General features: G+C 73.7%; 140 protein-coding genes, 1 tRNA gene and 4 pseudogenes. 97 read left to right on the forward strand and 48 right to left on the reverse strand.

What is annotated here, in order from left to right:
• A pseudogene (locus tag G446_RS21470) lies at positions 1–254 on the reverse strand (hypothetical protein); the annotation flags it as partial.
• A gap of 273 nt (positions 255–527) precedes the next feature.
• Between G446_RS21470 and folP the strand changes: the two are divergent.
• The 8 genes from folP to panD all read left to right on the forward strand — a co-directional run bounded on the left by folP (position 528) and on the right by panD (position 9,190).
• A complete protein-coding gene (gene folP, locus G446_RS0100795; RefSeq protein ID WP_026408687.1) occupies positions 528–1,406 on the forward strand; it encodes a dihydropteroate synthase in 879 nt (292 codons plus the stop codon).
• Positions 1,403–3,550 (forward strand): 2-amino-4-hydroxy-6-hydroxymethyldihydropteridine diphosphokinase, encoded by a 2,148-nt coding sequence (gene folK, locus G446_RS21255; protein ID WP_084778791.1) that lies wholly within the window; start codon positions 1,403–1,405, stop codon positions 3,548–3,550. Before folP ends, folK begins: the two co-directional genes overlap by 4 nt.
• Positions 3,550–4,047 (forward strand): DUF3180 family protein, encoded by a 498-nt coding sequence (locus G446_RS0100805; RefSeq protein ID WP_026408688.1) that lies wholly within the window; start codon positions 3,550–3,552, stop codon positions 4,045–4,047. Before folK ends, G446_RS0100805 begins: the two co-directional genes overlap by 1 nt.
• A gap of 64 nt (positions 4,048–4,111) precedes the next feature.
• A complete protein-coding gene (locus G446_RS0100810; protein WP_026408689.1) occupies positions 4,112–4,675 on the forward strand; it encodes a PH domain-containing protein in 564 nt (187 codons plus the stop codon).
• The gene (locus tag G446_RS21260) at positions 4,672–6,429 is read left to right on the forward strand and encodes a PH domain-containing protein (RefSeq protein WP_026408690.1); all 1,758 of its coding nucleotides are present in this window, start codon (positions 4,672–4,674) and stop codon (positions 6,427–6,429) included. The genes G446_RS0100810 and G446_RS21260 overlap by 4 nt, the downstream gene beginning before the upstream one ends.
• A gap of 111 nt (positions 6,430–6,540) precedes the next feature.
• On the forward strand, positions 6,541–7,578 hold the full coding sequence (locus G446_RS15145) for a Rossmann-like and DUF2520 domain-containing protein (RefSeq protein WP_084778792.1): 1,038 nt from the start codon (positions 6,541–6,543) through the stop codon (positions 7,576–7,578).
• Entirely contained in the window at positions 7,575–8,576 is a 1,002-nt protein-coding gene (gene panC / locus G446_RS0100825) for a pantoate--beta-alanine ligase (protein WP_026408691.1), read from the forward strand. Before G446_RS15145 ends, panC begins: the two co-directional genes overlap by 4 nt.
• 158 nt (positions 8,577–8,734) lie before the next feature.
• Positions 8,735–9,190: an aspartate 1-decarboxylase gene (gene panD / locus G446_RS0100830; RefSeq protein ID WP_026408692.1), complete on the forward strand. Its 456-nt coding sequence runs from the start codon at positions 8,735–8,737 to the stop codon at positions 9,188–9,190.
• Positions 9,191–9,461: 271 nt separating this feature from the next.
• Here panD and G446_RS20750 read toward each other — a convergent pair whose 3' ends face one another.
• Complete coding sequence (locus G446_RS20750; RefSeq protein WP_245574524.1) at positions 9,462–10,388, reverse strand: putative endonuclease domain-containing protein; 927 nt, start codon at positions 10,386–10,388, stop codon at positions 9,462–9,464.
• A 194-nt stretch (positions 10,389–10,582) separates the two neighbouring features.
• Between G446_RS20750 and G446_RS0100840 the strand changes: the two genes are divergently transcribed.
• The 3 genes from G446_RS0100840 (at position 10,583) to G446_RS0100850 (ending at position 13,638) form a co-directional block, all read left to right on the forward strand.
• The gene (locus G446_RS0100840; RefSeq protein ID WP_026408694.1) at positions 10,583–12,361 is read left to right on the forward strand and encodes a lysine--tRNA ligase; all 1,779 of its coding nucleotides are present in this window, start codon (positions 10,583–10,585) and stop codon (positions 12,359–12,361) included.
• A 225-nt stretch (positions 12,362–12,586) separates the two neighbouring features.
• On the forward strand, positions 12,587–12,943 hold the full coding sequence (locus G446_RS15155) for a cupin domain-containing protein (RefSeq protein ID WP_051285522.1): 357 nt from the start codon (positions 12,587–12,589) through the stop codon (positions 12,941–12,943).
• 140 nt (positions 12,944–13,083) lie between these two features.
• Positions 13,084–13,638 (forward strand): DUF8462 domain-containing protein, encoded by a 555-nt coding sequence (locus tag G446_RS0100850; protein WP_026408695.1) that lies wholly within the window; start codon positions 13,084–13,086, stop codon positions 13,636–13,638.
• 54 nt (positions 13,639–13,692) lie between these two features.
• Here G446_RS0100850 and G446_RS20755 read toward each other — a convergent pair.
• The 14 genes and pseudogenes from G446_RS20755 to G446_RS0100915 all read right to left on the reverse strand — a co-directional run.
• A pseudogene (locus tag G446_RS20755) lies at positions 13,693–13,824 on the reverse strand (DivIVA domain-containing protein); the annotation flags it as partial.
• Between the two features lie 57 nt (positions 13,825–13,881).
• Positions 13,882–14,319, reverse strand: a pseudogene (locus G446_RS20760) (hypothetical protein); the annotation flags it as partial.
• Positions 14,320–14,582: 263 nt separating this feature from the next.
• Positions 14,583–16,796 (reverse strand): FtsX-like permease family protein, encoded by a 2,214-nt coding sequence (locus G446_RS0100860; RefSeq protein WP_026408696.1) that lies wholly within the window; start codon positions 16,794–16,796, stop codon positions 14,583–14,585.
• Positions 16,793–17,569 (reverse strand): ABC transporter ATP-binding protein, encoded by a 777-nt coding sequence (locus G446_RS15165; RefSeq protein ID WP_051285524.1) that lies wholly within the window; start codon positions 17,567–17,569, stop codon positions 16,793–16,795. Before G446_RS15165 ends, G446_RS0100860 begins: the two co-directional genes overlap by 4 nt.
• Complete coding sequence (locus G446_RS0100870) at positions 17,566–18,090, reverse strand: PadR family transcriptional regulator (protein WP_026408697.1); 525 nt, start codon at positions 18,088–18,090, stop codon at positions 17,566–17,568. Before G446_RS0100870 ends, G446_RS15165 begins: the two co-directional genes overlap by 4 nt.
• Before the next feature lie 270 nt (positions 18,091–18,360).
• Positions 18,361–19,023, reverse strand: a complete 663-nt coding sequence (locus tag G446_RS0100875) for an ATP-binding protein (RefSeq protein WP_026408698.1) — start codon at positions 19,021–19,023, stop codon at positions 18,361–18,363.
• A gap of 99 nt (positions 19,024–19,122) precedes the next feature.
• Complete coding sequence (locus tag G446_RS0100880; protein WP_026408699.1) at positions 19,123–20,571, reverse strand: mannitol dehydrogenase family protein; 1,449 nt, start codon at positions 20,569–20,571, stop codon at positions 19,123–19,125.
• A gap of 71 nt (positions 20,572–20,642) precedes the next feature.
• Positions 20,643–21,959 carry an RbtT/DalT/CsbX family MFS transporter gene (locus G446_RS15170; protein ID WP_084778819.1) on the reverse strand — a complete coding sequence of 439 codons (1,317 nt, stop codon included), beginning with the start codon at positions 21,957–21,959 and terminating at the stop codon, positions 20,643–20,645.
• A gap of 229 nt (positions 21,960–22,188) precedes the next feature.
• Positions 22,189–22,980 carry a DeoR/GlpR family DNA-binding transcription regulator gene (locus tag G446_RS0100890; protein ID WP_026408700.1) on the reverse strand — a complete coding sequence of 264 codons (792 nt, stop codon included), beginning with the start codon at positions 22,978–22,980 and terminating at the stop codon, positions 22,189–22,191.
• Between the two features lie 69 nt (positions 22,981–23,049).
• On the reverse strand, positions 23,050–23,703 hold the full coding sequence (locus tag G446_RS0100895; protein WP_026408701.1) for a LutC/YkgG family protein: 654 nt from the start codon (positions 23,701–23,703) through the stop codon (positions 23,050–23,052).
• Positions 23,703–25,277, reverse strand: coding sequence for a LutB/LldF family L-lactate oxidation iron-sulfur protein (locus G446_RS15175; protein ID WP_034468609.1), 1,575 nt, complete (start codon positions 25,275–25,277; stop codon positions 23,703–23,705). Before G446_RS15175 ends, G446_RS0100895 begins: the two co-directional genes overlap by 1 nt.
• Entirely contained in the window at positions 25,277–26,077 is an 801-nt protein-coding gene (locus G446_RS0100905; RefSeq protein WP_026408702.1) for a (Fe-S)-binding protein, read from the reverse strand. The genes G446_RS15175 and G446_RS0100905 overlap by 1 nt, the downstream gene beginning before the upstream one ends.
• A gap of 197 nt (positions 26,078–26,274) precedes the next feature.
• The gene (locus tag G446_RS0100910; protein WP_026408703.1) at positions 26,275–27,981 is read right to left on the reverse strand and encodes an L-lactate permease; all 1,707 of its coding nucleotides are present in this window, start codon (positions 27,979–27,981) and stop codon (positions 26,275–26,277) included.
• A gap of 131 nt (positions 27,982–28,112) precedes the next feature.
• Complete coding sequence (locus G446_RS0100915; protein ID WP_026408704.1) at positions 28,113–28,703, reverse strand: hypothetical protein; 591 nt, start codon at positions 28,701–28,703, stop codon at positions 28,113–28,115.
• A 77-nt stretch (positions 28,704–28,780) separates the two neighbouring features.
• Between G446_RS0100915 and G446_RS0100920 the strand changes: the two genes are divergently transcribed.
• From G446_RS0100920 to G446_RS0100930, 3 genes are all read left to right on the forward strand, one after another.
• On the forward strand, positions 28,781–29,503 hold the full coding sequence (locus tag G446_RS0100920; protein ID WP_026408705.1) for an FHA domain-containing protein: 723 nt from the start codon (positions 28,781–28,783) through the stop codon (positions 29,501–29,503).
• A 62-nt stretch (positions 29,504–29,565) separates the two neighbouring features.
• Positions 29,566–31,692, forward strand: coding sequence for an FHA domain-containing protein (locus tag G446_RS18525; RefSeq protein ID WP_156916461.1), 2,127 nt, complete (start codon positions 29,566–29,568; stop codon positions 31,690–31,692).
• Positions 31,689–33,131 carry a serine/threonine-protein kinase gene (locus tag G446_RS0100930; protein WP_026408707.1) on the forward strand — a complete coding sequence of 481 codons (1,443 nt, stop codon included), beginning with the start codon at positions 31,689–31,691 and terminating at the stop codon, positions 33,129–33,131. Before G446_RS18525 ends, G446_RS0100930 begins: the two co-directional genes overlap by 4 nt.
• A 1,147-nt stretch (positions 33,132–34,278) precedes the next feature.
• Here G446_RS0100930 and G446_RS21265 read toward each other — a convergent pair.
• The 7 genes from G446_RS21265 to G446_RS0100965 form a co-directional block, all read right to left on the reverse strand.
• The gene (locus G446_RS21265) at positions 34,279–35,850 is read right to left on the reverse strand and encodes an RDD family protein (protein ID WP_026408708.1); all 1,572 of its coding nucleotides are present in this window, start codon (positions 35,848–35,850) and stop codon (positions 34,279–34,281) included.
• Positions 35,847–38,159, reverse strand: coding sequence for a transglutaminase-like domain-containing protein (locus tag G446_RS15185; protein ID WP_051285525.1), 2,313 nt, complete (start codon positions 38,157–38,159; stop codon positions 35,847–35,849). The genes G446_RS21265 and G446_RS15185 overlap by 4 nt, the downstream gene beginning before the upstream one ends.
• Positions 38,156–39,505, reverse strand: coding sequence for a DUF58 domain-containing protein (locus G446_RS21270; protein WP_084778797.1), 1,350 nt, complete (start codon positions 39,503–39,505; stop codon positions 38,156–38,158). Before G446_RS21270 ends, G446_RS15185 begins: the two co-directional genes overlap by 4 nt.
• A complete protein-coding gene (locus G446_RS0100950; protein ID WP_026408710.1) occupies positions 39,502–40,491 on the reverse strand; it encodes an AAA family ATPase in 990 nt (329 codons plus the stop codon). The genes G446_RS21270 and G446_RS0100950 overlap by 4 nt, the downstream gene beginning before the upstream one ends.
• Before the next feature lie 91 nt (positions 40,492–40,582).
• A complete protein-coding gene (locus tag G446_RS0100955) occupies positions 40,583–46,621 on the reverse strand; it encodes an Ig-like domain-containing protein (RefSeq protein WP_026408711.1) in 6,039 nt (2,012 codons plus the stop codon).
• A 1-nt stretch (position 46,622) separates the two neighbouring features.
• The gene (locus tag G446_RS0100960; RefSeq protein ID WP_026408712.1) at positions 46,623–47,063 is read right to left on the reverse strand and encodes an FAD synthase family protein; all 441 of its coding nucleotides are present in this window, start codon (positions 47,061–47,063) and stop codon (positions 46,623–46,625) included.
• On the reverse strand, positions 47,063–48,388 hold the full coding sequence (locus G446_RS0100965) for an exopolysaccharide biosynthesis polyprenyl glycosylphosphotransferase (RefSeq protein WP_245574525.1): 1,326 nt from the start codon (positions 48,386–48,388) through the stop codon (positions 47,063–47,065). Before G446_RS0100965 ends, G446_RS0100960 begins: the two co-directional genes overlap by 1 nt.
• 324 nt (positions 48,389–48,712) lie before the next feature.
• On the opposite strand from G446_RS0100965, the gene G446_RS0100970 reads away from it, so the two are divergent.
• Positions 48,713–50,068: an oligosaccharide flippase family protein gene (locus G446_RS0100970; RefSeq protein ID WP_026408714.1), complete on the forward strand. Its 1,356-nt coding sequence runs from the start codon at positions 48,713–48,715 to the stop codon at positions 50,066–50,068.
• Between the two features lie 16 nt (positions 50,069–50,084).
• Here G446_RS0100970 and G446_RS15190 read toward each other — a convergent pair whose 3' ends face one another.
• Positions 50,085–50,717, reverse strand: a complete 633-nt coding sequence (locus G446_RS15190; protein ID WP_034468657.1) for a YveK family protein — start codon at positions 50,715–50,717, stop codon at positions 50,085–50,087.
• Positions 50,718–50,882: 165 nt separating this feature from the next.
• On the opposite strand from G446_RS15190, the gene G446_RS0100980 reads away from it, so the two are divergent.
• On the forward strand, positions 50,883–51,602 hold the full coding sequence (locus G446_RS0100980; protein WP_034468658.1) for a CDP-alcohol phosphatidyltransferase family protein: 720 nt from the start codon (positions 50,883–50,885) through the stop codon (positions 51,600–51,602).
• 90 nt (positions 51,603–51,692) lie between these two features.
• Here the strand turns inward: G446_RS0100980 and G446_RS0100985 are convergent, their stop codons facing one another.
• Both G446_RS0100985 and G446_RS0100990 read right to left on the reverse strand, forming a co-directional pair.
• Entirely contained in the window at positions 51,693–52,841 is a 1,149-nt protein-coding gene (locus G446_RS0100985) for a glycosyltransferase (RefSeq protein ID WP_026408716.1), read from the reverse strand.
• Positions 52,838–54,007 (reverse strand): DUF1972 domain-containing protein, encoded by a 1,170-nt coding sequence (locus tag G446_RS0100990; RefSeq protein ID WP_026408717.1) that lies wholly within the window; start codon positions 54,005–54,007, stop codon positions 52,838–52,840. Before G446_RS0100990 ends, G446_RS0100985 begins: the two co-directional genes overlap by 4 nt.
• Positions 54,008–54,239: 232 nt before the next feature.
• On the opposite strand from G446_RS0100990, the gene G446_RS15195 reads away from it, so the two are divergent.
• The 3 genes from G446_RS15195 to G446_RS15205 all read left to right on the forward strand — a co-directional run bounded on the left by G446_RS15195 (position 54,240) and on the right by G446_RS15205 (position 59,034).
• Positions 54,240–56,522 carry a PQQ-binding-like beta-propeller repeat protein gene (locus tag G446_RS15195; RefSeq protein ID WP_051285526.1) on the forward strand — a complete coding sequence of 761 codons (2,283 nt, stop codon included), beginning with the start codon at positions 54,240–54,242 and terminating at the stop codon, positions 56,520–56,522.
• Between the two features lie 10 nt (positions 56,523–56,532).
• Entirely contained in the window at positions 56,533–57,207 is a 675-nt protein-coding gene (locus G446_RS18530; protein WP_026408718.1) for a hypothetical protein, read from the forward strand.
• A 90-nt stretch (positions 57,208–57,297) separates the two neighbouring features.
• Entirely contained in the window at positions 57,298–59,034 is a 1,737-nt protein-coding gene (locus G446_RS15205) for a hypothetical protein (protein ID WP_051285527.1), read from the forward strand.
• A 10-nt stretch (positions 59,035–59,044) separates the two neighbouring features.
• Here G446_RS15205 and G446_RS0101010 read toward each other — a convergent pair whose 3' ends face one another.
• Positions 59,045–60,040 carry a glycosyltransferase gene (locus G446_RS0101010; protein WP_026408719.1) on the reverse strand — a complete coding sequence of 332 codons (996 nt, stop codon included), beginning with the start codon at positions 60,038–60,040 and terminating at the stop codon, positions 59,045–59,047.
• A gap of 101 nt (positions 60,041–60,141) precedes the next feature.
• Between G446_RS0101010 and G446_RS15210 the strand changes: the two genes are divergently transcribed.
• Together G446_RS15210 and G446_RS0101020 are read left to right on the forward strand one after the other, a co-directional pair.
• The gene (locus G446_RS15210) at positions 60,142–61,233 is read left to right on the forward strand and encodes a glycosyltransferase family 2 protein (protein WP_084778807.1); all 1,092 of its coding nucleotides are present in this window, start codon (positions 60,142–60,144) and stop codon (positions 61,231–61,233) included.
• Complete coding sequence (locus G446_RS0101020) at positions 61,230–62,273, forward strand: glycosyltransferase family 2 protein (RefSeq protein WP_051285528.1); 1,044 nt, start codon at positions 61,230–61,232, stop codon at positions 62,271–62,273. Before G446_RS15210 ends, G446_RS0101020 begins: the two co-directional genes overlap by 4 nt.
• Before the next feature lie 192 nt (positions 62,274–62,465).
• Here the strand turns inward: G446_RS0101020 and glpK are convergent, their stop codons facing one another.
• Together glpK and G446_RS0101030 are read right to left on the reverse strand one after the other, a co-directional pair.
• Positions 62,466–64,070 carry a glycerol kinase GlpK gene (glpK, locus tag G446_RS0101025; RefSeq protein WP_026408721.1) on the reverse strand — a complete coding sequence of 535 codons (1,605 nt, stop codon included), beginning with the start codon at positions 64,068–64,070 and terminating at the stop codon, positions 62,466–62,468.
• 12 nt (positions 64,071–64,082) lie between these two features.
• Positions 64,083–65,819 carry a glycerol-3-phosphate dehydrogenase/oxidase gene (locus tag G446_RS0101030; RefSeq protein ID WP_026408722.1) on the reverse strand — a complete coding sequence of 579 codons (1,737 nt, stop codon included), beginning with the start codon at positions 65,817–65,819 and terminating at the stop codon, positions 64,083–64,085.
• Between the two features lie 124 nt (positions 65,820–65,943).
• Here G446_RS0101030 and G446_RS0101035 point away from each other — a divergent pair, with 124 nt between their 5' ends.
• Genes G446_RS0101035 through G446_RS15215 form a run of 3 tightly spaced genes read left to right on the forward strand, consistent with a single transcriptional unit; the run spans position 65,944 to position 68,500 of the window.
• Entirely contained in the window at positions 65,944–66,936 is a 993-nt protein-coding gene (locus G446_RS0101035) for a sugar-binding transcriptional regulator (RefSeq protein ID WP_245574526.1), read from the forward strand.
• Entirely contained in the window at positions 66,933–67,478 is a 546-nt protein-coding gene (locus G446_RS0101040; RefSeq protein ID WP_026408724.1) for an amino-acid N-acetyltransferase, read from the forward strand. Before G446_RS0101035 ends, G446_RS0101040 begins: the two co-directional genes overlap by 4 nt.
• Positions 67,475–68,500, forward strand: a complete 1,026-nt coding sequence (locus G446_RS15215) for an iron-sulfur binding domain-containing protein (protein ID WP_051285529.1) — start codon at positions 67,475–67,477, stop codon at positions 68,498–68,500. The genes G446_RS0101040 and G446_RS15215 overlap by 4 nt, the downstream gene beginning before the upstream one ends.
• A 25-nt stretch (positions 68,501–68,525) precedes the next feature.
• On the opposite strand, the gene G446_RS20505 is transcribed toward G446_RS15215, so the two are convergent.
• A complete protein-coding gene (locus G446_RS20505) occupies positions 68,526–68,843 on the reverse strand; it encodes a helix-turn-helix domain-containing protein (protein WP_026408725.1) in 318 nt (105 codons plus the stop codon).
• A gap of 2,295 nt (positions 68,844–71,138) precedes the next feature.
• Here G446_RS20505 and G446_RS0101060 point away from each other — a divergent pair.
• Positions 71,139–71,939 carry a hypothetical protein gene (locus G446_RS0101060; protein WP_051285530.1) on the forward strand — a complete coding sequence of 267 codons (801 nt, stop codon included), beginning with the start codon at positions 71,139–71,141 and terminating at the stop codon, positions 71,937–71,939.
• A 58-nt stretch (positions 71,940–71,997) separates the two neighbouring features.
• Here G446_RS0101060 and disA read toward each other — a convergent pair whose 3' ends face one another.
• The 9 genes from disA to G446_RS0101105 all read right to left on the reverse strand — a co-directional run bounded on the left by disA (position 71,998) and on the right by G446_RS0101105 (position 85,900).
• Positions 71,998–73,068: a DNA integrity scanning diadenylate cyclase DisA gene (disA, locus tag G446_RS0101065; protein WP_026408727.1), complete on the reverse strand. Its 1,071-nt coding sequence runs from the start codon at positions 73,066–73,068 to the stop codon at positions 71,998–72,000.
• A gap of 119 nt (positions 73,069–73,187) precedes the next feature.
• A complete protein-coding gene (radA, locus tag G446_RS0101070) occupies positions 73,188–74,606 on the reverse strand; it encodes a DNA repair protein RadA (RefSeq protein ID WP_026408728.1) in 1,419 nt (472 codons plus the stop codon).
• A gap of 74 nt (positions 74,607–74,680) precedes the next feature.
• Entirely contained in the window at positions 74,681–75,292 is a 612-nt protein-coding gene (locus G446_RS0101075; protein ID WP_026408729.1) for a hypothetical protein, read from the reverse strand.
• Between the two features lie 203 nt (positions 75,293–75,495).
• Complete coding sequence (gene tkt, locus G446_RS0101080) at positions 75,496–77,592, reverse strand: transketolase (RefSeq protein ID WP_026408730.1); 2,097 nt, start codon at positions 77,590–77,592, stop codon at positions 75,496–75,498.
• A 370-nt stretch (positions 77,593–77,962) separates the two neighbouring features.
• Positions 77,963–78,874 (reverse strand): DUF2510 domain-containing protein, encoded by a 912-nt coding sequence (locus G446_RS19030; protein ID WP_156916462.1) that lies wholly within the window; start codon positions 78,872–78,874, stop codon positions 77,963–77,965.
• Positions 78,875–79,000: 126 nt separating this feature from the next.
• Positions 79,001–80,248, reverse strand: coding sequence for an ROK family protein (locus G446_RS15230; protein ID WP_084778809.1), 1,248 nt, complete (start codon positions 80,246–80,248; stop codon positions 79,001–79,003).
• 136 nt (positions 80,249–80,384) lie between these two features.
• Positions 80,385–81,635, reverse strand: a complete 1,251-nt coding sequence (locus G446_RS0101095) for an ATP-binding protein (RefSeq protein ID WP_026408732.1) — start codon at positions 81,633–81,635, stop codon at positions 80,385–80,387.
• A 124-nt stretch (positions 81,636–81,759) separates the two neighbouring features.
• Positions 81,760–83,325 (reverse strand): DUF1593 domain-containing protein, encoded by a 1,566-nt coding sequence (locus tag G446_RS0101100; RefSeq protein ID WP_026408733.1) that lies wholly within the window; start codon positions 83,323–83,325, stop codon positions 81,760–81,762.
• Between the two features lie 214 nt (positions 83,326–83,539).
• Positions 83,540–85,900, reverse strand: coding sequence for an HNH endonuclease signature motif containing protein (locus G446_RS0101105; protein ID WP_245574527.1), 2,361 nt, complete (start codon positions 85,898–85,900; stop codon positions 83,540–83,542).
• Between the two features lie 1,220 nt (positions 85,901–87,120).
• On the opposite strand from G446_RS0101105, the gene G446_RS18545 reads away from it, so the two are divergent.
• Positions 87,121–87,807 carry a DUF5134 domain-containing protein gene (locus G446_RS18545; protein ID WP_051285531.1) on the forward strand — a complete coding sequence of 229 codons (687 nt, stop codon included), beginning with the start codon at positions 87,121–87,123 and terminating at the stop codon, positions 87,805–87,807.
• 247 nt (positions 87,808–88,054) lie between these two features.
• Here the strand turns inward: G446_RS18545 and G446_RS0101120 are convergent, their stop codons facing one another.
• Positions 88,055–88,354, reverse strand: coding sequence for a zf-HC2 domain-containing protein (locus tag G446_RS0101120; protein WP_026408736.1), 300 nt, complete (start codon positions 88,352–88,354; stop codon positions 88,055–88,057).
• Between the two features lie 32 nt (positions 88,355–88,386).
• Here G446_RS0101120 and G446_RS15235 point away from each other — a divergent pair, with 32 nt between their 5' ends.
• The 3 genes from G446_RS15235 to G446_RS15240 all read left to right on the forward strand — a co-directional run bounded on the left by G446_RS15235 (position 88,387) and on the right by G446_RS15240 (position 90,527).
• Complete coding sequence (locus tag G446_RS15235; protein WP_084778810.1) at positions 88,387–89,037, forward strand: sigma-70 family RNA polymerase sigma factor; 651 nt, start codon at positions 88,387–88,389, stop codon at positions 89,035–89,037.
• Positions 89,037–90,017, forward strand: a complete 981-nt coding sequence (locus G446_RS0101130) for an aldose epimerase family protein (protein WP_026408737.1) — start codon at positions 89,037–89,039, stop codon at positions 90,015–90,017. Before G446_RS15235 ends, G446_RS0101130 begins: the two co-directional genes overlap by 1 nt.
• A gap of 90 nt (positions 90,018–90,107) precedes the next feature.
• The gene (locus G446_RS15240; protein WP_026408738.1) at positions 90,108–90,527 is read left to right on the forward strand and encodes a type 1 periplasmic-binding domain-containing protein; all 420 of its coding nucleotides are present in this window, start codon (positions 90,108–90,110) and stop codon (positions 90,525–90,527) included.
• On the opposite strand, the gene G446_RS0101140 is transcribed toward G446_RS15240, so the two are convergent.
• The 4 genes from G446_RS0101140 to G446_RS0101160 form a co-directional block, all read right to left on the reverse strand.
• Entirely contained in the window at positions 90,514–90,711 is a 198-nt protein-coding gene (locus G446_RS0101140; RefSeq protein WP_026408739.1) for a hypothetical protein, read from the reverse strand. The genes G446_RS15240 and G446_RS0101140 overlap by 14 nt on opposite strands.
• A gap of 61 nt (positions 90,712–90,772) precedes the next feature.
• Positions 90,773–91,414 carry a hypothetical protein gene (locus G446_RS0101145; protein ID WP_026408740.1) on the reverse strand — a complete coding sequence of 214 codons (642 nt, stop codon included), beginning with the start codon at positions 91,412–91,414 and terminating at the stop codon, positions 90,773–90,775.
• A gap of 88 nt (positions 91,415–91,502) precedes the next feature.
• The gene (locus G446_RS0101150; protein ID WP_026408741.1) at positions 91,503–91,715 is read right to left on the reverse strand and encodes a DUF6571 family protein; all 213 of its coding nucleotides are present in this window, start codon (positions 91,713–91,715) and stop codon (positions 91,503–91,505) included.
• A gap of 855 nt (positions 91,716–92,570) precedes the next feature.
• Positions 92,571–93,239 (reverse strand): potassium channel family protein, encoded by a 669-nt coding sequence (locus G446_RS0101160; RefSeq protein ID WP_026408742.1) that lies wholly within the window; start codon positions 93,237–93,239, stop codon positions 92,571–92,573.
• A gap of 114 nt (positions 93,240–93,353) precedes the next feature.
• On the opposite strand from G446_RS0101160, the gene G446_RS0101165 reads away from it, so the two are divergent.
• Positions 93,354–93,998, forward strand: coding sequence for a TetR/AcrR family transcriptional regulator (locus G446_RS0101165; protein ID WP_026408743.1), 645 nt, complete (start codon positions 93,354–93,356; stop codon positions 93,996–93,998).
• Between the two features lie 37 nt (positions 93,999–94,035).
• On the opposite strand, the gene G446_RS0101170 is transcribed toward G446_RS0101165, so the two are convergent.
• Positions 94,036–95,595, reverse strand: a complete 1,560-nt coding sequence (locus G446_RS0101170) for a TrkH family potassium uptake protein (RefSeq protein WP_425393859.1) — start codon at positions 95,593–95,595, stop codon at positions 94,036–94,038.
• Between the two features lie 225 nt (positions 95,596–95,820).
• Here G446_RS0101170 and G446_RS0101175 point away from each other — a divergent pair, with 225 nt between their 5' ends.
• From G446_RS0101175 to G446_RS0101185, 3 genes are all read left to right on the forward strand, one after another.
• Positions 95,821–96,063, forward strand: a complete 243-nt coding sequence (locus tag G446_RS0101175; RefSeq protein ID WP_026408745.1) for a helix-turn-helix domain-containing protein — start codon at positions 95,821–95,823, stop codon at positions 96,061–96,063.
• A gap of 144 nt (positions 96,064–96,207) precedes the next feature.
• Entirely contained in the window at positions 96,208–96,306 is a 99-nt protein-coding gene (locus G446_RS20245; protein WP_003792170.1) for a 30S ribosomal protein bS22, read from the forward strand.
• Positions 96,303–97,487: a UDP-N-acetylmuramate dehydrogenase gene (locus G446_RS0101185; RefSeq protein ID WP_026408746.1), complete on the forward strand. Its 1,185-nt coding sequence runs from the start codon at positions 96,303–96,305 to the stop codon at positions 97,485–97,487. The genes G446_RS20245 and G446_RS0101185 overlap by 4 nt, the downstream gene beginning before the upstream one ends.
• 36 nt (positions 97,488–97,523) lie before the next feature.
• Here the strand turns inward: G446_RS0101185 and G446_RS0101190 are convergent, their stop codons facing one another.
• Positions 97,524–98,537, reverse strand: a complete 1,014-nt coding sequence (locus G446_RS0101190; RefSeq protein ID WP_026408747.1) for an adenosine deaminase — start codon at positions 98,535–98,537, stop codon at positions 97,524–97,526.
• 73 nt (positions 98,538–98,610) lie between these two features.
• Here G446_RS0101190 and G446_RS0101195 point away from each other — a divergent pair, with 73 nt between their 5' ends.
• Together G446_RS0101195 and G446_RS15245 are read left to right on the forward strand one after the other, a co-directional pair.
• Entirely contained in the window at positions 98,611–99,858 is a 1,248-nt protein-coding gene (locus tag G446_RS0101195) for a phosphotransferase (RefSeq protein WP_026408748.1), read from the forward strand.
• 141 nt (positions 99,859–99,999) lie between these two features.
• Positions 100,000–101,496, forward strand: coding sequence for an alanine/glycine:cation symporter family protein (locus G446_RS15245; protein WP_051285532.1), 1,497 nt, complete (start codon positions 100,000–100,002; stop codon positions 101,494–101,496).
• A gap of 40 nt (positions 101,497–101,536) precedes the next feature.
• On the opposite strand, the gene G446_RS0101205 is transcribed toward G446_RS15245, so the two are convergent.
• Entirely contained in the window at positions 101,537–102,760 is a 1,224-nt protein-coding gene (locus G446_RS0101205) for a pyridoxal phosphate-dependent aminotransferase (RefSeq protein ID WP_026408749.1), read from the reverse strand.
• 180 nt (positions 102,761–102,940) lie between these two features.
• Between G446_RS0101205 and G446_RS0101210 the strand changes: the two genes are divergently transcribed.
• The 7 genes from G446_RS0101210 (at position 102,941) to G446_RS15255 (ending at position 110,134) form a co-directional block, all read left to right on the forward strand.
• Positions 102,941–103,013, forward strand: a tRNA-Trp gene (locus tag G446_RS0101210).
• 94 nt (positions 103,014–103,107) lie between these two features.
• Positions 103,108–103,347, forward strand: a complete 240-nt coding sequence (secE, locus tag G446_RS0101215) for a preprotein translocase subunit SecE (RefSeq protein ID WP_026408750.1) — start codon at positions 103,108–103,110, stop codon at positions 103,345–103,347.
• A gap of 73 nt (positions 103,348–103,420) precedes the next feature.
• Positions 103,421–104,131, forward strand: a complete 711-nt coding sequence (gene nusG / locus G446_RS15250; protein ID WP_084778827.1) for a transcription termination/antitermination protein NusG — start codon at positions 103,421–103,423, stop codon at positions 104,129–104,131.
• 195 nt (positions 104,132–104,326) lie between these two features.
• Positions 104,327–104,758, forward strand: a complete 432-nt coding sequence (rplK, locus tag G446_RS0101225) for a 50S ribosomal protein L11 (RefSeq protein ID WP_026408751.1) — start codon at positions 104,327–104,329, stop codon at positions 104,756–104,758.
• A 94-nt stretch (positions 104,759–104,852) separates the two neighbouring features.
• Positions 104,853–105,542: a 50S ribosomal protein L1 gene (gene rplA / locus G446_RS0101230; RefSeq protein WP_026408752.1), complete on the forward strand. Its 690-nt coding sequence runs from the start codon at positions 104,853–104,855 to the stop codon at positions 105,540–105,542.
• A gap of 144 nt (positions 105,543–105,686) precedes the next feature.
• Positions 105,687–108,242 (forward strand): serine/threonine-protein kinase, encoded by a 2,556-nt coding sequence (locus tag G446_RS21275; RefSeq protein ID WP_026408753.1) that lies wholly within the window; start codon positions 105,687–105,689, stop codon positions 108,240–108,242.
• Positions 108,243–108,538: 296 nt separating this feature from the next.
• Positions 108,539–110,134, forward strand: coding sequence for an OmpA family protein (locus G446_RS15255; protein ID WP_245574528.1), 1,596 nt, complete (start codon positions 108,539–108,541; stop codon positions 110,132–110,134).
• Positions 110,135–110,193: 59 nt separating this feature from the next.
• Here G446_RS15255 and G446_RS15260 read toward each other — a convergent pair whose 3' ends face one another.
• Positions 110,194–110,934, reverse strand: a complete 741-nt coding sequence (locus G446_RS15260; protein WP_034468619.1) for an A24 family peptidase — start codon at positions 110,932–110,934, stop codon at positions 110,194–110,196.
• A gap of 301 nt (positions 110,935–111,235) precedes the next feature.
• On the opposite strand from G446_RS15260, the gene rplJ reads away from it, so the two are divergent.
• The 55 genes and pseudogenes from rplJ to G446_RS0101520 form a co-directional block, all read left to right on the forward strand.
• Complete coding sequence (gene rplJ, locus G446_RS0101250; RefSeq protein WP_026408754.1) at positions 111,236–111,757, forward strand: 50S ribosomal protein L10; 522 nt, start codon at positions 111,236–111,238, stop codon at positions 111,755–111,757.
• Between the two features lie 82 nt (positions 111,758–111,839).
• Positions 111,840–112,229, forward strand: a complete 390-nt coding sequence (gene rplL, locus G446_RS0101255) for a 50S ribosomal protein L7/L12 (RefSeq protein ID WP_026408755.1) — start codon at positions 111,840–111,842, stop codon at positions 112,227–112,229.
• 322 nt (positions 112,230–112,551) lie between these two features.
• Positions 112,552–116,073: a DNA-directed RNA polymerase subunit beta gene (gene rpoB / locus G446_RS0101260; RefSeq protein WP_026408756.1), complete on the forward strand. Its 3,522-nt coding sequence runs from the start codon at positions 112,552–112,554 to the stop codon at positions 116,071–116,073.
• Between the two features lie 86 nt (positions 116,074–116,159).
• Positions 116,160–120,122, forward strand: coding sequence for a DNA-directed RNA polymerase subunit beta' (locus tag G446_RS0101265; RefSeq protein ID WP_026408757.1), 3,963 nt, complete (start codon positions 116,160–116,162; stop codon positions 120,120–120,122).
• 282 nt (positions 120,123–120,404) lie between these two features.
• On the forward strand, positions 120,405–121,145 hold the full coding sequence (locus G446_RS15265) for a nucleotide exchange factor GrpE (RefSeq protein WP_051285534.1): 741 nt from the start codon (positions 120,405–120,407) through the stop codon (positions 121,143–121,145).
• Between the two features lie 28 nt (positions 121,146–121,173).
• The gene (locus tag G446_RS0101275) at positions 121,174–122,781 is read left to right on the forward strand and encodes an Hsp70 family protein (protein ID WP_026408758.1); all 1,608 of its coding nucleotides are present in this window, start codon (positions 121,174–121,176) and stop codon (positions 122,779–122,781) included.
• 37 nt (positions 122,782–122,818) lie between these two features.
• Positions 122,819–125,563 carry a fibronectin type III domain-containing protein gene (locus G446_RS0101280; RefSeq protein WP_026408759.1) on the forward strand — a complete coding sequence of 915 codons (2,745 nt, stop codon included), beginning with the start codon at positions 122,819–122,821 and terminating at the stop codon, positions 125,561–125,563.
• 1 nt (position 125,564) lies between these two features.
• A complete protein-coding gene (locus G446_RS0101285) occupies positions 125,565–126,761 on the forward strand; it encodes a hypothetical protein (RefSeq protein WP_026408760.1) in 1,197 nt (398 codons plus the stop codon).
• A 1-nt stretch (position 126,762) separates the two neighbouring features.
• Positions 126,763–129,189, forward strand: coding sequence for a GAP1-N2 domain-containing protein (locus G446_RS21280; protein ID WP_026408761.1), 2,427 nt, complete (start codon positions 126,763–126,765; stop codon positions 129,187–129,189).
• Positions 129,189–130,898 (forward strand): TRAFAC clade GTPase domain-containing protein, encoded by a 1,710-nt coding sequence (locus tag G446_RS0101295; protein WP_156916464.1) that lies wholly within the window; start codon positions 129,189–129,191, stop codon positions 130,896–130,898. The genes G446_RS21280 and G446_RS0101295 overlap by 1 nt, the downstream gene beginning before the upstream one ends.
• Before the next feature lie 13 nt (positions 130,899–130,911).
• A complete protein-coding gene (locus G446_RS0101300) occupies positions 130,912–131,115 on the forward strand; it encodes a hypothetical protein (RefSeq protein ID WP_026408763.1) in 204 nt (67 codons plus the stop codon).
• A 2-nt stretch (positions 131,116–131,117) separates the two neighbouring features.
• Positions 131,118–131,942 carry a hypothetical protein gene (locus tag G446_RS19690; RefSeq protein ID WP_156916465.1) on the forward strand — a complete coding sequence of 275 codons (825 nt, stop codon included), beginning with the start codon at positions 131,118–131,120 and terminating at the stop codon, positions 131,940–131,942.
• Positions 131,939–132,640 carry a toxin glutamine deamidase domain-containing protein gene (locus tag G446_RS19695; protein WP_026408765.1) on the forward strand — a complete coding sequence of 234 codons (702 nt, stop codon included), beginning with the start codon at positions 131,939–131,941 and terminating at the stop codon, positions 132,638–132,640. The genes G446_RS19690 and G446_RS19695 overlap by 4 nt, the downstream gene beginning before the upstream one ends.
• Positions 132,637–132,882: a hypothetical protein gene (locus G446_RS0101315; RefSeq protein ID WP_026408766.1), complete on the forward strand. Its 246-nt coding sequence runs from the start codon at positions 132,637–132,639 to the stop codon at positions 132,880–132,882. The genes G446_RS19695 and G446_RS0101315 overlap by 4 nt, the downstream gene beginning before the upstream one ends.
• Positions 132,879–135,650, forward strand: coding sequence for an ATP-binding protein (locus G446_RS0101320; protein WP_156916466.1), 2,772 nt, complete (start codon positions 132,879–132,881; stop codon positions 135,648–135,650). The genes G446_RS0101315 and G446_RS0101320 overlap by 4 nt, the downstream gene beginning before the upstream one ends.
• A 13-nt stretch (positions 135,651–135,663) precedes the next feature.
• Positions 135,664–137,838, forward strand: a complete 2,175-nt coding sequence (locus G446_RS15270; RefSeq protein ID WP_051285535.1) for an Hsp70 family protein — start codon at positions 135,664–135,666, stop codon at positions 137,836–137,838.
• Between the two features lie 140 nt (positions 137,839–137,978).
• Entirely contained in the window at positions 137,979–138,740 is a 762-nt protein-coding gene (locus tag G446_RS18550) for a hypothetical protein (RefSeq protein ID WP_051285536.1), read from the forward strand.
• A 362-nt stretch (positions 138,741–139,102) separates the two neighbouring features.
• Positions 139,103–139,477, forward strand: a complete 375-nt coding sequence (gene rpsL / locus G446_RS0101335; protein ID WP_026408768.1) for a 30S ribosomal protein S12 — start codon at positions 139,103–139,105, stop codon at positions 139,475–139,477.
• Complete coding sequence (gene rpsG, locus G446_RS0101340; protein WP_026408769.1) at positions 139,477–139,947, forward strand: 30S ribosomal protein S7; 471 nt, start codon at positions 139,477–139,479, stop codon at positions 139,945–139,947. The genes rpsL and rpsG overlap by 1 nt, the downstream gene beginning before the upstream one ends.
• A gap of 85 nt (positions 139,948–140,032) precedes the next feature.
• Positions 140,033–142,165 carry an elongation factor G gene (fusA, locus tag G446_RS0101345; RefSeq protein WP_026408770.1) on the forward strand — a complete coding sequence of 711 codons (2,133 nt, stop codon included), beginning with the start codon at positions 140,033–140,035 and terminating at the stop codon, positions 142,163–142,165.
• Between the two features lie 148 nt (positions 142,166–142,313).
• The gene (tuf, locus tag G446_RS0101350; protein WP_026408771.1) at positions 142,314–143,504 is read left to right on the forward strand and encodes an elongation factor Tu; all 1,191 of its coding nucleotides are present in this window, start codon (positions 142,314–142,316) and stop codon (positions 143,502–143,504) included.
• 235 nt (positions 143,505–143,739) lie between these two features.
• Positions 143,740–146,622: a CshA/CshB family fibrillar adhesin-related protein gene (locus G446_RS0101355; RefSeq protein ID WP_425393861.1), complete on the forward strand. Its 2,883-nt coding sequence runs from the start codon at positions 143,740–143,742 to the stop codon at positions 146,620–146,622.
• Positions 146,623–146,797: 175 nt separating this feature from the next.
• Positions 146,798–148,408, forward strand: a complete 1,611-nt coding sequence (locus G446_RS0101360; protein WP_026408773.1) for a SpaH/EbpB family LPXTG-anchored major pilin — start codon at positions 146,798–146,800, stop codon at positions 148,406–148,408.
• A gap of 126 nt (positions 148,409–148,534) precedes the next feature.
• On the forward strand, positions 148,535–149,821 hold the full coding sequence (locus G446_RS15280; RefSeq protein WP_211228212.1) for a class C sortase: 1,287 nt from the start codon (positions 148,535–148,537) through the stop codon (positions 149,819–149,821).
• 312 nt (positions 149,822–150,133) lie between these two features.
• Positions 150,134–150,442 carry a 30S ribosomal protein S10 gene (gene rpsJ / locus G446_RS0101370; protein WP_003786051.1) on the forward strand — a complete coding sequence of 103 codons (309 nt, stop codon included), beginning with the start codon at positions 150,134–150,136 and terminating at the stop codon, positions 150,440–150,442.
• Between the two features lie 11 nt (positions 150,443–150,453).
• Positions 150,454–151,134, forward strand: a complete 681-nt coding sequence (gene rplC, locus G446_RS0101375; protein WP_051285537.1) for a 50S ribosomal protein L3 — start codon at positions 150,454–150,456, stop codon at positions 151,132–151,134.
• 4 nt (positions 151,135–151,138) lie between these two features.
• Positions 151,139–151,783, forward strand: a complete 645-nt coding sequence (rplD, locus tag G446_RS0101380; RefSeq protein ID WP_026408775.1) for a 50S ribosomal protein L4 — start codon at positions 151,139–151,141, stop codon at positions 151,781–151,783.
• Positions 151,780–152,085, forward strand: a complete 306-nt coding sequence (gene rplW / locus G446_RS0101385) for a 50S ribosomal protein L23 (protein ID WP_026408776.1) — start codon at positions 151,780–151,782, stop codon at positions 152,083–152,085. Before rplD ends, rplW begins: the two co-directional genes overlap by 4 nt.
• 20 nt (positions 152,086–152,105) lie before the next feature.
• On the forward strand, positions 152,106–152,942 hold the full coding sequence (gene rplB, locus G446_RS0101390; protein ID WP_026408777.1) for a 50S ribosomal protein L2: 837 nt from the start codon (positions 152,106–152,108) through the stop codon (positions 152,940–152,942).
• A gap of 12 nt (positions 152,943–152,954) precedes the next feature.
• Positions 152,955–153,233, forward strand: coding sequence for a 30S ribosomal protein S19 (gene rpsS / locus G446_RS0101395; RefSeq protein ID WP_026408778.1), 279 nt, complete (start codon positions 152,955–152,957; stop codon positions 153,231–153,233).
• Positions 153,234–153,266: 33 nt separating this feature from the next.
• On the forward strand, positions 153,267–153,644 hold the full coding sequence (gene rplV / locus G446_RS0101400) for a 50S ribosomal protein L22 (protein WP_026408779.1): 378 nt from the start codon (positions 153,267–153,269) through the stop codon (positions 153,642–153,644).
• Positions 153,644–154,513 (forward strand): 30S ribosomal protein S3, encoded by an 870-nt coding sequence (gene rpsC, locus G446_RS0101405; protein ID WP_026408780.1) that lies wholly within the window; start codon positions 153,644–153,646, stop codon positions 154,511–154,513. The genes rplV and rpsC overlap by 1 nt, the downstream gene beginning before the upstream one ends.
• 3 nt (positions 154,514–154,516) lie before the next feature.
• Positions 154,517–154,936, forward strand: a complete 420-nt coding sequence (rplP, locus tag G446_RS0101410; RefSeq protein WP_026408781.1) for a 50S ribosomal protein L16 — start codon at positions 154,517–154,519, stop codon at positions 154,934–154,936.
• The gene (gene rpmC, locus G446_RS0101415) at positions 154,936–155,175 is read left to right on the forward strand and encodes a 50S ribosomal protein L29 (RefSeq protein WP_026408782.1); all 240 of its coding nucleotides are present in this window, start codon (positions 154,936–154,938) and stop codon (positions 155,173–155,175) included. The genes rplP and rpmC overlap by 1 nt, the downstream gene beginning before the upstream one ends.
• Before the next feature lie 8 nt (positions 155,176–155,183).
• Positions 155,184–155,465 (forward strand): 30S ribosomal protein S17, encoded by a 282-nt coding sequence (gene rpsQ / locus G446_RS0101420; RefSeq protein ID WP_026408783.1) that lies wholly within the window; start codon positions 155,184–155,186, stop codon positions 155,463–155,465.
• A 340-nt stretch (positions 155,466–155,805) separates the two neighbouring features.
• Positions 155,806–156,174 (forward strand): 50S ribosomal protein L14, encoded by a 369-nt coding sequence (gene rplN, locus G446_RS0101425; protein WP_026408784.1) that lies wholly within the window; start codon positions 155,806–155,808, stop codon positions 156,172–156,174.
• 3 nt (positions 156,175–156,177) lie between these two features.
• Positions 156,178–156,522 carry a 50S ribosomal protein L24 gene (rplX, locus tag G446_RS0101430; RefSeq protein ID WP_026408785.1) on the forward strand — a complete coding sequence of 115 codons (345 nt, stop codon included), beginning with the start codon at positions 156,178–156,180 and terminating at the stop codon, positions 156,520–156,522.
• Entirely contained in the window at positions 156,522–157,079 is a 558-nt protein-coding gene (gene rplE / locus G446_RS0101435) for a 50S ribosomal protein L5 (protein ID WP_026408786.1), read from the forward strand. Before rplX ends, rplE begins: the two co-directional genes overlap by 1 nt.
• Position 157,080: 1 nt before the next feature.
• The gene (locus tag G446_RS0101440) at positions 157,081–157,266 is read left to right on the forward strand and encodes a type Z 30S ribosomal protein S14 (RefSeq protein WP_026408787.1); all 186 of its coding nucleotides are present in this window, start codon (positions 157,081–157,083) and stop codon (positions 157,264–157,266) included.
• Positions 157,267–157,324: 58 nt separating this feature from the next.
• Positions 157,325–157,723: a 30S ribosomal protein S8 gene (gene rpsH / locus G446_RS0101445; protein WP_026408788.1), complete on the forward strand. Its 399-nt coding sequence runs from the start codon at positions 157,325–157,327 to the stop codon at positions 157,721–157,723.
• 21 nt (positions 157,724–157,744) lie between these two features.
• Positions 157,745–158,287 carry a 50S ribosomal protein L6 gene (gene rplF / locus G446_RS0101450; protein WP_026408789.1) on the forward strand — a complete coding sequence of 181 codons (543 nt, stop codon included), beginning with the start codon at positions 157,745–157,747 and terminating at the stop codon, positions 158,285–158,287.
• Positions 158,288–158,289: 2 nt separating this feature from the next.
• Positions 158,290–158,664 (forward strand): 50S ribosomal protein L18, encoded by a 375-nt coding sequence (rplR, locus tag G446_RS0101455; RefSeq protein WP_026408790.1) that lies wholly within the window; start codon positions 158,290–158,292, stop codon positions 158,662–158,664.
• A 27-nt stretch (positions 158,665–158,691) separates the two neighbouring features.
• Positions 158,692–159,396 (forward strand): 30S ribosomal protein S5, encoded by a 705-nt coding sequence (gene rpsE, locus G446_RS0101460; protein WP_026408791.1) that lies wholly within the window; start codon positions 158,692–158,694, stop codon positions 159,394–159,396.
• Complete coding sequence (gene rpmD, locus G446_RS0101465) at positions 159,396–159,602, forward strand: 50S ribosomal protein L30 (RefSeq protein WP_026408792.1); 207 nt, start codon at positions 159,396–159,398, stop codon at positions 159,600–159,602. Before rpsE ends, rpmD begins: the two co-directional genes overlap by 1 nt.
• A gap of 1 nt (position 159,603) precedes the next feature.
• Positions 159,604–160,122, forward strand: a complete 519-nt coding sequence (gene rplO, locus G446_RS0101470; protein ID WP_051285538.1) for a 50S ribosomal protein L15 — start codon at positions 159,604–159,606, stop codon at positions 160,120–160,122.
• Between the two features lie 387 nt (positions 160,123–160,509).
• Positions 160,510–161,823, forward strand: a complete 1,314-nt coding sequence (gene secY, locus G446_RS0101475; RefSeq protein WP_026408794.1) for a preprotein translocase subunit SecY — start codon at positions 160,510–160,512, stop codon at positions 161,821–161,823.
• Positions 161,820–162,401: an adenylate kinase gene (locus G446_RS0101480; RefSeq protein WP_211228213.1), complete on the forward strand. Its 582-nt coding sequence runs from the start codon at positions 161,820–161,822 to the stop codon at positions 162,399–162,401. Before secY ends, G446_RS0101480 begins: the two co-directional genes overlap by 4 nt.
• Positions 162,402–162,406: 5 nt before the next feature.
• Positions 162,407–163,288: a type I methionyl aminopeptidase gene (map, locus tag G446_RS0101485; RefSeq protein WP_026408796.1), complete on the forward strand. Its 882-nt coding sequence runs from the start codon at positions 162,407–162,409 to the stop codon at positions 163,286–163,288.
• Positions 163,289–163,457: 169 nt separating this feature from the next.
• Positions 163,458–163,679 (forward strand): translation initiation factor IF-1, encoded by a 222-nt coding sequence (gene infA, locus G446_RS0101490; protein WP_003781847.1) that lies wholly within the window; start codon positions 163,458–163,460, stop codon positions 163,677–163,679.
• A 35-nt stretch (positions 163,680–163,714) separates the two neighbouring features.
• Positions 163,715–163,828, forward strand: a complete 114-nt coding sequence (gene rpmJ, locus G446_RS0101495) for a 50S ribosomal protein L36 (RefSeq protein ID WP_026408797.1) — start codon at positions 163,715–163,717, stop codon at positions 163,826–163,828.
• A gap of 155 nt (positions 163,829–163,983) precedes the next feature.
• A complete protein-coding gene (gene rpsM, locus G446_RS0101500) occupies positions 163,984–164,358 on the forward strand; it encodes a 30S ribosomal protein S13 (RefSeq protein WP_026408798.1) in 375 nt (124 codons plus the stop codon).
• A 61-nt stretch (positions 164,359–164,419) separates the two neighbouring features.
• Positions 164,420–164,821, forward strand: a complete 402-nt coding sequence (gene rpsK / locus G446_RS0101505; protein ID WP_026408799.1) for a 30S ribosomal protein S11 — start codon at positions 164,420–164,422, stop codon at positions 164,819–164,821.
• A 161-nt stretch (positions 164,822–164,982) separates the two neighbouring features.
• Positions 164,983–165,984, forward strand: coding sequence for a DNA-directed RNA polymerase subunit alpha (locus tag G446_RS0101510; RefSeq protein WP_026408800.1), 1,002 nt, complete (start codon positions 164,983–164,985; stop codon positions 165,982–165,984).
• A 30-nt stretch (positions 165,985–166,014) separates the two neighbouring features.
• A pseudogene (gene rplQ, locus G446_RS0101515) lies at positions 166,015–166,548 on the forward strand (50S ribosomal protein L17); the annotation flags it as partial.
• A gap of 418 nt (positions 166,549–166,966) precedes the next feature.
• Positions 166,967–168,108: Ig-like domain-containing protein (locus tag G446_RS0101520; RefSeq protein WP_156916467.1), on the forward strand; the 1,142-nt coding region annotated here is incomplete at its 3' end.

A 168,108-nucleotide genomic window follows, 5' to 3' on the forward strand; every position in this document is an offset into this window, starting at 1 on the left:
CTCAGACTCACCCCGCCCAGAGCCACCACCCGAGCCTCACCCGACCCGTACACCCGCACCACATCACGCGCCTCCACCACAACATCGGCGCGGGCGGCGCCGGGGGCGCCGGGGAACGGGGCGGGCCCGGCGCCGGACGGCGGCGCGGTGCGGGGGTCGCGGGCGCCGGGCGCCGGCGCGGTGCGGGGGTCGCGGGCGCCGGGCGCCGGGGTGGGCCGGTGGTCGGGTGCGCCGGGTGCGCTGCGGTGGTGCATGATGCCTTCTCCTCAAGACGGTGGTCCGGGCCCTTCGCCCGGGTGCTGATTCGACACTAGGAACCGGCGGTGCGCCGCCGGAATGCGACGAAGGAACCGACCCGACCCCCACCTCCACCAAAAGAAGGAGACGAGACTGAGCGTACCGATTGCGTCGCCGCCCGCTCGCCGGGGCGGATTGGCGCCGTCGGACCCGCGCCGCCCGCCCGCCGGGGCGGACTCACTCCGCCCGCCTCCCCGGTGGAACGGCCCTCGCCCGGTTAGTCTGGGACGGTGAACACCGACGCCCCGCTCGTCCCAGCACCGCTGCCGGAGAACCTGGTCGCCCCGGCGAGGGCCGGGCGCGCGCTCGTCATGGGGGTCGTCAACGTCACGCCCGACTCCTTCTCCGACGGCGGGCGCTGGGCCACGACCGAGCTCGCCGTCGCCCACGGCCGCCAGCTCATCGCCCAGGGGGCGGATCTGCTCGACGTCGGGGGCGAGTCCACCCGGCCCGGCGCGCGGCGCGTGGACCTCGCCGAGGAGCAGAACCGCGTCCTGCCGGTCATCCGCGAGCTCGCCGACGCCGGCGTCGCCGTCAGCGTCGACACGATCCACGCCGCCACCGCCGCCGCCGCGATCGAGGTCGGCGCCGTCGTCGTCAATGACGTCTCCGGCGGCCTGGCCGACCCGGCGATGGCCGGCGTCCTCGCCGACGCCGGCGTCGTCTACATCTGCCAGCACTGGCGCGGCGACCCGCGCACCATGGACGGGCTGACCGACTACGGCGGCGACGTGCTCGCTGGCGTCGAGGCCGAGCTGCGCGCGCGCCTGGACCATCTGGCCGACGCCGGCCTGGTCGACGAGCAGGTCGTCATCGACCCCGGGCTGGGCTTCGCCAAGACCCACGAGCAGTCCTGGCGGCTGCTGGCCGCCACCGCCCGCCTGCGCGAGGACCTGCGCCGCCCCGTCCTCATCGGGGCCTCCCGCAAGCGCTTCCTCGCCCTCGCCCTGCCCGACGACGTCGCCGCCGACCCGCTGGCCCGCGACGCCGCCACCGCCGCCACCACGGCCCTCGCCGCCGCCGCAGGCGCCTGGGCCGTGCGAGTTCATGAGGTCCCGGCCAGCCGGGACGCCGTCCGAACCGCCTCACTGTGGAAGGAAACACGATGAGCACCCCCGCACCCGACGTTGACACGATCCGGCTGACCGGGTTGTCGGCCCGTGGCCGCCACGGCGTCCTGCCATCCGAACGCCGGGAGGGTCAGCTCTTCGTCGTCGACGTGACTCTCGGCCTGGGGCGGCGCGGCACCGCCGTCGCCGCCGTCACGGACTCGCTGAACGACGCCATCGACTACGGGAAGGTGGCCGCCTCCGTCATCGCCGTGATCGAGGGCGACCCCGTCAACCTTCTGGAGACCCTCGCCGAACGGGTCTCCGACGCGGTTCTCGCCTACGGGCGGGTCCAGGAGGTCGAGGTCTGCGTCCACAAGCCCCAGGCCCCGCTCGACGTCGCCTTCGACGACATCATGGTCACCATCCACCGCAGCGCGGAGGGCGCTGGGCTGAGCCTGGGCGGCGATGCGGCCTCCGACGCGACGCTCGTGGGCGCGCCGGTGGAGAGGCTGGAGCCCGCGCCCGCCCAGTCCTCGCCCGCCCCCGCCCAGTCCCCGCTCTCGCCCGCGCAGCCGGCGCCCGTGCAGCCCTCGCCCTCGCCGGCGTCGGGGGCGGACGGCCCGGCGGCGCCCGCCCAGCCCTCCCCGGCGCAGGCGGCGGTCGAGCACGCCGCACCGGCGGAGTCGATCAGCCCCGGGCACGCGGCCGAGGCGGCGGCCGCCGAGGCGCTGGCGCCCCAGTGGCAGGGCCGGCAGGCCGACGCCCCCCAGCCCGAGCCCTGGAGCGGATCGGCGGGCGGGGGCCGGCAGGGCTGGGATGACGACCAGGGTCAGTCCGACTCCTGGGGCGGCGACGCCGATGAGATCCCCTCCTGGGGCGAGCCCGCCGCCGGGGCCCCCGCCTGGGGCGAGCCCCTGGCCGGGACCCCCGCGTGGGGCGTGCCCCTGGGCGGGACCCCCGCGTGGGGCGTGCCCCAGGCCCAGCCCGGCTCCGAGCCCGCCGCTCAGGAGGGCCCGGGGGCGGCGCCGCAGGCCTCCTCCTGGGGCGGGCCGGCGAGCGGGGAGCCCGCCTGGGACCAGGCGGCCGCCGGCCCCGCGGCCGATCCCCTCGCCGGCGCGGGCAGTGCGCCGCAGGCGCAGGCCGCCGACCCGGCGGCTCCGCTGGGCGGGGCCCCGGACGCCCCCGCCCCCCTCGCCGGTGACACCCCGTGGCCGGCGGTCTCCGCCACCCCCTCGGCCGCGGCCGACGGGCAGGCCCCGGCGGCCGGCCAGCAGCCGTGGGGCCCCGCCGCGGACATCCCGCCCACCACCGCCGTTCCGGGCGGCGGCCACCAGTGGGGGGAGGGCGCCCCGGGCGCCGCCCCCGCCGCCCCTGTCCAGGAGCCCCCGCGCGACCTGCTGCGCGAGCGCCCCGCATCCCCCGCGGCGGTCGTCATCGCCCTGGGCGGCAACGCGGGCGGCGTCGTCCCGGCGCTGCGCACCGCCGTGAGCACCCTGCGCGAGACCGCGGGCGTCGAGGTCACCGCCGTCGCCCCGCTGGCCCGCACGGCCGCCGTCGTCGACCCCGGCGCCGAGCCGCAGCCCGACTTCCTCAACACCGTCGTCCTGATCACCACGACCCTCTCCCCCTACGAGGTCCTCGAGGTCTGCCAGGGCCTGGAGGCCGCCGCCGGCCGCGTGCGCACCGAGCCCAACGGGCCGCGCACCCTCGACGCCGACATCGTCACCTACGAGGGCGTCACCTCCACCGATCCCGAGCTCACGCTCCCGCACCCGCGGGCCGCCCAGCGGGCCTTCGTGCTCGTGCCGTGGGCGGAGGCCGACCCCTTCGCCGAGCTGGCGAACCAGTCCGTCTCCTCCCTGGCCGAGGCCGCCCCCGACCGCGACGGCGTGCGCTGGCTCGCCCTGGACTGGATCGACTCCGACCACCTGCCCACCCTGCCCACCGGCCAGTACATCGCCCCGCCGGAGGCGCCGTCGGGCGCGGGACAGCCGGCGCCGTCGGGCGCGGTCGCCGACCAGCCGGCGCCCTCGAGCCAGTCCGGCCACTCCGCCCAGTCGGCCCAGTCCGGCCAGTCGGCCTGGTCGGGCCAGTCCGCCCAGTCCGCCGCGCCGGCCGCCGATGAGGACGGCGAGGAGGACTGGTCCGAGCCCCTCAACTGGAACCAGGTCGTGGGCAGGCGGCAGAACGGGCAGTCCTGATGCGGCGCACGCGGTGGACCGCGGTCCTCGCGTGCTTCGTCACGACCACCGTCATCTCCTTCATCCTGTTCGACCTCGTGCTCCGGCACCGCGGATGGGTCTCCGGGCTCACCGCGTGGGGGGCCGTCGTCGCCGTCGTCATGACGGTGCTCGTCCTCGTGGCGGGCCTGGCCGTGCGCCGCCTGCGGGAGCACCGCGAGACGTGGATGACGCCGATCGGGGCGGCGGTGACCGCGGCGGCGGCGCAGGCCTCCGCGCTCGTCGGCGTCCTCGTCGGGGGCGTCTACGCCGGCGAACTCGTCGTCGCCGTCCTCGCCCCCTCCTCGCCGGCGATGTGCTCCCTGGTGTGGGCCGCGGGCGGCTGCCTCCTGGCCTGCCTGACCTGGAGCGCCGTCGGGCTGCTCGTCGAGCACTGGTGCGCCATCGACATGAGCGACGACGACGAGGACGGCGGGGGCCGGAGCTCCGAGGTCCCCGGCTCCGGCGCCCCCGCCTGACCGGCTGCGCCCCCGCCCCCTGCGTGAGAGGCTGTGCCGACCCGATCATGCGAAGGAGACCTTAGTGACCGCTCCCATTCCCACCGGCGCCCCGGCCCCCGCCGCCCACGGGGCGCCCGCCGCGCCGCCGCCGGCGCCCGCCGCGCCGGCCTCGCCCTTCGAGCCCGCCGGCGTCGTCTTCGCCCCCGTGTCCCCGCGCCTGATCACCGCCCGGCTGCTCGGGGCCGAGGGCGCCAACGCCGCGGGCGCGATCCTGGGCGTCGTCCTCGGCGTGGCGGTGAGCCCCTGGCTCCACCTGGTCGCCGCGGCGGCGCTCGTCCTGGCCGTCTGGGAGGCCTGGCTCATTCCGCGTCAGATCCGCGCCATGGGCTACGCGCTGGCGCCGGACCACCTCCTGTGGCGCAAGGGGATCATGTTCCGCTCCATCAGCGTCATCCCCTACGGACGCATGCAGTTCGTCGACACCTCCCAGGGGCCCCTCGCCCGGGCCCTGGGAATTGCGGAGGTCAAGCTCCACACCGCCGCCGCCACCACGGACGCCACCATCAACGGCCTGCCGGTCGGCGAGGCCGAGCGGCTGCGCCAGATCCTGTCCGAGCGCGGCGAGCAGCGGATGGCCGGGCTGTGAGCGGCCGCACCGAGCGCGCCGAGCGCACCGGCCGCGCCGAGCGCGGCATCGTCCTGCCAGCCGACCTCGTCTGGCGGCGCATGCACCCCGTCTCCCCGCTCCTGGAGGGCTGGAAGATCGTGAGCGCGATCATCGCGGTCGTCACCATCCGCAACGCGGACAACCTCATCGAGGTCTACCGCTACGTCGTCGCCCACGGCTTCGACCTCGGCGACGACCTGCTGGTGTGGGCGCTGCTGGGCCTGCTCGCGCTCGTCGCCGTCATCGTCCTCGTCCTGTTCCTGGGCTGGTGGGCGAAGACCTACGCCGTCGACCGCGACGGGGTGTACCTGCGCACCGGCATCCTCAACAAGCAGCTGCGCATCGCGCGCCTGCCCCGCATCCAGTCCGTCGACGTCGTCCACCCCCTCCTGGGCCGCGTCCTCGGGCTGGGCCGGCTGACCGTCGAGGTGGCCGGGAGCGGGGACTCGCGGGTCGTCATCGGCTACCTGCCCACCGCCCGGCTCGAGGAGCTGCGCGAGCGCATCCTCGCCCTCGCCTCCGGCCTCGCCCCGCGGTCCGACGGCGCGGAGGGGCCCGACGGCGGGGAGGGTCCCTCCGGCGGGGAAGACACCGCCGGCGCGGAAGACACCGCCGGCGCGCCGCCCGGAGCGGCCGCGATCGGCGACGGGCGGGCCCGCCCCGCCGGTCCCGCCGGCCCGCTCCCCGCCGGTCCCGCCGGTCCCCTCGGGTTCGAGGATGCGGTGCGGGCCCCCGCCCCGGCCCGCGCCCGCCGCGAGGAGCACCCGCTCTACGCCGTCGACGTCCCGACGCTCCTGGGCTCCCTGCTGCGCTCCGGGCAGGTGCTCGCAGCCATCGGCCTGGCCCTCCTGGTGGCGGGGTCGCTCCTCGCCCTCCTGGTCCTCACGGATGAGTGGGCGCGACAGGGCTCCGGGGCCGCCTTCATCCTGTCCGTGATCGCCGGACCGGCCGCCGTCGTGTCCATCGTGTGGAACCGCTTCAACGAGAGCTGGAACTTCCGCGCCGCCGCGACGCCGGCCGGAATCCGCATGCGCTTCGGACTCACCTCCGACACCTCCTCCACCCTCCCGCCCGGCCGGGTCCACGCGGTGGGCCTCGCACAGGGGCCGCTGTGGCGCGGCAAGGACTGGTGGCGGGTCCGGGCCGTCGTCGCCGGGCGCCGCACGGGCGAGGCGGGCTCCTCCTCGGGGAGCGCGCAGGAGGACGGCATCGGCGTCCTGCTGCCCGTCGGCGACCGGGACACGGCCCTGCGGGCCCTGTGGCTCGTCACCCCCGACCTGGGGACGCCCCGGCCCGACGCCCTGCTCGCCGCCGCCCTGAGCGGGCGCGACGACGACGGCGTCGGACGCCCCGACGCGCCGGCGGGCTCGCCCGAGCGCGGCTTCATCCGCATCAGCGCGCGCGGGCGGATCTTCTCCCCGCTCGGCCGGCGGCGCGAGGCGATCGCCCTGACCGGCACCTGCGTCATCCTGCGCACCGGGCGGTGGTGTCGGCGGGTCAGCGTCATCCCCTACGAGCGCATCCAGTCCCTCCGCGTCCGCCAGGGCCCCCTCGCCCGGCGCCTGCGGCTGGCCAAGATCCACTTCGACATGGTGGACAACACCCCGGTGCGCGTGGAGCTGAGCAACCTCGACCTCGCCGACGCGGCCGCCGTCGAGCGAGTGGTCTCCGAGCGGGCCCTGCACCGGCGGCGCGAGGAGAACCTGGACCGCTGGCTCGCCCGCGTCTGCTGACCGCGGCCGGGACCGGCCGTGCGGGTCGGGCGACCGGAGTCGGGTTCGGGTTCGGGCGGCCTGCGCCGGGTTCGGGGCCGGCCGCCTCCGGCGCGTGAGACGATCGGCGCCATGAGCGAGCCGAGCAGTCACAACCAGAGCCGGAGCCGCCGGCCCCGGCCCGGGCGCCTGGGGGTCGGCATTGTCAGCGCCGGACGGGTCGGGGCGGTCCTCGGCTCCGCGCTGCGCGCCGTCGACCACCGGGTCGTCGGCGTCCACGCCGTCTCCGAGGCCTCCCGCGAGCGCGCCGAGATGCTCCTGCCGGGCGTGCCCGTGCTGGAGGTCGAGCAGGTCGTGCGGCGCGCCGAGCTGGTCCTGCTCGCCGTGCCCGACGACGAGCTCGCCGGGCTCGTCGGCGGCCTGGCCGACGTCGGGGCGTGGCGGGCCGGCCAGCTGGTGGTCCACACCTCCGGGCGCTACGGCGCGGACGTGCTCGCCCCCGCGCAGCGGGCCGGCGCCGTGCCCATCGCCCTGCACCCGGCCATGACCTTCTCCGGCTACTCCACCGACGTCGCCCGGCTGGCCGGCTGCCCCATGGCGGTCACCGCGCCCGCCGCCTTCCTGCCCGTGGGTCAGGCCCTGGCCGTCGAGCTGGGCGGGGAGCCCTTCGTGCTGGAGGAGGGCGCCCGGCCCGCCTACCACGCGGCCCTCGCGCACGGCGCCAATCACCTGGTGACGCTGGTGGGGCAGGCGGTGCGCGCCCTGGAGGCGGCCGGGGTCGGCGACGGCGCGGCGACCCTGCGGCCGCTGCTGACCGCGGCGCTGGACCGGGCGCTGCGCGAGGGGGCCGACGCCGCCCTGACCGGGCCGGTCGCCCGGGGCGACGCGGGCACGGTGCGCGCCCACCTGGAGGCGCTGGGCGCGCTGCGGGACCCGGGTGCGGGCGGGCCCCTGGAGGACGTCGTGGAGGGGTACCGGGCCATGGCCGCGGCGACGGTGGAGCGGCGGGCCGCCACCGGGCGGCTGGACCCGACCCGGGCGGCGGCCCTGCGCGACGCCCTGGGCGGCGGTCCCGGCGACCCCGGCCCCGGTCCCGCCGGCCCCGGCCCCGCCGGCCCCGGCCCCGGCGGCTCCGGCCCCGGCGCGCGGCCGGGTACGGTCGGCTCATGACCGGCTCCAGCCCCGCCCCCGCCTCCACTCCCGACCCCGTTCCCGCATCCGACCCCGCCCCCGGCCCGGCCCCCCGCCCCGGCGCCCTCCTGGTCCGCACCCGGGAGGAGCTGGCCGCCGCGCTCGACGGCGACGTCGCCCCCCGCGCGGTCGTCATGACCATGGGGGCCCTGCACGAGGGCCACTTCGATCTCGTCGTCGAGGCCGCCCGGCGCGTCGGGCCCGACGGCACCGTGGTGGTCACCATCTTCGTCAACCCGCTCCAGTTCGCCGCCGGGGAGGACCTGGAGGCCTACCCGCGCACCCTCGCCGCCGACGTCGACGGCCTCGTGCGCGTCCTGAGCGGCGGGCCCGGCCGCCCGCGCGCGGGCCGCCTGGTGGTCTTCGCCCCCGACCCGCGGGTCGTCTACCCCGACGGCGAGCCCGGCGTGCGCCTCGATCCGGGCCCCATGGCCGCGGTCCTGGAGGGGGCCGTCCGGCCCACCCATTTCGCCGGCGTCCTCCAGGTGGTCCTCATCCTCATGCACCTGGTCGGTCCGCGCTGGGCCGTGTTCGGCCGCAAGGACGCCCAGCAGCTGGCGATCGTGTCCGCCATGGTCCGCGACCTGGCGGTGCCGGTGGAGATCGTGCCCGTCGACATCCGCCGCGAGCGCGACGGCCTGGCCATGAGCTCGCGCAACTCCTACCTCTCGCCCGAGCAGCGTGGGCGGGCCCTGGCCCTGTCGCGGGCGCTGGAGGCGGGTCGCGCGGCCGCCGCGGCGGGGGCCGACGCCGCCTGCGTGCGCCGCGCGGCCGCCGGGCTGCTCGCCGCGGCGCCGGGCGTGGAGGTCGACTACGTCGCCGTCGTCGATCCGCTCACCTTCGTGGAGCGGGCCGGCGCGGGCCTGGGCCTGCCCGGGGCGGGCGGGATCGCCGCGGACGGGGAGGTGCTCCTGGCCGTCGCGGCGAGGGTCGGGCGGACCCGCCTCATCGACAACGCCCTCATCGACCTGGGGTGAGGGGCCCGGCGGGCCCGGGGCGCCCTGCCGGCGCGCGGGGCGGCGGGCCGGCGCACAGGGCGGCGCGGCCCGGGGTCTCCGCCCGGCCGCCCGGGGCGCCTGTCGTATCGGTCACCGACCCTTCTCCGCCCGGTGCGCGGCGTCTAGCCTGTCTGGCGATGACTGCACGCACCCGGACGATGATGACGTCCAAGATCCACCGCGCCACCGTGACCCGGGCTGACCTCGACTACGTCGGCTCCATCACCGTGGACGCGGAGCTGCTTCAGGCCGCCGACCTGCTGCCCGGCGAGCGCGTCGACATCTGCGACTGCACCAACGGCAACCGCCTGTCCACCTACGTCATCCCCGGCGAGCGCGGCGGCGGGGAGATCTGCGTCAACGGCGCGGCCGCCCACCTCGTGTCGCCCGGCGACCTGGTCATCCTCATCGCCTACTCGCAGATGTCCGACGCCGAGGCGCGCACCTACGTCCCGCGCGTCGTGTTCGTCGACGAGCGCAACCGGGTCGTGGAGCGGGGCGCCGAGCCCGGCCGGGTGCCCGAGGGGGCCGACGCCGCCCGGGCGCGGGGCCTGAAGTCCTCCGGAACCCCCCTCGCCGAGTCCCGCCGCTGACGGCGCCGGTCCGGCCCATCCAGAGGTCGCCGTCCGGTCTGCAGCCGCCCGGGACGGGGTCGATCGGGCCCGGCCCGGGCGCTCTGAATGCGCGCGCGGCGGATGCGTGCGGGCGACTTGCACATTCGAAGTCGCCCTTCAAGCAAGGACCTTTCTAGGAGATCGTTGATATGGCGGGGAAAAGTCGGTGTCGACTCCGGAGGTGGGGCGGAGCGGAATCTCTCCCATGTGCAGCCGGGGTCGCTCTGCACATGGGAGAGGTCGACCCCGCTCAGGTCCATCCGAGATTCCGCAGAACGACGGGGTTCTCCGGAATCCTGACTCGGCTCGAATGTGCAACTCCGCGCAGCGCCCCGCCCACGATCCGCAGGATGTTCTTCTCTCCGGCCGCCACGTCGTCATAGGTGAGGCGCAGCGGGATGTAACCGTGGGCGAGGGCGGTCTGGTCGCGACGCCGGTCCTTGATGAACTGCTCCTTGGAGGAGTGGTATTCGAATCCGTCGGTCTCCGCCAGGAGCCACCCCTCGATCAGGGTGTCGGTCTCCCCGAGATCGTCGATGATGAAGCCCGTCTCCACGGACAGTCCGGCCCTCTTCAGGCACAGGCGCACGCGGGTCTCCAGGTGGGACCGCGCATGCGAGTCGGCCTCGGCGAGCCGCTCCCGCGCCGTTGTCGCGTACCTGCCCGCCAGCAACTCGTCGATCTCCTCCTTCGTCGTGTCCCTGCGGTTGAGCGCCGCGTCCGCGACGCTGATCGCGTCGAGCTCGTCGAGACAGGACAGGGCGCACGCGACGATCTCGGCCGGTCTGACGATCGGGAAGTCGTCGACGGTGGCCGGGGTGAGCTCGACGGGCCGATGGATCCGCACTCCCGCAAGAGGGCGTCGCGTGGAATCGCGGACGGCATGATTGGGCGGTAGGGCGATATGCACGTCCTCGGGCGGGTTCCACATCCTGTATCCCAGGACCTCCGCGGCACTGGCGCAGGTGAGCCGTCCCCGGAAGTGCCGGGCGCGCACGATCCGCGGGTCGGTTCCGGGGCGCACGAGGAATCTGCGATACGGCTGAGTGAGTGCTCCCACGGCGATGGCCGCGTCCTTCACCGCCTGATCCGATGGTCGCAGGAGCACCTCGTCCCAGTGCGCGGCGCCGTGGAGCGCGTCGATGCGGGTCAGAAGACTGTTGATCTCGAAGTCCATGCCACCATAATGCTCCTCCCTGTGTGACGGCATTCACAGGGCGGGGGGAGGGGGTGCGGGGAACCGCCTCTGGGGACGACGGCAAGGTCCGGTATTTCGGGGAAATGGGGCGCCTCGGGCGGGAAGGGCGCCCGCTGGCGACGATCAGGGGCGCCCGAACGGGGGAGGGCGGGCGCCCCGCTAGACTCGCGCGCGTGACTGACGCGATCCAGCAGAACGACCCCCCCCAGTCCGACGCCTCCCGACCCGACGCCGCGGCCCCCCGGGGGGCGGCCCGCCCCGAGCGGGCCGAGCACGCCGAGCAGACCGGGCAGCCCGGGCGGGCCGGACAAGCTGGGCGGGCCGAACAGGCCGAACACGCCGGACAGCCCGGACGGGCCGGCCAGGATGCGGGCCCCGGCGAGCAGTTCGCCGTCCGCGCCGCCAAGCGCGAGCGCCTGCGCGCCGAGGGCTGGGAGCCCTACCCGGTCCGGCTGCCGATCACCACCACGATCGCCGCCGTCCGCGAGCGCTACGGGCACCTGCAGGCCGGTCAGGAGACCGACGACGTCGTCGGCGTGGCCGGGCGCGTCGTCTTCCTGCGCAACACCGGCCGGCTGTGCTTCGCCACCCTGGCCGACGGCGCCGGCACCACCCTCCAGGCGATGCTGTCGGCCAAGGCCCTGCCCGGCGCCGGTCACACGTCCCTGGCCGCCTTCAAGTCCGACGTCGACCTGGGCGACCACCTGTTCGTCCACGGCCGCGTCATCTCCTCGCGGCGCGGGGAGCTGTCCGTCATGGCCGAGCCCCTCCTGCGCGAGGGCGCCGGGGCCGCCGACCTGTCCGGGCTGGGCGACGACGACGTCGCCGTCCCCGCCTGGCGCATCGCCTCCAAGGCCCTGCGCCCGCTGCCCAAGGTGTGGACGAACGAGGCGGGCGAGGAGGTCAGCCTCAGCGAGGACAACCGGGTGCGCCGCCGCGAGCTGGACCTGCTCACCCGCCCGGCCGCGCGCGACATGGTGCGCACCCGCGCCGCCGTCGTGCGCTCCCTGCGGGACAATTTCCACCGCCGCGACTACCTGGAGCTGGAGACGCCCATGCTCCAGGTCATTCACGGCGGGGCGGCCGCGCGCCCGTTCGTCACCCACATGAACGCCTTCGACATGGACCTGTACCTGCGCATCGCCACGGAGATCTACCTCAAGCGGGCCGTGGTGGGCGGGGTGGACCGCGTCTTCGAGATCAACCGCAATTTCCGCAACGAGGGCGCCGACTCCTCCCACTCCCCGGAGTTCACGGCCCTGGAGGCCTACGAGGCCTACTCCGACTACGACGGCATGGCCGAGCTGACCCGCGACCTGGTCCAGCGGGCGGCGCGCGACGCCTTCGGCCTGCCCGAGGGCGGGGAGGTCGTGACCCTGGCCGACGGCACCGAGTACGACCTGTCCGGCCAGTGGGACAAGGTCGACCTGTACACCTCCGTGTCCGAGGCCCTGGGCGAGGAGATCACCGTGGACACCCCGCGCGAGCGCCTCGCGGCCATCGCCGGGGGGCTGGACCTGGAGGTCGACGACTACGCGGTGGCCGGCAAGATCGTGGAGGACGTCTTCGAGGAGCTCGTCGGCAGCAGGCTGTGGGCGCCCACCTTCGTCTACGACTTCCCCGAGGACACCTCGCCGCTGACCCGCTACCACCGCTCCAGGCCGGGCCTGACGGAGAAGTGGGACCTGTACATCCGCGGCTTCGAGACGGCCACGGCCTACTCCGAGCTGGCCGACCCGGTGGTCCAGCGCGAGCGCTTCGAGGCCCAGGCCCTGGCCGCCGCCAAGGGCGACCCGGAGGCCATGGTCCTGGACGAGGACTTCCTGGTGGCCATGGAGCAGGGCTTCCCGCCCTGCGGCGGCATGGGCATGGGCATCGACCGCCTCCTCATGGCCCTGACCGGCCAGGGCATCCGCGAGACCATCACCTTCCCCCTGGTCAAGCGCAGCTGAGGGCCGCCGGTCGGCTCGCCCGGCAGATCCGGGCCGCCGGTCGGCGCCGGGGGGCGCCGGTCGGCGGGCCCGGTGTCCGGGTCCGCCGGCGGGCCGTCGGACGAAGAGCACAGTGGAACCTGATAAACAAGGCTTGATCCGGAGAAAATGGGTGGATTATGTTCGGTGCGCCGGGCGCGAGCGTCCGGCGGAGCACGAACCGCACCGCACGAGGAGATCCGCACCATGACCAAGACCACGAGTTCCGCGCGCGAGTCCAGTGTCCACACCGGCCTGTCGGCCGCCTGCCCGGTGGCCGACGGCAAGATGAAGGTCTGCGAGATCGTCGACAACGAGGTGCTGGAGGTCGTCGAGTTCATCCTCGACGCCGACCAGCTGATCCACGAGGAGGAGCCCTCGCCCATGCCGACGGTCGTGCAGGTGCTCGAGGGCACGATCAGATTCTCCGTCGACGGCGTCGAGCACGAGCTGAGCGCCGGCGACGTGGTGTACATGGCGACCGGCGCCAGGCACAGCGGCCGCTCGGTCACCGCCGCGCGGGTCAGCGTCGTCGGCGTCAAGCAGGGCGGCGCCGACGAGTGACCCGCCCCGGAGCGCGGTCCCGGTCCGACCCGACGGGTTCGGACCGGGACCGCGCTCCTTTCGGCGCGTTTATACGACGGCGCTCGCGGGAGGGTGGAAACGGCGCGGATACTGGGGAAGGTCTGCTTTATACTGTTTATATGAGCGACGGGTCCAATCCCTTCTCCCCGTCCTTCGGGGTCACGCCCCGGGTCCTGGCCGGGCGCGACGCGGCCCTGGCCGCCTTCCGGGACTCCTTCAGCGGCGGCGCCGGCGCCCCGGCCCGCACGGTCCTCGTCGTGGGTTCGCGCGGCTACCCCTACCTGGTCCAAGCGATCGGCTACTGCGCCTGGAACGCCTCCTCGGGCGCGGCGGGCATCACCACCGCGCACGTGGACCGGTCCCTTTCCGAGGCGCTGGGCATGTACCGGGCGAACGTTCTGGAGCAGGCGTGGCTCGACGCCTCGCCGCGCGAGAGGGAGATGCTGGCCGTCATGGCGGCGATCTCGACGACGGAGCCGGTGAGCGTGGACGCCGTCCGGCGGGCGTGGGGCAGGACGAGCGGATACGTGGGCGTCTACCGGGCCCGGCTCCTGGCCGCCGATATCATCGCCGCTCCGGCCAAGGGGCTCCTGGCCTTCGTCCTGCCCGAGCTGGGGGAGTTCGTCCGCGAGCGCGCGCAGGAGGAGTCGGTCCTGGCCGGGCCGGACGCCTGAGCCGCGCCGCGCGGCCCTGCCCCGGGCGGGGGCGCCCCGGCCCGTCCGCCCTCAGTTGCGGACCTCGTAGGCGGCCAGCGCCTGGGCGACGTCGTCGAGGAACTCGTCGATCTCGTCCTGCTCGTAGCCGGAGCGGAACGCGGTGGCCTGGAACTTGATGTTGAGCACGTCGGCGGAGGTCAGCAGCCCGTCCGGGCCGCCGCGCCGCCAGGTCCCCGCCTCGTGGGCGCGCAGGGTGGCCACGATCCGGGTCATGAAGGCGTCGACGGCCTGGCGATCGTACCCGCCCCGGAGCTTGACGACTCTGAAGGTGCGGCGGGCGGCCCCGTCGGCCGTCAGCGCCGCCCCGGCGTCGGCCCCTGCCCCGGAGCCCCCCGCGGCCGCGGCGGCCCCGGCCTCGTAGTGCACCAGCGTGCTGACGACGTCGTCGAGGAAGTCGTCGACCCGCTCCTCCTCGTAGCCCTCGTCGTGGGCGGCCGGGATGGTCGGGAAGGCGGCGCCGGTCACGTCGCCGGAGTGCAGGACGTAGTCGGGCGCCGCGCCGTCCGCCTCCGTCTCCCACGCGCGCAGGGTCGCCACGATCTCCTCCAGGTAGGCGTCGACGCTGCTCTTCTCGTAGCCCTCGCGGCTGGTCGTGGTGGGCAGGTGCATCTGCTCGACATGATCGGCGGTCAGTAGCATGGTCGGGATCCTCGGTTCTGTGTGCGGGAGGCGCGGCGCCCCCGGGGGCGGCGGCGCTGACAAGAATAGGTCGGCGCCGTAACCCGGTACCAGCGGGACTTCCGTGACCCGGGCCCCCGATTTCCGCGAGCGCGCAGGTTTCCAGTCGAACGCGCACCTCCCAGCTGCGCGTTCGACTGGAAACCTGCGCGCTCGACGGTGGGGCGCGGCTCGACGGCGGCCCCGAGGGCCTCAGCCCTCCGGGACGCCGCGCCGCCCCGGCCTCACTCGAAGCGCACCGCGGTGCCCGAGACCATGCGCGTGGCGGCCCTGGCGCTGGCCAGGACGGCCGCGCCCACCAGCGCCAGGCACGCCCCGACCACCGCGTAGTACGAACCGGCCGGCCAGCCGATCGAGCGCGCGGACACGCCCGTGATGAGGACCCAGGCGGTGTAGGCCGCCGCCCCGATGCTCAGCGCCAGCACGGTGGCCACCGGCAGGAGGGTCTCGTAGGCCACGACCCGTCGCAGCGCGGCGTGCGGCATCCCCGTCAGGCGCAGCAGGCCGAGCACCCGCCGGCGCGCCAGCAGGGAGGAGACGGTGGACACCGCCAGGGACGCGGTGGACACGCCCGCCGCGATGAGGATGCCGATGTAGCCCAGCGCCGCGAACTGGTTCTCCGTGGCGGAGGCCTGGACGGCCCGGATGTCGTAGCGCGAGACCGGGTAGGAGACCAGGTCCGCCCCGACGGCGCTCACCATCGCGGTGCGGGCCCGCTCCACCGCCCCCGGGCCGCCGTCGGTGGCCACGAGCAGCACCGGCGCGCCGGCGGCCGACGGGCTCCCGGCCGACGGCCCGTCCATCTGCGGGGCCTGGGCCGGCGCCGGGTCGGCTCTCTCCCCAAGCAGCCAGTTCCAGTCCACGCTCACCCAGCCGGTCGGCGAGTCCGCCCCCGTGGCGCCCAGGGCGCGCGCGTCCTCGACCGGCAGGATCAGGCGCAGGCCCCGGCCCTTCTGCCCCTGCTGCGGCGCCTGCGGGTAGCCGAGCGAGGCGGTGGTGACCCCCGGCACGGCCCGCAGCCGCCCGAGGACGGAGTCCAGGGCCGCGGGGTCGGCGGTGGCGGGAGTGGTGAACAGGGCCTGGGGGTTCAGGCGCCCGGGCCCGGTCCTCACCCCCGGCACGCCGGCGGCGGCCGTGATGGCCACGGCGAACAGGGTGACGGCGTACAGGGCGACGACCATGCCGCCCACCGCCCGGAAGGCCGCGCGCGGGTGCTGGACCAGGCGGCCCAGGCCCATGACCTGCGCGGCGGTGCGGGCCCGGCGCCGCGCCGCCCGCGCCGCCCAGCAGGTCAGCAGCGGCCCCGCCCACAGCAGCCCCAGCATGGTCGACAGGAAGGACCCGATGAGCAGGGTCATCAGCGCCGTCGTGCTCAGCCTCCCGCCGGCCAGGCGCACCGCGGTCAGTCCGGCCAGGCCCAGCAGCAGCGGCAGGAGGGAGACGGGGCGGGGCGCGCGCTCGCGGCGCTCGCGGCTGGCGCCCAGCGGCCCGATGTCGGCCCGCCGGGTCCGCCACCAGGACACGGCCGTCGCCCCGCCCACCACGCCGACGGCGGTGAGGATCATGACCGGGGGCGAGGTGAGCAGGTCGCGGGCGAAGAAGCGCGAGGAGCCGATCGTCAGCCGGGCGGCGGCGGGGATGAGGGCCAGGTAGAGGACGACGCCCGCCACGGCGCCCAGGGCGCTGGTCGCCGCCGTCTCCGCCGCGGCGAGGCGGGCCACGCGCCCCGGCGTCGCCCCGATGAGCCGCAGGGTCGCGAGGCGCTCGGCGCGCTGGGCGGCCCCCAGGTCGGTGACGATGGCGATGAGCAGCAGGACGGGGGCGAGGATGGCCAGGGCGCCGATCGCGGCGACGACCCGGTAGGCCTGCGCGGCGTAGTCGTGGCCGACGAACCCGGTGACGACCTGCGGCTGCTCCGAGCCCTGCCAGGCGGCCAGGCGCGGGGCCTCCATCCCCACGACCAGGACGAGGGAGTCGGGGCCCTCCACGGCGTCCTCGGACAGGACGCCCGCCTGCCGGCCGTAGCGCTCGGCGAGCTGGTCGGCGGGCATGGAGGCGATGAGATCGGCCATGGCCGGCGAGGCCAGGTACTGGCCCGGACGGGGCACGACGTCGGAGCCGGGGATCCGCACGCGCGTGTCCTCGGTGGTGGCCACCAGCAGGACGGTCACGGTCCGGTTCCCGACGTGGTCGAGGGTGGAGGCGGCCCCCGCCGTGTGCGCGGTGAGCTCGGTGTCGGGCATCAGGGCGGTGGGCGAGGCCGTGATCGGCGTGTGCCAGCTCGAGCGCCGGCTGCGCTCCCCGAAGGCCTGGTAGGCGGCGGTGAGCAGGAGGAAGACGGCGACCCCGACCATGACGCCGGCGACGATCCCCAGCAGGCGGCGCCGGGCGGAGCGGTCGCCGGCGACGATCAGGCGCGCCAGTGCGAAGTCCCTCATCGCTCCCCCCGCTGCGCGCGTCCGGAGGCCGGCCCGGCCGACCCCGGCGCTCCGGCGGGGCCGACCGGCCCGGCGGGGTCGGTCTCGACCAGGCCCGAGCCCGCGCTCAGGCGCCCGTCGCGCACAATGACCTCGCGGTCGGCGTAGGCGGCGGTGCGCGGGTCGTGGGTGATGATGATCAGGGCTGCGCCGGCGGACCGGGCGGCGCGGGTGAGGGCCTGCATGGTCTGCTCGGCGGCCAGGGAGTCCAGGGCGCCGGTGGGCTCGTCGGCGAAGAGGATCCGCGGCCCGCCCACCAGGGCGCGGGCGACGGCGACCCGCTGGGCCTGCCCGCCCGACAGCTGGGCGGGCAGCTTGTCCTCGTGCCCGTCCAGGCCGAGCTCGGCGAGCTGGGCGCGGGCGCGGGCCAGGGCCCGGCGGCGCGGGGTCCCGGCCAGCAGCAGGGGGATGGTGACATTGTCCAGGGCGGACAGGTCCGGCAGGAGCTGGCCGAACTGGAAGACGAAGCCGAACTCGGCCAGGCGCAGGCGGGAGCGCCCGGCCTCGTCGAGGCGGGCGATGTCGCGCCCGGCGTAGTGCACGCTCCCGGCGTCGGGCACCAGGACCCCGGCCAGGACGTGCAGGAGGGTGGACTTGCCCGACCCGGACGGGCCGGTGACGGCCAGGACCTGCCCGGCCACGACGTCCAGGTCGACGCCGCGCAGGGCGCGGGTGGTGCCGAAGGCCAGGGCGAGGCCGCGCGCCCGCATGATGACGCCGGACTCGGGGCTCATGGGCGCACCTGCTCGCGCAGCTCGGTCAGCCGGGCCGCCGTCAGGTCGATCCAGCGCAGGTCCGCCTCGATGTGGAACAGGGCGTGGTCGGCGATGAGGACGTCGTGCAGGTCCGCCCCGTCCTTGAGGCGGGTGATCTCGCGCATGCGGGCGGTGTGGGCCGCGCGCTGGAGGTCCAGCAGGCGCTCGGCGTCCTCGCCCAGGAGCAGGGCGATGATGGTCTTGGCGAACAGGTCGGCCTGGATGGAGTCGGCGGGCACCTGCGGGCTGCGGATCCACTCCTCGACGGCGTCGCGCCCGGCCGCGGTGATCTCGTAGCGCTTGCGGTCGGGCCCGGCCCCGGCCTGGGCGCCGAGCTGGACGATGAGGCCGTCGCGCAGGAGGCGGGCGAGGGTGGAGTAGACCTGGCCGAAGGCGAGCGGCTTGGTGCCGGCGAACCAGCGGTCCCAGTTCGTTTTGAGGTCGTAGCCGTATCCGGGGCCCGTGCCGAGCAGGCCCAGGAGGGTGAGTCGGGTGTCCATGGCAACCACTATACACGCGGTGTATACGCGCGGTGCGCACAGCCCGCCCCCGTCCCCGCAACGCCGAAACCGGCGGGGCCTCTCGTCGGGTCCGACCTCCGCGAACGCGCAGGTTTCCAGTCGAACGCGTAGCCGGGAGGCGCGCGTTCGACTGGAAACCTGCGCGTTCGCGGAAAACGGGGCCGATCCGTCGAGGGCGCCGTGCTCTCCGTCATCGCGGTTTCCCTCCCGCCCGTCCCCATGAGGCACGGGAGCGGGGACGGCGCGGACTCACATGACGCCGTCGGCCCGGTTCCCGGGAACGGCGAGGGAGCCGATGTGCTCGGCGATGGTGGCCTCGCACTGGCGCCGCGAGACCGCCCGGCAGCCCCGCTCCATCCAGTCCCGGATGCGCTCGGGCTCCTCCAGGGCCAGGCGCAGGCCGCGGCGCAGCAGCACCGTCGGCGGCTTGCGGCGCTCGGCCAGGTCCCGGCGCAGCCGGAACCACCAGGTCGCCAGGCGCGGACGGCGCAGCACCAGGGCGGCGGCCAGCACGCCCTCGGCGCGGCAGCGGTCGATGAGCTCGGCGGCGAAGACCCCCTCCGCCACGAAGGCGTGCGCCCGGCCGATGTCCAGTCCCGCCCGCCCGACGGCCGCGTTGCAGGGGATCGAGTATATCGGCACCTCCGTCCGGCCGACGGCGCATAAATCCAGGATCGCCCTCATGGCCCGCTCGGCGTCCCAGCTGTCCGGGTGGTCCCAGTCGATGCGGTTCGCCTCGCACCGGTCCGCCCCCGCCCCGCCGGTGATCCCGCCGCCCACCAGCGGCATGCCGGCCTCGTCGCCGTCGCGGTAGAAATCGTCGAGCTTGAGCCGCTTGGCGCCGACGCGGCGCAGCAGGGAGGTCTTGCCCGAGCCCGAGGGCCCGGCCAGCAGGATGACGCAGGCATTCACGAGGTCTTAGCCTACGGGCCGGGCCGGGCCGCCGGGGCGCCAATGGGGCCCGGTCCCGACCGGGGCCCGCCCCGGGCCGGGACCGGCCGTCCCGCCGGCTCAGGAGCGGGCGACCAGGGCCCGCAGGCGGGCGCGCGCCCCCTGCTCGCGCAGGGCCGCCAGCTCCTCGGCGTAGACGGAGCGGAAGCGCTCGTCGTCCGCCAGGTCCCCGAAGATCTGCGCGTTGCCGATGAAGCCGGTGGCCTCGCCGTCCTCCTGGGCCCGGGCGAAGGGGCGCAGGTCGTCGACCACGGGGATCGCCCCGCCCCTCTCGTCCGTGCCCAGCACGCCCAGCGACCAGGCGGCGCACATGGCCGTCCCCAGGCGGATGGGGCCGCCGGCCCCCAGGTTGGCCCGCACGGTCGGCAGGACGAACTTGGGCATGCCCGAGGGGGCGAAGAAGGCCAGGCGCGCCAGGGTGTCGGCGATCGCGGCGTTGGTGAAGCGCTCGAAGAGGGTGTCGACGTACTCGTCCAGGTCGATGCCGGGCACGGCCAACAGCCGCGGGCGGGCCTCGCGGGCCAGGAAGGCCCGGGTCCACGCGGCGATCTGGGGGTCCGCCGCCGCCTCGTGGGCGTAGCCCATGCCCAGCAGGCGCCCCCAGTGGGCCAGGGCCTGGTGGGAGGCGTTGAGCAGCCGCAGCTTCATGAGCTCGTAGGGGACGACGTCGTCGACCATCTGCACCCCGACCCGCTCGAAGGCCGGCCGGCCGGCGGGGAAGTCGTCCTCCAGCACCCACTGGACGAAGGGCTCGGCCACCACCGGCCAGGCGTCCCTCACCCCCAGCTCGGCGGCGACCTCCTCGACGTCGGCCGGGGTGGTCACCGGGGTGATGCGGTCGACCATGCAGTTGGGGAAGGAGACGCGCTCGTCGATCCACTCGGCCAGGTCGGGGTCGGACATGCGGGCCTGGCTCACCACGGCGGTGCGGGCGGCCCTCCCGTTGCCCGGCAGGTTGTCGCAGCTCATGACGGTGAAGGGGGCGGTGCCCGCCTCGCGGCGCCGGCGCAGGGCCTCGACGATGTAGCCGAAGGCGGTGGTGGGCTCGCGGGGGTCGGCGGCGTCGCGGCGGGCGCCCTCGGAGTCGGTGCGGAAGGCGCCGGTGGCGTCGTCGATGTTGTAGCCGCCCTCGGTGACGGTCAGCGACACGATGCGGGTGGCCGGGGCGGTCATGACCTCCAGGACGCCGTCGCGGTCGTCGGGGGCGAAGCGGTAGTCGTGGATGGAGCCGATGACGGCCGGCTCGCGGCGGCCGTCGCGGTGCTTGAGGGTCAGGGAGTAGAGGTGGTCCTGGGACGCCAGCGCGTCGCGCATGCGCGCGTCGCCGGGCAGCAGGCCGACGCCGCAGATGCCCCAGTCCAGGGCCCCGCCGGCGCGCATGAGGCGGTCGACGTACATGGCCTGGTGGGCGCGGTGGAAGCCGCCCACCCCCATGTGGACGATGCCGGTGGTGATGGCGGAGCGGTCGTAGGCGGGGGCGAGGGGGGAGTCGGCCAGTGAGGCGGTCATGATGATTCCTGTTCGTGGTGGGTGGTGCGGGCGGTCGGATCGGTGGCGGATGGATCGGTGGGGGCCGGGGCTCAGACGGCGGGCGCGGGCGCGGCCGCATCGTCGGACAGCTCGGGGGCGGTGTGGAGCACCCGGGCGTTGCCCGGGAGCTTGAGGGCGAAGCACAGGAGGAAGGAGACGACGTACAGGCCGGCCAGGGCCAGGGCCACCCACAGGTAGCCGCCGGCGGTGGTCTCGTCGCCCAGGAGGAGGGCGACGACGGCGGGGCCCACGAAGGCGCCCAGGCCCGCGCCGAGATTGAGGATGGCCAGGGCGTTGCCCGTCTCGCCGTGGGCGTGGGCGGTGATCAGCGGCGTGGTGGGCACGTGGGCGCTCAGGCCGACGCCCACGCCGGCCGTGCCCAGCGCGATGAGCAGGAAGTTCGGGCCCGCGACGATGGGGATGAGGTAGATGTAGAGCAGCGAGGCCGCCGTGATCGGCGTGGCCGCCCACTGCAGGGTGTTGCGCCAGCCGATGCGGTCGCCCATGACGCCCCAGAAGACGTCGCCGACAATGGCGACGAGGCCGAAGATGGAGAACTCCAGAATGGCCTGCGCCTCGGGCATGCCGAAGACCTTGTGGAGGTAGACGACGTAGAAGGCCTGCATGCCGTACTGGCCGGAGAGGTTGATGATCTTGACGATCCCGCCGATGGAGACCTTCGGGTGGCGCCACAGGACGGAGACGGCCGAGCCCAGGGACTGGCCGATGGACTTGCCGCGGGTCCGGGCCGAGGAGGGGTGGCGGCGCAGGAACAGCATGCCCGTCGTGCCCCCGATGGCGGCCAGCGCCCAGCCGACCCACAGGGTCGCCACGTGGCCGATGGCGCCCAGGAAGAGGCTGGACAGGTAGGAGCCGAGCAGCTGCATGCCCAGGGAGAAGGCGAACCAGAACCACCCCGAGACCGAGGACTGGCGGGCCGGGGGCGTGACCATCATGGTCCAGGTGAGGAACCCGTAGGCGAACATGGGGTAGCCGAAGCCCCGCAGGCCGTAGAACAGCAGCAGGAGGTGCATGTTGTGGCTGGGCAGGCCCACGGCGATGAACAGGGCGTCGAAGATCAGGAAGGAGATCAGGCCGATCAGCATGACCTTGCGGCAGCCCAGCGCGTCGCACAGGGCGCCGGACAGGAAGGCGGCCAGCGCCACGACGACGCCGTAGGAGGTGATGATCGTCGAGGCCTGCGGGACGCTGAAGCCGACCGCGTCGCTGGAGAGGTAGTTGGTGATCCACACGGCCTCGATGCCGTCTCCGATGACGAAGACGACGACGGCGAGGAAGCCGGCGGCCAGGTCGGTGGGGAAACCGGTGCGCTGTATGGCGGCGACCAGTCGGTTGGAGCTGGGCATCATTGACCTCGTTCGGTGAGACGGCACTGTCGCGGCTCCGAGCCTTTCCGGGGCCGACACGACCAGTGTGCGGCCGGCCGGCGCCCGCGCGGTTGCCCGTTCGGGCGTCCGGCGCCGACCGTTCGGCCGGGCCGGCAGCGGCGGGGCGGCGGCGTCGGACCCGCCCGCGGGGCCCGCGCGGTGACCGCGGCGGGGTCCGCGGGTGACCGCGGGCGCCCGCGGCGGGGTCTCAGACACGATCGACCCGGGTCCCCAGCGCCGTGAGGCGCCCCGCTGCGGCGGTGCGCAGTTCGCGGCCGGTGATCACGCGCTCGACGTCGCGCACGTGGGCGAAGCGCACGAAGGTCGAATGCCCGAACTTGTCGTGGCTGCCCACGAGCACGGCCCGGCGGGCGCAGCCCAGCGCCGTCTCCTTGACGGCGGCGACCGCCGGATCCGGGGTGGTCAGCCATCCGTCGTCGGTGATCCCGTTGGCGCCCATGAAGGCGAGGTCGGGCTCCATGCGCTCGAGCATGCGCGTGGCCCAGGCGTCGACGGCGCCCAGCGTCGTCGGGCGCACCCGCCCGCCCACGACGATGACGGTGGTGCGCGGCCCTGCGGCGAGCTCGACGGCGGTGGGCAGCGACGTGGTGACGATGGTCAGGTCGCGGTCGGCGGGCAGGACCCGGCCCACCAGGAGGGGCTGGTTGCCCTCGTCGAGGAAGACGGTCTCGGCGTCGCCGAGGAGGGCGGCGGCCGCGGCCGCGATCCTCTCCTTCTCGTCGGCCAGGTGGCGGGAGCGGAAGCCCTGGTCGGTCTCGAAGGCGGCCGACTCGGCCGGGACAGCCCGCCCGTGGGAGCGGATGACCCGCCCGCCGGCCTCCAGGTGGCGCAGATCGCGGCGGATCGTCTCCACGGAGACGCCGAAGGCGCGCGCGAGGGAGGCGACGTCGGCGCCGCCGGCCTCGCGCAGGTGGGTGATGAGGGCGTCGCGCCGAGCCCGCGAGGTCGGCTGGCGCGACGGCGCGCCGTCAGGGGCCATGGCCCTATCATGCCCGCCCGGCCGGGATCGGCGGGGCGGGCAGGCCGGCCTCCGGGCGCGGGGCTGGCCTCAGTGGGCGATGACGACCTTGAGATGGCGCGGGCCGTGCACGCCGTTGACGCGCACCAGCTCGATGTCGCTGGTGGCCGAGCCCCCCGCGATCCACGTCGTCGGGCGCGCCGGGTTCCGCCCCAGGACGTCCACGGCCTGGGGGACGGTGGGCATGATCGCCTCGCGCTCCAGGACGACGACGTGGGTGTCGGGCACCAGCGTGATCGCCCGGCGCCCCTGGTCGGGCTCGCCGTCGAGGATGATGGTGCCCGACAGGGACACCGCCACGCGCGCGCAGGTGACCACGGCGTCGACCTCGTCCAGCTCCAGGGTCGGGATGGGCGCCTCGCGCGAGTCCTCGCGCACCACGCGCCCGCGGCGGGCCGCGGCCCGCTTGCAGGCTTCGGGCAGTCCGGAGGGGACGACGACGATGCGCGCGCCGCCGAGCAGCTCGTCCACGGCGTCGAGGATCTGCTCGTCGTCCGGGGCCAGGACGACGTCGGCCGAGTAGTCCTCCAGCTTCTCCACCATGTCGGCCACGACGGGCTCGGAGCCCGGGGGGTGGGCGCCGACGCGGATGTAGTCGCGCGGGATCTCGCGCACGGGCCGCCCCCGCTGGGAGCGGGAGATGGCGTCGCGGGCGCGGGCGAGGACGGCGGTCCTGGCGTCCATCACTTCTCCTCCTGGTTCTTCAGCGCCCGGCGGGCCGCCTCCACCGTCGCGGCCGGGGTGATGCCGTCGGGGTGCGTGCGGCGCCACCACTGCCGCAGGGACTCCTCGGGGGCGACCGGCAGGTCGCGCGTGCGGGTCCACAGGGAGGCCGGGAAGGGCAGGGCGCCGATGCGCCCGTCGCGCCCGATGACCCGGGTCGCCCTGACCCCCTGCGCGGCGGCCGTCCACAGCGCCGGGTTGGACATGACCGGCGTGGACGCGTTCATGGCCACGTCCCACATGTCCGGCACCAGGCGCCGCTTGACGTCCACGGAGCGGGCCCGCAGGTGGATGAGGATGGTGGGGATGTCGATCTTGACCGGGCAGACCTCGGCGCAGGCCCCGCACAGAGAGGAGGCGAAGGGCAGGGTGTGGACGGGGTCGTCGTCGGCCAGCCCCTGGGTCAGCTGCGGGGTGAGGATCGAGCCGATGGGGCCGGGGTAGACCGAGCCGTAGGCGTGCCCGCCGGTGTGCTGGTAGACCGGGCAGATGTTCATGCACGACCCGCAGCGGATGCAGGCCAGGGCCTGGCGCCCGATGGGGTCGGCGAGCGCCTTGGTGCGCCCGTTGTCCATGAGGATGAGGTGGAACTCCCGGGGGCCGTCGCCCGGGGTCACCCCCGTCCACATGGAGGTGTAGGGGTTCATGCGCTCGCCGGTGGCGCTGCGCGGCAGGAGCTGGGAGAAGATCTCGATGTCCCGGTAGCGGGGGACGAGCTTCTCGATGCCCATGAGGGTGATGAGGGTGTCGGGCAGGGTCAGGCACATGCGCCCGTTGCCCTCGGACTCGAAGACGGACACGGTGCCGGTCTCGGCCACGCCCATGTTCGTGCCCGAGACGGCCACGGAGGCGTGCAGGAACTTCCTGCGCAGGTGGGCGCGGGCCGCCGCGGTCAGCTCGCGGGGGTCGTCGGACAGGTCCGGCGGGGCGTCGCCCATGCGGTCCAGGAAGATGCCGCGCACCTCCGAGCGGTTGCGGTGGATGGCCGGCACCACGATGTGGGAGGGCATGTCGTCGGCGAGCTGGACGATCATCTCGGCCAGGTCGGTCTCGTGGGCGGTGATGCCCTCGGACTTGAGGTGCTCGTTGAGGTTGGTCTCCTGGGTGGCCATCGACTTGATCTTGACGACGTCGTCCACGCCCTTGGACCTGATGATCGAGGTCACGATCCGGTTGGCCTCGGCGGCGTCGCGGGCCCAGTGGACGACGCCGCCGCGGGCGGTCACATTGGCCTCGAACTGCTCGAGCAGCTCGGGCAGGCGCGAGGCCACCTCGAACTTGACCGCCTCGGCGGCGCTGCGCAGGTCCTCCCAGTCGGGCATCTCCTCCACGCGCTGGGCGCGCTTGGCCCGGATGGTGCGCGTGGCGTGGCCCAGGTTGCGCCGCATCTGGGTGTTGGCCAGGGTCCTGTGGGCGCCCTCGGGGAAGGTGTGCCCCCAGCGCAGGGGGTCCTCCGGGGTGTCGACATCGGTGCGCCAGCCGCCGGTGCGGGCCTGCGGGGCGGGGGCGGGCGTGCCGAGGAACGTGCGCGTCATCAGAGCCTCACCGACTCCCTGCTGGGCTGGAAGGAGACGTGCCCCTCGAAGGGGGCGTCCTCGGTGGATGCGAGGATCTCGGCGATGTGCATGATGCGCACGCCGGAGTTGACCCGGGACAGGGCGCCGCCGATGTTCATCAGGCACGAGTAGTCCCCGGTGCACAGCACCTCCGCGCCGGTGGACATGACGTTGGCGGCCTTGTCGGCGACCATGGCGGTGGAGGTGTCGGAGTTCTTGATGGAGAAGGTGCCCCCGAAGCCGCAGCACACCAGCGCGTCGGGCAGGTCGAGCAGGGTCAGCCCCTCGACGGCGCGCAGCAGGCGGTAGGGCCGGTCGCCCAGGTGGGCCACGCGCATGGAGTGGCAGGTGGGGTGGTAGGTGACCGTGTGCGGGAAGTGGGCGCCGACGTCGGTCAGGCCCAGGACGTCGATGAGGAGCTCGGAGATGTCGTAGGTGTGGCGGCTGAGCTCCTCCACGCGCCGGGCCAGGGCGGCGTCGCCCACGTGCTCGGCCACGAGCCTCTGCTCGTGGCGGGCGGCCCCGGTGCACGAACCGGAGGGCACGACGATGGCGTCCCACTCGCCGTCGAGCACCGGCTCGAAGGTCCGCACGTGGTTGCGGACGATGGCCGCCGCCTGCGCGAAGTAGCCGGTGTTGGCGTGCATCTGGCCGCAGCAGGTCTGCCCCTCGGGCAGGACGACCTCGTGGCCGAGGCGCTCCAGGATGGCGACGGTGGCCTGGGCGGCCTGGGGGAACATGGTGTCCGCCAGACACGTCGCGAACAGGGCGATGCGCACGGTTGACCTTCTTCCTCGAGGCGTCAGTCGATGGCACCGGCCACGATATGGCACGCCGTCCCCTCCCTGCTCGCGCCCCCGCCCTTCGGCGCCGCGGCGCGCGAAAACGACGGCGGCCCGGAAGAGCGGGAGGGGCCAATCCGTCATGCGCGCCGCGCGGAATGCGCCCCGCCCCGCCCGCCCGGGCCGCGCCCGGCTCAGGGGACGGGGACCAGCGGGCCCAGCAGGCCCTGGGAGGCGGCCAGGACCAGCGCGCACAGCGTCAGCAGCAGGCCGATGGAGAACGGCGCCGCCCGCCTGAGGATCTCGGCGTCGGCGCCCTCCGCGTCGACGGCGGTGGCCGCGATCGCCAGGTTCTGCGGCGAGACGATCTTGCCCAGCCCGCCGCCGATGGTGTTGGCGGCCAGCAGCAGGCGCGGATCCAGGTGCGCGCCGGCCGCCGCCGTGGCCTGCAGGTTGGCGAACAGGGCGCCCGCGCTCGTGGCCGAGCCCGCCACGGCGGTGCCGATCCACCCCAGGACGGGCGACAGGAAGGCGAAGGCCGCCCCCGTCGTCGCCAGGGCCGCGCCGACCGCGGTGGTCTGGCCCGAGAAGTTCATGACGTAGGCCAGGGCCATGACGGTGGCGATGGTCAGGATCGACCAGCGCAGGGCGTGGACCGTGCGGGGCAGGACCGCGAACATCGCGCCCACGGAGGCGGGGAAGCGCCCGCCGGAGGAGACCAGGCCGTAGACGACGGCGACGATGGCCGCCGTCAGGAAGATCCACGTGCCCGGGTTGGACAGCGTCTGGAGGGTGTAGACCGCCGAGGCGGAGGCCCGCCCCTCGGCGTTGAGCAGGCTGCCGTACACGCCCGGCCACCGGATCTTGATGTCCGTGCCCGACAGCAGCGCCGACAGGTCCGCGCCGATCCTCCACAGCTTGGTGACGGCGATGATGACCACGACGAGCACGTAGGGCAGCAGGGCCAGGGCCACGCGCCCGCCGTCGGGCCGGTCCGCCGCGGCGACCTCGGTGCGGTGCTCCTCGGGCGTGGCCGGCGTCCACACCAGCAGGAAGACGAAGCAGGCGGTCAGGCCCAGCAGGGAGGCGACGACGGCGGTCAGCTCGTAGGACGCCCCCGGGGTCAGGAAGTGGCCCAGCGCCGCCGCGCCCCCGGCGACCAGCGCCAGCGGCCACAGCTGGCGCACGCCGCGCGCGCCGTCGAGGATGAGCAGCAGCAGGGCGGGGATGAACAGGCACAGGATCCAGGTCAGGCGCCCCATGTCGGCGGCCACCTCGACGGGCCCGGCCCCGCCCAGGCTCGCGGCGGTGGTCACGGGGATCGCCATGGCGCCGAAGCCCACGTTGATGGCGTTGCCCACGATGGTGGCGATGGCCGCCCTGACCGGGGGCAGGCCCAGGGTCACGAGCATGGCGCCGGTGATCGCCACCGGGGCGCCGAATCCCGCCAGCCCCTCCAGCAGGCCGCAGAAGCAGAAGGCGACGATGAGGGCCTGGGCGCGCTGGTCGCCCCTGCCGATGGTGTTGAACACGGCCTTGAGGTCCTGGCTGCGCCCCGAGGTCTCGGTGAGGTTGTACAGCCACACCGCCGCGATGATGATGTAGATGATGGGCACGAAGCCCATGGCCAGGCCCTGGGCGCCGCTCAGGACGGCCATCGGCGCCGGCATGCCGAAGACCAGGACGGCGATGAGGGCCGAGGCCGCCAGCGAGATGAGCGCGCACCAGTGGGTCTTGACCTTGAAGACCCCCATGAGGACGAAGAAGGCGACCAGGGGCAGCAGGCCGACGGCGGCCGTGAGGAAGACATTGCCGCCCACCGCCGTCGTCGACGGCGTGAAGGAGGCGCCGGGCGGGGCCAGGGGCGGGCAGAGGGCGGGCGGAGGCGGGGGAGGTGTCATGTGGGTCTCCAAGATCGGGATGAGGCGCGCCATGGCCTATGTGTCCACGGCGAATCATCGCATCTTCCGCCGTGCGCGGCCCGGGGGTGACGTGCCCGGCCCCGCCCCCGGACCCGGGCGGCCCGGGCGACTCAGATGAAGCCCTGCGGCGGCATCGGGGCGCGACCGGCCGGGGCGACCCCCCGCGCCAGGGCGGCGATCTCGTCGATCCGGGGGACGACCTCGGCGGGCCGCGCCGCCCAGACCTTCATGACGATGTCGACGGCGACGGTGGGCAGCCCCGCCTTTCGCAGCACGACGACGACGCCGGGGTGGGAGATCGTGCCCACCGCCTCGCCGTCGGCCCGGCCCCAGAAGCCCGCTATGTCGGGGGAGGGGCGCAGCCTGACGGGCTGGACCGGGCCGAGGATCCTCCTGAGGAGCTGCTGCTGGGCCCAGTGGCGGGCGGCCTTGGTCCCGTCGTCGTGCGCGATGACCAGGACGATGTCGACGGCGAACAGGCTCTGCGCGTCATCGCCCAGGTACAGCAGCCGGGCCAGCGCCGACGGCCGGTCCATCCGCTGCACCTCCCGGAGCAGCCGCTCCAGCTCGGCCCTCCGGTCGGGGGTGTGCAGCCCCAGGCGGAGGCTCTGACGGCGGGCCCGCTCGCGCTCCCAACCGGGGGGCGGGAACTCGGGAATCGTGAGCCACTGCTCCGACGGCGGATATGCAGCGATCTGCATCCGTGATCTCCTCGTGGGCTTCATATAAGCGAATACGGATTTCGATTGTGGATCTGCGCATATTCTATGCTGCCGCTGTGCTCCCCCACGCGTCGGTCCCCGCGACGGTCTCCCAGCGCCTGCTGGGCGGAATGATCAATGCCTCACTCGTCTGCGCCGTCTGCGCCCTGGTCCCCCTGCCCCCGGCGGGGCGGGTCGGCGCCGGAGCGGGAGTGATCCTCGTGTGCGTCGTCAGCCAGGCCCTGACCGGGGCCGGCCCCGGCGGGGCGGTGTGCGGAACCAGACTCCGCCGCACCGCCCCGCCCCCCGGCCCGCCCGGACGGGCGGCCCTCAAGCGCGCCGGCCTCCTCCTCATCGCCTCCCTGGCCACCCTCGGCGCGGCCCCCCTGATCATGGTGGCCAGGACGGCGGGCCGAGCCGGGTGGGAGACCACGTGGTTCGACCGCGTATCGACGACCTCGGTGGTCTCGACGCGCTCGCGGGCGAGCTACACGCTGGTCATCGAGGGCCGGCCCCTGGCGCTGCGCGCGCCGACGGTCCTGGGGCGCGACCCCGAGGCGCCGCCCGAGCTCGACGGCGCCCAGCGGCTGGCGGTCCTGCCCGAGGAGACGACCCTGTCCAAGACCCACGCGCTGCTGGAGCCGACGCTGTCGGGAGTCATCGTCACCGACCTGCGCTCGACGAACCGGACCTTCGTGGTCGAGGTGGGCCACTTCCGGGAACTAGTACCCGGTCGCGGCGAGCTCGTGGCCCGGGGGTCGACGGTATACTTCGGGCAGGCCGAGTGCAGTATTCGGTGAGAGCACGAACCGCGGTGACGCCCCGGCGCACACGCCCGGGCCGGGAGCCGAAGGAGGGGCCAGTGGCCGATCAGCGGATGAGTACCCGTCAGGCGCGATGGGCGGTGGGGGACTGGATCCTCGTCGTCGCCCCGCACGGAGCGATCCTCCTGTCGCCGGAGGCGCCCGGCACCCTGGACGAGGATCTGTGGGAGCAGATTCACACCGACGGCGTGAGCCTCGCCTCGGTGCTCGACACCCTCGTCATGGGCGCGGGCGGGCGCCTGGCGCGCATCCCCGACTTCGGCCTGGTGATCCTCGGCCGCGACCGCGTCCACCTGGCGCTGCGCGGCGGGGTCGTCGCCGAGGTCGACGGCGCGCGCATCGACGCCGAGGGCGTGGTGACCTGGTACGAGTGCCGCGTCGCCTCCGCCGAATCGCTCGCGCTGTACGCCCCCGGCGCCGCCGATTCCGCGCAGGCGCGCCTGCATCCGGTGCGCGATGCCGTGCTCCCCGCCTCCGCCGTCCACCTGAGCGTCGGCCCGGCCGCGGCCGAGTCGGCCCTCCCGTCCGCCTCGGCCGACTCCGCCGCCTTCGCCGGTTCCGCCGAGGAGCCGGTGCTCACGGTGGTCGAGGAGGATGCCGAGGCGGCCGCGGCGGCGGCCGCAATGGCCGCCATGGTCGCGGCGGCCGCGCAGATCGAGGAGGCCGCGCGGCAGGCCGAAGAGGCCGAGGAGGCCGCGCGGGCTGAGGAGGCCGAGGAGGTCGCACGGGTCGAGGAGGGCGCGGAGGCCGCGCGGGTCGCCCGGGCGATCGCGCAGGCCGAAGACGCCGCGGCGCTCGCACAGGCCCGGGCGGCCGAGGCGCTCGCGGCGGTTGCAGCGGTCGAACGGGGTGAGGCGGCCGAACCGGCCGAACCGGAGGGTCCGGTCGGCGGGTCCGCCACTTCCGCCGAATCGGCTGATGACGTCGCGGGCGGCCCGTCCGCCCACTCCGCCGCCTCCGCCGCCGACGCGGCCCCGCCCGCATCCGCTCCCTCGGCCCCCTCGGCCGACGACGTCGCCCCCGCCGGGCCCGCCGGTCCGCCCGCCCCCGTCGTCTCACCCGTGTCCGCATCCTCGGTCCCCTCGGCCGACGACGACGTCTTCTCCGTCCCCTCCGCCTCGCCCGTCTCGGCGGCCTCCGCCGACGAGCCCGCGCCCGCCGCCGCCCTGCTCGGGCCGTCGCCCCGGCACGCCGCGCTGCCCGCTGCGCCGTCGACCGCCCCGTCCGGGCCGGTCTCCGCCCCGTCCGGGCCGCTGCCCCGCCACCGGCACGCCGCGCCGCCCGCCGAGCCGGAGGAGGAGCCCGCGCCGTCGGCCGCCTCCGCCGCCTTCGCCGACGATGACCCGACCCCGGTCTCCGGGATCATCGTGCCCACGGACATCCCGAGCCCGGTGGAGGACTCCGCCTCGACCCCCCAGATCATCGCCGACGTCGACCACCCGCTCGCCGAGCCGTCGTCGCCCGCCGGGACCGGCGACGACGACCCCGACGACACCGACGCGGCCCCGGCCGGGGGCTCCACGGGCGACGAGCCGCAGCTCGTGGACGCCGACCGCGTCCCGCGCGCCGGAGACCACGACGGCTGGACCGTCGCCGAGCTCCCCGCCGAGCTCGTCAACGAGCTCGGACAGACCCTGACGGGCTCCGAGCCCGGATCCGACCGGCCCGTCATCGACGCGCCCAAGAAGTCGCCCACCGCCCCCCGCACCGCCCTGTCCGCCATCTGCCCGGAGGGCCACGCCAACCCCACGAACTACGTCAAGTGCCGCGAGTGCGGCAGGGCCCTGGCCCAGCCCGCCCGGGTGATCATCTGCCCGCCGCTGGGCCGGGTGCGGACCTCCACGGGCGAGGTCGTCGAGCTGGACCGCCCGGTCCTGGTCGGGCGCGCCCCGGTCCCCTCCGAGGTCCGCGGCCCGGGGGACTCCGCCCCGGCGGTCCTGACCGTGCCGAGCCCCGAGCAGCTCGTCTCCCGCAACCACCTGCTCATCGAGCTCGACGAGTGGTCCGTGCTGGCGCGCAACCTCTCCGAGAGCAACGGCACCCTCCTGCTGCGCGAGGGCGAGCCCGCCCGCAAGATCCCCTCCTCCGAGCCGGTCCTGCTGCGCGCCGGCGACGTCCTCGACCTCGGCGACGGCCAGTCGCTGGCCATGGAGGACCTTCCGTGACATCGGGGCGGCCTCCCGCGCCCCCGGTCATCCCGGGATTCACCTTCCTGCGGGCCCTGGGGTCGGGCGGCTACTCCCGCGTCTACCTCTACGAGCAGCACATGCCCCGGCGCGAGGTCGCCGTCAAGGTCATGCACGACGTCGCCGTCAGCGCCACGAGCCGCTTCGAGCACGAGGCGAATCTCATGGCGAAGGTCTCCTCGCACCCGGCGATCCTGTCCATCTACGGCGCCGGCGTCTCCGAGGGCGGGCGCCCCTTCATCGTCATGGAGTACTGCCCACCCCCGCAGCTGGAGATGAGGGTGCGGCGCGCGCCCCTGTCGGTCGGGGACGCCCTCGACACGGCCATCAGGATCGCCGGCGCCGTCGAATCCGCCCACCGCGTGGGCATCATCCACCGGGACATCAAACCGGCCAATATCCTGTTCACCTCCTATCAGCGCCCCGTCCTGTCGGACTTCGGCATCTCCGCCATGCGCGGCCCCGCCGAGTCCCCCGACGAGCTGCGGGGGATGAGCGTGCCCTGGGCGCCGCCCGAGCAGCTCGTCGGCTCCCGGCACGCGGAGCCGACCACCGACATCTACGCCCTGGCCGCCACGACCTACGCGATGCTCGCCGGGCACAGCCCCTTCGAGACCCCCGGATCCGCCGAGTCCGTCTTCGACCTGGCCCGCAGGATCGTCAAGGACCCCGTGCCGCCGCTGGGCCGGCCCGAGGCGCCGCCCTCCCTCTTCCGGGTCCTGAGCATTGCGATGGACAAGGACCCGTCCCGGCGCTACCGCACCGTGCTCGCCTTCGCCCGCGCCCTCCAGCAGGTGGAGAGCGAGCTCGGCCTGCCCATCACGGCGGTCGACCTCTACTCCGACTCGCTGCCCGCCGCCGGGGCCGTGGCGGAGGACGGGTCCGACGACGACTCCGCCACCCGCATCGGCGTGTTCAGCCGCGTCGATGCGCAGGTGCCGTCCAAGGCCGGCGCCGCCCGCTCGACCTGGTCCTCCACCGGGAACCCGACCAGGAGGCGGTGGAACCCCGTGCTCGTCGGCACGATCGCGGCGGTGGTCGTGGCGGCGGTCGTCATCGGCGCCGTCCTGCTGTCGCAGGGGGCGGACGAGGCCCGCCCGAGGGCGACCTTCGCGACCCTCGCGCCGGGCGGCTCGGATCCCCTGGGGGCCGTCATCCCCCAGCCGCGCACCGTCGTCGGCGAGCGCCTGGGCGACGGGACGGTCTCCTTCACCTGGCTGTCCCCGCAGGACGGCTGGCGGGGCACCTACCTCTACCGCTCCGACGTCGCCGGCCAGGAGGACGAGGACCTGGAGCCGACGACGAAGCCCAGCGCCACGATCGCCGCCCAGCCCGGCTCCACGTGCATCGAGGTCTACGCGGTCCAGACGGACGGGAGGATGTCCCAGCCCGTGCGCAGCTGCGTCACCACCCCCTGACCGTCCCCCGACCCGGACCGCCCTGCGCGCCGCCATCACCACCTGACCTGAAGAACGCCACACCAAGGGGCTTGATCGAGCACCACACCAAGGGGCTTAACCGGGAGTCCGCGCCGAGGGCGCCCGGGGGAGTCGTTTTGGTGATGTCACCTGGGCTCGCATTGCGCCAGGTGGGCTCGCGCGAATCGAGCATAGCCGGATTTTGTCGCGCTGGGCTCGCACGGCGCGAGGTGAGGCGGACTGCGTCGCGCTGGGCTCGCATTGCGCAAGCCGGGCCGGGTTCGGGCCGGCCCGGAAGTCGGCTTGAGAACGTCAATGCCGTCGTTCAGGATCTTCGCCGGATCTGCGCCGGCCCGGGGGCGGCGGGAGGCTCTGGTGCGCTCGTTCGCGTCGGTCCCGCGGGCGGGGGCCGGGGCTGAGATCCGGCTGTCCGCCTCTCAGGCGGTCTCACGGGCGGGGCCGGGGATGGCCGGATCCCGCCCGGGTGCGCCGCCCGGGTCGCGAGCACGTCACTTAACCCGCGAGATCGTCACTTAACCCGCGAGCACGTACCTCTAGCAGACGTGCTCGCGGGTTAAGTGACGTGCTCGCGGACCCGGCCGGGGCTGGTCGTCGGTGACGGACTGGGCGTCGGCGTCAGCGGACACGAACTGGGCGACGGCGGGGCGGTTCCGCCGCCCCGCACCCGCATCACCGCCCTATGAATAACCTTCCGGTCAGGCGGAGCCACTCCAGCCGCTCCCGAGAGGTCCGCGGTGGCGCCAGTTGTCCAAATCTGTTGCAAAGGCCTGGATTCCATCGGGGTGCGTGAAGAGAATCGTTGATATTCCGCGCTTCTTCTCGCGGCCGATCCTGGTCCGAGACGCCTTTGCAACAGATTCGGACACATCCTCGCCCCGGCCAACCCCAGGAGCCCCACGCGTCTCACCATGACCTCGTCCGCCCCCTCTGCATGATGAGCGAGAAGGGTCGTTAAGGAGAAGGGGCTCCGCAGTGCGTCCGTGGGATCGGTGGGAGCGGGTGCGCCACTGGCGGGGAGTACGGCCCCGGCCCGAAGCAGCCGCGCGCCGGTCACAGGCGGGTGCGCCGGAGGGGAGGGCGGGCGCGCGATCGGGCGCGCGAACACGACGGGCCCCGCCCGTCACCGTCAGGGCTCGGAAACGGAGACCCGGTAGACGGCGTTGCCGAAGACCACCTTCGATCCGGGCATCGCCGCCTCCTCCTTCTCGGGCACGAGGGCGGTCACGGCGCCGTTCGACTCGATCCGGGTGCCGTTGGTCGAGTGCAGGTCGGTCACCCACACCCCGCCGGGCACCGGCACCAGCAGGGCGTGCGTCTTGGACACCGACCGGCTGGGATCGAAAATGCTCGCGCGCTGGGCCTGGGGGTAGGCGGAGATGTTCCTCGGGTCGCGGCCCACCACCGTGGGCTCGGGCAGCGGGATCGACTCCCCGCCCGTGTCCGGCACGAGGACGATGGTCTGCTCATCGGTGCGGCGCCGGTGGCGCGCCGTCCGACGGCGGGTGCGGGTGTCGGGCGCGTCCAGGACCATCGTGTCGTCCGCGGACGCCTGGGCGGCCCAGCCGGTCGGGGCGGCGGAGGTGGCAGCGGCGGAAGCGGGGGCGGACTGGGGGATGGCGAGGGTGTCGAGACCGGAGGGGGCCCTGCCGCTGGGGTCCCCGGTTCCGGGCGCGCTGGCGGCCCCGGGTGCGCTGGAGGTTCTGGGCGCGCTGGCAGCCCTGGGTGCGCTGGCGGCTGCGGGGGGTCCGGCGGGTGCGCCGGTGGTCCCGGGTGCGCCGGAGGGCCCGTACGCCCTGGGCGCAATGGGAGTCCCGTACGACCCGTACGCCCCGGGCGTCGACTCCGCGGGACCCGCGGGCCCGGTAGGCCCCGCGGATCCCGTCGGCGCCACCGGCCCCGAGGGCGCCGAGGACCCCGCCCGCCCGGGCCCGCCAGGCCCACCGAGCCCTCCCGGCACGCCGGGCCCCGGCCCCGCCGGACCGGCCGCCGGACCCGGCCCCCCCTCGGGGGGCAGGACCGCCAGGTCGTCCGACGTCGGCGGGTCCAGGTGCGTGGGCACCGCTGCCCAGGGCACGGAGTCGATGAGGGCCTGGGAGGCGTCGTCGGAGGACGAGCCCATGGCGGAGGTGTCGAAGGTCGTCCCCCGGCCGCCCCCCTCCGGGGACTCGCCCGGGCGGAAGAACATGGGCGAGCCCGTCTCCGTGTCCCGCCCCGTCCACCCCGGCTGCGCGGACGGGTCGGACGCCGCCGCGCCCCCGCGCACGGTCACGGCCCGCAGGCCCGCCACGCGGTCGTGATACCCCTGACCGTGGGGATCCCGCGCCGCCGAGTGCAGGAGCACCACCGCGCCCAGGCCGAAGGTCGGCACGACGGTGATGAGCAGCAGGTCGAGGTGCAGCAGGAGGCGCCCCCCGGGCGGCCCGCCGGTCTCGACGTCCACCAGCCTCACCCCGCGCAGCCGCCCGCCCGGGCTCCAGCCCGTGACGGCCAGGGCGATCTCGCGGGGCACGCCCACAATGAGGCCGGCGATCGCCCACGCGAGCACCGTCGAGTCCATGAACAGGCCGATGAGAAGGCCGAGGGCCGCCACCACGAGTCCGCAGGCCACCAGGTCGATCGCGCCGGCGATGACGCGGTCGCCCACGGGGGCCGGGGTCAGTCGGGACCGGGGGAGCGGTGCAGACATGCGTGAGGTCACGGGTTCCTTCTCCTTGTACGACCGCCGCGGACGAGTCGCCGCCGGAAGCGGCGGGCGGTGCGTTGTCTGGGAAGCCGGCGCAGAGAGTGCGTCGACAAGCGTGCAATGAGGCGCCGCGGGGCGGACCGACCGGTGCTCATGGCCCTCATCATTGCATCGGCCGACTCCCAGAGCCCGTCAACGGCACTCGGGCTCGGCTCGCCGGCCCCGAAGATCTGGGCGTCGACCGCCCGGGCGAAGCGGCGCAGATCGGCGGTGGGGAAGCCGGGGGCGAGGACCTCGGCCTCCTCCCGGCGAGTCGCCCGGGCCGGCGGCGCCGACCCCAGGTCCCGGGCGCGATCAACCACCTCGTCCCAGGCCCCCGCCGCGCGATCGGGCCCGGATCCGCGGGCGCGCCGTCGTCGTCGCAGCGCCTTGAGCGCCAGGATCGTCACCACCGGCGCCACGAGCGCCAGCAGGCCCCCGACCACGGCCAGGACGAGGCGCAGATCGACGCCGGCGTCCCTGTCGTCCGGGGAGTTCCCGTGCCCGTCGTCGTAGGCGGGCGGCAGCTCCGCCGGGTGCTGGAGGGGCAGCGGCGGCTGGAGCACGCGCGGCTCGGGATTGGAGACCTTCTGGGTGTTCTGCTGCTGGGGCACGTGGTCGCGGTCGGGGGTCACATCCACCGCCACCCAGCCGGCCTGCCGGAAGTCGACCTCCACCCAGGCGCTGATGTCCTGGCCGGTGACGGTGGACGCGTCGCCGTCCGTGGCCGGCTTGAAGCCCATGACGACCCGGGCCGGAATGCCCAGCGAGCGGCACAGCAGCATCATGAGGACGGAGTACTGCTCGTCGTCGCCCACGAGCTCGCCGGCCTCCACCATCTGCGCCATCCGCGCCGTCCCGTGACCGGGCGGCGAGGAGCTGGTCGTGCCGTCGGAGTAGTAGCCGGCCCGCAGCGCCTGCTGGAGGAGGCGGATCTGGGCGACCGGCTCGGAGGCGGTGTCCACGATCGAGCGGGCCATCGCCTCCACCGACGGCGGCACATTGACGACGGCGCCCAGCCGCGGGCTCCCCGTGCCCAGCAGCGCCAGGTCGGCGTCGGAGGGCACGGAGGGCACGACGACCTGCTCGGTCAGCACGTCCCCGCCGGTCAGCCCCGCCGTGGCGATGCCCGTGGCGGAGGACATGTCGTAGTGGAGGCTGTCGGAGACGATCTCGGCGCGCGGGCCCGACACGGCGATCGACAGCGCGTCGGAGACCGTGGGGACCCAGGCGAAGCCGTAGTCCCGCAGGCGCACGACCACCTCGCGGGCCTGCGGCGAGTGCGTCCCCGCCCCGGTCAGCGGCGTGTCCGCCCCCACCCGCTGGAAGCGCGAGCTGTCGCCCTGGTCGATGCGCGCGCTCAGCCCGTCGTAGGCGTCGAGGGCCGCAATGCGCACGCGGCCGTCCTCGCCGACGCCGGACACCGTCATGAGGGTGGTCGAGGCGAACTCGGTCTCCAGGGCGCGCACCAGGGACAGGGGGGTGGCGTACTGGGTCAGATCGACCGGCGGCGCCAGGAGGGTCCGCAGCACCACGCGGTCCTGGGCGCCCGCCGGGGTGAGCGCGGCCGCCGCCGTCCCCGCCGCGGCCAGCACGGCGACGGCGCGCACGGCCCCCAGGCGGGCGCCGCGCCTCAGGCCCGCGTCCGAGCCGGCCAGGACCTCGGCCACGCGCGAGCGGCGCCCGCGCTGGGAGGCCAGCGCCCACAGCAGCAGCACCCCGCAGGTCAGGCCCGCCCCGATCGCCCGGGGCGCCAGGGCCGCCGGCGCCCCCCAGGCCAGGGCCACGAGCGCCTGGCCGACGACGGCCAGCCCGGCCGCGTGCACCCGCCCGTCCAGCAGGGCGCGCACGGCCAGCGCCGCCCCCGCCAGACCGGTCAGCCACGGCAGGACGCTCATGGTGGGGAAGGCGCTCAACGGCAGGGGCAGGGTCAGGGCGTCGCGCCACACGGTCACCGTCGCCCTGAGCACGGCCCGCACCGCCCCCGCCCCCCGCCCGGTGTCGGGCAGAACCCAGGGGGCGACCCCCAGGTGGACGACGGCGGCCAGCGCCAGCACGGGCAGGGCGCTCAGACGCCGCCGGCGCCCCACGGCCCCGACGACGGCGCCCGCGCACACGCCCCCGGCCGCCGCCCCCGCCCCGACCGCCGGCCCGAAGGCGGGGACGAACAGCGCGCAGGCGACCAGCTCCAGGCCCACGACGAGGGCCAGGTCGAGCGCCGCCGCCCCCCGCCCCCGGCGGGCGGCGGGCGCGGCGGGCGCCGCGGCGCCGGGCCGGGCGCTCACGCGAACCTCCTCATGACCAGCGGCAGGGTCTCCAACCGGTCCAGGTCGAAGCGCACCAGGGACCCCACGGCCCGCCGGCCCGAGGGGTTCGACCCGGCGCGCAGGGCCGCCGCGACGGTGTCGGAGGGGGTGATCGTGCGCACGCGCCCCAGGACCCCGTCCGGGCACAGCTGCCCGGTGACCGCCAGCAGCACCGAGGCCTCCGGGTGGTGGGTGGTGGCCCGGCGGGCCAGCTCGTCCAGGCCCAGGGCGCCGGTCGGCTCGATGGCGCACGAGGCGTCCAGCAGCCGGGCCGCCGAGGCCGTGGGCAGGGACTCCTCCTCGGTGACCAGGGCGACCTCGCGGGCGTGGCCGATGGCGTCCAGCGTCAGCGAGCAGGCCACGGACACGGCCGTCTCGAAGTCCTCCTCGTTCTCGTAGTCCCCGGCCCGGGTGTCCAGGAGCACCAGGAGGCTGGAGCGGTGCGTCTCCTCGAACTGGCGCACCATGAGGCGTCCGGTGCGGGCCGTGGAGCGCCAGTGGACGTTGCGGCGGTCGTCGCCGGGGACGTAGTCGCGCAGGGCGTGGAAGGCGACGTCGGAGCTGGACAGCTCCTGGGTGACGGCGCCCTCGACGTCGCGCATGAGGCCGCTGAGGACCGAGCCCAGGCGGATGGTGCGCGGGTGGATGTGCACCTCCTGGGACTCGGTGCGCTCGCGGGTCAGGCGCACCAGCCCCACCGGGTCGGAGGCGACCGAGACGACGGGCCCGACGGTGACGATGCCGCGCCGGGAGGTCGGCAGCACGAAGCCGCGCTCGTCGACGGCGCCCGGCGCCAGGGTGGGCACGGCGAAGACGGCCTCGACGGGGCCCACCGGCATCTCCATGCGCACGGGCAGGAGGGTGCGGGCGGTCGGGTTGGCGACCCGCACGTGGATGACGGCGTCGTCGCCCACGGTCACGCGCGGCTCGAGCAGTTCGTGGGTCACCGCGTGGGCGCGCCGCGGGATGAGCCACAGGCCGGCCGTGACGACGACGAGGGCGAGGACCCCGGCCCCCGCGCGGGCCTCCTGCCAGCCCAGGCGGGCGGCCGCCCACGCGGACAGGGCGAGCAGGACCAGGCAGAGCCATCCGGTGCGGGTCACCACCGACAGCCGGTCGCGGGCCCGGCGCACCAGGCCCGGCGCCCTCCGGTGCACCGCGGAGGCGAGCAGCTCGACGGCGCGCAGGAGGGGGCGGCGCAGCGAGATGCTCCGGGCGGTGCCGGTGGCCGGGGCGGGCCGGTCGGCCGTGCCGGGCGAACCGGCCGTGCCGGATGATCCGGGCGAGTCGGCCGTGCCCGCCGCGCCGATCGGGTCGGCGGTCATGAGGACGCGGCCCGGTCGTCCCGGGCCCGGGCCACGGGGGCCTGCACGTCGGCCAGGGCGCGGGTGATGACGCCGCGGGCGGTGGCGCCGGTGAACTCGGCGTCGGGGTCCATGACCAGGCGGTGGGCCCAGATCACCTCGGCGAGCTCCTTGACGTCGTCGGGCAGGACGTAGGTGCGCCCCTGCGCGGCCGCCCACACCCGCACCGCCCGGGTCATGGCGATGGCGCCGCGGGTGGACACCCCCAGGCGCGTGTCGGGGGAGTCGCGGGTGGCCTCGACCAGGGCGCCGATGTAGTCCAGCACCGAGGCCTCCACGTGGTTGCCGGCGGCGAGCCCCGCCATCGAGGACACGGCGTCGGAGGTGATGACGGCGGACAGGCCGGCCGAGCGGTCCGGCTTGGCCGAGCCGCCCAGTATCCGGGTCAGGGCGGCGCGGTCCGGGTAGCCCACGGAGGTCTTCATGAGGAAGCGGTCGAGCTGGGCCTCGGGCAGCCGGTAGGTGCCGGCCTGCTCCACCGGGTTCTGGGTGGCGATGACCATGAAGGGCCGCCCCGCCTCGTGGCGCACGCCGTCGACGGTCACCTTGGACTCCTCCATGACCTCCAGCAGCGCCGACTGCGTCTTGGGACTGGCCCGGTTGATCTCATCGGCCAGAACCACGGAGGCGAAGACGGGTCCGGGGTGGAACTCCCACGACCCGGTCTTCTGGTCGAACACGGTCACCCCGGTGATGTCGCTGGGCAGCAGGTCCGGGGTGAACTGGATGCGCGAGTGCGTGCCCTGCACGCTGGCCGCCAGCGCCCGGGCCAGCGCCGTCTTACCGGTGCCCGGCGCGTCCTCCAGCAGCAGGTGCCCCTCGGCCAGCATGGCCGTCAGCGCCAGGCGGATGACCTCCTCCTTGCCCAGCAGCGCCTTGGCGACGTTCTCGACGATCATGGTGAAGGTCTTGGCGAACCAGGTCGCGTGCTCCTCGGTCAGAGCCATGGCGGATGGTCCTTCCGGTCGTTGGGACGGCTCGGGGCCGCGGGACGAATGGGCGAGGGCCGGATGGGGGGCCGGCGCGCCGTGCAACAGCCTATTGCTGCGTGCAGGTGATCGAGTACGACGGCGGTACGCGGCCGACGTCGACCCGGTGCGGGAAGCGGTGGCGGGCGGCGCCGTTGGAGTCCACCGTGAAGGACTCCTCGTACCAGGAGCCGCCCCCCGGCTCGGAGTACCGGTAGCCGCACTGCACGGTGGAGTCCGGGTTGAAGCCGGAGGCGTCGATGACCAGGCGGCGGCAGACGGAGGGCGGCCAGCCGGTGTCGTCGACGTCCTGCGGGGTGCAGCGGGCCTCGGGGGCCTCGTCGATGTCGGTGATGATCGGGAAGCTCTTCTCGGTGCCGACGGCGACGCGGGGCCCGGCGGTCGCGCTGGAGCACTCCCAGTCCGAGGTCTGCCCGGCGTCGTTGCGCGCCCGCACGCACCAGGTGACCTTGTTCCCGGCGCCCGGGGAGAAGGACCTCGTGCCCGAGGCCTCGACCTGCGGGGCGTGCTCATTGCGCGAGGTGTCGCCCTGGTAGGTGGTGGGCCGTCCGCCGGTGGCCCCGGCCGTCCAGGTGCAGCTGACGCCCCCGCCCTGCGCGGAGCAGCTGACGCTGGGCTCCGAGGGCGGGCCGTAGGGCGTCACGGTCCCGGAGGAGACCGGGTCGGAGGCGGCGTCGTCCCCGTCCTCGTCCACGGCGCGGGCCTGCACCGTGTAGGGCGCGCCGTCGGTCAGGTCGGAGAAGGTCCTCTCCGAGGTCCAGTCCTGCACCACGTCCCCGCCGGAGACGACCCGGTACTCGATGTCGAGGTCGTCCGCGGACCAGCCGTTGCCGCCCACCGGCGTCGAGCGGCTCGTCACCTTGATCTGGCCGTTGACGCCGGTGGCCTCGGCCCCGGGCGTGGAGGGCGGCAGGGGCTTGCCGGTGACGGTGAATTCGTGGGAGCCGGACGAGGCCGTCCCGCTGCCCGCCGCGTTGGAGGGGGTGACCGTCACCGACACGGAGTGACTGCCCGGGCCCAGGCCCCCCGCCGGCACGGTCAGGGAGGTGTCGGAGGTGGTCTGGCTGCGGTTGACCGAGCCGGTCACGGACACGGCGTAGGTGACCGCGGCGCCGTTGGCGGGGGCGGGGCTCCAGCTGATGCGCAGGGCGGAGCCGTCGTACTGGATCGACGGCGTACCGGGGGCGCCGGGGGCGCCGAACACGTTCAGGCCCGCCGTGCTCCACGGCGAGGCCCCGCCGCCCTCGACGAGGGCGCGCACGCGCACCGTGTAGCCGCCGGGCTCCGCATTGCCGAAGGACGCCTCGGTCGCCGGCCCCGTGTAGGAGTTCACCGCCTGCCCGTCCCTGAGCAGCTGGGCCTCGTAGGTGACGGTCGCCCCCTCGACCGTCACCGCGCTCCACGTCGCCCGGGCCCGCCCGTTCGGGTCCGGGGTCACGACGGGGGCGTCCGGGGTCGCCTCCAGCGCCGTGGGCGCCGAGGGCGCCGAGGGCGCCGAGCGGCCCGCCCCGTTGACGGCCACGACCCGGAAGGAGTAGGTCCCGCCCGTCGCCAGCCCGTCGGCCCGGCAGGGGGAGGCCGTGCAGGTCCAGGTCCCGGCGCCGCCGGTCTCGGTCACGATGTAGGAGGTGATGGGGGAGCCGTGGTCGGCCCCCGGACTCCAGGACACGGCCATGGCCGAGGCCCCCGAGGGCGCGGCGCGCACCCCGGTGGGGGCGTCGGGCGGGGAGGCCACGGTCACCGTCACCGTGCCCACGACGGCGCGCGAGGCGCTGCCGGTGGCGTCGAGGGCCTCGTAGGAGACCACCAGGCGCCCGGTGAAGCCGGACTCGGGGGCGATGGTCAGGGTCGTGCCGGCGGCGGTGACGCCGCCCGACCCCGAGGTCACCTGCGGCTCCCGGCTCAGGGTGATGGGCCGGCCCGGGAAGGGGTTGGTCACCAGCGTCGCCACGTCCACGCTCACGGGGGAGCCGTCGGAGACGAGGGTCGTCGGGGCGGCCGTCATGCGGGGGCGGGTGGAGGCGACCACCCGCAGGGGCAGGGTCGCCGTGACCGCCGCGTTGGTGCCGTCCTCCACGCGCACCTCCAGCGAGCCCGCGGTGCCGGGCACGGCGTCGTCGGCGGCGCTGACGGACAGGGTCGAGCCCGACACCGAGGTGCTGAAGCCCTCCGGGGCGGCCCCGGCGGTGAAGACGAGGGGGTCGGAGTCGGCGTCGCGGGTCATGGCGGCCAGGTCCGCGGTCACGGCCGGCTCGCCGGGGGCGACCGCCACCTCCGTGGGGGTGATCACGGGAGGGGTGTTCGTCGTGGAGACCACCAGGACCGGCAGGGTGATCGTCGAGCTGAGCGCGTCGGAGCCGGTGCCGTCGGCCACGGCGAGCGTGAGCGAGGTCTGGCCCGTGAACCCCGCGGCTGGGGTCACCGACAGGCTCCGGCCCGAGTCGCCCGCCTGGGCGGAGTCGAGCCCGGTGCCCGCGTTGAGCGTCGCGGCGTCGGCGACCACCGGGGTCGTGCCGGCGCGCGTGAGGACGTAGTCGGACAGCGCCACCTCGCTCGTCCGCCCCGCGGGGATGCGCACGGGCACCCGGGCGGAGTCGACCCGCGGGCGCAGCTCGCTGCGGGCCGGCACGACGACGACGGCGCTGCCGGTGCGCCCGTCGACGTCGGTGACCGTGTACAGCACCAGGTACTGCTCCTCGCCGATCGTGGCGCGGATCGACTGGTCCGTCACCTGGGCGCGCGGGTCGTCGGCGGTGACGGTCAGGTCCCAGGGGGAGCCGTCGGCGTCCTTGTCGTTGTCCAGGACCGGCACCGTGACCGTGCCGTCCGCGGCCACCTGGTCGACCGTCACGTGGTCGTCCACGCCCACGGGGCTGACCGGCGGGGCCTGCGCCGTCACCTGGATGGTCAGGGTGCCCACGTCCGTGCCGCCCCGGGAGTCGGTGACCGTGTAGTGCACCGTGTACAGCCCCTCGGTCTGGGGCAGGACCGCCAGGACGCGGTTGGCGCGCACGGACAGCGTGAGGGCGTCGTCGTCGCAGGTCGGCGTGCCCACCAGGGACAGCGCGTCCCCGTCCGCGTCCAGGTCGTTGGCCAGCACCTCCGCGGCCACGGTCCGCCCCGGCTGGGCCGTGACCAGGTCGTCGGTGGCCACCGGGGCGGCGTTGGTCGTCGGGGCCGGGGCCACGCCCACGCGGACGGTGCCGGTCGCCTGGGCCCCGAAGCGGTCCTGGACGGTGTAGGTGAAGGTGTCCGTGCCCGTGGCCGCGCCCGTGGGCGTGTAGACGAGGCGGCCGCCGTCGGAGGTGACGGTGCCGTGGGCCGGCGGCACCTGGCCCAGGCCCACCAGGCTCACCGAGTCGCCGTCGGGGTCGGCGCCCTCCAGGGGCACCCGGATCGTCACCGGGGAGCCGCCCACCGTGCCGGCCTCCAGGGGCCTGGGCACGGGGGCGGAATTGGCCTCGTCGTCGCGGGCGCGCACCTCGATCTCGATGGGGGCGGAGGAGGTCTGCCCCTCGGAGTCGACCGCCGTGTAGGACAGGGTGGTCCGGCCGGGGGTCTCCCCGGCCTTGAATCGCACCGAGTCCTCGCTGACCCAGGCCGTGCCCGGGGCCCCGCCCACCGTCTCCAGGTCCTGGCCCACGGACAGGGTCAGGCCGGAGGGGGAGGCGTCGTTGTCGAGGACGGGCACGGTCACCACGTCGCCCACGCGCACGACGGCGGTGTCCGGGACCGCCACCGGGACCTGCACCTGCCCGGCGGAGACGGGCACGACGGCGACCCGGCCCATGGACGTCGGCTCGCCGTTGGAGACCGTGTACTCGATGTCCAGGCTCTGCGACAGGGGCCCGGCGGAGGTGATCTGCAGCAGGCAGTGGTCCACCACCGTCACGCTCACGCCCGACTCGGCCGGCGCGGTGGCCGACTGCAGGACGAGGATGCCGCCGGTGGGGTCGAAGTCGTTGCTCAGCGGCGCGATCGTCACCGCGCCGCCCTCGCGCAGCAGGGCGGTGTCGTTCTCGGCGACCGGCGGCACCGAGGCCTCCGCCGGCTCGACGACGTCGATGCGCACAATGCCCTTGGCGACGGCGGCGCCGGCGGCGACGTCGTAGTCGAGGTAGTAGGTGCCGGCGGCCTCGGCGGAGAAGGTGAAGGTGCCCGCCCGGCGGTCGAGGGTCGCGCTCGTCCCCTCCGGGGTCTGCTCGATCGCCGCCAGGCTGAGGGCCTCGCCCGAGGGCGAGGAGTCGTTGTCCAGGGGGGAGACGACCGTCTGGGAGCCGGCGACGACGCGCACGTGGTCCGCATTGGCCACCGGCGTCTGCGCGTCGGCGGCGCGGACGTCGACGGTGACGGTCCCCGAGGCGGTCTGGCGCCCGTCGGAGACGACGACGGTCAGCTCGCGCGTCCCCGGGGCGCCCTGCAGGTCGCGCACGGTGACGACCCCCTCGTTCGTGGTGCGCACGTCCAGGCCCTCGCCCTGCGCGGAGACCAGGTAGGCGGTGTCCCCGTCGGGGTCCTGCCAGCTGCCCAGGACGGACAGGGAGGCGGAGGCGGTGCCCGAGACGGTCACGGTCGGGGTCATCAGCTGCTCGGGGGCGGAGTTGACCTCCCAGGGGCGGACCTCGACGGTCGCCGTCGCCGAGTCGGACAGCCCCCGCCCGTCGTCGGCCGTGTAGGGCACGGAGATGGTCCCGGCGGCGTCGTCGGGCACGTCCAGGCGCAGCGCGAGCCCGTCCTGCGCCACGGCGACGGCGGCGTTGGAGGGCCGGCCCACCGGGGCGGCGGTGAGGACGTCGCCGTCGGGGTCGGAGTCGTTGGCCAGGACGGGCAGCACCGTGGAGCGGCCCGGGCGCACCCCGAAGGCGTCGTCGACGGCCTCGGGGGCGTGGTTCTCGTCGGTGCGCTCGGGCTGGGACTGGGAGTCGGAGGTCCGGGCGGAGTCGTCCTCGGTGTCGGAGTCCTCGTCGGTCTGGCTGGTCACGTCGGTCCAGTCCTCGACGAGCACGAGCTGCTCGTCGGGCAGCCACACGCTGCCGGTGACGATGTCGTTGATGACGATGGCGTCGCGGTTGACGCGGAAGACCGGGGCGCCGGCCGAGCCCAGGGCGTCGTCGTGGACGGTGGTGCGCTCCGAGCCGCACTGGCGCACGTACTGGCCCGAGCCCGACCAGGCGGCGTAGGCGCAGCCGCCCAGGCGCACCGGCTGCGCGGCCGCGCCGGGCGCGGGCGTCCCCTCGGAGGCGGGCACGGAGGTCACGCGCCCGTCGTCCAGGCCCACCGTGATGAGCGCGGTGCGCGAGGCCAGCAGGACGGAGTCGGACTCGGGCCCGGGCTGCTGGAGGGCCAGGCCGGGCTCGCCCAGGTCGACGTCGGCGCCGCTCGGCAGGTGGACCGTCCCGGTGCCGCGCTCGAGGACCACGGTGTCGCGCCCGACGGCGGTGACGGCGACGTCGGTGCCGGCGCTCAGCCGGCCCGGGCGCGTGACGGGCTCGGCCCACCCCTGCCCGTCCACGGGGACGGTGACGATGGCGCCGTTGGCGGGGGAGGCCGCGTGGACGGACCCGTCCACGCCCACGACGGCGACCGCCCCGGGCATATTGGCCAGCAGGGGGGCGGCGGCCGGCAGGGAGGCGACGGCGGGCACGGCGGCGGCCCGCACCGTGCCCTCGGCGGCGTTGACGGCGATGACCCGGTCCGCCCCCTGGGCGACGACGGCGCCGCTGGTCAGCTGGGCGGACTGGGACAGGGTGACGGTGGTCGGGTCGACGGAGGCCACGGAGGAGGCGGCGGTGTCGGGCACCAGGACGTTCTGCCCGGACTGGGTGACGTCGAAGCTCGCCGAGGTGGTGCGGATCTCGCCGTCGATCTGCCGGGAGCGGGTGTTGAGGCGGGCCACGAGGTGCTGGTCGGTGGAGGTCACCCACACGGCGCCGTCGTTGAGGTCGACCTCCGCCTGGGGGATGCCCTCGTAGGCCCAGGCCGCCAGGGCCAGGGCGAGGACGGACAGCGCCGCCGCCGCCGCCGACAGCCGCCGCGCCACGCGGCGGGAGGGCCGTCGCAGGATCGCGCGCAGGGCGGGCGGGCGCATCTCAGGCTCCGGGCACCGGCGTGCGGGCCGCGACCTCCTGGGCCAGGACGCGGCGCAGCATCGTCGACGAGGTGGTGGGCGTGTAGGGCAGGTAGACGACCCGGGCGCCGACCTCGGCCATCTGCTCCTCGAGCCGGCGGCCCTTGTCGGTGCCCTGCCAGTCCGTGCCCTTGAACAGGACGTCGAAGGGGGAGCGGCGCCAGGCCAGGCGCTTGTCCTGGTCGACGTCCGCGACGATGGCGTCGACCATGCGCAGCGCCCCGACCAGCGCCATGCGCTCGGCGTGGGGGACGATGGGCCGGCGCCCCTTCATCCGCTCCAGGGACTCGTCGGTGGCCACGCCCACGATGAGCCTCTCGCACCGGGCCGCGGCCGCGGTGAGGATGTTGAGGTGCCCGATGTGGAGCATGTCGAAGCCGCCCGGGACGTAGCCGGTGAGCATCAGTAGGCGCCCTTCCCGCCCAGGACGGCGCGCAGCGTCCTGGCCAGGACCTCGGCGTCCAGGGCGGCGCCCCGGTTCTCCACGTAGTGGCGGTCCAGGGCCACCGTGGAGTCCCAGGACAGGTCCGAGCGGCCCGAGACCTGCCACAGGCCCGTCAGGCCGGGCTTGACCAGCAGCCGGCGCAGCGCCTCGTCGTCGTACTCGGCGACCTCCTGCGGCAGGGCCGGGCGCGGGCCGACCAGGCTCATCTCGCCGCGCACCACGTTGACCAGCTGGGGCAGCTCGTCCAGGGAGGTGCGGCGCAGCAGGCGCCCGACCCGGGTGATGCGCGGGTCGTTGCGGTCCTTGAACAGGATCTCGTTGCCGGCGTCGCCCCCGGCGGCCACGACGGCCTCGCGGCGGGCGTCGGCGTCGATGTACATCGAGCGCAGCTTGATCATGGTGAAGTGGCGCCCCCGCTCGCCCACGCGCACCTGGGTGTAGAAGGCCGGGCCGGGGGAGTCCAGGCGCACGGCCAGGACGGCCAGGAGCAGCAGGGGGGAGGCCAGGGCCAGCAGCAGGGAGCCGGCGACGCGGTCGAAGACGTCCTTGGAGCGCACCCGCATGTGGCGCAGCTGCACGTCGATGAGGCCGCTCCACCCGTTGGTGACCGGCAGGCCGCGCATGCGGCCGGGGACGACGTCCTGCAGGCCGGGGGCCACGACGAAGCGCGCGCCCGTGGACTCCATGGCCCGCATGACGGTGACGATGGCGTCGGGCTCGACGGCGCCCACGGTCATGACCGTGTCGATGTGCTCGGCCAGGATGGTGCGGCGCAGGGCGGGGGCGTCGCCGATGGGGGCGGCGCCGCTGCGGCACGAGGCGGAGGAGAGGTAGCCCACGATGAGGAAGCCGTCGCCCGGGTGGCGGCGCAGCTGGCGCAGGAGCAGCTCGGCGCCCGAGCCCATGACGATGAGGGTGCGGCGCAGGCCGTGGCCGTCCAGGCGGCGGCGGCGCAGCCAGGAGGCGGCCGCGCAGCGGTTGGTCAGGGACAGGCCGGTGACCAGGGCCAGCGGGACGAGCGCGGCGTGCGCGCCGGCGTCGGGCAGGACGCCGTCCTTGAGGACCAGGGCCGCCAGGGCGGCGATGGCGCCGGCGCCCAGCACGGGGCGCCAGCCGGAGCGGGCCTGGTCGATGACGTCGACGCGGCCGGCGCCCAGCAGCCAGGCCAGGGCGACGGCGCAGGCCCCGACGCCCGCGGTCAGCGCGGCGCAGGTCGGACCCCACGCGCCGGCGACCAGGGAGCCGACGACGACCGCCGCGATGTCTCCGAAGGTGATCCACATCACCTGATCGCGGCGAACGACGGGCCACGAGGCGAAGCCGCGCGCGTCGAGGGACGGCGGGCGGGTGCGGGCGCCGCGGCGCTTGGACCGCTGGGGCGCGGTGGAACGCAGGATGGCCCCTCGGGGGGCTACCGAGGTCGCGGACAAGGTTCCTCCATAAACAAGAACGCGGGTGGGTAGGGTCGCCCGGGGAAGGCGGTGATTGCGTAATGGTACCGTGATCCCGCTTGCGAGTGGAAACCACGTGAGGGGGTTCACCCCCATCGCCGTCGGAGTCGCTTGCGAGGACCGGAAGCACCCCTCGTCAGACAAGGAGGCCCTCGCATGCCTCGGACCCCCGCAGCGCCGTCAAATCGTTCGGGCGCCTGGGCATCGGTGCAGCGCACGGCCCTGTCCAAGGTCCTCGTCATGGGGGTGGCGGGCGTCTTCGGGCTCATCAATACCCGAATAATCATCGGCCATTTCGGTACCGATGCCTATGCCCAGAACGGGCTCCTGGCGACCTTCCCCTCCCTCATGCCCTTCACGGACCTGGGTATAGGTGCTGTGATTCTCAACACAGTCGCCGGATCCGAGGACCTGCCCCGGGACGCCGTCGTGAGGCGCACTCTGACAACCGCCGTGCGTGTGCTTCTCATATCGTCCCTCGTCATCGCCACGGCCGGCGTCGTCCTCGGCCTGCTCGGGGCCTGGCCCGCCCTCCTGGGGGAGGACCTCATGGACGGCGGCGGGACCACGGCCACGGCCTGCCTGCTCGTGTACGCCGCCGCCCTGCCCCTGAGCGTGGGCCAGCGCGTCATCGTGGGCATGGGCCGCTCGGCCACGCAGGTCATCAGCACCGGCGTCGTCTCCCCGGCCCTGACCTGCATGCTGCTGGCCGCCGTCGTCGCCCGCCTCGACGCAGGCAACGCCGTGCCGGTCATGTCCTACCTGGCCAACACCCTCGTGTCGCTCATCTGCATCGTCGTCGCCTGGCGCGCCACCCGGCCCCTGCTGGCCGACGCGATGCGCGACGTGCCCCGGCTGCGGGCCGTGCGCGGGGTGAGGATCATCGACACCGCCGGGCCCCAGCTCTTCCAGTCCCTGGTCATCCCCATCGCCTTCCAGACCGACCGCCTCCTGCTGTCCCACCTGGGCGAGGACGGCTCCCTGGCGCAGTACAACCTGGCGGCGCAGCTGTTCAACCTGCTCACCCAGACCGTGGCCGTGACCGGGGTGGCCATGTGGCCCCACTTCGCCAAGGCCCGGGCCCGGGGGCGCATCGAGTCGCCCTTCGCCGCCTCGGCGGCCTTCGCCGGCCTGGGCGGGGCCCTGGGGCTGCTCCTGGCCCTCCTGTCGCCCTGGGCCGCGCGCGTCCTGTCCGACGGCGCCATCTCCCTGCCGGCGGCGCTGCTGGCGGCCAATGTCGTCAACGTCGTCATCGAGGCCGCCAAGCAGCCGCTGGGCATGTACATGACCGACCCCGCGGGCCTGCGCTTCCAGATGCTGCCCGTGCTCATCCTCGTGCCCATGAACCTGGCCCTGTCCTGGGCGCTCATCGCGCCCCTCGGCTCGGCCGGGCCCATCGTCGGGTCGGTGGTCTCCGTGATCGTGTGCCAGATCATCCCCTACGGGCTGTGGGTGCGCCGCGACCTGCGCCGCCGCCGCGCCCGGGCCGGGGCGCAGGGGGCCGCGGGCTAGCGGCCGCCCGGCCCGCTCAGATCCCGGCGGGGGCCGCGGCGGGCGCCGTCGGCCGCTTGAGGCGGCTCAGGACGTAGAGGTAGGAGCACACGCCCGCGCCGACGCCCGCGCCGATGACCCCGCCGTAGAGCAGGTAGCGCGCCTTGGACGGGCCGGAGGGGGCGGCGGGCAGGGAGGCGGTGTCGACGTCGTTGAGGTTCAGGGCGGTCTCCTCCTGGACCTTGACCGACAGATTGCTGACGACCTTGCCCAGCGCCTTGATCTCCGCCTGGGCGATCATCTGCGCCTTCTCGGCGCTGGAGGCGTCCGCGCTCACCTCGATGATGAGCGTGTTCTCCGGGTTGGTCACCGTGATCGCGTGATTGATCTCATTGGGGGCGACGCCGGTCATGGCGGCCACGTCGTCGAGGACGGGCTGGGAGGTGCCCAGCTCGACGAGGGTGGGCATGACGGCGGAGATGAGGGTCGAGGAGGAGGTCACGGACTGGGTGCCGTCCTTGCCGGCCGCGACGAACGCGCTGGCCGTGGAGGTGAACACGGGCGGGGAGAAGGCGGCGACGGCGTACCCGGCGATCGCCCCCAGCACCAGGTGCGCGAGCAGAAGGGGGGTGAAACGGCGCACGAGGGCGAGGACCTCGTATGGCTCCATGGCGACTGCTCCTACCTCGTACGTCCATCGGGAACCGGCCGTCTCTTGAATCGGCCGAGCCAGGACAGCGATGCTACCCGATATGGTAGGCGCACCCCGCGGTCCGCCTCCGGGCGGCCGCATCGCCGATCCCGCCCGCCCGGGCGGAGCCCAGTGGAGCCGACCGTGACCGAACCGACCATCCGAGACAATATCCGCGCCCTGGCCGCGGCGCAGAAGTCGAAGGCGGGGGCGCCCCTGTACTCGCGGATCGTCAACCGGCCCGTCGGGCGGGTGCTGGCCGCCATCGCCCACCGGGCGCACCTGACCCCCGATCAGGTGACGCTCCTCTCGGCGGCCTGCACCCTGGCGGGCATCGTGCTGCTGGGCGCGGCCCCGCTCGCGCCCGCGGCCACGGCGGGCACCTCGCTGCTGCTCATGCTCGGCTACGCCCTCGACTCCGCCGACGGGCAGCTGGCCCGGCTGCGCCACGGCGGCTCGAAGGCGGGGGAGTGGCTCGACCACGTGGCCGACGCCGTCAAGCTCTCCACCCTGCACGGCGCGGTGGCGATCGGCCTGTTCCGCTCCGGGCGGCTGGCCGATCCGGCGCTGCTGCTCCTGCCCCTGGCCTACGGCGCCGTGCAGAATGTGCACTTCTTCACCTACATCCTCACCTACCAGCTGCGCTACCACGGGGGCACGCCGCTGGCCCGGGACGAGTCGCGCCCCGGCCTGCTCAAGTCCGTGCTGTCGGTGCCCACCGACTACGGGCTGCTGTGCCTGGTCCTGGCCCTGCGCTTCGCGCCGGGGCCCTTCCTGTGGGTCTACGGCCTCATGCTGGCCGGGCACGCCGCCTACCTGCTGGCCGCACTGCCCAAGTGGTACCTGGAGATGCGCCGGCTGTGAGGGCGCCGGCCGGCGGGTCGTCCGCGGGATGCGCGGCCCCCGCCGGTCTCGTGACTTTCCCGCAGGGCGCGCGTCTTCCGCCGTCGCGGGTCACTTCCGCCGGTCCCGGGCCAGGACTGCGCGCACCAGGGCCTCCCGGTAGCGCCCGGGCGAGAAGCGCGCCAGCGCCTCGGCGCGCCCGGCGGCGCCCACGGCGCGGGCGTCGGCCGGGTCGGCGGCCAGGGCCGCCACGGCCCGGGCCAGGGCGTCGGCGTCGCCCGGGGGCACCAGGCGGCCCGTGCGCGGGGCGCCGGACAGCACCTCGCCCAGCCCCAGGCCGTCGCAGGCCACCACCGGCCGCCCGGCGAGCATGCCCTCGACCGCGACATTGCCGAAGGACTCCCCGAAGGAGGGCACGAGGACGACGTCGGCCGCCTCCAGGAGGGGGCGGGTGGGGCTGACGTAGCCGTGGAAGGCCACCGCCCCGGCCAGGTCGGCGCGCCCGGCCCGCTCGCGCAGCTCGGCCTCGAACCACTCGTAGCCGGGGAAGACAGAGCCGCACACGTCCAGGCGCGCGTCCGCGCCCCCGGCCCGCAGCCGCGCCACCGCCTCCAGGGCCACCATGGTGCCCTTGCGCGGGGACAGGCGCCCCACGACGACGCAGCGCAGCGGGTCGGTCGCGGCGCGCTCGCGCGCGGGGGCCGGCGCCCCGGCGTCGGGCACGCCGTTGGGCACGACGGCGATGCGCCCGGCCAGGGAGGGCAGCGCCGCCGTGAGCACGCGGGCGGTGGCCCGCGAATTGGCCACCACGGCGCGCGCCCCCAGCAGCGGGGCGGCCAGGGCCGTCTGGACGGGGCGGGGGCGCTGGGCCTCGGCCTCGTGGCAGTAGACGACGACGTCGACGCCGGCCAGGCGCCCGGCCGCCACCCACCACGGCAGGGTGAGGGTGTTGACCACGAGCGCGTCGGGGCGCGCGCGGCGCAGCAGGCGAACGGAGGCGGCCACCGCCGGGCCCAGGCCCGCGGCGAAGGGGACGATCCCGCGCCCGGACAGCGCCGAGGCGCGCAGGACGGGGAAGGGGAGCACCCGCGTGCCCGCCCCCGCCCGCCGCAGCCGCCCGTGCAGGGGGCCGGCCTCGGGCAGGACGACGCGCACCGCGGCGCCGGCCGCCCTCAGGGCGCGCACCGCCTCCACGAGCTGGAGGTCGGAGCCGTAGAGGTCGGCGGCCGGGTGGGCGATGAGGATCCTCTCCGCGCTCATGACGGCGCGATCCCGGCCCGGCGCCCGCTGGGGCGGTCGCTGCGCGGCCCGGAGGCGGCCAGCTCGCGGCACAGCGCCTCGTAGCGGTCGGCGACCTCGTCCCAGTCGTACAGGGCGGCCCGCTCGCGCGAGAGCTCCCCGCGCGCCGCCTGGGCCGCCGGGTCGGCCTCGGCGGAGGCGACCAGGCGGGCCACGTCGTCGGCCCCCGTCCAGTAGCGGCCGGCGTCGCCCAGGACCTCCCGGTTGAAGGAGACGTCGAAGGCGTCGACGGCGGCCCCCGCGCCGATGGCCCGCAGGAGGGAGGGGTTCGTGCCGCCCACGGAGTGGCCGTGGTAGTAGACCAGGGCCCCGGCGTAGAGCTGGTCGAGCAGCTCCTGGTCCCAGATGCCCCCCGGCAGGCGGACGCGCTCGTCGGCCAGGGAGGCGATGCGCTCGGTGTAGGCGTCGGAGTAGGGGGCGGAGCCGACGACGACCAGCGGGAGGACGGCGTCGGAGCGCACGTAGCCCTCGACGACGACGTCGACGTGGTTCTCCGGCTCGAAGCGGGCCACGAGAAGGTGGAAGCCCCCGGGGCGCAGGTCCATTTCGCCCAGGCGCTCGGAGCCCGCCCGGGTCAGCGGGGCGCCGTAGGCGATGAGGGCGGTGGGCGCCCCGAACTCCTCGGCGTAGTAGTCGGCGATGCCCTGGGCGTCGGCGATGATGGCGTCGGACAGGCGCACGGCGGCGGCCTCGGCGGCCCGGTAGTAGCGCCGCCCCGCCGGCCCCCACTTGCCGCGGCGCCACTCCAGGCCGTCCACGTGGGTGGCCACCGGGATCCGCGCCGCGCGCAGGGCGGGCAGGAAGGGCGCGTTGGCGGCGTTGAAGACGATGGCGACGTCGGGGTGGACGCGGCGCAGGAGGTGGCCCACGGACAGGGCCGTGTGGGACAGCGTCTCCAGGGAGCGGCGCTTGAGGGCCGGCAGCTCGACCACCCGCATGCCCAGGTGGCGCGGCGGCAGGGGCGCGGAGGGGTCGGGGTTGCGCGAGTAGACGAGGACCTTGTGCCCGCGCGCGGCCAGGCGCCGGCCCACCTCCTCGACGGCCGTCTCGAAGCCCCCGTAGTGAGCGGGCACACCCCGTGTGCCAAGCATCACAATTCTCAGTCGAGAGGGGTCGGGCGGGGTCATAAGCAGCCTCCTGCATGGGAAAGACGGGCTAAGAATGGGGATTCGAGCGGAGCGATCCTCACCCGATAGTATGTATCCCATCCGCCCATCGTATGAATGCCCTCCGTCGGATGGCGCATACTCGGACCATTCACCCACCCCTCACCTCCCTACCCCGTCTGGAGAGCACGTGAAGCCGTCACGTCGTCGCCGCGGACTCCTGTCCGCGATCGCAGTCCTTCCCCTCATCGCGATGGCCTGGCTCGGCGCCGCCCCCGCGGCCGCCGACCCCGCCCCCGCCCCCGCACCCGCGGACGCCGCCCCCGCGGCCCCCGCGCGCCCCGCCACCTCCTACTCCGCGGACCCGCTGCCCACGGCCCAGATCAACGGCGTCGTGTGGGACCAGCTCGTCGTCGGCGACGTGGTGTACGCCACCGGCCAGTTCACCCAGGCCCGCCCCGCGGGCGCGGCCGCCGGCCAGCAGGAGACGCCCCGCTCCAACATCCTGGCCTACACCCTGAGCACCGGCGAGCTCATCGAGGGCTTCGCCCCCGCCCTCAACGGCCCCGGCCGCGCCCTGGCCCTGTCCGACGACGGGCGCACCCTCTACGTCGCGGGCGCCTTCAACAAGGTCGACGGCAAGTGGCACAACAACCTCGCCGCCTTCGACCTGAGCAACGGCGGCGCGCTCATCGACTCCTTCAAGCCCGTCTTCAACACCACCGTGTCCACCATCGACGTCGTGGGCAGCACCGTGTACGCGGGCGGCTACTTCAAGAGCGTCAACGGCCAGCCCCGCCTGGGCCTGGCCGCCGTCGACGCCTCCACCGGGGCCACCCTGGACTGGACCGCCTCCATCAGCGGGGTCAACGCGCAGGTCTACGGCCTGCGCGTGTCGCCCGACGGCACCAAGGTCGTCGTCGGCGGCTCCTTCCAGGCCATCAACGGCTCCTCCAACCCGGGCTACGGCCTGGCCCTGCTCGACGCCAACACCGCCCAGATCCTGCCCACCCCGGTCAACTCCCAGATCCGCAACGCCGGGCGGTACGGCGCCATCTACGACGTCGCCGTCGACGACAACGGCTTCTACGGGACCGGCTACTCCATGTCCATCAGCGAGGCCAATATCGAGGGCGCCTTCAAGGCCGACTGGAACGGCCAGCTCATCTGGCTCGAGCCGTGCCACGGCGACACCTACTCCGTCTACCCCACCGCCTCCGAGGTCTACGTCACCAACCACGCCCACTCCTGCCAGACCATCGGCGGCTTCGCCGACACCAGGCTCCCCTCGGGCCACCTGGACTACAAGGCCGGCCTGGCCCTGACCAACTCGCCCGACGTCACCATCGGCACCCAGGGCACCGACGGCTACTACGACTGGTCGGGCTACAAGAGCCCCGACATCCTCGACTGGTACCCCAACCTGGGCCTGGGCACCTTCACCGGCCAGTACCAGGCCGCCTGGGACGTGACCGCCACCCAGGACTACCTACTGCTCGCCGGTGAGTTCATCAGCGCCGACGGCAAGCCCCAGCAGGGCCTGGTGCGCTACCCGCGCCGCGGCGCCACCGCCACCCACGCGCCCGAGGGCACCGGGGCCGACCTGGGCGCCACGATCAAGGCCGACGGGCCGGGCACGGTCACCGCCTCCTTCAACCCCACCTGGGACCGCGACGACTCGACCCTGACCTACAGCCTCTACCGCGACGCCGAGACCAAGCCGGCCGCCTCCACCGACGTGTCCGACCGCTACTGGAGCCGCAGCCCGCACACCGTCCAGGACGCCAAGGCCCCCGGCGGCGAGCACAGCTACCGGCTCGTCGTCAGCGACGCGGGCGGCAACACGATCTCCACCGACCCGGTGACGCTCACCGTGGAGCCGGGCCCCGACGCCCCCGCGGCCGTCCAGGCCTCCGACGCCTTCGACCGCACCGTGCAGAACGGCTGGGGCAGCGCCGACAAGGGCGGCGCCTGGACCACCACCGACGGGGCCCCGGTCTCCGTCGCCGACGGCGCCGGCATCGTGCCCCTCGACCACGTCGGCTGGACGACCGCGGCCACGCTCAAGGACTTCTCCGCCCCGCAGGCGCAGGTCTCCACGACCTTCACCCTGAGCGAGACGCCCAGCGAGCGCGGCGTCTACACCACCGTCATCCCCCGCCGCACCGACTCGGGCTACTACGGGGTCAAGATCGTCGCCGACAAATCGGGGGTCACCGCCTTCCTCATCGCCGTCGACGGCAAGACCGAGACCAACCTGACCAGCACCCGCCTCCCCGACAGCTGGAGCGCGGGCACCCCGATCCACGTCACCGTCTCCGCCACCGGCTCGGGCACCACGAGCCTGAGCGCCACGGTGTGGACCGGCGACGGGGCGGCCCCGCAGACCCCGACGGTCACCGCCGAGGACTCCACCGCCTCCCTCCAGGGCAACGGCTCGGTCGGCCTCCAGTCCTACCTGTCCACGTCCTCGACCTCGGTGACCGGCCAGCTGCGGGTCGACGAGTTCAACGCCACCAGCGACTTGGCCAAGTGAGGATCGGACGATGAGCCCCACCCGGTTCCGACGCGGCTGTGCCGCCGTCCTCCTGGCCGCCTCCCTGGCCCTCCTGGGCGCCTGCAGCAGCAGCGGCCACGGGGGCGGGGCGTCCGGGGCGTCCGCCGGCTCGACGGCGTCGACGGCGGCCTCCGCCGCCGCGAGATCGTCCTCGGCCCCGGGGGGCGCGCCCTCCGCCGCGGCCCCGGGGACCGCGCCCTCCGGGGCGCCGTCCGGCGGCTCCGCCGCCCCGACCCCGGACGGGCAGCCGGGCGAGCCCGGCTACACCCAGCCCGAGGCCGACCCGGTCCCCCTGGAGTCGCCGGCCAGCGTGGCCGACGCCCAGGTCAAGCTCGCGGTCGAGGCGGTCAATGTCGAGGCGACCGTGCCCGGCGAGGTCTCCGGCCCCGCCGTGCGCGTGAAGGTCACCGCCACCGCCGGCTCGGCGGCCCTCGACCTGTCGGGGGCGAGCGTGACCGCCACCTACGGGCAGGACTCCACCCCGGCCGTCATGCTCACCAGCGACCAGCAGAGCCAGACCCTGCCCGACTCGGTGGCGGCCGGGAGCGAGGCGACCGGCGTCTACGACTTCGCCATCCCAGAGGGGTCCCGCGACCAGGTCGTCGTGCGGGTCTACCTCAACTCGCAGGAGCCCGCCGCCGTCTTCAGCGGGGCGGTGTCCTGACGGCGGACTCCGAAGGGGCGGTGGGCCCCTTCGGATCCGCCGCGGGCCGGCAGCAGCGCGACGGCCGCGTCGGAAGGAGGGGAACGGACGATGACTCATCTGCTTCCCCTTCTCGCCGCCGCGGCCGTCGGCCTGTGCGGGGCCGCCGGCGTCGTGGTGACGGCGGCCCGCCGGCCCGCGGCGGGCGCCGCGGCCGTCTTCGGCGTCCTGGCCCTGGTGGGGGTGTGGGTCTGCCTGCCCGTCAACCCGTACGTGCCGCCCGTGGTCCTCGTGGGCGCGCTCGTGTGCCTCGGCCTGGCCCCGCGCTTCTCCTGGCGCATGACCGGGGGGGACGTGCTGGTGCACACCGCCTTCGCCCTGGTCGGCGTCGCCGCCCTGGGCGGGGCCTCGAGCACGCAGGTCCTGGGCGAGCTCATCCTGGGCGCCTACCCCGCCTACATGATCGGGCGGATGCTCGTCGAGCGGATCGGCCTGGTCCGGGCCGCCGAGATCATGACCTGCGTGTGGGCCGTCGCGGCGGTCCTGGGGCTCGTCGAGGCCGTCACCGGCTTCAACCCCTTCACGGCCATCCCCTTCCCCAGTCACCTGTACCAGGTGTGGGCCGTGTCCCAGGAGCGGGCCGGGATGGCGCGGGTCGAGGGCGCCTTCGGCCACTCCATCGCCTACGCCACGTCCATGGCCGCGGGCATCCCCTTCGCGGCGGTGACCCGGTGGCCGTCCTGGCTGCGGTGCTCGGCCATGGTGCTCCTGCTCGGCTCGACCCTGCCGAGCCTGTCGCGCACGGGCATGGTGTGCGCCCTCCTGGCGCTCGTGCTGTCGCTGACCCTGCTGCGCACCGATATCGGTCCCCGGTGGCGGGTGGGCACCCTCGCGGGGCTGGGGGCGGCGGGCGCCGTCGGCCTGTCCCGCCTGCTGGATGTGTTCGCGCGCGCCGGCCGGGAGCAGTCCGGCAGCGCCGAGTACCGCGGCACCATCCTCGTTCTGGTGAGCCGGCTGCGGTTCCTGGGGGCCTCGCCCGCGGCGGTCAACCGGGGCGGGACGACGAAGTGGGCCGGCTTCAACTCCATTGACAACGAGGTCCTGCTCGCCGCCCTGCGCTTCGGCTGGGCGCCGGTGGCCCTGTTCCTCGTCGGCCTGGCCGTGGTGGTGGGACGGGTCCTGGTGCGCCGCGGCAACGCCGCCCAGGTGGCGCTGACGGCCCTGACGCCCGCCTACGTGACAGTGGCCTTCATCACGCAGCTGGACAGCGTCGTGTGGATCGTCCTGGGCATGGCGGTGGCGGCCCAGGCGGCCTCGACCTCCGACGACGGGCGGAGCCTGACGGCCAAGGAGGCCGAGGAGCTGCGGGTCGCCAGGGTCGTGGCGGCCTTCGGCCGCCGGTTGGTGCCCGCGACCCCGTCCCCGGCCTCGCCCGCGACCCCCTCCCCGTCCCCGGCGCCCGGTCCGGTTTCGCCCGCGGCCCCCGCCTCGCCCGCGGCCCCCGCGGCCCCCGACCCGGTCCGCAGCCCCGCCGCGGCCCCGGCTCAGGCGACCGCGCGCCGTCGGGCGCCGTCCTACGCCCCGGCCCGGACGGCGCCGTCCCCCGCCATGGCCGGGACCCGGGCGGCCGCGCGCCGCCGAGCCGTCCCGGTCGTGCCGCAGGGTCCGCCCCGGAGCCGGCCTCCCCAGGGCCCGCCCCAGAGCCGTCCGCCGGTCGCGTCGCAGGACCCTCCCTCGGGTCCGCCGCAGGGTCCGCCCCGGAGCCGGCCTCCCCAGGGTCCGCCCCAGAGCCGTCCGCCGGTCGTGCCGCAGGGCCCGCCTCAGATCCGGCGGCGGGAACGGCAGTAGGGGCCAGCCCTCAGGGGATGGGCGTGTCCGGCCCCGGCAGCTCGCCGCGCGCGCAGCGGCGCATCAGGCGCAGGCCGTCGCGCGTGCCCGCCCAGGCGGCCCGCAGGCTGGAGCGCGAGCGCAGCAGCTGGCGCCGCCCCCCGCGCAGGACGATCGCGCGGGCGGCGGCGGGCGCCGTCGCGGCCCACCGGCGCCGGGCGGCGGCGTCGAGGTGCAGGGCGGCGTAGAGCAGGCGGTTGCGGATGTTGTAGTAGTAGTAGGCGTCCGACTTGGCCGGGCCCGCATCCGCGTCCCCGTCGCGCTGCGTGCCGCCCTCGTCGTGGACGGCCACGGCCTCGCGGGCCAGCACGAGCGCCCCGCCGGAGCTCACCACCCGCCGGGAGAAGTCGACGTCCTCCCAGTAGAGGAAGTAGCGCTCGTCGAAGCCGCCGACGGCCTCGAACAGCCGGGTCGACAGGGCCAGGCAGGCCCCCGAGAGCCACGGGTGGGTGCCGCCGGGCGGAATCGGCCTGGTTGAGCGCGGGGAGCGCATGGACCCGTCGGCCAGGCAGACGACGGCCCGGTCGGCCACGACCCGCCCCTCGGAGTCGGTGAGCACGGGGGCCACGAGCGAGCGCGGCTCGCGCTCGGCGCGCGCCAGCAGGCTCAGGACGGCCTTGCGGTCCAGGACGGCGTCGGGGTTGAGCAGCAGGAGCAGCCGGGCGCCGTCGGCCGCCGCCCGGGCCCGGGCCAGGTTCATGCCGCCGCCGAAGCCCGTGTTCCCCTCCGGCTCGACCAGCGTCCAGCCGTGCTCGGCGCACAGGTCCCGGGTCCGCAGGCGGGTCTCCTCGGTGGAGTAATTGTCGACGACGACGACGCCCGCCTCGGGCGCCGCCCGCGCCACGCGGGTCAGGTTGCGCTCCAGGAGCTCGGGCGAGCCGTAGCTGACGACGAGGATCGCGGCGCGCGCGAGCAGGCGGGCGGCGTCGTCGCCCGCCGGTCCGCTGACGCGGGGCGTGGGGCCCATGGTGGCGTCCTTTCTTCCGACGGGCCGGTTGCGCGGGGCCCGGAGCCCTGATAGTACCGTCGCGCACGCGCAAGCACAGGAAGACGGCCAGGAGGCGACCGGTGGACACTCAACGGGATCCCGCGACCGGCAACGGACCCGACGGCGCCGGGACCGCGCCCGGCCCCGAGCGGCCCCGCCTGACCGTCGCGGTCCTGACCTACCTGCGCAACGCCTACCTGGCCGAGCTGCTGCCCGCGCTGGTCGAGCAGGCGGGGTCGGTGGCCGGGCGGGCGCGGGTGCGCATCCTCGTCGTCGACAACGACCCGGCCGGCGGCGCCGAGCGGACCGCGAGGGCCGTGCGCCCCGCCGGTGCGGACTCTGACGGCGCCGGGCCCGCGCCCGGCGCCGAGCCCGAGGTCGTCTACGTCCACGAGCCCGAGCCCGGCATCGTCGCGGGCCGCAACCGCGCCCTGGACGAGTCCGGCCGCGAGCGCCTGCTCGTCTTCATCGACGACGACGAGCTCCCGCGCCCCGGCTGGCTCGCCGCCCTGCTCGACGCCCGCGAGCGCCACGGCTGCGCGGCGGTCACCGGGCCGACCCCGCCCGTCTTCGAGACGGCCCCCGACCCGTGGGTGGCCGCCTGCGGCGCCTTCGACTCCTGGGAGGCGGCCGACGGCGCGCGCGTGCGCAGCGCCGACACCGGCAACCTGCTGCTGGACCTGGGGCGCGTGCGGGCCCTGGACCTGCGCTTCGACCCCCGCTACGGGCTCACCGGCGGGGAGGACTCCCTGTTCACCCGGCGCCTGACCCTGGCGGGGGAGGAGATCCGCTTCGCCGCGGGCGCCGTCGTCGACAAGCGCGTGCCCGCGCAGCGGGCCCGGCGGGACTGGGTGCTGCGCCGCGCCCACCGCTCCGGCTCCACCTGGGCGCGGGTCCGCATCGACACCGCCGATCGCGCCCGCACGGCCCTGCGCCTGGGCTACGCCGTCAAGGGCCTGGCCCGGGCCGGGCGCGAGGGGGTGCTGGCCCTGCTCGCCCGGGCGGGCGGCGACGTCGCCTCCCGGGCGGTCCACGAGGTCGGCGCCCGCGGCGGCCTGGGCATGGTGGTCGGGGCCCTGGGCGGGAACGTGGCCGAGTACGGCCGGTCGGGCGGGTCGGGCCGATCGGGCGGGTCGGCCGCTCCGGGCGCGCCCCGGAAGGGGGCGTCGTGAGCGGCGCCGGGCCCCTCGTGCCCCCCGCGGGCCTGACCGTGGCGATCCCCACCTACCGCCGCCCCGGGGCCGTGGCCCGGGCCCTGCGCGCCGTCCTGGCCGAGGCGGGCGCCTGCCGCGAGGACGGGGCGGGTCCGGGCGGGCCGGTCGAGGTCCTCGTCATCGACAACGACCCCGACGGCTCCGCGCGCGAGGCTGTGGCGACCGCCGCCGGGGGCGCGCTCGGCGCCGGATCCGCGCGCGACGCCGGGACCGGGCCCGGCGCCGCGGACGGTCCCGGCGCTGCCGTGCGCTACGTCGTCGAGCCGGCGCCCGGCGTGTCCGCCGTGCGCAACCGGGCCCTGGACGAGACGGCCGGCCGGGCCCTGCTCGTCTTCATCGACGACGACGAGGAGCCCGAGGCCGGCTGGCTGCGGCGGCTGCTGTCCACCCGCCGGGACACCGGGGCGGCCGCCGTCGCCGGACTGGTCGTGCCCGACTACGAGGCCGAGCCCGGCCCGTGGCTGCGGGCCGGGGGCTTCTTCGACCGCCAGTCCTGGCCGACGGGCGCGCGCCGGCCCGTGGCGGCGACGAACAACCTCCTGCTGGACCTGGGGGCGGTGCGCGCCGCCGGCCTGCGCTTCGACGAGGCCTTCGGCGCCACCGGCGGGGAGGACGCGCTGTTCACCCGCTCGCTCGTGGCGGCCGGGGGCGTCATCGTGTGGTGCGACGAGGCGCGGGTGCGCGACCGCGTGCCGGCGGCGCGCCTGGAGCGGGCCTGGGTCCTGCGGCGCCGCCGCTCCCACGCGGCCACCGCGGTGCGCGTCGAGCTGGCCCTGGCGGGGCCGGGGGCGCACCCGGGCATCAGGGTCCGGGCGCTGGCCGGCGGGTGCGCCCGGGTCCTGGCGGGCCTGGGGCGCATGGCGCTGGGCGGGCTGGGGGCGGTGGCCGGGCGCGGGCTGGTGCACCGGGCGCGCGGGGCCCGGCTCGTCGCCCGCGGGTCGGGGATGGCCGCCGCCGCCGTCGGCCGCGGCGCCCACCGCGAGTACGGCCGCCCCTGAGGCCGCCGCTTCACCGAGTTCCGCGGACGGCCGAGTTCCGCGGACGGCCGAGTTCCGCGAACGCGCAGGTTTCCAGTCGAACGCGCGGCTGGGAGGTGCGCGTTCGACTGGAAACCTGCGCGTTCGCGGAGATGTGGGGCCGCGAAGGGGAGGAGTGGGCGCGCGTTCGCGGAGGGGGACGGCTCCCGCCCGCTACTCCACGACGTCCTCGTCCACCCAGTCCAGGGTCCGGGCCACGGCCTTGACCCAGTTGCGGAAGAGCCGCTCGCGTTCGGCCGGATCCATCGCCGGCTCCCAGCGCCTGCCCTCCGCCCAGTTGGCGACGACGTCGTGCGCGCCCGACCAGAAGCCGACGGCGATCCCGGCCGCGTAGGCCGCGCCCAGCGCCGTCGTCTCCAGGACCGTGGGGCGCACGACCGGCACCCCCAGCTGATCGGCCTGGAACTGCATGAGCAGCTCGTCGCGGGTCATGCCGCCGTCGACCTTGAGCTCGGTCAGCCCGCCCGGCCCCGGCCCGCCGCCCACCGCCGCCTGCGCCGCGTCCCGGTTCATGGCCTCGAGCACCTCGCGGGTCTGGAAGGCGGTGGCCTCCTCGACGGCCCGGGCGATATGGCCCTTGTTGACGTAGCGGGTCAGGCCCACCAGGGCGCCGCGCGCGTCGGGCCGCCAGTGCGGGGCGAACAGCCCGGAGAAGGCCGGCACGAAGTACGCCCCGCCGTTGTCCTTCACCGAGCGCGCCAGGGCCTCGATGTCCTTGGACTCGGCGATGAGGCCGAGGTTGTCGCGCAGCCACTGCACCAGCGACCCGGCCACCGCGATGGAGCCCTCCAGGGCGTAGACGGGCGGGCTGCCCTCGATCTGGTAGCACACGGTGGTCAGCAGCCCGTTGCGGCTGCGCACCGGAGTGGTGCCGGTGTTCATGAGCATGAAGCAGCCGGTGCCGTAGGTGTTCTTCGCCTGCCCCGCCTCGAAGCAGGCCTGCCCGAAGGCCGCCGCCTGCTGGTCGCCCAGAATCCCGGCGATGGGGGTGTCGATGAGCAGGCCGTTCCTGCGGCCGCGGCCGAACACGCCCGAGGAGGGCCGGATGTCGGGGAGCATGGACACGGGGATCCCCATGTCCGCGCAGATCTCCTCGTTCCAGTCCAGGGTGTCGATGTTCATCAGCAGCGTGCGCGAGGCGTTGGTGACGTCGGTGGCGTGCACCCCGCCGTGCGCCCCGCCGGTCAGGTTCCACAGCACCCAGGTGTCCATGGTGCCGGCCAGCAGCTCGCCCGCCTCGGCGCGGCGCCGGGCCCCCTCGACGTTCTCGAGGATCCAGGCGATCTTCGGGCCGGCGAAGTAGGTGGCCAGCCCCAGCCCCACCCGGTCCTTGTAGCGGTCGTAGTCGGGGGCGCTGGCGCCGGGCGCCGCGGCGGCCAGGCGGTCGCAGATGCGCTGCGTGCGGGTGTCCTGCCAGACGATGACGTTGTGCACCGGCTCGCCGGTGGTCCGGTCCCACACGACGACGCTCTCGCGCTGGTTGGTGATGCCCACCGCGGCGATGGAGTGCCGGTTGACCTCCGCGGCGGACAGGGCGCCGGCCACGACGTCGCGCACATCGCGCCAGATCTGCGCCGCGTCGTGCTCGACCCACCCGGCGCGCGGCAGGATCTGGTCGTGCTCCTTCTGGTCGACGGCGACGATCGCCCCGTCGTGGTCGAACAGGATGGCGCGCGAGGATGTGGTGCCCTGGTCGATGGCCAGGACGTAGCGCTTGTCGGGGCTGGCGGACGGGGGCGTCGGCGGTGCGGGGCTCATGGGCGCAGCCTCTCAGACGGCGCGCGTCAGGCGGGCGACGGCGGCCGCGTCGGTCGCCTCGGCCTGGGCGGCGGCGAGCTGCGCGACCCGCTCGGCGTAGGCGGCCCTCTCCGCGGCGACGTCCTCGTCCGTCCAGCCCAGCAGCGGCGCCATGACCTGAAGGACCTCGTCGGCCGCCGACAGCCCGCGGTCGCGCCGCTCCATGTCCAGGCGCACCCGGCGCAGCAGAACGTCGTCGAGGTGGGCGGCCCCCTCGTGGGTGACGGCCCAGGCGACCTCGGCGCGCAGGAAGGCGCTCGCCCGCGCCAGCGGCTCGCCGTAGCGGCGGGCGGCGCCCTCGTCGGAGTCGATGAGCTCCAGCAGGGCGGGCGTCTCGTCGCCGTAGCGGTCGAGCAGGTGGGTGACGCGCGCCAGCGTCCAGCCGCGCTCGCGGGCGATGTCCCCGGCCCGCGCGGCCAGCTCGTGGTAGCCGGCCGCCCCCACCAGCGGCAGGTCGGCGGTGGTGGAGGGGTGGGCCCGGGCCAGGGCCTCGCCCAGGGCGTGGTCGACGGCGTCGACCGCCATGACCCGGTAGGTGGTCAGCTTGCCCCCGGCGATGGAGGTCAGTCCGGGCGCCACGCGGGTGACGGTGTGCTCGCGCGAGACCTTCGTGGAGGCGGCCCGCGCGCCGGGCCTGAGCCGGGGCTGGAGCAGGGGGCGCAGGCCGGCGTAGACGCCGATGATGTCGTCGCGGGTGAGGGGGCGCGACAGGACCTCGTTGGCGTGCTCGAGCACGTAGTCGATGTCGGCGGCCGTGGCCACGGGCTTGGAGGGGTCCTCGCTCCAGGGGGTGTCGGTGGTGCCGATGACCCAGTAGCGCGGCCAGGGGATGATGAACAGGACCGACTTCTCGGTGCGCAGGAAGATCCCGGTCTGGGCGTCGATGGCCTCCTTGGGCACGACGACGTGGATGCCCTTGGAGGTCAGGACCCGCAGGCCCCCGGCGTCGGCGGCCAGGTCCTGGGTGGCCTCGGTCCACACGCCGGTGGCGCTGATGACCCGGGCGGCCCTGATCTCGCGGGTCCGGCCGGTCTCCAGGTCGGTGACGGCCGCGCCGGTGACGGCGCCGCGGGCGTCCTTGAGGAAGCCGGTGACCCGGGTGCGGTTGGCGGCCAGCGCCCCCAGGCCGACGGCGGTGCGCACCAGGTCGATGACCAGGCGGGCGTCGTCGACGCGGGCGTCGTAGAAGCGGATGGCGCCGGCCAGCTTGTCGGGGTTCAGGGCGGGGGCGAGGGCCGCGGCGCCCCTGCGGCCCAGGTGCTTCTGGAGGGGCAGGGTCCGGCGCCCGCGGGCCCCGGCGACGGCGAGGGCGTCGTACATGCCCACGCCGACGGCCGAGTAGGAGCGCTCGTAGGCGCGCTTGAGCGGCCACAGGAAGGGCTGGGCCTTGACCAGGTGCGGGGCGGTGGTCTCGAGCAGGCGGCCGCGCTCGGTCAGGGCCTCGTGGACCAGGGGGAAGTCGAGCTGGTAGAGGTAGCGCAGGCCGCCGTGGATGAGCTTGGAGGACCAGGAGGAGGTGCCCGAGGCCCAGTCGCCCATCTCCACGATGCCGGTGCGCAGGCCGCGGCCGGCGGCGTCGAGGGCGATGCCGGCGCCGGTCACGCCCCCGCCGACGACGAGGACGTCGAGCCCCTCGTCGCCGCTCATGGCCGCCAGGGCGCGGTTTCGCTGGTCGGTGGTCAGGGCGGTGTCCTGCGGCAGGGCGGTCATGGTGTGCTCCCGGTTGTGTGCGCGTCGCTGTGCATCCGCTTACCAGGATGGGCCGGGTGTGCGAGGATGGGCAAGCGGTGTGCACGAATGTGCACGCGGGGTCGGGGCGTTTGGGACGATGCGCATGCGGGACGACGACGGGCGGGCCGTGTACGAGGCGGCCTCCATGTACTACGCCCAGGGGGAGACCATGGAGGTCATCGCCCGGCACCTGGGGGTGTCGCGCTCCACCGTCTCCCGGCTCCTGGCCCGGGCCCGCGCCGAGGGCGTCGTGCGCATCGAGCTGGTGGCCCCCGGCGGGGGCGGCCTGGAGCGGCGCATGGGCGAGGAGCTGGGGGTGCGCGCCCGGATCGTGCCCGTGCGCGAGGGGACCACGGAGATCCACCGCCTCCAGCAGGTCGCCGCTGTGGCGGCCGCCCGGTTCGCCGACATGGTCGTCGAGGAGGCCGGGGGGAGCGGCGCGGGGGAGGACGGGCTCGTCATCGGGACCGCCTGGGGCACCACCATGAGCGAGCTGAGCGCGGCCCTGCCCGTGCGGCGGGTGCCGGGGGCGACCGTCGTCCAGCTCAACGGCGCCTCCGACCCGCTGCGCGAGGGCCCCAGCGCCGGCGAGGTCCTGGCCCGCATGGGTTCGGCCCTGGGGGCGCGCACCATCGCCTTCCCGGTGCCCGCCTTCTTCGACCGGGTCGCCACCCGGCGGGCCATGTGGTCCGAGCGCTCCATCGGGCGCGTCCTGGCGGTGGCGCGCCGGGCCCGCCTGGCCGTCTTCGGCGTCGGCTCGGTGCAGGGGGCGCTGCCCTCCCAGGTCTACGCCGCCGGCCACCTGTCCCGCCAGGACCTGGCGGTGGCGCGCCGCGAGGGCGTGGTCGGGGACGTGTGCACCGTGCTGCTGCGCGCCGACGGCAGCTGGGGTGATATCGAACTCAACGCCCGCGCCACCGGCCCCACGCCCCTCCAGCTGGCCCGGATCCCGCGCAGACTGTGCGTCGTGGCGGGGGCGGGCAAGGCCCGCGCGACCCTGGCGGCACTGCGCGCCCGGGTGGCGACCGACCTCGTCATCGACGACGCCGCCGCCCGCGCCGTCCTGGCGCTGGCGACGAGGAAGGAGAGGGCATGAGCGAGCCCGCGGGCGCCCAGCGCCGCAAGATCGTCCTGCGCCCGGCCCGCCCGGCCGACGTGCGCGCCATCTACGAGCTGGTGCGCCCCTACGCCGACCGCCGCATTCTCATCGCCAAGGACCTCATCGCCTACTTCGAGGACGTCCAGGAGTTCACGGTGGCCGAGGAGGTCAGCGCCGACACGGGCGGCGCGACCGACCTGGTGGGCTGCGGCGCCCTGCACGTCATGTGGGACGACATCGCGGAGGTGCGCACCCTGGCGGTGCGGCGCGACCGGCTCCACCACGGCATCGGGGCGGCGCTGCTGGGCGAGCTCCTCGAGCGCGCCAGGGCCCTGAGCCTCAGGCGCGTGTTCTGCCTGACCTTCGAGGTCGACTTCTTCGCCGCCCACGGGTTCCGCCCCATCCAGGGCGCGCCCGTGGGGATGGACGTGTTCGCCGAGATGGTCCGCTCCCACGACGACGGCGTCGCCGAGTTCCTCGACCTGGCCCGCGTCAAGCCCAACACCCTGGGCAATTCGCGCATGCTGCTGGAGCTGTGAGCGCCGCGGCGCCCGGCCCCGGGGCCGCCGTCGAGCCCGGAGCGCCCGGGGCGCCCGGCGCCGGGCCCGGCGACCCCGGGACCGTCGTCGAACCCGGTCCCCTCGTCGAGTGGTACCGCCGCTGCGCCCGGGACCTGCCCTGGCGCCGGCCGGGCACCGGCCCCTACGCCGTCCTGGTGTGCGAGGTCATGAGCCAGCAGACCCCGGTGGCCCGCGTGGAGCCGGTCTGGCGGGAGTGGATGCGCCGCTGGCCCGACCCCGCGGCGCTGGCCGGCGCGCCGACGGCGCAGGTGCTGCGCGTGTGGGGGCGCCTGGGCTACCCGCGCCGGGCGCTGCGGCTGATCGAGGCGGCCCGCGCCGTCGTGGCCGAGCACGGCGGGACGCTGCCCGAGGGGTACGAGGAGCTGCTCGCCCTGCCGGGGGTGGGACCCTACACGGCCGGCGCGGTGCGCGCCTTCGCCCACGGGCGCCGGGCCCTGGCCCTGGACACCAATGCGCGGCGGGTGCTCGCGCGCGCGGTGGGAGGGACGGCGCTGCCGCCGCCGAACCTGGGCCGGGCGGAGCGGGAGCGGGCCGAGGCCCTGCTTCCGCCCGACGACGCCGGGGCCGCCCTGTGGTCGGCGGCCGTCATGGAGCTGGGGGCGCTGGTGTGCACGGCGGGGGACCCGCGCTGCGGGGAGTGCCCGTGGCGGGGGCGCTGCGCCTGGGTGGCGGCCGGCCGTCCCCCCGATGAGCACGCCGCCCGACGTCGTCGCCAGGCCTGGCGCGGCACCGACCGGCAGGCGCGGGGGCTCGTGATGGCGCGGCTGCGCGAGACCGGTCCCGGGCAGCGCGTGGGCCGGGAGGATCTGCTCGCGGCCGCGGCCGCGGCGGGGGCCACGTCGGCGACCGCGAGCGGCCGGGTCGGCGGGCGGGCCGGCGATCCGGCGGATCCGCTCCGGCCGGAGCGGGCCCTGGCCGGCCTGCTCGCCGACGGCCTGGTGGCGACCGACGACGGCGGCGCCACCTACCGCCTGCCCTGAGCCGGCGGGCCGACGAGGCGCACGGTCACCGCGCGAGCTGGTAGACCCGCTGGCGGGAGACTCCCAGTGCGCGGGCCGTGTCGGAGGCGCTGTAGTGGTGCTGCTCCCGCAGGAGGGCGACGGCTTCGCGCCGGCGCGCGGCGGCGCGGTCGAGAGCGGTGCGCGCGGCGAGCCCGTGCGGCAGTGCGGCGGGGCGGATCCGATCGTCCGCGGCCGTGTCGGCTGCGCCGTCCGTCTGAGCCCCGCCCCTGGGGGAGTCGCCGGGAAGGGCGGCGGGGGCCTCGTCCCACCCGGTGAGCCCCGCTGAGACCCGCCCCTGGGGGAGTCGTTTCGGTGATGTCACCTGGGCTCGCATTGCGCCAGGTGGGCTCGCGCGAATCGAGCTCAGGTGGATTATGTCGCGCTGGGCTCGCACGGCGCGAGGTGAGGCGGACTGCGTCGCGCTGGGCTCGCATTGCGCAAGCCGGGCCCGGCCCGCGCAGGTTCGGCCCGCATCGGCTCCGGTCGCCCTGGAACTCGGCGCGCACCGCCCCGGGCCCGGCCCGCGCCTGCCGGGTCCGCGCTGGCTCCGGGCCCAGGATCTCGTTGAGCGGACCTGGATTTGCGCAAGCCGGGCCCGGCCCGCGCCTGCCGGGTCCGCGCCGATGCGGAGTCGGCCGTACCGACCCCGGGGCCGTCGTGGATCCGGTCCCCGTCCCATTCCATCCCGCCCCGGCCGGGTCCGCGCGATCGTCACTCAACCCGCGAGCACGTCTGCTAAAGGTACGTGCTCGCGGGTTGAGTGACGATCTCGCGGGTTACCCGGCGATCTCGCGGACCGCGGTGACGGCTTCCGCGGGGCCGCGGGGACCCTCCCCTGCGGCCCCGGATCCGCGGGAGGCCACACCGGATCATCTGCTACGCCCCTTCTTCTCCGCTACGCCCTTTTACCCTCCGCTACGCCCCTTTTTCTCGTACAGTGAAGGGTGAAGGGGCGTAGCAAATGAGAAGGGGCGTAGCAGACGGTCGAGTCCCCCGGTGTGGTGCCCTTCCGGCCAGGTGGTGATGGCGGCGGGCAGGGCGGCGCCCCTGATCGCGGCCGAGAGCCCGGACTCCGTCGCGCTCTCCGTGCGCGCCGCGGTCCCCGAGGTCGTCATGGAACCCGCGACCCGCCGCCGCGCCAGGGGACCCGCCTCGAAAAGGTGGCCGGCGCGTGACTTCAAGGTCGCCGCGCGGCGCCGCTCACCCGGGAAACGGCGTCATCGCGCCATTCCACGGCGGACGGCCGCGGAATCGGGGCGTTAAAGATACGCACCGGCCACCTTTTTCCGCGCCGTCGTCGCGGCGGAGGCCGTCGGAGACCGCCATCAGGACCGCGTTACCCGCCTTGACCCTCAAGTCTTCCCGGCCAGGCACCACGAACCGGAGCCGACTCCGGGATGGGGTCGGACGGTACGAACCGGACCGGCGCGGGCCGGCCCCAGGGCGACCGGCCCAGGGCGGCCGGGCCCGGCTTGCGCAATGCGAGCCCAGCGCGACGCAGTCCGCCTCACCTCGCGCCGTGCGAGCCCAGCGCGACATAATCCACCTGAGCTCGATTCGCGCGAGCCCACCTGGCGCAATGCGAGCCCAGGTGACATCACCGAAACGACTCCCCCGGGGGCGGGGCCGCCATGACCCTGGGCCTGGTGGGAGCTGTGGCCGGCAAACGACTCCCCCAGGGGCGGGGCCGCCGCTCGACGTCGGCGCGGGCGTCGAGCAGTGCCCTGACGACTCCCTCGGGGCGGTGCCGCCGCCCTGCATCCTCCCGCGCCGCCCTGCCAAGAGGAGCGCCCGCGCCCATGGCCGCGCCCTCGCCCGGTGTGCGGTGGGCCCGTGCGGCGGGGCGCGCCGGGGCCCGGGCCGGGGCGCCGGTAAAGTCGGCGGCATGGCAGGACGCAGCCCGAAGGACGACGACGCACATCGCGGCGCGCGCGCCCGCCAGTCCCGTCCCACGGGGGCCGGCAGGCCCTCGGCGAGCGCCCGTCGCGGCGCGGCCTCGGGGCGGGGTCACCAGGGGCGTCCGAGTGCCGACGGCGGCGGCGCCTCCGCCCCGCGCAGCGGTGCGTCCCGTCAGAGCAGGCCCCGCCAGGGCTCGCGGCCGCCCCATCGCGACGGCCCGGCGCGCTCCACGGGACAGCGCGGGGCCCCGGCCGCCGCTCGCGGCGGAGGCCCGCGCGGTTCGACTCCGCGCGGCGGCGCTTCCCGCGGCAGCGCCCCCCGCGATGCCGGGCCGCGCGGCGGTTCCCGCGGCGGTTCCGCCCACGGCACCTCGTCGCGCGGTTTCACCGCCATTGTTCGCGGTGCGGGCCCGCGCGGCTCAGCCCCGCGCGGCACCACCGCCCGTGGCGCCACTGCCCGCAGCGGTGCTTCCCGCGGCACCGCCCCCCGCGGGTTCGCCGCCGTCACCCGCGGTGCGGGGCTGCGCGGCTCGACCCACCGCGGGGGCGCCCCTCGGGGGGGCGCTGCGCACGGTTCGACCCACCGCGGCGGCGGTCCGCGCGGTGCCGGCTCGCGCGGCGCGCCCCGCAGCAGCACCACCGGCGCCGCGGGGCCCGCCCCCCGCGGTGCCGGGGCGCGCGGCGCCCCCTCCCGCGCGGGCTCCGCCTCCCGCACGGGCGTGTTCACCAGCGGGAAGGCCCTCAAGGCCGCCGCCTGGCCGGACGAGTCATCCCGTGGCACGGCCTCCCGCAGCGCGCCTCGCGGCGCCTCCTCCCGCCCCGCGCGCGGCCGGACCCGGCCGCGCCCCGCGCCCAGACCCCGCTACTGGTTGCGGCGCCTGTCCGTCCTCCTGGTCCTGGTCGGCCTCCTGGCCGCCGTCGGCTACGGAATCCTCACCGCCGCCGCCTGGACCCGCGCCACCATCCGCCAGCAGGACGAGCAGGCGGCCGCCGACTCGGTCGTCACCGTCTACCCCGACCCCGCCGCCTGCGCCCGCTCCTCCCTCGACGTCGCCGTCAACGCCCCCGCTGAGACCACCGTCGGCGCGGGCCTGACCATCGGGGCGACCGTGACCAACACGGGCTCCGAGGCCTGCCTGCTCGACGTCGGCGGCGCCAACCTCGGCGCGGTCATCGCCTCCGGCACCGACACGGTGTGGACCTCGACGACCTGCCCGGCCGAGCCCACGAGCCGCATGCTCCTCATCGACGCCGGGGACTCCGCCGCCGTCACCCTGACGTGGGACGGGCGCCGCACCTCCCCGGACTGCGCCCCGGCGCCGACGCCGACCCCGACGACCTCGGCATCGCCGACGCCGTCGCCATCGCCGTCGGCCGCCGCTGACCCGTCCGCGCAGGCCACCCCGAGCCCCGCGCCCAGCCCCGTGGACGCCCGCGTCGCGGGCGCGGGCACCTACCGGCTGCGCCTCCAGCTCGCCGGGGAGGACCTGACGGGCGAGCAGGTCTTCGTCATCGGGTAGCGGCCGCGCCCCGCGCCGTCGTCGTCCCGGGCCGCCGCCCCGCGCCTCGCCGGGCGACTCAGGAGTAGCGGTCGACGATCGAGACCTCGGCCAGGCGCGACAGCCCGTCGCGCAGGGTGCGGGCGCCGACGGCCCCCACGCCGTCGAGCGCCTGGAGCTCCTCGACCGTCGCCCCCAGGATCTGCTGGAGGGAGCCCCAGTGGGCCACGACGGCGCGCGCGGTCGCCAGCGGCAGGCGCGGGATCTTGGCCAGGATGCGCAGGCCCCGCGGCGACAGCCCCGCGTCGAGCTCCTGCCCGTCGACGCCGCCCAGCCCCATGGACCGGGCCACCATCGCCAGGTCCAGCAGGGCGGGGGACCCCACCCATTTCAGGCGCTCGTCGACGGCGTCGATGTCCAGGCCGTCGGGGAGGTAGTCGGCGAGCAGGAAGTCCCGCTCCGCCAGGACGCCGCGGGTCAGCTCCTCGTGCTGGAGGGCGAGCAGGCGCCCGTCGGTGCCCAGCTCGGTGACGTAGCCGTCGATGTCGGAGGCGATGCGCCGCACCATCTCCAGCAGCTGGAGGACCGCGGCCACGTCCCGGACCGTCACCAGGTCCTCGATCTCCAGGGCGTCCAGGCTCCCGGAGGTCCGGGTCAGGCGCGTGGTGTAGCGCTCCAGGGTGGCCAGCGCCTGGTTCGCGCGCGCCAGGATCGCCTCGCTGGGCTCCAGGACGTGGCGCCTGCCGTCGGCGTACAGCGAGATGAGCTGCATCGACTGGCTCACCGAGATGACCGGGTAGCCGGTCTGGCGGGCCACGCGCTCGGCCGTGCGGTGGCGCATGCCGGCCTCGAAGGTCTCGATGTCGGCGTTGGGCAGCAGCTGGACATTGGCGCGCCGGATGCGGTTGGCGCTGCGATCGACGACGACGGCGCCGTCCATCTTGGACAGCTCGCGCAGGTGGGCGGCGGACAGCTCGACGTCGAGATTGAAGCCCCCCGAGGATATCGACTCGACCGTCTCGTCGAAGCCGAGCACGATAATGGCGCCGGTGCGCCCGCGCAGAATCCGCTCCAGCCCGTCGCGCAGAACGGTCCCCGGCGCTATGAGCGCCAGGGTGTCCCTGAGCAGACCGCCGTGCGCTTCGCTCATCAGCCCTCCTTATTGCTGTGCGCCGCCCATGGTAATGCCAGGATCTTGATATGGGTCGTGACCTGCGACTCCCGGCCCGGCGGCGGCGCGCCCCGGCGCCGGGTCGCCGGCCCGTCGGCTCACCCCCGGGGCAGGGCGGCGCCCAGCGCCTCCCCGACGTGGCCGACCGCCAGCACCCGCACGCCGTCGACCGGCCGCAGCTCGGCCGACCCCGCGAGCGGCACGACCGCCTGGTCGAAGCCCAGCCGGGCCGCCTCCGCCAGGCGCCGCTGGATCCCCACCGTGGCGCGCACCTCCCCGGTCAGCCCCACCTCCCCGAAGGCGACCAGGCCCGGGGGAGCGGGCAGGTTCCGCGCGGCGCTGGCCACCGCGATCGCCACCGCCAGGTCCGTGGCCGGCTCGACGGCGCGCGCCCCGCCGACCGTGGAGACGTAGACGTCCGCGTTGGAGGTGTCCAGGCGCAGCCGCGCCGCGAGCACCGCCAGGCTCATGGCCACGCGCGAGTGGTCGACGCCGGAGGTGGTGCGCCGCGGAGAGGCGGCGGCGGTCGGCGCGACGAGGGCCTGCACCTCCACCGGCACGGGGCGGCGCCCCTCCAGGGTGACGGTGGCGCAGGTGCCCGGCACCTGGGAGCGCTCCGAGGACAGGAACAGCCCGCTGGGATCCTCCAGCCCGACGATGCCGCGCTCGCCCAGGTCGAAGCAGCCGACCTCGTCGGTGGGGCCGTAGCGGTTCTTCACCGCCCGCAGCAGGCGCAGGCGCGCGTGGCGGTCCCCCTCGAACTGGCAGACGACGTCGACCAGGTGCTCCAGGACGCGCGGCCCGGCGATGCCGCCGTCCTTGGTGACGTGACCCACCAGCAGGACGGGGATGGCGCGCTCCTTGGCCACCGCGATGAGCGCCCCGGCCACCGCCCGCACCTGGGTGACGCCGCCGGCCGCCCCCTCGACCTGCGTCGAGGCGATCGTCTGGACGGAGTCGACGACCAGCAGCGAGGGCCCCACGGCCTCGACGTGGCCCAGGAGCGCCCCCAGCTCGGTCTCGCCGGCCAGGAGCAGGGCCGGGTCGATGGCCTCGATCCGCTCCGCCCGCAGCCTCACCTGGCTGACGGACTCCTCCCCGGTGACGTAGAGGACCGGCCCGTCGCCGCGCTCGCGGGAGACGGCGGCGGCCTTGGCGGCGACGTCGAGCAGGAGGGTGGACTTGCCCACGCCCGGCTCCCCGGCCAGCAGCACGACGGCGCCCGGGACGATCCCGCCGCCCAGCACCCGGTCGAGCTCGCCCACGCCGGTGGGGCGGGCCCGGGCCCTCTCGGCGCTGACCTCGCCGATGGGCCGGGCGGGTTCGGCCGGGCGCTGGGCGGCGGCGCGGGCCGGGGCGGCGGTCAGGGCCCCGGCGCCGCCGGGAGATTCGACGAACTCCTCCAGGGTCCCCCACTCGCGGCACTCGCGGCACTGCCCCAGCCACTTCGGGCTGGTCCAGCCGCACTCGGTGCACACGTAGGAGCTGCGCGGCCTGGCGGTCTTCATGGCGGGCATGACGGCAGGCTACCGGGGAGGGCCGACACGAACCCGCGGGCGCGTCGCCCGTCCGGCGGAATGCCGGGAGGGGATCAGGAGGGGGCGCCGTAGCCGGTGGCGGGCGGGACCGTGCCGTAACCCGGGGCGGCGGTGTTCGTGCCGGGCTGATACGACCCGGGCTGCTGGTAGGACCCCTGCTGGGTCGCCCCGGGCTGATACGACCCGGGCTGGTGGGCCGGCTGGCCGTAGGGGGCGGGGGCGCCGTCGCCCGGCGGGTAGGAACCGGGCTGCTGGTAGGGCCCCTGCTGGGCCTGCTGGGCCTGCTGGACCGCGCCGGGCTCCGCATAGCCGTACGACGCGGCCTGCGGCGCCCCCGCGGCCGCCGGCGCCTGGGCGGGAACCGCCTGAGCCGGTCCCGGGCCCGCCTGCTGCCCCTGCGCGCCCGTGGCGAGCATCCAGCGCTTGGACTCGGGCACGAGGTTCGGGTAGCGCTCGACCAGGAAGCCGTCGATGGCGCGGGCGGCCCAGATCAGAATGATGATCGGCAGGACGAGGAGGAGCCTCGGGACGGGCACGGTGCCGGTGGCGTGGTTGTAGATCCAGAGGAAGATGCCGATGGTTCCGAGCCCTCCGAGGACGACGGCGATGACTATGAGGAGCCAGTAGATCTTGGAGTGGACGGTCTGCGTCTTCTTGGGCGCCATGAAGAGGGTTCCTCGCAAGGGTCGGCGGGCAGGGCTGGACAGCAGTATCCGTCCGACGACCCGCCCATGGCAAATCGCGTCCATGGGGACTCATCCCATGCCGGACCCCGCGCCGACGTCTGCTGCGCCCCTTCGCCCCCCGCTGCACGGGAGAAGAAGCGCAGCGGAGGGTGAAGGGCGCGCTCCTCCTCGCGGCCCCGCCCTCAGCCCCGGGCCCGGGCCAGGGCCCGCCGGGCGACGTCGGCCACGTGCTCGCCGGTGAAGCCGTACTCGGCGAACAGGCGAGTGCCGGGCGCGGAGGCGCCGAAGTGGTCGAGGGACACGACGGCGCCCCCCGCCCCGACGATCTCGCGCCAGCCCATGGCGATGCCCGCCTCCACGGAGACGACGACGGCGTCCTCGGGCAGGACGCGGGTGCGGTAGTCCTCGTCCTGCTCGGCGAACCACTCCAGGCAGGGGGCGGAGACCACGCGGGTGGGCGTGCCCGAGGCCTGGAGGAGGTCGCGGGCCGCCGCGGCCACGCCGACCTCGCTGCCGGTGGCGATGAGGACCACCTCCGGGGCGGCGGGCCCGCCGTCGGCGTCGGCGGCCTCGATGAGGACGTAGGCGCCGCGGGGCACTCCGGCGGCCGCGGCCCGGGCGTCGGCGAGAACGGGCAGGTTCTGGCGGGACAGGACCAGGCCGGCCGGGTGGTGGCGGCGGTGGAGGATGACCCTCCAGGCGGCGGCGGTCTCGTTGGCGTCCCCGGGGCGCACGACGTCGAGCCCCGGGATGGCGCGCAGCGAGGCCAGGTGCTCGACGGGCTGGTGGGTGGGCCCGTCCTCGCCGACCCCGATGGAGTCGTGCGTCCACACGAAGACCGGGTCGATGCCCATGAGGGCGGCCAGGCGCACGGGCGGGCGCATGTAGTCGGAGAAGACCATGAAGGTCCCGCCGTAGGGGCGGGTCAGGCCGTCCAGGGCGATGCCGTTGAGGATGCCGCCCATGGCGTGCTCGCGCACTCCGAAGTGCACGGTGCGCCCGTAGGGGCCGTCGCCCTCCTTGCGGGCCAGCGAGGCGGGCAGGAAGGAGGGTGCGCCCGCCATGGTCGTGTTGTTGGAGCCGGCCAGGTCCGCGGACCCGCCCCACAGCTCGGGCACGACGTCGGCCAGGGCGGACAGGGTCCTGCCGGAGGCGGCCCGGGTGGCCAGGGACTGGCCGACCTCCCAGGCGGGCAGGGCCTCGGCCAGGCCCTCGGGGAGGCGCCCGGCGCGCAGCCGCTCCAGGAGGGCGGCGCGCTCGGGCTCGGCGGCCCTCCAGGCCTCGAAGCGGGCGTCCCAGTCGGCCCGGGCCGCGGCGGCGCGCTCGGCGGCGCGGGCGCGGGTGCGGTCCAGGAGGTCGTCGGGGGCGTAGAAGTCCTGCGCGGGGTCCAGGCCCAGGGCCTTCTTGAGCCCGGCGACCTCCTGCGCGCCGAGCTTGGCGCCGTGGCTGGAGGCCTGGCCCTGCTTGGTGGGGGCCGGCCAGGCGATCACGGTGTGCAGGCGGATGAGGGAGGGGCGGGCCGTCTCGGCGCGGGCGGCGGCCAGGGCGGCGCGCAGGGCGGCGTAGTCCTCCTCGTAGCCGGCCCCGCCGCCGGTCCAGTCCACGTCCAGGACCTGCCAGCCGTAGGCGGCGAAGCGGGCGGAGGGGTCCTCGGTGAAGGCCAGGTCGGTGCTGCCCTCGATGGTGATGTCGTTGTCGTCGTAGATGGCGATGAGGTTGCCCAGCTCCTGGGCCCCGGCCAGGGAGGCGGCCTCGGAGGTCACGCCCTCCTGCAGGCAGCCGTCGCCCATGATCGTGTAGACGTAGTGGTCGAAGACGGAGTCCCCGGCCGGGGCGGCGGGGTCGAGCAGGCCGTGCTCGAACCTGGCGGCCATGGCCATGCCGACGGCGTTGGTGAAGCCGGCGCCGAGCGGGCCCGTCGTGGTCTCCACGCCCGGGGTGTGCCCGAACTCCGGGTGCCCCGGGGTGCGGGCCCCCCACTGGCGCAGCTGCTCCAGGTCCGAGACCTCCAGGCCGTAGCCGGCCAGGACCAGCTGGATGTACAGCAGGAGGGAGGCGTGCCCGGAGGACAGGATGAGGCGGTCGCGCCCCAGCCAGCGGGCGTCGGCGGGGTCGTGGGTCATCTCGTACTGGTAGAGCAGGTAGGCGACGCCGGCCAGGGAGATGGCGGTCCCCGGGTGCCCGGATCCGGCCTTCTCGACGGCGTCCGCCGCCAGGGCCTTGGAGATGTTGATGGCCCTGAGGTCTTCGGCGGTCAGTGCCTGGGAGTCGGTGCCCATGCGGAACTCCTTCGTGATGAGTCTGGTCGGCGGGGCGCGCCGTGGACCGGCGCCCGTGAGGATCCTCCCCGGCGCCGGCGGAGGGGGCAACCGGCCCCGGGAACGGATGCGCGGGGGCCGTGCGCGGCGGCCCGCGCGCCGACGAAAGTAACACGCCGCAACAAACCGGCGCGCTCAGGGGCGCGGCTTCATGACCGGAGGCGCCGTGGGGGGCTGGGATGCGCTCGGGCGCGACCAGCCGGGAGGAGCACCTGCCCGCCAGTGCCCGGTGGATCGAGATCCACTTCGGGTCGAAAGCTCGACGGCGGGCGGCGTGTCGTTGCAGGCACCCCACTGCGAGCACGTCCCGCCCGGCATTCCGCCGCGAGAACTACATGTTTCCAAGTAGGTTCGCCTTTGCTATGGCGAATTCAGTCTCGTTGATGAGCCCCTCGCGGTGAAGCGTGGCCAACTCCCTGAGACGGTCCGTCACGGATGAAGCCCGCTGCTGGGTCGGCGACCCGGGGGAATCCGGATGTGATTCGGGCTGCACGTGGGCCTCGATTTGGGCGCGCTCCTGAGGCAGGGGGAGGCCGAGTGCGGTGAGCGCGGCGCGTTCGAGGGCGCGGCCGATGGGAACCTGGTCCCTGAGAACGACGGTGATTCCCATCGAATTCTGCCCCTCGTTGGTCAGGGCGTGAATATTCATGTCGGTTGTGATCGTTAATGTTGATTTCCCAGACTTCGCCTTGATCACATGACTGGCGCCGGCGCCGACCGCGGCTGCGACGGCTCCGAGGGGCAGGGCCTTGATTCCTCCGCCGATGAGACCGGAGAAGGTCTGCACGGCGGTGGTCTTCGGAGCGGCCGTAGCGCGGGAATCGTGTGCGGAGGGGTCTGTCTGACCCTCGACGAACGCTACTGAAATGAGTCGCTCATAGGGTGCCTGCTTGACGCGAGAAGACGCATTTCGACGGGTTCTCGCCTCGGGCGAGGACTCCGAGCGGCTCATAATCCGAACGTATCCGCCTTCATAGATCTCAACGCAGTGCCCGCCGAATTCCCCTTTGGTCAGCAACCGTCCCGCAGCGGTCTGGCGCGCCATCTCCTCGGCGTACTGCTGTCTCTTGGCGGCCGCCCGGTCGTCGACGGCCTTCTTGATCGATGCTCCTATCCGTTTGAGAGCCGATGACTTTAATCCTTGAGAGGACTTTGGTCCCTGGACGTGCTCGGTCCAGGCGCTTCCGTCCCACCAGCGAACTTGTCCCTGTCCGTCGTCGTACCAGCCGGCAGGTGTCGACACTTCAACTTCCCCCATTCTTCGCAAGTGCTCGCTTCCTCAACGCAAGGATAGCGCTTATTTGCGGGATGGGAGCCGGAGTAGCCGGCTTCACAGAGGTTTTCTGCCCCGGGTTGTTCGCGTTGCGGCTCACATCCAGGCGCTGGGGTCGGCGACGACGTCCTCCAGCAGGGACCAGGCGGCGCCGGTGGCCCCGGACATCTGATCGCCCGCGGCCGTCATGATCCGGGGCGCGGACCAGGCCGAGGCCAGGACGCGGCGCTCCAGCTCGGACTCCAGCTCGGGGCGCAGCACCTGCGCCAGGGGGGCCAGGTGCCCGCCGAGGACGACCACGGGGATGTCGAGCAGGTTGATGGCGGCCCCCAGCCCCGCCCCCAGGGCGCGGGCGGCGCGCGAGACGGCGCTCCGGGCCCGCTCGTCGCCGGCCCTCCAGGCGTCCACGAGCTCGTCCGGCCGGGCGTCGTCGGGCAGGCCCGAGGCGGCCAGGATGAGCCGGCGGCCCGCGTAGCGCTCCACGCAGCCCCGGTTGCCGCAGGAGCAGCGCGGGCCGTCGGGGTCGACCTGGATGTGCCCGATCTCGCCGGCGAAGCCGTTGGCGCCCACGACGATCCGCCCCTCGCGCATGATCCCGGCGCCGATGCCGTTCTCCCCGGACAGGTAGATGAAGCTGGGCCAGCAGTGCGGGGCGGCGGGGCGCTCGCGCCCCACGGTGATCGCCCCGTAGTTCGCCTCGTTGCCCAGACGCAGCTCCAGCCCCGCCGGGGCCAGGACGTCGTCGAGGTGCTCGGCGGGGCGCACGTGGCGCCAGCCCAGGTTGGGGGCGCGCAGGAGCCGGTCCCCGCTGACCAGGCCGGGCAGGGCGAGGGCGGCGCCCACGGCCCTGGCGCGGGCGACGGCGTCGACGCCCAGGACGTCGGCGGCCAGGCGGGCCAGGCGGGCCAGGACCCCGGCGGGGTCGGAGTCGGCGAAGTCGTCGACGACGACGTGCTCGGCCAGGACCTGGCCGGACAGGTCGATGGCGCGCACCGCCATGTGGGCGACGTTGACCTCCAGGCCCAGGGCCATGAAGGTGCCGCGCGGCGGGGCCAGCGGGACCGCGGGCCGGCCCGGGCCGGTGGCGGGCGCCGGGTCGAGCTCGGCGAGGATGCCGGCCGCGACGAGGTCGTCGGCGAGCCGGGAGGCGGTGGAGCGGGTCATGCCGGTGGCGGCGGCGACTCCGGCCCGGGAGACGGGCTCGGGGGAGGACAGGACCCGCCGGGCCACCAGGGCGAGGTTGGCGGTGCGCAGGGTCGACTGGCGGGCCGACGCCGCGACCGCCGCCCCCGCCGCGCCCGGGCCCTCCCCGCCGGGCGCCGTCGTTCTTCTTGAGCGGACCACGCCTTGACCCTACTCCATGGCAACGATATAGTTGTGCGAGCAAACAAATAGTGGGGCGCGCGTCCCGCCTCGCCCCGCACCCCTGGGAGTACGCCGAGGGGCGCGCCGAGCTCGGCGCCCTGAGACCGCCCGCCCCTCAGGGGCGCAGGCAGGCGAGCGGGATCACCCAGACCCCGTCCGGGCGCCGCAGCACCGGCCCGGTCGGGATGATGACGGCCAGGGCGGCGGCGGGCCGTTCGACCTTGGCCGCGACCCTGAGCAGGGCGGCCGCGGCGTCGTCGACGGCCCGGTGGGAGAGCCTGACCTCGAAGCCCGCCCAGCGCCCGTCGCGCGCCTCGACGACGACGTCGATCTCGTCGCGCCCCTTGGCGTCGCGCAGGTGGAACACGCCGCGCATGCGGGCGGCCTGGGCGGCGACGCGCAGGTCGTGGACCGCCTGGGACTCCAGGACGATTCCGAGGGTCTGGGGGTCGTTGAGCAGGCGGGAGGCGCCGGCGCCCAGGAGCGCGAGCGCCAGGGACGGGTCCGCCAGGTGCCGTTTGGGGGTCTGGATGAGCGGCGTGCGCGAGCGCAGGCGCGCCGCCCAGGCCGGCTGGTCCTCCACCAGGAACAGCCGCGCCGCGAAGTCGTGCAGCTCGGAGACGAGGGAGTCCGCGGGACGGTGTCCGGTGATCTCGCCCATGCGCCTGCGCACCGCGGCCAGGGAGGCCGGCTGGGCCACCAGGCCCGCGTAGGCCGCGAGGAACGCCCGGAACCGGCGCGGGTCGCGGCGGGGCCCGCCCACCAGCGGGTAGTCGTGCTCGCTCATCTCGTCGACGTAGGACGTCACCGCCTCGGCGGCGTCATCGGCCTCCAGGTCGAGCCGGCCGGGCCAGCCCCCGCGCACCATCCAGGAGACGTAGTCGGCGACCGTCGCCGCGGTGCCGGACGACGGCTCCAGGGCGCCGTCGAGAAGGGCGCCGAGGGAGGCCGGCGCCGCCGGGGCCCCGCACTCGGACAGGGTCATGGTGCGCATGGTCAGGTTCCGCATCCTCCCGGCGCCCGAGTGCCTGCGGGCGTCCTCCTCCGGCGTGGCGGAGCCGGTGAGGATGAACTGCCCCCGGGCGCCCCGGTCGTCGACGGCGTGGCGGACGGCGTTCCACACGCCCGGGACCGCCTGCCACTCGTCGAGGAGCCGGGGGGTCGCCCCGTCCAGCAGGAGACGGGGATCGGCCGCGGACAGCGCCATGACCGCCGTGTCCTGGTCCAGGCCGATCTCGGAGGCCGCCGCCCGGCGCGCGGTCTCCGTCTTGCCGCAGGCGCGGGGGCCCTTGATGACCACGGCCCCGCTCGTCCTCAGCGCCCGGGCCAGCTCGTCGTCCACCGTGCGGGGCAGATAGGTGCGCATGCCCGCCAGCCTACGCGAGATAGGGAGTAATCCCCACCTGAGATAGGGAGTAATCCTCACTTCGGGTATGGAGTAATCCGTACCTGAGGTGGGGATTACTCCATACTCCGAGGGGCGGCCGCCCTCAGACGACCGTGAGCACGACCCGCTGGTAGCGGGTGAGCGCCGGGGAGCCCGTGTCGGTGCCCTCGACGACGAGGTGGATCTGCTGGCCCGCCTCGGCCCGCGCCGGGACCGTGACGACGACGGTGCCGGCGCCGTCGTCCTCCAGGCGGGGGACGAGGGGGCACGGGGCCGGGCCGGCCTCCGGGTAGGCCCACCAGCGCAGCAGGACGTCGTCGCCGTCGGGGTCGGTGGCCGTGGCGGTGAGGGTGAGGACCTCGCCGGGGCGCACGTCCCGGGCCAGCCCGCCCTCGACCGCGGCGGGGGCGCCGGCGAGCAGGACGAGCGGGGGGTGGTTGGCGTCCTCGTAGCGGGGCGTGACCGACCAGGCCAGGCGCGCGGCGAACTCGTTCTGCAGGGCCCGCCACCAGCGGGTCTGGTGGTACTCCTCGGGGGCCGAGCCGTCGGCGGCGCGGTCGACGACCAGCGGCGGGCGCTCCGGCTGCTGCGCCCCGGGCAGGGAGAGGCGCATATCGGAGGTGAAGGCGTCCGCCAGCTCGGGGTGGGGGACCTGGCGTCCGCCCCAGCCGCCGAAGGTCGCGTCCTGCCAGGAGCCCAGGCCGTTGGGGACGAGCAGGGCGAAATTCGAACTGTCGCCCTCGGAGATGAAGGCGCCGTCGGGCTGGAGCGGGCACCACACGGTGTAACCGGCCGCGGCCAGCTCCTGCGGCGTCGCCCCGGAGACGCCGAAGTAGTCCTCGTCGTCGAAGCCCGCCGCCATCTGCCGTCCGTCGCCCCACACGCGGTAGGCGGCGCCCAGCGGCCCGCGCGAGCTCACATTGCGCCGCATCCACTCGGGGCCCACGAGCTCGGCGTCGCGCGGGGACAGCACCGCGCGGGTCAGGTACCCCCAGGTCATCGTGGCGACCTCGCGGTGCTCCAGCCCGGGCCAGGCGGGGCGGATGTAGGCGGACAGGGCGGAGTCCTGCTCCCCGAAGGAGGTGATGACGACGCGGTCCACGATCCGCCGGCGCAGCGCGGGCCAGTCCCCGCGATCCCCCAGCTCCTCGGCCACGGTGCGCAGCGCCCGGGCGATGGTCGACACCCCGCCCCAGGCCTGGATGAACAGGGGCCGGGTGGCGTCGGCCGCCTCGCCGTCGGGGCCGACGGCGCCGTCGGGGGTCAGCGCGATCTGACGCAGGAGGTCGGCGATGAGGGAGGAGCCGGGGGTGACCTCGTCCATCTCCCCGGCGGCCGCGATATTGCCCATGCGCACCAGCGAGCGCAGGCGGGCGGCCGTGGGGAAGCGGGGGTCGTGCACGCGCAGGGTCTCCTCCACCTGCTCGTAGGCGTCGATGGCCTCGTCGATGTGCAGGACGGCGCCGGCCGGGGGCCACCGGTGGGGCTCGATGCCGCGCCCCGGGTCGCCGGCGGAGTGGCACTGGGAGCCGGCGTAGACCAGGCCCCGGATATCGAGCTCGGCCGCGTGGGTGAGCAGACGGATCATGGAGTTGAGGTCGTCGAGCTCGGGATCGGTGGTGATGACGGTGCGGGGGCGGTCGGTTCGCGGGAAGGCTTCCTTGCGCATGGCACGAGAGTGTCACAGCGCGTCCCCGCCCCGGCCGCGAGCGCCGGGGCGGGGACGGGGCCGGGACCTTTCAGGGCAGGAGGACGGTGAACCAGTCGACGGGGGACTCGCCCGCCCCGCCCGCGCACCGGCCCGCGGCGCTCCCGGCCCACGGGCGGGCGCGTGCGGCGGTGCGCGTCCGGAAGCGTCGCGGGCGCGTCCGGGCGGCGGGTGTTCAGTACGGGGGGATGGCGTCGAGGATGGCGGTCAGGTCGAGGGCGTGGAGGGCGGCGGGGTGGGGTGTGGTCTCGTATGCGCCGGGGGCGGTGGCGCTGGGGCCGCGGGTGGTGAGGACCGGTTGGGGCGGGGCGGTCGGGCGCCGGGGGCCGGTCGGGTCCGCCGCGGGGGCGGGGGTGTTGTCGGCGTAGTGGCTCAGGCCGTGCTCGAGGCGGGCGATGACGGTGTCGGTCAGGGCGCGGGCGAGGTGGTCGGGGACGGGGGCGGCCGGGAGGGTGATGTGGTGCGGGCCGACGCGTCGGGGCAGGGCGGTGATGGTGGCGTCGCGGTTGCGGCGGTAGCGGGCGCCGGTGGGGGTGGTCCAGGTCAGGTCGCCGTCGGGGGTGCGGGTGAGGGTCCATCCGGGGGCGTGCTTGAGGCGGTGGTGGGTGCGGCACAGGGCGGTGAGGTTGTCCAGGCCGGTGGTGCCGCCCCCGCTCCAGGGCGTGATGTGGTCCAGGTCGCAGCGGCGCGCGGGCACGGCGCAGCCCGGGTGGGTGCAGGCGCCGTCGCGGGCGCGCACGAGGTCGGCCAGGGCGGCGGGCGGGCGGTAGCGGGTGCGGCCGACGTCGATGACGGCGCCCGACAGGGGGTCGGTGACCAGGCGCCGCCAGGTCCCCCCGGCGGCCAGGGCGCGGGCGACGGCGTCGGGCACGGGGGCGGTGCGCCCGCCGATGCTCACGCGGGGGATCGGCGGGGAGTCGGACGGGGACGCGCCGGGCGGGCCGGGGGCGGACGGCGGGTCGTCGGGCGGGGCGGTGCCGGGCGGCCGGTCGCGCCCCGGCTCCGGGGGCCGGCCGATGAGGCGGTCCAGGGGGACGGTGACGTCGACGGCGACGCTCAGTCCCGGCGCCGGGTGCACGGGGTCGGCGCCCGAGGGCGTCCACCAGGGGCCGGTGGAGCCGACCAGGTGGCTGAGCGCCGTCAGCAGGCCCTCCAGGGGCACGCCGTCGGGCAGCAGGCGCCCGGGGTCGGGCGGGCCCGCCCCGTCCGCGCCGGGTGCGCGGTGCGCGCGGCGCTTCCCGCCGGGGTCGCCGGGGTTGCCGGCCCCGTCTTCGGTCGGGGCCGGCGGCGCGCCCCCGGGCCCGGCGCGCACGGCGAGGCGCTGGGCCCGGCGCAGGGCGTCCAGGCACATGCCGGTCAGGGCGTCGCAGCGCAGCTGGGAGGCGGTGCGCTCGTCCCCGCCGGCGCGGGCGGAGGCCACGACCGCGTCGAGGGTGGCGTCCAGGAGGAAGGCGTCCAGGGTGGGCATGAGAAGTCTCATCTCGCTCACACCCGCCCCGACCGGCCGGGGGCGGCTCACGTGGCGGCGGGCGGCGTCTCGCCGGCGGCGCGCGTCGGCGCCGGCGGGGTCGAGGGCGGCCAGGGCCTCGTCCACCTCGCGGGCCAGCCGGGCGTGGGGCAGGTGGGCGGCCCGCGGCAGGACGCGGGCCTGCACCCGCAGGGCGGTGCGAGCGTCCACGCCCTCCAGTCGGCGGGTCACGGCGTCGGCCTTGGCCCGGTCGATGAGCCCGACCCGCTGGAGGTCGCCGGTGGGGGCCAGCGCCGCGTCCAGCAGCGCCTCGCCGCGCTCCAGGATGCGCACGGCGCGGGTGCGCGAGACGCCCAGGCGCAGGGCGATCTCGCCCGAGGCCGCCAAGCGGGTCTCGTCGGGGGCGGCCAGGCGCAAGGTCCCGCCCCGCTGCGGGGGCCGGGCGGTCATCTCGGGGCAGCGGGCCAGGCAGGCCGCGGCGAGCGCCCCGGCCCACTGTGCCCAGGAGGACAGCCGCTCGCAGGCCGCCACCAGCTCGACCAGGGCCCCGGCCCCCAGTCCGACCAGAGCGCCGGCCGCCGCGCCTCCCCCCGCGACGCGCCCGGCCCCGGCCGCCTCCAGAAGCGCCCGCTCCCCCGGGTCCGGGGCCCCGGCGGCCGTCGCGTCGAACAGGCCCTCGTCGGGCGCCGCCGCGCGCGCGGGGTCGAAGAGGGACTGCACCCACCCGCCGGGCCCCGGCGCGCACGGCCCGCCGCCGAAGGCCTCGACGCCCTCGTCCGACCCCCCGGGGCGCGCGGCGGGCGCCAGCACGTGGCGCATCACCCGCTCGACGACCTCCGCCAGCGCCCCGCCGGGGGCCATGGCCGCCAATCGCCCCGCGCACTCCCCCGCGCCCGCTTCGACGACGCCGTCGAGATCGGCGGCGCCGCCGGCGTCGGCGAGACCGGCGGTGTCGACGGGGCCGACACCATCGACGGCGTCGGCGAAACCGGCGGGCCGGTCCGCGGCGCACCCGTCCCCCGCACCCGCCGGTGCGGGAGGGGTCGGGGCGCCACGAAGTTCGAACATACGTACAGTATACCCCCGCTCCCGCCCGGAATCCAGCCCCGGGCCGCGCAATCCGGCGCAAAAACGGGAGAACAGCGCCCGCCCGGCGCGCGGTGCCGCTCCGCGGCGCAGGGGAAGATTGTTATAGAGGTGTCCGAGTGCGTTTCCCGGGTGCGGGGCGCAGGGCCGGTGGGCCTTTCTCGCTGGAAGGCAGAAGACAGGAGAGTCGGGCGGGTTCCCGGGCGAGTCCCTTGGCGCGGTGGTGCCGCGGGGCTCCTGGCCGGCGGCCCCGGGGTCCGCGGGAGGCCGCGCCGGATCGTCTGCTGCGCCTCTTCGCGTCTGCTGCGCTCCTTCGCCCTCCACTGCGCTTCTTCTTCTCGTACGGTGGAGGGTGAAGAGGCGTAGCAGAAGGAGAAGGGCGTAGCGGACGCGGGTGAACCGGTGGGTGAGCGGTCCGGCGGCTCGAAAAAGATGGCCGGCGCGTGCTTTTCGCCCCCCGTCGCACTCCTCCCGTCTCGAGGAGGCGCAATGGGACCTTCTCACCGGAAAATTCCCCGGACCAGCCGGGATCGGCGTGCTGGCGGGGATGGGCGGGCGCGGGGTGGTGCGGGTGGGGCTTCTGGGGCGATCCGGGGCGGGGACGTGTCCGAATCTGTTGCAAAGGCGCTCCGGGCCGGGATCGGCGGCGAGAAGAAGCGCGGAATATCAACGTTTCTCTTCCGGCGTTTCGGCGTGATCGGGGCCTTTGCAACAGATTTGGACAAACGGTGCCGTCGCGGGCCCCTGCGCGGACGGCGGTCCCGGCGATCGCCCCGGCGCTCGGTCCGGCCCGCCCCGCCCCGAGCACTCCACCCTGCCCGTGGGACTGTCCACGGTCAAGAACGCCTACGGCACCCATCTACGCCCAGACCATGGCCTCGGCCATGATCGCGGCCCTGCCCCTGACGATCCTGTTCATGCTCTTCCAGCGGCAGATCATCAAGGCGGTGGCACCACGGGCCTGGGCGGGCAGTGAGGCCGCGGTAGGCCCGGATGGGTTCGCGGGGCCGGTGGGCTCGGCGGTCCCGCCGATCCCCCCGGCTCCGCGAGCTCCGGCCCGCCGCCCTCGTGCGTGGCCCCGGCCGCGCGGACGCGGATGCTGACACCGCGCCAGGACCGGGAACTTCCCGGTCCCGGCACCCGACTACCCGGGCGAGAACCCGCCCGGGCAAGTCGGGCGGGCCGTCGGTGAGAGGACGCCCATGTTCACATTCGACCAGACGCCGGTGAAATTCGTCGGGCTGCTGGTGCTCCTGACGTGGTGCACGATCTGGTGCGCCCGCGAGCTCGCCCGCTCCCGGGGCGCCCGGCAGCGCATCTGCGACGCGCTGCACCTGCTCATGGCGGTGGTCATGCTCGCCATGGTGCCCAAACCGGTCTGGATGGCGCTGACGGGTGCGATCCCCGTCCCCGTCGTGGTCGCGGCCTTCGCCGCGGCGACCCTGTGGTTCGTCTGGCTGACTGCCGGGGCGCCCGGCCGGTCCGCCCGCCCCGACGACGCCGCGGACCACGCCTGCGCCGGCCGCGCCCACGCCGGGCACGCCGGGCACATCGCCATGTTCGCCGCCATGACCTGGCACCTGGCGGCGATGGCCGTCAAGGCGTCGGCGAGGGCCGAGCTGGGCATGGGCCCGGCCATGCACCAGTGGATGGAGCAGGCGGGGCGGCCCGGCCGGGTCCTGTGGGTGTTCGCGCTCGTGGGGCTGCCGTTCATGGCCTACCTGCTGGTCGCCGGCGCCCTGGCCCTGTGGCGGGCGCTGCGACCGGGCGGCGCCGCCGATCGCCGTCTCGCCGCCCTGTCCGACTTCGCCATGAACTTCGGCATGTTCTGGATGAGCACGGGGCTGCTCACCCCCATCCTGCCCTTCTTCGCGGCGCTGGCGTTCTGACGGCCCTCGCCACCGCTGAAGGCGCCTGGTCGCTCCCGGATGGCGCGGTTCTTCCGGGGCCGGTTGCGCATTTGGCTCTGCTGCGCTCCTTCACCCCTCGCTACGCCTCCTTTTCTCGTACAGTGAAGGGTCAAAAGGCGTAGCAGAGACAAAAGGGCGTAGCGGACGCGAGTCCCCCGCCGTCGTCGTCCTCCGTGAACGCGGCCGGGGGAGGACAGCGGCGGCGCGGCCCGGGGGGACTGCGGCGCTAATGGCAGGTGCAGTGCGGCCCGCACTGGCAGTCCCCGCACAGGCAGGGCCCGCCCGTGCGGCAGCCGCACAGCTGCACGTCGACCGCGTTGACGATCCGCTCGCCGAGCCCGGGGCGGGGCTCGGGCAGGGCGCGCAGCTCGGCGTCCAGGGCGGTCGCCCGGGCCAGCCAGGCCGAGCAGGACGGGCAGTCCTCCAGATGGGCGGCGATGCCGGGCACCGGCAGGGGCGGCTCCTCGCCGTCGAGCAGGGCGGACAGCGCCGCCCGCCAGGAGGCCTCTTCGTCCACGGGCTGCATTGGGGAAGCATACGCGCCACTACGATGGCCCGGTGAGCACCGTCGACGACGTCACCGCGCTCGCGCTCGCGGCGGGCGGGGGCGACCGGGCCGCGCTGTCGGAGTTCATCCGCGCCACCCAGGCCGAGGTGTGGCGGTTCGTGGCGCGGCTGGCCGGCCGCCAGGCCGCCGACGACCTCACGCAGGAGACCTACCTGCGGGTGCTCGGCGCGCTGGCGGACTTCAAGGGCAGGTCGAGCGCCCGCACCTGGCTGCTGGCGATCGCCAGGCGGGCCGTCGCCGACCAGTTCCGCCGCCAGGCCGCCCGCCCGCTCACGATCCCGGTGGACTGGACCCGGGTCGAGGGGGAGTTCGGGGGTCGGGGCGCGGCGCCCTCCGACCCCCTGGGGGAGATGCACCTGGAGGAGCTGCTCGGGGAGCTGAGCCTGGAGCGGCGCGAGGCGCTGGTGCTCACCCGGCTGCTGGGCTTCAGCTACGCGGAGGCCGCCGAGATCTGCGGGTGCGCCGTGGGCACCATCCGCTCGCGCGTGGCCCGGGCCCGCACGGACCTGCTCCTGGCGCTCGCCCGGCAGTCGGAGGCTCCCGCCCCCTCGCGCGTGGGCTGTGTCCGCGCCCACTATGCTGGACGCCCGGGGCCGGCGGACCGGGGAGCCGGTCCCACGACAGACAGGACGACATCATGATGATCAATGGAGAACTCATCGACCTGCGCGCCGGCGCCTACGAGGCCCGCGTGGCCGCATCCGGCGCCACTCTGGTCCACCTGCGCCGCGAGGGGCGCGACCTGGTCCTGCCCTTCGACGCCGAGACGAGCCTGCCGGACGCCTGGCAGGGCAAGACGCTCCTGCCGTGGCCCAACCGGATCGACGGCGCCCGCTACACCTATGCGGGCGCGACCTTCGAGGTGCCCTGCAACGAGCCCGCCACCGGCGCCGCCCTGCACGGCCTGGCCGGTTGGGTGGACTACCGGGTCGTCCCGGAGGCGGCCGGGGAGGGGGCCGACGCCGGACGGGGCGGGGCCGCCCCGAGCGCGACGACCCTGGAGCTGCACCTGCCCGCCTCCTACGCCTACCCCTGGGCCCTGGACGTGAGCGTGCGCTTCGCCCTCGACGCCGAGTCCGGCCTGACCATGACGACGACCGCCACGAACGCGGGGGCCGCGTCGGCCCCGGCGGCGAACGTTCCCGGCGCCCCGGTGGTCGACGGCGCCTTGGCCCCCGCCCCCTACGGGGTGTCCTGGCACCCCTACCTCACCCGCTCGGTGCTGCTGGACGAGTGCGTGCTGACCGTGCCGGCCTCCCGGGTGCTCGACGCCGACCCGGCCACCATGGCCCCGACCGGCGAGCGGGGGGTCGCCGGGACCGACTGGGACTGGAGGGAGGGGCGCCTCATGGGCGCCACCGCCACCGACAACGCCTACACTGGCCTGCCCGAGGGGACGTGGCGGGTGCGCCTGCGCGGGGGCGAGGGCGATCGCGCCGTCGTCATGAGCGCCGCCGCGCCCTGGGTCCAGGTCTACAGCGGCGAGCACCTGGGGCGCCGCGGTGTCGCCGTCGAGCCCATGACCTGCCCGCCCGACGCCTTCAACTCCGGGACGGACCTGGTGACCCTGGCGGTGGGGCAGTCCCACGTCTTCAGCTGCGCCATCCGCGAGGAGGACTGAGGCCCGGCGGCGGGGGTGGCGACGACGGCCCGGCCTCGACGACGGCGGCCATCGAGCCGGCCGCGCGCCGGTCCAAATTACGGCACGCTGGTGACATCTCTCCAGGTCGGCGACGAGGCGGAGATCGACGAGGCGCTCGGCTTCCTCGTCAACCGGGGTGTGGACGGCCTGATCGCGGTGACGCCGAGCACGGGCATCGCCCGCGCCGCGGTGCGCGCGGCCAGGGGCGTGCCCATGGTCGTGGTCGCCGACGGCTTCGCGCCCTCGGAGCACATTCACGTGGTCTCCGTGGACCAGGGGCTGGGCGCGGGGATGGCGGTGCGCCACCTGGCGGGCCGGGGGCGCAGCCGGATCGCGCACATCGCCGGGCCGGGGGACTGGTTCGACGCCCGGGCGCGGGCCGGCGTCGGGTCGGGCCGCGAGGCCGGGCGCGGGTCGGCCCGGCGGTGGGACGGCGCACTCGGGGCTCTGCCGGCCGGCCTTCACCGGGTCGTCATCAGCACTGCATGATCTCGCCCAGGTCCCAGACCGCTTCGGGCTGGTCGGGCGTCACCCTCTCGCCGACATAATAGATCTGGTGGTTCTCGGCCGCGACGAGGCACTCGATAATAGTGGACAGTGCCGTGTCCGCGTCGCCGATCGCCTTGGTGATGCTGGCTTGGTAGTTCGCCGCGGCCGGCGTTAATGGAATCATGGCGGCGGAATTTCAGATGCGCTGTCGGTCGTCGGGTCGTGCTGTTCCGTTTGCCTCTGAATCAAGGGCGTCTGATAAGTCTCTGAGACGGCCCTGCCGCGACTGGCGGGACGGCGAGGGCGAGGGTGTGCAGGAGTTCGGTCATGGCGTTAATATCGTTCTGGTCGTAGTTCAGGCTCAAATTCTCGTCGTTCGCGGTCCTCGGGTCGCTGAGATAGAAGCGGATGCCCAGGGTGTGGATGTCGGCATCGGGGTAGAGCCAGCCCCCTACAATCCGTCCCCCGCCATTCTTGTCGGGCCAGATGCAGCCGCGGCCCTGGGTGTCGTCGAAGGTGATCCGGGGCAGTCCCTTGTCGTCGAGTTCGGTGAACTCCGTGCTGCCCGCTCCCGCACCGAACTTACCGCCGATGAAATAACTGACGTCGAGGGAGGAGTGCAGGCCCTGCGGCATTCGGATGCCGTGAATATGGCAGTCGAAGGTGTCGCGGCTGCTATTGTGGCCCGGTGAGTGAAGGTAGGACAAGTCGGTGGGATAGAAGCAGAGCCCATCCTCCAGGAGTTGCCTGGGAACGACTTCGCACAGCGTCTGGTCGGTCAGGAAGGTCGGAACGGGCGGGACCGAGGCCTGATCGCCCCCGTGGTCGGCGCAAGCGGATGACCCGATCATCACCGCGGCCAGGAGGCAGGCCCGGCGTCTGGACATATGCCAGAGCGATCGTCCATTCATCCTCCCGAACAAGTGTGATGAATATCGACTAGCCATGACTTCTCTGGAGTATTGGGAGAACGGATCAGTAATTGTGGAATATGGATGTTATTCCGGCCGCGGTCATGGTGTTACCGGCCAGGTCGTGGGCCTCCTCCACCGGTGGCTCAAGCCCATCGGAATTGTTCATGCTTGTTATATAGATCGAACTTCTCTCGTCCTCGACGGCCTCGGCGCGGTCGTTCAGGTTGTTGATGAGGGCCTGCATGAGCCCGGTGTCGACCTTGATGAAAGTCATGACCTCGACTCTCTTCCCGATCCGAATTCGACGGTTTGCGCCGCGAGGGGGTCGCGGCCGGTTCGGGGGCGAATGATCATCGGCGGTCTCCAGGGTCCAGGCGCGCACCGCGAGTCGTGCGGATTACCAGTACTCACCGTACCGTCATCGCGGGCGTCCGGTCAAATGCCCAGGCGGGTGAGCCCGCGGATCGGGCGGGGAACCGGGGAATTGGGGCTCCGCGCCGCCGGGCCCGGTGCGGAGCCCTCTCGCGGTGCGGACCCGCCCCGGGGCCACGATTGTCCCGCGGCGAGCCCGGAGCCGGGCGGAGTACGGCCCGGCGGATTTCGGCGTCGGGGCCGGGGAGCAGGCGAAGGAGCGCTCACGCGGGCATCGGCATTGATATCGACCGCCTGGCGGATCCGGCCTTCTTGGCGCAGGGCCGCCTGGAGGCCCATTCTGACCACCGCTGGTTCGCGAGCGCGGCCGGGGCCGCCTCGGGCCGCTCCCCCCTCGGGGTGAGCCCGGACGGGGTGTGGGAATTCGCCTACGCCAAGAACCCCGTCCCAGCCGTCGACGGCTTCCAGGACCCCGACTACGACGTCTCCCAGTGGGACGACATCCCCGTCCCCGCCCACATCCAGTTCCGGGGCTACGACCTGCCCCAGTACGTCAACGTTCAGCACCCCTGGGACGGCCACGAGCAGATCGACCCCGGCCGGGTCCCCCAGGACTACAACTCCGGTGGCCTCCTACGTGCGCGGCTTCACCCTGCCCGGACCCCCGCCCGACGGCGAGCGGATCGTGTTCAGGGCCAACCGCCACGAGTTCGGCGCCCGGGGCGCGTCATGACCCGCGAGCGCACCGAGGCCGACCTCACCGCCGGTTGGCGAAGCGCTCCAGGAGGGTGGCGTCCCCGCCCACGACCAGGACGTCCTCGGCGGACACCAGCGTGTCCGGCGTGGCGTACTCGAAGGGCTCGCCCGGGCTCATGAGGCCGAAGACCGTCACCCCGTAGCGGCTGCGGACCTTCGACTCTCCGATGGTGAAGCCGTGCAGCTCCATGGGCGGGCGCATCTTGACAATGGTGAAGCCGCCCTTCTCCATCTCGATGTAGTCCAGCATCCGCCCGGACACCAGGTGGGCGGCGCGCTGGCCGGCGTCGAACTCGGGGTAGACGACGTGGTGGGCGCCGATGCGGCGCAGGATGCGCCCGTGGGCCCGGGAGATCGCCTTGGCCCAGATCTGCGGGGTCTGCAGGTCGACGAGGTTGCCGGCGATGAGCACGCTGGCCTCGATGGAGGTGGCCACGCCGACGACGGCGGTGCCGAACTCGGTGGCCCCGAGCTGCTCCAGGGCCTCCATGTCGGTGGCGTCGGCCTCGACGAGCGGGATGCGGCCGGTCCACTGGCGCACGGTGGCCGGGTTGGTCTCCACGGCCAGGACCTCCCGGCCGAGCCGGTCCAGGGTCGCGGCCACGGCCGCCCCGAAACGGCCCAGGCCGATGACGAGGGTCGAGTCCGTGCGGTCGACGGGCGCTGCCATGGCTTCTCCTGCGTGTCGGCGGCCGGGCACCTCGCCACGGCCCGGGGCCACCGTAGTCCACCGCGGCGGCCGGCGCCGTCGCCCCGGCGGGGCCGGCGCCGTATCCTGGCCGGTATGCCGCGTGTCACCCAGTCCCACAGGGACCGCCAGGCCGCCCGGATCCTCGACGCCGCCGCCGCCTGCTTCGCCCGGCGCGGCTTCCAGGCCACCTCCATGGACGAGATCATCGGCGCCGCCGGCATGTCCTCCTCGACGGTCTACCGCTACTTCCCCGAGGGCAAGGGCTCGCTCATCCGCGCGGTCCTGGAGCGGGCCACGGACCCGGTGCTGACCTGGGTCGCCGAGCTCGCCGAGCGCCCGGAGCTGCCCGACGCCGAGGCGGCCCTCCTCGACGGCGTGAGGCGGACGCTGGCGCTGGAGGGCCTGACCGGCGACGGGCACGGGTCGCGGGATCGGGACGACGGGGGCGCGGCGAGCGCCTCCCTCATCGCCTACGCCTGGGTCGAGATGTCGCGGGACTCCCGGGTGCGCGAGGAGAGCGCGCGCCGCTACGCCCTCGTGCGCTCGCGCATCGCCGCGCTCGTGGTCAGGTGGCAGGCCGCCGGGCGGATCACCGACCGCCTCGAGGCGCGGGCCGTGGCCGCCGTCGTCCACAATGTCATCATGGGCCTGGTGGTGGACCGGATCGTCCTGGGCGCGGCGGGCGGCGGCGAGGTCGACGACGTGGTGCGCGCCGTCGCCGCCCTCCTGGCGCCCTGAGCCCGCGGCGGTCCCGCCCGGGGCCGGGGCCGGCCGGTCAGCCGATGAGCGGGCGCTCGGCGGGCATGCGGATGACGCGGCGCCGCTCGCGCATGGCCAGGGCGCTGGCCGCCGTCATGGTGCCCACGCGGCCGACGAACATGAGGACGATGATGACGTACTTGCCGCTTTCGGGCAGGTGGGGCGTGATCCCGGTGGACAGGCCCACCGTGGCGAAGGCGCTGGTGGCCTCGAACAGGATCCGGTCCAGGGACAGGTCGGTGAGCTGGAGCAGCAGGAGGGTGGCCGCGCCGATGATGCTCGCGCCGATGAAGGCCACCGCCACGCTCAGGCGCACCGTCGACAGCGTGATGCGCCGCCCGAACGCCTCGATGTCCTGGTCGCCGCGGGCCTCGGCCATAATGGCCAGGATGAGGACCGCGAAGGTGGTGACCTTGATGCCCCCGGCCGTCGAGGCCGAGCCCCCGCCGACGAACATGAGGGCGTCCTGGAGGAACCAGGTGGCCTCGTGCATGTGCTCGGGCTGGATGGTCGACAATCCGGAGGAGCGGGCGTTGACGCCGTTGACCAGGGCCGTGAGGACCTTGCCGCCGACTCCCAGCGGGCCGTAGGTCTGCGGATTGGACCACTCGAAGGCGGCGATGGACAGGGAGGACACGAGGGCCAGCAGCGTGTAGGTGGTCAGCGTGAGCTTGGAGTGCAGGGTCCACAGGCGGGGGCGGCCGCGGCGGCGCACGACGTCGAGGATGACGGGGAAGCCGACGGCGCCCGCGAAGGTGCCCAGCACGATGGGCAGGCACATCCACCAGTCGGCGGCGTGGGGCGCCAGGCCCTCGGGCATGATGACGAAGCCGGCGTTGTTGAAGATCGAGGCGGACATGAACACCGCGTACCAGGCGGCGTGCCGCAGGTCCAGGCCCAGGGTGAGGAAGCGGGGCAGGAGCACCAGCGCCAGGACGCCCTCGACGCCCAGCGCCGTGAAGATGACGGCCCGCAGGAGGGAGGCCACGTCCCCCAGGCGGGACTGGTTCTCCGAGGCGGCGAGCATCCGCTGGGTCAGGCCCACGTGCCGCGAGACCGCGAAGGACAGCAGGGAGGCCAGCGTCATGATGCCCAGGCCGCCCACGGCCGCGCCGGCGATGATGACGGCCTGGCCGAAGGGGGACCAGGCGGTGGCGGTGTCCACGGTCGTTAGTCCCGTTACGCAGACCGCGGATGTGGCGGTGAACAGGGCGTCGACGAGACTGGCGCCGCGGTGGTCCTCGGGAGTGGCGATCGGCAGGAGGAGCAGGATGGTGATGACGGCGATAATGGCGGCGAAAACGGCGACGGCGAGCCGCGCGGGGGAGAAGCGGGCGGCCCTCTCCAGCCGGTTGCGCACGCCCAGCCGCTCCAGCAGGGCCGCCGGGCCCCCGCTCCGGTCGCGGGCGGGCCGGGCCCCCGGCGTGTCGTCGGGTTCGGCGCGCCCGGGCCGCCGGGCGGCGCGCACGACGCGCAGCGGCAGGGGCGCCCGCCAGGCGGTCGGACGCAGGGGAAGACGCGCCCGGGCGGCGCGGCGCCGGGCGTTTCCGGGGGATGGGCGCTGCGGGGAGGACACGGCGACATTGTGTCCCAAGCGCCCCGTCGGATCATCTCCGACGCGGTCGTGACCTCCTCGAGATGTGAGATGCGACGCCTGTGACGGATGGGGATCGCAACCATCTGTGCGTCGTCTGGGACTCGGGTTATATTGGCCGTACTCCCGTTCGCCCGACGTTCGGGAGCAGGCGCCACCCCTCGGTGCGCGCTCCACCACACCACTCCAGAGACGGGACTAGCACCCATGGCACCGGGCATCCCCACCTCCTCCGGCGCGTCGAGCGCCCCTTCCTTCCTCACTGTCGCCGAAGTCGCCGCGATGCTGCGCGTATCCAAGATGACCGTCTATCGCATGGTCCACTCCGGGGACCTGCCCGCGATGCAGGTCGGTCGCTCCTTCAGAGTGCCCGAGCGCGCCGTCAAGGAGTACCTCGCCGCGGGACTGGGTGACTGGGGCCACGAGTCCAGCGAGTCGACGGGGTCCTAGGACCCGTTAGAATCAGCCGGTCACCTGTGCGGGGGAGGGGGCGAGCGCGCCCTCCCCCGCGCGCTCGCCCGGCGCCCGCCGGCGCGCCGTCGCCGATCCGACGGCGCCGCGAGCGCCCGCCACGCACGACCACGAGGAGTCCCCATGGGATCTGTCATCAAGAAGCGGCGCAAGCGCATGGCCAAGAAGAAGCACCGCAAGCTGCTGCGCAAGACGCGCCACCAGCGCCGCAACAAGAAGTGACCCCCGCCCGGCCGCAGTCCTGGCCGCCCGGCGTCCAGGCCCTCGCCCGCCCCCTGGGCCCGCCCGCCCCCGCGCGCCTGGCCGAGCTGACCACCCTGCGCGTGGGCGGACCCGTCGGCTCCTACCTCGAGGCCCACGACGAGGAGGAGATCATCGGGGCCGTGCGCCGGGCCGACGACTCCGGCACCCCCCTGCTCGTCCTGGGCGGCGGCTCCAACGTGCTGGCCCACGACGACGGCTTCGCGGGCCTGGTCCTGCGCGACGCCCGCCAGAGGGTCGTCCTGGCCGCGGACACCGACTGCGGCGGCGTCGAATTCACCGCCACCGCCGGCACCGCCTGGGACGACCTCGTGCGCGAGGCCATCGCCTCGCACTGGGGCGGCTTCGCCCCCCTGTCCGGCATCCCCGGGACCGTGGGCGCCGCCCCCGTGCAGAACATCGGCGCCTACGGCAGCGAGGCCGCCGAGCTCCTGGCCTCCGTGCGCGCCTGGGACCGGGCCGCGCGGCGCGTGGTCCACCTGCCCCTGGCCGACCTGCGCCCGGCCTACCGCGACTCCGCCCTCAAGCGCTCCCTGACCGACCCGGGCGTCGGGGGCGGGCGGACCTGGGGGCCCACCGGCCGCTGGGTCGTCCTGTCCGTCTCCTTCCACGTGCGCCGGGCCACCCTGTCCGCCCCCATCGCCTACAACCAGCTCGCCGCCGCCCTGGGCGTCGAGCTCGGGGCCCGGGTCGACGAGCGCGCCGTGCGCGAGGCCGTCCTGGACCTGAGGCGCTCCAAGGGCATGGTGCTCGACGCCGCCGACCACGACACCTGGTCCGCCGGCTCCTTCTTCACCAACCCCGTCCTCACCCGCGCCGCCGCCGACGCCCTGCCCGCCGACGCCCCCCGCTACCCCGTGACCGATCACGCGCGCATCGGCGACGACGGCGGGCCCGCCCCCGTCGTCGACGGCCTGGTCAAGACCTCCGCCGCCTGGCTCATCGACCACGCCGGCTTCGCCAAGGGCTACGCCCTGCCCGGATCCGCCGCCTCCCTGTCCACCAGGCACGTCCTGGCCCTGACCAACCGCGGCGGCGCCCGCGCCGCCGACATCGCCGCCCTGCGCGACGCCGTCGTGGCCGGGGTCCGCGAGCGCTACGGGATCACCCTCGTGCCCGAGCCCGTCGCCGTGGGCTGGTGAGGCCGGCCCGGCCCGCCCGGTGAGGCCGGGCCCCGCTCAGCCGGCCAGCCAGGCGTCGACCTGCGCCAGCCACCGGCGCTTGGAGGACGGCGAGGCCAGGGACGCCCGGATCGAGCCGCGCGCCAGGTCGGCCAGGGCGGCGTCGTCCAGGCCCAGGGAGCGGGCGATGGCGTACTGGTCGGTCAGGCGCGAGCGGAACAGGAGCGGGTCGTCGGCCCCCAGGGCGACCTGCGCCCCGTGCTCCAGGAGCAGGGCCAGGGGCACGTCGGCGGCCCGGCGGTACACGCCCAGGCTCACATTGGAGGCCGGGCACACCTCCAGGCTGATCCCGGCGGCCACCACCTCGTCGAGCAGCGCCGGGTCCTCGCTCGCGCGCACCCCGTGCCCCAGGCGGGTGGGCCCCAGCTCGGCCACGACGTCGCGCACGTGCGCCGGGCCCAGCAGCTCCCCGCCGTGGGGCAGCGAGGCCAGCCCCGCCCGGCGGGCGATGCGGAAGGCCGGGCCCCACGAGCGGGTCAGGCCCGCCCGCTCGTCGTTGGACAGCCCGAAGCCGACGACGGTGCCGGGCCCCTCCCCGGCGTAGCGCGCCGCCAGGCGGGCCAGGGCGCGGGCGTCGAGCGGGTGGCGGGTGCGCGAGGCCGCCACGATCACGGCCACCTCCACCCCGGTGAGCTCCGTGGCCCGCGCGGCCGCGTCCAGGATGATCTCCAGGGCCGGGGTGATCCCGCCCACGGAGGGCGCGTAGGAGGTGGGGTCGACCTGGATCTCCAGGCGGCGCGAGCCCTCGGCGGCGTCGTCGAGGGCGGCCTCCACGACGATGCGCCGCATCGTCCCCTCGCCTGCGACCAGGTGGCGGGCGGCGTCGTAGGCTCGCTGAAAGCGGAACCAGCCGCGGTGGTCGGCCGGGACCCGCAGCGGGTCGGCCTCGATGAGGGGCGCCGGCAGGCGGGTGCGCGAGGCCGCCGCCAGGTCCGCCAGCGTCTGCGGGCGCATCGAGCCCGTGAAGTGCAGGTGCAGGTGCGCCTTGGGCAGGGCGGACAGGTCGCGCATGGCCGGATTGTTCCACGCCGCCGGCCGGCGGGCGGATGTGAATCAATCCCCGCCGGTAGGGCAGACTGTGCCCATGAGCAATGCGCTGGCCCGCCGGGAGCCCGAGGAGGTCGCCCTGCTGACCGGGCCGCGCGCCGCCTCCGTCCTCGCCGCCGCACTCGCCCCCGCCGGTCAGCGGCTGGAGAGCTGGGAGGTCCACTCCGTCCACCACCGGCCCGGCGCGGGCGTGTCGGTCGGCTACACCGCCGTCGTGCTGTCCCCGGACGGGCGGCGCCGCACCGAGTACCTGTGCGCGACGACGGCGCGGCTGTCCAACCCGCAGGCCCCGGGCCTGACCCGGGTCGCCCCCACCGGCGGCGACGGCCCGCCCGTGCACGTGTGGCGCCACCCCGCCGACCCCGAGTTGCCCGCGCTCGCGGTCGCCTGCACCCCCTCGCTGCTCTCCCGGCGCCTGGGCGCGCAGGTCAAGGCCACCATGGTCGCCTACCGGCCCACGCGCCGGGCCGTGGTGCGGGTCACCTACACGGATCAGTCCACGTCCTACGCCAAGGTCCTGCCCCCCGGGCACTCCCGCGCTTTCGCCGAGCGGCACCGGATGCTGCTGGCCGCGGGGGTGCCGGCCCCCGAGGTGCTGCGCGACGACCCGGACGGCCTGGTGCTGCTGTCCACCGGCCGCGGCGTGGCCCTGTCGGGGCTGCTGTCGCGGGGCATGGACGTGAGGCGGGCGGAGCGCGTCTTCGCCTCGCTGACTCGTCTGCTCGACTCCCTGCCGGCCTCCGCGCTCCAGCTCGAGGCGCACCCGGCCTGGTCGGAGCGGGCCCGCCACTACGCGCACGCCGCCGCCACCGTCCTGCCCGAGCACGCCGCGCGGGCCCGCGCCGTGGCCGACGGCGTCGAGCAGCTCATGGCCTCCTCCGATCCCGGTCCGATCGTCCCGGTCCACGGCGACTTCTACGAGGCGAACGTGCTCATGGAGGGCGAGGGCGTGGCCAGCCTGCTCGACGTCGACTCCCTGGGGCCCGGCCGGCGCGTGGACGACCTGGCCTGCCTGCTGGGGCACGTGAGCGTCCTGGACCACCTGGCCCCGGCCTCCTACCCGCATCTGCGCCCCGTGCTGGAGACGTGGACGGCCCTGGCCGAGGCGCAGGCGGATCCGGTGGCCCTGCGGGCGCGGTGCGCCGGCGTCGTGCTGTCGCTGGTGGCCGGGGCGCGGCGCGAGGACGGTGGCCCGTGGCGGCCCGACGCCGAGGGCAGGCTGGCCCGGGCCGAGTCCTGGCTGGCCGCCGGCCGGGAGATCCAGGCGCGGCGCGGGGCGCACTGAGGCGGCGGCGCGCCGCGCGGCGCGGCGGGCGCCCCGGCCCCGCCGTCGTGCATGACAATGCACGCCGCGTCATATACGTGACATATTCCCCTGCCATTCTGCTGCGGCACCCGTCCGGTCCCCGACACGGAAGGCAGACCGATGCTCCCACCGCTCCCCGGCGCCGCGCCGTCGCCCGCCCTGTCCGCCCCGCCCGCCCGGGGGCTGTCCGAGGTGCTCACGGGCATAGACGCATTCCTGTGGGGCCCCTGGCTGCTCATACCCCTCCTGCTGGGGACCGGCGTCGTCCTCACGGTGCGCCTGCGGGGCCTGCAGCTGCGCATGCTCGGCCCGGCCCTGCGCTTCGCCCTCCTCCAGCGCGAGGGCGGTGGCGAGGCCGCCGGCGCCGAGGGCGACATCTCGCACTACCAGGCGCTGACCACCGCCCTGGCGGCCACCGTCGGCGTGGGCAATATCGTCGGCGTGGCCACCGCCATCCACCTGGGCGGGCCGGGGGCGCTGCTGTGGATGTGGGTCACCGCCGTCTTCGGCATGGCCTCGAAGTACTCCGAGGCCTTCCTCGCCGTGCGCTTCCGCACCACCGACGCCCGCGGCCAGCAGTCCGGCGGCCCCCAGTACTACCTCCAGCGGGCCGTCGGGGGCGCGGGCGGGCGGGCGCTGTCCGTCTTCTTCGCCTGCGCGGCCGTCCTGGCCTCCTTCGGCATCGGCTCGATGACCCAGTCCAACGCCGTGGCGGCCCAGCTGCGGGCCTCCTTCGGCTGGGATCCGGTGATCGTGGGCATTGTGCTGGCAGTGGCCGTCGGCTCGGTGCTCCTGGGCGGGATCGAGGCGATCGGCCGGGTGACGGCCGGCTTCGTGCCCATGATGATCGTCTTCTACGTGGGCGGCTGCCTGTACATCCTGGCCGTCAACATCACCTCCGTCCCCCACGCCCTGGGCATGGTCCTCGCCGGGGCCTTCACCGGACGGGGCGCCGTCGGGGGCTTCGCCGGCTCGACGTTCCTCATGGCGCTCCAGTACGGGGTGGCGCGCGGCATCTTCTCCAACGAGTCGGGCATGGGCTCGGCGGCCATCGCCGCCGCGGCCGCCAAGACGCACCACCCCGCCCGCCAGGGCCTGGTCTCCATGACCCAGACCTTCATCGACACCATCATCGTGGTCACCTGCACCGGCCTGGTCATCCTGTCCACGGGCACCTGGGCGGAGGGCGACGACCCCGCGACCATGACCGGGCAGGCCTTCACGCACGGCCTGCCGGGCCAGTGGGGCCACTACATCGTCTCGGTCGCCATCGTCTTCCTGGCCTCGTCCACCATCCTGGGCTGGGCCTACTACGGGGAGCGCTGCGTGGAGCGGCTCGTGGGGGTGCACGGGGTCCTGCCCTACCGGCTGCTGTTCACGGTCGTCGTCTTCATCGGCACGGTCACCGAGCTCAAGGACGTGTGGACCTTCGCCGACATCGCCAACGGCCTCATGGCCGTCCCCAACCTCATCGGCATGCTCGCGCTCTCCGGCCTCATCGCCCGCGAGACCGGGGACTACCTGGCCCAGGACCCCCGCCTGCGCCGCCGCGGGGACTCCTTCTCCTCCGTGCCGCAGGAGGAGGAGCCGCAGGAGGGGCGCGACGCCGCCCGGTGAGGGCGCCCCGCCCCCGGACCCTCGGGGGCGGGGCGCCGGCTCACTCGACCTCGGCGAGCAGGGCGGCCATGCGCCCCACGCCCTCGGCGATGGCCTCGTCGCCGGTGGCGTAGGACAGGCGGATGAAGCCGGAGCGGCCGAAGGCCTCCCCGGGGACGACGGCGACCTCGGCGTGCTCCAGGACGAGCCCGGCCAGGGCGGCGGAGGAGTCGATGAGGGAGCCGCGCAGGGTGCGCCCGATGAGCGCCTCGACGCTGGGGTAGGCGTAGAAGGCGCCCCGGGGGACCGGGACCGTCAGGCCCCCGATGCCCGAGAGCAGGTCCACCATGGTCCGGCGGCGCCGGTCGAAGGCGTCGCGCATGGCGGTCACGGCGGACAGGTCCCCGCTCACGGCCGCCAGCGCCGCCCGCTGGCAGACGTTGGCCACGTTGGAGGTCAGGTGCGACTGGAGGTTGGTGACGGCCCGCACGACGTCGGAGGGGCCGATCATCCAGCCCACGCGCCAGCCGGTCATGGCGTAGGTCTTGGCCACGCCGTTGAGCACGACGGTCTGGTCCGCCAGCTCGGGGACCAGGGCGACGATGTGGGCGCTCTCGGCGCCGTCGTAGAGCAGGTGCTCGTAGATCTCGTCGGTGATGACCCAGACGCCGTGCTCCAGGGCCCACCGGCCGATGGCGGTCAGCTCGGCGGGGGTGTGGACCGCGCCGGTGGGGTTGGAGGGCGAGCACACGAGCAGGGCCTTGGTGCGCGGCGTGCGGGCGGCCTCGAGCTGGTCGACCGTGACCTTGTAGTCCTGGTCGGCGCCCGCGAAGACCTCGACGGCCCTGCCGCCGGCCAGGGCGATGACCTCGGGGTAGGTGGTCCAGTAGGGGGTGGGCAGGATGACCTCGTCGCCGGGGTCGACCAGGGCGGCGAAGGCCTGGAAGACGGCCTGCTTGCCGCCGTTGGTGACGACGACGTCGTCGGGGGAGACCTCGTAGCCCGAGTCGCGCAGCGTCTTGGCGGCGATGGCCTCGCGCAGGGCCGGCAGGCCCTTGGCGGGGGAGTACTTGTGGTTGACGGGGTCCTTCGCGGCGGCGACGGCGGCGGCGACGATGTAGTCGGGGGTCGCGAAGTCGGGCTCGCCGGCGCCGAAGCCGATGACGGGGCGGCCGGCGGCCTTGAGGGCCTTGGCCTTGGCGTCCACGGCGAGGGTGGCGGAGGGGGCGATGGCGGCGAGGCGGGCGGAGACCCGGCGCCCTGGTGCGGTGCTGACTGTGCTCACGGGCCAATGGTCACACGCGCCGCCGTCACGCGCCGGTTACACGGGGGCCGGGGCCCGCCGGGGCCGGGGGCGGGCGGCGCGCAGCGGGGCGCGGGGACGGCGCCGTCGGCCACGTGTCGCAGCCCACGGGCGGCGGTGTGGGCAATCGGCCGGGGGTGTGGCAGGATGGGTCATCGCCGAAGGGCAGTGGCGCAATTGGTAGCGCACCGGTCTCCAAAACCGGCGGTTGTGGGTTCGAGTCCCGCCTGCCCTGCTGAGAACGGCGGATCTGTCGGGGGATCCCGTCGGTCCCGTCCTCATCGCCCGCCCGGGCGCTGACCGAGTCGTCGAATCCGAGGATCCTGAGCATGAGCCGAGGCGCAACCGCCGCCAAGAAGAGGACGCGGACCGCGAAGCGCAATGTCTTCGCGCGCATCGCCCTGTTCTTCCGCCAGGTCGTCGACGAGCTCCGCAAGGTCGTGTGGCCGACCACCGGCGAGCTGTGGACCTACTTCTCGGTCGTCGTCGTCTTCATCGTCGCGATCATGGCCTTCACCGGGATCCTCGACACCGTCTTCGACCGCATCGTGATGTGGGTCTTCGCCTGAGCGGCGCCGACCTCCCGCGCCCGTCAGGCCGACCCCTGAATCCATACGAAAGCAGGTAACCGTGTCCGAGGAGATGCCCCGCGAGGAGGCCCAGGCCCAGGCCGGCGAGGCCGCCGACGAGACCGCCCAGGAGGTCGACCCCGTCGAGGAGTTCCGCCAGAAGATGTCCTCGCTGCCCGGCCAGTGGTACGTCCTGCACAGCTACTCCGGCTACGAGCGCCGCGTCGCCGCGGACATCATGGCCCGCGCCGAGAACTTCGAGCTCGAGGACTACGTCTTCGACGCCGTCGTGCCCATGGAGACCGTCATCGAGGTCAAGAGCGCGGGCCGGAAGAAGGAGGTCTCGCGGGTGCGCCTGCCGGGCTACGTGTTCGTGCGCATGGACCTGGACGACCCGGAGACCTCCGACCGCGTGTGGCGCACCATCAAGGACACCCCCGCCGTCACCGGCTTCGTCGGCGACCGCTACAACCCGGTGCCGCTGACCTTCGAGGAGGCCGTCTCCCAGCTCGGCCCCACCCCCGAGGAGGTCGCCGCCAGGAGGGCCGCCGCCCACGCCGCCCCCGAGCGGGGCGAGCGCACCCGGGTCGCCGCCGACGGCCAGGTCTACGAGATCGCCTTCGAGGTCGGCGAGTCCGTCATCGTCACCGACGGGCCCTTCGAGTCGCTGCCCGCCACCATCTCCGAGATCCACCCCGAGACCCAGAAGCTCCAGGTGCTCATCTCCCTGTTCGGCCGCGACACCCCGGCCGAGCTCGCCTTCACCCAGGTCGCCAAGATCTGACGGCCCGCGGGCGGGGCGTGGCCGCGGCGGGGCGTCGCGTCTCACAGCCCCGACCCCTGTGACGCCGCGCACCGCGCCCCGCGCCCGGGCCCGGCCCGGGCTAGGATGACCACTCGTGCGCGCGCGCCTCTCAACGCCGCGCCCACCGCTGCGCGGCAGGCGCGCAGCTCTTCTCCGGACAAGAAGGACCACCACATGGCTCCCAAGAAGAAGGTCGCCGGGCTCATCAAGCTCCAGATCCAGGCCGGCGCCGCCAACCCCGCCCCGCCGATCGGCCCGGCGCTCGGTCAGCACGGCGTCAACATCATGGAGTTCTGCAAGGCGTACAACGCCGCGACCGAGTCGCAGCGCGGCAACGTCATCCCCGTGGAGATCACCGTCTACGAGGACCGCTCCTTCACCTTCGTCACCAAGACCCCGCCGGCCGCCGAGCTCATCAAGAAGGCCGCGGGCGTGGCCAAGGGCTCCGCGGCCCCGCACACCGACAAGGTCGGCTCGCTGAGCCGGGAGCAGATCCGCGAGATCGCCCAGACCAAGATGGCCGACCTCAACGCCAACGACATCGAGGCCGCCGCCAGGATCATCGCCGGCACCGCCCGCTCCATGGGCATTGACGTCGAGGCCTGAGCCCCGCCCCGCCGACCGACCACTTCACACATCTTCACACACCCCGTGGAAGGGCCTCGCGCGGCCCGTTCACCACGACTGCAAGGAGAAGCAGATGCCCAAGCGCTCCAAGGCCTACCGCGCCGCCGCCGAGAAGATCCAGTCCGGAGTCCTCTACACCCCGGCCGAGGCCGTCAAGCTCGCCAAGGCCACGTCCGTCACCAAGTTCGACTCCACCGTGGACGTCGTCCTGCGCCTGGGCGTGGACCCCCGCAAGGCCGACCAGATGGTGCGCGGCACCGTGTCCCTGCCGCACGGCACCGGCAAGACCGCCCGGGTGGTCGTCTTCGCCCAGGGCGAGCGCGCCCAGCAGGCCCTCGACGCCGGGGCCGACGAGGTCGGCGATGACGACCTCATCGCCAGGGTCGCGGCCGGCTGGACCGATTTCGACGCCGCCGTGGCCACCCCGGACCTCATGGGCCGGGTCGGCCGCCTGGGCCGCGTCCTGGGCCCCCGCGGCCTCATGCCCAACCCCAAGACCGGCACCGTGACCATGGACGTGGCCAGGGCCGTGTCCGACATCAAGGGCGGGCGCATCGAGTTCCGCGTCGACCGCGCCGCGAACCTCAACTTCCTCATCGGCAAGGTCTCCTTCACCGATGAGCAGCTGGTGGAGAACCTCCAGGCCGCCCTGGACGAGATCGTGCGCCTCAAGCCCTCGACCTCCAAGGGCCGCTACATCCTCAAGGCCACCATGACCACCACCATGGGCCCGGGCATCCCGCTCGACGTCACCAAGGCCTGATCCGCCCCGACGCCGCCGCGCCGGTCCGCCCCCGTGGGCGGGTCGGCGCTCGTGCGCCCGGCGCGGCGGGGCGCCGGTCCTCGCGCGCTCGACGGTGCGGGTATCTTGGGTCGCGTCCCGATTGGCATGACGACTGGAATCCGTATGAGCTCAACGACCGTCCTCCCCCAGGGCGAGCCCCGTCGCCTGGGCAGCGCCTACGTCCTCGACGCGCGCATCGGCGCCGGGGCGCAGGGCGAGGTCTGGCGGGGCCACCGCACCGAGAGCCCCGGCGCGCCCCTGGCCGTCAAGCTGCTGCGCGCCGAGCTCCTGGACGACGGCGCCGTCGTCGAGCGCTTCATCAAGGAGCGCGCCACCCTGCTGCGGGTGCGCTCGCCCTACGTCGTCGGCGTGCGCGACATGGTCATCGAGGGCACCAGCTTCGCGATCGTCATGGACTTCGTCGACGGCGGCGACCTGCGCGGGCTGCTGGCCGCCTCCGGCCCCCTGCGCCCCGCCGAGCTGTGTCGCATGGGCGCGCTCATGGCCCGCGGGCTGGCGGCCGTGCACGACGCCGGAATCGTGCACCGGGACCTCAAGCCGGCCAATGTGCTCATCGACTGGGGGCCGCAGGGGCGTCCCGCGCCCGCCCCGCCCGCGCCCGCGCCGCCGCCCGGGCCGGGCCGGCGGGTGGACCGCTCCGCCGCCACCGTGCCCGAGGCCCTGGCCGCCACCCGCGTCGTCGGGGCCGCCCAGGCCTGCACGCCGAAGCTGGCCGACTTCGGCGTCGCCCGCATCTGCGACACGGTGTCCTCCTCCCACGTCACCGGGGCGATCGGCACGCCGCTGTACATGGCCCCCGAGATCCTCGCCCCGCAGGCGCCGACCACCGCGGCTGACATCTACTCCCTCGGCGTGGTCCTCTACGAGCTGGCCTGCGGCGTGCCGCCCTTCACCGGCGCCCCGGCCCAGGTCCTGGCCCAGCACGCCCGCCGCGACGCCGGCCGGCCCGGCGGGGTGCCCGACGAGCTGTGGAACCTGCTGGCCGCCATGCTGGCCAAGCACCCCGAGGCCCGTCCCCCGGCCGCGGCGGTGGCCGCCGAGCTGGAGCGGCTGGGCCCGCTCCTGGCCGCCCTGCCGGCCTGCACCCCGCTCACCGAGCCGCCGGCCTCCGCCCCCTCCCTCCAGCCCTACGACTGGGCGCAGGAGGCCGCGTCCACCCGCTCCTCCGCCCCCTCAGGTCCGGCGGCGCCCTCCGCGCCGACCTGGTCCTCCGCCCCCTCCGGTCCGACGGCGCCCTCGGCCCCCGTCCCGGCCGGGACCCCCGCGGCCCCCGCCGCCTACGGTTCCACCGCGGCCCCCGCCGCCTACGGCTCCACCGCCGTCTACACCGGCCCGGGCCCCGCCCCGGGTTCGGGCCCCGGGCCGCGGCCCGGCCGGCCGGACTCCGTCCACCCGCCCGCCGCGCCGCCGCGCCGTCGTCGTCGCCTCATCCCCGTCATCGTCGTCGTGCTCGTCGTGGCCCTCGCCGGCGGCGCCATCGCCTGGTGGGTGCTGGGGCGCAACCGGCTGCCCGACAGCCCCTCCCTGGCCGACGTCGTCGCCGCCGGCACCGTCACCGAGCTCCAGCGCATCCCGGACAGCTCCGCCCTGCGCGTGGCCCCCGACGGCGGCGCCCTGGCGACCGACGACTCGGGGACCTGGAACCTGTACGACCTCAACCGCTCCAACCAGGCCGGCGTGTGGTCCGGCGAGTGCTCCGAGGCGGCCTTCTGGACGGCAAAGGCCCTCCTGTGCGAGAACAGCGGCTCCGAGGCGAGCCTGGTCAAGCTCGACGGCTCCACCTCCGAGGTCCCCGGCCCCGTCGACCACAACCTCATCGGCTCCACCGCCACCACCGCCGTGCTCATCGACGACTTCTCCTCCGGGTCCCTCATCGGCATGGACTCCTCCGGCAAGGAGACCTGGCGGGTCTACGGCGACTTCTCCGGCGGGCGCGTGGACAACGGCTTCCTGGTCGCCTACGACTCGAAGAACAAGCAGGTGGACGTCATCGCGGCCGACTCCGGCGCGGTGCTGCTGCGCCGGGACGTCAAGACCAGCCCCAACTTCGGCTCCCGGGACGAGCCCCTGCCCGGGGGCGTGGGCGTCGACGTCGGCCCCGAGGCCTTCTACGTCACCGACGGCTCCTCCTGGACGGTCTACGACGCCACCGGGAAGGAGGTCAGGACCATCAGCTCCTCGGCCCCGCGCACCTCCTGGGTGAGCTCGGCCCCGCTCAAGGCCGAGGAGCTGGCCGACCTCATCGCCGCGGCCCCCGCCTCGGGGGGCGTGGCCGTGCGCGGCAGGAGCCGGACCGTCACCGTCACGGTCGACACCGGCGCCTGCACCGCCGCGGTCGACGGGGTCACCATCACCGCCGCCCGGCCCGCCCAGAGCAAGGACTGCCTCCTGACCCCGCTCGGGCTCGCGGGCGACGACGACGTCCTCGTCCTCCAGTCCGGCCTCGACCCGGAGAACCAGGCCGCCAAGGACGCCGTCGTGACGGCCCACAGGCTCAAGGACGGCGAGCAGACCTGGAGCATCAAGGGCGCCCTCAAGCGCGTCATCGCCCCCTCCGAGCAGGCCCAGGGCGAGGTCGCGTCCCAGCCCCGCCTCCTCATGATCCAGGGCAGCTCCTACGACTTCAACGAGGTCCTCTACGCCGTCCTGCCCGAGTGAGGCGGGCGCGGGTCGGCCGGTGGCGGGCGGCCCGGGGAGGTGAAAAGGTGGCCAGCGCGGATCTTTCGGGTGCGCGGCGGCTCCTGTGCGTTCGGACGATGGCGTCATCGCACCAGTTCGGGACGGGGCGCATCCGGGAAGGAGGGTGAAAGATATGCGCCGACCACCTTTTCGGGTCCCGTGCTCCACGGTCATGACCGCCCTGGCCTGCGAATCCAATGGGTATACTGCTCAAAATGCAGCAGGGCACGTGTCGAACCTTATCCGCAGTCTCGTTCTGGTAAGGAGTTCTTATCATGAGATCCGTATCGCGCCGGTCGGTCCTGGTGGGTTCCGTCGTGGTGGCGGGCGGAACCGCGCTGGGCGCCTGCACCGGAAGTTCGTCGAAGGGCGGCGGGGGCGCTGCGGGCGCGCCCGCCGGTTCCGGTTCCTCCGCCTCCGCCCCCGCTCCTGCGAGCAGTCCGGGCGCTGCGGGTTTTCGCAGCGGCTGCTCCGGTGTGGAGTGGGATCTGGAGGCGGGCCCGGCGGTGGTGAGGGACGGCATGACAATCCTGCGCCTGTCCTTCTCGCCGGTGTCCGAGAACTCGGCCTCCCTGGGCACGAGGGTCTTCTCGACGTCCGATTCCTCTCATGTCATCGGCGAGATCAAGCTGTTGTCCCTGGCGGGCTCCGCCGTGTATCCGGTGATCGGCGGGGATGCTCATCCGCTCAGCAAGAGCGTCTCCCCGGGTGAGGGCGTAGAGCTGTTCCCGGTTTTCGGGGCGGTGCCCCAGGATGCCGGGACGGTGGAGGCCTTCCTGCCCAATTTCGGCGTGGTGGCGGGTATTCCCGTGGTGGGGGAGGCCGAGGCCGGGTTCGACGTCGCAGCAGCGCTGTCGGGAGCCGACCCGGATACGAGTAAGGCCGGACCCTACAGCATCGGGTCCGCGACCTTCACGGCGGACGGCTCGTCGAACACCCGGAAGGACAGCGCGTCGACGACGGTGACGGTCAGCGGCGATGTCACCTTCGCGTCGGACTCGGCCGAGCTGAGCGGTCAGGCGGATGCGGTGCTGGCCTCGGCGGTGGAGCAGATCAAGCGGTTCCCCTCGGGCGGGGGCCTGGCGATCACGGGCCATACGGATGATGTGGCCGACGACGCCCACAATCAGACCCTGTCCGAGCAGCGGGCCCGGGCGGTGTCGGACCGGTTGAAGCAGCTGGTCGATCTGTCGAAGTGGACGGTGGAGGCGACTGGGAAGGGCGAGGGCGAGCCGCGCGTCCCCAATGACTCCGATGAGCACCGGCAGGTCAATCGGCGGGTGGAGATCGTCCTGACCCCCTCCAATCCCGCGGAGGGGGAGGGGAGCAGAGCGGGCGCGTCCCCCGCACCCGCCCCCGCGTCCCCGGCCGCGGGGTCCGGTCAGATGCCGCAGGCCCAGGGCCCGGTGGGCACCGGCGCGGACGGCGTGGACATCACCATCGACTCCGTCGCGGTGCACGTGTGGATGGAGAAGGTGACGCGCGTGGGCGGCTATCTCGTCGGCGAGCTCCTCATGCGCACGGACTCGGAACTCATCATTCCCGCGATGGCCTTCGGCCTTCCCGGGGCGTGGGACGGCCTCGGCGGTCAGTGGATGGGTCTGGGCTACTCCGTCGTGTCCAACCTGACCCTGCTGAGCGGTGACACCCATTACCTGGAGGCGTATTACATGCCCGGGTCCGATACGCTCCGTCCGCTCGCCAACGCCTTCACCCCCGCGGTGAAGAGCGGTCAGGTGCCGGCCCGCTTACCCGCGGTGTGGCCGGACACCGGGCAGGACGCCGTCGTCCTCGACCTTCCCGGCGGCAAGAAGATGCACCAGGACGCCCTGTGCCTGCGACTGACCGGCATCCCCGTCGTGGAGGGATGAGAGCGCGGGGCCGCTCGTCCCGGAGTCCGCGCGTCCGGCGAGTGAGGGCGCCGGCCGCCTCAGGCCCCCGCGCGCACGGCGAGGATCCAGGCGAGCCAGGCCCCCGCAATGAGGTGGGGCCCCATGGCGATCATCTGCCTGCGCCCCACGACGCGCGCCGCCATGAGGACGAGGGCGCTCAGTCCGGCCAGGATCACGCCCGCCAGCACCCCGCTCAGGGCGGCGCCCCAGCCCAGGGGCCCGAGCCACAGGCCGATCAGGGCGCACAGCTTGACGTCGCCCATCCCCAGGCCGGAGGGCAGCAGCGCCAGGATCAGGGCCGCCCCGCCGATCCCCAGGGCGCACAGCGCCGCCCGCGCCGGCGGGGCGCCGGCCCGCGCCGCCGCCCCCGCGGCGAGCCCGACGGCGGCGCGCGCGACGAGGGCCGCCCCCAGCCAGGCCGCGGCCGCGCCCAGGAGCCGGTTGGGCAGGCGGTGGCACACGGCGTCGACGCTGCCCGCCACGACCAGGAGCGCCACGACGGGCACGGCGACGAGGCCGTCGGCCCAGCGGTGATGGACCAGCGCCCACAGCGCCGTCGTCGTGCACGCCGTGGCGGCCAGGGCGGCCTGCGGTCCGGCGCCGAGCAGTGCGCGGCGGCGCACGACGGGCGGCGGGCCGTCCCCGGCCGGCTCGGCCACGAGCCCGGCGACGTAGTCGCGGGCGAACCGGGAGGCGGGGCCGGCCACCGCGGCGGCGCACGCCGAGGCGGCCGCGACGACGAGGGGGACCGCGACAATGAGAGGGGTCGCAGTGGGCACGGCCCCAGCCTCTCACGCCCCGGGGCGGGCCCTCGCCCCTCCCGGCGGCGAGGGGGTGGGAGCGGTGACCGATCGCACCCGCCTCCGCCGCCCGTGCGCTTGCGCCCCGGGGGAGGGGAGCGGCTAGGGTGTGCCCTGCCGAAGACCGCAGGTCGCCCGCCCCGGCGGGACCGAGTCCGACGACGTCGGAGCCCGCGCAGGTGAGACGAGACCCCCCGCATCGGCGGGGATGCGGCCCCGTGCCACCGGCGCGGGGCCTTATTCGTCGTGGGCCCTGCGGCAGACCACGGAAGGAGGGCCCATGGCAAGGCCTGACAAGGAGGCGGTGATCGCCCGGCTCGCGGACAGGTTCCGCGCCTCGGACGCCGTCCTGCTGACCGAGTACCGCGGGCTGAGCGTCGCCGACCTCAAGGCGCTGCGCCGCTCCCTCGCCGGTAACGCCGAGTACACCGTGGTGAAGAACACGCTCGCCGCGATCGCCGCCCGCCGCGCCGGGCTGGAGGACCTCGCGGAGGACTTCACGGGCCCCTCGGCCCTGGCCTTCGTCACCGGGGAGCCGGTCGAGGCCGCCAAGGCGCTGCGTGACTTCGCCAAGGACAACGCCAACCTCGTCCTCAAGGGCGGCATGATGGACGGCAACGTCCTGGACGCCGCCGCGGTCGAGAAGCTGGCCTCGCTCGAGTCCCGCGAGGTGCTGCTCGCCAAGGCCGCCGGCGCCGTCCAGGCGTCCCTGGCCAAGGCCGCGCACCTCTTCGCCGCGCCCGCCACCCAGGCGGTGCGCACCGTCGACGCCCTGCGCGACAAGCAGGAGGCCGCGGCCTGAGCCGCGCGCGTCACCCCGTACAACTCGTGGCCCTGCGCGCCGTCGCGCGGCAGGACCCGCTTTCCAGGAAGGAATGTCCACTATGGCGAAGCTGACCACCGACGAGCTCATCGAGGCCTTCAAGGAGCTCACCCTCATCGAGCTGAGCGAATTCGTCAAGGCCTTCGAGGAGACCTTCGACGTCAAGGCCGCCGCCCCGGCCGCCGTCGCCGTGGCCGCCGCCCCCGGCGCCGCCGGCGAGGCCGCCCAGGAGGAGGAGAAGGACGAGTTCGACGTCGTCCTCGACTCCATCGGCGACAAGAAGATCCAGGTCATCAAGGAGGTGCGCGCCCTGACCTCCCTCGGCCTGAAGGAGGCCAAGGACCTCGTCGACTCCGCCCCCAAGGCCGTCCTCGAGGGCGTCAACAAGGAGACCGCCGAGAAGGCCAAGGCGCAGCTCGAGGGCGCCGGCGCCTCCGTCACCCTCAAGTGAGCCGCTCCGGGCCAGTCGCCCGGCCGCCCCGATCGCGCCCCGTCCGCCTTCACGGCGGGCGGGGCGCGGCGCGCGGAGGGGCCGGAAGGGCGCGGCGAGGCAGTATGCGCGACTGTGGCGCGAATCGCAAGACCCAATGCGTCTGCGGTATGGAGGGTCCGGGGGCGTGCGTGTACGCTAGCGCTTTGCGTCCATTGTGTGTATAAGCAACTGGAGGCGCCGCCCGGCCGTGGACCCCGAGGGCCCTGCGCGCCGCGCCGGCGCCCACCGGCCCCTCGCAGTGTACGCAGAGTGATCCCCGAGATGAGGGAAGGATCCCCCTTTGGCCGCCTCGCGCACCTGTGCACCAACTGCCGCTGACATCGCCGCGCGCACCGCGTCGCGTCGCATCACCTTCGCGAAGATCGCCGAGCCCATGCAGGCTCCCAACCTCCTCGCCCTGCAGACCGAGAGCTTCGACTGGCTGGTCGGCAACGAGAAGTGGCGCGCGCGGGTGGCCGCCGCCAACGCCGTGCGGCCCGGCTCCCTGCCCGAGACCTCCGGGCTGGAGGAGATCTTCTCCGAGATCTCCCCCATTGAGGACTTCGGCGAGACCATGGCCCTGTCCTTCCACGACCACCGCTTCGAGGAGCCCAAATACACGGCCGAGGAGTGCCAGGAGAAGGACCTGACCTACTCCGCGCCCCTGTACGTCGTCGCCGACTTCGAGAACTTCTCCACCGGCGAGATCAAGTCGCAGACCGTCTTCATGGGCGACTTCCCCCTCATGACGGACAAGGGCACCTTCATCGTCAACGGCTCCGAGCGCGTCGTCGTGTCCCAGCTCGTGCGCTCCCCGGGCGTGTACTTCGAGCGCACCACCGAGAAGGCGTCGGACAAGTACGTCTACAACGTCAAGTTCATCCCCTCGCGCGGGGCCTGGCTCGAGTTCGAGATCGACAAGAACGACCACGTCGCGGTGCGCATCGACCGCAAGCGCAAGCAGGACATCACCGTCTTCCTCCTGGCCCTGGGCCTGGACGAGTCCGAGATCCGCGAGGAGTTCAAGGACTACCCGACCCTGACCGCCTCCCTGGACGAGGACCGCAAGATCACCACCCAGGACGAGGCCCTGCTCGACATCTACAAGAAGATCCGCCCCGGCGAGCCGCCCAGCGTCGAGGCCGGGCGCACCCTGCTGGAGAACTTCTACTTCAACTCCAAGCGCTACGACCTGGCCAAGGTCGGCCGCTACAAGATCAACAAGAAGCTCGGCCTGGACGCCCCCCTGACCGACTCGGTGCTGCGCATCGAGGACGTCGTCGCCGCCATCAGGTACCTGCTGGCGCTGCACGCCGGGGCCCAGAGCGTCGAGGGCGTGCACGACGGCGAGATCATCGACGTCGCCGTCGAGTACGACGACATCGACCACCTGGGCAACCGCCGCATCCGCGCCGTGGGCGAGCTCATCCAGTCCCAGGTGCGCACCGGCATGAGCCGCATGGAGCGCCAGGTGCGCGAGCGCATGACCACCCAGGACGTCGAGGCCATCACGCCCAACACGCTCATCAACATCCGGCCCGTGACCGCGGCCATCAAGGAGTTCTTCGGGACCTCCCAGCTCAGCCAGTTCATGGACCAGAACAACCCGCTGGCGGGCCTGACCCACAAGCGGCGTCTGAGCGCGCTGGGCCCGGGCGGCCTGTCGCGCGAGCGCGCCTCCATGGAGGTGCGCGACGTGCACACCTCCCACTACGGGCGCATGTGCCCCATCGAGTCCCCCGAGGGCCCCAACATCGGCCTCATCGGCTCGCTGGCCACCTACGGGCGCATCAACCCCTTCGGCTTCATCGAGACGCCCTACCGGGTGGTCAGGGACGGGCGCGTCACCGACGAGACCCACTACCTGACGGCCGACGACGAGGACCGCCACGTCATCGCCCAGGCCAATGTCGAGCTGACCGCCGACGGCCACTTCGCCGAGGACCACGTGCTGTGCCGCGTCACCGGCGGCGAGCCGGCCCTCGTGGCGGCCGACCAGGTCGACCTCATGGACGTCTCCCCGCGCCAGATGGTCTCGGTGGGCACCTCCCTCATCCCCTTCCTGGAGCACGACGACGCCAACCGCGCCCTCATGGGCGCCAATATGCAGCGCCAGGCCGTGCCGCTCATCCGCCCCGACGCCCCGCTGGTGGGCACCGGCATGGAGCGGCGCACCGCCGTCGACGCCGGCGACGTGCTCGTGGCCGACAAGGCCGGCGTCGTCACCGAGGTGTGCGCCGACTTCGTGCGCGTGGCGAACGACGACGGCACCGAGAGGGTCTACAAGGTCGCCAAGTTCCGCCGCTCCAACCAGGGCAACTGCTACAACCAGCGGGTCGTGGCCGCCGAGGGCGAGCGCGTCGAGGTGGGCACCGTCCTGGCGGACGGCCCGGCCACCGAGGGCGGCGACCTGGCCCTGGGGCAGAACCTGCTCGTGGCCTTCATGACCTGGGAGGGGCTGAACTACGAGGACGCCATCATCATCTCCCAGCGGGTGGTGGCCGAGGATCTGCTGACCTCCATCCACATCGAGGAGCACGAGGTCGACGCCCGCGACACCAAGCTGGGCGCCGAGGAGATCACCCGCGACATCCCCAACGTGTCGGAGGAGACCCTGGCCAACCTCGACGAGCGCGGCATCGTGCGCATCGGCGCCGAGGTGCGCAGCGGGGACATCCTCGTGGGCAAGGTGACCCCCAAGGGGGAGACCGAGCTGACCAGCGAGGAGCGCCTGCTGCGCGCCATCTTCGGGGAGAAGGCCCGCGAGGTGCGCGACACCTCCCTGCGCGTGCCCCACGGCGAGTACGGCATCGTCACCGGCGTGCGCGAGTTCGACGCCGCCACCGAGGACGCCGAGCTGCCGGCCGGGGTCAACCGCATGGTGCGCGTCTACATCGCCCAGCGCCGCAAGATCACGGTGGGCGACAAGCTCTCGGGCCGCCACGGCAACAAGGGCGTCATCTCCAAGATCCTGCCCGTGGAGGACATGCCCTTCCTGGCCGACGGCACGCCGATCGACGTCATCCTCAACCCGCTGGGCGTGCCCAGCCGCATGAACGTCGGCCAGGTCCTGGAGCTGCACCTGGGCTGGGTCGCCTCGCGCGGGTGGGACGCCTCCGCCGCCCGCGAGGCCGGCCGGGAGTGGGCCGAGCGCCTGCCCGAGGACGGCGTGAGGGTCGAGCCGCGCACGCCCGTGGCCACGCCCGTGTTCGACGGCGTGCGCGACGACGAGCTCATGGGCCTGCTGGGCTCCACGCTGCCCAGCCCCGACGGCCTGCAGCTGGTCCGCCCCGACGGCAAGGCCCGCCTGTTCGACGGCCGCTCCGGCGAGCCCTTCCCGTACCCGATCTCGGTGGGCTACATGTACATCCTCAAGCTCCACCACCTCGTGGACGACAAGATCCACGCCCGCTCCACCGGCCCCTACTCCATGATCACCCAGCAGCCGCTGGGCGGCAAGGCGCAGTTCGGCGGCCAGCGCTTCGGCGAGATGGAGGTGTGGGCCATGGAGGCCTACGGGGCCGCCCACGCCCTCCAGGAGCTGCTCACCGTCAAGTCCGACGACGTCAACGGGCGCGTCAAGGTCTACGAGGCCATTGTCAAGGGCGAGGACATCCCCGAGCCGGGCATCCCCGAGTCCTTCAAGGTGCTCATGAAGGAGATGCAGTCGCTGTGCCTGAACGTCGAGGCGCTCGACCACGAGGGCGCCACCATCGCCCTGGACGACACCGATGACGAGGGGCGCCGCGCCTCCGAGGAGCTCGGCTTCGACCTGGGCCGGCGCCCCGGCGGCGCCACCGCCTCCACGGTCGACGAGATCTGACTCCATCATCTATGGCGGCCCCGCCGCGGCGACGGCGGACCGCCCCACCGGATCATCCTGATGAGAACACATCGGAAGTAGGAACTGTGCTCGACGCCAATGTCTTCGATCGCATCCAGCTCGGCCTGGCGACCAGTGAGGACATCAAGTCCTGGTCCCACGGCGAGGTCAAGAAGCCCGAGACCATCAACTACCGGACCCTCAAGCCGGAGAAGGACGGACTCTTCTGCGAGAAGATCTTCGGCCCCACCCGGGACTGGGAGTGCGCCTGCGGCAAGTACAAGCGCGTGCGCTACAAGGGGATCGTGTGTGAGCGCTGCGGCGTGGAGGTCACCCGCTCCAAGGTGCGCCGCGAGCGCATGGCCCACATCAGGCTGGCCGCGCCCGTGACCCACATCTGGTACTTCAAGGGCGTGCCCTCGCGCCTGGGGTACCTGCTCAATCTGGCGCCCAAGGACCTGGAGAAGGTCATCTACTTCGCCGCCTACATGGTCACCGAGGTCGACGAGGAGGGCCGTCACGACGACCTGCCGTCCCTGCGCGCCGAGCTGGAGGTCAAGAAGAAGCACGTCGAGGAGGCCGGGCTGGCCGACGTCGAGGCGCGCGCCCAGCGCCTGGAGTCCGAGCTCGCCCAGCTCGAGGCCGAGGGGGCCGAGGCCTCCCAGCGCGACAAGCTCCGCAAGACCGCCGAGCGGGAGATGGGGGCGCTGCGCCGCAAGACCCAGCGCGCCCTGGAGCACATGGACAAGGTCTGGGACCGCTTCGTGTCCCTCAAGGTCGGCGACCTGGAGGGCGACGAGGTGCTCTACCGCGACATGGTCGCCGACTACGGCATCTACTTCAAGGGCGCCATGGGCGCCGAGGCCATCCAGGCGCGCCTGCGCACCTTCGACCTGGAGGGCGAGGCGGCCGCCCTGGCGGAGGTCGTGGCCAGCGGCTCGGGCCAGCGCAAGACCCGTGCCATCAAGCGCCTGAAGGTCATCAACGCCTTCCGCATGACCGGCACGGCCCCCGAGTCGATGGTCCTGGACAACATCCCGGTCATCCCCCCGGACCTGCGCCCCATGGTCCAGCTCGACGGCGGGCGCTTCGCCACCAGTGACCTCAACGACCTCTACCGCCGGGTCATCAACCGCAACAACCGCCTCAAGCGGCTCATGGACCTGGGCGCCCCGACGATCATCGTCAACAACGAGAAGCGCATGCTCCAGGACGCCGTCGACGCCCTGTTCGACAACGGTCGGCGCGGCCGGCCGGTCACCGGCGTGGGCAACCGGCCGCTGAAGTCCCTGTCCGACATGCTCAAGGGCAAGCAGGGGCGCTTCCGCCAGAACCTGCTGGGCAAGCGCGTGGACTACTCGGGCCGGTCCGTCATCGTGGTGGGCCCCCAGCTCAAGCTGCACCAGTGCGGCCTGCCCAGCCAGATGGCCCTGGAGCTGTTCAAGCCCTTCGTCATGAAGCGGCTCGTCGAGCTCAAGGAGGCCCAGAACGTCAAGGCGGCCAAGCGCATGGTCGAGCGGGTCAACCCCAAGGTGTGGGACGTGCTGGCGGAGGTCATCCGCGAGCACCCCGTGCTGCTCAACCGCGCCCCCACGCTGCACCGCCTGGGCATCCAGGCCTTCGAGCCCCAGCTCATCGAGGGCAAGGCCATCCAGCTGCACCCGCTGGTGTGCGGCGCCTTCAACGCCGACTTCGACGGCGACCAGATGGCCGTGCACCTGCCGCTGGGGGCGGAGGCCCAGGCGGAGGCCCGCATCCTCATGCTCTCGTCCAACAACATCCTCAAGCCCTCCGACGGGCGCCCGGTGACCATGCCCAGCCAGGACATGATCATCGGCACCTACTACCTGACCCAGACGCCCGACCCGTCCGTACCGGTCGAGCACGACGCCGAGGGCAACGAGATCGTCCCGTCCTTCTCCTCCTTCGCGGAGGCGGTCATGGCCCACGACTTCGGGCGGCTCGACGTCAACGCCACGGCGGACATCCGCTTCGAGGAGGGCATCACCGCCCCCGTCGGCTGGGAGGCGCCCGAGGGCTGGAGCGAGGGCGACCCCATCACCCTGCGCACCTCGCTGGGCAGGGCCCTGTTCAACACGGCCCTGCCCGAGACCTTCCCCTACGTCAACTACGTCGTGGACAAGAAGGCCCTGGGCAATATCGTCAACACGCTGGCCGAGTCCTACCCGCGCGTGGCGGTGGCCTCCTCGCTGGACGCCCTCAAGGCCAACGGCTTCTACTGGTCGACCTGGTCGGGCATCACGGTCGCCTTCGCCGACGTCGTCTCCCCGCCCTCCAAGCCGGAGATCCTGGCCCGCTACGAGGACGAGGCCGCCGAGATCCAGGAGCAGTTCGAGCTCGGCGCCCTGACGGAGGGGGACCGCTACCAGTCGCTCATCGACATCTGGACCAAGGCCACCGCCGAGGTCGCCGCGGCCATGCGGGAGAACTTCCCGGACCGCAACACCGTCTACCAGATGGTGGTCTCCGGGGCCCGCGGCAACTGGGACCAGATCCGCCAGCTCGCCGGCATGCGCGGGCTGGTGGCCGATCCCAAGCAGCGCCTCATCGACCGGCCCATCAAGTCCAACTACCGCGAGGGCCTGAGCGTCCTGGAGTACTTCATCGCCACCCACGGCGCCCGCAAGGGCCTGGCGGACACCGCCCTGCGCACCGCCGACTCCGGGTACCTCACGCGGCGTCTCGTCGACGTCTCGCAGGACGTCATCGTCCGCGAGGAGGACTGCGGCACCCGCAGGGGCCTGACCAAGCGGATCTTCTCCTACCGGGACGTCGACGGCGAGCGCGTCAAGGTCCCCAGCGACATCCTGGGCACCACCGTCTACGGCACGACCCTGGCGCGCGACGTCGTCGACGCCGACGGCGCGGTGGTCGTCGCCGCCGGCACGGACCTGGGCGACGCCGAGATCGCCGCCGCCATCGACGCGGGCATCGAGGAGATCACGGTCCGCTCCGTGCTGACCTGCGACTCCGCCGTCGGCACCTGCGCCGCCTGCTACGGCCGCTCGCTGGCCACCGGCAAGCGGGTGGATATCGGCGAGGCCGTGGGCATCATCGCCGCCCAGTCCATCGGCGAGCCCGGCACGCAGCTGACCATGCGCACCTTCCACACCGGCGGCGCGGCCGGCGCCGCCGACATCACCCAGGGGCTGCCGCGCGTCCAGGAGCTCTTCGAGGCCCGCACCCCCCGCGGCGAGGCCGCCGTGGCCGAGGCCGCCGGCACCCTGACCATCGAGGACGACGCCGACGGCAAGCGCCTGATCATCGCCCGCGAGGACGGCGAGGAGGACCTCGTGGTGCCCGTCTCGCGCCGTCAGCGCCTGCTCGTGGCCGACGGCGAGAGCGTCAGGCCCGGCGACGCCCTCACCGAGGGCCCGGTGGACCCCAAGAAGGTGCTGCGCCTGCAGTCCGTCTCGGTCGCCCAGCGCCACCTGGTCGACGAGGTGCAGGAGGTCTACCGCTCCCAGGGCGTGGACATCCACTCCAAGCACATCGAGGTCATCGTGCGCCAGATGCTGCGCCGCGTCACGGTCCTGGAGGCCGGCGACACCATGCTGCTCCAGGGCGACCTGGTCGACGTCATGCACTTCCGTGCCGAGAACCGCCGGGTCATGGCCGAGGGCGGCACGCCCGCCTCGGGCCGCCCCGAACTCATGGGCATCACCAAGGCCTCCCTGGCCACGGATTCGTGGCTGAGCGCCGCCTCCTTCCAGGAGACCACGCGCGTGCTCACCGAGGCCGCCATGAACGGCAAGTCCGACCCGCTGCTGGGCCTGAAGGAGAACGTCATCCTGGGCAAGCTCATCCCCGCCGGAACGGGCCTGGCCCGCTACTCCGACATCGAGGTCGAGCCCACCGAGGATGTCAAGGCGGACGTCTTCTCGCGCACCGGCCTGGGCGAGGGCGTGTTCGGCGTCGAGGAGGGCGCGGCCATGGAGGAGTACCCCTCCTTCAAGGGGGACTTCCGGGCCGACTTCTCCGACGACTTCCGCACGGGCTTCTCCGAGAGCGAGGACTACCGGTTCTGAGCGCGCCCGCCCCGTCGCGGGGCCCGAGCGGCGGCCCGCCACCTGCCCGGTGGCGGGCCGCCGCGCTGCGTCGCGGACCAGGAGCGCGTTCGTTCACCACAGCGTTGAAACAGGTCGGGTCAAGTACAATTTCTTGTACTTGATCCGATTCCGCCTGCGCATCATGATGAGGCCCGTCGCGCCGCGGGCGGGGTCGTGGAGCCCTTCCCGAATGGCGCGGCGGAGTCGGTGCACCCGCCGGAGCCCTTCCCACCTCCGGCAGCCGAGGCGAAGGAGCAACGTATGGATTCGGCTCAGGGCACGTGCGCGCGTGCGGACGACGATCGCGGTCCCGGAGCGGACGCCCCGACGGACGGCGCCGGGGATGAGTGCGTGGTCGCCGCCCCGCCTCGCGCCGAACCGGAGGACGACCGGGTGCTCGGGGCCCTGGAGGCCCTGAACGGAACCTGGTCCAGGGCGCTGGAGGAGCTGACGCTGGCCGCCCGGATGCACGATCGCATCACCGAGCTCCAGGCGGATCAGGTCAATGCGCTGCTGTCGCCGGTGGCGCGCCGCCTCATCCGCCTGCGGGAGCAGATCCTCGACGCCGCCGGACGGTGCGCGGTCGCGCCCGTGCCCAACCTCGGCGAGCAGCTGGACTTCTTCGCCGAGGGCGTGCAGGACGCTCTGGAGATGCTCGGGGTGGAGGAGGTGGCGCCCGCCGTGGGCTCGTCCTTCGACCGCTCGCGCCTGCGCGCCGTCGAACGGATCGCGACGGCGCACGCCGAGCGGGACCGGACGGTGGCCAGAACCGTGCGTCCCGGTCACGCCTTCGTCGGGGCAGGCTCGGCGCTCAAACCCGCCGAGGTCGGCGTCTACGTCTACGATCCGGGGCTCGCGCCGGAGGCGCCGGCCGAGGAGCCGACTGTGTCCGTCAAAGACGTCAGCGACCAGGGCGTCGCCCCCGCCCGCGCGGACGGGGGCGCGGACGGGGCGGAGCCGCCCGACCGCACGCCGCCCCGGCCGGGCGCGCCGCAGAACTGATCCGACTCACCCGAGAGGAAGAGAGCACATGAGCGAGGACGTCTTCGGAATCGACCTGGGGACCACCTATTCGGCCATTGCGCATATGGACGAGTACGGGCGGCCGCAGATCATCCAGAATCGCGACGGCCAGAACACCACGCCCTCCGTCGTCTACTTCGAGAGCGCATCCAATTTCGTCGTCGGCCAGGAGGCGAAGAACGGCGCGAGGGTCTACCCCGACGAGACCGTCTCCCTCATCAAGCGGGAGATGGGGGAGAAGAACGAGCGCATCTTCTTCGACGAGCCCTTCTACCCGGAGACCATCTCCTCGCTCATCCTCAAGCAGCTGGTGGCCGAGGCGCAGGAGGCGACGGGGTCAACCAGCAGCAGGGTCGTCATCACCGTCCCCGCCTACTTCGGTCTGGCTGAGAAGGAGGCCACCCGGCACGCGGGCCAGATCGCCGGGCTCGACGTGGTCGGGATCCTGGCCGAGCCGGTCGCCGCGGCCCTGTCGACGGGCATCACCTCCGCGCAGGACAAGTGCTACTTCGTCTACGACCTGGGCGGCGGCACCTTCGACTGCACCGTGCTGCGCACCGCGCAGGACACCTTCGAGGTCGTCGCCACCGACGGCAACCGCAAGCTGGGCGGCGCGGACTGGGACGAGGCCCTCTTCGACCTCGTCCTGTCCAAGTTCGTGCAGGAAAAGGGCATCGATGACGACCCGGCCGCCGACCCGGAGTTCTACCAGGGGCTCATGAACGACGTCGAGAGCGCCAAGAAGACCCTGAGCAAGAAGGAGAAGGCGCGCCTGCGCTGCAGTTACGAGGGCGTGCAGGGTGTGGTCAACGTGACCAGGGAGGAGTTCGAGGCGGCGACCCGCCCCCTTCTCAACGAGACGCTCGACATCGTCCAGCGGACCCTGGACGCCGCCACGGCGAAGGAGCCCGGGCTGAGCATCGACGAGATCCTCCTCGTCGGCGGGTCCTCCCGCATGCCCCAGGTCGCCGCGGGCCTGTCCTCCCGCTTCCCCTGGCCGCTGAGGAATACGGAGTTCGACCTCGCCGTCGCCGAGGGCGCCGCCATCTACGGCAACGGCGTGCAGCCGGCCGTCTCCGACGGCGCCGGGAGCGAGGACTCCGCCCCCGCCGCCGGCCTTCCGGGGCTGGGATCGGGCCAGGAGATCGTCCTGGACGGCCGTCAGGTCACCTTCACCAATGTGCTGTCCAAGTCCGTGGGCGTGCTCTTCTTCAACAAGGAGACCGAGGAGGACTACATCGGCTTCCTCGCCCACGCCCAGGACAAGCTGCCGATTCACACGACCATGACGGCGTTCACCATCAGGGATCACCAGACCTCGGTGGAGGTCCAGCTCTACGAGCAGTCCGGCGAGACCGAGTCCCGGGAGGTCGAGCACAACAAGCGGATCACGCCCGAGGGCGTGGACCCGAGGATCACGGGCCTGCCGGACCTGCCGGAGGGCTCCCCCATCGAGCTGACGCTGTCGATCACCAATGAGGGCCTGGCCTCCCTGCGCGCCGTGGAGCCCACCAGCGGTCATGAGCTGACTCTGGAGGCCTCCCTGTCGCCGATGCAGCCGGAGGAGCTCGAGCAGGCCCGCGGCATCGTGTCGCGGATGAGCATCAGCATCTGAGGCCGCCGCAGGGTCCGGGGGATCGCGAGGAGAGGCGATGGAATTCGACAAGCAGTACCGCAAGTCCGTTCTCACGGCGATCAGGAAGGACAAGTCCCTGCAGGCGGGCATCGACGCCGCCCTGCGGGCGATGAACGCCGATGCGGGCCTCGCGCTGCCCCCGGACCTCGACCTGCCCCTTCTCTACGGCATCGGGCCCTCTATGACCGACGCCCAGCTGGAGCGGCGGGTGCTCAGGGAGATGCCCTCGATCTGGAACAAGAACAAGCGGATGTTCCCGTTCTGCGCCCGCCTCAAGTCCATCCACGACCTCCTGGTCGAGCGCAGCCCGGTGACGAGTCAGGACTTCTGGCGCGACCAGGTGGGGCGGGCGCAGGAGATCCGCGCGCAGCGGCTGCGCGAGCTGGCGCAGGCCATTGCGGCGGACAGCGGGGCCGCCGCCATCGGGGCCATTGAGCGCCCGGTCGTCGAAGCGTTCGCCACCAGGGCCGGAGTCGATCCCGCGGCGCTCATCGAGGCCGTGGAGGCCGCCTCGGTGCGCGTCGTGACACCCCTGGAGGAGCCCCGGGTCCGCTATCTTCAGGACCGTGTCCGCAAAGAGCTGGCGAGCTCCCCGTTCCACACCCTCGTAGACGCCATCCTCGGCACCGGGTCGACGGCGGACCTGGCGCGTCCCGACCACCAGATGCCCGACTCCTTCGCGATCGTCGAGGGGTTCCGGCCCCAGGGCGGCTCGTGCGCCCGCATCGATCTGGCCCGGGCGATCGAGGCGCGCGACTACGCGTCCAAGGCGCCCACCGCCGAGGCCTCGGCGGTGAGTAAAGCCATGCGCGTCGTGCTCAATGGCGTGGACACCGAACAGGAGCTGCAGGACGCGCTCCTGATGAGCGTCATCGACTACGCCCGCCAGCTCGCCGTCAGCGCCCCCCGGCCCCAGGTCCTGGCGGCCCTGGTCAAGGCCCGCGTCGCCCCCGAGGACGCCGCCCGGATCGTCCTGCACGTCTCCGGAGGCTCGGCGGGGGCCCCCGTCGAGAACCTGGACACGGTCCGGGCCCACGTCGCGGCCCACGAGCTGGTCGCCGCCCGGGCGGTCTGGACCCGTCTGGAAGGTACTGGGGCCGACCTCAGCGGGGAGGAGGCCCAGAGCACCCTGAGGACGCTCACCGCCGAGGAGAACTCCTTCGCGCAGGCCATGGAGGACTTCCGCCGTCATCGCGACACCGACGTCCTGGCGGCGCGCGGCGCCCTGCGCCGGGCCATCGCCGTGTGCTCCGATGACGAGGAGGCCCAGCGCCTTCTGGAGGCCATGCCCCCGTCCCCCCCGCGCGCCGTCCGGGCCGGGGTCGAGAGCACCGGGGCGGTCGCGCTCAGCTGGAGCGAGCCGGCGGAGTTCACCGGCCAGGTCTCCTACCGGGTGCTGCGCCGCGAGGACCGGGCGCCCGCCGGCCCCCGCGACGGCGTCCTCGTGGCCGAGGACGTCACCGCGCTGAGCGTGGAGGATCCGGCGCCGGCGTGCGCGCGCCCCCTGTACTACGGGATCGTCGCGGTGACGCAGGGGCGGTGCTCGTCCCCGGAGACGGTTCAGGCCCTGGTGCTGCCGGCCCCCGCATCCCCCCGCGTGCACGTGGGGGAGACGGGCGCCGACGTCGCCTGGGAGCTGCCCCGGGCCGCCCTGTCCGCGGAGGCCGGGCTCGTCGGGCCCGACGGGCGGACCCGCCGAGTGGGAACGGCCTCGCGCACCGCCCTGTCCCTGAGCGGCCTGAAGACCGGCGAGCGCTACGTCCTGCGCCTGCGGGGCGTGTACTCCCTGCCCGACGGCACCCGCCGCACCGGCGCCCCCCTGGAGGTGGAGGTGATCCCTCACGGCGAGCTGCGGCCCGTCGTCGACCTGGCGGGGCGCCTGGAGGGCGGCGTCTCCAGCGGCCGCGTGCGCGCGGTCTTCACCTGGAGCGCGGTTCCGGGGGCGGAGGTCCGCCTGTACCGGTCGCGCGCGGGCATCGGTGCGGCGCCGGGCGCGCGCACGGCCCTGGACCAGATCGAGGAGCGCGGCGTGCGGATCCTGGGCACCGAGTCCGGCGACGCCGTCCACCGGGAGCTGACCGCCACCCTGCGCGCCGGCGCGCACCGGGTCGTGGCGGTGGTGGTCGACGGCGACCAGGGGCTGTGCGGCAACGAGATGGTCCTCGCCGCCGCCCCGCCAGTCGCGGATCTGCACCTGGACAGACTCGGCCAGACCGTCAGATTGTCCTGGGTGTGGCCCGACGGCGACTACGCCGTCCGGCTGCGCTGGTCCACCCCCGACTCCCGGGCCGGCCGCGAGGTGCGGCGCGCCCAGTACGACGCCGAGGGCGGCGTCGTACTGCCCATCGGGGACGCGGGCGGGCGGATCGACGTGGCGGTGGTCCCCGTCGGCCTGGCCGGGTCCGTCGAGGGCGCGGCCCAGACGCTGACGGTGCCGGCGCGCGCTCACAGGCGCATCGCCTATCACGTGACCTGGCGCAAGAAGATGCTCGGCGGCCCCAGCGCCGCGGTCTTCGCCTTCGACGGGGCCCGCGGTGGTCCTTTCGACGTCCGGCTCGTCGTGCGCGCGGGTCGTCACGCGCCGTCCTCCCGGGACGCGGGGACGGGGGCACCCCGCCGCATCGACCCGGGTTCGCCCGAGAGCCTGGTCGTGGAGGTGCCCGTCGCGCGGGGCCGGGGAACCTGGTGGGCCAAGGCCTTCTCGGCCCAGGACGGGGTCAAGCTCGTCGATCCCCCGATGAGCGAGTTGAAAGGAAACTGATATGGCGCTGTTCCGCTTCAAACAGGCCGTCTGCCCCTACTGCTACCGGCGCATCGAGTCCGGTCGGGCGGCCTTCCGCTGCAACGGCCACGCCGCCGCCGGCAAGTCCCGGTGCGCGGCCAGGCCCGATCCCGAGCGCAAGCAGGTCCTCGGCGTCGACGAGGCCGTCCTCCCCACGTGGCCCGATGAGCGGAACCCGCTTCAGCGCCACCGGCCCTTCCTCTGCCCCGACTGCCTCGGGCCGACGACGCGGGTGTGCCCGGTGTGCCACACGCCCTGGCCCTCGACCTTCACGGCGGACAGCCCCCTCATCGGCCTGGTCGGCGTGCGCGGCTCGGGCAAGACGATCATGCTCTCGGTCCTCGCCCAGGAGCTGACCACGAGCATCCAGCGGCGCTTCGACGCCGCCATCCACCCCACCGGGAACAGGAGGCTCGTCAGCCAGCTCGCGAACTGGAGGTCCGACATGGGCCGGGGCGGGCATCTGCCCAGTCAGACCGAGGCCTACCAGCACGTCTCCAAGGACCAGCGGGACTCCGCCGAGCCAGCGGTCTTCGAGTGGCAGCTCGCCGACGGCAGGAACCACCAGCGGTCCACCATCTTCTCCTTCTACGACACGGCCGGGGAGGACCTGGCCTCCATGGACCGGGCCCGGGAGCTCAACTATCTGGCGGCCACCGACGGGGTCATCCTCCTGCTAGACCCCTTCGGCTTCACCGGCAACCACGACCTGGCCCGCAGCAAGGGCGTCGACGAGGACCTCCTGCGCGACCGGCCCGAGGACGTGCTCCGCAATATCGTCGAGCTGCTGCGCCAGGCCGACAAGGTGGGCTCCCGGAAGAAGATCTCGCGGCCCCTGGCCGTCGTCGTGTCCAAGATCGACGCCTTCTTCGACTCCATCGACGAGGACAGTCCTCTGCGGCGCCCCAGCTCCGACAAGCCCTACTTCGACGAGGCCGAATCCCTCGAGGTGCATGAGCACGTGGCCATGCTGCTCGACGAGTGGTCCGGCGGCGGGCTCCTGCGCATGCTGGAGCTCAACTTCTCCACCTTCCGGCTCTTCGCCGCCTCGGCCCTGGGCGCGGAACCCGACTACGCCCGGCGCACGGCCAACCCCCGCGGCGTTCTGCCCCACCGGGTGGCGGAGCCGCTCCTGTGGCTCATGGCGCGACGCGGCTTCCTGCCCAAGGAGGGATGACATGTTCGATGTCCTGGGATACACCGACTGCCGCGCCGATCAGTCGCTCAACGGTTCCACGGGATTCCAGTTCTGCGCCGCCTCGGCGGGCGCCGGCGACGTGGAGCAGAAGATCGTCCGCCCCCGGGTGCACCACTGGGCGCACGGCCTCACGCGGATCCCGCCCGAGCAGCACCCGGAGACCTTCCGCTGCTGGACGCAGGACGGGGCGCACATCATCCTCCGGGGCCGGTCGCTGGCCCGCCGCACCGCCAGCGGACGGGACGGCAACTCCTACACCTTCGCGGCCCTGACCCGGGACGCGTGGGACATCCTGCCCGCCCGTCCCGCGCAGCTGTGGAGCGCCCCCGACTGGCCCTCCTCCGAGGTCTACGGGAGCCCCGCCCCCTGGCCCACGCCCCTGGCCCTGGACCCGGACTTCGAGCCCGAGGGGCTCCAGGCGTGGGTGCGCGAGCAGCCCTGGGCCGTCGAGCACCTGGCGCAGCTGCTGACCATGGTGGAGATGACCTCGGGCCCCGAGGCCCGCAAGCTCCTCATCGAGCACGAGGATCAGGGCGTCGTCGTGCGGTGGATCTCGCTGGCGCAGCTGACCATGTCCGATGAGGAGGCGATGGGCAGCTCGGTGCACTCCTTCGTGGAGGAGCCCGAGTCCGCCCCGGCGACCTTCGTCGGGGCCCATCCGCTCCTGTCCGACGGCGTCCGCCCCGACGCGGAGGGCTACCGGCTCTTCGACCCGCTCCACGAGCGCTGCACGCCCGTCGAGCCCAGCGGCTCCGCCCGTCGCCACGCCCAGTGGTTCCTCACCATGGACGCCGACGAGGCCCTCGCCGCGATCTCCACGAGCCGCGCCTGGGCGCGGGTCCTGCCGTCCTCCGACTCCGATGGGGCCGCGCGGCTGGCCGGCATGGTGCTTCTGGGGGTCGGGGAGCCGCGCCCCGGGGACGTCCCGGTCGCCGCCGAACTGCTGGGCGGACTGTGCCGCCAGGATCCCGATTCGGTTCCCGAGTGGGGTGAGGAGCTCGTCGGCCTCCTCCAGGCGTGCTCACCGGCCTCGGCGGACGACGTCGGCGCGGCGGGGGAGGTCATCTGGGAGCTGGACCGGGTCGGCGAGACGGGACTGGCCCGCCGGCTGGCCTCGCTGTGCCTGAGCTGGGGCGGGCGCAGGCCCGACCTCCTGGAGGCCTGGCTCGCCCGGCGCGCCGTCGGGCGCCCGCCGCTGCGCTGGGAGGGGGGCGAGGACGGCCCCCTGCGCGTGGCCGCGGACGGCGCCACCGCCCTGGCGGCGGCACTGCCCGCGGATCTCCTGCCCGAGCTGTGGACGCTCCTGGGCGATCTCGGGCTCCTGGAGTGCCTGCCGGGCCCCCGGCGCTCCCGCCTCCTGGCCGAGGCCGCCCGCGGGTGCCTGTCATCGCCCACAGCCCTGGAGCGCCTCATCGATTCCGGGCGCGGCGAGGAGGTGGCCCGCCTGGTCGCCCGGGACCTGCCCGGGCACTGGGCCCGGGGCGGCGAGGGGATCGCCGCCCTGGCCCGGGGGGAGTGGGACGCCCTTCTGTCCCGCCCCCAGGCGCTCGTGGGCGGGCCGGAACTGGACGCCTTCCGCTGGCTGCGCCAGGACCTGTCGCCCCTGCTGGAGGCACCCGAGGCGCTGGAGAACCTGTGCGCGCTGCTGCCGGCGAGCGCCTGGCCCCTGGCCGAGGCCGCCGCCAACGGCGATGAGGCCCTCGTCGAGGCCTGGCTGCGCACCCACGATCGCCTGAACGACTCCCTGGAGGCGCGGCTGGCCGAACTCACCTCCGCCGAACAGCCGGCCCATGCCCGCATCCACTGGCTCATGCTGGCGGCCCGCACCCCCGCCGGCGGGCCCCGCCCTGTGAGCGGGGCCGCGCTGCGAGGGCACGTCGAGACCTTCGAACGGCTCCAGGACGCCCTGAGGCGCTGCCGGCCCTGGGAGCAGGAGGTCAACGCGGGTCTGCGCGCGCTGCACGAGGACAGGCGGGCGCACCCCCTCCTCGTGGCCTACGCCGACACCCTGGCGAAGGCCGCCCTGCGCGCCGCCGACTACCGGGCCGCCGACGCCGTCGTGTCGGACCTGACGGAGAGGGCTCAGCGCGCGGTCGCCCACGAGCTCGACCGCATCGTGCGGGAGGGGCTGGGCAAGACGGATGTCGCGGTCCTGGAATCCGCCGTGCACCTGGCCGGGGACGAGGACTCCCCGCTGGCCGTCGCCGCCGGGGACGCCGTGGCGGCGTTCTGGAGGGACGTGCGCATGCGCGGCGTCCGTCAGAGGCTGGAGAAGGAGCTCGAGCGGCGCCGGCGCCTGGATCTGCTCGACCAGATCCGGGCGCTGGAGGGCCACTCGACGGCGGCGCGCCTGGGCAATTCGGTCCAGCGCGGGCTGCGGCGCATGAGAAGACGGGGGAAGATCTAATGGAAGACCTTATCTTTCTGGCTTTTGTTCTGGTTCTTGCCGCATTCGCCATATGGCTCACCGTCATGGCGGTGTGGGCCGCGTTCGCCCTCCTGGTGAGGATCCTCGCGTGGGTGGTCGTGTACTGCGCGGCGACGGCGGCCCTGGGACTGGTGGGCGGGCTCCTGCACGGCTTCGCCATTCCCGTTCAGGCGCTGGCGCAGGGGCGCGCTCAAATGGCGACTCCGGCGCGCATGGCGGCGGGCGAGCTCATCAAGGGCCCGCCGCCCGGGGAGAACGCCGCCCACGGGTGGGACCGGGCCTGGCCCGTGTACGTGCCCTACCAGGCGGGCTTCGACCGGCAGGCGGTCAGTGCTCTGTTGAAGGACCGCGTGCGCGCCGCCTGGGCCTTCTTCACGGGCAGGGGCCCCCGGAGCGGGCGACCCGCCGCGGACTGGAAGGACTTCCTGAGGCAGAAGGCGCTCCACGCCCTGCACTGGCTCGCCTGGTCGGCGGCGGCCCTGCCCCTGATCGGCTGCTTCATCATCGGCACGGCGACCTCGGTGCTCATCTGGCAGGTCATCATGTGGCTGGGGCAGTCCCTGGTGGCGCTTGCCAGTGCGGCGGTGCAGGCGATTCTCCGCCGGTACGAGTCCTGGTCCCGTCGCCGGGCGCACCAGTCGATGCTGTGCAGCCACTGCCTGCGCTCCTCCTCCAGCCCGGCCTACCGGTGCTCCCAGTGCAGTGCGGTGCACTACGTGGTCCAGCCCGGACCGCAGGGTCTGCTCCACCGGGTGTGCGAGTGCGGCGCCAAGCTGCCGAACACGGTCTCGGGGGCCTCTCGGAGACTGGAGGTCGTGTGCCCCTACTGCGGCCAGGACATGGCCGACGGCGCGGGGATCCGCCACGTGGTCGTGCTCCCGGTCATCGGCGCCGTCGCCGCCGGCAAGACCCGCTTCCTGCGCATGTCGGTGGTCCAGGTCGGCGACGGCCTGACGGGCCGCGGCTCTCTGAGGGCGCTGAGCACCGAGGCCAAGGCCTTCCTGAAGGACTCGCACGAGCTGGTGCAGGCCGAGCGGCGCACGGTCAAGACCCCTCACGTCATGCCCAGGGCACTGCAGTACCATGTGGTGGAGCGCGGCGGCAAGGAGATCGAGCTCAATATCATCGACGCCGCGGGGGAGTTCTTCGGGGACTGGGAGACGTCCAACGAACTGCCCTTCCTGGAGACGGCCCCCGCTTACGTCCTCCTCCTCGATCCGCTGGGTCTGAAGGACGTGCACGCCGAGTTCACTCAAACCCTCCCCGCCGATCAGGACGACATGGACATCGCCCCGCCGGATCAGATCAACGCCTACCACACGGTCATGGACCGACTGCGTGCGCAGGGCGTGGATCTGAGCAGGCGCGCACTGCTGGTCGTGGTGTCCAAGGCGGACATCCTGCGCTCCCTGCCGTGCGGCGAGACCCTGCGCGGGTCCGCCTCCTCGGACGCAGTGCGGCAGTGGCTCGCGGACAACGGCATGGACGCGGCCCTCCAGAGCTTCCGCATGGACTTCGGCACCGTGGAGTACTTCGCGTGCGACTCCATGCACCACCTGCCCCACGAGGACCCCGTTTCCCCTTGGCGGGTGGTCTCCCGCGTCGCCGCCCTCAATGACGCGGCGGCGCTCCAGGCCGAACCGGCTGAACCGGCCGGGCAACCCGCAACCGCCGACGCGACCGCCTGAAAGGGGAATCGACATGACCACCAGGATTCCGACGTCGTATAAGCGGTATCGGGCGCTGTGGATCGTCATCCACGCGGCCCTGCTCGTCGCGCTCCTCCTCGTCACGGCCAACTGGTACGCCTTCGGCGGGGGGGATCGGCTGCTCGCCCACTGGGCCGACCAGGTCATGATCCTGCAGCACGATCTGGCCAACGCCATCCGCTTCCCCTGGGACTGACCGTGACGAGGCCGAACAGAACACTGTGCCCGAACTGCGGCGAGGGCGTTCTGCGGGGCGGATGGTGCTCCAAGTGCTCCTACCGCACGCCGGAATCCCGGCAGCGCGAGCAGGAGGCTCAGAAGCGCCGGCGGGCGGCCGATTCCGCCGCCGACCAGTTCCCGGGCCCGCAGACCTGGGCCCCTCGGCGCGGCGCGGGCCGCCCCGCGCCCCCGGTGCCCGCCCCTGGGACCGGGACCCCGGTCCCCCGGCGCGGCGCGGGCCGCCCCGCGCCCCCGGTGCCCGCCCCTGGCGGGCGCGGGCCCGCGGCGGGCGCGGTCGCCCTGGACGGCACCGTGGTCGATGTCGGCGACATCATCAAGGAGACCGTCGATCTGCGCAGCGCCCTGGCGGCGGGCACCGCGGTGCGCGGGTGCCTCCTCCTGCCGCTGCGGCTGGCCGGGATCCTCGCCGGGTGCCTGTTCGCGCCCCTGCGCCTCCTGCTCATGCCGAGCCTGTTCATGGGGCACTCGAAGCCCCAGCAGGACGAGATGGTCGTCCTCGAACGCCATCCCTTCGTCGTCCAGGACGCCTCGGGCGCCCGTCACGACTGCTACATCCGGGGGGAGTTGCGCGGGGCCCCCGTGCGCCTGGGCGAGCGGGTGAGGGTCCAGGGGCGCGTGGAGCGCGGCACCGGTCTGCTGCGCGTGGCCCGCTTGACCAATACCATGACGGGGGCGACCACGACCGGCCACGTCGACGTCCGCGTCCGTCGTCAACCGTATGTTGTTGCGGGCGCCATCATCTTCATGGTGCTCGTGCTCCTCATGCTGCGGAGGGTGCTGTGAGCCGGGGATGGGAGGGCTCCCGGGCGGAGTCCGATGAGTTCGGCGAGGAGGCTCCGTCCCGCCCGGAGGGGGCGGACGGCGTCTGGGAGGGGTCCCGGGCCGCGGACGCCCGGATCGAGGACGACGCCCTGTGGTCGGGCGCCCGCGCTCCCCGGCAGTGGCAGGCGCGCCCCGACGCCGAGTTCCGGGCGGAGTTCGACGACTTCGTCGAGCCGGGCGAGGCCGGCTTCCCCGTCGCGGAGCGCTTCGAGGACCCCGAGCAGTGGATCGAGCGCATCAACCCGCGCTGGGAGGGGCCGAACGGCCCGTATGGGAGCAATTGCGCCGACTGCGCCCGGTGCGTGGAACGGACGTGGCGCGGGCACGGGGAGGTGGCGGCGGGCCAGCTCGAGGACGGTGAGTCGGTCGAGCGCGTCGAGCAGTGGACGGGGCCCCTCGAGACCGTCGACGGCGAGGGCGCCATTTCCCGGCTGGAGCGGGGCGGCCCGGGGTCGAGCGCCTACGTCGCCAGCACGGGGGAGGGGTGGGGCCACGCCTACAACCTCGTCAACCACGAGGGTGAGGTCCTGCTCGTCGACGGGCAGGACCACCGTGTCGAGAGCGCCAGGGGCCTGCTCGATGGGCATGATGAATTCCACCTGCACCCGGAGGCCTGGCACCGGGCCGCGTTCTGGGATCCTGAAGGGAAAGAGCTGTGACCGTGCACATGATCGAGGAAGAGGTCTGGAGGGTCTTCGAGAGGGCCTCGGGACATCACCGTGAGAAGTTCCGCCTGGAGCGGGTGGAGGGCGGCTGGGTGGTGCGGTGGGCGGATCGCGCCTCGACTCCCATGGGGATGGCGCCCTGGGTGGTCACCGACGGCGGCGAGGCGATGCGCGTCGGGTACCCCCTCTCGCTCAAGACGGTTCTGGCTGAGGTCGCCCGAAAAAGAGCGTCGTGAGTCCCGCGATGGCGCCCGAGACGGTGATGGGGCTGCCGTCGACGGTCGCGGGCGCGCAGGCGGCGCTCGCCTCGCTGCGTCATGGCCCCTTCGCCCGATGGCGCTGCGCGCAGCCTGCGGTCGCCCCGGGCATGACGTGGTTCTCCATCACGGCGGTACCGACGGAGGAGGCCGGTGCCACGACCGCGCTCGAACGATTCCTCTGCGCCGCCTCCGGGGCCGGCGCCGTCGTTGTGCTGCGCCTCGGACACACCGACGCGGCCGGGATCAGGTGGAGCATCGGGACGCAGGACGAGGCCGCCGCGCGGCGCTGCCGCCTCATGCTCGCCCCGTTCTACGACTTGGAGGCCGAGGCGGAACCGGCGCTGACCGGCGGTCTGGGCGTCGGGGTGGTCCACCGGATACTGGCGTTGCCGGGCGAGAATCCGGCCGATTCCCCCCGGGGGGTGCCGATCCTGGAGTTGCTGCCCTCCGTGAGCGGGCAGTGGTCCGTCCAGCTGCGCTGCTCGGCGCTGCGCCCCGGGGCGCTGGAGCGGGCTGAGGATCTCCTGGTGGATCTGGAGCAGCGGGCCGCCGAGCAGCTGACCCGGACCCAGCAGGTCACCGCCACCGTCAGCAGCTCGACGACGTCGGCCGGGTGGAGCCTGGTCATCGACCACATCGCCGCCCTGCGCCGTCTGGTCCGCCTCATGGAGGCCCGCGGGGGCTGGGCGGTGGACACCTGGGTGACGGCCCGGACCGAGCCGGAGCTCGACGCCGCCCTGGCCTGCCTGCACGGGGTGATCGGGCAGGAGCAGGGTCTGCACGTCATGACCCGCGATCTGGAGATCTCCGGGACGGGCGCGGAGCCGGACCCGACCAGCCTTCTTGACTCGCGCACCCTCGCCGGGGTCCTGGCGAGTCCCGGCGCCTCGGTCCCGGGGCTCCTCGCCCGGCCCGCGCCCCCGGCCCACCGCCACGGGGCCGGTGTCGCCGGGCCCCTGGACATGGGCCGCGCCTGGGGCACGGACCAGCGGGTCTGCATCGGCCTGGGCGACCTGGAGGGGCACGGCTTCCTCACCGGGGCCACTGGCTCGGGCAAGTCGACCAGCCTGCTGCGTCTGCTCTCCCAGGCCTGGAACCGCCACCACCTGCCCTTCCTGCTCATCGACCCCGTCAAGGACGAGTACGAGCGGATGTCGGAGCACTTCGAGGGCGGCCTGGCCCTCGTGCGGGGCAGGGATATCCGACTCGACATCATGCGGGCCTGGGAGGGCGAGGACCCGGCCGACCACCTCGCCCAGGTGGCCCGGGCCTTCATCGGCTCATTCACCATGCCCTCGCCGGCGCCCTATGTGGTGACCAAGCTCTTCGACCAGGTCGTGGGGCAGCCCGGGGGGCCGGGCGGCGCCGCGCTCCACGACGTGAGGGACATGCTCGACCCCATTGTCGCGTCCCTGGGCTATGCGGGCGAGCCGCAGGCCAATATCCGGGCCATTATCGCCACGCGCCTGGACCTGCTCCTGTCGCCCCTGCGCGCCGCCCGCCTGTGCTGGCCGGACTCGACCATGATCTCCCGGCTCATGAGCGGCCCCGCGGTCGTCACCCTGGCGGATCTGGGCGACGACGAGGAGCGGTCCTTCCTCGTTCTGGTCCTCACCATGGCCGTGCGGGCGATGGCGCGTTTGCGCGGCGCCGTCGGGGGAGTGCGCCATCTGCTGGTCTTGGAGGAGGCCCACCGGGTCATTCCCGACATCCCGCCGTCGGCGGACCCGGAGGCCACCAGCGCCGGCAAGGTCTCGGCCGATCTGCTCTCCGGCATGCTCGCCGAGGTGCGGGCCTACGGGGAGCAGGTCCTCGTGGTCGACCAGAGCCCCTCCCGGGTCAGTCCCGAGGTGCTGCGCAATACGAACCTCAAGATCGTCCATCGCGTGATCCACCCCGACGATCAGGTCCAGGTGGCCGGGGCCATGAGCATGCTCGCGCAGGAGAGCCGGGGCCTGGGACTGCTGCGCGCCGGGCAGGCCGTGATCTCCTCTCGGGCGCGGCCCCAGCCGCAGACCGTCGCGATCGCCATGGCCGAACCCCTGCCGCGGGCGGGCGCCCCGCACCGGGTCGCGGCACCGCCGGCCGACTGGCCCTGCTGCGACGGCGATGAGAACCGCCACTTCCGGGCCTGGAGTCAGGCGGACGCCGCCGCGCCGCACCTGGCCCTGTTCCTCACCGGGGCGCGCGAGGGCGCGGGGGACGGCGCCGCGCTGCGCCGCTGCGTGCACACGGCGCTGGCCGCCCTGGCGCCTCCGCATCAGACGACCGTGCCCTGCCTGGTGTGGGCGGGGTTGCGCCGCCTGCTGGTCCAGGAGCGCCTCGAGGGCCTGTTGCCCGACGCCGGAGCGGTGGACCGGGCGCTGGCCTCCGCCTTCGAGCTGTGGGAGTCCGGCCGCGGCGTCACGCGGGAGGCGGGACTCGACTTCTCGGTGCCGCTGGCGGCCAACCGCCGGACCTGCCCCTGGTGCGGGGAGACCTGCGCCCTGGGGGTTCTCACGCGCACCCAGTACAGGGCCGGTCCGGGGCTGGGACTGCGCCTGCTGGAGACCAGTCGATGGCGCGACAGGGGCAAGGACATCGAGAGGCACGTCCGCAACGAGGCCTCGCGCCTGGAGCCGCTGCTGGGGGACGGCGCCGCGCACCACGTCATGCGCTGCCAGATCCGTCAGATCGCCGCGAGGAACAAGATTCACGAGGCCTTCGCCGAAAGCCTCATCCGCGTATGCGGTGTGGAGAATTGATGGGAATTCCGCCATGGACGTCATTATCGGTATCGACCTGGGAACCACCCGCTGCGTGATCGCCCATGACGCGGGCGACGGCGCGCCGGTCGTCATCAGTGCCGAGGACGGGAGCTCGTACACGCCCTCGGTCGTCCACTTCGACGGGGAACGGTGGGAGGTGGGGGTGGGAGCGGCCCTCATGGCCCCGGTGGATCCGGATTCCACCGTCGTGGGGATCAAGCGGGAGATGGGCGAGGACACCGCCATGTCCTTCGGCGATGAGGAGTACGGCCCGGAGGGGATCTCCGGGATCATTCTGCGCCACCTGGCCGACCTGGCCGAGGCGGAACTGGGTCGCGGGCGGGTGCGCGCCGTCATCACGGTCCCGGCGTACTTCGGGGCCGCCGAACGGGAGGCCACCCGCAGCGCCGCCCGCATCGCCGGGATCGACTGCCTGGGACTGCTGGCGGAGCCGGCCGCGGCCTCCCTGGCGGCCGTCGGCGCCCTGGAGGAGGGGGACACCCGCCTGGTCTACGATCTGGGCGGCGGCACCTTCGACGTCACCGTCATCGAGCAGCGCGGCCGAGGACCGGCGAGCGTCGTCGCGGTCGACGGTGACTGCCGTCTGGGCGGTCTCGACTGGGACGAGCGCCTCAGCGACCTGATCCTGGAGAAATGGATCACCATCGCGGCCGACCCCGGGGCGCAGGATGACGACGAATTCCTGGAGCGGCTCCGCGCGCATGCGGAGAAGGTGAAGATTTCCCTGTCGCGTCGCGGGAAGGCGGATGTGAACCTGCGCCGGTGCGGGCATCGGGCCGCGGTGACGATCACCCGGGAGCAGTTCGAGCGCGTCACCGCTGACCTGCTGGACAAGACCGTGGATGTGGCGCGCCGGGTCCTCGCCGCCGCCCCCGTCCGTCGGGTGCGGGCCCCGCACGAGGCGGTCCTGGTGGGAGGATCTTCGCGCATGCCCCAGGTGACGCGCGCCGTCGCCCAGCACCTGGGCATGCGGGCCGTCCTGCGGGATCCGGACACCTGCGTGGCCAGGGGCGCTGCGATACTGGCCCGCGAGCTGGCCGCCCGGCGACCGGACCGGACCGCCGGGATGTCCGCTGCGGCGGTCGGGGCCGCGCGCAATCCGCTCCTCACCCGCAGCGTACTCACCGTGGCGCCGCGACAGATTGGACTGGTCCTGCGGGACTCCCGTGAACCCGGAGGACCGGAGACCGTCGTCCCCGTCGTCGCGGCCAATGAGGCGCTGCCGGTTTGCGATCGGCGGATCTCGGCGGCGACGCTCGCCCCCGATCAGGGTCGCGCCATGGTGACCTTGGTGGAGCAGCTCGGCCCCGTCGTCCAGCCGGAACGGGAATTCTACCGCGACGTCGCGGTCCTGGAGATCTCCGGTTTGAAGGGGGCGCGGGGCGGCGAGGTCGTGCTCGAAGTGAGCGTGGACGTCGACGGCATCCCGCGTCTGGCGGTCCTCCAGGACGGCAGGCCGCTCGCGGTGCGCGGCCGCAGCCGGGGCGCCGGCGCGCCGGAGCGCCTGGACCGGCTGACCCGGCGGGTCAGCGGCCCGGCCCTCGTCCCGGTGGCGCAGACCCGGGACTGGCTCCCGCACGACGCGCGGCGGGCCCGTCCCCTCGCCCGGTGGCCGGTCGGAGATCACTTCGACGAGCTGGCCGACTCCTTCGGGGGCGCGGTGATCCTGTGCCTGGACGTGTCCGGATCCATGATGGACGACCTGCCCCAGGCCCAGAAGGGCTGCCTCGCCTTCCTCGACTCCGCGCGGGAGGCGGGATACTCGGCGGGCGCCGTCCTGTGGAATCACCTCGTCGTCGGCTCGGCCGCCCCGAAGCCCGGCGGCGGTGCCGCGCGCGCCCTCATCGGCGCCGCGACGGCCGACGGCGGGACCAACGTGTGCCCGGCCCTGCGCCGCGCGGACGAACTTCTCGAGGGGTGCCGCGGCGACCTGGTCATCGCGATCTTCGGCGACGGCGATCTGGGGGATGCGGAGCGGGCCGAGAATATCGCCCGCGCCCTGACCGGCAGGGGGATCCGCATCATCACCTGCGGGCTCGGCCTGGCCAGCGCCCGCTCTCTCGCGCAGATCTCCACGGAGGAGCGCCCGGCGCCCCGAACGGCGGACGCGGGCGGGCTGTCCGAGGGCATCGCCTCCATGGCCGCCGGACTGCGCCGGTGGTGAGCGGCCGCAGCGGCGGGCCTGGGAAGAACTGCCCGGATCCGCCCCGCGGGGGCCGCTGTACTCTGGGGGCGGCCGCCACCCGGCGACTCAGCGGGCGGAAGGCCCAGTCCCAACACCACCGCACGTTCAGGATCATCATCATGTCATCACCCTCCTACCCGCCCCCGGCCTACCAGCCCGCCTCCGGCGGGGCCCCGGATCCCGGCGGCGCCCCGGTCCCCCCGGCGGAGCCGTACGCGCGCGCCGCGGCGCCCGAACGCCGCCGGCGCTACTCCACCGCCGCCTTCGTGGCCGGGCTCCTGACGGTGTGCGCCTGCGGGCTGCTGGGCTGGTCCGCCTACACCCTGCTCGCCTCCGTGAAGGTCTTCAAGGTGATCCTGGGGCAGGGCTCGCTGGTCAGCGGCACCGTCATCGCCGTCTTCGGCCTGGGGGCGGTGGTCGCCCTCATCGCGTTCATCACATCGATCGTCGGCGTGGCGCGCTCGCGGGCCCGGCTCGTGCCGGCGCTGGTGCTCCTGGCCGCCCTGGTCCTGCCGGCCGTGGCGACGGGCTACGGGATTCAGCAGGGCGGCAAGACCCTGTACAACCAGACCCTGGCCGACGCCCAGAACTACATCGGCCAGATCGACACGGGGGACGTCAACGCCCTCTACGACCGGTTCAAGGCCTTCGGCGTCAACCTGCCCGGGCGCCAGCAGATCGTCGACGTCCTCAACGGTGTGGGGAGGGGCGACGACGGCGCCCCCGGCGGGGCCACCCCGGCTCCCGGCGGGCAGAGCGGCGCCCCGGACGAGACCCCCGGCGGAGCGGACGACGCCCCCGCCGCCCCGGGCGGGCCGGGCGGGTCGGATGACTCCTCCGGCGCCCCGGACGACGCCCCCGCCGCGGATAACGGCTCGTGAGCGCCTGAGCTCCGCGCCGCCCCTCCGCCCGCGCCCGGGCGCCGGGGTGTCCAGGACCACGCGCATGGCTCCCGTCGAGCCCTGGCGGCGGCGGCGCGCCGCGGGTAGCCTGGCCCGCGGTGCCCGCACGCGGGTCGCCTCTCCACTTCCGTTCCCAGCGGGCGCGGCCGCGGCCGTCCCGTGACGCGGGTCTGCCGCGGCGGGAACCGACGGGCCCCTGACGCGGGGCTCCGGACGCAGCGCCGGCGAGCCGGCGACGGCGGGCCGGCCCAGACCCCGCGGCGGCGCGCGCCGTCGCCGGGGGAGCGGGGCCGGCGGCGGGCCAGATCAGCCCAGACGCACGTGTAGATGGAGAATCCGTAGTGCCCACCATTCAGCAGCTGGTCCGCAAGGGCCGCTCGACGAAGCGCTCGTCGTCCAAGACGCCGGCGCTCAAGGCCAGTCCGCAGCGCCGGGGCGTGTGCACCCGCGTGTACACCACGACCCCCAAGAAGCCCAATTCCGCCCTGCGCAAGGTCGCCCGCGTGCGCCTGTCGACCGGCATCGAGGTCACGGCCTACATCCCCGGCGAGGGCCACAACCTCCAGGAGCACTCGATCGTGCTGGTGCGCGGCGGCCGCGTCAAGGACCTCCCCGGCGTCCGCTACCACATCGTGCGCGGCGCCCTCGACACCCAGGGCGTCAAGAACCGCCGGCAGGCACGGTCGAAGTACGGCGCCAAGAAGGAGAAGAAGTAATGCCCCGCAAGGGTCCCGCGCCCAAGCGCCCCCTCGCCGTCGACCCCGTCTACGGCTCGCCGGTCGTCACCCAGCTCGTCAACCGCGTTCTGCTGGACGGCAAGAAGTCCACCGCCGAGCGCATCGTCTACGGCGCCCTGGAGGGCGTGCGCTCCAAGACGGACCAGGACCCGGTCTCCGTCCTCAAGCGCGCCCTGGACAACATCCGCCCGGCCCTGGAGGTCCGCTCCCGCCGCGTGGGCGGTGCCACCTACCAGGTCCCAGTCGAGGTCCGCCCGGCCCGCGCCACCACCCTGGCCCTGCGCTGGCTCGTGGACTTCTCCCGGCAGCGCCGCGAGAACACCATGACCGAGCGCCTGACCAACGAGATCCTCGACGCCTCCAACGGACTGGGGGCCGCTGTCAAGCGCCGCGAGGACATGCACCGAATGGCCGAGTCCAACAAGGCCTTCGCCCACTACCGCTGGTGACGGCGGCGCGTCGGCCGGGCCCGCCCCGGCGGGGGCCGGCCGGCGTCATCACTTTGAACCGACTGAATAACGAAGGACTTCACTCGTGGCACTCGACGTGCTGACGGACCTGACCAAGGTCCGCAATATCGGCATCATGGCCCACATCGACGCCGGTAAGACCACCGTGACTGAGCGCATCCTGTTCTACACGGGCATCAACTACAAGATCGGCGAGACGCACGACGGCGCCTCGACCATGGACTGGATGCCCCAGGAGCAGGAGCGCGGCATCACCATCACCTCCGCCGCCACCACCTGCTTCTGGAAGAACAACCAGATCAATATCATCGACACCCCCGGCCACGTCGACTTCACGGTCGAGGTCGAGCGCTCCCTGCGCGTGCTCGACGGGGCCGTGGCCGTCTTCGACGGCAAGGAGGGCGTCGAGCCCCAGTCGGAGACGGTGTGGCGTCAGGCGGACAAGTACGGCGTCCCGCGCATCTGCTTCATCAATAAGATGGACAAGCTGGGCGCGAATTTCGACTTCTCCGTCCAGACCATCCGCGACCGCCTCCACGCCACCCCGATCGTCCTCAATTTCCCGATCGGCTCGGAGAGCAGCTTCTCCGGCGTCGTCGACGTCCTCCAGATGCGGGCCGTGCGCTTCCCGGAGAAGGACGCCAAGGGCAAGGACACCCGCGGCGCGGTCGTCGAGTACGAGGAGATCCCGGCGGACCTGGTCGGCCGGGCCGAGGAGCTGCGCGCCGAGCTCATCGAGACGGTCGCCGAGGCCGACGACGAGCTCATGGAGAAGTACCTGGAGGGCGAGGAGCTGAGCGTCGACGAGCTCAAGCGGGGCATCCGCAAGCTCACCGTGGCCGGCGAGGCCTTCCCGGTGCTGGCCGGCTCGGCCTTCAAGAACAAGGGCGTCCAGCCCATGCTCGACGCCGTGCTCGACTACCTGCCCTCCCCGCTGGACGTGCCCGACGTCGAGGGCCACGCCCCCGGCAAGGAGGACGTCGTCGTCACCCGCTCCGCCGACGAGAAGGAGCCCTTCTCGGCGCTCGCCTTCAAGGTCGCCACGCACCCCTTCTACGGCAAGCTCGTCTACGTGCGCGTCTACTCCGGCAGGGTCTCCCAGGGCGATATGGTCCTCAACGCCACCAAGGGCAAGAAGGAGCGCGTCGGCAAGCTCTTCCAGATGCACTCCAACAAGGAGAACCCGGTCGAGCAGGCCCACGCCGGGCACATCTACGCCTTCATCGGCCTCAAGGACGTCACCACCGGCGACACCCTGTGCGCCCAGGGCGCCCCGGTCATCCTGGAGTCCATGTCCTTCCCGGACCCGGTCATCCACGTGGCCATCGAGCCCAAGACCAAGGGCGACCAGGAGAAGCTGGGCATGGCCATCCAGAAGCTGTCCGAGGAGGACCCGACCTTCACCGTCCGCCTGGACGAGGAGACCGGTCAGACCGTCATCGGCGGCATGGGCGAACTCCACCTGGACGTCTTCGTCGACCGCATGCGCCGCGAATTCAAGGTCGAGGCCAATGTGGGCAACCCGATGGTCGCCTACCGCGAGACCATCCGCAAGAAGGTCGACAAGGTCGAGTACACCCACAAGAAGCAGACCGGCGGCAGCGGCCAGTACGCCAAGGTGCTCATGTCCTTCGAGCCGCTCACCCCCGAGGCGGACGAGAACGGCGAGGTCGCGCACTACGAGTTCGCCAACGAGATCACGGGCGGGCGCGTGCCGCGCGAGTACATTCCCAGCGTCGACGCCGGCGTGAGGGACGCCATGCTCACCGGCGTGCTCGCCGGCTACCCGGTGGTCGACGTCAAGGCGACCCTCGTCGACGGCGGCTACCACGAGGTCGACTCCTCCGAGATGGCCTTCAAGATCGCCGGCTCCATGGCCTTCAAGGAGGGCGCGCGCAGGGCCTCCCCGGTCCTGCTCGAACCCGTCATGGCCGTGGAGGTGCGCACCCCCGAGGAGTACATGGGCGACGTCATCGGCGACCTGAACTCCCGCCGCGGCCTGATCCAGTCCATGGAGGACGCCGTGGGGGTCAAGGTCGTCAAGGCGGCCGTGCCGCTGAGCGAGATGTTCGGCTACGTCGGCGACCTGCGCTCCAAGACCCAGGGCCGCGCCGTGTACTCGATGAGCTTCGACTCCTACGCCGAGGTCCCCAAGAGCGTCGCGGACGAGATCATCGCCCGGGCCAAGGGCGAGTAACCGCCTCCGGCGCGCGGGGGCGCCCCGCGCCCGCATTCCAGTAAGATTCCCAACAATCCACCAGTAGAGACTCTCGGCGTCGGCCCGGCTAGCATGTGTGCAGTCGAACTTCGACGAAGAGAACTACCCGAGTCCCAGGAGGACACCAGTGGCCAAGGCCAAGTTCGAGCGGACCAAGCCGCACGTCAACATCGGAACGATCGGTCACGTCGACCACGGCAAGACGACGCTGACCGCTGCGATCTCCAAGGTCCTGCACGACGAGTACCCGGACCTCAACCCCTTCACCCCCTTCGACGAGATCGACAAGGCCCCCGAGGAGCGCCAGCGCGGCATCACCATCAACATCGCGCACGTCGAGTACGAGACCGCCAAGCGGCACTACGCCCACGTCGACGCCCCCGGCCACGCCGACTACATCAAGAACATGATCACCGGTGCGGCCCAGATGGACGGCGCCATCCTCGTGGTCGCCGCCACCGACGGCCCCATGGCCCAGACCCGCGAGCACGTCCTGCTCGCCCGCCAGGTGGGCGTGCCGGCCCTGCTCGTCGCCCTCAACAAGGCCGACATGGTCGACGACGAGGAGCTGCTCGACCTGGTCGAGATGGAGGTGCGCGAGCTGCTGTCCTCCCAGGACTACGACGGCGACGACGCCCCCGTCATCCGCGTGTCCGCCCTCAAGGCCCTGGAGGGCGACCCCGAGTGGGTCGCCAAGATCAAGGAGCTCATGGACGCGGTCGACGAGTACATCCCGACCCCCGAGCGCGACATGGACAAGCCCTTCCTCATGCCCATCGAGGACGTGTTCACCATCACCGGCCGCGGCACCGTGGTGACCGGCCGCGTCGAGCGCGGCAAGCTGCCGATCAACTCCGAGGTCGAGATCCTGGGCATCCGCGAGCCCCAGAAGACCACGGTCACGGGCATCGAGATGTTCCACAAGTCCATGGACGAGGCCTGGGCCGGTGAGAACTGCGGTCTGCTCCTGCGCGGCACCCGTCGCGAGGACGTCGAGCGCGGCCAGGTCGTGTGCAAGCCCGGCTCCATCACCCCGCACACCGAGTTCGAGGGCCACGTCTACATCCTGACCAAGGACGAGGGCGGGCGCCACAACCCCTTCTACTCCAACTACCGTCCGCAGTTCTACTTCCGGACCACGGACGTCACCGGCGTCATCACCCTGCCCGAGGGCACCGAGATGGTCATGCCCGGCGACACCACCGAGATGACCGTCGAGCTCATCCAGCCCATCGCCATGGAGGAGGGCCTCGGCTTCGCCATCCGCGAGGGCGGCCGCACCGTCGGCTCCGGCCGCGTCACCAAGATCATCAAGTGATCTGATCTCCCCGCCGCGGGCCCGCCCGCGCAGCGCCCGGGCGCCCGTCGTCTCCCCGCAGACGACGGGCGCCCGGGCTTTTGCGCGCCCGGCGCGCGGGGCGAGACGAGGTCGTGGCCGAGACGTTGTGCGAACGAGACGGGGGCGTGGCTGTTCCGAGACGTCCGTCCCATAGCCTCAATGGGTCTTCACGAGATTGATTCCCCCGTCCGTAGACCCTTCTTGGAGTTCCCCCGTGTTTCACTTCCGCCAGGACGCCGTGCGTCGTCGTCTGACGGGCCTCGTCGCGCTGTGCGTCGCGTCCGCGGCCCTCGTGCTCGGTCCGGACGCCGTTCCCACAACGGCGAGCGCCGCCCCCGCGGGCGCGGCGCTCCCCGCGGTCTTCGCCACCGGCGGCTCGGGCCGCTACGTCGATACGATCCAGTGGCTCCAGTGGGCCGACTACTCGCAGTTCCAGGGCGTGGCCAAGCCGAACGTCCCCGTGCTCGACTACGGGCAGACCAAGGACTTCGTCAATGAGCGCGACCTGGGCGACGGCGGCACCCTGGTGACCACCTGCACCCTGTCCAACCTCCAGCACCTGGGGCACAACCCGGCCACCACCGAGGCGCAGGCCAAGGGCCCGCTCGTGGCCACCATCCCGGGCGCCTGGGCCGGCGACGCGCTCGACAACCTCTACAACGTGGGCGGTCCCGGCCAGTGGAGCGACGGCTCGGAGACCTGGCACAGCGGGCTGACCTACCCGGGCGACTACACCAACAAGAACCAGATGGTCATCGGCCTGGCCAACGGCTACGCCTACAACGGCGCGAACACCTGGGACAGCAAGGTCTGGGGGAGTCCGGGTTCCAGCACCGACCCCACCGGCTTCAACGCCCAGGTGAGCGTGGACTACTCCTGCTCGGCCGAGCTGCGCGCCCCCGACGGCAGCATCATCCCGGTCCCCATCCAGGGGCTGGTCTTCGCCGACGCCGAGGCCTCCTCGCGGCGCTACGGCATCAAGTCCTGGGCGACCTCGGAGTATCAGGACGAGTGGGTCCAGGCCAGCACCGACCAGCCCGTCACCTGGCGCGTCCTGGACACCATGCGCTCGCAGGGGTGCGTCTCCAAGACCACCGGCAAGCAGGTGACCACCGACGCCGAGGTGTCCAACGGCGGCCAGACCCTGCGCCTGATGCCCAGCGACGAGGAGTGCGTCTACCAGCGGGCGGCGGACGGCACGTCGGGCACCTACTCCCATCCCAACGGCATCGGCGGCCCCGACGCGGTCATGTTCATGGAGGGCGCCACCAAGGCGACCATCACCATGCAGGGCGCCGGCTACTCCGCCGTCGCGCTGGGCCTCATCGTCGCCACCGACTTCGGCGACGCCCCCGAGTCCTACGGCTACGCCGGCTCTCTGTTCCAGCCCACCTGGAAGGGCGGAGAGGTGACGGCCACCACCGACGCCTTCGGGGTCAGCCCCCAGGCCGAGATGTACATGGACCGGGGCGCCCCCCGCCTGGGCGAGCGCATCGACGCCGAGGGCTACCAGAAGTTCTCCGCCGACGCCCAGGCCGACGACACCAATGCGATCTTCGACGACGAGGACTCCATAGACCTGACCCAGTGGGGCATCGTCACCGGTCCGGGGCAGTCCCACACCGAGAGGGTCGCCTGCGAGGGCACGGGCAAGATCGCCGCCTGGATCGACTGGAACAACAACGGGGCCTTCGACGACGCCGAGAAGAGCAACGAGGTCGCCTGCGACAACGCCTCGAACTCGGCGACGCTGACCTGGACGGTCCCGGCTGACGTGACCAACACCAAGCGCAGCGTGGACGGCGAGCCCGGCTCCCGGCCCGACAGCTACATGCGCGTGCGCATCACCAATGACAACGGCGGCGACGGCCAGAGGCCCGTGGGCATCACCTCCACCGGCGAGGTCGAGGACTACAAGGTCTCCATCCGCGTCCCCACCCTCCAGCTGACCAAGGGCGTCGACAACACCTACGCCTCCGCCGAGGTCCCGGGCCTGGGGGCCGACCAGTGGACGGTGACGGGCACGGGCGCCAATGACACGATCTCCGGGGCCGGCACGACCGGCGACCCCCAGGCCGTGGCCGCCGGCCAGGTGGCCCTGTCCGAGAGCTCGGACAACCCCGACGCCGCCGGCTACGAGGCGGGCCAGTGGACCTGCGCCGAGACCGAGGGGACCGTCGCCGAGACCGGCAAGCCCTACTCCTCCAGCGTCGGGCAGAGCACCGACGGCGCGGCGAGCCTGACCGTCAACAACGAGGACCGCGTCTCGTGCACGATCACCAACACCGCCAAGCCGGGCTCCCTGTCGTGGAGCAAGGTCGACGCCCAGGGCGCCGAACTGGCCGGGTCGGCCTGGGCGCTGACCGGTCCCGAGGTCCCCGCGGACACGGTCGTGGCGGACTGCGCCGGGGCCTCGTGCCCGGCGGGCGACTACCTCGACCAGGACCCGGCCGCGGGCCGCTTCCGGCTGACCGGCCTGAAGTGGGGCACCTACGCGATCAGGGAGACGACGGCGCCGGCGGGCTACGCCGCCGCGAGCGGCGAGTTCTCCTTCACCCAGATCAGGGGCTCCGCCCTGGAGGGGACGCTGGTGCCCGCCGAGGGCGTGGCGGGCAACGGCGTGGTCAACCAGCCCCTGGTGGGCTCGGTGACGTGGACCAAGGTCGACGCGGACAACGCCAAGCCGCTGTCGGGCTCCACCTGGACGCTGACGGGTCCGGGCGTGCCCGCGGGCACCGTCGTGAACGACTGCGCCCAGGCGCCCTGCCCGACCGATCCCTTCACCGACCAGGACCCGGTGGCGGGCTCCTTCAAGGTCGCGGCCCTGCAGTGGAGCGCCGACGCCTACGCCCTGACGGAGAAGGACCCGCCGGCCGGCTACGCGCTGGATGCGACGTCGCACTCCTTCACCATCTCGGCGGACGCCCTGGACTACGCCTTCACCGCGTCCTTCACGAATTCCAAGACCACCGTCCCCCTGCTGCCGCTGACCGGCGGCATGGGCGCGGACGCCTTCCTCCTGACCGGCGCGGCGCTCGGCGCCGTCGCCCTGGTCGCCGCCTACGTGAGGAGGCGCCGCTCGCAGACCGTTCAGTAACCCACCCGCAGCTGACGGGGCCCCGGTCCGACCGCGGATCCCGCCAGGGGCTTGACACCGAGCGGAGCAGAGCCTCGGCCCTGAGAGCGCGCCGTTTCCTCATCGCGTCTCCCCGCATCCCATCTCTTGAGCATCCGCACGGCCCGCGCCGTGCACGATGAAAGGACACACATACATGAGCACGACCGCTCGCGCCCTCGGGCGCCGAGTCGCCGCCGCCGCCGGGGCTCTGGCCATCGGCGTGGCGGGCCTGGGACTGGTCTCGGGCGCCGCCGTCGCCGCCGACGGCAATATCGACACCTCCAGGACCGGCTCGATCATCATCCACAAGCACGAGTCCGGCTCCCAGGGCAGTGACGGCACCGCCGACGGCAAGACCAATACGAACGGCGGCGACCCGGTCGCCGACGTCGTCTTCACGGCCTTCCCCATCAGCAACCTGGACCTGACCGCCCAGGCCTCCTGGGACGGGCTGAAGACCCTGTCCGTTCCGGCCGACGCCTGCGGCGCGGACGACAACACCCCCGCGCTGACGCTGCCCGGCGGCGCCGCGGCCGCCTTCGACGCCGGCGTGGTCAGCGCCCCGACCGACGCCACCGGCAACACCACCATCGGCAACCTGCCGGTCAAGGCCTACCTGGTCTGCGAGACCTCGGCCCCCGCGACGGTCAAGACGAAGTCCGCGCCCTTCCTGGTGACCATCCCGTTCCCGAACAACACGGCGAACACGGCCCACCCCGACGGCAATTGGCTCTACGACGTCAACGTCTACCCCAAGAACACCGTCGTGCTGGCCCCCACCAAGTCGATCACCGTCGAGGAGACCAAGCACGGCGTCCAGGCCGGTGAGCAGGTGACCTTCCCGGTCACCGCCAAGATCCCGTCCATCGCCGCGACGGACAACTTCACCCACTTCATCATCGACGACCCGCTCGACGCCAATATGGAGAACGGCAAGGTCGTCTCGGTCAAGATCGACGGCGTGGACGTGCCGACCTCCTACTACACCGCGACCGAGGGCCAGACGGTCACCGTCGGCTTCAACAGCGCCGGCCTGGCCCACCTCAAGACCAAGCCGAACTCCACGATCGAGGTCGTCTTCGCCGCCACCGTCAAGTCGGTTCCCGCCGACGGCAATATCCGCAACACCGCCAAGCTCTACGTCGACGCGAAGCCGTCGAACACCCCGCCGGACACCCCGCCGACCACCCCCAACGACATCCCCCCGGGCACCCCGGATGACGGCACTCCCACCAACGAGGTCGTCTCCAGCTGGGGCGACGTCAAGGTCCTCAAGCAGGACAAGGACAACGCCAAGGCGCTGGAGGGCGCGGTCTTCCAGGTCTACAACGCCGCCGACCCCTACGCCGCCGACTGCTCCGCCGCCACCAGGACCGGCGACCCGATCGCCGTGGGAGGTGCCACCGAGTTCACCTCCGACGCCACCGGCGTGGTGAGCATCGCCGGACTGTTCGTGGACTCGAAGGTGGGCGCCGCCGGCGTCACGGGCGTGACCCCCGACCACACGCAGCGCTGCTACGTCCTGGTCGAGACCAAGGCGCCCGCCGGCTACGTCCTGACGACGAACAACTCCACCCCCGTGGCCGTCAAGGCCGGCCTGACCGCCGACAAGGACGTGACCATCGACAACACCAAGCAGGACGTCCCCCAGCTGCCCCTCACCGGTGCCGCCGGCCGGGTCCTGCTCATGATGCTGGGCGCCGCGCTCATCCTCGGCGCCGTCGGCTTCGCCCTGTCGTCCCGCAAGAAGCGCGCGCAGGCCTGAGCGCCGCCGGCGCACCGGCCCCCTGACGGACCGGTGCGCCGACGCGCGGCCCCCGCGCCGACGCCGTGCGGCGGACAGACCCCGGTCTGCCCGCCGCACGGCGTCAGTCCCAGGAGAACCCACCGCATGTCACACCCCCGCCGTCGTCCCTCCGTCCGCGCCGCCCGCGCCGCCCGCTCCGGGCGCTGGCGCCTGTCGCGCTCCTCCCTCATCCCCGCGACGCTGGCGCTGGCGGGGATGATCGTCTTCTCCTACCCGACGATCGCCAGTTGGATCAGCCAGTACAACCAGTCCCGGGTCGTGGCCGACTACTCCGCGGCCGTGGACCGCACCAGCCCCGACGCCGCCACGCAGCTGGCCAATGCCCGCGCCTACAACGACGCCCTGTCGGTCGGCGCGGTCCTGCAGGCCAATACGAACGTGCCCACCGGCGCGGGCGAGGCGGGGGAGCAGGCCCTGAGCTACGACCAGATCCTCGACGTCAACGGCGCCGGCCTCATGGCGCGCCTCAAGATCCCCTCCATCGACCTCGACCTGCCCGTCTACCACGGCACCGCCGACCAGACCCTCCTGGAGGGCCTGGGACACCTGGAGGGCACCTCCCTGCCGGTGGGCGGCCCGGGCACCCGCTCCGTGATCACCGGGCACCGGGGCCTGGCCAACGCCGTCATGTTCACCAACCTCGACCGCGTCGAGACGGGAGACACCTTCGTCATCGAGGTCTTCGGCGAGGTGCTCACCTACCGCGTGGTCGAGACCAAGGTCGTCGAGCCCGAGCAGACCGAGGAGCTGCGCGCCGAGCCCGGCCGGGACCTGGTCACCCTCGTCACCTGCACGCCGCTGGGCATCAACACCCACCGCATCCTCGTCACCGGCGAGAGGATCCTGCCGACCCCCGCCGAGGACCTCGCCGCGGCGGGCAGCCCCCCGGACGTGCCCGGCTTCCCGTGGTGGGCGGTGATCCTGACCGGGGGCGTGGTCCTCATCGGCCTGTACGTCTGGCGCGCCGGCTGCCCGCCCCGCCCCCGGAGCGGCGGCGGGCCGGAGCGGGACGGGGCGGCCCCGGGGGAGGGCGCGCCCGACGCCGTCGTCGCGGCCCCGCCCGACGACGCCGCGGGTCCGTCCGAGGAGGGCGAGGGCCCGCCTGCGGTCGCGCCCGAGACCCCGCCAGCTGCGCCGGCCGCGTCCGAGGAGTCGCCGGCCGCGCCCGGGGCCCCGCCCGGGACCCGCGCGGAATCGCCCGAGGACCGGCGCCGCGCGGCGGAGGCCCCCACGCTCGTGCTGAGCCCGTACTCCGGCCTCGACGAGGAGATCTTCGGGCTCGGCCAGGGGCGCGGGGACGACGCCGGGGCGCAGGGCCGGCGTCGGCCGGTGCGCCGGGGCCGGACCCTGGGGGAGCACCTCGGCCTGTGAGGGGCCCGGTCCGACCGCCTGCGACACGCCCGAGCGCGGGGGACAGGGTGGTCGGTCTCACAGGCCCGGACGGCCCGCTCGGCTTCCCCGGCCGTGCGGGCGCTGATAGCGTTGGCGGGCCGGTCGGGCGATCGTCTGCCGGCCACCTCCCGGGGTCGACCCGGGAACCAGTCTGACGGACCCGATGCTCATCGGGTTTCCGTGTGTCCAGGCCGGTCTCATCTTTCTTCACAGGGAGAGCCGTGTGCGTCGCGCGAGCGACACACCCGAGCGCGTGGACCGGTCGATAGAGAAGCAGAGAGGTTAGGCGCCATGGCGGGACAGAAGATCCGCATCCGGCTCAAGTCCTACGACCACGAGGTCATCGACTCCTCGGCGCGCAAGATCGTCGACGTCGTGACCCGCGCGGGCGCGACGGTCGTGGGCCCCGTGCCGCTGCCGACCGAGAAGAACGTGTTCTGCGTCATCCGGTCGCCGCACAAGTACAAGGACAGCCGTGAGCACTTCGAGATGCGCACGCACAAGCGGCTGATCGACATCGTCGACCCGACCCCCAAGGCCGTCGACTCGCTCATGCGGCTCGACCTGCCGGCCGACGTCAATATCGAGATCAAGCTCTGAGGTGACAGGCCATGACCACGCTTAAGCAGCCGACTGCCGAGGCGCCCATCCGGGCGCTCCTGGGCACCAAGCTCGGCATGACGCAGATCTGGGACGAGGACGGCGTCCTGCGCCCCGTCACGGTCGTGCGCGTCGACACCAATGTCGTGACCCAGATCCGCACGCTTGAGAACGACGGCTACGAGGCCGTCCAGCTCGCCTTCGGCGAGATCCCCGAGCGCAAGGTCACCAAGCCCCTCAAGGGCCACTTCGAGCGGGCGGGGGTCGCCCCCCGCCGCCACATCGCCGAGGTCCGCACCGCCCTGACCGGCGAGTTCTCCCTGGGCCAGGAGCTGGGCGCCGACGTCTTCGAGGCGGGTCAGCTGGTCGACGTCACCGGCACCTCCAAGGGCAAGGGCTTCGCGGGCGTCATGAAGCGCCACGGCTTCTCCGGCGTGGGCGCCTCCCACGGCGCGCACCGCAACCACCGCAAGCCCGGCTCCATCGGCGCCTGCGCCACCCCGGGGCGCATCTTCAAGGGCCTGCGCATGGCCGGCCGCATGGGCCACGCGCGCCGGACCGTCCAGAACCTCAAGGTCCGCGGCGTCGACCCCGCCAAGGGCGTGCTGCTCGTGGGCGGCGCCGTCCCCGGGCCGAAGGGCTCGGTCGTCGTCGTGCGCACCGCCGTGAAGTCCGTCGCGAAGGGAGCCTGACACCATGGCTGACGCACTCTCCGTCGACATCGTCGACTCGAAGGGGGACAAGACCGGCTCCGTCGAGCTGCCCCCCGAGATCTTCGACGTCGAGCCCAATATCCCGCTCATGCACCAGGTGGTCGTGGCCCAGCTCGCCGCGGCCCGCCAGGGCACCCACTCCACCAAGACCCGCGGCCAGGTCCGCGGCGGCGGGCGCAAGCCCTACCGCCAGAAGGGCACCGGCCGCGCCCGCCAGGGCTCGATCCGCGCGCCGCAGTTCACCGGCGGCGGCGTCGTGCACGGCCCGCAGCCGCGCGACTACACCCAGCGCACGCCCAAGAAGATGAAGGCCGCCGCCCTGCGCAGCGCCCTGTCGGACCGGGCCCGCCACGGCCGCATCCACGTCATCACCGAGTTCGTCACCACCGACAGGCCGTCGACCAAGGCGGCCCTGGTCGCGCTGCGCCACCTCACCGACCGCAAGGTCCTGATCGTGACCGCCCGCGGGGACGAGCTCACCGTGCGCAGCCTGCGCAACCTCCCCGAGACGCGCCTGCTGCCGGCCGACCAGCTCAACACCTACGACGTCCTCGCCACCGACGACGTCGTCTTCACCGCCGACGCCCTGGACGCCTTCCTGGGCCGGGGCAAGGAGGAGTCCAAGTGAGCCTCGAGAAGTCCAGGAACCCCCGCGACGTCATCATCGCCCCGGTCGTCTCCGAGAAGTCCTACACCTGCATCGACCGCGGCCAGTACACGTTCATCGTCGCGCCGAGAAGCAACAAGACCGAGATCAAGCAGGCCGTCGAGGCGATCTTCGGCGTCAAGGTCGAGTCGGTCAACACCCAGAACCGCCGGGGCAAGACCCGCCGCACCCGCACGGGCATCGGCAAGTCGAAGGACACCAAGCGCGCCATCGTCACCCTGCGCGAGGGGACCATCGACATCTTCGGCGACATGGCGAAGTGACCCGGTAGGAGAGGATCGATATGGGAATCCGCAAGTACAAGCCGACGACGCCGGGTCGCCGCGGCGCCTCCGTGGCCGACTTCGTCGAGATCACGCGCAACCGGCCCGAGAAGTCCCTCGTGCGCCCGCTGCGCAAGACCGGCGGACGCAACTCCTCCGGGCGCATCACCGCCCGCCACAAGGGCGGCGGGCACAAGCGCGCCTACCGCATCATCGACTTCCGCCGGGCGGACAAGGACGGCGTGCCCGCCAGGGTCGCTCACATCGAGTACGACCCCAACCGCACCGCGCGCATCGCCCTGCTGCACTACGTCGACGGCGAGAAGCGCTACATCATCGCCCCCAGCAGGCTGAACCAGGGCGATATGGTCGAGGCCGGTCCGAACGCGGACATCAAGCCCGGCAACAACCTGCCGCTGCGCGCCATCCCCACCGGCACCGTGGTCCACGCCGTCGAGCTGCGGCCGGGCGGCGGCGCCAAGATCGCCCGCAGCGCCGGCACCTCGGTCCAGCTGGTGGCCAAGGAGGGCAAGTACGCGCAGCTGCGCATGCCCTCCGGGGAGATCCGCAATGTCGAGGCCGCCTGCCGCGCCACCATCGGCGAGGTCGGCAACGCCGAGCAGTCCAATATCAACTGGGGCAAGGCCGGTCGCATGCGCTGGAAGGGCGTGCGCCCGACCGTGCGCGGCGTCGTCATGAACCCGGTGGACCACCCGCACGGCGGCGGCGAGGGCCGCACCTCCGGCGGCCGCCACCCGGTCTCCCCGTGGGGCAAGCCCGAGGGCCGCACCCGTCGTCCCAACAAGTCCAGCGACCGCCTCATCGTGCGCCGTCGTCGGACCGGCAAGAAGCGCTGATAGGAGCCCGATATGCCGCGCAGCCTGAAGAAGGGGCCCTTCGTCGACGACCACCTCATGAAGAAGGTGGACGCCCAGAACGAGAAGGGCACCAAGAACGTCATCAAGACCTGGTCCCGCCGTTCGGTCATCACGCCGGACTTCCTCGGACACACCTTCGCCGTCCACGACGGCCGCAAGCACGTCCCGGTCTTCATCACCGAGTCCATGGTGGGCCACAAGCTCGGCGAGTTCGCTCCGACCCGCACGTTCCGCGGGCACGTCAAGGACGACCGCAAGTCGCGTCGCTGACGGACGGCGGAGAGTTTGAGAGGCAGGCAACTTATGGAAGCCAAGGCGCAGGCCAAGTACGTGCGCTGCACGCCGAGGAAGGCCCGTCGCGTCGTGGACGTCGTGCGCGGCAAGCGGGCGGTCGAGGCCGTGAACGTGCTGCGCTTCGCCCCGCAGGCCGCTGCGGTGCCGGTGCGCAAGGTCATCGAGTCGGCGATCGCCAACGCCCGCTTCAAGGCGGAGCGCGACGGCGAGCGCTTCGACGAGAACGAGCTGTTCATCACCGAGGTGTACGCCGACGAGGGGCCGACCCTCAAGCGGTTCCGCCCCCGCGCCCAGGGGCGCGCGGGCCGGATCCTCAAGCGCACCAGCCACATCACCGTCATCGTCGGGGACAAGTCCGACGCCGCCACGAAGGAAGGAGCCCGGTAATGGGGCAGAAGGTCAATCCGACCGGCTTCCGCCTGGGCATTACGACGGACCACCGCTCGCGCTGGTTCGCCGACTCGACCAAGCCCGGCCAGCGCTACCGGGACTTCGTCGAGGAGGACGTCAAGATCCGCCGTCTCATGGCGGACGGCATGGAGCGGGCCGGGATCTCCAAGGTCGACATCGAGCGCACGCGCGACCGCGTGCGCGTCGACCTGCACACCGCCCGCCCGGGCATCGTCATCGGCCGCCGCGGCGCCGAGGCCGAGCGCCTGCGCGCCTCGCTGGAGAAGCTGACCGGCAAGCAGGTCCAGCTCAACATCCTCGAGGTCAAGAGCCCCGACCTGGACGCCCAGCTGGTCGCTCAGGGCATCGCCGAGCAGCTGGCCAGCCGCGTCTCCTTCCGCCGGGCCATGCGCAAGGGCATGCAGTCGGCCATGCGCGCCGGCGCCAAGGGCATCCGCGTCCAGTGCTCCGGCCGTCTGGGCGGGGCGGAGATGAGCCGCAGCGAGTTCTACCGCGAGGGCCGCGTGCCGCTGCACACCCTGCGGGCGAACATCGACTACGGCTTCTACGAGGCCAAGACCACCGTCGGCCGTCTCGGCGTCAAGGTGTGGATCTACAAGGGCGATATGACGGAGCGCGAGTTCGCCCGTCAGCAGGCCGAGTCCGGCTCGCGCGGCCGCGGCGGCCGCGGTGAGCGCCGCGGCGGTCGCGGTGAGCGCCGCGGCGAGGGCCGTGAGCCCCGTGAGCCCCGCGGCGAGGGCCGTGAGCCCCGCGGCGAGGGCGCCCCGCGCCACAGCGGCGAGCAGCAGGCCGAGCAGGCGCCGGCCGCCGAGAGCGCTGCCGCCAACCAGGGAACGGAGGCCTGAGCCGTGCTCATCCCCCGCCGGACCAAGTTCCGCAAGCAGCACCGCCCGCACCGCACGGGCCTGTCCAAGGGCGGCAACCGGATCGCCTTCGGCGACTACGCCATCCAGGCCCTCGAGCCGGCCTACCTCACCAACCGCCAGATCGAGGCGGCCCGTATCGCCATGACCCGCCACATCAAGCGCGGCGGCAAGGTGTGGATCACCGTCTTCCCGGACCGCCCGCTGACCAAGAAGCCCGCCGAGACCCGCATGGGCTCGGGCAAGGGCGCGCCCGAGTGGTGGATCGCCAACGTCAAGCCCGGGCGCATCCTGTTCGAGCTGGGCGGCGTCGACGAGGCCCTCGCCCGCGAGGCCATGCGCCGCGCCCAGCACAAGCTTCCCATGAAGACCCGTTTCGTAACCCGTGAGGGCGGTGACGTCTGATGCCTATCGGATCCCAGGGGCTGACCCCCACCGACCTGGACGCCATGGACAACGAGCGCCTCGCCGAGGAGCTGTCCAAGGCCAAGGCCGAGCTGTTCAACCTGCGCTTCGCCTCGGCGACCGGCCAGCTCGAGGACCACGGGCGCCTCAAGGCCGTGCGCCGCGACATCGCCCGCATCCACACCATTGTGCGCGAGCGCGAGCTCGGCATCCGTACCGCTCCGAGCAGTCAGGAGTAGGAGTTCACGTGAGCGAGCAGACCACCACCACCAAGACCGAGCGGCCGCACCGCAAGGTGCGCCGCGGCTACGTCCTGAGCGACAAGATGGACAAGACCGTCGTCGTCGAGGTCGAGGAGCGCTACACGCACTCCCTGTACGGCAAGGTCCTCCGCCGTTCCAAGAAGGTCAAGGTCCACGACGAGCGCAACGAGGCCCGCCCCGGCGACCTCGTCCAGATCATGGAGACCCGTCCGCTCAGCGCCACCAAGCACTGGCGGCTGGTCGAGATCATCGAGAAGGCCAAGTGACCCGCTGACCGGCGGATTCCCGACGGCGCCGCGGCCCCTCCCGGGGCTGCGGCGCCGTCGTGCACGGCGGGCGCGGGAGCGGTGAGCAAAGGCACAGGCGCGGGCCGCCTCCTGCGGTTCCGCGCCATCCAGGGCCTGGACTAGGCTAACGGAGTTGCGCGCGCCCCCGGTGCGCCCCCCGGAGACCTCGCGCCCCGTGCGCCCGTGTCTGGAGGGCCTTCGCGCCGCGGACTCATCCCGGCCGATCGAGGGAGCGGTGCGCATGTGAACACAGAACGTTCGGCCAGGCTCGCGCTCCCCGGAGCGGGCGAGAACCGGCTCGACGACAGGAGAACACTCAATGATCCAGCAGGAGTCGCGACTGAAGGTCGCCGACAACACCGGGGCCAAGGAGATCCTTTGCATCCGCGTGCTCGGCGGCTCGGGTCGGCGCTATGCGGGTATCGGCGACACCATCGTCGCCACCGTCAAGGACGCCATCCCCGGCGGCAACGTCAAGAAGGGCGAGGTCGTCAAGGCGGTCGTCGTGCGCACCCGCAAGGAGCGCCGGCGCCCGGACGGCTCGTACATCCGCTTCGACGAGAACGCCGCCGTCCTCCTCAGGAACGACGGGGAGCCGCGCGGCACGCGCATCTTCGGCCCCGTCGGCCGTGAGCTTCGCGAGAAGAAGTTCATGCGCATCGTCTCACTCGCCCCGGAGGTGATCTGAAGCATGGCACGCATTAAGAAGGGCGACCAGGTCATTGTCATCGCCGGCAAGGACAAGGGCAAGACCGGCCGCGTCCTCAAGGTCATGCCCGACGTCGACCGCGTCGTGGTGGAGGGCGTCCAGCGCGTCACCAAGCACACCCGCATCGGCCAGTCCGCCCAGGGCGCCCGCACCGGCGGCATCGAGACCGTCGAGGCCCCGATCCACGCCTCCAACGTCATGCTCGTCGATCCCAAGACCAAGAAGCGCACCCGCGTGGGCTTCCGCGTCGAGGAGGGCGTGCGCCCCAACGGCCGCAGGCGCACCGTGCGCGTGCGCTACGCCAAGAAGTCCGGGGAGGACCTGTGATGGCTGACAAGACCGCCCCCCGCCTGAAGACCAGGTACACCGAGCAGGTGCGCCCGGCCCTGCGCGAGGAGTTCCAGCACCGCAACGTCATGGAGATCCCGCGCATCGTCAAGGTCGTCGTCAACATGGGCGTGGGCGAGGCCGCCCACGACTCCAAGATGATCGAGGGCGCCGTGCGCGACCTCGCCGCCATCACCGGCCAGAAGCCGCAGGTCACCCGGGCCCGCAAGTCCATCGCCCAGTTCAAGCTGCGGGCGGGCCAGCCGATCGGCGCGTACGTCACCGTGCGCGGCGACCGCATGTGGGAGTTCCTCGACCGCCTCATCTCGATCGCGCTGCCCCGCATCCGCGACTTCCGCGGCCTGAGCCCCAAGCAGTTCGACGGCAATGGCAACTACACCTTCGGTCTCACCGAGCAGTCCGTGTTCCACGAGATCGACGCCGACTCCATCGACCGCGTGCGCGGCATGGACATCACCGTGGTGACCACGGCCAAGACCGACGAGGAGGCCCGCTCGCTGCTGCGCCGGCTCGGCTTCCCCTTCAAGGAGAAGTGACATGGCGAAGACCGCTCTGATCGAGAAGGCCAACCGCAAGCCGAAGTTCGGCGTCCGCGCCTACACGCGCTGCCAGCGCTGCGGCCGGCCGCGCTCGGTGTACCGCAAGTTCGGCCTGTGCCGCATCTGCCTGCGCGAGATGGCCCTGGGCGGCCAGCTCCCCGGCGTGAGCAAGTCCAGCTGGTAAGAACTTACGTCGCAGGTCCGGTGAGGAAACCACGACGAGGAAGGGCGCAGGCCCACTCATGACTATGACAGACCCGATCGCAGACATGCTGACCCGTCTGCGCAATGCGAACAACGCCTACCACGACGCCGTCTCCATGCCGTCGAGCAAGCTCAAGGTGAATATCGCCGCCATGCTCAAGGCCGAGGGCTATATCGCCGACTACGAGGTGACCGACGCCCGGGTCGGCAAGACGCTCACGCTGAGCCTCAAGTACGGGGCCAACCGCCGGCGGGCCATCCAGGGCCTCAAGCGCGTGTCCAAGCCCGGCCTGCGCGTCTACGCCAAGTCCACGAACCTGCCCAAGGTCCTGGGCGGCCTGGGGGTGGCCATCCTGTCCACCTCCTCCGGCCTCCTGACCGACCGGCAGGCCGAGTCCAGGGGCGTGGGCGGGGAAGTCCTCGCCTACGTCTGGTGAAGCAGGAACGGAGGAATCACCATGTCTCGCATTGGACGTCTCCCCGTCCCGGTTCCCGCCGGAGTGGACGTGACCATCGACGGCAACGACGTGACGGTCAAGGGCCCCAAGGGCACCCTGTCGCGCACGATCAGTGAGCCGCTGAGCGTGACCCGGCAGGACGATGGCTCCATCCTGGTGACCCGGCCCGACGACGAGCGCCGCTCGCGCTCCCTGCACGGCCTGTCGCGCACGCTCATCCACAATATGGTCGTCGGCGTGACCGAGGGCTACTCCAAGCGGCTCGAGATCGTCGGCACCGGTTACCGCGCCGTCCAGAAGGGCACCGGCATCGAGCTGTTCCTCGGCTTCTCCCACACGGTCGTCGTCGAGGCCCCCGAGGGCATCACCCTCAAGGTGGACGGGAACCTCAAGATCGAGGTCTCCGGCATCTCCAAGGAGCAGGTCGGCGAGGTCGCCGCGAACATTCGCAAGATCCGCCCGCCGGAGCCCTACAAGGGCAAGGGCGTGCGCTACGCCGGCGAGAACGTGCGCCGCAAGATCGGAAAGGCTGGTAACAAGTAACCATGGCTTACGCGATCAAGAGGGGCAAGTCCAAGGCCGTCGCCCGCAAGATCCGCCACCAGCGCGTGCGCAAGCACATCAACGGCACCCCCGAGCGCCCGCGGCTGGTCGTCACCCGCTCCAACCGCCACATGGTGGCCCAGGTCGTCGACGACACGATCGGCCACACGCTGTGCTCCGCCTCCACGCTCGAGGACGTCGTCAAGGGCGTCGAGGGCCACAAGGTGGGCGCCGCCCGCAAGGTCGGCGAGCTCATCGCCGAGCGCGCCCGGGCCCTGGGCATCGAGGCGGTCGTCTTCGACCGCGGCGGCAACAAGTACCACGGCCGTGTCGCGGCCGTCGCCGAGGGCGCCCGCGAGGGCGGACTGAGGCTCTGAGCCAGACGACGAGAAAGCAGAGGAACAATGGCTGCATCGCAGCAAGACAGGTCCGCGTCGTCCGACGGCCCGGTCCGCGCCGCCGACGAGCGCCGGGGCGAGGGCCGCGGCCGCCGCGACCGCAGTGACCGCCGCGACCGTCGCGACCGCGGCAACGAGGACAAGTACATCGAGCGCGTCGTCGCCATCAACCGCGTGTCCAAGGTCGTCAAGGGCGGCCGCCGCTTCACCTTCACGGCGCTGGTCGTCGTCGGCGACGGCGAGGGCACCGTGGGCGTGGGCTACGGCAAGGCGAAGGAGGTCCCCTCCGCCATCGCCAAGGCCGTCGAGATCGCCAAGAAGAACTTCTTCCACGTCCCCATGATCCGCCGCTCCATCCCGCACCTGGTCCAGGGCGAGGACTCCGCCGGAGTCGTCCTGCTGCGGCCCGCCTCCCCCGGCACCGGCGTCATCGCCGGCGGCCCGGTGCGCGCCGTCATGGACTGCGCCGGCGTCCACGACATCCTGTCGAAGTCGCTGGGCTCGTCCAACGCGATCAATATCGTCCACGCGACGGTCGACGCGCTCAAGCAGCTCGAGCAGCCGGAGTCCGTGGCGGCCCGCCGCGGCCTGCCCCTGGAGGACGTCGCGCCGACGTCCATGCTGCGGGCCCGGGCCGAGGGCGAGGCCGACCGGCGCGCCGAGGCCGAGAAGAAGGAGGCCGCCGAGGCCGCCGAAGGAGTGGATGCGTGATGGCCGAGTCCGCATCGAAGCAGACGACCAAGCAGCTCAGGGTGACCCAGATCCGCTCGGGCATCGGCGGCACCCGCCGCCAGCGCGAGACCCTGCGCACCCTGGGCCTGCGCAAGATCCGCCAGTCCGTCGTGCGCGAGGACACCCCCTCCGTGCGCGGCATGATCGCCACGGTGCACCACCTGGTCACCGTCGAGGAGGCCTGAGATGGCTGACACCAGGAAGACCGAGTCGGCCGGGAAGTCCGGGACCGAGGCCGAGAAGGCCGAGAGGACCGAGAAGACGCGGATCATCAAGCTGCACCACCTGCGGCCCGCCCCCGGCGCCAAGAAGGCCAAGACCCGCGTGGGCCGGGGCGAGGGCTCCAAGGGCAAGACCGCCGGCCGCGGCACCAAGGGCACCAAGGCCCGCCGCCAGGTCCGCCCCGGCTTCGAGGGCGGCCAGATGCCGCTCCACATGCGCCTGCCCAAGCTCCGCGGCTTCAAGAACCCCAACCGGGTGGAGTACCAGCCCATTAACGTCGGCCGCATCGCCGAGCTGTTCCCCGCGGGCGGCCGGGTCACGGTCGAGGACCTCGTCGCCGCCGGCGCCGTGCGCGACGGCTGGCTCGTCAAGGTCCTGGGCGGGGGCGACGTCGACATCAAGCTGGAGATCACCGCCGACGCCTGGTCCGGCTCCGCCAAGGAGAAGATCGAGGCCGCCGGGGGCTCGCTCACCGCCCGCTGAGCGGGCCGGGCCCAGCCCCTCACCGGAGCGGGTCGCGAACGAGATCGAGGGCCCCTCCCACCGGTTCACCGCCGGGGGAGGGGCCCTCGATCGTTGTCAAGCCCTTCTACCGCTTCGGCGGCAGGAGAGGTCGCCGCGACGCGGGGCTTCGTCGCGGGGATGCGGGCGGACCGGGTGATCGAGGCCGCCGGGATGTGCCACGATCTTCCGGGCGGGCGGTGACGCCCGCGGGCGCGATGGTGACGGATACCCCGTTACAAGGGGGCGACGATGGGCCGCAGCGGGTGGTGCAGGCGGTAGGGTGGCTCACGGTGCTGTCCCGGTACCGGGCCGTCGTGCGCCCGCACGGCTGCCGTCAGATCGTCCCCGGAAGCCACAGGAGACCGAGTGCTCAGCGCGTTCATGCAGGCCTTCAAGACGCCTGACCTTCGGAGGAAGCTGCTCTTCACCCTGGGCATCATGGCCCTGTTCCGCCTAGGGTCCGTGCTGCCGACCCCGGGCGTCTCCCTCACCAACGTCCAGGCGTGCTTGGACCCCCTGAAGAACCAGCAGAACCAGGATGATCCCGGCCTGGTCAACCTCATTGACATCTTCTCCGGCGGCGCCCTGCTCCAGCTGAGCGTCTTCGCCCTGGGGATCATGCCCTACATCACGGCCTCCATCATCATCCAGTTGCTGCGCGTGGTCATCCCGCGCTTCGAGGAGCTGCACAAGGAGGGCCAGTCCGGCACCGCCAAGCTCACCGAGTACACCCGCTACCTGACCATCGGCCTGGGCGTGCTCCAGTCCTCGGCGATCGTGGCCACAGCCTCCACCGACCAGCCCTTCGGCATGCGATGCCCGGACCCGCTGGTCCCCCACTCCTCCCCCCTGACCATGGCCCTCATGATCGTCACCATGACCGCGGGCACCGGCCTGATCATGTGGCTCGGCGAGCTCATCACCGACAAGGGCATCGGCAACGGCATGTCCCTGCTCATCTTCACCTCCATCGTCGCGCGCATGCCCAAGAACCTGCTGTCCATCTTCGGCGGCTCCGACGCCTACAAGTTCTTCGTGGTCATCGCCATCATCCTCGTGGCCACCGTCGCCGTCGTCTTCATCGAGCAGGCCACCCGGCGCATCTCGGTGCAGTACGCCAAGCGCATGGTGGGCAGGCGCCAGTACGGCGGCTCGACCACCTACATCCCCATCAAGATCAACACCGCGGGCGTCATCCCCGTCATCTTCGCCTCCTCGATCCTGTCCATGCCCCAGCTCTTCGCCCAGTTCTCCAACACCAATGCGGGCTGGGTGCAGTGGATCCACAACCACCTCCGGCAGGACGCCAATGTCTACCTCGTGGCCTACAGCCTGCTCATCCTCTTCTTCACCTTCTTCTACACGGCCATCACCTTCAACCCGGAGGAGATCGCCGACAATATGAAGAAGTACGGCGGCTTCATCCCCGGCATCCGCGCCGGGGAGCCGACCGTGCGCTACCTCTCCTACGTCATCAACCGCGTGACGGTGGCCGGCTCGGTCTACCTCGTGGTCCTGGCCCTGCTGCCCACCCTGGCCGTCAGCAGGTGGCTCGGCCTGTCCTCGAGCCTGCCCTTCGGCGGCACGACGATCCTCATCATGGTCGGCGTGGGCCTCCAGACGGTCAAGGAGATCAACTCCCAGCTTCAGCAGCGCCACTACGAAGGGTTCCTCTCATGAGCGCACGCATGGTCCTCCTGGGCCCCCCCGGAGCCGGCAAGGGCACCCAGGCCGCCCGCATCGGCGAGCGCCTGGGCATACCGGCGATCTCCACCGGCGACATCTTCCGCGCCCACGTCGCCGGGAGCACCGAGCTGGGGCGGCGGGCCCGGGCCTACATGGACAAGGGCGAGTACGTCCCCGACTCGGTGACCAACGCCATGGTCGCCGACCGCCTGACCGAGGACGACGCCGCCTCCGGCTTCCTCCTCGACGGCTACCCCCGCACCGCGGCCCAGGTCGACGCCCTGGATGACATGCTCTCCGAGCGGGGCGAGGCCCTCGACGTCGTCGTCGAGATCACGGCCGACGCCGACGCCGTCGTCGAGCGCCTGCTGGGCCGCGCCGCCGAGCAGGGGCGCGCCGACGACACGGAGCCGGTCATCCGCCGTCGGCTCGAGGTCTACGCCGAGGCCACCGCGCCGCTGGCCGCGATCTACGAGGGCCGGGGCCTGCTGCTGCGCGTGGACGGCATGGGCGGCATCGACGAGGTGACGGACCGGATCATGGCGGCCCTGGCCGCCCGACTGAGTGTGTAGGTGCCGTGTTCTCCCGCAAGCGCATCGAGCTCAAGACCCCTGATCAGGTGCGCCACATGCGCCGTGCCGGGCTCGTGGTGTCGGACATCCACGCGGCCCTGCGCGAGACGGTGCGCCCGGGCGTGACGACCGGCGAGCTGGACGCGGTGTGCGCCGGTGTCATCGAGGCCGCGGGCGCCCGCTCTAACTTCCTGGGCTACTACGACTACCCGGCCACGGTGTGCGTCTCGGTCAATGACGAGGTCGTCCACGGCATCCCGGGCCCGCGGGTGCTGCGGGCCGGGGACCTGGTCACCTTCGACTGCGGCGCCTGCATCACCGACGACGACGGCGTCCAGTGGCACGGCGACGCCGCCTTCACCACCGTCGTCGGCGGGCGCTACGACGGCGACTCCGACCGCATCCTGGACCGCACCACCCATGAGGCCCTGTGGGCGGCCATCGCCGCCGTCGCCCGGGCCGCCGCGGGCCAGGCCGGCGGGCGCGCCCAGTGCCTCAACGCCATCGGCGACGCCGTCGAGGACGTCGTCGAGGCCACCGCCGAGCGCGACGGGCTGCGCCTGGGCATTCTGGAGGAGTACGTCGGCCACGGCATCGGCACGCGGATGCACATGGCCCCCGACGTGCTCAACTACTCCGTCAGGCGCAAGGGCCCGCGCCTGCGCCCGGGCATGGTGCTGGCCATCGAGCCCATGCTCACCGCCGGATCCGCCCGGGTCCGCGAGCTCGACGACGGCTGGACGGTCGTCACCCAGGACGGCTCGCGCGCCGCCCAGTGGGAGCACACAGTGGCCGTCGTCCCCGGCGGGGTCTGGGTGCTCACGGCGCCCGACGGCGGAGTCGAGGGCCTGGCCCCCTTCGGGATCGAGCCCCGCCCGGTGCGCTGAGGCGCCGGCCTGTGGCCGGGAACACCGCGAATGTGCCTCATCTCGCGTGGTGCCCCCCGGCGGGCCGTCGTATCCTTGGCAGTCGGTGCGCCAGCGGTACGCCCGCTCGGCGCCCTCTCCGACGGCGTCGCCATCGGAGGAAACTCGAGTGAGAAGGCACCGGAGGAACATGGCTAAGAAGGACGGCGTCATCGAGGTCGAGGGATCGGTCGTCGAGGCCCTTCCGAATGCGATGTTCCGGGTGGAGCTGAGCAACGGGCACGTCGTGCTCGCGCACATCTCCGGCAAGATGCGGCAGCACTACATCCGCATCCTCCCCGAGGACCGCGTAGTCGTGGAGCTGAGCCCCTACGACCTGTCCCGCGGTCGCATCGTCTACCGGTACAAGTGACGGTCCTCCCCGCGAGGGGCGTAAGGAGGAGCATTATGAAGGTCAAGCCGAGCGTCAAGAAGATCTGCGACAGCTGCAAGGTGATCCGTCGCCACGGCCGCGTCATGGTCATCTGCGACAACCCGCGCCACAAGCAGCGCCAGGGCTGAGGCCCGCGCACGGCCCCCCGCGGGGAGGCCGCCATCAGCACCCGCCCCGGCGACCGGCCCCGGCCGGCGCAACCCCCGGTTCTCGGAGGCCGGGGCCGCAGCGCACAGCGGAGAGGTGGGTGACGACCTCCGGGAGCACACAGGAGAACCACACCGTGGCACGCATTTCCGGCGTCGACCTGCCTCGCGAGAAGCGAGTCGAGGTCGCGCTGACCTACATCTACGGGATCGGGCGCACTCGCGCGGACCAGACCCTCAAGGCGACGGGCGTCGACCCCGACACCCGCGTCAAGGACCTGACCGAGGACGAGCTCGTCGCCCTGCGCACCCACATCGACTCCAGCTACCGGGTGGAGGGCGATCTGCGACGCGAGGTCCAGGCGGACATCCGCCGCAAGATCGAGATCGGCTGCTACCAGGGTCTGCGCCACCGCCGTCACCTGCCGGTGCACGGCCAGCGCACCAAGACCAATGCGCGCACCCGCAAGGGCCCCAAGCGCACCGTGGCCGGCAAGAAGAAGGCCAAGTAAGCAGCGGCCGCGGCGCGGCGAGGGCCCGCCGCGGACGACGATCCCGAACGAAGAAGGAAGCATGCCCCCCAAGACCCGCACCGCCGTGCGCAAGCCGCGACGCAAGGACCGCAAGAACGTCACGCACGGCCACGCCTACATCAAGTCCACCTTCAACAACACCATTGTCTCCCTGACCGACCCGCACGGCGCCGTCATCGCCTGGGCCTCCTCCGGCCAGGTCGGCTTCAAGGGCTCGCGCAAGTCGACCCCCTACGCCGCCCAACTGGCCGCCGAGGCCGCCGCCCGGCGCGCCCAGGAGCACGGCATGAAGAAGATCGACGTCTTCGTCAAGGGCCCGGGCTCGGGCCGGGAGACCGCGATCCGCTCCCTCCAGGCCGCCGGTCTCGAGGTCGGCTCCATCACGGACGTGACCCCTCAGGCCCACAACGGCTGCCGCCCGCCCAAGCGCCGCCGCGTCTGAAGGCCTCGGGCCGACGGCGCCCCCGCCCCGCACGGCGGCCGCGCCGTCGGCCCCATGCGCCCCGCCGACCGGCGGGGCGCGGGCGCACCGCGGCGGGCCCGCGGCGCCCGAGTCACGAGGAACGGCGTCATATAGCGGGCGCCGCGACGAAAGGAAACCACGTGCTCATCGCACAGCGACCCACGCTCACCGAGGAGGTCGTCGAGGAGGACCGCCGCTCGCGGTTCGTCATCGAGCCCCTGGAGCCCGGATTCGGCTACACGCTCGGCAACTCCCTGCGGCGCACGCTGCTGTCGTCCATCCCGGGCGCGGCCGTCACGTCCGTGCGCATCGACGGGGTGCCCCACGAGTTCCGCACCATCGCCGGCGTCAAGGAGGACGTCACCCAGATCATCCTCAATATCAAGGAGATCGTGCTCTCCTCCGAGAACGACGAGCCGGTGGTCATGTACCTGCGCAAGTCCGGCCCGGGCGCCGTCATCGCCGGCGACATCACCCCGCCGGCCGGCGTCGAGATCCACAACCCCGAGCTGGTCATCGCCACCCTCAACGAGAAGGGCAAGCTGGAGATCGAGCTGACGGTCGAGCGCGGGCGCGGCTACGTGTCGGCCAACCAGAACAAGGATCCGAACGCGGAGATCTCCCGCATCCCCGTGGACTCCATCTACTCGCCGGTCAAGAAGGTCTCCTACGCCGTCGAGGCCACCCGCGTCGAGCAGCGCACCGACTTCGACCGCCTCGTCGTCGACGTCGAGACGAAGGCCTCCATCACCCCGCGCGACGCCCTGGCGTCGGCGGGCAAGACCCTCGTCGAGCTCTTCGGCCTGGCCCGCGAGCTCAATGTCGAGGCCGAGGGCATCGAGGTCGGCCCCTCGCCCATGGATCAGGCCCTCCAGCAGGACCTCGCCCTCATGATCGACGAGCTGGACCTGCAGGCCCGTTCCTCCAACGCCCTCAAGCGCGAGGGCATCCACACCGTCGGCGAGCTCGTCGCGCGCAGCGAGGCGGACCTGCTCGACATCCGCAACTTCGGCGCCAAGTCCATCTCCGAGATCAAGGAGAAGCTGGCCGAGCTGGGGCTGTCCCTCAAGGGCTCCCCGGTCGACTACCTCGCGGACGACGACTACACCAACCCCACCTTCAGCGACGAGCACCTGGCCTGAGCCCCGCTCGCCATTCATCTAGGAGACAACATGCCCCGCCCCACCAAGGGCCCCCGACTGGGCGGCTCCCCCCAGCACGAGCGCCACATGCTGGCCAACCTGGCCACCCAGCTCTTCCTCCACGAGTCCATCAAGACCACGGAGGCCCGCGCCCGCCGTCTGCGCCCCTACGCCGAGAAGCTCATCACCAAGGGCAAGCGCGGCGACCTGCACGCCCGCCGCACCGTGATGAAGAAGGTGACGGACAAGTACGCCGTGTACCGCCTGTTCGAGGAGCTCGCCCCCCAGTTCGAGGGGCGCGAGGGCGGCTACACCCGCATTGTCAAGACGGCGCCGCGCAAGGGCGACAACGCCCCCATGGCCGTCATCTCCCTCGTGCTCGAGCCGGTGGCGAAGAAGGAGATCGTGGACGACGCCGTCGCCACCGCCAAGAGGGCGGCCGCCGAGGCCGTCAAGGCCGAGGAGCCCGCCGCCGAGGCCGATGAGGCCGAGGAAGCCGCCGAGGATGTCAAGGCCGAGGAGCCCGCCGCCGAGGACGCGCCCGCCGCCGAGGACGCGCCCGCCCAGAAGTGAGCCGTTAGTCCCGCCGCTCCGCTCCGGGAGGTCCGGACCCCATTGACGGGGTCCGGACCTCCCGGCAATTCCCGGGGCCCGGCCCTACCACCGCCGTACGGGGCGCCGCCAGGGGGCCGCGTCACCGTGGATATCACAGTCGGTCCGCCACCGCCGTGCGCCGGGGGCCGGACGCCGCCCCAGATGCCGCCCGGCACCGCCCTCCGCCGCGTATGCAAGGCAATTCGTAGAGGACCGTGAGCACCGGGGGAGGATGGGGCGGCGATGCTCCCGGGTGCCGCCCCGCACCCTCATTGTGATGAGACTCACATACGGATCTGTGGGAATCGCGACTTGAGGTTTCCGTCCGGTCACAATCGCGCTAGGCTGAAATCATATTGAGTCCTGACCTGACTACTGGGAGTTACACATGCCCCTGACAGACACATTGCGTAGTAGGGCGACTGTTCGTTCTGCGGCCAGGCGCGCCCTCGGCGTCCTCGTGGCCGGCGGCCTGGCGACGACCCTGGGGTGGACGGCGCTGACGGCGCCCGAGGCGCAGGCGGCGGGAACCGTCGAGGTGACGGGCATCACAACCCGCACGCTCCACGGCGATGACCCGACGACGGTCCAGGCCTGGCAGCGCATCGACATCACCGCGAACTGGACCGACAAGAACCCGACCGCCGGGGACACCATCAGCCTCGCCCTCGGGGAGGGACTGCGCTGGCCCGGCGGCGTCGACTTCCAGCTGACCAAGAAGGGCGACGAGAACGTCAAGATCGGCGACTGCGCCGTCCACGAGGCCGACAAGACCCTCATCTGCACCCTCAACGACACCGTTGAGCAGTGGGAGAGCATCGACGACGGCGAGCTCACCATCCACGCCCAGATGACGGACAAGATGGTCGGCAAGACGCAGACCACGGTCACCGTCAACGGCACGGACTTCACGGTCATTCCGGGCGATGACAACAACGACGGCACCTGCGACATCAGCTGCGACGGCGTGATCCCGAAGAAGGCCGACCCGAACAGCTTCAAGATCGGCTGGCTCAGCCGGGTCAACGATGACGGCAGCTATGTGTGGACGTGGGAGGTCAACGTCTCCGGCGCCACCTCCTACAAGGTGGTCGACCAGGGCGGGGACTACCGCTACGTGGAGTGCACGGACTCCGACTGGGGTCACTACTGGCGGCCCCAGGACGCCGCGTACAACGAGGAGACCCGCACGGTGACCTGGACGACGGCGGCGGCGACCACCGTCTGCCACGTCCTCTACACCTCCGGCTCCACGGCGGGCTCCGTCTCGAACGATGCGGTGGTCAACGACTCGGCGACGACGCTGACGGCGACGGCGACGGCCAACGCCCTCGGTGAGGGCTACGGCGACGGCTCCAACGCCACGCCGACGCCGACGCCGACCACCGAGGCCCCGACCACGCCCGCTCCGACGCCGACCACCGAGCCGACCGCTCCGGCCACCACCGAGCCGACCACCCCGGCCACCACTGAGCCCCCGGCCACCACCGAGCCGACCACCCCGGCCACCACTGAGCCCCCGGCCACCAC

This window comes from Actinomyces dentalis DSM 19115 (assembly GCF_000429225.1).
GTDB classification, from domain to species: domain Bacteria; phylum Actinomycetota; class Actinomycetes; order Actinomycetales; family Actinomycetaceae; genus Actinomyces; species Actinomyces dentalis.

Bases quoted from the DNA above. Each gene is read 5' to 3' on its own strand.
- folK (WP_084778791.1), top strand. From the start codon at position 1,403: ATGAGCACCCCCGCACCCGACGTTGACACGATCCGGCTGACCGGGTTG.
- G446_RS0100805 (WP_026408688.1), top strand. From the start codon at position 3,550: ATGCGGCGCACGCGGTGGACCGCGGTCCTCGCGTGCTTCGTCACGACC.
- G446_RS15145 (WP_084778792.1), top strand. From the start codon at position 6,541: ATGAGCGAGCCGAGCAGTCACAACCAGAGCCGGAGCCGCCGGCCCCGG.
- panC (WP_026408691.1), top strand. From the start codon at position 7,575: ATGACCGGCTCCAGCCCCGCCCCCGCCTCCACTCCCGACCCCGTTCCC.
- panD (WP_026408692.1), top strand. From the start codon at position 8,735: ATGACTGCACGCACCCGGACGATGATGACGTCCAAGATCCACCGCGCC.
- G446_RS20750 (WP_245574524.1), bottom strand. From the start codon at position 10,388: ATGGACTTCGAGATCAACAGTCTTCTGACCCGCATCGACGCGCTCCAC.
- G446_RS15155 (WP_051285522.1), top strand. From the start codon at position 12,587: ATGACCAAGACCACGAGTTCCGCGCGCGAGTCCAGTGTCCACACCGGC.
- G446_RS0100850 (WP_026408695.1), top strand. From the start codon at position 13,084: ATGAGCGACGGGTCCAATCCCTTCTCCCCGTCCTTCGGGGTCACGCCC.
- G446_RS0100860 (WP_026408696.1), bottom strand. From the start codon at position 16,796: ATGAGGGACTTCGCACTGGCGCGCCTGATCGTCGCCGGCGACCGCTCC.
- G446_RS15165 (WP_051285524.1), bottom strand. From the start codon at position 17,569: ATGAGCCCCGAGTCCGGCGTCATCATGCGGGCGCGCGGCCTCGCCCTG.
- G446_RS0100870 (WP_026408697.1), bottom strand. From the start codon at position 18,090: ATGGACACCCGACTCACCCTCCTGGGCCTGCTCGGCACGGGCCCCGGA.
- G446_RS0100880 (WP_026408699.1), bottom strand. From the start codon at position 20,571: ATGACCGCCTCACTGGCCGACTCCCCCCTCGCCCCCGCCTACGACCGC.
- G446_RS15170 (WP_084778819.1), bottom strand. From the start codon at position 21,959: ATGCCCAGCTCCAACCGACTGGTCGCCGCCATACAGCGCACCGGTTTC.
- G446_RS0100890 (WP_026408700.1), bottom strand. From the start codon at position 22,980: ATGGCCCCTGACGGCGCGCCGTCGCGCCAGCCGACCTCGCGGGCTCGG.
- G446_RS0100895 (WP_026408701.1), bottom strand. From the start codon at position 23,703: ATGGACGCCAGGACCGCCGTCCTCGCCCGCGCCCGCGACGCCATCTCC.
- G446_RS15175 (WP_034468609.1), bottom strand. From the start codon at position 25,277: ATGACGCGCACGTTCCTCGGCACGCCCGCCCCCGCCCCGCAGGCCCGC.
- G446_RS0100910 (WP_026408703.1), bottom strand. From the start codon at position 27,981: ATGACACCTCCCCCGCCTCCGCCCGCCCTCTGCCCGCCCCTGGCCCCG.
- G446_RS0100915 (WP_026408704.1), bottom strand. From the start codon at position 28,703: ATGCAGATCGCTGCATATCCGCCGTCGGAGCAGTGGCTCACGATTCCC.
- G446_RS21270 (WP_084778797.1), bottom strand. From the start codon at position 39,505: ATGACCGCCGACCCGATCGGCGCGGCGGGCACGGCCGACTCGCCCGGA.
- G446_RS0100950 (WP_026408710.1), bottom strand. From the start codon at position 40,491: ATGGCTCTGACCGAGGAGCACGCGACCTGGTTCGCCAAGACCTTCACC.
- G446_RS0100955 (WP_026408711.1), bottom strand. From the start codon at position 46,621: ATGCGCCCGCCCGCCCTGCGCGCGATCCTGCGACGGCCCTCCCGCCGC.
- G446_RS0100960 (WP_026408712.1), bottom strand. From the start codon at position 47,063: ATGCTCACCGGCTACGTCCCGGGCGGCTTCGACATGCTCCACATCGGG.
- G446_RS0100965 (WP_245574525.1), bottom strand. From the start codon at position 48,388: ATGTGGATCACCTTCGGAGACATCGCGGCGGTCGTCGTCGGCTCCCTG.
- G446_RS0100970 (WP_026408714.1), top strand. From the start codon at position 48,713: ATGCCTCGGACCCCCGCAGCGCCGTCAAATCGTTCGGGCGCCTGGGCA.
- G446_RS15190 (WP_034468657.1), bottom strand. From the start codon at position 50,717: ATGGAGCCATACGAGGTCCTCGCCCTCGTGCGCCGTTTCACCCCCCTT.
- G446_RS0100985 (WP_026408716.1), bottom strand. From the start codon at position 52,841: ATGAGCGCGGAGAGGATCCTCATCGCCCACCCGGCCGCCGACCTCTAC.
- G446_RS0100990 (WP_026408717.1), bottom strand. From the start codon at position 54,007: ATGACCCCGCCCGACCCCTCTCGACTGAGAATTGTGATGCTTGGCACA.
- G446_RS15195 (WP_051285526.1), top strand. From the start codon at position 54,240: ATGGCCTGGCTCGGCGCCGCCCCCGCGGCCGCCGACCCCGCCCCCGCC.
- G446_RS18530 (WP_026408718.1), top strand. From the start codon at position 56,533: ATGAGCCCCACCCGGTTCCGACGCGGCTGTGCCGCCGTCCTCCTGGCC.
- G446_RS15205 (WP_051285527.1), top strand. From the start codon at position 57,298: ATGACTCATCTGCTTCCCCTTCTCGCCGCCGCGGCCGTCGGCCTGTGC.
- G446_RS0101010 (WP_026408719.1), bottom strand. From the start codon at position 60,040: ATGGGCCCCACGCCCCGCGTCAGCGGACCGGCGGGCGACGACGCCGCC.
- glpK (WP_026408721.1), bottom strand. From the start codon at position 64,070: ATGAGCCCCGCACCGCCGACGCCCCCGTCCGCCAGCCCCGACAAGCGC.
- G446_RS0101030 (WP_026408722.1), bottom strand. From the start codon at position 65,819: ATGACCGCCCTGCCGCAGGACACCGCCCTGACCACCGACCAGCGAAAC.
- G446_RS0101035 (WP_245574526.1), top strand. From the start codon at position 65,944: ATGCGGGACGACGACGGGCGGGCCGTGTACGAGGCGGCCTCCATGTAC.
- G446_RS0101040 (WP_026408724.1), top strand. From the start codon at position 66,933: ATGAGCGAGCCCGCGGGCGCCCAGCGCCGCAAGATCGTCCTGCGCCCG.
- disA (WP_026408727.1), bottom strand. From the start codon at position 73,068: ATGAGCGAAGCGCACGGCGGTCTGCTCAGGGACACCCTGGCGCTCATA.
- radA (WP_026408728.1), bottom strand. From the start codon at position 74,606: ATGCCCGCCATGAAGACCGCCAGGCCGCGCAGCTCCTACGTGTGCACC.
- G446_RS0101075 (WP_026408729.1), bottom strand. From the start codon at position 75,292: ATGGCGCCCAAGAAGACGCAGACCGTCCACTCCAAGATCTACTGGCTC.
- tkt (WP_026408730.1), bottom strand. From the start codon at position 77,592: ATGGGCACCGACTCCCAGGCACTGACCGCCGAAGACCTCAGGGCCATC.
- G446_RS0101095 (WP_026408732.1), bottom strand. From the start codon at position 81,635: ATGCGCACCTATCTGCCCCGCACGGTGGACGACGAGCTGGCCCGGGCG.
- G446_RS0101100 (WP_026408733.1), bottom strand. From the start codon at position 83,325: ATGCGCAAGGAAGCCTTCCCGCGAACCGACCGCCCCCGCACCGTCATC.
- G446_RS0101105 (WP_245574527.1), bottom strand. From the start codon at position 85,900: ATGTTCGAACTTCGTGGCGCCCCGACCCCTCCCGCACCGGCGGGTGCG.
- G446_RS18545 (WP_051285531.1), top strand. From the start codon at position 87,121: ATGTTCACATTCGACCAGACGCCGGTGAAATTCGTCGGGCTGCTGGTG.
- G446_RS0101120 (WP_026408736.1), bottom strand. From the start codon at position 88,354: ATGCAGCCCGTGGACGAAGAGGCCTCCTGGCGGGCGGCGCTGTCCGCC.
- G446_RS0101130 (WP_026408737.1), top strand. From the start codon at position 89,037: ATGATCAATGGAGAACTCATCGACCTGCGCGCCGGCGCCTACGAGGCC.
- G446_RS0101140 (WP_026408739.1), bottom strand. From the start codon at position 90,711: ATGATTCCATTAACGCCGGCCGCGGCGAACTACCAAGCCAGCATCACC.
- G446_RS0101145 (WP_026408740.1), bottom strand. From the start codon at position 91,414: ATGTCCAGACGCCGGGCCTGCCTCCTGGCCGCGGTGATGATCGGGTCA.
- G446_RS0101150 (WP_026408741.1), bottom strand. From the start codon at position 91,715: ATGACTTTCATCAAGGTCGACACCGGGCTCATGCAGGCCCTCATCAAC.
- G446_RS0101160 (WP_026408742.1), bottom strand. From the start codon at position 93,239: ATGGCAGCGCCCGTCGACCGCACGGACTCGACCCTCGTCATCGGCCTG.
- G446_RS0101165 (WP_026408743.1), top strand. From the start codon at position 93,354: ATGCCGCGTGTCACCCAGTCCCACAGGGACCGCCAGGCCGCCCGGATC.
- G446_RS0101175 (WP_026408745.1), top strand. From the start codon at position 95,821: ATGGCACCGGGCATCCCCACCTCCTCCGGCGCGTCGAGCGCCCCTTCC.
- G446_RS20245 (WP_003792170.1), top strand. From the start codon at position 96,208: ATGGGATCTGTCATCAAGAAGCGGCGCAAGCGCATGGCCAAGAAGAAG.
- G446_RS0101190 (WP_026408747.1), bottom strand. From the start codon at position 98,537: ATGCGCGACCTGTCCGCCCTGCCCAAGGCGCACCTGCACCTGCACTTC.
- G446_RS0101195 (WP_026408748.1), top strand. From the start codon at position 98,611: ATGAGCAATGCGCTGGCCCGCCGGGAGCCCGAGGAGGTCGCCCTGCTG.
- G446_RS15245 (WP_051285532.1), top strand. From the start codon at position 100,000: ATGCTCCCACCGCTCCCCGGCGCCGCGCCGTCGCCCGCCCTGTCCGCC.
- secE (WP_026408750.1), top strand. From the start codon at position 103,108: ATGAGCCGAGGCGCAACCGCCGCCAAGAAGAGGACGCGGACCGCGAAG.
- nusG (WP_084778827.1), top strand. From the start codon at position 103,421: ATGCCCCGCGAGGAGGCCCAGGCCCAGGCCGGCGAGGCCGCCGACGAG.
- rplK (WP_026408751.1), top strand. From the start codon at position 104,327: ATGGCTCCCAAGAAGAAGGTCGCCGGGCTCATCAAGCTCCAGATCCAG.
- rplA (WP_026408752.1), top strand. From the start codon at position 104,853: ATGCCCAAGCGCTCCAAGGCCTACCGCGCCGCCGCCGAGAAGATCCAG.
- G446_RS21275 (WP_026408753.1), top strand. From the start codon at position 105,687: ATGAGCTCAACGACCGTCCTCCCCCAGGGCGAGCCCCGTCGCCTGGGC.
- G446_RS15255 (WP_245574528.1), top strand. From the start codon at position 108,539: ATGAGATCCGTATCGCGCCGGTCGGTCCTGGTGGGTTCCGTCGTGGTG.
- rplJ (WP_026408754.1), top strand. From the start codon at position 111,236: ATGGCAAGGCCTGACAAGGAGGCGGTGATCGCCCGGCTCGCGGACAGG.
- rplL (WP_026408755.1), top strand. From the start codon at position 111,840: ATGGCGAAGCTGACCACCGACGAGCTCATCGAGGCCTTCAAGGAGCTC.
- G446_RS15265 (WP_051285534.1), top strand. From the start codon at position 120,405: ATGGATTCGGCTCAGGGCACGTGCGCGCGTGCGGACGACGATCGCGGT.
- G446_RS0101275 (WP_026408758.1), top strand. From the start codon at position 121,174: ATGAGCGAGGACGTCTTCGGAATCGACCTGGGGACCACCTATTCGGCC.
- G446_RS0101280 (WP_026408759.1), top strand. From the start codon at position 122,819: ATGGAATTCGACAAGCAGTACCGCAAGTCCGTTCTCACGGCGATCAGG.
- G446_RS0101285 (WP_026408760.1), top strand. From the start codon at position 125,565: ATGGCGCTGTTCCGCTTCAAACAGGCCGTCTGCCCCTACTGCTACCGG.
- G446_RS21280 (WP_026408761.1), top strand. From the start codon at position 126,763: ATGTTCGATGTCCTGGGATACACCGACTGCCGCGCCGATCAGTCGCTC.
- G446_RS0101295 (WP_156916464.1), top strand. From the start codon at position 129,189: ATGGAAGACCTTATCTTTCTGGCTTTTGTTCTGGTTCTTGCCGCATTC.
- G446_RS0101300 (WP_026408763.1), top strand. From the start codon at position 130,912: ATGACCACCAGGATTCCGACGTCGTATAAGCGGTATCGGGCGCTGTGG.
- G446_RS15270 (WP_051285535.1), top strand. From the start codon at position 135,664: ATGGACGTCATTATCGGTATCGACCTGGGAACCACCCGCTGCGTGATC.
- G446_RS18550 (WP_051285536.1), top strand. From the start codon at position 137,979: ATGTCATCACCCTCCTACCCGCCCCCGGCCTACCAGCCCGCCTCCGGC.
- rpsG (WP_026408769.1), top strand. From the start codon at position 139,477: ATGCCCCGCAAGGGTCCCGCGCCCAAGCGCCCCCTCGCCGTCGACCCC.
- G446_RS0101360 (WP_026408773.1), top strand. From the start codon at position 146,798: ATGAGCACGACCGCTCGCGCCCTCGGGCGCCGAGTCGCCGCCGCCGCC.
- G446_RS15280 (WP_211228212.1), top strand. From the start codon at position 148,535: ATGTCACACCCCCGCCGTCGTCCCTCCGTCCGCGCCGCCCGCGCCGCC.
- rpsJ (WP_003786051.1), top strand. From the start codon at position 150,134: ATGGCGGGACAGAAGATCCGCATCCGGCTCAAGTCCTACGACCACGAG.
- rplC (WP_051285537.1), top strand. From the start codon at position 150,454: ATGACCACGCTTAAGCAGCCGACTGCCGAGGCGCCCATCCGGGCGCTC.
- rplD (WP_026408775.1), top strand. From the start codon at position 151,139: ATGGCTGACGCACTCTCCGTCGACATCGTCGACTCGAAGGGGGACAAG.
- rplB (WP_026408777.1), top strand. From the start codon at position 152,106: ATGGGAATCCGCAAGTACAAGCCGACGACGCCGGGTCGCCGCGGCGCC.
- rpsS (WP_026408778.1), top strand. From the start codon at position 152,955: ATGCCGCGCAGCCTGAAGAAGGGGCCCTTCGTCGACGACCACCTCATG.
- rplV (WP_026408779.1), top strand. From the start codon at position 153,267: ATGGAAGCCAAGGCGCAGGCCAAGTACGTGCGCTGCACGCCGAGGAAG.
- rpsC (WP_026408780.1), top strand. From the start codon at position 153,644: ATGGGGCAGAAGGTCAATCCGACCGGCTTCCGCCTGGGCATTACGACG.
- rpmC (WP_026408782.1), top strand. From the start codon at position 154,936: ATGCCTATCGGATCCCAGGGGCTGACCCCCACCGACCTGGACGCCATG.
- rplN (WP_026408784.1), top strand. From the start codon at position 155,806: ATGATCCAGCAGGAGTCGCGACTGAAGGTCGCCGACAACACCGGGGCC.
- rplX (WP_026408785.1), top strand. From the start codon at position 156,178: ATGGCACGCATTAAGAAGGGCGACCAGGTCATTGTCATCGCCGGCAAG.
- rplE (WP_026408786.1), top strand. From the start codon at position 156,522: ATGGCTGACAAGACCGCCCCCCGCCTGAAGACCAGGTACACCGAGCAG.
- G446_RS0101440 (WP_026408787.1), top strand. From the start codon at position 157,081: ATGGCGAAGACCGCTCTGATCGAGAAGGCCAACCGCAAGCCGAAGTTC.
- rpsH (WP_026408788.1), top strand. From the start codon at position 157,325: ATGACTATGACAGACCCGATCGCAGACATGCTGACCCGTCTGCGCAAT.
- rplF (WP_026408789.1), top strand. From the start codon at position 157,745: ATGTCTCGCATTGGACGTCTCCCCGTCCCGGTTCCCGCCGGAGTGGAC.
- rplR (WP_026408790.1), top strand. From the start codon at position 158,290: ATGGCTTACGCGATCAAGAGGGGCAAGTCCAAGGCCGTCGCCCGCAAG.
- rpsE (WP_026408791.1), top strand. From the start codon at position 158,692: ATGGCTGCATCGCAGCAAGACAGGTCCGCGTCGTCCGACGGCCCGGTC.
- rpmD (WP_026408792.1), top strand. From the start codon at position 159,396: ATGGCCGAGTCCGCATCGAAGCAGACGACCAAGCAGCTCAGGGTGACC.
- rplO (WP_051285538.1), top strand. From the start codon at position 159,604: ATGGCTGACACCAGGAAGACCGAGTCGGCCGGGAAGTCCGGGACCGAG.
- G446_RS0101480 (WP_211228213.1), top strand. From the start codon at position 161,820: ATGAGCGCACGCATGGTCCTCCTGGGCCCCCCCGGAGCCGGCAAGGGC.
- infA (WP_003781847.1), top strand. From the start codon at position 163,458: ATGGCTAAGAAGGACGGCGTCATCGAGGTCGAGGGATCGGTCGTCGAG.
- rpmJ (WP_026408797.1), top strand. From the start codon at position 163,715: ATGAAGGTCAAGCCGAGCGTCAAGAAGATCTGCGACAGCTGCAAGGTG.
- rpsK (WP_026408799.1), top strand. From the start codon at position 164,420: ATGCCCCCCAAGACCCGCACCGCCGTGCGCAAGCCGCGACGCAAGGAC.